The sequence below is a fragment of the Polynucleobacter sp. IMCC 30228 genome (assembly GCF_021395205.1).
GTDB lineage: Bacteria > Pseudomonadota > Gammaproteobacteria > Burkholderiales > Burkholderiaceae > Polynucleobacter.
In genome coordinates this window covers 55,049-285,734 of record NZ_JAJVCS010000001.1, presented here as the reverse complement: position 1 = coordinate 285,734, position 230,686 = coordinate 55,049, and the positions used below count along the sequence as shown (strand labels likewise).

Here is a 230,686-nt window from a genome sequence, read left to right as displayed (position 1 = left end):
CTGAGTATTACGTGGCAGAAATTCAGCCAGGTAAGGTTTTATACGAGATGGATGGTGTTGATGAGGCATTGGCGCGCGAAGCTTTTAAGCTGGCTGCAGCTAAATTGCCACTCCAAACCACCTTCGTAATTCGCCATCTGGGCTAATTAGGTAGATGAATATGACAAATAAAGACTTACAAACAAAAGATCTGGGTGCTTTAAATAGCGAACTTTCAGAATTGCTCAAAGCCAGCTTCAAGCTGCGCATGCAAAAAGGCACTCAACAACTTCAAAATACCAGTCAATTGGGTAAGGTCAAGCGCGACATCGCACGCGTAAAAACCTTTATTACCCAAAAAACTGTACAGAAATAAGGTGGGCATATGACAGAAACTTCTACACCCTTACGCCGCACTTTAATTGGACGAGTGGTAAGCGACAAAATGCAAAAAACCGTGACAGTGTTGGTTGAGCGTCAAGTTAAGCACGCCTTGTATGGCAAATATGTTGGCCATTCTAAGAAATACCACGCGCATGATGAAGCTGGTCAGTACAAAATGGGCGACACCGTTGAAATTGCCGAGTCCCGCCCTATTTCACGTACGAAATCATGGGTAGTTACACGGTTGGTTGAGGCTTCAAGAGGTATTTAAGGAATATTCCAGGGTTATAAGGGGAATTTGCTTGCCAGACCCCATAATTCGTTATAGAATCATGGGCTTTTCGCAGTAAACAATGCAGTAAACGAGAGTGTATTTTCATTAATTCCGGGTTTTGGCTGTTCTGCCAGAGCCCTTAGACGGAACCAAGACTGTTTGCCTTTGGCCAATAAGTTGGGGATTAAAAATGATTCAGACCGAAAGTAGATTGCAGGTTGCCGACAATACAGGCGCCAGTGAAGTGTTATGCATCAAAGTATTGGGTGGGTCTAAACGACGCTATGCCAATATTGGCGATGTCATTAAAGTCAGCGTGAAGTCTGCTGCACCACGTGGCCGCGTTAAAAAAGGCGATATTTATAATGCTGTGGTCGTACGTACAGCCAAAGGCGTGCGGCGCCCAGACGGATCCCTCATTAAGTTTGATGAAAATGCAGCGGTGCTATTGAACGCTAAATTAGAGCCAATCGGCACCCGTATTTTCGGACCAGTAACGCGCGAATTACGCACCGAGAAGTTTATGAAAATTGTTTCGCTTGCTCCAGAAGTTATTTAAAGCAGAGATTTAAGAGGCTGATATGAAAAAAATTCGTAAAGGTGATTCGGTGGTGGTATTAACGGGTCGAGATAAAGGTAAAACCGGCACAGTGACAACCGTGCTGGCAGAAAAGCTTGTGGTAGAAGGTGTCAACATCTACAAAAAGGCGACCAAACCAAATCCTGCCGCAGGTGTTACGGGTGGAATGATTGACAAAGTCATGCCTATCCACATCTCCAATGTTGCATTGCTTGATAGCAACGGCAAAGCATCACGCGTGGGTATTAAGCTGGCTGATGGCAAAAAGGTCCGCTATTTGAAAACCACTGGCACAAGCTTAAGCGCTTAAGGAATTTGGAGATATTATGAGCACCCGTTTTCAAGAACATTACAAAAATAAAGTGGTTACTGACTTAATGGCGAAGTTTGGCTATAAGTCGGTAATGCAAGTGCCACGTGTGACCAAAATTACGCTTAACATGGGTTTAGGTGAAGCAGTAAACGATAAGAAAATTATTGAAAATGCCGTTAGCGACCTAACTAAAGTTGCCGGTCAAAAACCAGTTGTTACCAAGGCACGCAAAGCCATTGCCGGTTTTAAAATTCGTCAAGGTTATCCCATTGGCGCCATGGTAACTTTGCGTGGCGCAAAGATGTATGAGTTTTTAGATCGCTTCGTCACCGTCGCATTACCCCGAGTTCGCGACTTCCGCGGTATCTCAGGTAAGGCTTTTGACGGTCGCGGTAATTACAACATCGGTGTGAAAGAACAAATTATTTTCCCCGAAATTGAGTACGACAAAATTGATTCCCTGCGTGGTCTCAATGTAAGCATTACTACTACTGCCAAAACTGATGAGGAAGCGAAAGCACTCTTGGCAGCGTTTAAATTTCCTTTCCGCAATTAAGAGGTTAACGTGGCAAAAATGTCCCTGATTGAGCGCGAAAAAAAGCGCATTAAATGTGCTGAAAAATATGCGGTAAAGCGCGCCGAACTTAAAGCCATCATCGCAGATACTTCAAGAAGCGATGAAGAGCGCTACGAAGCTCGCTTAAAGATGCAAGCCCTACCCAGAAATGCAAGCCCGATTCGTCAACGAAATCGTTGTTCATTAACCGGTCGGCCACGCGGCACATTCCGAAAGTTTGGTTTGGCGCGCGGCAAAATTCGTGAGATCGCTTTTCGTGGCGAGATCCCCGGTTTAACCAAGGCCAGCTGGTAAGCGGCGAAAGAATTCAGGAGAACTTATGAGCATCAGCGATCCAATCGCCGACATGTTAACAAGGATTCGCAACGCGCAAGCGGTGCAAAAACCAAACGTTACTATGCCGTCATCAAAAATTAAAGTTTCCATTGCTAGAGTCTTGCAAGATGAAGGCTATATCGATGGTTTTGAAATTCAAGGCGAAGCAGCTAAGCCAGTGCTAAAAATTGAACTTAAATATTATGCAGGCCGTCCTGTCATCGAGCGTATTGACCGAGTATCAACTCCGAGTTTGCGCATCTACAAAGGGCGCCATGACATTCCTGAAGTAATGAATGGTTTGGGAGTGGCAATTATTTCGACCCCGCAAGGCGTAATGACTGATCGCAAAGCACGCGCTACCGGCGTGGGCGGCGAAGTTATTTGCTATATCGCCTAAGGAGATCTTTATGTCTAGAGTCGGTAAATCCCCCATTCCAGTGCCTAAGGGCGCAGAAATTAATATTAGTGGCGCTTTGGTGACGGTTAAAGGCCCACTGGGAACCTTGACGCACAATTTACATCCCTCTATTGGTTTGCAGCAGGCCGACGGAATGATTATCGTTGAGTTAAAAGATAGCTCACCAGAAGCAGGCGCATTGTCAGGCACGACTCGTGCTTTGGTGAACAATATGTTGCTGGGTGTCACACAAGGCTTTGAGCGTAAATTGAGTTTGGTTGGCGTAGGCTATCGCGCGCAAGCTCAGGGCGACGCCCTAAAATTGCAATTGGGTTTCTCGCACGACATTATTTATAACCTGCCAAAAGGCGTAAAAGCAGAAACTCCGTCGCAAACGGAAATTATCATTAAAGGCGCCAGCAAGCAACAAGTTGGTCAGGTTGCTGCTGAAGTGCGTGCGTATCGTTCACCCGAGCCCTATAAAGGCAAAGGCGTACGCTATGTCGACGAAGTAGTTCATCTGAAAGAAACTAAGAAGAAGTAAGCGAGATCATCTATGAATAAAGACGAATCAAGACAACGGCGTGCACGCCAAACGCGTATTCGAATTGCAGAGCAGATTGCTAATCGCCTTACAGTGATTCGCAGTAACGCGCACATTTCTGCGCAAGTGTATAGCCCCTGTGGCACTAAGGTGCTAGCGGCTGCCTCAACAATGGAAAAAGATTTACGCCAGGCGCTTAAAAATGGCGGCAACAGTGCAGCAGCGCAACAAATTGGCAAATTAATTGCTGAGCGTGCGGTTAAGGCCGGCATTGTCGATGTGGCATTTGATCGCTCTGGTCACCGTTATCACGGACGAATTAAGGCATTGGCTGAGGCAGCACGCGAAGCCGGCCTCAAGTTCTAATTATTGGGTTTAGGAAAAAACATGGCAAAAATGCAAACCAAAATGCAATCTGAAGAACGCGATGATGGTCTTCGCGAAAAGATGATTGCAGTTAATCGCGTTACTAAGGTAGTTAAAGGCGGGCGGATTCTGGGTTTTGCCGCATTAACTGTAGTTGGTGACGGTGATGGCCGAATTGGTATGGGCAAAGGTAAATCAAAAGAAGTCCCAGTCGCTGTTCAAAAGGCGATGGATGAAGCGCGTCGCAAAATGATTAAGGTACCCCTTCGTAAGGGTACCTTACAGCACTCGGTTATTGGCCAACATGGCGCCTCACGAGTCTTAATGTCGCCCGCTAAAGAAGGTACGGGAGTGATTGCTGGTGGTCCAATGCGCGCTATTTTTGACGTGATGGGCGTGACCAATGTAGTTGCTAAGTCGATTGGCTCTACCAACCCTTACAACATGGTACGCGCAACCATTGACGGTTTAAGCAAGATGAGTACTCCGGCTGAAATTGCCGCTAAGCGCGGTAAATCAGTGGAAGAAATTCTTGGTTGAGCAGATCCAGAATAGGAATTAATTATGACAACAAATCAATCCAATCCAAAAGTCAAATTGCAGCTGGTGCGCAGTTTGGTGGGCACTCGTGAAAGCCATCGCGCAACTGTGCGTGGCTTAGGGCTGCGCCGTATTAATTCAGTTTCAGAATTGCAAGATACCCCAGCGGTGCGCGGCATGATGAATAAGGTTTCTTATTTGATCAAGGTCATTAGCTAAAAGATCAGAAAGTAAATAGGTAAAAAAATGCAACTTAATACAATTAAACCTGCAGCTGGTGCCAAGAAAAATCGTCGTCGGGTTGGCCGTGGCATAGGCTCAGGCTTAGGTAAAACTGCGGGTCGTGGCCATAAAGGCCAAAAATCGCGCTCGGGTGGTTTTCATAAAGTTGGCTTTGAAGGCGGTCAAATGCCGATGTATCGTCGTTTGCCAAAACGCGGTTTCGTTTCTTTAACACGTCGCCACGTTGGCCAAATTACCCTGAATGATTTAGAAAAAATGGGTGTAGCCGAGGTCGATTTGTTGGTGTTAAGACAACATGGTTTAGCGGGCGAACAAATTCAGGCAGTAAAAGTCGTTAAAACTGGTGAACTGAAGCGCGCTGTTATTTTAAAGGGCTTAACAGCTACAGCTGGTGCTAAGGCAGCAATTGAAGCGGCTGGCGGCCAAGTTTTGGAAGCAGTTTAATTTACTAATCCCATGGCAATCGCGACACCTACTATCTCCAGCATTGCGCAATCGGGCAATAAGTTCGGTGACTTACGTCGTCGCTTAGTGTTCCTTTTGCTCGCTTTACTGGTATATCGCATTGGCGCACATATTCCCGTGCCTGGAATTGATCCTGATCAGTTGGCCCAGTTATTTGCCGGCCAAAAAGATGGCATTTTAGGGATGTTTAATTTATTTTCAGGCGGTGCGTTATCGCGCTTTACGGTATTTGCGCTTGGCATCATGCCGTATATCTCGGCTTCCATCATTATGCAGCTCATGACCATTGTGCTGCCCTCACTTGAGGCCATGAAAAAAGAGGGTCCAGCAGGGCAGAGAAAAATTACCCAGTACACGCGCTACGCCACAGTTTTATTAGCAACTTTTCAAGCCCTCGGAATTTCTGTTGCGCTTGAGGCTCAGCCTGGCCTAGTCATTGATCCAAGCATGATATTTCGCTTAAATACTGTAGTTACTTTGGTTACGGGCACAATGTTTTTGATGTGGGTTGGTGAACAAATTACCGAGCGTGGTCTTGGGAATGGTATTTCGATTATTATTTTCGGTGGCATTGTTTCAGGACTTCCCAGCGCTTTAGGTAGCTTGCTCGAGCTAGTGCGTACAGGTTCAATGAATGTTCTGTCAGCCATCTTAATTGTGACTATTGTCATTGGCGTAACGTATTTTGTGGTTTTTGTCGAGCGGGGTCAACGGCGTATCTTAGTCAATTATGCCAAGCGCCAAGTAGGCAATAAAGTTTACGGCGGCCAATCGTCGCATCTGCCGCTGAAGTTGAATATGGCGGGCGTTATTCCCCCTATTTTTGCTTCATCAATTATTTTATTTCCAGCCACCATCGCCGGTTGGTTTACCTCAGGCGAAAATAGCAATATGTTTAGTCGCGGCCTGAAAGATTTGGCCGCAACGTTAGCCCCTGGTCAGCCGGTTTATACGATTCTTTATGCTGCAGCAATTATTTTCTTTTGTTTTTTCTATACAGCACTCGTATTTAATAGTAAAGATACTGCTGAAAACTTAAAGAAAAGCGGCGCATTTGTACCAGGAATTCGCCCAGGCGAACAAACCGCTCGCTATATCGACAAAATATTAGTACGACTTACTTTAGGCGGCGCCATCTATATGGTTTTAGTTTGCCTATTGCCTGAATTTTTAGTACTGAAGTACAACGTGCCATTTTATTTTGGTGGTACCTCTTTATTAATTATTGTGGTTGTTGCCATGGATTTTATGGCGCAAGTGCAATCATTTGTGATGCAACAGCAGTATGGCTCTTTAATGAAAAAAGCCAATTTTAAGATGGGCTCCGCACTGTAATTATGTCTAAAGATGATGTTATTCAGATGGCGGGTGAGATTATAGAAAATTTACCCAATGCAATGTTTCGGGTGAAGTTGGAAAACGGGCATGTTGTTTTGGGTCATATTTCAGGGAAGATGCGTATGCATTACATCCGCATTCTGCCAGGGGATAAGGTAACGGTGGAGATGACTCCTTACGACCTAACGCGCGCAAGAATTATTTTCCGTGCGAAGTAGTGATGAAGTAGTCAGCATATTTAAAGAGGTGAATGATGAAAGTTTTAGCATCCGTAAAAGTTATTTGCAGAAATTGCAAGGTCATTAAGCGTAAACGCGTTGTGCGTGTGATTTGCTCGTCAGATCCACGTCATAAGCAGCGCCAAGGCTGATTCGGTTAATAAAGAGGAAATCTCATGGCACGTATCGCTGGGGTCAATATCCCAAATCATCAACATACCGTTATTGGTTTGACGGCAATCTATGGCATTGGTACAACCCAAGCTAGAAAAATTTGTCAAACTACTGGTGTTGCTTTTGATAAAAAAATTAAAGATCTCACAGACGCTGATTTAGAAAAGCTCCGTGATGAGGTTGGCAAATTGACGACCGAAGGCGATTTACGCCGTGAAGTCACAATGAGCATCAAACGTTTGATGGACTTAGCCTGTTATCGTGGCGTACGTCATCGTAAGGGCTTGCCGGTTCGCGGCCAACGTACCAAGACGAATGCACGTACCCGCAAGGGCCCGCGTAAGTCTGGCATTGCACTGAAGAAATAATCAAGAAAGCGTACTGAAATGGCAAAACCACAAACCGCAGCAGCAACCGCTCAGCGTGCTCGCAAAAAAGTAAAAAAGAACGTTGCCGACGGCATCGCGCACGTGCACGCATCTTTTAATAACACCATTATTACGATTACTGATCGTCAAGGGAATGCCTTATCTTGGGCTACTTCTGGCGGACAGGGTTTTAAGGGCTCACGCAAGTCAACCCCGTTTGCAGCTCAAGTAGCTGCAGAAGTAGCAGGTAAAGCAGCGATTGAATGTGGGATTAAAAATTTAGAAGTACAAATTAAGGGCCCAGGCCCAGGACGTGAATCTGCTGTGCGTGCGTTAAATTCATTGGGCATCAAAATTACTGAGATTCAGGATGTAACCCCAGTGCCGCATAATGGCTGTCGCCCGCCTAAGCGTCGTCGTATTTAAGTTTTATTGTTGTTATTTGGTTTTTAAAAGTTTTATTTTTTAATTGTTTAAGCCCACTGTTCGTTTGAATCTAAAGCGAACTAACCGCTGGTCGAAAGACTGCGGCAAAGAAAGGAAAGCATCGTGGCACGTTATTTAGGCCCTAAGGCCAAGTTATCTCGTCGGGAAGGAACCGACCTATTTTTAAAGAGCGCTCGGCGTTCATTGTCAGACAAGTGCAAGCTTGATAGCAAGCCTGGTCAGCATGGACGGACATCGGGCTCACGCACCTCTGATTATGGCAATCAGTTACGTGAAAAGCAGAAAGTAAAACGAATTTATGGGGTTTTAGAGCGCCAGTTTCGTCGTTACTTTGCCGAGGCCGAGCGTCGAAAAGGTAATACGGGTGAAACCCTCCTGCAGTTACTAGAGTCACGTCTTGATAATGTGGTTTATCGCATGGGCTTTGGCTCAACACGCGCCGAAGCACGCCAATTAGTTTCTCATTGTGCAGTCATGTTAAATGGCAGTGCAGTAAATATTCCATCGATTCAGGTTAAACCTGGCGATGTAATTTCAATTCGTGAAAAAGCGAAGAAGCAAAACCGCATTCAAGAATCTTTGAATTTGGTTCAGCAAACTGGCGTCATTAGCTGGGTTTCAGTTGATGCGGCAAAGCTCGAAGGAACATTTAAGCAAGTGCCCGACCGCGAAGAAATCAGCGGTGATATTAATGAAAGTTTGATCGTCGAATTATATTCGCGCTAATTAGGCACCCATAAGGAAAACATATGCAAACAAACTTGCTCAAGCCAAAAATTATTTCAGTAGAAGCACTTACCCCCAATCAAGCTAAAGTGGTGATGGAGCCATTTGAACGTGGCTATGGCCATACGCTGGGAAACGCTTTACGCCGTGTGTTGTTGTCATCGATGGTTGGCTTTGCGCCAACTGAGGTCGCTATTTCAGGTGTGGTTCATGAGTATTCAACGCTCGATGGCGTGCAGGAAGATGTTGTTAATCTCTTGCTCAATCTTAAAGGTGTAGTCTTCAAATTGCAGTCACGTGATGAAGTGACGATTAATTTACGTAAAGATGGGCCTGGTGTGGTCACCGCTAAAGATATCGATTTACCCCACGATGTAGAAATTATTAATCCAGATCATGTCATTGCCCACTTAGCTGCCGGTGGTAAATTAGATATGCAAATTAAAGTGGAAAAAGGGCGTGGTTATGTGCCCGGCAATATGCGTCAGTATCATGATGAAACAACTAAGCTTATTGGCCGCATTGTTTTAGATGCTTCTTTTAGCCCCGTTACTCGTGTTAGCTATGCAGTTGAATCAGCTCGTGTTGAACAGCGTTCCGACTTAGATCGCTTGGTGATGACCATTGAAACTAATGGCGTCATGACACCTGAAGAGACGATTCGTCAAGCAGCTAGTATTTTGGTCGATCAATTAGTTGTATTCGCAGCATTAGAAAGTAGCGAAATTTCAGGCGATTTGGTACCTAGCCGCTCTTCGATGGTTGATCCGATGTTAATGCGCCCAGTCGACGATCTCGAGCTAACTGTGCGTTCCGCTAACTGCTTAAAAGCAGAAAACATCTATTACATTGGCGATTTAATCCAGCGCACTGAAAATGAGTTGTTAAAGACGCCTAATTTAGGTCGTAAATCATTAAATGAAATTAAAGACGTGTTAGCGGCTCGTGGCTTAAGCCTTGGGATGAAACTTGAGAGTTGGCCACCTGCTAACCTTGGAAATAATTAGAAAGGAAGCATCATGCGTCACGGAAACGGTTTACGCAAACTTAATCGAACCTCATCGCATCGTTTAGCGATGCTGCGTAATATGTCGAATTCGCTTTTGGAGCATGAAGTAATTAAAACCACTCTACCAAAAGCAAAAGAATTGCGCATGGTTGTTGAGCCCTTAATTACTTTAGGCAAGAAAGATAGCTTAGCGAATCGGCGTTTAGCTTACAACCGCACGCAAGATCGCGACATTGTTGCTAAATTATTTGCCGAGCTTGGGCCGCGTTATGCTACACGCCCAGGCGGTTATTTACGCATCTTAAAGTTTGGCTTTCGGCAGGGCGATAATGCGCCTATGGCCTTGGTTGAATTGGTTGATCGCCCTATTGTTGAAGAGGTTGTAGCTGAAGAGAGTTCAACTTAATTGTGAGTATGGGGTATAGTGAAAAGCCAGACTTCGGTCTGGCTTTTTCATTTATATAGGACCGAATTAAATTGATGCAAATACATAACACACTACTTAAGCTAGTACTCACCTTTTGTTTATTCATTTCCAGCGCTTTTGCAGCGCCTGATTTTTTACCACCAGAAAAAGCGTTTCAAGTGCAAGCCACTTGGCTAGAAAATAGAACGCAGGTTGAAATTGATTTCAAACCCGTTAAAGGATATTACATTTATCAGCATTCATTGCAATTTCATGTGCTTGAAAATGGGCAGCCAACCTATCAGTTTCAGCCCCCCTTACCCGCCGGAGAAAATAAATTTGATCCTACTTTTAATAAAAATCTTATTATTTACAAGACCCCATTTCAAGTTCAAATTAATTTAGATCAGGCCATCAGTAGTATAGGTAAAGCAGCTGATGCATTCAGTAATCGAGTTAAGGGTTTGCGTTTGCAAATTCAATTGCAAGGTTGTGCAGATGGTGGAATTTGCTACCCACCGATGACCTTAAACTTTAACTTAGCAGCCCCTGGTGTTAAGGCCCAACCATTGCCCGATACAACGGAGATCGCACCACCCTCAGAAAAATTGAGTTTAGTTAGCTTATGGGGGCAGCGTGAAGATATCAACGCAGTCAATCAATTTTTAGCTCAAGCATCTATTCCTTACCTATTTTTAGCATTTTTTATTTTAGGAATTGCGCTGGCATTTACCCCCTGCGTTTTACCCATGTTGCCTATTTTGTCGAGTATTCTCTTCAATTCAGACCCTGCTAAGTCAATTAAAAAAAGCCGGGCTGCCGTCTTAGCCATTGCCTATATCTTGGGTATGGCTAGCCTCTATTCAATCGCAGGAATGCTCATGGCTGCGCTTGGCAGTGGCGCTCAAGCAGCGCTACAAAATCCCTTGGTCTTATTGGCTTTTGGCCTAGTTTTATTAGCTTTGGCCGGCAGTTTATTTGGGTTTTATCACTTACGTTTACCGCATGCACTGCAACAGACCATTGATCAGTTTGCTGGGCGCCAAAAGGGCGGCAGCATTATTGGTGCATTTATCCTGGGTGGGCTTTCAACCCTAATTGCTAGCCCATGCATTACGGCACCATTAGCTGGGGTATTGGCATTTATTGCCCAAACTGGCTCGGTAGCACTTGGCGGCAGCTTGTTATTTATTATGGCTATCGGCATGGGTTTGCCTCTACTCTTGATTGCCCTCGAGGCGCGGGTTTTGGTCCCCAACACAGGCGCATGGATGTTATGGTTACAGCGCATCCTGGGTGTTTTATTGGTGGCTCTGGCAATTTGGATTGTCTGGCCAGCCCTTTTTTCAGGGTCGCAAGCACTCTTTCAAACTCAGCAAGCAAGCCCATCCAAGCAAAATTCGCAACGTACCATCGCAGCAAATTTACACTTTACTGTTGTTCAATCCTCAGCCGAATTAAAGCAGGTGCTTGAAAAAGCGAACATAGAGCGGCGCCCTGTGTTGCTCGATTTTTATGCCGATTGGTGTATTAGTTGCAAAGAAATGGAACTCCTTACTTTTGCTGATCCAGCCGTTGCTCAAGCCTTAAGTAAGTTTGTCTTAGTGCAGGCCGATGTGACCAAAAATACACCCGAAAATCAAGCGTTGCTCAAGCAATTTAATCTATTTGGGCCACCCGCAATACTATTTTTTGATGCCGAGGGGCGCGAGCAAACAACCCAACGGATCATTGGGTTTATGGCGGCAAACCGTTTTTTAGTCTACTTAAACTCGCTTAAATAAGCGATTTTTAAGACATTTAGTTATTTTTTAATTGGCGCGCGGCTTCTAAAGCAAAGTAAGTTAGGACGCCGTCTGCGCCGGCACGTTTAAAGGCAATTAAGCTTTCCATCATGACTGCATCATGATCAAGCCAACCATTTTGAGCAGCAGCTTTGAGCATGGCGTACTCACCACTAACTTGATATACATAAGTTGGATAAGAAAATGCCTCTTTAACTTGACGAACGATATCCAGATAGGGCATACCCGGTTTTACCATCACCATATCGGCGCCTTCGCTAATATCAAGCGCTGTTTCTGAAAGGGCTTCGGCACTATTAGCCGGATTCATTTGATACGTTTTTTTATCGGCTTTACCTAAATTTTTTGCCGAACCAACGGCATCACGAAATGGGCCATAAAAAGCCGAAGCATATTTAGCAGAATAGGCCATGATGCGGGTATGAATCAAATTTAACTTTTCAAGCTCTCGACGAATTGCGCCAATACGCCCATCCATCATGTCTGAAGGTGCAACAATATCAACCCCTGCTTGCGCTTGTGTTATTGCTTGCTGTACCAAAACAGCAGTAGTGACATCATTGAGTAGGCGATTTTGTTCATCTAAGATGCCATCTTGGCCATGACTGGTATAGGGATCAAGGGCGACATCTGTCATGATGCCTAAATTAGGAAAGCGTGTTTTCAAAGCTTCGACTGCGCGCGGAATTAAACCATTAGGGTTTAGCGCTTCTTTGCCATCAGGTGTTTTTAGGGTTGGATCAATGACAGGGAAAAGTGCCATCACAGGAATTCCAAGCTCAAGACATTCTTCAGCAACCTCAAAAAGTAAGTCGAGCGAGAGTCGATTGATTCCAGGCATTGAAGCAATTGCTTGCGATTGCTTGCTGCCTTCTAATAAAAAAACCGGATAAATTAAATCATCTACCGTTAAGCGGTTTTCTTGCATTAATCTTCTAGACCAATCGTCGCGGCGCATACGACGCGGACGATGAGCAGGAAAATGGAGTGGGTTCATTTAGTTTTCCTCGGTTTGGGTGAAGACATCAGGCAGAGTCGGAACAGCAAATAACCAATTAATAATAATTTTATCTGCTTCTACCAGCCCAATGCGTTTTGTACTGGAAAAGAGTTGCGCAGTAATTTGCGGCTGGGGCCCAGCCAAATTGACTGCCGGCCCAGCTAATTCAGCTAATCTTTTCTCTACGGCCTCTAGGGTATGACGACACTCGGTATGGTTGAGCTTATCGCATTTACTTAAAAGTAAATGAATTGGTTTACCGGTCGGTAAAAACCATTGAATCATTTGTTCATCTAAGTCAGTCATCCCGCGGCGTGAATCAATGATTAAAATCATGCCAACTAGTTCGGGGCGTTCTTGCAAATAGTCGCTGACTAAACTATTCCAGTGGTAGCGGGTTTCATGATTGACGGCGGCATAGCCATAGCCGGGCAAATCAACGAGATAGGCTAATAAATCATCTTTTGCAAACACGCCAAAATAATTAATATGTTGAGTCCGCCCCGGCGTTTTACTCGCAAAAGCCAAGCGCTTTTGATTGCATAAAACATTAATAGCGCTCGATTTGCCAGCATTTGAGCGCCCGGCAAAGGCTACTTCCCGCAGGGGGCCCTGGGGCAGACAATGCAAATCGTTTACGGTGGTAAAAAAGCGGGATTGAAAGAGTTTAGACATGTCTGGAAGCTATTGTAAAATCACATAAAATATTAAGATCTGCGGGATTTGGCCAGCAATAGCCAGCCAAATCTTCTAAGGAATTTTTGCCAAGGTAAACATAATGCGTCATAGCACCCAAATCTCCAAATTAAGTCGCTTAAAAAAGCTGTTTTTAGGCCTTTGCAGTATTTTCATATTATCTGCTAGCGGCTCTGTGGCCATTGCTAACGAGCCCGCCAAGCCAGCACCAACTGCTGCAGTTCCTGCTTCAGCCACGGCTACCGCTGTAGCCCCAGCGCCAGTAGCTATAGCGGCTAAGCCTACCAAGGGCGATGCCGCCGCGGGCGAGGCCCTCTATAACAGCGGTGATACTAGCCGCGGCGTAGTGGCTTGCATTACGTGTCATGGCCCCAAGGGGATGAGCGCCGTGGCAACTTGGCCTAAGTTAGCCGCGCAACATGGAACTTATTTAGCTAAGCAATTAAAAAGTTATAAGGACGGCACGCGTGCTAATCCCATCATGATGGGTATGGCGGCGACCTTAACCGAGCAAGATATGTTGAATTTGGCTGCGTTTTTAGTAAAACAGGCACCTCCCCAAGGCGAGGCGCAAGATAAGGCGACCCTCGAGCTCGGACAACTCATTTATCGTGGTGGCATCGCTGCCAAAGGCATTCCTGCTTGTGCGGCTTGCCATAGTCCAAATGGGGCTGGTATTCCAGCGCAATACCCCCGCTTGGGTGGGCAATGGGCAGAATACAACGCTGTACAACTGGGGTATTTCCGCGATGGCACCCGTAAAAATGTACAAATGAATATGATCGCTGTCAAACTATCTGATCTTGAAATGAAGGCCGTTACCGATTACATGGCTGGACTGCATTAAGGCTGGCGAAGTACTATTTTTTTTGCGGTAAGAGACGCTCTTTTGAGAGCAACTCAGCAACGGTTTCGCGTTCACGGATGATATAAGCTTGGTTGCCATCGACCATCACTTCAGCTGCTCGAGGGCGAGTGTTGTAATTCGATGCCATCGTAAAGCCATAAGCCCCGGTCGATAAAATCGCCAAAACATCATTTGCTTTAATTGCCAGAGCCCGATCTTTACCAAGCCAGTCTCCCGATTCACAAACTGGTCCAACTACATCATAAATTTGTGTTTCAGCCTCATTATTTTGAACTGCCACAATGGCGTGATACGCGCTATAAAGTGCAGGGCGTAATAAATCATTCATCGCCGCATCTACTATGCAAAAATTTTTACTCGCTCCAAGTTTGATATATTCGACGCGCGTGAGCAAGACGCCTGCATTACCCACTAATGAGCGCCCAGGCTCAAGAAGAATTTCTAGGTTGGCAAAGCCGCGTTCAGCAATCCGATCTAAAAGCGCGTTAGTAAATTCGGTGATAGCAGGCGAACTTTCATCGCCATAATCAATCCCAAGTCCACCTCCTAAATCGAGGTGTCGTAACTTAATCCCCTCTTTTTTAAGTTGTGTTACTAAATCAAGTACTTTATCAAGCGCGTCCAAATAAGGCGCGGTAGAGGTAATTTGTGAGCCAATATGACAATCAATTCCCACGATATCAAGATGCGAAAGTAAGGCAGCCTCACGATAGGTTTTTAGCGTTTCATGATAAGCAATACCAAACTTGTTATCTTTGAGTCCAGTAGAAATATAGGGATGTGTTTGTGCATCGACATCGGGATTCACTCGCAAAGAAATTGGCGCACGACAAGATAATTCTGCTGCGATCTGATTAATTTGTTCAAGCTCGGCAACAGATTCAACATTGAAGCATTTCACTCCAACCGTAAGGGCCAGCCGAATTTCAGCAGCAGATTTACCAACCCCTGCAAAAACTAAGCTTGCTGGATCGGCGCCAATTGCAAGTGCGCGTTCGAGTTCCCCGCCACTAACTAAATCAAAGCCTGCGCCAAGCTCTTTAAAGCAATTCATTACTGCAAGATTACTATTGGCTTTCACTGCAAAGAAAATTCGCGCTCGTCTTTTGCCTTGTGCGTTAAAGCAGGCTTCTTCATAGGCAGCAAATGCAGCCACCAAAGCACGTTTGCTATAAACATAGAGTGGCGTACCAAATTGCGCCGCCAGTTGGGCTAAGGGGAGTGCTTCAATAAACCAGCAGTCATCACGTACAGAAAACCCTAGCAAGCTTTGCAAGGCCGGTAAGGAATTGTGATGTTTTGCTTGACTCATTTGCTTTCCTCAGGTGAGGCCTCCTTATTATCAACAGCGGTATTTGGGCCGGGAGCTGGGTACAACTTACCTTTTGGTTCAACTTGGGCAGGAATCGGCGGTATATTTGGCACGCTTGGCAAATACAGGGGCCCTCTTACCCCACATCCTATGAGGGATATTATGATGCTAAATCTAAAGGCTCGAATAAGAATCGCTATCATGAAAGTCTCTAAAACGAATGATTGAATATAGCATGCAGCATCCAGTAAATACCCCAGCCGCTGAACCCATTGACGATAAACAATTTCATCAGCTAGCCAGTCAACTCTTACACTCGCTCGAGATTACGCTTGAGGCCGCCGATGATCAGTTAGATCTTGATTTAGATGTTGAGCGACAGGGTGGCAATGTGATTAATATTCGTTTTCGTGATCGTAGCGTCATTGTTGTTAATAGCCAACCCCCCTTGCACGAAATTTGGGTAGCAGCTAAGGCTGGCGGTTTTCATTATCGCTGGGCTGGTACTACTTCATCACCACTGTGGATCGACTATAAAACAGGCAAAGAGCTATTAAGCGATTTAACGCAATTTATTAGTGCGCAGGCTGGTCAAGCGGTAACTTTAGGCCGGCATCAACCTTAAGCAGCGCCAGTAGCAAGTAAAGTTTCTTGAACTAGTGATGCGGGGGCGGCTTCAATGATAGCTGCACCTAGCGGGTTAAGAACCACATAGCGAATTTGACCGCCCGCGGTTTTTTTATCTAATTGCATTAATTCGAAGTAGCGCTCAAGCCCGAACTTTGGTGCTTCAGTCGGTAGTCCCATGGCATGAATGAGCTGCTTTAGGCGCTGCACCTCGGGGGCTTGAATTTTGCCTAAGCGCATCGAGAGATCGGCAGCCATAACCATTCCGCAACCAACCGCCTCCCCATGTAACCATTTGCCATATCCCAGGCCAGCTTCAATTGCGTGCCCAAACGTATGACCAAAATTTAAGGTTGCACGAACGTTGCTTTCACGTTCATCGGCAGCTACCACTGCCGCTTTAATTTCACAAGAGCGTAGTACAGCATGCGCTAGCGCAGCAGGCTCGCAGGCCAACAAGGCAGCCGTATTTTTTTCGATCCAAGCCAGAAAATGAATATCAGCCATAGCACCATGTTTAATGACTTCCGCCAGCCCTGCCGAAAGTTCACGGGGAGGTAATGATTGTAAGGTGCGTAAATCGGCAATGACAGCCACGGGTTGATGAAAAGCGCCAATCATATTTTTACCCAGCGGATGATTAATGCCCGTTTTTCCGCCCACCGAGGAATCTACTTGAGCTAATAAAGTCGTTGGAACTTGAATAAAGCGAATGCCACGCATAAAGCTTGCTGCAGCAAAGCCAGCCATGTCGCCAATGACCCCACCACCGAGCGCAATAATGGCAGTATCGCGATCAGCCCCAGATTGCAGCAGGACATCAAAAATCGTTTGTAAATGAGTCCAATCTTTGTAAGACTCGCCATCGGGTAAAACGATCAGATGCACCCGTTTTTTTAGTTGCTCAAGAGTTTTGGTGAGCGCCTCTGCATACAATGACGCAACAGTTGTATTGGTCACAATGAAAACTACCTCACCCTTAAGGTGGGGATGAAAGAGACTGCCTTGGGAGATTAAATCACTTCCAATATAAATGGGATAACTACGTTTACCCAGTTCGACCTTGAGTGTATTCATGGGCTTAATTCTAGCTGCATCAACAAAGTATGAACCAATTGATTGACGCTGGGCTTGCCAGTTTCAATAATATGCGTGGCAATACCGCGATAAAGGGGATCACGCTCTGCATACAGCGTTGTCAAAATTTGCCGTGGGTCGCCATTTTGTAGGAGGGGCCTGCCCTCACTGCCTTTAGTTCGATGCCACAACTCATTGGGGTTAGCGTGCAAATAAATGACAACCCCTCGTTTGCTTAAGGCCTGCCGATTTTCAGGTGCAAGAATTGAGCCACCACCCGTAGCCAAAATAATGTCATTTTCTTGAGTTAACTCGGCAATCATTTGGGCTTCACGTTTACGAAACCCGGACTCACCTTCCATTTCGAAGATAAGGGGAATTTTGACGCCGCAGCGCTCTTCAAGCGCATGGTCGCTATCAATAAAACGGCGTCCTAGTTTGCGCGCCAATAATTTCCCTACGGTAGACTTACCAGCCCCCATGAGACCAATTAAGAAAATATTGTTAGATTTGTTTAATAAGGAGTTCACATCCTGATTTTATAAGGGTTTGGGCAGGACGGTGGGGGTTAAGAAAACCAGCAACTCTTTTTTATCGTGTAGTTTGGCGCTATGCCTAAATAAATGGCCCAAAATGGGGATATCACCAAGCAAGGGCACCTTAACGATGTCTTCTCGCTCAATGGTTTGATAAATTCCACCAATAATGACAGTACCCCCATTTTCTACAGTTACTTCTGAGCTTAGCGTTTTCGTATCAATGGCATAGCCCTGTTCAGTTTTCATGCCAATGGTGTCTTTAGTAATGCCAACTAACATCGAAATCATGCCATCAGGATGAATTTTAGGAATGACCTCAAGACGCAGATTTGCTTTACGGAATTGCAATTTACTGCCGCTTTGGGTTGAAACTTGATAAGGTAATTCAGTGCCCTGTTCAATTGTTGCTTTGACTTGATCTGAGGTCATGATGCGGGGATTCGAAATAACTTTGCCTTGGCCTTGAGCTTCAAGCGCAGAAAGTTCAGCCTGTAAAAGCTGGCTAGCATTTTTAGATAAAAGAGTGGCAGCGGCACTGACGGGACTAAATCCATTTAAGCCATTGGCCGCTAAATCAAAACCCGAGCTCATTTTAGGATTCAAATGCGAACTCGCTCCTTCACCCAGAAAGCTGAGCTTAGCACCCAGATCACGAGCAAAGCGGTCATCAGCTTCAACGATTCTGGCTTCGATTAAAATTTGTTTAGGGCTCTGTGCGTGGTCACCCCCAAATGGTAAGGCTGCATCTTCACGACGGTGTTTTTGAAAGGCATTAATTTCAGCGTAGGGGCCAATCCAGAAAATATCGCCATGCCTTAGCATGCTCAACCCTTTGCTAGCTAAGATTGATTGCACCGCACTACCCCATGGAATCTGCTGCAAATCAACTGAAATCGTGCCTTGAATCGATTCGCTAATTAAAAAATTCGTTTGCCCAAGTCGTGCCAATTCTTTGAGTAAGGTACTGACTTCAATATTGGCAAAATGTAGGCTAATGGTTTTTGCTTGAGCCGCCTGCGCTATCTTCTGTGGGCTAGTTGAGGTCCCAGTTAACGATGAGTCTGCATAAGTTGGTGTGAGCAGCGGCAGCCATAAAAACCATAGCGCTAAACAGAGCCGTGCGTAGCTACGAAAGGAGTGGGTCTTGAGCCTCATGGCTGACGCTTTAATTTAAGCGTGACAACCTGTCCAGTGGCTGCAGTAAGTTTGGCATGCTCTGCCCTAATTTCGCTTAAGACCCATGTCCCTAGTACCGCAGTATGAAGAGCTAAGGATAGGGTTTTATCACCAGTGTGAAAAAAAGCTACCGTACCTTGACCAGCGGTGCTCATGCCTAAATATCGCCACTGACTTAAGGTGGCCTCTTCCGCTTTTAATTTACGGTTGAGCTCCAGCGCTTCTTGGCGCATAGGATTATGAGCAGATTTAATACTGCGAGAACCTGCACTAAGTTGTGCGGTATAAATCTGGTCGAGTTGCTCGCTGAGTTCCGCATGATAATTGCTTGCAGTGTCTTCTTGTTCTGTTAGGGCTTGCTTGAGTCGATTGATTTGCGCTTCCAGTAAGCCAAATTGGGAATGCGTGTTCTGCTCTAGAGCAATGAGTGCGCTAATTGTCCAAGCTAATGCACCAAAGGATACAAGGCCAATTAAACTTGGTATCCATTGGACTGGTTTGGCGAAGGTGTGGCGTATTTGTGCTGGCGGCTGAAGGCCAAGGCTGTGCTTGGCTTCGGCTGGTGCGGCCTCGGCAGCCAGTTTATTTTGCTGGCGAGCAGATAGCTCAGGTTCCGGGCTTGAAGTCACTGGATTCTGCATGACTGGATCATCACCCAGCACGCTCAAAATGGCATCAAAAGATTGGGAAGTAATTTTACGTATCGGCACCCCCTATTCTTTTCTAAACTCTTTCCTAAATCTAGCAACATAGGCTTAAAGACGCGTAGGAATAAGCCGATTTAGGCATGGCTCTTATAATTCAAGCTTATGGCACAAACCCCTCAAGACAGGCCGCCCCTGAAGCCAAATGCACGCAATCAGCCCAGCGGCACGATTCGCCCTCGCTTGAACTCCGGAGGTCATTCTTTTTGGACCGCGATTCGTAGCCCGCTCGTGAAAGCCTTATTAATTCTGGGGCTGGTCTTGGCAATTTTACTGAGCTTGCTGTTGGCTTACGCTTTTATTGTGGCCAAGCCAAATTTACCGAGTATTTCCGCTTTAACGGATTACAACCCTAAAGTGCCTTTGCGAATTTATACCGCAGATAAAGTCTTAATTGGTGAGTTTGGCGAAGAGCGACGTAAGTTAGTGCCACTAAATCAAATGCCGCAACAAATGAAAAATGCGGTCTTATCAATAGAGGATGATCGTTTTTATTCCCATGGCGGAGTTGATTATTTCGGAGTGTTGCGTGCCGGACTAGCTAATTTGCGTGGCCGCTTGGCACAAGGTGCGTCAACTATAACCATGCAAGTTGCCCGAAATTTTTTCTTGGGAAATGAAAAAACCTTTAGCCGCAAAATTTATGAAGTTTTATTGGCCTGGAAAATTGAAGCTGAGCTGAGTAAAGACAAAATTCTTGAAATTTATATGAATCAAATTTTTTTGGGACAGCGCGCTTATGGTTTTGCAAGCGCGGCGCAAATTTATTTTGGTAAAGATATTCATGAAATTAGCATTGCCGAAGCAGCGATGTTGGCCGGCTTACCAAAGGCGCCATCAGCCTATAACCCAGTTACTAATTATCGTCGTGCGAAAGCGCGCCAAGAATATATTTTGCAACGGATGCGCGATTTATCCTATATTACTCCCGCAGAATACGATAAAGCGATGAAGGAGGAATTACGCGTGCGGGGCTTGGGTAATGAATTTAGAACCCGCGCTGATTTCGCTGCGGAAATGGTAAGACAAATTTTATTTGCCCAATATGGTGAGGCAATTTATTCCCAAGGCTTAGATGTGTACACGACACTTTTAAAAGCTGATCAAGATGCGGCTTACCGCGCAGTGCGCCGAGGTATTTTTGAGTATGACTTACGGCACGCTTATCGTGGTCCCGAGGGCTTTATTGAATTGCCAGTAGATAATTTAAAGCGCCAACGGGCCATTGATGATGCTTTGCTTGAGCATCCACCGCTCGATGAGCTTCAGTCAGGCGTGGTATTGGCAGTCAAGCCTAAAGAGCTTGAGGTGATGATTGCGACGGGAGATGTGATTGTAATCAAAGGCGACGGCATGAAACTAGCCTTAGCCACACTCACTGATAGCGCACAGCCCAAGAAGCGCTTACGGCCTGGAGCGATAGTGCGCTTGTTAGCTGAAGATGGCATGTGGAAGTTGGCCCAACTTCCACAAGTTGAAGCGGCATTCGTATCGATGAATCCAGAAACTGGCGCAATTTTATCCTTGGTAGGCGGTTTTGATTTTCATCGTACGCAATTTAATCATGTGACACAGGCAATGCGCCAACCAGGCTCCTCGTTTAAGCCCTTTATTTATGCCGCAGCACTTGAAAAAGGATTTTCACCCAGCACCGTTGTTAATGATGCGCCGATTTCGATTGGTATTTTAGAAACCGGCAGTCAAGCTTGGGAGCCGAAAAATTATGATGGGAAGTATGAGGGGCTGATGCGCTTGCGTACTGCCTTAGCAAAATCCAAAAACGTAGTTTCGGTGCGCCTATTACGCACTATTGGCCCCTCGTATGCGCAGGAATATATTCAGCGTTTTGGTTTTGAGCCAGAAAAACACCCACCTTACTTAACCTTAGCTTTGGGCGCAGGCTCAGTTACCCCATTACAAATGGCAGCAGCGTATAGTGTTTTTGCCAACGGGGGTTATCGAGTGGACCCTTTTTTAATTGACAAAATGATCGACAACAAAGGGGTGGTGTTATTTGAGGCTCAACCCGTGCGGGTGCATGAAAGTGGCACGCGAGTGCTAGATGCGAGAACGGCATTTGTGATTGATAGCATGTTGCAAGAGGTAACTAAAACTGGCACTGCTGCAAGTGCACGAGCAAAATTAGGACGAACTGATATAGCTGGCAAAACAGGTACGACTAACGACTCACATGATGCCTGGTTTGCAGGGTATAACCCAAAAGTCGTGGCAATTGCATGGATTGGTTTTGATAAGCCTGCGAGTTTGGGTGATCGGGAAACCGGCGGCGGCCTTGCCTTACCAATTTGGATTTCATATATGACCACGGCACTAAGAGGCTCACCAGAAGAGGCGCGCGTTGTCCCAGATGGCGTAACGCAATTTGATGGCGATTGGTTTATTCCTGAATTTGCTCCGCAGGGTGGTATTCGCCAACTCAACTAGTTGACGACCTGAATTATGGCCCGTCAAGCACGCATCGTGATTCCAGGTCAAGCTATGCATGTCATGGCTCGAGGTAATAATCGCCAAACGCTTTTTTTTAATTCGGCAGATCGCCGCATTTACTTAGATTGGTTACGCGAAGCGGCTAAAGAATTTGGGTGTACGGTGCATGCATTTGCTTTAATGCCGAATCATCTACATTGTCTTTTAACCCCCCAGCATGCGCATTCCCTAGCAAAAACCATGCAGTCCTTAGGTCGCAGGTATGCTCAATACTGCAATCAGCAGCAAAATCGCTCTGGAACAATTTGGGAAGGGCGATACCGTTCTTCACTCATTGACGCTGAACATTTTTTACGTTGCCAACGGTATTTAGAATTAAATCCTGTTCGGGCTGGTTATGAATCAAGCCCCGCCGCTTCTAGTTGGACTAGCTACCTTAGCCATACTGGAGAAAAGGTAGAGCCATGGTTAGTCGACCATTCCAGCTTTTGGGCCTTAGGAAATACTCCATTTGAACGGCAATTAGCCTGGCAGCACTTTGTACAGGAGGGCTCCCCCCACCGTGAAGACCTAGAAATAACAGAATACCTATTGAAATCAAAGCCTTGGATTTCTCAGGCAACGGCTATGCAACTTTTTAAGAGTCCCTTAGACGTGGTACAAATTCGGCCACGTGGGCGCCCTAGGCAGAGAATTTAACGAATCTGTCCCCAATAAGCTAAAATGAACGTACTGTCTATTCGTTAATTGGGACAGAGTCATTTTATTTCTATTGCATCTAAAGGGGTATTCCCCTATATTAGTTTCTCCCAACTAGTAATGCTGCTAATTTTTTAAGCTCCACCGCGAGATTGATGATGATGACAACTGAATTACGCCCTGTTAAACAAGGGCTTTATGACCCACAAAATGAACATGATGCCTGTGGCGTAGGATTTGTGGCGCATATCAAAGGCAAAAAATCCCACGATATCATCACGCAGGGATTAAAAATCCTCGAGAACTTAGATCATCGTGGCGCAGTTGGCGCTGATCCGCTGATGGGTGATGGCGCTGGCATTTTGATTCAAATACCCGATCAACTGTATCGGGATGAAATGGCTTTACAAGGTGTAACTCTACCGCCCTTAGGCGAGTATGGCGTCGGCATGATTTTTTTACCTAAAGAGAACGCATCCCGGTTGGCCTGTGAACAGGAATTAGAGCGGACAGTACGTCTTGAAGGACAAACGGTATTAGGTTGGCGTGATGTACCAGTAGACGTTCAATTGCCCATGTCACCGACGGTGAGAAAAACCGAGCCCGTCATTCGGCAAATTTTTATTGGGCGTGGGCGCGACATTATGACGACTGATGCCCTTGAGCGTAAGCTGTACGTTATTCGCAAAACAGCTAGCCATGCAATTCAAGATTTACATTTAAAACATGGTAAAGAATATTTCGTCACTTCGATGTCGGCTCGTACCATTGTTTATAAAGGCTTGCTCTTAGCCAACCAAGTTGGAGCCTACTATCAAGACTTAACTGATGAACGTACCGTTTCAGCCTTGGCATTAGTGCATCAGCGCTTTTCAACGAATACCTTTCCTGCTTGGGAGTTAGCTCATCCTTACCGCATGATTGCGCACAATGGCGAAATTAATACCGTAAAAGGGAATGTCAATTGGATTAATGCGCGCACTGGCGCAATTAGTTCACCCGTATTAGGGGATGACTTACAAAAATTATGGCCACTAATCTATCCGGGGCAATCGGACACAGCCTGTTTTGATAACTGCCTTGAATTACTAGTAATGGCTGGCTATCCTATGGCGCAAGCCATGATGATGATGATTCCTGAAGCTTGGGAACAACACAATTTGATGGACGTCAATCGGCGGGCTTTTTATGAGTACCATGCCTCGATGATGGAGCCTTGGGATGGTCCAGCAGCGATGGCATTTACCGATGGACGTCAAATTGGCGCAACCCTTGATCGTAACGGTTTACGCCCCGCACGGTATTACGTAACCGACGATGATCTTGTCATCATGGCATCCGAGGCTGGAGTATTAGCAATACCTGAAAGCAAGATTGTTCATAAGTGGCGCTTACAGCCCGGCAAAATGTTCATGATTGATATGGAACAGGGCCGCATTATTGAAGACGTTGAGTTAAAAGACGCGGTTGCTAAAGCAAAGCCTTATAAAAGCTGGCTTGATGCAGTACGCATTAAGTTAGACGAGGTTACCGTAAGTGCAAGCGATCGCCTTGACGAAAAACGCGTCATTCGACCTATCGCGAAATTACTCGACCGCCAACAGGCCTTTGGTTACACCCAAGAAGATTTAAAATACTTAATGGCTCCAATGGCTAGCGCCGGCGAGGAAGCCATTGGCTCGATGGGTAACGATAGCCCCTTGGCGGTGTTATCAAATAAAAATAAATCACTTTATAACTACTTTAAGCAATTATTTGCGCAGGTAACTAATCCGCCGATTGATCCTATTCGCGAAAATCTAGTGATGTCATTGGTATCGTTCATTGGTCCTAAGCCCAATTTATTGGATACCAATAATATTAATCCGCCTATGCGCTTAGAAGTGAGTCAACCGATTCTTGATTTCGCTGACATCACTAAAATTCGTCACATTGAGCATTACTCTAATGGTAAGTTTCGCTCTTACGAATTGGATATTTGCTATCCAGCCGCCTGGGGTAAAGCTGGTATTGAAGCGCGGCTAGCGTCACTGTGTGCCGAGGCGGCTGATGCTGTGCGTTCAGGCTATACCATCTTAATTGTTAGCGATCGTCAGGTAGATCAACATCATGTGGCCATACCTGCATTGTTAGCAACGTCAGCCATTCATCAGCATTTAGTTGAAAAAGGTTTGCGCACTAGTGTTGGCTTGGTCGTTGAAACGGGCAGTGCACGCGAAACCCATCACTTTGCTTTATTAGCGGGTTATGGCGCTGAAGCAATCCACCCTTATCTTGCAATGGAAACTTTAGCGCAAATGGCTCAGGGTCTTCCTGGAGACTTATCGGCCGAAAAGGCGATCAAGAATTTTGTAAAGGCAGTTGGCAAGGGATTACAAAAAGTGATGTCCAAAATGGGCATCTCAACCTATATGTCGTACACCGGCTCACAAATTTTTGAGGCCATTGGTTTAAATCAAGAGGTAATCAACCAATATTTCAAGGGCACCTCATCTAATGTCGGTGGCATCGGGGTATTTGAGGTAGCCGAAGAGGCTTTACAGATGCACCAAGCTGCATTTGGTGATGACCCAGTCTTAACTAATATGCTCGAAGCTGGCGGAGAATATGCTTATCGGATTCGCGGTGAAAACCACATGTGGACGCCTGATACGATTGCCAAGCTGCAGCACGCAACCCGCATTGGGCCAGAAAAAGGCTATCAAACCTATAAAGAGTACGCCAACATCATTAATGATCAAAGTAAGCGGCAAATGACTTTGCGGGGCTTATTTGAATTTAAAATTGATCCAGCCAAGGCTATCTCACTCGATGAGGTAGAGCCTGCTAAAGAAATTGTTAAACGCTTTGCAACGGGCGCAATGTCATTGGGCTCGATTTCGACCGAGGCTCATGCCACCTTAGCAATTGCCATGAATCGGATTGGTGGAAAATCAAATACGGGTGAAGGTGGAGAAGACCCCAATCGCTATATTAATGAACTAAAGGGTATTCCAATTAAAAAAGGCGAAACCCTCGCCAGTATTCTTGGCAGTGATGTGGTGGAGGCCAACATTCCACTGCAAGAGGGTGATTCATTGCGCTCTAAAATTAAACAAGTCGCTTCAGGTCGTTTTGGTGTAACCGCCCAATATTTGCGTAGTGCAGATCAAATGCAAATTAAGATGGCTCAAGGCGCAAAGCCTGGTGAGGGGGGCCAATTGCCAGGTAGTAAGGTATCGGATTACATTGGCAACTTGCGCTTTTCCGTGCCTGGTGTAGGCTTAATTTCACCGCCACCACACCATGATATTTATTCGATTGAAGATCTCGCCCAGCTAATACATGATTTAAAAAATGTGAATTCTGCCGCTGATGTATCAGTCAAATTAGTTTCTGAAGTGGGTGTTGGTACGGTTGCTGCTGGTGTCGCTAAAGCGAAAGCCGATCATGTGGTCATTGCCGGTCATGATGGTGGCACAGGGGCTTCGCCATTGTCATCTATTAAGCACGCCGGCTCACCGTGGGAATTGGGTTTGGCTGAAACCCAGCAAACTTTAGTATTGAATCGTTTGCGCAGCCGAATACGCGTGCAGGCTGATGGTCAAATGAAAACGGGTCGGGATGTCGTGATTGGCGCATTGTTAGGCGCGGATGAATTTGGTTTTGCAACGGCGCCCTTAGTTGTTGAGGGCTGCATCATGATGCGCAAGTGTCATTTAAATACCTGTCCCGTTGGCGTCGCTACCCAAGACCCTGAATTGCGTAAACGGTTTGCAGGTAAGCCCGAGCATGTGGTGAACTTCTTCTTTTATATTGCGGAAGAAGCACGTGAATTAATGGCCCAACTTGGTATTCGCAAATTTGATGATCTGATTGGGCGAGTAGATTTGCTCGATACGCGTAAGGGTGTGGAGAACTGGAAAACCCGTGGTTTAGATTTCAGCAAAATATTTGCTGCTCCGCGGGTCCCTGCTGATGTACCGCGATATCAAGTATTAAAGCAAGATCATAATTTGGGTAGCGCACTTGACCATATTTTGATTGAAAAAAGCGAGCCTGCTCTTGAGCGTGGTGAAAAGGTTTCCTTTATCGTGCCAGTGCGTAACGTCAATCGCACTGTGGGTGCGATGCTTTCGGGTGAAGTAGCACAACACCATGGGCATGAAGGTTTGCCCAAGGATACGATCCATATTCAGTTGAACGGCACAGCGGGCCAAAGTTTTGGCGCATTTTTGGCGCACGGAATTACGCTAGATTTAGTTGGCGATGGCAATGACTATGTTGGCAAAGGTTTGTCGGGAGGTTGCGTTATTGTACGTACTCCCCATGAATTCCGTGGCGATTCTGCAAAAAATATTATCGTGGGCAATACCGTTTTATATGGCGCCATTAGTGGCGAAGCATTTTTTAATGGCGTAGCAGGTGAACGTTTTGCAGTGCGTAATTCAGGGGCTACAGCAGTAGTTGAAGGCACAGGCGATCACGGCTGTGAGTATATGACTGGCGGGACGGTGGTGGTCCTGGGTCAAACGGGGCGTAACTTTGCTGCTGGCATGAGCGGCGGTATAGCTTATGTCTATGATGAAGATGGCTTATTTGAGAAGCGTTGCAATACCAGCATGGTCACCTTAGAGAAAGTGTTAACCAGCGCAGAGCAAATTGCGCAAATGCCGCAGTCAGAGTGGCATGCGCCAAGCGATGTGAAAGATGGTGGCGAGCGCGTAAGCGATGAGGTGATTTTAAAAGGCTTGGTTGAGCAGCATTTCCGCCACACGGGTTCTGAGCGTGCCAAAGCCATTTTGGCCGACTGGGAGCAAGCGCGTAACCGCTTTATTAAAGTGTTGCCCACCGAATATAAGCGTGCTTTAGGTGAGCTCTGGCTGAAGTCAGAAAATCAAGACAAATTAATTACTGCTTAAGTAAGTGTAAAGAAAAGGAACACAGGGGTTATGGGTAAGGTTACGGGTTTTATGGAATTCGAGCGGGTCAATGAGACCTACGAGGCACCAACGCAACGCATTCATCATTACAAAGAGTTTGTGCTGGCTTTAGAGGACGCAGAGGCGCAAGTGCAAGGCGCGCGCTGCATGGATTGTGGCATTCCCTTTTGCAATAACGGCTGCCCCGTAAACAATATCATCCCCGATTTTAACGATTTAGTTTTTCGTGGTGATTGGCAAAATGCGCTTGATGTTTTGCACTCAACCAATAATTTTCCTGAGTTTACTGGACGTATTTGTCCAGCGCCGTGCGAGGCTGCGTGCACCCTAACAATCAATCGCGCGCCGGTTGGCATTAAGTCTATTGAACACGCCATTATTGATAAAGGCTGGGAAAATGGTTGGGTTAAGCCACAGCCAGCTAAACACAAAACAGGTAAGCGCATTGCAATTGTTGGTTCTGGCCCAGCAGGGATGGCGGCAGCGCAACAACTTGCTCGGGTTGGCCATGAGGTTACCGTCTATGAAAAAAATGATCGGGTAGGCGGCTTATTACGTTACGGCATTCCAGATTTTAAAATGGAAAAATGGCTCATTGATCGGCGTGTCGAACAAATGCAAGCCGAGGGCGTCGTATTTAAAACTAGCGTTTTTGTTGGTAAAGAGGCTCTGCACGAGAAAATTAAAAATTACTCAAGCAAGACTATAGATCCAGCAGAATTACTTGCTACATTTGATGCGGTCATTATTTCGGGGGGCGCCGAGCAGCCGCGCGATTTGCCGGTACCAGGCAGAGAATTAAGTGGCATTCATTACGCGCTCGAATTTTTAATTCCGCAAAATAAAGAAGTTGCTGGTGATAGTACGAATGAAATTCGGGCTACGGATAAGCATATTGTGGTGATTGGCGGCGGCGATACGGGTTCGGATTGTGTGGGCACATCGAATCGACACGGGGCTAAAAACGTGACCCAATTCGAACTTTTGCCCCAACCACCTGAGCGCGAAAATACCCCCTTAGTTTGGCCCTATTGGCCGACCAAATTACGCACCTCATCTTCACATGAAGAAGGCTGTGAGCGTGATTGGTCGGTAGCAACCAAACGCTTTGAAGGTAAAAACGGTAAAGTAGAAAAATTAATTGGCGTGCGCTTAGAGTGGCAAGATGGCAAGATGGCCGAAATGCCCAACTCAGAGTTTGAAATCAAAGCCGATTTAGTTCTTTTGGCAATGGGCTTTGTTTCGCCCGCCCAGCAAATTCTGGCTGCATTTGGGGTTGAGCAAGATGCACGCGGTAACGCTAAAGCTACTGTAGATGGGCAAAAGGCCTATCACACGAACATTCCACAAGTGTTTGCTGCCGGCGATATGCGCCGCGGACAATCTTTAGTGGTTTGGGCGATTCGTGAAGGACGCCAATGCGCGCGTGCGGTGGATGAGTTTCTAATGGGCTCTTCCGTTTTGCCTCGATAATGCCAGCATGCATAAAGGTTTATCCCCCTCACTCTCTCAACCCTTAGCTTCAAGCTTTGCAGGAGAAGTGGTGGTCGCCATTCGGGGCGTTGATTTTTCCTACAATCTAGGCGAGCGGCAAATTTTGTCTGGTTTAAATATGGAATTTAAGCGTGGCCAAGTCGTTGCGGTAATGGGCGGCTCAGGTTGCGGTAAGACGACCATCTTACGTTTAATTGGTGGTCAATATACCGCGCAGCGTGGCCAAGTTATATTTGAAGGCCAAGATATCGGCAAGCTAAGCACAGCGCAATTGATGCACGCCCGCAGACGGATGGGGATGCTTTTTCAATTCGGCGCACTTTTTACCGATCTCAGTGTTTTTGAAAATGTGGCCTTTCCTTTGCGTGAACACACTGACTTAAATGAAGCATTACTGCAGACCTTGGTGCTGATGAAATTAAATGCTGTGGGCTTACGTGGAGCTCGTGATTTAATGCCGGCGCAAATTTCGGGCGGCATGGCAAGGCGGGTTGCCTTAGCGCGTGCCATCGCACTAGATCCACCACTAATTATGTATGACGAACCATTTGCCGGACTAGACCCAATTTCATTGGGGATTACGGCACGCTTAATTCGTAATTTAAATGATGCACTTGGTTCCACTAGCCTCTTAGTAACTCATGATGTCGAAGAAACTTTTGCAATTGCAGACTATGTGTATTTCATTGCCAATGGCAAAATTGGCGCTGAAGGCACGCCAGCAGAGTTAAGTCATTCGCTTGATCCCTTTGTACGCCAATTTTTGGACGCTTCACCCGATGGCCCAGTGCCATTTCATTATCCTGGACTGAGTTTGCAAGATGATTTTGAGATGAGGGTGTAATGGCGAATTTAGCGCTTCACAAAACCCTCGATTTTTTTGCTGACCTGGGGTTTTTTATACGTAGAAATGTTACCGACCTTGGTTACGCTACGCGCATGTTTTTGGCCATTTTGTTACGTTCTGGCTCGCTGTTGCGTAGGCCCAGCTTAGTTTTAGATCAAATTCTTTTTCTTGGTAACCATTCATTTGTCATCATTGCAGTCTCGGGTTTATTTGTGGGTTTTGTATTGGGCTTGCAAGGTTATTACACCTTAAACCGGTATGGCTCAGAGCAAGCACTGGGCCTATTGGTGGCTTTATCTTTAACGCGCGAGCTTGGCCCAGTCATTACGGCCCTGCTTTTTGCTGGGCGTGCAGGCACTTCATTAACGGCTGAAATTGGTCTCATGAAAGCAGGCGAACAATTAACGGCGATGGAAATGATGGCGGTTGATCCTTTGCGGCGCGTGATGGCACCTCGCTTATGGGCCGGAATGATTGCAATGCCGATTTTGGCGACCATATTTACTGCTGTCGGTATTTTTGGCGGCTATTTAGTTGGAGTACCGTTAATTGGGGTAGATACCGGTGCATTTTGGGCACAGATGCAAGGTGGCGTCGATTTATTTAGCGATATTGGTAATGGTTTTATTAAAAGCCTTGTCTTTGGAGTGGCTGTCACCTTTATTGCCTTGTATCAAGGGTACGAGGCTAAGCCAACTCCAGAGGGCGTTTCGCGCGCCACGACTCGCACAGTGGTGCTATCTTCCTTGACCGTCCTAGCGCTTGATTTTTTGCTAACCGCATTGATGTTTTCGAATTGAAATATTGAGGGAATAAACTGAGATTCTTATGAGAAAAAGAGCAATTGATATTTGGGTTGGGTTATTTGTCGCTATTGGCCTATTGGCTGCTTTATTTTTAGCGCTAAAAGTGGGGAATATGAATGCGATTTCATTTCAACCTACTTACACTGTAACGGCGCGCTTTGACAATATTGGTGGGCTAAAACCACGTGCGCCAGTAAAAAGTGCCGGGGTAGTCGTGGGTCGGGTGGGCAGTATTTCTTTTGATGACAGTACATATCAAGCTACTGTACTTTTAACCCTAGATACAAATTATAAATTTCCGCAAGATTCCTCGGCCAAAATTTTGACTTCGGGTTTGTTGGGCGAGCAATATATCGGTCTTGAGGCCGGTGGCGCTGACCAGATGTTGGCGCAAGGTAGCAAGATTACCCAGACTCAATCAGCCATCGTGCTTGAAAGTTTGATTAGTCAATTTTTATATAACAAAGCTGCCGATAGCGGACAAGATAAAGGCAGCACTACAGGCGCAAGTAAGTGAAAATAGTTTTACGGCGTGCTTTAGTGACGCTCGTGTCGACGCTGTTATTCGCTTGCGCTAGCATTCCTGCTGGCACTCAACCCTCTGAGGCCGATCCTTGGGAACCCATGAATCGAGCTGTATTTGCTTTTAATGAGGTGCTCGACGAATATTTACTCAAACCAATTACGGCGGCGTATCGTTTTATTTTGCCTGAAATAGTACGTACTGGTATTTATAATGTTTTTGGAAACTATAACGATATTTATACTGCCTTAAATAATTTATTACAAGGTAAGCCCGCTTTAGCATTTAATGATTTCATGCGCGTAATGGTCAATACCATTTTTGGTCTTGGGGGCTTGCTCGATGTTGCTACCCCCGCAGGCCTGGATAAACACAAAGAAGATTGGGGTCAAACCTTTGGGGTTTGGGGTGTGCCTGCTGGGCCCTATGTCGTGTTACCCTTCTTTGGTCCAAGTTCGGTACGCGATACTTTTGGCACGGTTGCCGATCTCGAATCCGACTATTTATTTACATACGTAAAAGATATTGGTTTACGCAACTCAATTACTGCGTTGCGAGTAATTAATGCACGTAATACGTATTACGAAGCCGGAGATTTGCTAGATGGTGCGGCAATCGATAAGTACACCTTTTTAAGAGATTCTTATATTCAGCGGCGCGCATATCAAATTAATGACGGACGTACTACAGATGAAGAGCCATTAATGCCGCCTTATGAAAATCCATACGAGTAATTTTAGGCTAGTAAGGCTAAAATTAGCACTCGATTGTTGAGATCCATTATTGCTAGAAAGTGTAAACATGTTGAAAGTAATAGCTTGGGGACTTTGTTTGTTGAGTGCGGTAGCCTTGGCGCAGGGTGTAACTAGTCCCGCCCCAGTTACTCCGCCCGATATGTCAACGCCTGACGGCATGATTAAAGCGGTGGTAAGCGAGGTAATGGCAGCCGTGAAGGCCGACCCCGAAATTCAAAAAGGTAATATTCCCCGCATTGTTGAATTAGTTGAAAAGAAAATTGTGCCCAATGCTGATATGCGTCGGACAACTGAAATGGCTATGGGCGCGAATTGGAAAAAAGCAACTCCCGAACAGCAAACTCAACTCATTCAGGAGTTCAAAACATTATTAATGCGTACGTATTCTGGCGCGATTAGTCAATTACGCGAGCAAACAATCCAGTTCAAGCCTTTGCGGGCAGCTGCAGACGATAAAGAGGTTACTGTTAAAACGGTGGTGCTGGGGCGTGGCGATCCGGTGCCCTTAGATTACCGCTTAGAAAAAACTGCGAATGGCTGGAAAGTCTATGACATGAATATTATGGGTGTTTGGCTCATTGAGGCATACCGTAATCAATTTACAAATCAAATTAGCCAAAATGGTATCGATGGACTGATTAAGTTTTTGCAAGAGCGTAATAAAGCACTAGCCGCTGGTAAGCCGAGTTAATTTTTTACTAGCCAATTTCCGTTCATGCCCTATTTTTTGCCTGCCACTGTAACCTTAAAAAATGCTAGTCAGATTGAGGCTGATGGCTTAGCCAATTGGGCACATGTAAATGAAATTGATTGTGTCAACCTGAATCAATTCGATTCGTCCTTGTTGGCAATTTTATTAAATTGGCGAAAAAAACGCTTAGCAGATCAGGGTTATTTTTTAATCCTCAATGCGCCACCTAAGTTAGCGGTCTTAGCTCGCGTTTATGGCGTGGCAGAGTTGTTGGGCTTGCCCGCATGACGCTAGCGATTCGGGTTGACCATGTTTCTAAAAGCTATGGCGAATTACGTGCTTTAAATGATATCTCGCTTGAAATAGAGCAGGGCGAATTTTTTGGCCTACTTGGCCCGAATGGCGCAGGTAAAACGACCTTAATTTCAATTTTGGCAGGTTTATGTAGGGCTGACACGGGCTTGGTTGAGGTGATGAATACTAATATCCAAACTGATTTCCGTTTAGCGCGCAGACTCCTGGGGGTAGTACCTCAAGAGCTAGTCTTCGACCCCTTTTTTACAGTGCGTGAGGCCTTACGTTTTCAATCAGGCTATTTTGGACTACGTAATAATGAGGATTGGATTGATGAAATCATGGCCAATCTTGACCTTACCAGCAAAGCGAATAGTAATATGCGGACGCTGTCGGGCGGCATGAAACGCCGCGTATTAGTAGCACAAGCCTTGGTACATCGCCCCCCTGTTATCGTGTTAGATGAACCTACTGCTGGGGTTGATGTCGAGTTGCGTCAGTCCTTATGGCAATTTGTTAGCCGCCTTAATCAAGATGGGCACACTATTGTCTTAACTACCCATTATTTGGAAGAAGCTGAAGCCTTATGTCAACGCATTGCGATGCTCAAGCAGGGGCAAATTGTGGCCTTAGATACCACCGCAAACTTACTGAACCGCTATGGGGTTACAGCTAAAAGTGGCAGTGCAGACGTAGACCTAGAAGATGTTTTTGTCAATATCATGGCGCGTGATTTAGCATGAAGTCGATGCCAATTACATACGCTAGCGGCTTTCCTACGCTCTTGTATAAAGAGGTACTCCGCTTTTATAAAGTCAGCTTTCAAACTGTGGCTGCTCCAGTATTAACGGCCATTCTGTATTTGTTGATTTTTGGACAAGTCTTACAAGGCAAAGTACTGGTCTATGAGCGCATTAGCTACATTGCGTTTTTAGTGCCCGGTTTAGTGATGATGAGCTTATTACAAAATGCTTTTGCTAATACATCATCATCACTCATTCAGTCGAAAATAATGGGCAATTTAATTTTTGTGCTCTTAGCGCCATTAAGCTCATTTGAGTTTTATGCCGCATATGTGCTGGCCGCAATCGTGCGCGGTATCGCAGTAGCATCAGGAGTTTTATTGATCACCATCTGGTTTGTGCCACCGAGTTTTGAATATCCACTCTGGATCGTGGTCTTTGCATTATTAAGCGCAGCGATATTAGGTGGCATGGGATTAATTGCTGGCATTTGGGCCGACAAATATGATCAGTTAGCAGCCTTTCAGAATTTTTTAATCATGCCGGCGACAATGTTATCTGGGGTTTTTTATTCGATTCATAGCTTGCCACCAGTTTGGCAAATGATTTCGCATTTCAATCCATTCTTTTATATGATTGATGGTTTTCGCTATGGCTTTTTTGGCGTGTCTGATATTTCACCATGGACTAGCCTCATGATCGTGGGCGGGTTTTTTATCGCAGTTTCAGTCATTGCCGTACGTTTATTACAAACGGGCTTCAAATTACGTTATTAAAAATCAAATTGGAATAAACATGTTGCCTACACCAGAACAAATTGAGTCATACATTAAACAGAGTATTACTTGTACTCATTTAATGGTTGAGGGCGATGGCCAACATTTTTATGCCACGATTGTGAGCCCTGATTTTGAAGGTAAGCGCTTAGTTCAGCGTCATCAGCTGGTTTATGCAGCGATGGGTGAGCGCATGAAGGCCGAGGTACATGCACTTTCTATTAAGGCATTTACGCCGACTGAATACCTTGAAAATCCTCCGGCCTAATCAGCGCTGCCGCTATGGATAAGTTGCGCATGATTGGTGGCACCCCTTTACATGGGGAGGTTTTAATTGCGGGCGCAAAAAACGCTGCCTTACCGATTTTATGTGCCAGCCTCTTAAGCGCTGAACCGATCGAGCTAGAGAATGTACCCGACCTGCAAGATGTGCGTACTATGCTCAAAATTTTGCAACAAATGGGGGTGACAGTTAGCTTCCCTGAGCCCACTAAACGCAGTCGAATAATCTTACAGGCAGCCCATATTCCGCGCCCCGAGGCAACTTATGAGATGGTCAAAACCATGCGGGCCTCTATTTTGGTTTTAGGGCCCTTGTTAGCCAGAATGCATAGTGCCAAGGTATCTTTGCCCGGCGGTTGCGCAATTGGCGCGCGACCGGTTGATCAGCACATTAAAGGTTTAAAGGCCATGGGTGCGAGCATCAAAATTAAAGGCGGATATATTCAGGCGCAAGCCGAACGCCTTTTGGGAGCCACAATTTTGACCGACATGATTACGGTTACTGGCACTGAAAATTTATTAATGGCGGCTTGTTTGGCTCAGGGCACCACCATTTTAGAAAATGCAGCACGCGAACCCGAGGTTGGTGATTTGGCTGAATTACTCGTGAAGATGGGAGCCCAGATTTCAGGTTTGGGCACCGAGCGTTTAGTGATCGAGGGAGTCGAACGACTGCATGGCGCGCAACACACCATTATTCCGGACCGCATTGAAGCCGGTACATTTTTATGTGCTGTAGCCGCCACAGGGGGGGAGATTTTGGTGAAGCACTGCCGCCCTGATAATTTAGAGGCCTTGCTAGCGAAGCTGAGAGAGGCGGGCTTAAAAATGGCAATCGGCCCCGATTGGATTAAGGCAAGTATGGCTGGTCGCCCTCAGGCAGTGAGTTTTGCAACCTCCGAATACCCTGCTTTCCCGACCGATATGCAGGCGCAGTTTATGGTCTTAAATGCCCTAGCCAGTGGCAGCGCCACCATGACCGAAACCATTTTTGAAAACCGCTTTATGCATGTGCAGGAACTCAATCGCCTGGGCGCCGAGATTGCGATTGATGGCAATACTGCCATGGCCCAAGGGGTTGAAAGCCTCTCAGGCGCTATTGTCATGGCTACCGATCTGCGGGCCTCAGCCAGTTTAGTCATAGCTGGCTTGGCAGCGCAAGGCGAAACCCAAGTTGAGCGTATTTACCATCTCGATCGGGGATATGATCGTATGGAGCAAAAATTGACACAATTAGGCGCGAACATCCAGCGCATGAAATAATTGCCTGATGAAGTTAACTCTAGCCCTTTCGAAGGGGCGTATCTTCGAAGAATCAATGGCAATCCTCAGTCGGGTTGGAATTCGGCCCTTAGAGGATCCTGAAAAATCACGTAAGCTCATTCTTGAGACTTCGCATGCCGATGTTCGCCTAATTATTGTGCGGGCTGCCGACGTACCGACCTATGTGCAATTTGGCGGTGCTGACTTTGGCGTCGCTGGCTTAGATAGCTTGCTTGAAAAAGGCAGCGAAGGTTTATATGTGCCACTTGATTTAGGTATTGCGCAATGTCGTATGTCCGTTGCTGTCCGCGCTGGCTTTGATTACGCTGCAGCAGTTCAGCAGGGCTCGCGTTTACGTGTGGCCACTAAATATGTAAATTGCGCGCGCGATCACTTTGCCAACAAAGGCGTTCATGTTGACACCATTCAGTTATATGGCTCGATGGAGTTAGCGCCTTTAGTTGGTTTGGCTGACGCGATCGTCGACTTGGTTTCAACGGGCAATACTTTAAAAGCCAATGGCTTGGTTGAGGTTGAGCGCATTGCTGATATTAGCGCGCGCTTGATTGTTAATCAGGCTGCTTACAAACGTAAGCGTAGCCAAATACAGCCTCTTCTAGACCAATTGCAGCCATGAGCGCAAGTGTGAAAATTCAGCGGCTTGAAAGCGGTGCGGCTAATTTTCAGCAAACCCTATTAGCTAGCCTATCTATTCCGCTTGCGGAAGATGTCGCAATTGATCTTAAGGTAGCGGAAATTATTCTAGCAATTCAAACTCATGGCGATCAGGCTTTACTTAAGTACACCAGTCAATTTGATCGCTTGCAGGTGCAAACCGCCCGCGCTTTAGAAATTCTGCCTAGCGAACTTGAAAAGGCTTACCTGCAATTGCCCGCAGACCAGTCTCAGGCTCTGAATAGTGCAGCCAAGCGTATTCGTAGCTACCATGATCAGCAACGCTTGCATGCTGGTTGTCAAACTTGGGATTACACCGAAGCCGATGGTACGCGGCTGGGACAAAAAGTGACTCCGCTGGATCGAGTAGGTATTTATGTGCCAGGGGGAAAAGCGGCCTATCCCTCATCCGTATTAATGAATGCTATTCCAGCCAAAGTGGCTGGGGTAGCTGAAGTCATTATGGTGGTGCCAACTCCCGCTGGCGTTCGCAATAATTTAGTCTTAGCAGCAGCGTGCTTAGCTGGAGTTGATCGGGTGTTTACTATAGGTGGTGCTCAAGCAATTGCTGCTTTAGCTTATGGTACAGCCACGATTCCTGCGGTCGATAAAATCGTCGGACCTGGCAATGCCTATGTTGCTGCCGCTAAGCGCAGGGTGTTTGGTCAGGTTGGGATCGATATGATTGCAGGACCATCAGAAATTTTAATTATTTGTGATGGCACTAGTAATCCCGATTGGGTGGCAATGGATTTATTTTCACAAGCAGAACATGATGAGCTGGCCCAATCAATCCTAGTTTGTCCTGATGTCAATTTTATCAATCAAGTCGATGCGAGTATGCAAAAACTCTTGCCGGAAATGCCACGCCAAGAAGTCATTCGCGCTTCTTTATCGAAGCGGGCATTGTTCATCCAGGTAGATGATATGCAGCAGGCTTGTGAAATTGCCAACACCATAGCACCTGAGCATTTAGAAATTTGTGCACAAAATGCGCGGCAATGGGCAGAGTTGATTCGCCACGCCGGCGCCATCTTTATGGGTAACTACACCAGTGAATCGTTGGGCGATTATTGTGCCGGACCAAACCATGTATTACCAACCGCCCGTACGGCACGCTTTTCTTCGCCATTAGGTGTGTACGATTTCATTAAGCGGTCAAGCATGATTGAAGTAAGCGAAGCCGGTGCGCAAACCTTAGGTCAAATCGCTAGTGCCATCGCCCATGGTGAAGGTTTGCAAGCCCATGCTCGCGCCGCAGAAATGCGTCTCAAAAAACCTGGCGCTTAGCGCTGAATAAATACTAAACAATTTCTTGCAATACTTGAATGAGTTCAGCGTTTTGCTCATCTGTGCCAATCGTAATGCGTAAAAAATCTGCGATGCGCGGTAAATTAAAGTGCCGCACGACGATCCCTCTGGCCCTGAGAGTTTGATATAACTCAAGGCCAGTATGTTTGGGGTGGCGGGTAAAAACAAAATTGGCAGTCGAGGGAATGGTATTAAAACCTAGTCGATCAAGAGCGGCAATTAATTCCTGGCGGGTAGCAATCACTTTAGCGGACATGGCTTCTAAGTACTGTTGATCTGCAATAGCTGCGCGTGCGCCAGCTTGCGCTAAACGTCCCAAGGGATAGGAATTAAAACTATTTTTCACCCGTTCTAAGGCCTCAATGAGGCGGGGATGACCCATGGCAAAACCCACCCGTAAACCTGCCAAGGCTCGGGATTTTGAGAGCGTCTGAATCACTAATACATTTTCTGGGCAGCCGGCCCCTTGCAATAGTGGCACGCAAGATTCCGTACCGTAATCGACATAGGCCTCATCAATCACGATGACTGAATTGGGATTAGTTTGAATTAGGCCAGCTATGGCTTTGCTTGCTAAAGCGCGCCCGGTAGGCGCATTGGGGTTAGGAAAAATAATCCCGCCATTCGGCTTGGCATAGTCCTCTAGGCAAATTTCAAAATTACTTCCTAAGGGAATAGTTTGCGCCTGAATGCCAAATAGCTTGCAGTACACCGGGTAAAAACTATACGTAATATCCGGAAATAAAACAGCTTGCTCGTGCTTCAAAAGACCTAAAAAAACATGCGCCAAGACCTCATCAGAGCCATTTCCTAGAAAAATTTGTTCAGTCGCTAGGCCGAATTGCTCGGCAATGATTTGCTTTAGTTCGCAACCATGAGGATCGGGATACAGCCGCAAATCAGGCGTATTTTGCTCAGCAATGGCTGCGAGCACCATGGGCGAAGGTCCGTATGGGCTTTCATTGGTATTGAGCTTCAGCAGCCGCTTCAATTGAGGCTGCTCACCAGGCACATAGGGGGTAAGGGTGTGTACGACAGGGCTCCAAAAGCGACTCATGGGTTTAGGGTGGTGTTAGGGGGTGCAGTGTGAAGGGATAGTGCTGGGCAAGTGAGAATGATATTATGAGTCTTCAATCAATACTTCGCCTTTCGGCGCACTGAAGCATGCGGCAAGCCGACGTTACACGCAACACCTCAGAAACAAAAATCCACATTGCGCTCAATCTGGATGGTACTGGACAGGCTGAATTAGCCTCTGGTGTGCCCTTTCTTGATCACATGCTCGACCAAATTGCGCGCCATGGCATGATTGATTTAAAGGTCAGCGCCAATGGAGATACCCATATTGACGATCACCATACGGTCGAAGATGTCGGCATTGCTTTGGGACAGGCAATTGCCAAAGCGGTCGGCGATAAAACGGGCATTACCCGTTATGGCTATGCTTATGTGCCTTTGGATGAGACGCTATCAAGAGTGGTGATCGATTTTTCTGGACGCCCGGGCCTCGAGTTTAATGTGCCCTTTACCCGCGCGCGCGTGGGCGATTTTGATGTCGATTTAAGTATTGAGTTTTTCCGTGGTTTTGTGAATCATGCGGGGGTTACTTTACATATTGATAATTTACGCGGCGTGAATGCACATCATCAAATCGAAACAGTTTTTAAGGCTTTTGGGCGTGCTTTGCGCATGGCTTTAGCGATTGATCCGCGCGCTCCCAGTCTTGTTCCATCCACCAAGGGAAGTCTGTAATTATTTTCAAACCAGTTGAGAATAGCAAGATGCACCCTTTAAAACCAAAAACTGAAGGCCGCTTTGGCACACCATATTGCCATCGTTGATTACGGCATGGGAAACTTGCGCTCGGTTTATCAGGCGCTTAAGCAAGTGGCACCCAATACCGAGATTTTAATCGCGCGCACTGCTGCCGAAATTCAGCAAGCTCAACGGGTAGTTCTGCCTGGACAAGGAGCCATGCCCGACTGCATGAAGCATTTACATACCTCTGGCTTGCTTGAGACTGTATTAGCTGCCGCAAAAACTAAACCCCTATTAGGCATTTGTGTGGGCGAACAAATGCTCTTTGACAGTAGCGCTGAATCCTCTAGAGCAACAGCGACGCCGTGCTTAGGATTAATTTCTGGCAAGGTCGAGCGTTTTGCTTTGGCTGGTCGCTTGCAGGCCGATGGCGCAGAATTTAAAGTCCCCCATATGGGCTGGAATCAAGTGCGGCAAGATAAGCCTCACTTTCTTTGGACTGGTATACCCGACCTTAGTAATTTTTATTTTGTGCATAGCTATTATGCTGTGCCAACCAACCCAGAAGACACCGTGGGTTCAACCGAATACGGCACATGGTTTGCTTCTGCCGTGGCGCGTGATAATATTTTTGCGACCCAATTTCATCCGGAAAAAAGTGCAGAATACGGTTTAATGCTGTATCGTAATTTTGTCGCTTGGCAACCTTAGATTAACTACCTATATCGATTTTATTATGCTGCTAATACCTGCAATTGATATCAAAGATGGGCACTGTGTACGTTTAGAACAAGGCGACATGGAGCGTGCCACGGTTTTCTCTGAAGACCCAGCTGCGATGGCAAAACATTGGCTTGCCAAAGGCGCACGGCGTTTACATTTAGTTGACTTAAATGGCGCTTTTGCGGGCAAACCTAAAAATGAATTAGCGATTAAAGCGATTTTAAAAGCAGTAGGCGATGAAATACCCGTTCAACTCGGTGGTGGTATTCGCGATTTAGAAACCATTGAGCGCCTCTTAGATGATGGCATTCAAACCATCATTATTGGCACAGCAGCAGTAAAAAATCCCGGTTTTTTACAAGATGCGTGCACTGCATTTAGTGGTCATATTATGGTTGGTATCGATGCGCGCGACGGTAAAGTTGCCACCGACGGGTGGAGCAAGCTTACTGGGCATGAGGTAATAGATTTGGGTAAGAAATTTGAAGACTATGGAGTTGAAGCCATTATTTATACCGATATTGGTCGCGACGGCATGTTGCAAGGGATTAATCTCGAAGCGACTTTAAAATTGGCGCAAGCTGTGCGAATTCCCGTCATCGCTAGTGGGGGATTATCTAGTAACGCCGATATCGATGCCTTGTGTGCGATTGAAAACGAAGGCGTGATGGGCGTGATTGCAGGACGTTCAATTTATGCGGGCGATTTAGATTTAACAGTAGCGCAGCAATATGCCGACCAGTTGTCAGAAAAATTGCGGCATGCCCAACCATGATCATGGCTATTGATGTTAACTAAGCGCATCATTCCTTGCTTAGATGTTACAGCAGGGCGGGTAGTGAAGGGTGTGAATTTTATTGGTTTGCGTGATGCTGGTGATCCACTTGAAATTGCCCAGCGCTATAACGATCAAGGTGCCGATGAATTAACTTTTTTGGATATCACGGCCACTTCAGATGGTCGTGATTTGTTATTACCTATTATTGAAGCCGTAGCAGCTAAGGTATTTATACCCCTTACCGTTGGTGGTGGCGTTCGTACTGTGCAAGACGTGCGCCGCTTGTTGAATGCAGGCGCTGATAAAGTCAGCATGAATTCATCAGCGGTACATAATCCTGATTTGGTTTCCGAAGCTGCTGCCTATTACGGTTCACAATGTATCGTGGTAGCAATTGATGCCAAACAAACAGCACCTGGTTTTTGGGAAGTATTTACCCATGGCGGCCGTAATGCAACCGGAATCGACGTCTTGGCTTGGGCTGCTGAAGTAAGTCAACGCGGAGCTGGTGAAATTTTGCTCACCAGCATGAATCGGGATGGCACCCAAGACGGGTTCGATTTGGCATTAACGGCGGCAGTTTGTCAGGCAGTACCTATCCCGGTAATTGCATCTGGCGGGGTAGGTAATTTACAGCACTTAGTTGATGGCATTACCAAGGGACATGCTGATGCTGTGCTCGCTGCAAGTATTTTTCATTACGGTGATTTCACCGTTAAACAAGCAAAAGAATTTATGGCCAGTCAGGGCATTGCCGTAAGGCAATAAGGAAATAAGTCAAAATACCATTTATGACTTCATTTATACCCACACCTACTTTGCAAAGCGGCCCTTGGCTGGAGCAAATTCAATGGAATCAGCAAGGCCTGGTACCCGTTATTGCTCAAGAAGTTGGCTCAGGCGATGTCTTAATGATGGCTTGGATGAATCGTGAGGCTTTATTAGCTAGCCTGCGTTTGGGGCAGGCGGTCTACTGGTCGCGCTCACGCAATCAGCTGTGGCACAAGGGTGCAGAGTCAGGGCACACCCAAACCATTGAGGCTATTGGCCTTGATTGTGATGGTGACACCCTCTTGTTGCAGGTCATCCAAAAAGACCGGATTGCGTGCCATACCGGGGCGCACAGTTGTTTTTTCCAGGTCTGGGATGCTGCTAGCGCAAGCTGGCTTAATGACGGCATAAAATTAGCCAATGACTCAGGTAAATAAAAAAATGTCGGCCGATGCAAATCTAGATGCTGTCTTAGCCCATTTGGCTGATGTTGTAGAACAGCGTCGTGTCGCTTTACAAAATGGTACCGCAGACCCAAGTACATCGTATATCGCCGCCCTATTCAGCAAGGGCGACGATGCCATTCTGAAAAAAATTGGCGAAGAGGCCACCGAAACTGTAATGGCGGCAAAAGATTCTCGACAGGCCAATTTAAGCCCCGCAAAGCAAGCGCTTTTGGTTGGGGAAATGGCCGATTTATGGTTCCATTGCCTAGTTGCCCTAGCGCAATTTAATCTCCGCCCAGAAGACGTGTTAGCCGAGCTTACGCGTCGTGAAGGGGTTTCAGGCATAGCTGAAAAAGCCGGTCGAAAACCCGTATGAGCGTTTTAAGCCATGATCCTGATTGTTTATTTTGCAAAATTATTGCCGGGGTAATTCCGGCGCGGAAAATCTATGAGGATGATGAAATTTTCGCTTTTCACGATATTAAGCCGGCAGCCCCAGTTCATTTTCTAATGATTCCTAAAAAGCATTTACCGATGCTAGCGTCGGCAACGCACATTGACGCCCCTTTGCTAGGTAGAATGATGGCATTAGCCCCTCGTCTTGCTCAAGAACAAGGTTGTCGACCGGGTGAAGATGGCGGCTTTCGTTTAATGGTCAATAATGGCGCAGATGGCGGGCAAGAAGTCTATCACTTACATTTGCATGTGATGGGCGGTGAGCGGCCCTGGAAAAAGTAAGCAAGCTGATTGATTTAAGGAGAAAGAAATGGGTTCATTTAGTATTTGGCACTGGTTAATTGTGTTGGTTATTGTGATGCTAGTTTTTGGTACCAAAAAATTACGCAATATTGGTACCGATTTAGGTGGCGCGGTGAAAGGCTTTAAAGATGGCATGAAAACCAGCGAGGAAGCTAAAGCTGAACAAATTCCCCAACAGGCTGCCAATGCCGCAGAAAAGACGGTCGATGTGCAAGCCAAAGATCTGAATAAATAGTTTTCATGATCGCCTGTAAATGATTGATTTAGGGGTTTCAAAGCTTGCCTTAATAGCAGTGGTAGCTTTAGTGGTCATTGGACCTGAGCGTTTACCCAAACTAGCCCGCATGGCAGGGAATTTGTTTGGTCGAGCGCAACGCTATATGGCTGAGGTGCGCAGTGAAGTCAATCGACAAATTGACTTAGATGAATTTAAAAAGTTGCGTGAAGAAAGTGCCGCAGCCATTAAAGATGTGGAAAGTAGTTTAAGCTCTACTTTTACCGAAGCTGGTGCGCACTTAAGTGATCAAGCTGATAGCTACGACTATTCCACCAGTAACAATACTTTTCCAGTTGGTTTGCAGATTGATGAAAACAAAGTATTTCGTGATAGCTTGCGTCAAGGCCGTGCCAGTTGGCGAGTTCGCCAAGCAGCGCGGCCACTGTGGTACAAACATGCCTCTGGAGTACGGCTGCGGGTGCAGTCGGGAGCGGCACGTATGAAGCGGTTTCGGCATAGCGCCGCGCAATAATGTTGAGACTAAATCATGCATGACCCTAGCGCCCATAATAATACGCAGCAGGACAATACCCAGCAAGCCAATACCAATTCAGATAATGCTTCTCCAGCCAGTGAGGGCTTGCAAGAAACTTTTATTTCGCATTTAGTTGAGCTGCGTGACCGCATTATTAAAGCAGCGCTTGCCATCATCATCATTTTTATGAGTTTGGTGTATTGGGCGCCGGAAATTTTTCATTTGTTTGCCCAGCCTTTATTAGCAGCTTTACCCAGCGGTGGAAAAATGATCGTGACTGACATTACAGGTTCCTTTTTTGTGCCGATGAAAGTTACCATGTTGGTTGCGTTTGTCATTGCCTTGCCAGTAGTGATGTATCAACTATGGGCTTTTATTGCGCCTGGACTATATACCCACGAACGCCGTTTAATCGTGCCTTTGGTCGTTAGTAGTTATTCTTTATTCATTATTGGTATGTCGTTCGCTTATTTTTTAGTATTCCCCACCGTCTTTAAATTCATGGCGCACTACAACGCTCCGCTAGGCGCCGAAATGCTGACCGATATCGATAACTATTTAAGTTTTGCAATGACCACCTTCTTAGCATTTGGGATTACCTTTGAGGTGCCCGTAGTTGTCGTGGTATTAGTGCGTATGGGTGTTGTACCCTTAGCTAAGCTTCGAGAAATTCGTCCATATGTGATTGTCGGTGCCTTTGTCGTTGCTGCAGTCGTAACGCCCCCCGATATTTTGTCGCAATTATTGTTAGCAGTTCCTATGTCTTTGTTGTATGAGCTCGGCTTATTTATTGCCCGTTTCTATGAAAAAAAACCTGCTCAAGTCAGCGACAAAGAGGCAACTGATGGCGCGGCAACGAATGCTTAAAATCGAGATTATGTACATGTTTGCTTAGTGGCCACGACTTGGGATGGGCAATTTTTTGGCGGCAAGGTGGTGGGCAAAATTTTGCAGTAACCATTGACTTAAGCGCTCGAAGCGATAACGCCGCTGGCGTAAATTTCCTTCACCTGCAGCCAAAAACTCATCATCGTTCGGTTCGCGAATTACTGCTAATTGTTCTAGTGCTTTGCTTGCAGCAAAAAGACAACGACGCTGTTGGATGGTTTCAATTTGGGTGAGGCGTGGCAAAATTTTAGGCAATTCCCAACGCACATCTACCACCACACAATGTTCAAGTTGCAGCTGGTCAATTTCTGCCAACAATAACTCCGCTTTACTAAAATCAAATTGATTGGCAATCACAATTCGGTGGCACATCAGCATCCGTCCTCCAGTCAATTGATGATCGCTGTGTCGAGCCAAAGCGAGTTCAGCACATTGAGCCAAGTCAAACCACGCATTTTGTGCCGGGTTGGGACAGCTTAGTAAAATTTTCATCAATAAGGTATGGGCCGCTGTAATACCTTGTTGATGTGCTTGCCAGGCCCAATAAGAGGCTTGTAAGCCAGTGATTTTTTCCTGCAGCTTATCGCGTTTGCGCCATAAAGTGGCCGCTTTGCGAAACTGCGCTGCTGCATGCCCTAAGTCGGCAGCGCGATCAAAACAGCGATCACTTTCTTGGGCGCTATAACCTGAAAATTGGGGGCGACGATAAATTTCACCAAGTGCATACCAAGCTTGGGGATCTCCATCTTTGCCAGCCAACTCAAGCCAATGTACCGCTTTTTTCAGCGGCGCATTCGATTTACTCGAACCATTACTTTTTTCTGCTTGGATTTTAGGTTGTGCTAAACGTAAACCTAGGGTTAGTTTTGCAGTAGTTAGTCCTAACTCAGCCGCTTGTTGCAGCGCCGACTCATCTTGAGTCGACAGCCAGTTATTCCAAAGTGACGTGAGTAATTCATTTTTAGGCTGTAATTGAATTAATAGCTCTTTTGCTTTGTTCGCTAAAAAACTTTCTTCGGCAGCAATGATTTCTAAATAGCGCTTGCATTGGGTTTGTAGTTTTGCCAAGCCTTCAGTGTCACCGGGAAACCGTTTACTTAGCCATGCAGCCAATTGCTCCTGCAAGCTCAATTGCTGAGGATTTAATAAGAAATTAGCCAACTGCCAGCGGGCCTCACTATTACCCTCATGCGCTAACTCCCAAAATCGATCCCAAGCAAACTGAAATGATGGCGAGCCAAAAGTTGTCGCTAGCGGAATTTGCACTAATTGCGCAAACAATGCTCTAAGCGGGTTATTGGGGGGGTTACCAGGGGAATCAACTTGTAAGTGAGGAAGTGAGATTTTGCTTAGAGTGGCTAAATAGGCCTTTTCAAGCCAAACTAAGGCATTATTGGGCTGAATTGGGGTGTTAAAATAGCCCTGAAGATAAACTGCAGCCAGTTCTTGTTGCGCAAAAACATCACCCTGACGGGCAGAACGTAGTATTTTCAGGAATTCGCGACTTGCCATCTGACAATTTTGGCATCTAAATACCTTTAATACCCCAAAAATAGGGCCATGTTGTCGAGATACAACAAAGAAAACCAAAAAACTCCCTTTTCACAAGCAAAAAGCGGGGGTATCTGCCCTCAAGCTAAGTGGACCGCAGCAAAAGGTCGATACTTCATCAGTCCCGAATTTTTATGGGCGCATTCTTACTTTATGGAGATTTACGAATGAAAAAATCGCTATTTGCACTTGCCGCTCTCGGCGCTTTTGCTGGTGCTGCTTCGGCCCAGTCAAGCGTGACCGTGTACGGTGTTGTTGACGTTGGTTACTTAAATCAAAAGGCTACTGGCGCAGCTGCTAACGCTGCCGGTACTGTTGCCCCATCAGGCCAAGCTAATAGCGCCAGTTTTGGTAACTCGATGGAACAGACCAGCCGTTTAGGCTTTAAAGGTACTGAAGATTTAGGCGGCGGCATGATTGCCTTCTTTACTTTAGAAACTGATATGCAGCCTACTAACGCGTCGATGTCGTCATGGCAGACTCGTCAGGGCTTTGGTGGTATTGGTAAAGCAGGCGTAGGTCAGTTTGCTTTCGGTACTCAATACACCCCCATGTTTAACCAAATTGCCGCAACTGACGTTGGTAACACCAACAACATGCCCGGTAACGCAGTTTACCCAACCACAAACTCAGGTAATTCCTCAAATGCTACAGCACGTGGTTACACTGACGCATCTGGTGTTGGTGGTCAATCTGCTGGTGTAACGGTTCGTACGCAATCTACCTTGTCGGCTCAAACCGCAACGTTTAGTGGTTTCAAGGTTGCTGCTAACTACACCTTAAGAAACGATACCGTAACAGCCAACACTTCAGCTAGCCGTTTGCCAGTTACCAACAACTACTCTGGTTGGGGTTTATCTGCTGACTACACATGGCAAAAACTGTATGTTGGTTTAGCTTATCAAGCCTACAAATCAAACAATGAAGGTCAAGGTGGTGCAACCGCCGGCGCTTCAGCATCTACTCTTGCCACACCTGCTCCAGCAGCTTGGATTGCTGCATCGGGTGGTTCAAATACTCAAGACAATCAATACTACGGTGCTGCTACCTATGACTTTGGTATCTTGAAGGGCTACGTGCAATACGGTAACCGTAAGGTTGGTAGCGTTATTGATACCAGCTATTACGCTAAGCGGACTGCGCAACAGATTGGTGTTCGTAGCTTCATGACACCCACCATCGAAGGTTGGGCAGTTGTTGGTAATGGTAAAGCCTCCAGCTATGGTCGTGGAAGCCCAAGCGCTGGCTTCACCGCTTATCAAGTTGGTTTGAACTATTACCTCAGCAAGCGTACCAACTTGTACGCAATCTACGGTTCAAATAATGAATCAGCCAGCTCTGTTCAAGTTTCAACCAGAGTCACAGGCTTAGCTTTTGGTACACGTGTAACGTTCTAATTATTGTTAGTTAAGTTGTTAAAATACTAGTAATACATTAGTTCAGCATTAAATCAAACCCACTGTGGCAACACAGTGGGTTTTTTCATGGCTAAGCTTTATTAAGTCAGGCTTTGATGTAAATCCACAATTAAAATAATGCTAGCATTGATTTAATAGCGTTATCCCATGAATAATTTTGCATAGACTCGCGCACCTTTATGCGATTGATTTGTGCTCTGCCATGGTATGCGTCTTCCATTAAATCAACTATTTGATCAACAGAAGATTCACCCCAATCCAATAACCCAAGACCGTGAATTTGTTTTTGAACAGTTAGTGGAAAACAATTATCGGTCTTAATGATGTCAAGATGACCAGTATTTTTCGATATTAAACAAGGCAAGCCAGATGCAAGTGCCTCCATGGCAACGAGGTTAGTTCCAGCTTCACAGCGATTTGGAAATACTGCCAAATCTACCTCACGAAATACTTCTGGCATAAGCCTATTCGGCATTGCCTCGAGACAAATAATTTGCTCAGATTTAACTCCATTTCGAAGAATCCATTCATAAATAGACCTGCCCATATCATCGGAAATTTGCAAAGGTTCACAAATGCCTGAGTGATTTATAGATCCGGCAAATTGTCCTTCCCAAGGAGAGCGCCACGCGGTAATCAATACTACATCTTCATATTTTGAGGCTAGTTTCGCAAAAGCTTTTAGTAAAATATCCTGTCCTTTACGATATTCTAGTTTTCCCCCGCTAAAAATTACAAATTTATCTTTTAAGTATCGTTTTGGAGCTGGTTGAAATAACTTCAAATCAATGCCTTGTATTACGGTATGTACAATAATTTTCTCATCTTTTAATACCGAAGAATTCCAACTTGATCCAGAAATAATAGATTCAAATTTTCTTAAATTTTGAATCTCATTTGAAGGCAAAGGATTCGTTTCACTAAAAATTACACCAATGTTTCTATATCTATTATCGACAGTTGATTGATTTACATTACCAAGTGCGGTTAAAAAAAGATCATTATTTTTTAACTCAATATTGGTATTTGGACTTGGTAACTTTTCAGATAAGAACTTTACAGTTAAGGGGTCGATGGGATAAAGAAAAGAGGGGGGCTCAATAGGAATGACTTCAAAAGAATCGTTCATTGAACCGTAAATGAGAAGGTTTAAACCATAAATTCCCCACCCATAATGATCTGAAATACCCCAGTCAAAACATAGCTTACGTTTTGGTTTCATTGTGCTCTTTACTCAACATTCTTTAGAAAATATTAAATAGATTACTGTAACTCAAAGAATTTAAATACTCACTGTTTAAATCAATCCGAAGGGTAAATTTGCATTCTGGTGAGGCGATAGAATGGCTGAATGAGCCTGACTACAACTCACAATTAAAATTAATGGAAGCCTTATTAGATAGGAGATTTACAGTATTTTTGACACAACACAAAGGCTATACAAAATCCTTGGGTTGACCAAGGATTGTTAAATTGAGGGGTAAAAGGCGCTTAAAGCTCTGGCCAGGCGTTGCCTTAACCCCCTTGACTACAGCGTCAGTGACTGATGAGATGGGGGCAGGAATGGCCTAGAGGGGCTGATAACTCAGCCTCCAAGCCTTTTTAACTAGTAGCTTGGTTAGCTGCACAACCCACTGTGCCAAAACAGTGGGTTTTTTCATGGGCGATTAGAATTGAAGATATGTCAGCAGCGCATCCCCAACCTCATCACGGTTTGCAGCAGAGCAAAGCAGATCTTGCGCTGTTAACCCAATTACAGCAGGCCGAGCGATTTCTGCAAGATGGTCTTATCTCAGAGGCTCGCAAGTGCTATGAAATAATTCTTCAGGCTTATCCTCAACAAGCAGAGGCCCTCCATTTTTTAAGTTTAATTTATTTTCAGGCAGGAAATGCACAGGCTGCTCTACAAGCAATCGATGCAGCATTAGCAAGCTCACCAAATTATGCGCTCGCCCATAATAATAAGGGTAGTATGTTAATTGAGTTAAAGCAAGCACTGGCAGCTTTAGCTTGCTATGAACAAGCCATTGCTTGCGACCCCCAATTTGCACTTGCCCACTTTAATCGCGGGGTAACACTTTATGATTTGCGCAAATTAGAGCAAGCCATACAAAGTTATGATGCGGCAATTGCAATTGACCCCCAATATGTTCAGGCTCACAATAATCGGGCAAATACGTTAAAAGAGTTGCAGCATGTAACAGAGGCTATTGCTGGGTACAACCAGGCTTTATCGATCATGCCCAATTTTACCGAGGCCTATTGGAATCGAGCCTTAGCCTATTTGGTATTAGGAGATTACGAGCAGGGGTGGCCAGCGTATGAGTCACGCTGGCAATCCCCTGAATTAAGTCGTGCAGCAGGTGAGCGAAAACTGAATGGCGCACTCTGGCTTGGGCAAGAATCGCTGCAAGACAAAATTATTTTGCTTCATAGTGAACAAGGTCTTGGTGATGCAATTCAATTTAGTCGCTATGCTGAATTGGTGGCTAAATTAGGCGCCACAGTTATTTTAGAAGTTGAAAAACCCCTGATGACTTTATTTCAGACTTTAGCAGGCGTTTCACAAATAATTGAGAAAGGACAGCCCCTTCCCCCCTTTGACTTTCATTGCCCTTTAATCAGCTTGCCCTTTGCTTTTAAAACCACATTAAACAACATTCCCTTCGCTGAAAAATACTTAAGTGTCGACCCTGCTAAACAAATTTTATGGCAGAAAAAATTAGGGCCGAAAACAAAATTACGCGTTGGCGTGGTTTGGTCGGGGGGCTTACGCCCCAATCAACCAGAGGCCTGGGCCGTGAATGAAAGACGTAATATTCCATTGGCTTTGCTTGCGCCATTAAAAAATACGGCAATTGATTTTTATAGCTTGCAAAAAGGTCAACCGGGAGAGTCAGAATTAGCCGCCTTAAAAGCCGCTAATTGGGGCGGCCCTGATTTAATCGATTTAAGCGCAGATTTAGACGATTTTTCTGCCACTGCAGCGCTCATTGATCAGCTCGATTTGGTGATAACGGTAGATACGGCCGTCGCTCATTTGGCTGGAGCTTTAGCCAAACCCGTCTGGCTCTTGAACCGTTTTGATACCTGTTGGCGCTGGCTTTTAGACCGTAACGATAGCCCTTGGTATAGCTCCATGCGCCTATTTAGGCAAGGCCAACCGGGGCAATGGACGCCCGTGGTAGAAGCCGTCCAAGGTCAATTGCAGCAGCTCATTAGAAGTAGTTCAACAAGGTAGTTAGGCTAATTCTCAGCAGGGCGTAATTAAATACCAGGCTAAAAAGGCAATGTCAGATGAGGGTATTCCCCAAAATAGGACTTATTGGCCGCTAGGGGCTAGATAAAACCTTTAAAGTCTGCTAAAAATAGGGGTTCATTAAAACCCCATTGAAACTCTAATCCGATTAACCTCACTAGATAAGACCAGTCATGAAAAAACCTTCACGCTTTATCAAAACCACGCTTTCTGCTGCAATGATTTCCGCTTTTGCTATTAGCGGTATGTTCGCCGCTGCGGGTGCAATGGCAGCAGGCACTTTAGACAAAATTAAATCGACTAGCTCTGCCACGATGGGTGTGAGAGAGTCTTCGGGCGCGCTGTCCTATACGATTGGTGACGGCAGATTTGCTGGTTATCACGTTGAAATCTGTCAGCGGGTATTAACTGAAATTAAAAATCAATTAGGTATTAATGTTCTAGAAATTAAATATTTACCAGTGACTTCACAAAATCGCATTCCTTTAGTTCAAAATGGCACCGTTGATATTGAGTGCGGCTCGACTACCAACAATGCGGCCCGTCAAAAAGATGTCTCTTTTGCGGTCACGACGTATGTTGAGGAAATTCGGATTGCGGTGAAGGCCAACTCAGGAATTACGTCTTTGAATCAACTTAATGGCAAGAAAGTTGCCACCACCACGGGTACAACTTCGGTGCAGTTGCTGCGCAAGCACGAAAAAGCCACAGGCGTTAATTTTGATGAAGTCTTTGGTAAAGACCATGCCGATAGTTTCTTATTGCTCGAGTCGGGTCGTGCCGATGCATTTGTGATGGATGGCTCGATTCTTGCGGGGAATATTGCTAATGCAAAAAATCCCAAAGATTTTAAAATTGTGGGTGAAGTCATTGCGGTTGAGCCAATCGCAATCATGATGCGTAAAGATGACCCCGCTTTTAAGAAAGCCGTAGACGACAGCCTCAAAAGGATGATGGCTGACGGATCATTAACCAGACTTTGGAATAAATGGTTCTTGCAGCCCATTCCACCTAAAAACGCCATGGTCGGTTTAGCTTTATCTGAAAGCACCAAACAGGCTTGGGCTAATCCTAATGACAAACCTGCTGAAGCCTATCAAAAGAAATAAGCATTTTCTCTTATAAGAGTTGGTAGTTTAAAAGTGGCAATGGATTGGGGTGTCTTTTGTAAAGACACCATTACAGGAGAGGCGGCCGATAACTGCCTCTCTTCTATTTTTCAACTTGGCAAAGACGCCGACCCAACCTATTTAGATTGGCTGCTTAAAGCCTGGGGCTGGACCTTATTAGTAGCAGCACTCAGTTTAGTCATTGCGCTCGTGTTGGGCACCCTCATGGGTACGCTCAGAACAATTCCAGCAAATGTGAAGGGAAGCAAATGGTTGGTGGGTTTTGCGACTGCTTGGGTGGAGGTATTTCGTAACATCCCAGTCTTGGTGCAAGTTTTTGTTTGGTACCACGTCGTGCCGAATATTTTCCCCGTTATGAAGGGCTTACCAGCCTATTGGTTAGTCTGTTTTGCTTTAGGGTTTTATAGCTCAGCACGCATGGCAGAGCAAGTGCGCGCGGGTATTCAGTCTTTATCTTCAGGTCAGCGTATGGCTGCCTTGGCTTTGGGGTTAAGTACCTACCAAAGTTATCGGTATGTGATTTTGCCAACTGCGTTTCGGATCATCATTCCACCACTCACCTCAGAGTGTATGAATTTAATCAAAAATACCTCAGTGGCCTTTGCGGTATCAGTACCCGAACTCACTTTATTTGCAATGCAAGCGCAAGAAGAAACTTCTCGTGGTGTCGAAATTTATTTGGCTGTGACTTTGCTCTATGCTTTTTCAGCTTTTGGTGTCAATCGGATTATGACCTTGATCGAAAAACGCGTCGCCATTCCGGGTACGCGTAGTAATTTGCTTACGAGTCATTAAAGATGCAAATAAAAATAAGCGTGTCCCATGCTTAATTTAGACCTCAGTATTTATAATTGGGAGCTCTTTTCAAGCTATATCTTGAAGGGGCTGCTCTTTAGTACACAGCTCACTGTTGTTGCTACCATTGGGGGTATTTTTTTTGGCACAATCTTAGCTTTGATGCGCTTAAGTGGTAAACCTGTTCTGGTTTATATCGCCACAATATATGTCAACACCATGCGTTCTATTCCACTAGTGATGGTGATCTTATGGTTTTATCTCTTAATTCCAATTTTAATCGGCACGCCTATTGGGGCTGATTTATCCGCCACCATTACCTTTATTGCTTTTGAGGCAGCGTTCTTTTGCGAAATTGTGCGGGCCGGTATTAAATCGGTTGGTACAGGACAAACCTTTGCTGCAGAGGCATTGGGAATGAATTATTCACAAACTATGAGCCTCATTGTCTTGCCACAAGCATTTCGAAACATGATTCCGATTTTTATGACTCAAACCATTGTGCTTTTTCAGGACACGTCTTTGGTATATGCCATTGGCGCTTATGATTTATTGAAAGGTTTTGATATTGTTGGCAAAAATTTTGGCCGTCCTATTGAAGCGTACTTATTAGCCGCAGTTACCTATTTCTTGATTTGCTTTTCACTGTCTAAATTTGCGCGTTGGGTTCAAAGTAAGGTTGCTATTATTAAATAAATTAACCAATAGAAATAGAGAAGCTTTTAATGATTGATTTTAAAAACGTTTCAAAGTGGTACGGCACTTTTCAGGTCTTAACAGACTGTACTACCTCGATTAAAAAAGGCGAGGTAGTGGTGATCTGTGGTCCATCGGGCTCGGGAAAGTCGACTCTAATTAAAACCATTAATGCACTTGAGCCATTTCAGGCAGGTGAAATAACGGTGAATGGGATTTCTTTACATGATCCTAAGGCCAATCTTCCACAACTTCGTTCAAAGGTTGGCATGGTATTTCAGAATTTTGAATTATTCCCACATTTAAATGTGACTGAAAACTTAACGTTGGCGCAAATGAAAGTTTTGGGCCGATCTGCAGCCGAAGCTAAAGCCCATGGCCTAAAATACCTTGAGCGCGTCGGCTTAATGGAGCAAAAAGATAAATTTCCTGGCCAGCTATCGGGCGGGCAACAACAGCGAGTGGCAATTGCGCGGGCCTTAACGATGGACCCCATCGTGATGTTGTTCGATGAGCCTACTTCAGCTTTAGATCCAGAGATGGTGGGTGAGGTGTTAGATGTGATGGTTAAGCTCGCTCAAGACGGTATGACCATGTGTTGTGTAACGCATGAAATGGGCTTCGCGCGCAAAGTAAGCCATCGGGTAATTTTTATGGATCAAGGGCGCATTGTTGAAGATTGTTCACGCGACGATTTCTTTAACCGACCTGAAGAGCGTTCGCAAAGAGCCAAAGACTTTTTGTCAAAAATTTTGGCGCACTAGCGCGGTCTGAGAGCCCACCAGGATTCATTAGGGCTTCCTAAATAGGCGCTTAGCAGACTTATTGTTTCTTTGCTGCCTGCGGACGCTTACCAATCGGCACTTGTAAATTCAGTTCTTTTCCTTTGCGTAATATTTTTAAGTTGGCCTGGTTACCTGGGCCGAGTTGGGCAATAACGTTTAGTAATGCAGTGACATCGGCAACAGAACGTTCATTGACAGCAATTAAAATATCGCCGGGCTTTACGCCACCACGATCTGCTGGACCACCTTCCAAAACACCCGATAATAAAACGCCTACAGTAGTGCTTGGTAAATTAAACGATTTAATTAATTCCTTTGAGAGGTTTTGGGGTTCGACCCCAATCCACCCACGAGTAACACTCCCGTTAGTGAGAATCGATTCCATGACCTGTTTTGCTAAGTTCACGGGAATGGCAAAACCGATTCCCATTGAACCACCACTTTGAGAGTAGATGGCAGTATTAATGCCGATTAAATGACCGCGAGTATCAACCAAGGCCCCACCCGAATTTCCAGGATTAATTGCCGCATCGGTTTGGATAAAATTTTCAAAGGTATTGATACCCAGATGATCGCGACCCAGGGCTGAAACAATGCCTGAGGTCACTGTTTGCCCAACGCCAAAGGGATTACCAATGGCTAAGACAATATCGCCAACATGGACTGACTCAATTTTTCCGAGGGTAATGGGTGGTGGCAATTGTTTTAAGTCGATCTTTAGTACCGCAATATCGGTATCGGGGTCGCTACCAATTACTTTAGCTTTGGTCTTTCTGCCGTCAGATAAGGCAATATCAATATCATCGGCTCCCGCAACCACATGGTGATTGGTGAGGATGACGCCTTCGGGGCTCACCAAAACACCCGAGCCTAAGCTGGTGCTTGGCTCATCTTCTGGCCCTTGTTCGCCAAAGAAAAATTGATACCATGGTTCATTGCGATGGGCATTATTTTTCCCATTTAAGCTTTTAGCCAGAGCCTTGCTGCTAAAAATATTGACTACTGCTGGCATCGAACGTTTAGCCGCTTCATAGTGCGAGCCGGGGCTAATGGAGTGTCCGTCATAACTAGCTTCTTTGAGGTTCACATTATCTACCAAGGAACTGATCTGCACGCCGGTTAGCCAACTGGGCTTTAGGGTAGCCACAATAAACCAAACGGCAAGCAAGACCGTAATTACTTGGGCAAATAAAAGCCAGAGGCGTTTAATCATGTCTCTCCAAAATAAGGCAGTATGCCGTTTATTTTTTCAAGCTATCGCGAATTTCGCGTAACAGGGTAATATCCTCTGGCTCTGGGGCAGGCTTAGCCGGAGCTTGCTCAGCGGCATCACTTAAGCGCACGCGATTTACCATTTTGACCATTTGAAAAATTACAAAGGCCAGCAAAAAGAAGTTAATGGAAATGGTAATGAAATTACCATAAGCAAACAGGGGCACGCCCGCTTTCTTCAGTGCTTCATAAGTACGGGGCACACCTTCGGGGGCTTGACCCAAAATAAAAAAGAGGTTAGTAAAGTCAATGCGGCCCCCAAGCAAGGTAGAGAGTAGGGGCATCACTAGATCATTGACCAATGAATCGACAATTTTGGCAAAAGCAGCGCCAATAATGACGCCCACCGCCAAGTCAATCACACTCCCTTTAACAGCAAATTCGCGAAACTCTTTTAAGACACCCATCTTTAATTCCTCTTCAATTGGCCCAAAGTTAAACGCATAAACCTCTTTTTACTTTAAAATAGGTGGTTTAAGCAATTTTTACCCATAAAATGCATTTTTCAAGGAATTGTGTAAATGAGTGACCAGCCTAGTACCGACACAGGTCGACGGAATTGGCTAATTGCCACCTCTGTCGTAGGGGGAATTGGAGGGGCAGTTGTGCTTGTGCCTTTTGTGACCAGTTTCCAGCCATCCGAGCGCGCCAAGGCCGCAGGAGCGCCTGTTGAGGTCGATATTAGTGGCATGAAGCCCGATGAGGTAAGAACCGTTGAATGGCGCGGTAAGCCGGTATGGGTGGTTAGGCGGACCCCAGAACAGGTCGCCGAATTGCCCAAAAATGATCCCGAGCTGGCTGACCCGAATTCCTTGCGCAATCAAGACACCCTAACCCCCCCATATGCGCGCAATCAGTATCGCTCGATCAAGCCAGAATATTTTGTGGCGGTCGGTATTTGTACCCATTTAGGCTGCTCACCATCAGCTAAATTTGAATCTGGAGCCCAACCCTCTTTGCCCAATAATTGGCCTGGTGGTTGGTTTTGCCCCTGCCATGGGTCCACTTTTGACTTTGCTGGTCGAGTTTATAAAAATAAACCTGCCCCCGACAATCTCGAAGTGCCACCCCATAAGTACTTAAGCGACACAATGATTTTAATTGGCGATGATGCAAAAGCCTAATTAGAAAGCTCAGGAGAAATACATGGCATTTCATGAAATAAAAGTTCCAGACAATGCGCCAATAACGCAAAAATTGCTGGCTTGGGTTGATTCACGTTTCCCTTTGTCGTCGACTATTAAAGCTCACCTTACTGGTTACTATGCCCCTAAAAATCTGAATTTTTGGTATGTCTTTGGCGCTCTCTCAATCGTCGTTTTAGCTAATCAAATCATTACCGGCATTTTCTTAACCATGAATTACAAACCCGATGCCGCTAAAGCATTCGAATCGGTTGAATACATCATGCGTGAGGTACCGTTTGGCTGGCTAATTCGTTATATGCACTCTACCGGCGCCTCGATGTTTTTCATCGTGGTGTATTTGCATATGTTTCGTGGCATGATTTACGGCTCTTATCGTAAACCTCGCGAACTCATTTGGATTTTTGGCACGGCCATCTTTTTATGCTTAATGGGCGAAGCCTTTTTTGGCTACCTCTTACCTTGGGGGCAAATGTCGTATTGGGGCGCACAAGTCATTGTGAATCTATTTTCAGCCATCCCTTTAATTGGCCCTGATTTATCACTTTGGTTACGGGGCGACTATGTAGTTGGCGATGCAACTTTAAATCGCTTTTTTGCTTTTCACGTTATTGCTATTCCACTTGTTTTAGTTGGTTTGGTTGCCGCACATATTGTGGCTTTGCACGAGGTTGGCTCGAATAATCCCGATGGGATAGAAATTAAAGACACTCTTGATGCTGATGGACATCCCGTTGATGGCGTACCTTTTCATCCCTTTTATACCGTACATGATGTAATGGCGCTGAGCATATTTTTAATTATTTTTGCGCTAATTATCTTTTTTGCGCCAGAGATGGGCGGATATTTTATTGAAGCAAATAATTTCATCCCCGCAAATCCATTTCAGACGCCTGCCCACATTGCGCCAGTCTGGTATTTCACGCCCTTTTATTCGATGTTGCGTGGCACTACTACTTCTTTCCTTATTCCCTTATGGATCTTTTTTGCGGTGATCTTAGGAATGTCCATGGTTCGTGCCAAGACCTTGATAATGAAAGCCCTCTGCGTCTTCATTTTGGCAGCACTAGCTGTTGGTTTTTACTTGCTAGATGCCAAGTTTTGGGGCGTGGTCATTATGGGCGGTTCAGTAGTAGTAATTTTCTTTCTCCCTTGGCTTGATCAATCTAAAGTGAAATCTATTCGGTATCGCCCCAATTTTCACAAATATATTTACGGTGTATTTGTAGTGAGTTTTATTATCTTGGGCTACTTGGGTATTCAGCCACCATCGCCTGTGTTTGAAAAGATTTCCCAGATTTGCACCATTTATTATTTGGGCTTTTTCTTGGCAATGCCTTTTTGGAGCCAGCTTGGTCAGTTCAAGCCTGTTCCAAGCCGCGTTACTTTCCAGCCCCATTGATGTGGACTACTAAGAAGAATTAGGAACTAGCATGCAAGCGATTCTGTCAATCTTTAACCATATTTGTCGAACTAGCGCAGTAATAGCGACCTGTGGCTTTTTATTCTTAGCCGAAGTAAATGCTAATGAAGCCGGCTTTCCTTTAGATGCTGCGCCTCAAAGAGTAAGCAATCATGCCTCGCTGCAAAACGGCGCAAAACTCTACGTTAACTATTGCGCTGGGTGTCATTCGGCTGAATCGGTTCGCTATAGCAGCTTACGTGATATTGGGCTAACTGATAAGCAAATTAAAGATAATTTAATTTTAAATGGCGCCAAAGTGGGCGATTTAATGACGATATCCATGTCAGCCAAAGACGCTAAAGAATGGTTTGGCAAAGCCCCTCCCGATTTATCGGTAGAAGCGCGTGCTCGTGGCGCCGATTGGATTTATACCTACCTACGCACTTTTTATAAAGATGACTCAACCCCAACGGGGTGGAATAATTTGGTCTACCCTAATGTTGGCATGCCGCATGCATTATGGCAATTGCAAGGCGAGCGCGGGGCAAAATTTGCTGAAGTCAAAGACCCGCATGACCCAAGTAGAATAGAAAAAAAGTTCATTGGTTTTGAGCAGATCACCCCCGGAACCATGAAGTCTGCAGAATACGACGATAATGTGGCAGACTTAGTCGCATTCATGTCATGGATGGCCGAACCTGTGCAGCTAGAGCGTAAACGTCTGGGTGTGTTGGTGGTGTTATTTCTGGCGCTCTTTGCTGTATTTGCATGGCGCCTGAATAAGGCCTATTGGAAAAACATTCACTAAGTTATTTTTTTAAGGATATTTGCATATGATGGTGTTGTACTCGGGCACAAACTGCCCATTCTCGCAACGCTGCCGCCTAGTGTTATTCGAAAAAGGCATGGATTTTGAGATTCGTGATGTTGATTTATTCAACAAACCCGAAGATATCTCAGTGATGAACCCCTACGCTCAAGTACCAATTTTGGTCGAGCGAGATTTGATTTTGTATGAATCCAATATCATCAATGAATATATCGACGAGCGTTTCCCACATCCCCAATTAATGCCACCCGATCCAGTTGCACGGGCTCGGGCTCGTTTATTCCTCTTTAATTTTGAAAAAGAACTCTTTATTCATGTCATTGGTTTAGAAAATGAAAAAGGCAAGGCCGCCGAAAAAGGACACGATAAAGCCCGCTTGGCAATTCGTGATCGCTTAACCCAGTTAGCCCCGATCTTTATCAAAAACAAGTACATGTTAGGCGATGAGTTTTCTATGCTTGATGTGGCTATTGCGCCGCTATTGTGGCGCCTTGAACACTATGGCATTGATTTATCGCGTAACGCTGCGCCTTTGCTGAAATATGCCGAACGTATTTTCAGTCGCCCAGCCTATATTGAGGCTTTAACCCCTTCCGAAAAAGTCATGCGTCGCTAAGCAGTATTAGACTCAGACCTAAACTAGGGGTTTTGTACCCGTCGAACACATGGCCGATCACACCCCTAGTACAAAACCCTATTTAATTCGCGCACTACATCAGTGGTGCAGCGATTTTGGTTTTACTCCATTTATTGCTGTTTTTGTAGATCAGCAGGTTGAAGTGCCAATGGAGTTTGTTAAAAATGATGAGATTGTTTTAAATCTTTCAACTGAAGCATGTCATGAATTACAGCTTGAAAATGACTCAATTAGTTTTCAAGCTCGCTTTAGTGGGGTTCCTAAAAAAGTTTTCGTGCCTATTTCACATGTCTTAGCAATTTATGCGCGTGAAAATGGCCAAGGCATGTCATTTCCTTTTGAGGCAAATCCGCCAGATGATAGTGCTGCAGAGTCCTTAAGAAAAAGTAAGCCAGCGACTGCTAGTAGGCCAGCCTTAAAAATTGTTAAGTAATATCTACTGAGTATGCATACGCCTATGCAACTACCACCATTATTAATAACTTCGGCAATTAGCATTGCTGATCAGCAACCCGTTATTAGTGATCCAGACGAACGTCTGCGACTTACTTTGGTTGCGATTGGTAAATGGCTGGAACTAGAACCTGAAATTCAAATGGTGATTTGCGACGGTTCTAATTTTGACTTATCTACCATCATGCGCACCCATTTCCCCCAAGCGAAAATTGAATGTCTCCATTTTCAAAATGATGCTGCGCTTGTTGCCAAGCTTGGCAAAGGTTATGGTGAAGGTGAAATCATTAACTATGCTTTAGATCATTCAAAGCATTTGCAGGCGGCCAGTTTTTTTATTAAATGTACTTCAAAAGTATGGATAAAAAACTTTTCTGCCTGCCTGCGGTATTGGAATGGTAGATTTATTTGCAATGCCGATTTTTCGAATGTCACGAAATTTAAGCCTTACACCTTAAATCATATTGATACACGTTTTTTTATCGTTGATAAAGCGTTTTATCGCGAAACTTTTGCGCAAGCCTATTTGCAGGTCAACGATCCTTTGCGGCAAACGATTGAGCAATGCTTCAAAAAAATCGTTTTAGAAAAAAAACTACAAGCATTTATATTGCCAATTTGGCCGGCTTTAGCTGGTTTTGCTGGCTCAACTGGTGAAGATTATGAACTGTCGCGTTTAGGCCTTTGGAAGGAAGATTTCAAGCGTATGGTGCTTCGTTGGCGCTCGCCCTTAGTGGCAAATAAGTAGTTTAAAATAGCTACATGCCCCATTAGCTCATCTGGTAGAGCAACTGATTTGTAATCAGTAGGTGGTCTGTTCGAGTCGGACATGGGGCACCACTTTTTTCGATTGAAAATTACAGCACATGGCTAGCGATTTTGAGACCATTACCGGCATTGGCATTCAATGCGCACAGGCCGGCAAAAACCAAGAGGCGCTTGACTGGTTTAGCAAGGGCATCGCTTTAAACCCAAAATCAGCTCATGCCCACCTCTATCTAGCAAATGCCTATAGTGCACTGGGAAATTATCCCGCTGCATTGAAAAGTTATAACAAAGCAATTGATTTAGATCCGCACTTTGTCGAGGCTTATAACAATCTCGGCTTACTTTTAATTCAGCAGCAAGATTATCGCAACGCATTAATTTATTTTGCGCAAGCGATTCGGGTTGACGCTCATTTTTCTGAAGCTTATCTCAACCAAGGCTTCGCTTTATTTGCCTTAGCTGAATATGATGCAGCTTTACAAAGCTATGAAAAAGCAGTGCACCTGCAACCAAATAATGCGCTTGCCTATAATAATTTAGGCAATACTTATAAGGCCTTAGAAAAACCGCTAGAGGCTTTGCAGTGTTACGAAAAAGCGCTGCAAATAAATCCTGGTCTTGCCGATCCTTGGTATAACCGCGGCATTTTATTGGGAGATATGGGTCAAGAGCAGGAAGGTGCTCTTAGTTGCGATAAGGCCTTGGCCATTAATCCAAACTTAGCGCGCGCAAAATGGGCGCGAACTTTTCTGCAAATTCCCCAAATTGAGGGTTTTGGAGCAAATCTCAAAATTGCACGCGAACAATTTACAGCTAGTTTGCATGCATTAGATGCTTGGTTTGCCGCACCTGAAAGTCACGCTACAGCCCCGCTTGGAGTTGGGGTCGGCCCTGATGTGGTAGGTAGCTTTCAGCCTTTTTATTTGGCTTATCAGGCGGAAAACAACCGTGAATTAATGAGCACCTATGGTCAGCTATGTCGTCGATTAATGGCTAATTGGGAGCAAAGCCAGGGATACCAAGCCCGGGAGTTTGCGGTTCGTGGACGTATTCGCTTGGGTATTGTGACCCATTACTTATGTGATCATCCCGTTTGGAATGCATTTTTAAGAGGTCTCGCTCATCATTTAAAGCGTAGCGAATTTGAATTAATTTTCTTTTATTTAGGCCAAGTGCACGATCAAGAAACGCAACTAGCACGCTCTTTGGCCACATCATTTATTGAGGGTAAGACGGCAGTAGCTGATTGGGCTGAAACGATCTTGGCCCAACAAGTAGAAGTCTTAATTTATCCCGACGTTGGCATGGATCAAATGACTACAAAGCTGGCCAGCTTACGATTGGCGCCGTTGCAGCTGGTGATGTGGGGGCATCCAGAAACCACCGGTTTGCCCACCATGGATTATTTTATTTCAGCACAGTGTTTTGAAAATGCAGCTTCGCCCAATAACTATTCTGAACAATTATTAGCCTTATCTAATTTAGGCTGTTGCTATGAGCGACTGAGCGTCAACCCAACCGAAGTGAACTTAGCGCACTTTGGCATCAATACAAAATTACCCATTTTGCTTTGTCCCGGCAGTATTTTTAAATATGCTGCGCAATTCGACTGGGTTTTGGTGGAAATTGCCCGTCGCTTAGGGCCCTGCCAGCTTGTATTTTTTGTGGCGAACAGCAAAGCCAATTTAACAGCACGCTTTGAGGCACGATTAACCCAAGCCTTTGCCAAGGAACAGCTAAAGTTAAGCGATTTCGTGGTCTTTGTGCCTTGGTTAGAACGCCCCGATTTTTTTAGTCTCATGCAGCAGGCTGATGTATTTTTAGATACGCTTGGGTTTTCAGGTTTCAATACCGCCATGCAAGCCATTGAGTGTGATTTACCGATCGTCACTCTAGCTGGAGAATTTATGCGTGGACGGCTCGCAGCAGGAATTTTACAGCGCATTAATTTACCTGAATTAATTACCCATTCAGCCGAAGAGTACATAGCGCTTGCTGTCCGTTTAGCGCAAGACTCAGTCTATCGCACTAACATCGTTGCGAAAATACAAGCAAATCGAGATATCTTATTCGATGATGTTTTACCGATACGCGAACTCGAAGCATTTTTAAGTGCGCACTGCCGTAGTTAATGATGCAAGTTAATGCGGCGGGTTTCGGGTAAATAAAAAATAGCAAGTAGCGCAGCGCTAGCTAAAAATACCGTAGGGTACCAAAGCCCAACTAAGGGGCTGGCCCAAGTTTGATTTAGCCAAGTCACAATTAATGGTAATAGACCACCAATCCAGCCAGCAGCAAAATTGTGTGGCAGGGTGGCAGCACTACTACGACGTTGTGCAGGAAAAAGTTCAGCCAATAAGGCCGATTGTGGACCAATGACCAATGCTAATGGCAGAGATAGCGCCACCAAAACCCAGATCAGCGCAACGCTATTTTGTGCTGCATTGCTAGCCAAGTGCCCCAACAGAGCAAAAGCAGGCAGAATGAAAAGTGTACCCAGAATAAGACCGGCAATCACAATTGGTTTTCGACCAAAGCGATCAGAAAGTGCGCCAGCAGTGATGGTCAAGGGGAATAAAGCGCAAGTGGCATAGATACTGAATGAATTAACTAATTGGGGATCTATTTTGAGGGCCGATTTTAAATAGATTGCGGTGTACACCTGCACACAAAAGAACAGTACTGAGCCACCCGCTGAAATACAAAAAAATAAGATGAACATATGCCGCCGGGTAGTTTGATCACGAAAATTATCCCGTAAAGGCGTTTTGCTAATTGCCTGTGCAGTATGAAGCGCAGTAAAAATCGGTGTTTCCTCTAAAGCGACGCGGGTCTTTAAGGCAATGATGAGCAGTAATAAGGAAACCCAAAAGGGCACGCGCCAACCCCATTCTTGAAATGCCTCGGGACTAAGCACAAATTGCAAATAGGCGATTTGCAAGGTTGAGGCCAATATGCCTAGCGGGCCCATTAACTGCAAAAAACTCGTTTGAAAGCCACGCTTTTCGAAGTTAGCATGTTCGGCTAAATACACTGCGCTACCGCCAATTTCTCCACCAGCCGATAAGCCCTGTAACAAGCGCAGAATAATTAATAACACTGGAGCGGCATAGCCAATTTGATTAAAGGTGGGTAAGAAGCCCACCGCTAAAGTTGATCCACCCATCAGTGTCATCGTGATCAAAAATACGGGGCGCCGACCAATGCGATCAGCCAAAGATCCAAAAAAAGCTGCACCAATAGGGCGAAACACCATGCCTACGCCAAACGTCGCTAGGCTCGCTAGCAGACTATTGGACGAAGTGCCATCTGCGCTACTAAATGGGAAGAATAAGGGGCCAAATTGAATTGCTAGCGCAGCAAAGCACAGAAAGTCATACCACTCTAAAAAGGTGCCAAAACAGGCCGCTACGGCAACTTTACGGTATTTCATAGAATTATTTTTTATATCTAAAGTATTGATTTTATTGAACATTTTGCCTATATGAGAATTATTTGTTGCAAAGCAGCAAATAATTCTTGATTTCTATTCGCTGCTCCATTAAAGTACTATGGTGCAGTGCAATATTAATGATGTATTTTTTAATCGCTTTTAATTTATAAATGGAAACCCACATGAACCAAGATCAAATTACCGCTAAATTGTCGCAAATTCAAAGCAAAGGCCTCGAGTCTACTTTTTCTTTAAGCGAAGCTGCTCTAGAAAACGCTGAGAAATTAGCTGCCCTGAACTATGCTGCCTCTAAAGAAGTTTTAGTCAATGCTCAAGATAGCTTCCAAGCTGTGCTGAGTGCCAAAGACCCAAAACAAGTAACTGAAATGATGAGTGTTGATGCCTTGCAAGAAGTAAGTGATCAAGCTTCCGATTATCAACGTAAAGTAACTCAGTTATTGCGTGATAGCAATAAAGAGTTTGTGAATGTAGTTGATGCCAGCATTGATGAAATTCAAGCGAGCGCGCAAGATTGGATGAATACCTTGGCCAGCAATGCACCTGCAGGATCAGACGTCTATATTTCTGCCTTCAAAACTTCATTCGGTAGCGTTTTACAAGGTTTTGAGCAGTTCCGTGCTGCAAGCAAAGAAGCCCTGGCTACAGTTGAAAAGAATGCTGACCAAGCAATGGATTCGGTTAAAGGTCAATTGAACCAAGTTAAAAAAGCAAGCACACCAGCTTCACGTGGACGTAAAGCAGCAAAATAATAGTCTAGTTTTAGAATTAAACAAACCCTGTTACTACGGTAACAGGGTTTTTTATTTATTCGTTCGCAAGGTCTGCCGAGTCAGCTGCTTCAATTAACATGGTATCAATTAATTTACTGGGCTTTACGCCTAAGGCACGTACCTTTTCAGCAGCACGAATTAAATTGCCTTTACCCGATTTAAGTTTACTAAAGGCATCGTGGTATGAGCTTTGTGCTTGCTCAAGCCGCTGACCTAATTTTTGTAAATCTTCTACAAAGCCAACAAATTTATCGTAGAGCGCGCCACACTGACGAGAAATTTCAAGCGCATTCCGATTTTGTTGATCTTGTCGCCATAAATGAGCCACCGTTCTTAAAGTCGCCATGAGAGTGCTGGGGCAAACTAAAACAATATTTTTAGACAAGGCCTCATCTTGTAAGTTGGGCGCAGCCTTCATGGCGGCAATAAAGGCGGGCTCAATAGGAATAAACATTAAAACAAAATCAATGGCACCTAAGCCATGCAGAGCACTATAGTTTTTACTAGAAAGTCCCTGCATATGTTGTCGAATCGATTGAATGTGTAAATTTAACTCGGGCTGGCCAATTTCTGGGGTAAGCGCTTCGGCATAACGTGCATAGGCTGTAATTGAAACCTTGCTATCAACCACGATATGACGGCCTTCAGGCAAGCGGATGACAACATCGGGCTGTAAACGGGAGCCATCAGCCTGCGTATGACTGTCTTGCACTAGATATTCTTCACCTTTGCGTAAACCAGAAGATTCTAGAATCGATTCAAGAACCAATTCTCCCCAGTTTCCTTGTGCCTTGGAGTCGCCTTTCAGGGCTTGAGTAAGCGAACGGGTTTCATCAGACATGCGTAAATTTAAATTAGAAAGCCGCTCAATTTCAGTTTTAAGTGCAAAACGTTCTCGCGCTTCGTTCTGATACGAGCTATTGACTTGCTCTTTGAATTCTGTAAGCTTGGTTTGTAGTGGCTTTAGTAAGGCATCTAAGCTGGTTGCATTTTGTTCTACAAAGCGTTTGCTTTTATCTTCCAAAATGTCATTAGCTAAATTTTTAAATTGCGCTGTCAGGGCTTCTTTCGCTTCATTGAGTGACTCGAGCCTTGCCTGTGCTTGACGGCGCTCTGCAGCTAATTCTGCTTCTAGTCGAATCGCATTTTGAATTGCCAGATCACGTTCATTGCGTAGGCTTTCAATCAAACCATTTTCGGTAAGGGTAAGGGTCTGCTGGTTTCTTAAGGTGGATTTAAGATTGAGTGCATAGACCAATAGGGCAGCGCACGAACCGACCAACAGGCCAAATAAAAGTAGGATAGAAAAATCCAGCGCCATGGTGATAGCTTACGCTAGCTGCGCTAGATTTAGGGCTTAATTAATTTTTGTAGTTCGCCACTTTCGTACATTTCTGTCAAAATATCTGAGCCGCCCACAAATTCACCGTTAATGTAGAGCTGGGGAATAGTGGGCCAATTGGCATATTGTTTAATGCCTTGGCGAATACCCTCATCATCAAATACATTCACTGTATGTAAGTGCTCGACACCACAGGCGCGGAGAATATTGACTGCATTGCCGGAAAAGCCACACTGAGGAAACTGCGCAGTGCCTTTCATGAATAACACTACCGGGTGGCTAGTAATAATTTCTTTAATTTGTGCTTGGGCGTCCATTTTGAATCCTTCATAAATTCTGTATTTGATTAATTAATTACCACTGAAGACTTTCCTCGATTTTAAGACCGAATGCAAATTAGGGTTATTCAGCTAATTTAGCTTGCGAGCACTAACTACCCGGGGATGTCCAGCTAGATCGGTATACGATTTCACCGCTTGTAGCCCAGCCCGGTTCATCATCTGCAGGACTGAGCTCAGTTGATCATGGCCATGCTCCACTGCAATGAAGCCCTGCGGCCGCAAAAATAGGGGCGCGCCTGCAATAATTGTGCGCAGACAACTTAGTCCATCTATTCCATCGCTTAGGGCGGCTAAGGGCTCAAAACGTAAATCACCCTGCTGTAAATGCTGGTCTTTTGCATGAATATACGGCGGATTACTCAGAATGAGGTCAAAAGTCCCAGTAAATAGGGGTTGCGGTAAAGCGTGATACCAATCGCCCTCAATCAATTCGATGTGTTGATCAAGATTTAAATGTACCGCATTGAATTTGGCTACGCGAAGGGCCTCGGCGGAAAGATCTGTTGCCACAATGCGGGGCTGACTTATAGCCTCCTGAGGTTCGTCAAAGGCTGCGGCAATGGCTAGGGCAATGGCGCCAGAACCTGTGCCGAGATCGAGTATATGGCGAGCAGCAGCTGGGTTTTGCTGTTTTAGCCGAGCCATTTCCTGCAGGGCAAGATCAACCAATAATTCTGTTTCAGGGCGGGGTATTAATACGGCCGAATTCACCGCTAGTTCAATTTGATGAAAAGGCCGTTTGCCAATAAGATAGGCAATGGGCTCGCCGTTCATGCGTCTGGCTTCTAGGGCTTGCCAGTCAGTGAGGAAAGGGCCAGAAAGGGGCATCTCATCACGGCTAATTAAGGCTGACTTCGGCAGCTGAAAATAGTGCGCGAATAAATGCGCCAATAAAGTGCGGGCCTCGGCAGCCGGCAAATCAGTTTTACTCAATACCGAACGAATGGTGGCCATGAGGTGAATTAAGGGGTTGTGGCGACTTAAGTATCGCCAAGGGCAGCTAAAAGTTCAGCCTGATGTTCGGCCGCTAGCGCATTCATCAGATCACCTAAATCACCATCCATCATGGCTTCAATTTTGTATAAGGTGAGATTAATACGGTGGTCGGTAATGCGTCCTTGTGGAAAGTTATAAGTCCGAATTCGATCGCTACGATCGCCTGAACCAATTAGCGATTTACGGGTTTGCGCTTCCTGTTGATGGTGTTCACGGTGGCGGGCATCCATAATGCGTGCAACCAGTACTTTCATGGCCTGATCTTTATTGCGGTGCTGGCTTCGATCGTCTTGGCACTCCACCACAATGCCAGTCGGAAGATGAGTAATACGCACGGCTGAATCGGTTTTATTAATATGCTGTCCCCCCGCACCAGAGGCACGAAAGGTATCGATGCGTAAGTCAGCCGGATTGATTTTTACCGCCTCAATTTCATCGGCCTCAGGCATGACCGCAACCGTACAAGCGGACGTATGAATCCGTCCTTGAGTTTCTGTTTGTGGCACGCGTTGCACCCGGTGTCCACCCGATTCAAATTTCATGCGCGCATAGACCGATTGACCAATTAAGCGCAAGACTACTTCTTTGTAACCCCCTAAAGCAGATTCAGCAGCACTCACGATTTCCACTTTCCAACCTTGTCGCTCAGCGAAACGGGTATACATCCGTAATAAATCATTGGCAAATAGCGCACTTTCATCGCCGCCAGTTCCAGCACGAATTTCTAGAAAGACATTGCGTTCATCATTTTCATCTTTGGGCAAAAGCAAGGTTTGTAAGCTAGCTTCAAGCTCAAGCATTTGATTGCTAGCTTGTTTTTGCTCTTCATCGGCAAAATTTTTCATTTCAGGGTCGCTCCGCATCTCTTCAGCAGCCGCTAAATTTGCTTCGGCTTGGCGATAAAAGCCAAATTGCTCAACCACAGTAGCAATTTCTGCATGTTCTCGTGTCAACCTGCGATACGAGTCCATATCCTTGGTTGACTCTGATGAAGTTAAGAGAGAGTTAAGCTCAGCCAAACGGGTATCAAGATGCACCAGCTTGGCCCGCATGCTGGGTTTCATTTAATGCTCTGGCTTGGCGGGTTTGGAAGCGCTAATAGGGTCTGAAGAATGATCGGTGCCATGGACACCAGTTTGCGCAATAAATAGCTTGGGTAAGAGTTTAATTAAGGCATCCCGTTCTGCGCCATTAGCATGCTGTAAGGCGTGTAAGGAACCATGTAGAAATTTATTGGTTAAGCCTTGTGCCATGAGATTTAAAACCTCAAGTGGATCATCGCCGCGCATTAAGCGCTTCATCGCTCGCTCTAGCTCAATTTGCCGGAGATGCTCGCCGCGCTGCTGAATATCTTGGATTAAAGGCACGGCATCACGGCCTTGTAGCCAATGCATAAAATTACCCACTCGATCAGTAATGATCGCTTCAGCTTGATCAACCGCCGCCAAGCGGAGCGAGGCGCCCGTTTGAATCATTGCACCAAGGTCATCAACGGTATATAAATAGATATCGTTTAAGCGCGTAATTTCTGGTTCAAAATCACGTGGCACTGCCAAATCAATCATCACCATTGGCTTCCGTCGACGGAGTTTGAGCGCACTTTCGACCATTCCCAAACCAATAATCGGCAGGGTGCTAGCGGTGCTGGAAACAATAATGTCAAATTCATGCAGCCGACTCGGTAACTCAGAGAGACGTAAGGTTTCTGCTGGAATGCCCTGAGCAGAAATCGCATCGGCTAACTCTTGACCACGCTCAAGAGTGCGATTAGCAACGGCAGCAAGAGCCGGTTGACGAGCCACAAAATGGGTGGCGCAAAGTGAAATCATTTCCCCTGCGCCAATAAATAAAATTTTCTGCTCAGCTAGTTTTTCAAAAATACGTTCGGCCAAACGAACTGAGGCTGCAGCCATTGAAATGGAATGTGCACCAATTTCGGTTGAGCCGCGCACTTCTTTGGCAACTGCAAAGGTTTTTTGAAACAGTTGATTAAGATAGGTGCCTAGGGTGCCAGCTTCATTAGCTGTGCGTACAGCGTCTTTCATTTGCCCCAAAATTTGGGTTTCCCCAATCACCATTGAATCCAGCCCGCACGCTACCCGAAAAGCATGCCTTACAGCATCTGATTGTGGCAATGAATAGAGGTGGGGTTCTAAAGTACTGGGCGCCAATTTTTGGCTTTTAGCCAGCCAATCGAATGTAGCCGCGTGCAATAAAACTTCAGACTTAGCATCATTCGCAGCGCAGTACAACTCGGTACGGTTACAAGTCGATAAAATGGTTGCTTCGGGCAGGTGAGTGCTATTTACGCTGCTAAGGTGCGAGCGTAAATCATGCAGCGCATCTTGGAGAGATTCAGGATCAAAAGCCACCTTTTCCCGAACTGCCACTGGCGCTGTGTGATGATTGATGCCTAGTGTCAGCAGCTTCATGCTGGTGATTATAGATATGATGGCGTTGTTAATGGGGATAGTGATGGGGTTTTTAGCTTTTCTGTTGCTTGGGGGTGCTGTAGGCTGGTCAGCCTGGTACTTTTATCCTGCACGAAAAACGCCCTCGAATAGGGGGGGAGGGCGCATAAAAGGCATTATTGGCGCGATCGGCGCAGGTTTTATTGGGGCCTGGGGAGGTTCATTTTTGGCCTTAATGGGAGCCCTTGTAAAGCCAGGTCAAATGCTCGAATGGTTCATTGCCATTTTGGCCGCTTGGATGGTGGCGGCAATTTACACCAGTTTTACCCGCTAGCCCAGCTAATTTCGGCTTTCCCTAATTTCTGCAGCCATTGGTTACTTTGTATAAAGTGCCGGCAACTACCGGTATTACCGGCTTCTAAAAAAGGTTTTTTAGTTTTATAAACCCCCAAGCCTGAGGGGTGAGAGGCTTGCAAAATCAAGGGCTGTATGCCCGTTTCAGAGCGCTCAATGAGCGGTAATTTAGCTTGCGCATGCCCTCCCCACAAAAGCCAGACTAAGTTGGGGCGTTGCCTTGCTAGCTGGAGAATAAGGTGATCAATCAGGCTGCCCCAACCCAAATGGGTATGGCTAGTTGGTTTACCCAGACGCACACTTAAAGCCGTATTGAGAAGCAGCACACCTTGTTTAGCCCAATGACTAAGGTCACCATGTTTGAGTAAACCAAGCCCTTCAAGAGCCAGCGCTTTACTAATATTACGTAAGGAGCTGGGAAACTGTTTGGAACGAATGGCAATATCTGCAGGAATTGAGAAGGCTAGTCCTTGGGCTAAGCCAGGGGAGTGATAAGGGTCTTGACCGAGAATGACCACTTTTACTTGATCTACCGCAGTCAGTTCAAGCGCTTTAAAAAAAAATTCAGGCGGCGGACAAATGGCTTGGGGATACAACCTAATTTCGGCTTGCAGGCGAGACTGTAACTCATGCCAAGCCGCTGACTGCAAATAATCCCGCAATAATTCACGCCACGACAAAGGTATCGCGTCAGTTAAATTTCTCATTGCTCGGCAGCAATTGGTATTGAGCGATAGGCTCGAGTATTTTTAATTGCAGCCGAGTCTCGTGTTCCAGGTCTTGACGGAAGTAGCGGATCCGAATGCGTTCACCAAGTTTGAGTTGATTCAGTACGCTATTCCAGCGCGCAACAGTGACACGCTGCTCATTAATGCTAATGAGTAAATCGTGTGGAGCTAGTCCTGCTATTTGGGCAAAGCCAGAATCAAATACATGGGTAATTTTGAGCCAGCCTTGTGCCTCAATAAAACGAAAGCCAAAATCGAGCTTAAGTTGCTCAATATGAGCAAGGGTTTTGAGTTTGACACGAATAATTTGGGGGTCAAACCATTCTTCTAAAGGAATATCTTCGGTACCGTTGATATAGCGCGCTTTAAAATCTTTCCAAGGTTTAGCAAATTCTGGCCCCAAGAGCACTAACATAATTGCATCTAGTCCTTCTTCAGGAAGGCCTTTTTGAGTGCGGCCATGCCATTTCCAAAGTAGGCGCATGGCATCATCTAATGATTTACGTTGCTGCGAAAAGTGGCGGATAAGCAAATCAAGACCCAAGGCGAGCATTGCGCCTTTAGCGTAATAACTGACTACGGCATTAGAGGTATTTTCATCGCTTTGATAAAATTTTGTCCAAGCGTCAAAAGAGCTGTCGGCTAGACTTTGCTTGTGCCGTCCTGAGCCGCGTAACACACTATTCCAGTTATTTGCCACACACTCTAAATAGGTTTTAAGCGTCATGCGCTTACTGCGAAATAAGAGTAAGTCATCGTAATAACTCGTAAAGCCTTCGAAGAGCCAGAGCAAGCGCGTATGCGTGCGCTGATCGAGCCGATACGGTTGAAATACTTTTGCTTGGATACGCTTAACCAGCCAAGCATGAAAATACTCATGACTACATAAGCCCAAAAATTCGCGGTAGGCAGATTCATCAAGCACAGCATTAATTTGGGGAATTTGCTCACGTCGACATAACAAGGCCGAGCTATTGCGATGTTCAAGCCCACCGTAGCCAGCAAGTACTGCGTTCACCAAAAACGTGTAATTGGTGAACGGGGGCTTTTGGGTTTTAGGCTCAAAGAAATGAATTGCAGTAGTGCAGATAGCTTGTAGGTCATTGCCAAGGCGCTTGGCATCAATTGCTAGTCGGCAGCCCTGAATGGCCATAGTGTGCCTTACACCACCTGAGCGCCAGTGGACTAGCTGAAATTGGCCTAAGGCAACGGGATGATCTAATAAATCATCATAGTTTCGAGCCAAATAAAAACCAAATCCCTGTGTATCTACTTTGGCGCTCGTTAAAGTGGTTTGTACCTGCCACTCATTTGCTTGCTTGAGATTGTGTTGCGGAGGCACTAGGATGAGCGAACAAGGTAAATCAGTTTGACCGTTTACTGCCAAGCAGAGACTGCTTGCATTAAAAAACCCCCGCTCCTGATCTAAGTAAGCAGTACGTACTGAGGGATCAAAGGCGTAAATGGTGGCATTCACTTCTACTGCTCCATCTACTGGGGGTAATTGCCAACGATCATTATCAAGTCGAGTTAATTTCAGTGGCTTAAGCTTAGATCCAATGCGAGCAAAAGCGGTTAGCGTTTCGATTTGTTTACTAAAATCGCGGATTAAATAGCTACCTGGAATCCAGGCGGGCATTTGCAAAATTTGCCCATCGGCATGGGGTTTGAGAATGCATAAATTGACTTGAAAGCGATGCCCGACTAAATCAGCAGGCCAAATGGTGTATTGAATTACAAAGGGTTCATCGGCATTTAAAGTCGGGGATAGAGTTGAGGTCGACATGGTTGCGCAGAGTTGACTTATTTTAAGGAGGCTAATTTTTTCTCTATATCACTTACTTGGGCTGCACCAGGAATACGACTACCGTCGGTAAAAAATAGTGTCGGTGTGCCGGTAACCGAATAGGTTTTTGCCAATGCTTGGTTTTTTTCAATTGGCGTCGCACAATCTGCTTTACCCGTTGGTGCAATACCGTTAATCATCCAGTCGTGCCAAGTTTTCAAGGGATCGGTCGAGCACCAAATTTGTTTTGATTTTTGGGCCGAGTCAGGTGAGAGAATGGGTACTAGGTAGGTATAGATGGTGATGTTATCAAGGGGTTGCAGGGCTTTCTCAAGACGCTTACAGTAGCCACAATTAGGGTCGGCAAAAATCGCTAATTGCCTACTGCCATTGCCCCGCACATCCTTTAAGGCATTGCTCGGTAAAAGATCGGCCCAGCGAATGCGGTTTAAATCGGACTGCCGTATTTCAGTTAAATTTTTACCGCTGACTAAGTCAATCAAATTACCCTGAATCAAGTATTTTGCGTTGGCATCGGTATAGACAATTTCATTACCCACCTGAACTTCATAGATACCGCTTACTGGGCTCGGGATCACCCCTTTCACATTGGCAGAGGTGCCCAATTTTTTTTGTAATTCAGTTTTAATTGTGCGTTCGACGTTACCTGGAGTGATAACGACACTTGGGGTTGCACTAACTACTGGCGCAGGCGCCTTAACGGGAGTACTTTGCGCGTTTACTTGGGAAATTGATAGCAAGAGCAATAGAGGATAAAAAAAAGTAGCTAGAAATTGTGAAGTAATAATTCTATTCAAAATGATTTTCTCCTAATGCCTGATGAATTAAACGGCGTTTCAATAAATGGCTCTGATTAACTAAACCAAGGCCCCAATTCCGTAAGCCCTGCTCGAAAGTGCTTTGCGCAGCAAATAATTTTTTTAGGCGATCGGTAACCCAAAGTAGGGCACTAGTATCGCCCTGACGCTCGCGTTCATAGCGACGCAACAACACGCGGTCATTTATTTGGCGAAAAGACTCCCTTTTTTCTAGTACCCGTAAGACGGTTGCCACATCGCGTAAGCCTAGGTTAAGTCCCTGCCCTGCTAAGGGGTGCATCACATGGGCGGCATCGCCGACTAAAATAACTTGGGGATTATGCGCAGGTCCAATGAGTTGCTTGGCCCGAATTTTACTTAAAGGGAAGGCTGCCGGTGCAGAATTGAGACGCAGGTTTCCTAGGGTGGCATGCACCGCGCCCTGAGCTAATTCAGCAAAGCGCACCTGCCATTCACCCTCATTGAACTTTAACAAGGTATTGGCATTTTCAGGCGAGGTAGACCATACCATGGACACTTGCTGATCAGGTAGCGGCAACATGGCCAGAATGTCGCCATCGCTTAGAAACCATTGATAGGCGGTTTCTAGGTGAGGCAATTCGCAGAACCAATTTGCCACTACAGCGCTTTGTTGGTAATTATTCTGCTCGACAGTAATGCCAGCAAATTCGCGGATGTTCGAGCGGGCACCGTCTGCGCCAATTACCAGTTTGGCCCGAATTTCCACTTGATTATCGAGGGTCAATTTAGCTTCGGTCTCTGTAAATGCAAGTTCGGTGACGGTAGCATCGAGCCGTTCAAGTTTGTTTTGAAAACGGCTAGCCTGGTCTAAGGTTTGCTCAATTAAGTTTGCCTCACCGATCCAAGCGAGTTGCGCTGTACCAGCTTCAAAGGCTGAAAAATGCAATTGATCTTGGGGGCCATTGCGATCACCAAAGATACGCATATCCCGCACGACTTGAAAACGGCTTAAATCAAGCGCGTCCCATACTTGGATTTTTTTCAGGAGGGCTTGGGAGCTGGAAGAAAAGGCATAAATTCGTTGACTCCATTGGCCTGCTGCTGGGGTGGTGCTGAGTTGAGAGAGAGTGGGTGCAATGTGCACAGTAGAGAGCCCCAACTGGGCCAATCCAAGGGCGCTTACTTTACCGATCAGCCCAGCACCAACCACTGCAATATCAAATTGACGTGGTTTAAAAGAGGGCGGTAATGAGCTCATGTACTGATGATAGCGAAAAAGCCCCTTTACAATAGCCCTATGTCTTTAAAATGTGGCATCGTCGGCCTGCCTAATGTCGGCAAATCAACCTTATTTAATGCCCTTACCAAAGCTGGTATTGCGGCAGAGAATTATCCTTTTTGCACTATCGAGCCCAATGTGGGCATTGTGGAGGTGCCCGATACCCGCTTACAAGGCTTGGCAGCAATAGTTGTACCAGAACGCATTCTGCCGGCAGTGGTGGAATTTGTGGATATTGCCGGTCTCGTTGCTGGGGCCTCAAAAGGCGAGGGCTTGGGCAATCAATTTCTAGCAAATATTCGCGAAACCGATGCCATTACCCATGTCGTGCGTTGTTTTGACGATGCCAATGTGGTTCACGTGGCGGGCAAGATCGATCCGATTTCCGATATCGAGGTGATCGATACCGAATTAGCCTTGTCCGACTTGGCAACGGTAGAAAAGGTCCTTAATCGCTCAAGTAAAGCTGCAAAATCTGGCAATGATAAAGAGGCGGCTGCTTTAGTGGCAGTTTTGACTAAAGTGCAGGCGCAACTCGATTTGGCTAAACCAGTGCGTAGCTTGGCATTCAGCGATGATGAAAAGGTCCTTTTAAAACCCTTATGTTTGATTACCGCTAAGCCAACGATGTATGTTGCTAACGTGAAGGAAAATGGCTTTGAAAATAATCCTTATTTAGATGCCGTTAAAAATCATGCCGCTAAAGAGGGCGCGCCAGTAGTGGCAGTTTGCGCAGCAATCGAGGCTGAAATTGCCGATTTAGATGAAGCAGATAAAACTGAATTTTTGACTGATTTAGGGATGACTGAGCCAGGTTTAGATCGAGTTATTCGTGCCGCCTATTCTTTACTGGGTTTGCAAACCTACTTCACTGCAGGCGTGAAAGAGGTGCGCGCTTGGACAATTGCTGTGGGTGCCACAGCCCCACAAGCGGCAGGTGTCATTCATACGGATTTTGAGCGCGGCTTTATTCGTGCCCAAACAATTTCATTTACCGATTTTATTCAATACAAAGGCGAAGCTGGTGCAAAAGAGGCCGGTAAAATGCGCGCAGAAGGTAAGGAGTATGTCGTCAAAGATGGTGATGTATTGAATTTTTTGTTTAACGTTTAAGCAAAGATTTGGCTTAGCGCAAGCCCAGGCTCGGGCGCTCGCATAAAAGCCTCGCCAACCAGAAACGCGTTCACTCGATTGGCTCTCATCAGCTCTACATCACAGCGCTGTAAAATTCCCGACTCGGTCACAATGCGCTTGTCGCTAGGAATTTGAGGTAGTAAATCGAGTGTAGTTTGCAACGACACATTAAATGTTTTTAAGTTGCGATTATTAATTCCTAGCAAGGGCGTTTTTAGTTGTAAAGCTAAATCGAGCTCTTCTCTGTTATGTACTTCAACTAAGACATCGAGGCCCAAAGCGAGGGCGCAAGCTTCTAAATCTTGCATTTGCTTGAGATCAAGCGCAGCCACAATTAGTAAAATAGCATCCGCACCCATTGCTCTTGCTTCATAGACTTGATAAACGTCAATGGTGAAATCTTTACGTAAGACTGGCAGCTTACAGGCAGCTCGTGCCGCCTCAAGATAAGCAGAACAACCCTGAAAATAATTCACATCAGTTAATACTGATAAACAAGCGGCGCCATGTTCTGCATACGATTTGGCAATAGCACTGGGGTCAAAATTTTCGCGCAGTACGCCTTTACTTGGGCTAGCTTTTTTTATTTCAGCAATGACAGCAGAACCTTCAGTCAAAATTGAGCGTTCAATTGCTTGAGCAAATCCGCGGGGTTGAAAGTCGGAATTACTTTGCTGGCGTTCGACTTGAGAGCGCAATTGGGCAAACGCAACAAGCGCTTGCGCAGCAAGGACTTCTTGGCGTTTGGTGGCCACAATCGTAGTGAGAATATCGCTCATAATAAATTGAACTAATACTTAATTCGTGTTTTGAGTGGCAGCCACAAAAGCAGCCAGCTTACTTTGTGCTGCCCCAGTAGCAATCATTTCTTTCGCCAAGATAAAACCGCTGGCGATATCGGGGACACAGTCTGCCGCATAAAGTGTAGCGCCCGCATTAAGACAAACAATTTCGCGCGCAGCATCAAAAGCAGCGCTAGCAGCGGGGTTTAAAACACCCAAAATGATCGCTTTCGATTCTGCTGCGTTGGCAACTTGAAAGGCGTTTGTAGGGCTTAGTTTTATACCAAAATCGAGCGGATTAATTTCATACTCGTGTACTTGACCATCTTTTAATTCGCCAATTAGGGTTGGCCCTTGTAATGAAATTTCATCTAAGCCGTCGCGACCATAAACCACTAATGCATGTTTCATGCCAAGGTTTTGTAAGACCCGAGTTTGAATGCCAACTAATTCGGGACGAAAGACGCCCATCAGCATATGTTTTGCATTGGCAGGATTAGTGAGCGGACCTAAAATATTAAAAATCGTGCGCACACCCAGTTCTTTTCTCACCGGACCCACATTTTTCATGGCCGGATGGTGATTGGGGGCAAACATAAAGCCAGCGCCTATTTTTTCAATACATTGCGCAACTTGCGTCGGCGAGAGTTGTAAATTAACCCCAAGGGCTTCGAGAACATCAGCGCTTCCTGACTTACTACTGACACTACGGTTACCATGTTTAGCAATTTTTGCCCCAGCGGCAGCAGCTACAAACATAGCGGCTGTAGAAATATTAAAAGTTTGTGCGCCATCGCCGCCGGTGCCCACTACATCCACTAAATGATCTGCATGGGCAACCGTCACTGGCGTAACAAATTCGCGCATGACTTGGGCAGCTGCAGTAATTTCTCCCACCGTTTCTTGTTTGGCGCGTAAGGCAATTAAGAAGCCTGCGGTAAGCACTGGTGAAAGCGCGCCACCCATAATTAAGCGCATCATTGCCAGCATTTCGTCATGACTCAGCTCGCGCTGGTCAAGGCAGCGCTGGATGGCCTGTGGTGGGGTGATTGAAGAATTCATCAGGGCTAATAATAAGTTAAGCGCTAAGCCGCAAAAAGTTTTTTAATAAGGCATGGCCTTGCTCCGACAAAATGGATTCCGGATGAAATTGCACGCCCTCAATTAAATATTCACGATGCCTTACTCCCATAATTTCGCCATCGGCTGAAGTGGCGGTAATTTCTAAGCAAGCAGGTAGGCTACTGCGTTCAATCGCTAGCGAGTGGTAGCGCGTCACAGTAAATGGATTCGGTAAATCGCTAAAGACGCCAACACCCGTATGTTGAATTAGGTCGGTTTTGCCATGCATCACTTTTTGTGCGCGAATCACCTTGCCCCCAAATGCCTCACCAATGGCTTGATGACCAAGACAGACACCTAGAATTGGAATTTTGCCTGCATAGGCTTGAATGGTCGCGACTGAAATACCTGCTTCAGTAGGACTACAAGGCCCAGGAGAAATACAAATCTGCTTTGCGCCAGTTTGCGCGATATCAGCCACACTAATTTCATCGTTACGCACAACCCTCACCTCTTCACCCAATTCAGCAAAGTATTGCACTAGGTTATAGGTAAATGAATCGTAATTATCAATCATCAAGAGCATTGAGACCCCCTTGCACTAAATCAGCAGCCATTAATACAGCTCGCGCTTTGGCTTCGGTTTCGCGCCATTCAGAGTTTGGATCTGAATCGGCCACGACTCCAGCTCCCGCCTGAGAATGCAAAACGCCATTACGAATAATGCCGGTACGAATGGCAATCGCCACATCCATATCCCCTGTAAACGACAGATAACCAACCGCGCCACCATATACACCACGCTTTACTATTTCCATTTCATCAATAATTTCCATTGCCCGAATTTTAGGGGCGCCCGACAAAGTGCCAGCAGGAAAAGTGGCGCGGAGAACATCCATATTGCTCATCCCTTCTTTTAATGCGCCTTCGACTGAGCTAACAATATGCTGTACATGGGAATATTTTTCAATCACCATGGATTCAGTAACTTTAACAGTGCCGGTTTGCGCAATGCGTCCAACATCATTACGCGCTAAATCGATGAGCATGACATGTTCAGCAATTTCTTTGGGATCAGCTAAAAGCTCACGCGCCAATCGCTCATCTTCTGCGGGCGTCGCCCCGCGTGGTCGGGTTCCAGCTAAAGGACGAATGGTCACTATTTTTTGGGTGTCTCGAGGTTCTTGGCGAACCAGAATTTCGGGAGATGAGCCGACTACTTGAAAGTCGCCGAAATCATAAAAATACATATAAGGAGAAGGATTCAATGAACGCAGTGCACGGTACAACTCAAGCGGCGAATTAGTAAACGGCTTACTAATACGTTGGCCAATTACCACTTGCATGCAGTCACCCGCTAATATGTACTCTTTCGTTTTACTAATTGCCGCCTCAAAATCAGCTTGTTTGAATTTGCGTAGTAATTCAGTTTTCTGGCTTGGTGCTGAGGGCTGCAGCGTAATGGGTTTATCGAGAAGCGCGCGTAGTTCATGTAAGCGATTTTGCGCTCGATCCAGAGCATCAGTTTCGGCGGGATCAGCATAAACAATGAGATAGATTCGCCCGAGTACATTATCGATAACGGCTAATTCTTCAGTAAGTAATAATTGAATATCCGGTAAGCCCAATTCATCTGGTAAGTGGTGTTGCGCTAAGCGGGGCTCAATGTAGCGAACCGTATCGTAAGAAAAATAACCCGCTAAGCCTCCACAAAATCGCGGTAAACCGGGCTTCAAGGCAACCTTAAAGCGCTTGAAATAGGTATCGATAAAATCTAAGGGGTTATCGTAATTAGTTTCAACCACGACGTCATTGGTGATAATTTGTGTCACCGGGTTTTGCGGAGTCCCACCTGTTTTAAGTAAGGTTTTAGCGGGCATACCGATAAAAGAAAAGCGCCCAAACCGTTCGCCACCAATGACGGACTCTAAGAGATAGGAATTTTTTTGGCCACCAGCTTGTGTTAGTTTGAGATACAGGGATACGGGCGTCTCTAAATCGGCTAACACCTCGTGAATCACTGGAATACGATTAAACCCCGCTTGCGCCAAGGCTAAAAATTCTGCTTTTTGCATTACGTCTGACCTAGCGCTTGTGCACATTCGTGCCGCATTGCCGCAATAATCTCGCTGTAGTTTGCGTTACCAAAAATAGCTGAACCAGCGACAAAGGTATTGGCACCGGCTGCCGCAATTGCCCCAATGTTATCGACTTTGATACCACCATCTACTTCAAGCCGAATATCTTTAGCAGTTTCTGCGAAATGGCGGTTCAGCAACTGCCGCACGCGACTAATTTTTTCTAGTGTACTGGGAATAAATGCCTGACCACCAAAACCCGGATTAACCGACATGAGTAACACCAAGTCAATTTGCCCTAGGTGTGGCAAGAGCCCTTCAATTGGAGTTGCTGGATTTAGTACTAAGCCAGCTTGACAGCCATTAGCCTGAATCAATTGCAAGGTTTTTGCCACATCTTTACTGGCTTCTGGATGAAAGCTAATGAGATCAGCGCCCGCGTTAGCAAAGTCGGGAATAATGCGATCCACCGGCTCAATCATGAGGTGCACATCAATCATGGCAGGCCGCCCATCTTTGTGGACATGGGAACGAATAGCCTCACAAACTAAGGGGCCAATAGTGAGATTGGGCACAAAGTGATTGTCCATTACATCAAAGTGAATCCAGTCAGCCCCAGCCTTTAAAACCGCCTGAATCTCGGCGCCAAGGCAGGCAAAATCGGCCGATAAAATGGATGGGGCAATGATGAGAGGGGTATTTTGACTAGCCATCCCTAGATTCTAGCTTGCAGTTGGCTCAAGGATAGAGCAGAATTCGTGCATGAAGACTCATGAAATCAGTATTACGGTACGAACCCAGTATTTGCCAGAACAGTCTGACCCAGATAATCGGCAATTTGCCTTTGCCTATACCATTACGATTCGTAATAGTGGCCAAACCAGTGTGCAACTGATTGCCCGCCATTGGTTTATTACCGACGGCGATAGCGATGTTCAGGAAGTACGGGGCTTGGGTGTGGTGGGCCAGCAACCCCTGTTACGGGCTGGTGAACAGTTTGAGTACACCAGTTGGGCTACTTTGCCGACCCCCGCAGGCACCATGCGGGGCGAGTATTTCTGCGTTACCGAGGAAGCCCAGTTTTTTCAGGCGCCTATTCCTGAATTTGCGCTAGTGATGCCCAGAACTTTGCATTAAGTTGGGGCCTAGTCTTTGCGCCCCGAGCCGGTCCAAAAAACAATGAATAACAAAAGGCCTAGGGCAAGCAATGCCTCGAGCACAAATAGCAAAGAAGGGTATGCATCAAATAAATTAGCTAGCATGGTAGTTTCCCGTTTCCTGAGTATCTTAGCTTGTACCAGCATCTTATTACTAACGTCTTGTGCAATGCCGCCCACGGGAACTGCAATTAGCCAGGCACCCGCTAATAGCAGCACAAGTACTAGCTTGAGAAATGCCCCATATACCTCGGCGATCACCGGTTTTAAACCGGTTGATTGGCAGCAAATTAGTGGGTGGCAAACGGATGATTTAACCCAGGCATGGCCAGCTTGGTTAAAAAGCTGTGAGGCTTTACGTAAGCGTAAAAGTGAGGTGCAGTGGGCTGAAGTCTGCGCGCGGGTGATCGGTATTTCAGCCGAAGACGGGGTGGCAATTAGACGTTATTTTGAGACGTATTTTCAAGCGTATGAAACCTTTGCTTTAAGTAATAACAATTATTCTGGTTTGGTAACAGGTTATTACGAGCCCGTGATGAATGGCTCGCGTCAACGCACCTCTTTATTTACTGTGCCTTTATATGCCTATCCAAAAGCTTGGCAGAAGGTCAAACCCAATCCAGCACCAACGCGAGCTGAATTAATGAGTGCCAATAATTTAACTGGAAGCGAGTTGGTATGGGTTCAAGATCCCGTAGCTGCAGCATTTATGCAGATCCAAGGTTCGGGCAAGATTCGTTTAAATGATGGTCAAGTATTGCGTTTAGGTTTTGCTGGCACTAATGATCAGCCCTTCAAATCATTTGCCCAGTGGTTATTAAATCAAGGCTACATCACGCGTAGCGAAGCGACGATGCAAGGTATTCAACAATGGGCGCGTAACAACCCTCAGCGGGTAGAAGAAATGTTAAATGCCAACCCACGCTTTGTATTCTTTAAAATTTTGCCGAGCAATGTTGCTGCCGATCTTGGCCCCATTGGCGCCTTAGGTGTGCCATTGACAACAGAGCGCAGTATTGCCGTTGATCGATATTCTTTACCGCTAGGTGCCCCAGTGTTTTTGTCAACCACTCGGCCCTCGAGCACACAAACACTGCAACGCTTAGTGATGGCGCAAGACACAGGCACAGCTATTGTGGGGGCAGTGCGGGCTGATTATTATTGGGGTAGTGGTGAGGCAGCAGGAGAGCTCGCCGGACGGATGAAACAAGCAGGCCGAGCCTGGCTATTGTTGCCGCGCTAAGCCAAAAACCGTTGCGCAAGCTTAACCCAATAACTGACTCCAATAGGAATCAGGGCATCGTTAAAATCATAAGAAGGGTTATGTAAGTGGCACGGTCCCATGCCATGCCCAAGCGCACGGTGATCACCGTCGCCATTACCAAGAAACACATAGCAGCCGGGTTTTTCTAAGACCATAAAAGCAAAATCTTCCGCACCCATGGTCGGATCAATTTGTGCATCGACATGCCCCGCCCCAACTAAATCGGTGATAACACTGACGGCAAAATCCACTTCTTCTTGATGATTAATAAGTGGTGGATAGCTACGGATAAATTCAATTTCGGCAGTGCAATCGAAGGCGCCCGCAACACCATGGGTAATTTCACGCAGCCGGGTTTCAATTAGATCAAGTACTTCTAGGGTGAAGGTGCGAACCGTGCCACCAATAAAAGCGCTATCAGGAATGACATTGCTGGTTTCGCCCGCATGAAATTGGGTGATCGATAAAACCGCAGCGTCTACTGGTCGTTTATTACGCGTAATAATACTTTGTAGGGCTTGCACCACATTCACGCCCGCTATGACTGGATCGGCACTATTGTGTGGCAAAGCAGCGTGCCCTCCCCGACCTTTAACGGTAATTTGAAAGGCATTACTCGATGCCATCATCGGTCCCGCCGTGACACCAAAATCACCAACCGGAATACCAGGCCAGTTATGCAAACCAAAAACGGCATCACAAGGAAATTGTTTAAAGAGACCATCTTTAATCATTTCACGAGCACCACCACCACCTTCTTCAGCGGGTTGAAAAATAAAAATCACGCTGCCTTTAAAGTCGCGATGATTCGATAAATATTGAGCTGCTCCCAAAAGCATCGCGGTATGACCATCATGGCCACAAGCATGCATCTTGCCCACGTGGCGAGATGCATGGGCAAACGTGTTGTGTTCTTGAAGTGGTAAGGCATCCATATCGGCACGTAGACCAATCATTTTTCCAGGCCCAAGCTCACCATCTAAGCGGCCCACCACGCCAGTTTTGCCCATGCCGCGAACAAGCGGAATTCCCCAGCTTGATAGAGCCTCAGCCACTAAATCAGCAGTGAGCTTTTCTTCAAAACGGAGTTCAGGGTAGGCATGAATATTACGGCGAATGACCTGAATTTCAGCGGCGGAAGCAAGTATTTCGGGAAGTAGTTGCATAGTTTCATCTTAGCTGAAAGTGCAGGATGATGCTCTTTTCGGCTCAATTTTTGACAAAATTAGGGTAGTTTGAGGGATTTTTTAGCAAACGCTAAGGCGGATAAGGAATAAGGGGTATTCCCGCTTTTTTGCAGTTCAGGGGGTAAGTAGTCAATTACACCCAACAGAGGAGCGGAAATTCGCTCTTGTAAGCTTCTAAGGTTTTCTGCGAGTAGGGGCATCTGTGGATGTAAGCCATTAGCAACCCAGCCTGCCAGCTTAAGACCGCGCTGCTCAATTGCCGCTACAGTGAGTAAAGCGTGGTTAAGACAGCCAAGCCGCATGCCCACCACCAGGATGACGGGTATTTCTAGTAGCTCAACAAGATCGGCCAAATTCATTTCAGCATTCAATGGCACTAAAAAACCACCGGCACCCTCAACGATTACCGCGTCAACTTGTCGGCTTAACTGTTGATAGGCGGCGAGCATCACATTGCACTTCAGTTCAATACCGATTTGTGCCGCAGCCAAATGCGGGGCAACCGCTTGCTCAAGTTGATATGCACATAGCTGCGTGGCGGGAAGCCCGAGACCCGAGGCGAGCATGAGTGTTTCTAGATCTTCATTGATCAATTGATGATTGGCATTACGTTGCATTCCAGCTACTACGGGTTTAAAACCCGCGACGCGTGCAAAATGTTCTCGCAAGAGCAAAATCAACGCACCAGCAACGAGTGTTTTACCTATCTCTGTATCGGTTCCAGTAACAAAGTAATGACGATTCATATTATTGAGTATTGCTTGCCAGTATTGTTAATTCAATTTGCTTGAGGGTGTCGATCAATTCGCGCACTTCTGCAATGGTGTGACTTGCTGAAAATGTGACGCGCAGCCGCGCACTACCAGACGGCACGGTTGGCGGCCTTATTGCAGGAATCCAATAACCAGCCTCAGTTAAGCGCTGTGCCACTGCCAAGGCCGTTTTATTTTCACCCAAAATAATCGGCTGAATGGCGGTCGTTGAAGTCATTTTTTGCCAGCTCGAAAATACCATTTCTGCTTGCCACGTTGCAATTATTTGCCCTAGTTGTTGACGGCGCTGTTTACCTTCAGCAGACGTAATCAGCTGCAGACTACATAGCAATGCATGCGCGATCGCTGGTGGTGTAGCCGTGCTATAAATATAGGGTCGGGCTTTTTGCAAAATAAATTCAACTAAGGTCGCTTCGCCACAAATGAAGGCGCCACTAATGCCGGCGGCTTTACCGAGGGTGCCAATATAAATAAGTCGTTCTGAATGGAGTTGCAGCGCTTCTAAAATACCGCAGCCGTTTTCGCCTAATACACCAAAGCCATGAGCATCATCGACAATCAGTAGTGCGTCATGACGTTCAGCTAAGGCAAGTAACTCAGTGAGTGGAGCTAAGTCGCCATCCATGCTAAAGACCCCGTCGGTCACGATCAGTTTGAGTGCAGCAGTATCGCGTGCTAACTTGTGCTCTAGGTCGAGTAGATCATGATGATCAAAAATCACGGTATTGGCTTTGCTTTGGGCTGCCGCTAAACGCACCCCATCAATGAGCGAAGCGTGATTAAGCTTGCCAGAATAAATTGTCGTTGCGCTACTCGTAGAGTCATTTTCTAAGCTAGCTAAAGCAGTAATAGCACTCAGGTTGGCTAGGTACCCAGTGCAAAAAAACAAGGCACGGGCGTGAGGAATAAAAGGCGCTTGCAGACTTGCTAAGGCACCCTCTAAATTTGCATGAGCCATGCTGTGACCACTAATTAAATGAGAAGCGCCACTACCGGCGCCATATTTTTTGGCGCCCGCTGCTAAGGCAGCGATTAAGTCAGGATGGTTGGCGAGCCCTAAATAATCGTTACTGCAAAATGCCTTCAGCGGCCGCCCATCTACTGTGGGATGGGGGGTGCATGGCGAGCTTGTAGTACGCAAGCTGCGCTTGAGGAGGTTTTGATCAAGCTCTGCGAGGCGTGCTTGGGCTTTTATTAGGGCATGCATATTAGCGCGGTCGACCCGTAGCAAGGGTTTTATCAACAGCGGTACGAATTCTACTGGACATCAACTGGGTTTCTTCGGCGCTGAGTATATAAGGAGGCATTACATAAACGGTATTACCTATTGGTCGCACTAATACACCAGCTTCTAAGCCATGTTGAAACAGTTGCGGGGCAAAGTGGGGGGTTATTGCAGCAGAATGCTGCGCTGTATTTTTGACATCAAAAGCCAAGATCATGCCTTGTTGACGAAAGTGTTCAATTCGCTCATCTGTTTTGGCCCAAGCAAAAGCCTGATTTAACTCTCGCGCCCGTCCAAGGTTTTTTTCCAACACCTGCTCACTAGAAAAAATAGCCAAACTAGCTAAGGCTGCAGCACAAGCCAGTGGATTACCGGTATACGAGTGGGAGTGTAAAAAACCCTCACGCAGATCAGCATGATAAAAAGCGTAATAAATGGAATCAGTTGTTAGTGAAATTGAAAGAGGTAAGTAGCCGCCACTAATGCCTTTCGAGAGAGTTAAAAAATCAGGCCAAATGCCGGCGTGCTCACAGGCAAAAAAAAGGCCAGTACGACCACATCCAACGGCAATTTCGTCGGCAATCAAATGAATTGAGTAGCGATCGCAGAGCTGCCGTATTTGCTGCAAATAACTGGGCGAATGCATGGCCATTTGCCCCGCACATTGCACGAGTGGTTCGACAATAAAGGCAGCAATATGCTCATGTTCGCGAGCAAATAATTGTGCCACGTCCGCAACTGCACGCTGGGTAAACTCAGCAGCGGTTTCGTCTGGTAGCGCTTGGCGTAAGTCGGGCGACATCACGGTATGTACGGTTTGCAATAAGTCGCCGTAGGCTTGTCTAAAAATAGCGACATCAGTTACAGCCAACGCCCCTAAGGTTTCACCATGATAGCCATTAGCTAAACAAACAAATTGGTTTTTTTTGGCTTGTCCAGTCTTGCGCCAAAAATGGTGGCTCATTTTGAGGGCAATTTCGACCGCGGAGGCGCCATCCGAAGCATAAAAAGCATGACCTAAATTTCCCTGGGTTAAGGCGCTGAGTTTTTCTGATAATTCCACCACGGGTGGGTGGGTAAACCCCGCCAACATCACATGCTCAATTTTTTCTAATTGCGCATGAATTGCTTGGTTTATTTTGGGATTCGCATGGCCGAAAAGATTCGTCCACCAAGAGCTAATCGCATCTAAAATGGCGTGGTCATTTGCAGTGAAAAGCCAGGGCCCTTTGCCATGAGTAATGGCTACCAGAGGAAATAATTCATGCTGCTTCATTTGCGTGCAAGGGTGCCAAACTGCCGCAAGACTTCGTTTTACCCAGGCCGCATTGCTAGAGATGTTTGTCATAAGGGATATTTGAACACTAGTTTTTCTTTTTTTGGCGATTGCTTGGAAAGCCTTGCCTTCATAGGCTCTATGGCATGATTCATATTCTTGATAAGCATTAGAATAGAAAATAAACCGTGATGAACCCAACCCAAACTAACACCAAGCCATTAGTCCAACTGCAGAGGAAAGCTGCTGCAGGTAATGAATTGGCAAACAACACCGTTGCGAAGCCAGAGGCCTGGAGCTTGACGGCAGTGGCAGCGCTCTTTAGCTTGCCCTTGAACCAGTTAATGTGGCGAGCGCAAGAAACCCACCGCGCTTATTTTCCCGATGGCGATATTGAGTTTGCCACTTTAGTTTCAATTAAGACCGGCGGTTGCCCAGAAGATTGTGGCTATTGCCCGCAAGCAGCCCGCTATCACACTGGGGTTGAGGCCACTAAACTAATGACACTGGAGGCAGTTTTAGCCGCCGCCCAAGCAGCCAAAGCAGCGGGCTCGAACCGCTTTTGTATGGGTGCGGCTTGGCGAGAGCCGAAAGATCGCGATATTGAAAAAGTCGTTGCGATGATTCGGGGGGTTAAGGCGATGGGCCTTGAGACTTGCGCTACGCTTGGCATGCTAGAGCCTGAGCAAGCGAAAACCTTAAGCGCTGCTGGGCTCGATTTTTATAACCATAACCTCGATACCAGCGAAGATTTTTATTCTGAGGTAATTCAAACTCGAGTCTATCAAGATCGCTTAGATACGATTGACCATGTTCGGGCTGCAGGCATGTCAGTCTGCTGTGGCGGCATTGTGGGCATGGGTGAGTCGCGCGCCCAACGAGTGGCTTTCTTGACGCGCTTAGCGAACTTAAACCCATACCCAGAATCTGTACCAATCAACCATTTGGTTCCCGTAATTGGTACGCCTTTAGAAGCGCAAAAGCCCTTAGATCCCCTCGAATTTGTGCGGACGATTGCCGTGGCTCGTATCACTATGCCCAGTGCCCGCGTGCGCTTATCGGCTGGACGTCAAGAGCTCGGCAGAGCCGTACAAGCAATGTGTTTTCAAGCGGGCGCAAACTCTATTTTTTATGGTGAGCAACTACTCACTACCAGTAACCCAGAAGCAGAATATGACCGTGCCTTATTAGCCGACTTAGGCTTAAAGGTAAAAGAAACGTATAAAGCCGAGGTTGAGATTTAAATGTTCAGCTTAGCTGATCGCTTCATTAGTGAATTTGATGTGGCTTTGCGTTCGGTTGCGGGCGGTGCGGTTGCGCAGCGCCCAAGCCCTAGTCAGGCGCACTTAAACGCAGTTGATTTACCGCAGTTAGGCCCAACAGAAAGCGCCCATGCAGCGGGTTTAATGCGTATTAATCATGTTGGCGAAGTGTGCGCTCAGGCGCTTTACCAGGCGCAAAAATTACTCGCTCGTGACCCGCAAATTGGTGCGATGCTAGCCCAAGCAGGTCAAGAAGAGTTAGATCATATGGCCTGGTGTGAAACACGTCTAATCGAATTGGGGTCACACACGAGTTACTTCAATCCGTTTTGGTACAGCGGGGCGTTTGTCATTGGGTTACTTGCAGGCTTAGCCGGAGATCAATGGAGCCTTGGTTTTGTAGCAGAAACTGAAAAACAAGTTGAGCACCACCTAGACCATCATTTAAATACTTTGCCAAGTCATGATGTGCGCTCACGTGCCATTGTTGATCAAATGCGACTTGATGAAATAGAGCATGGTCAAGCAGCCTGGACTGCAGGCGCTCAAACATTACCAGAGCCCATAAAAAAAGCCATGGGCTTAGTTTCTAAAATAATGACGACCATTGCCTACCGAATTTAAAAGCCAATTTAAATGAATACTGTATTTAAAAACAGTATATTAAGCGATTTTTAAGTATTATTAGCTTAAATAGCTAAGACATAATCTCAAGTGTATTTTCCAAGCCCTTGTTTATTTTAAATATTTTATTGTCGTTAATTTCTTAAAAGAATTCGCTAAGTGTTTGTAATCACTAGAGAATTTACTAAAAAAACCCCTTAAAAGACTTGACCCTAAGATTCCTATCCTCTAAAGTGGGAGGAAGTGTGAAAAAGTGGGGTAATTTGTGTTTCAAGGCGCTTCAGCTCTTAATTTAGATGCAAAAGGTCGCATGTCTGTGCCGGCTAAGCATCGTGACGCACTTTTATTGCAAGGTGATGGTCGCGTCACCTTAACAAAACACCCCGATGGTTGCTTATTGGTTTTTCCGCGCCCTGAATGGGAAGCTTTTCGTGCGCGAGTCGCGCAATTACCAATGGATGCGCATTGGTGGCGCCGGATTTTTTTAGGTAATGCCGCTGAAATAGAGCTTGATGGCTCAGGAAGAATTTTGATTAGTCCTGAATTGCGAGTTGCAGCAAGTATTGAACGCGAAGTCATTTTGCTGGGCATGGGTAGTCATTTGGAGTTATGGGATGCCCAGATTTACTCCAGTAAAGAGCAGGCCGCAATTGCCCAAGGCATGCCTGAGGCCCTTAAGCAATTTTCTTTTTAATGATCGGGCAACATGAACTATTCACATCGCCCAGTGTTGCTGGCCGAGGCGGTGACAGCATTGACAGGCGGCAAGTTGAGCAGCAATGCAGTGCTAATCGACGGCACATTTGGGCGCGGTGGTCATTCCCAAGCTTTACTCAACATCCTCAGTCCGCAAGCGCAACTATTGGCCTTCGACAAAGATTTAAGTGCGCTTGCCGCTGCCCAAACAATAACCGACTCTCGTTTCACCATTGTGCACAGCAGCTTTGCCGCGATAGCGCAATTTGCGAAACCAGCATCGGTCGATGGGGTATTACTCGATTTAGGAATCAGCTCGCCACAAGTCGAAGAGGCGGAGCGCGGTTTTTCATTTCGTCGCGATGGCCCGCTCGATATGCGGATGGATACTTCGCAGGGCATTACTGCGCTGCAATGGTTGGAACAAGCAAGTAGTGAGGAAATAACAGAAGTGATAAAGATTTATGGCGAAGAACGATATGCTCCAGCAATTGCCCGCGCAATTGTTGCTGAGCGCACCACCGAAAAATTACCTCAAACAACTGTAGGCTTAGCGCAATTAATTGCCAAAGTAGTGCGTTCACGCGAGCCAGGACAAGATCCTGCAACCCGTACCTTTCAGGCTTTGCGTATTTTTATTAATCGTGAATTAGATGATTTGCAATTGGGACTACAGGCCGCATTAACAGTCTTAAAACCCGGAGGTCGTTTAGTCGTTATCAGCTTTCATTCTTTAGAAGATCGCATCGTTAAGCAATTTATGCGGGCGCATGCCACGGTAGAAATGCCGCGAAAGTTACCCGTACGTGCGAAAGATCTGCCACAGGCAGTGCTCAAACTTATTGCCCGTGTGCGCCCCAGCGCTAGCGAAATCACCGAAAATCCCCGCGCACGTTCAGCAGTGATGCGTGTGGCTGAAAAGCAGGGCACTGACGCATGAATCGCGCAACCCTTACCTTGCTCGCTTTACTTTTAATCTGTGCTTTGTCTTTGGTGGCGGCTCAGCAGAAAGCCCGTAAGTTATTTATCGCAATTGAACGTGCACAAATGGAAGAGCGTCGTTTAAATCAAGAAGCCCTGCGCTTGGAATACGATCAACGGACGCTATCAAAATCAGCGCGCATTCAAGATAGCGCTCGTAATCAGTTGCGTATGCTACCGATTACACCAGATCGAACTTTGTATCTGAAGGATGCGCAGTGAAGCCACTCGGTTTTTCTACTTCGCCGAATTTGGTACTTCGGCTACCGATGTGGCGCTCACGTCTCATGCTGTTTTTATTATTTTTTGCTTTTATGATGTTGGTACTAAGGGCATTATGGATTCAGGGTCCAGGTAACGCCTTTTACGAAGCGAAAGCAATTAAAGGGACGCAACGGGAGCTTGAGCTTTCAGCTAGTCGCGGAAAAATATTAGACCGCAACGGACAGGTGATTGCAACGAGTTTAGAAGCAAAAGCAATTATTGCTTATAACGATGTCGTACCAGATAACCTTGCGCCAGAAAAAATTCGTCAATTAGCCCAGCTATTGCAAATTAGCGAGCTTGAGCTGCGTAAAAAATTACGCGATGAGCGTACCCAACTATTTTTAAAGCGGCAAGTTGAGCCCCAAGTTGCCCAAGCTATTAAGCAATTAGAAATACCGGGCATTGCTATAAACAACGTCTACCGCCGCTATTATCCCGAAGGCGAGGCAATGGCTCATGTCGTTGGCTTTACTAATGTTGAAGATCGCGGACAAGAAGGGATGGAGTTATCTCACCAGAACGAATTGGCTGGGCACGCGGGCAAACGTAAAGTCGTAGTCGATCGCTTGGGTCGCGTGGTTGAGGAAATGGCAATTTTGCAATTACCTCAAAATGGTAAAGATTTGCAGTTGTCGATTGATAGCAAAATTCAATACTTAGCCTACAACGCAGTAAAAAATGCGGTCGAACAACACCATGCAAAAGCTGGTGGGGCAGTAGTAATTGATGTTCAGACCGGTGAAATTTTAGCTTTAGCTAATTGGCCAAGTTACAACCCCAATGATCGCAGCCACTTAAGTGGCGAGCAGTTAAGAAATCGGGTGCTTACCGATACCTTTGAGCCTGGCTCAACCATGAAACCATTTACCATTTCGGCGGCTCTAGAAAAAGGTATCGTGCAGCCAAGCACTTCAATGGCTATTGGTGCGAAGTTTTTAGTTGGACCCAAGCCCATTACTGATACGCATCCTTACGGTATCTTAACGGTTTCACAAATTATCCAAAAATCGAGCAATATTGGCACGGCTAAAATTGCTTTACAGATGCCGCCTAAAGATATGTGGGACTTATATACCGCAGTGGGCTTTGGGCAGGCGCCGAAAATTGGCTTTCCAGGTGCAGTGAGTGGTACTTTGCATCCTTATCAAAAATGGGTACCAACGGATCAAGCGCGCATTGCTTTTGGTTATGGAATATCCACGTCATTATTTCAAATTGCTCGCGCGTATTCTGTTTTTGCCCGTGACGGCGAGCTCATTCCCTTAACAATTGAGCGTAGCCCTGGAACGAAATCAGGCCCCCGCGTCATGTCGGCTAAGACTGCAATTGAAATGCGCGATATGTTGGAATTAGTTACCGAGCCGGGAGGTACTGCAACTAAAGCACGTGCTGAGGGATATCGGGTCGGTGGTAAGACAGGTACATCACATAAGTTTTCTGGTAAGGGCTATTCGGCGAATCAATATCGTGCTTATTTTGCCGGCCTTGCTCCCTTAAGCGCTCCCCGCATTGTCGTTGCCGTGATGATTGACGAGCCCACTGGTGGTAGTCATTATGGTGGCGATGTTGCTGCGCCAGTGTTTTCAGCCATCGTTGGGGAGACACTAAGAACCTTACACGTTGTACCCGACACCACAGTAAAACAAATGGCTTTAAAGGATTTTGATCCAGTCGATCAGGTAGTGCCAAACATCAACGCACAAAAAGTGGTACTGAAGCGATGAGGGTGACTGAATTGATTAAGCCAAAAGACCTCATCCAAACTTTGCACAGTTTAGTGAAAGCGGATGCACAGATCACCTTAGATACACGGCAATTACGCCAAGGCGATATTTTTTTGGCTTATGCCGTTGGTCATGGGAAAGACTTAAACGATAACCGTCAATATATTGATCAAGCTATTGCGCTAGGTGCAGGTGCAGTCCTCTTTGATCAGCAAGCAAGTGAGCAAAACAAAGGCCTTAAACCATTTACTTTTCGCGAACGCTTAGACTGTATAGAGGTACCGCAGCTCAGCAGTCGCGCTGGACCCCTCTGTTCTGAATGGTATGGATTTCCAAGTCGCCATATGAATGTAATTGGGGTCACAGGCACCAATGGCAAAACCACAGTTACTCAATGGTTGGCAAACGCCTTAGATTCAGCAAAAAATCTTGCCGGCGAACGCGCAGCACTAATCGGTACCTTGGGCGTTGGTTTTCCTGGGGCTTTAGATAAAACTGGCTACACCACCCCCGATGCACCGCGTTTGCAAACCGAATTAGCGCGATTACGTGATCGGGGCGCGCAGTTTGTCGCTATGGAGGTTTCATCACATGCCCTTGAGCAGCAGCGGGTTGCTGGTGTGGAATTGACTGCAGCCATTTTTACTAATTTAAGTCATGATCATTTGGACTATCACGGCAGCATGGCTGAATATGCGGCAGCAAAAGCAACTTTATTTCAGCAAGCGGGTTTACAGTTGGCAATTATTAATTTAGACGATGTCTTTGGTCGTGAGCTAGCCATTCAACTACTCACCAAAGAGAGCAGCAAAGATAATCTTGCAGTGTGGGGCTATGGCTTAAACGCAAAGGCATTTGCTGGCTTTGAAAAATGGCATAGCCGCTTAAAACGTGTCTATGCCCAGAACACTCAGCTACAACAAGCAGCTTATACCACCGAGTTTGTTAGCGAAGCTGAGCAACCAGAAGAAATTTCAGCAGCCATCATCGGTGAATTCAATCTTAGTAACTATCTCGCCGTTTGGACTACATTACGGGCTTTGGGTTTTTCTGCTGCCGAAGCTACTTCGCGCTTAAGCCGAGTGCAGCCAGTGCCAGGCCGCATGGAATTGATGTCACCCTCTAAATCACGTCAAGCAAAAGGGCCTTTAGTCGTTGTCGACTATGCCCATACGCCTGATGCACTAAATAAAGTCTTGCAAGCATTACGCCCCATAGCAGTTCAGCGAGGTGGTGAAGTGTGGTGTGTGTTTGGCTGTGGCGGAGACCGTGATGAAGGTAAACGGCCGCAAATGGGGCAGGTAGCCTTTGCGGGTGCCGATCACATCGTTGTCACGAGTGATAATCCGCGTTCAGAAGATCCAGAAAAAATTATTGCCATGATTTTGGCGGGGATGCCCTCTACTACCACGATGTTGGGATCATCCATACTCAGTATTACTGATCGTGCAGCCGCAATACTAGCTGCTGTGCGTAATGCGCAAATGAATGATGTCATTCTAGTGGCGGGTAAAGGCCATGAATCAAGCCAAGAAATTCGTGGTAAGCGGGTTGAGTTTTCCGATCAAACTCATGTTCAGCTAGCTCTAGGAGATAGAGCTTGAGTGCAGTAATGACAAATTTAGCGGCAATTCATGCCATGTTGCCGCGCAGCCGCTTATTAAATATTTCGCCGGCAGCGGCCCAGGAATTAGCAATTCGATCGATTGGCAGCGATAGCCGTCAAATTTCAAAAGGTGAATTATTTGTGGCCTTGAGTGGGGAGCGATTTAATGCACATCAATTTTTAGACGAAGTACACCAGGCTGGCGCAAGTGCAGCGTTAATTAGTGAAAGCGAAAAATGTCCTGCTGATTTTCCGGCAGTTTGTGTTAGCAATACTCGCTCTAGTTTAGGTGAGCTAGCGCAAGCATGGCGAAGCCAATATGATTTACCGTTAGCAATTGTGACTGGTAGTAATGGCAAAACCACAGTTAAAGAAATGATTGCAGCAATTTTCAAGGTGGCAGTAGGCGACGCTAAAGCATTAGCAACTCAGGGTAATTTTAATAATGATATTGGCTTACCATTAACCCTGTTACGCTTACGTCCCGCACACACTTTAGCCGTAATCGAGTTGGGCATGAATCATCCAGGCGAAACCGCGCAATTAGCTACGCTTGCGCAAGCCACAATTGCCATTATTAATAATGCACAGCGCGAGCACCAAGAATTTATGGGCAGCGTTAACGCAGTGGCTGAAGAGCACGCAGCAGTACTCGCAGCTTTACCTGCGAACGGTACTGCAGTTTTCCCCGCAGATTCGGAATTTACCCCGCAGTGGCGCCGCGCTGCTCATACTTGTAACATCATTGATTTTGCGTTACAAGGAAATACGCCAGTTGCTGCTGCAGTAATGGGGCGGCTTTTAGAGCATGGCGCATTGGCCATACATACTGCCCAAGGGGAAATTGAGGTGCGCTTAGCTACCTTAGGCCACCATCAGCTATGTAATGCGCTCGCCGCAACTGCGGTTGGTTTAGCTGCCGGAGTTGATTTACAACAGATTCAACGTGGACTAGAAAATTTCACGCCCGTAGCCGGTCGCATGGCAGGTAAATGGCTGAGCCCTACACGCTTGTTAATAGATGATAGCTACAATGCAAATCCCGATTCGGTAAGGGCAGCAATCGATATGCTGCAGCAGAGCGGTAAAGAGTCTTGGCTAGTATTGGGCGATATGGGCGAAGTGGGCACACAGGGTCCTGAGTTTCATCGCGAAGTGGGCGCTTATGCTGCCGCTTGTGGAGTGAGTCGTTTATTTGCAATTGGCGAGCAAAGTGCCGATGCCGTTAGTAGTTTTAATGCACTAGAAGCCCATGCCAAACATTTTGTAAACATGGAAGATCTTTGCAATACCTTAAATCAACAACTGGCTTTACGTGATGAAAGAGCTGACTTACAAATATTGGTTAAGGGTTCTCGATTTATGCGCATGGAACGGGTCGTGCAAGCCTTGTTACAGGAGGCTAAAGCATGCTCCTAATGTTGGCCCAATGGTTACAAGACGATTTTGGCTCTTTCCGCGTTTTTAATTACATTACTTTTAGGGCGGTGCTCGCGACCTTAACTGCCCTATTAATTGGCTTAGTGTGTGGACCTTGGGTAATTCGCAAACTCAGCGCCTTAAAAATGGGTCAAGCAGTGCGTAATGATGGACCGCAATCCCATTTAGCAAAATCTGGTACGCCTACGATGGGCGGAGTACTAATTTTACTGGGCATTTTTATTTCCTGTATGTTGTGGGCCGATTTAAGCAATCGCTTTATTTGGATTGTGCTGCTCGTCACTTTTGGATTTGGTCTGATTGGCTGGATTGATGATTATCGGAAGGTAACCAGGCAAGACCCTAAAGGCATGTCATCGCGCGAGAAATTTTTTTGGCAAACATGCATCGGCCTATTTGCGGCACTCTATTTAGCTTTTTCAGTTTCAGAGGTGAATAACCTAAAGGTACTTCAGCTATTTTTAGATTGGATTAAAAGTGGCTTTACTTTAGATCTACCGGCCAAGTCCAATTTATATTTACCTTTTATGAAAGAGGTGAGCTATCCACTGGGCGTTTTTGGCTTCATTATTTTAAGTTTTCTCGTCATTGTGGGTAGTAGTAATGCGGTGAATTTAACCGATGGTTTAGACGGACTGGTGATCATGCCAGTCATTTTGGTGGGGGCGGCATTAGGCGCTTTTGCCTATGTCATGGGCAATGCTATTTACGCTAAATATTTACTCTTTCCATACATTCCTGGTGCTGGCGAATTACTCATTTTTTGCGGCGCGATGGGGGGTGCAGGCTTAGCTTTTCTTTGGTACAACACCCACCCAGCCCAAGTATTTATGGGCGATGTCGGGGCGTTAGCTTTGGGTGGCGCGCTGGGCACAATCGCCGTCATTGTGCGCCAAGAGATCGTTTTATTTGTCATGGGCGGAATTTTTGTCGCGGAAACGTGTTCAGTCATGTTGCAAGTTGCCTGGTTTAAGTACACCAAGAAAAAATATGGCCAAGGTCGACGAATTTTTAAGATGGCTCCCCTACATCACCATTTTGAATTAAGTGGTTGGCGTGAAACCCAAGTGGTAGTGCGCTTTTGGATTATTACGATTTTATTAGTTTTAGTCGGATTATCGAGTTTGAAGTTAAGGTGAAAAACAGGAAATGATGCAAGGATTAAATCAAGCTTTTTTAAATATCCAGACTGAACAAGGTTCAGTTGTGCCGACTCACTTTTTAGTACTTGGTCTGGGTGAGTCTGGTTTAGCAATGGCCAAGTGGTGTTTGCAGCATGGCGCCACGGTAGATTTAGCTGATACACGCGCTCCTGCTTTGCTATCAAATCAACAACAAGCTGCCCTTGAGGAATTAAAAACACAAGGCTTAGGTCAGTTATATTTGGGTAATTGGACAGCAGGTGAGCTAGAACAGCAAATAGCAGTGATGTGCGCTGGAGTGTCTGTGATTGGTATCAGTCCAGGCTTATCACCTTTACAAGAGCCATTAAAAACCATCTTGAGTTACGCGCATAGCCATGCGGTAGCAGTATGGAGTGAGATTGAATTTTTTGCGCGTGCCTTAACTGCGCTGCAGCTGGAGTTTGGTTATCAACCTACGGTACTAGCAATTACGGGTACGAATGGAAAAACTACAAGCACAGCTTTAACTCAGCAAATTTGTGAGCGCGCAGGAAAAAAAGTAGCGATGGCTGGCAACATTAGTCCAGCAGCCTTAAGCAAGTTAAGTGCTTGTCTTGATGAGGCCAATACCCTACTGGATTTGCCAGAAATTTGGGTTCTTGAGTTATCCAGCTTTCAGTTGCAATATACCGAGAGTTTGAATGCCACTGCAGTAGCAATTCTCAATATTACCCAAGACCATTTGGATTGGCATGGTGATATGCAGGCCTATGTTCAGGCCAAGGCAAAAATCATTGGCACCAATAGTATTTGTATTTTAAATCGCGATGATCCTTTGGTATCAAACCTTCGATTGCCAAAAGAACAAACTCGGCAGAGTGTGATTACATTTGGTGTGGGTTGCCCAACTGAACCTGGAGCGTTTGGTATTGAACATGATTTGCGCGCAGGCGGGATCGATTGGTTAGTGTGGGCTGAAATCGATGAAGAGCCAGAGAGTACGCCGAAACGACGTCGTAAAGTCAGCGGCGTTGAACAGACAGAGTTACGATTAAAGCGCTTAATTCCAGCGGATGCGCTCCGCATTCGCGGTCGCCATAATGCGCTCAATGCCTTAGCTGCGCTCGCCTTAGCACGCTGTGCTGGGCTACCGATGAATATCTTGTTGCATGGCTTACGTGAATATCGGGGTGAGCCGCATCGGGTTCAAAGTGTGGCTGTAATTGAGGGTGTTGAATATGTTGATGATAGTAAGGGCACGAATGTTGGTGCAACGGTAGCTGCACTCAATGGCCTTGGCGCAACTACAGCAAGTAAACAGATTTGGCTGATTGCTGGTGGCGACGGCAAAGGGCAAGACTTTAGTCCATTGCGTGAACCGATTTTACGGTTTGTAAAGGGTTTAATTCTGATCGGTAAAGATGCGCCTCTCATCCGTGCTGTACTTGAAGATAGCTTTGCGAGCAATGACATCGACTGTGTGCAGGTCGATTCATTAAGTGCAGCGACCCAATTGGCTGCTCAACGCGCCCAATTGGGCGATATTGTCTTGCTCTCGCCAGCGTGTGCAAGCTTCGATCAATTTCGCGACTATCGACATCGAGCAGAGGTTTTTGCGTCTGCAGTCACTGAGCTAGAAATGCAATTTAATTCGACCAATCAACCCGTTGGGGCTGCAGTATGAGCGTCAAAGAAAAATTATCCTTAGCCCAGCGCCTAACTCTGATGCGGTTTTGGAATTTTTCACGCGGCGGCATTAATCAATTTCATAGCGGACTAAAAGATGCTGTCTCGGGGGTTGAGCAAACTCGCTCGCGCATGATGGAGTACGACCAGTTATTAGTTTGGGCGGTTTTGTCATTAACATTAATTGGCTTGGTGATGGTGTATTCCGCTTCAATTACATTAGCCGATAGCCCTAAATACGCAAATTACAGCAGTAATTTTTTCTTATTTAGACACTTAATTTCTTTATCTATTGCCTTTGCAGTAGGCGCTTGGGTCTTTAGGGTGCCCGTGAAGACTTGGGATCGGTTGGCCCCAAGCATTTTTATTTTTACTGTAGTGCTCTTAATCGCGGTATTAATTCCAGGTATTGGCAAAGGGGTCAATGGCGCAAGACGCTGGATTCCCCTAGGTCTCATGAATTTTCAGCCCTCTGAGTTAATGAAATTTGCCGTACTCATTTTTGCTGCTAGTTACACCGTCCGGCGCCAAGAATATTTACATTCATTTGTTAAGGGATTAGTGCCCATGGGTTTAGCGGTCGCGATGGTGGGCACCCTTTTGATGTGGGAACCCGATATGGGCGCTTTTGTAGTGGTCGCCCTAATCGCTTTTGGGATTTTATTTTTAGGTGGTATTAACGCTAAATTATTTGGCGGACTGATCACGATTGGTATTTTAAGCGCGGCCATCATTATTGTTTTATCCCCATTTCGGCGCGGCAGAATCATGGCTTTTTTAGATCCATGGCAAGTTGAAAATGCCGCAAATAAGGGATACCAATTAACCCATTCATTGATGGCATTTGGGCGCGGTGAATGGTTTGGAATTGGCTTGGGGGGTAGTGTTGAAAAATTAAATTACTTACCAGAAGCGCACACGGATTTTATTTTGGCAGTGATCGGCGAAGAATTGGGTTTTGTTGGTGTGCTGGTCATCATTTTCTTGTTCTACTGGATCGTGCGCCGCGCATTTTTAATTGGCCGCACCGCCTTACAACTCGATCGGAGTTTTGCCGGCTTAGCTGCTAAAGGTGTTGGCATTTGGATTGGCTGGCAGGCCTTTATCAATATGGGTGTGAATTTGGGTCTATTACCGACCAAGGGACTTACATTGCCTTTAATTAGTTATGGCGGCTCGGGTATTTTGATGAATGTGGTGGCGTTTGCCTTATTACTCAAAATTGATTATGAAAATCGAATCTTAATGCGCGGGGGAAAGCTGTGACAAAACCTTCCATCTTGGTCATGGCAGGGGGTACGGGAGGCCATATTTTTCCAGGTCTTGCAGTGGCAGAGCTATTGCGCAGTCGGGGCTGGCAAGTAGCTTGGTTAGGTCATGCCAAAGGCATGGAACAAGGCTTGGTAACTGCTCGCGGCTTTAGTTTTGAGGCAGTGCAATTTGGAGGTTTACGCGGCAAAGGGTGGTTAACAAAATTACTATTACCCTTTAATTTATTACGTGCTTGTGCGCAAAGTTGGCGCATTATTGCGCGTCTAAAGCCCAGCGTGATATTAGGAATGGGTGGTTACATCAGCTTTCCTGGCGGCTTAATGAGTTTCTTATTGCAAAGACCATTAATTATTCATGAATCTAACGCCATAGCTGGAAGTGCCAATCGCCTCTTAGGGCATGTTGCAAATAAAGTATTAACCGGCTTTCCTCATACGCTTGCAAAAGGGGAGTGGGTCGGAAATCCGATTCGTGCCGAGTTTAACGAAATAGCTGAACCTAAACTACGTTACGGCCAGCGGCAAGGCTCGCTGAATGTTTTGGTTGTAGGCGGAAGTTTAGGTGCTCAAGCATTAAATAAAGTGTTGCCTGCAGCTTTGGCTTTAATACCTTTTGCACAGCGTCCAAAAGTGATTCATCAGTCGGGCGAAAAGCATTACAGTGAACTTAATTTACGTTATGAGGAGCATGGCGTAGCGGCTGAAGTATTGCCTTTTATTGCCAATATGGCAAACGCATATGCCCAAGCCGATGTAGTAATTTGTCGGGCTGGTGCAATGACTGTTTCAGAGTTAGCCGCGGTTGGAGTGGCGGCTTGTTTAGTGCCCTTCCCCGCTGCTATAGATGACCATCAAACAGCTAATGCACAATTTTTAGCGACTGCAGCTGCGGCAATTTTATGGCCTCAAACCCAATTTAATGCACCTGATTTAGCACGCCAAATTCAAGCTTGGACACGCCCAGAATTACAAGCAATGGCTGAACGTTCTTATGCGCTTGCTAAACCCAATGCAACTGAACAGCTTGCTACGATCTGTAAGGCAGTAGCGGGGGTGCCAGCTTGAAACATATTGTGCAACAAATACACTTTGTTGGCATTGGTGGAGCCGGTATGAGCGGCATTGCTGAAGTACTATTGAACTTAGGCTATCAAGTTTCGGGCTCAGATTTGGCTGCAGGAGCAGTCACTAAGCGCCTTGCAGAACTAGGTGCGGTAATTCATCTAGGTCATGCAGCTGAAAATATCGGCACGGCAGAAGCGGTCGTTATTTCAACCGCGGTGGCTGGCAATAATCCCGAAGTGTTAGCAGCGCGTGCAGCAAAAATTCCCGTCATTCAACGAGCGGTGATGTTGGGTGAATTAATGCGCTTAAAACAAGGCATTGCAATTGCGGGCACGCATGGCAAAACTACTACCACTAGTTTAGTAGCCTCTGTACTAGCAGAGGGCGGGCTTGATCCGACTTTTGTGATTGGGGGCAAGCTGAATTCAGCCGGCGCTAATGCACGTTTGGGGCAAGGCGACTTTATTGTGGTTGAGGCAGACGAGTCAGATGCTTCTTTCTTGCAATTATTTCCAGCTATGGAAGTGATTACAAATATTGATGCTGATCACATGGACACGTATAAGCATGATATGGCGCGATTAAAACAGGCCTTCGTGCAATTTACGCAGCGCATGCCATTTTATGGTGTGGCCGTTTTATGCGTCGATGACCTTAATGTGCGCGACATTATTCCGTTTGTATCACAGCCCGTCTTACGCTACGGCATTGCGGCCGATGCCGATATTCGCGCGAGTGAAATTAAAGCTGATGGCACGGTAATGCATTTTAGGGTTGAGCGGCGGACAGTTAGGCGTCATGGCGTAAAGCCAGGACCCTTGCAAATTACGCTGAATTTACCCGGCTTGCATAATGTGCGCAATGCCTTGGCGGCGATTGCCATTGCCACCGAATTAGGTGTCAGCGACCAGGCAATACAAGTCGCGTTAGCGCAATTTAGTGGTGTTGGTCGGCGGTTCCAGCGTTACGGTGAAATTCCTTTAGATGCGGGGGGTAGCTATACATTAATTGATGACTATGGTCATCACCCAGTAGAAATGGCGGCCACACTAGAAGCCGCTCGAGGCGCTTTTCCGGGCCGTCGTTTGGTGCTGGCATTTCAGCCTCACCGATATACTCGCACGCGCGATTGCTTTGGCGATTTTGTGGCAGTTTTGCGTAGTTTTGATGCACTGGTGTTAACGGAAATTTATCCCGCGGGCGAAGCGCGAATAGCGGGTGCTGATGGTAAAAGCTTGCTGCTGGCAACGATTGCTAAAGAGCGTTTAGATAATAAAAATGGCTTAAGCCAAAACGCAGCAGTATTTGTTTCCCAGGTTGCTGAAATACCAACAGTTTTAAAAACAGTCCTGCGCGCCAATGATGTCTTGATCACGATGGGGGCAGGATCAATTGCCAGCTTACCGCACTTGTTAAGTGAGGCGCACCATGGCTAATTCAATCTTAGCCAAGAGCACATGGGGTGAGCGGGTAGCACGCGATCTCAGTACTTTGAACCCTCAGTCATTAGGTAAGGTGGGTGTTTTATTAGGCGGTCGTTCAGGCGAGCGAGAAATTTCCTTGCTATCTGGCAATGGAGTTTTAGAGGCCTTACGCGCAAAAGGGGTTGATGCACATGCATTTGACACCGGCCTACGTAAGCTCACTGAAATAGCTACGGCCCATTTTGATCGCGTCTTTATTGCTTTACATGGCCGCTTTGGGGAAGATGGCACCATTCAAGGCTTACTTGAACTACTCAATATTCCTTATACAGGTAGTGGCGTGCTAGCTTCTGCGTTAGCGATCGATAAAATTGCTACAAAGCGTATTTGGATGAGTAGTGGTTTAGCTACGCCACAATTTGAACTGCTTAGCGCAAGCAGCGATTGGTCTGCGGTCGTGCAAAACCTAGGGCTCCCACTCATCGTTAAACCTGCGCATGAAGGATCTTCTTTAGGCTTGACCAAAGTGCAAGCGCTTGAGCAATTACCAGATGCATATGCTCTAGCGCTTAGCTTAGATAAAAAAGTCATGGCCGAATCTTGCATTATTGGTCCTGAGCTTACCTGCCCACTTGTAGGTGAAGGTGAAACTGCCGAAGCCTTACCAGTAATTCAGATTATTCCACCCAATGCTAATTACGATTTCCATCACAAATACTTCTCTAATGAAACCCAATATTTATGCCCTACAGAACTCGATGAAAAACTAAATCAAGCCGTACAAAGATTAGCCCTCGATGCGTATCGCGTATTAGGATGCAAAACTTGGGGGCGGGCTGACATCATGATTGATGAGAGCACTAGACAGCCGTATTTACTTGAGATGAATACTTCGCCTGGCATGACTTCGCATTCACTTGTGCCAATGGCAGCAAAAGCAGCTGGCGTTTCATATAGCGATTTAGTGCTCTGGATTTTAAGTCAATCATGAGTCAATTTTTATCTCGTTTAACTGGTATTACAAGCTTTGTGATGGCGCCGTTATGGAACAATGCCCAGCGCATGCAGTACCTAACTAAATGGCTTATCCGTAGCTTTGTCGTGCTGATGGTGATAGGTTTATTGGTGTGGTTAAGTCAGCGCCCGATATTCACTCTGCAACAAATTCAAATTGAGCCCGTCGGTAGTCAAGCGTTAAAGCATATTAATTTACCGATTGTGAAAAATCAAATCTTAGAAAAAGTGCAAGGTAATTTTTTTAGTGTGCGGCTAGAGGATGTAAAGCGCTCCTTTGAGGAAATGCCTTGGGTACGCCGGGCTAGCGTGAGACGTTCTTGGCCTAATGGCTTGGTTATTGGCATTGAAGAGCAAATACCCCTTGGTACTTGGAATAGTACTGAAGGCCAAAAATTAATTAATGCGGCAGGCGAAGTATTTAATGGCAACGTAGCCGAGGTAGACGAGGGAGTAGTTTTGATCAGTTTTAGCGGGCCCGAAGGTAGCGGTAAAGAAGTAGTGCGTCTCTATCAAAAAGCCAATGACTGGTTTAAGCCTTGGGATGTCAAGGTAAGCACACTCAATCTGACTGAGCGATATGCCTGGAGTGTGAAGCTGACGAATGGTCTACGAGTGGAGTTTGGTCGCGACGAAGAGAATATGAGTCAACATTTAACTACTGAACGGGTTGCGCGGTTAATAAAATATTGGCCTCAGGTTCAAGCAAAGTGGCCAACCCAAATTGATGCCGTTGACTTGCGTTATGGCAACGGTTTCGCAGTGCATATGGCAGCAAATAATTCAAAAAGGATAAGCACTAAATGAGTAAGGACAATCGCGATCTGTTGGTCGGCCTAGATATTGGAACCTCGAAAGTGGTAGCTTTAGTGGCTGAACTAACACCCGACGGTAATTTTAATGTTGTTGGCGTGGGGCAAACCACTTCAAAAGGCTTAAAAAAAGGTGTCGTAGTCAATATTGAGGCAACGGTGCTATCAATTCAAAAGGCCCTAGAAGAAGCAGAAGTGATGGCTGATCGCCGCATTGTTCAAGTCTTTACAGGTATCGCGGGTAATCATATTGTGAGCTTTAATTCTAGTGGCATGGTCGCCATTCGCGATAAGGAGGTTGGCCCAAGTGATGTAGAGCGAGTTTTAGAGACCGCTAAAGCAATTAATATTCCCACCGATCAACAAATTTTACATATCTTAGTACAAGAATTCATCATTGATGGCCAAGAAGATGTGCGCGAACCCATTGGTATGAGTGGCTTGCGGCTAGAAGTTCAAGTGCATATAGTGACGGGCGCAGTTAGCGCAGCACAAAATATTGTGAAGTGTGTACGCCGTTGCGGGCTTGAGGTGAATGATTTAATTTTACAACCCTTGGCATCAAGCTTAGCTGTGTTGACCGAAGACGAGAAAGAATTGGGTGTGGCTTTAATTGATATTGGTGGTGGTACTACTGATATTGCGATTTATTGTCAAGGTTCGATTCGACATACCGCAGTAATACCCATCGCCGGCGATCAAATTACGAATGATATTGCGATGGCCTTGCGGACACCCACTTTAGAGGCGGAAGATCTAAAAATTCAACATGGCATTGCGCGGCAAGAAATGGCAGACCCCAACATCATGATCGAGGTTGCAGGTGTAGGTGATCGTGAGCCAAGGCCCATGTCAAAACAAGCTTTGGCTGCAGTGATCGAGCCGCGGGTTGAAGAGTTATTTATCTTAGTGCGCGATGTGATGCGTGAATCGGGTTATGAAGAGTTGGTTGCGTCAGGCATTGTTTTGACAGGCGGATCGGCCTTAATGCCCGGCATGGTTGAGTTAGCCGAGCAAGTTTTTTTGCGCCCAGCACGTATTGGTGTGCCTGAATATCGCGGCCATTTACATGAAGTCTTACGCAGCCCACGTTTTTCAACCAGCATTGGTCTTTTGCTTGAGGGACAAGCCCAATTATTGCGAGGTCGGCGGATAGCCGATTCAGGAACCTTTGAAGGCGTTGTTTCGCGCCTCAAGGAATGGTTTACAGGAAATTTTTAGTTTTTTTCGTCGTCGTCAATGTCATACTAAGGAGGATTTATGGAATTTGAAATGGTAGAACAAGAAGTAGCCGGGAAGACCATTATTAAAGTGGTTGGTATCGGAGGCGCTGGTGGCAATGCTATCCAGCATATGATTCGTCGCGGTGTCGACGGGGTCGAATTCATTTGCATGAATACCGATGCAGGTGCATTGCAGCGGTCAGAGGCAAAATTGAATTTGCAATTAGGCTCGAGTGGTTTAGGAGCCGGAGCGAAACCAGAGATTGGCGCAGCTTCAGCCGAAGAGGCACGAGCACGTATTGCCGACGCTTTACAAGGTGCGCATATGGTTTTCATCACCGCTGGAATGGGGGGAGGTACAGGCACGGGAGCAGCGCCGATTGTTGCGCAGGTAGCCAAAGAAATGGGCATTTTGACCGTTGGTGTCATCAGCAAACCATTTGATTTTGAGGGCGTAAAGCGCCTGAAGGTGGCGGAAGATGGGGCTTTTGAATTAGAACAATATGTCGATTCTTTGATTGTGGTTTTGAATGAGAAATTATTTGAAGTCATGGGCGAAGACGCTGAATTTGATAAAGCCTTTGCCTGTGCCGATGATGTTTTGCACAATGCCGTTTCCGGTATTGCGGAAATTATTAATGTGCAAGGTCTCATCAATGTCGACTTTGAAGATGTCAAAACTGTAATGGGTGAGCAAGGTAAAGCCATGATGGGCACTGCCACCGTCTCTGGCATGGATCGCGCGCGCTTAGCGGCAGAAGCGGCAGTTGCCTCTCCATTACTAGAAGGTGTCGATCTATCAGGTGCACGGGGTGTGCTCGTGAACATTACAGCGAGCCATTCTTTAAAATTATCTGAAACCCGCGAAGTCATGGCTGCGATTCGCGGCTATGCAGCAGATGATGCCACCGTCATTTTTGGTACTGTGTATGACGATAGCTTGGGTGATGCCTTACGGGTAACGGTGGTTGCAACTGGCCTAAATCATCCGCAAGCACGCGCTCATAATCAGCCTGAAGTCATTTGGCGCCAAGCAACGGGTACGCATGATGCCATGCCTGCGATCACCGATCTAAATAGTTTTGCCCCAACGAGTGCTTCTGCAGCCATGAGCAAGGTTGGTATGGAGGCATCAAGCACAAGTTTTGCTAGTCCAGACCTGAGTAATGCCAATTCACTTGGGAATCCTCATGCGTCTGGGGCTCTGGGGTCGACTGGTCGAGGCGTTGATTATGGTGAACTCGATCGACCCAGTGTTTTTCGTAATGCCCGCGCTGGCGGAACTGCACCTACCTTAGGGGCTGATAGCTCGCCACAGGCGAAAACAATGCTCGATAAAGGGACGGATTACTATGAAATTCCGGCTTTTTTACGTAAACAAGCCGATTAAGTAAATGGTCAATACAATAGGAAATTGAAAAGCACCAACGCGCAGCGCCTCCGGACGACGAATCCTTTGCTGGCGTTGGTATCCTATTTAATTAACTTATTGGAGAAACCATGATTGCAGTTGGCCAGAAATTACCGAATGCCACCCTCTATGAATTTTTAAATGAGGCATCTGAAGGCTGTGCTATTGGGCCTAATGCCTTTGAGGTTGACAAATTAACGGCAGGTAAAAAAATTGTTATTTTTGGCTTGCCTGGCGCATTTACACCGACCTGTTCAGCCCAGCATGTCCCTGGTTATATTGAGCAATTTGACGCTATAAAAGCTAAAGGCGTTGATGAGATTTGGTGTGTGTCGGTAAATGATCCATTTGTAATGGGGGCTTGGGGCCGAGATCTAAAAGTAGGTAATAAAGTGCGCATGCTAGGTGATGGCAGCGCAGAATTGACCCAAAAACTGGGTTTGGAATTCGATTTGACTAAGCGCGGTCTAGGCGTACGTTCGCAACGGTATGCCATGGTGGTTGACAATGGTATGGTCAAGCATCTAGTGGTTGAAGAGCCGGGTAAATTTGATTTCAGCGATGCTAAATCGATTTTGCAACAGCTTTAATCTAACCCTTTTTCATTTATTCAAATTACATGTTGAAGCAAAAAACCATTGCCGCAGCGGTCAAAACCGTCGGCATTGGCTTGCATTCAGGGCGCAAGTCAACCCTTACCATTAAGCCGGGGCCAATCAACTCAGGCATTCAGTTTGTCCGGGTTGATTTACCAGAGCCCCTGCAAATTCCAGCACACGCATTAGCGGTGTGCGATACGCGCCTAGCGTCAGTCATCCAAAAAAACGGTGTGCGTGTTTCTACCGTTGAGCATCTGCTTTCTGCCTGCGCAGGGCTCGGTTTGGATAATTTAATAATCGAGCTCGATTGCGAAGAAGTGCCTATTATGGATGGCAGTGCTGCTTCATTCTTATTTTTAATTGAGTCGGCAGGCATTATTGAGCAAGCCGCACCAAGACAATTTATGGTAATTAAAAAACCAGTTGAGGTGCGCGAGGGCGATAAGTTAGCAAGACTCGAACCCTTTGCGGGTTTTAAGCTTGATTTCACCATTGATTTTAAGCATCCCGCTTTAGATAAAACAGGCCAACATTTCTCGATTGATTTTGCTGAACAAGCTTACCGCAGTGAAATTGGCCGCGCACGCACTTTTGGGTTTGCCCATGAAGTAGAGGCTTTGCGAGAAATTGGTTTAGCGCGTGGGGGTAGTTTAGATAATGCCATCGTCTTGGATGAGCATCGCATTCTGAATAATGAAGAATTGCGTTATGAAGATGAATTTGTGCGCCATAAAATCTTAGATGCCATTGGTGATTTATATTTGGTAGGGCATCCCATCGTTGGCGCTTATGTTGCCGAGAAGTCAGGTCACGCTTTAAATAATGCCTTATTACGGCAATTACTAGCCGACCCAAGTGCTTACGAAATTACTACAATCTCGAAAAGCAAGGCTCCAGCAGCCTATTTACACGAATCTCAACCCCTCTTTATTTAGGTCGTGCAGCAAGTAGGCGCTCAATCGAGTGGCGCAACTTTGAGTCGGGGGGTAAGCGGTTTAATAAATTTAACCAGGCTAAGCGCGCCACCGCATTCAGCCCTTCAGCTGGCTTGGGTTTGGGCCTCACGCGTAAACTTGCACCCTGCGACTCCCTTTGACTAGGTGCTAAGCGTACTCTAATATTTTGACAGCGATAATGATGCCGAGCTAGTTCAATAGAGAGGCTGGGAAGCACTTGTTCGAGTCTGGTAGCGAGCGCGGCATTGGGCACAATTAAAAGCAGTTCCTCTTGGGGTGAAGTGCGCCAAGTGGGCTCAATGCGATCACTAAAATGAGCTAGGTTGAGAGAGGATAGCGCCAGTTTCAGCACGCTTTTTAGTTTGGCCAACTCCTCTGCGCGGGCCATAACCCCACTTAATCCATTTTGGCTGCGCAGCCAATCTAAGCAATCCTTTGCCAGCTTATTTGTGCTATTTTTAGGGTCAAAATTCATTGCTGATGGTATTCATGGTTAAAAGGTGTGGTGGGTGATAAACTCAAGGGCTTAATTTTCCTCAATATTCCATGGTAATCGGTCTCATCAAAACGCTGGTCGGAAGTCGTAATGACCGCCTTTTAAAGCAATATCGCAAGATTGTTGCCAAGATCAACGCATTTGAACCTGCCATGCAGGCTTTGGATGATACTAGCCTGCAGGCAAAAACTGCTGAATTTAAAGCTCGCTTAAGCGCCGGTGAGGCGCTGGAAGATCTCGCTGCAGAAGCTTTTGCTGTCGTGCGTGAAGCAAGTTGCCGAGTCATGAAAATGCGGCATTTCGATGCTCAGCTTATGGGGGGTTTTGCTTTGCACCAAGGCAAAATTGCCGAAATGGGTACTGGCGAAGGCAAAACCCTAACTGCAACTCTACCCGTTTACTTAAATTCCCTAACCGGAAAAGGGGTTCACGTTGTTACGGTAAATGATTATTTAGCCCAGCGTGACGCAGAGTGGATGGCGACCCTTTATAACTTCTTAGGTTTGCAGGTGGGGGTGAATTTATCACAGATGGATCACGCTACTAAGCAAGAAGCCTATGCTGCCGATATTACTTACGGTACCAATAACGAATTTGGTTTTGATTATTTACGTGACAACATGGTGCAAGATGTGGGTCAACGAGTGCAGCGTGGTTTAGCGTATGCCATTGTTGATGAAGTCGATTCGATCTTAATTGATGAGGCCCGTACCCCGCTTATTATCTCTGGGCAGGCTGAAGATCATACCGATTTATACCTACTTATTAATGCCTTGCCGTCGTATTTAGAGCGGCAAATCGGCGAAGAAAAAGCCGATGGCACTGGAGTTGAAAAGGCTGGCGATTATTGGGTAGATGAAAAATCGCAACAAGTGTATCTCACCGAAATGGGCCATGAAAAGGCCGAAAATGTATTGGTGCAACTGGGCGCGCTGAAAGCGGGTGATTCTCTATACGCCCCACAAAATATTACCTTAATGCATCATGTGTATGCTGCCTTACGAGCGCATTCACTTTATAACCGCGACCAACACTACGTCGTACAAAATCAGGAAGTCATCATCGTCGATGAATTTACTGGGCGCTTAATGCAAGGACGGCGTTGGTCTGACGGCCTTCATCAGGCAGTTGAGGCTAAAGAGGGTGTAGCCATTCAAAATGAGAATCAAACTTTAGCAACCATTACCTTTCAAAATTATTTCCGCATGTATGGCAAGCTTGCCGGTATGACCGGTACGGCCGATACTGAAGCCTATGAATTTAAGGAAATTTATAATTTAGAAACTGTGGTGATTCCGCCAAACCGTTTAAGTCAAAGAACCGATCGCCAAGATCAAATCTATAAAACTTCACGCGAGCGCTACGATGCTGTGGTTAAAGATATTCAGGCTTGCTATCAAAGCGGACAACCCGTCTTAGTTGGCACGACCTCGATTGAAAATTCAGAATTAATTGCGTCCATGTTAGATCGTCTTCAACTGCCGCATCAAGTACTTAATGCAAAGCAGCATGCTCGTGAAGCAGAAATTATTGCCCAAGCAGGACGACCAAAAATGATTACGATTGCCACCAATATGGCGGGACGTGGTACCGATATTGTTTTGGGCGGTAATGTTGAAAAACAAGCGGCATTAGTGACTACAGATAACGCGAAGATTCAGCAATTACGCGATGAGTGGCAAGGCCTCCATGATCAAGTTATTCAGCACGGTGGTTTGCATATTATTGGTACCGAGCGGCATGAAAGTCGACGAATTGATAATCAGTTAAGAGGCCGTTCCGGGCGTCAAGGTGATCCAGGCTCTTCCCGCTTCTATCTTTCTCTAGACGATCCCCTGTTACGTATTTTTGCTGGTGATCGTTTGCGTTCAGTCATGGAGCGCTTAAAGATGCCTGATGGTGAGCCGATTGAGGCGGGTATGGTGACGCGTTCAATTGAATCTGCCCAACGCAAAGTAGAAGGGCGAAATTTTGATATTCGTAAACAACTCTTGCAATACGATGATGTGGCAAATGATCAGCGTAAAGAAACCTATCGCCTGAGAAATCAAATTCTCGAATCTCAAGATATTGGCGAACTCATTGCAAATTTACGAGAAGATGTTTTGCAAGGTCTTTGTCGTACTTATGTACCCCTTGAATCAATGGAAGAGCAATGGGATTTACAGGGCTTAGAAAATGTGCTGGCGAACGATTGGGGTCTAAAAGTCGAGCTACTTCAATGGGTTGACGGTGCCGACACAGTTGATGATGAAGCGGTTGTCGAGCATGTGATACAAGCGGCAATTGCCACTTATGACGCTAAAGTGGATTTATCAGGCCGAGAGTCTTTCGCTAGCTTTGAGCGTTCAGTGACTTTGTTTAGCTTGGATAGCCATTGGCGCGAGCATTTAGCCGCACTTGATCATTTACGTCAAGGCATTCATTTACGCGGCTATGCTCAAAAAGATCCTAAACAAGAATATCGTCGTGAGGCATTTGAGTTATATGCCGAATTGCTGGATGTCATCAAGGCTGATGTCATTAAAACGATTATGACCGTACAAATTCGTAGCGCCGATGAACTTGAGCAGGCTGCAGAGACTATCAATGAGGGAATTACGAATCTTACCGATGTGCAGTATCAGCATGCTGAAGCTGGCCCCGACTTAATGGGAACGGCTCCAGAATCAACTGACTCAGCAGTGCCATCAACCAAACCAGTTGTTGCGCCTATTAAAGCTGGCCCTAAGGTCGGTAGAAATGATCCTTGTCCATGCGGTAGTGGCAAAAAATATAAGCTGTGTCACGGCGCGCTGAGCTAATCAATTGAGTTATGCCGGTTAATTTACCGTTACCTATTCCAAATGAATTAATACCAATTGCGGGCTTTAAGCTTGGTACTGCTGAGGCAGGTATCAAAAAAGCCAATCGTAAAGACATCTTGCTAATGACTTTTTTATCTAGTGCAGAAGTAGCTGGTGTTTTTACGCAAAATCGGTTTTGCGCTGCACCTGTTCAGGTTTGTATCAGCCATCTACAGACACAAACCGTGAGTAAAAAAATTCAGGCTCTGATAGTCAATACCGGGAATGCAAATGCCGGGACTGGCGAGACTGGTTTACAAAATGCCCTCCAAACTTGCGCTGCTTTAGCGCATGACTTAAAGCTAGAACCTGAACAAGTTTTACCTTTTTCAACGGGAGTGATATTAGAGCCCTTACCCATCGAAAAAATAATTGCTGCGCTACCTAGGGCAATCGCGAATTTAGACGAAGACCATTGGTTTGCGGCAGCTGAAGCAATCATGACAACCGACACACAGCCCAAGGGAGCATCAGTCATACTTGAGACGCCGCAGGGTAAAGTCAGCATGACTGGTATTTGTAAGGGTGCAGGCATGATTCATCCTAATATGGCTACCATGCTCGGCTTTATTGCTACCGATGTAGCCTTTGCGCCGGGTTTATTACAGGAATTAATCCGCGAAGTTGCAGACCTGTCGTTTAATGCGATTACGATTGATGGCGATACCTCGACTAATGATGCCTTTATCGTCGTTGCTACTGGTCAATCTGCCCTTACCGTGCAAAGTCAAAATGACTCCCTGTATAAACCAATCCGCGAGGGCCTTATCGGTTTAGCAAAGCAATTGGCACAAATGATTGTGCGTGATGGTGAAGGCGCCACTAAATTCATCACTATTACGGTTGAAGGCGGCAAAACAGCTCAAGAATGCCGCTTGGTTGCCAAGGCAGTGGCCCACTCCCCCTTAGTGAAAACAGCTTTTTTTGCTAGTGATCCTAATTTAGGCCGTATCCTGGCAGCAATTGGTTATGCGGGCATTACAGACCTCGATGTTAATCAGGTACAGCTTTGGCTGGGCAACGTTTGGGTAGCCAAAAATGGTGGACGCAACCCTAGCTATATAGAGTCAGATGGGCAAGCGGTAATGCAAGCGGCTGAAATTAATGTAAAAATTGATTTAGGACGTGGAGCTGCGACACAAACTATTTGGACCTGCGACCTATCGCATGATTATGTTTCCATTAATGCCGACTATCGCTCTTAAGACTAACTTCTAGGCAAACTGATGAATGACAAACTTGATCGGCTATTGACTCATTTAGAAACATTTTTACCGCGACCCATTACGCCAAGTGATTGGCAGACAGCACGGGCATTTCGCTGGCGTAGACGAGATAGTATTTTTGGCAGCATTGGCTATTTACAGCCAGTGAAGCACATTTCTGATATTACGTTTGCAGATCTGCAACATATTGATCGGCAGCGTGATGCCATCCGCGACAATACCCGCCAATTTATAGAAAAAAAACCAGCCAATAATATTTTACTAACAGGTGCACGTGGCACAGGTAAATCATCTTTAATTAAGGCTTGTTTACATGAATTTGCAGAGCAAGGTTTACGCTTAGTCGAAGTAGATAAAGAATACTTAGCTGATTTGGCTGACATTACTGATTTATTAGCAGAACGGCCAGAACGATTTGTGATTTTTTGCGACGACTTATCGTTTGATGAAGGCGAGACGGGGTACAAGGCAATGAAATCTGCCTTAGATGGATCGGTCTCGGCACAAGTTGATAATATTTTAATCTATGCAACTTCTAATCGACGCCATTTATTGCCTGAGTATATGAAGGATAACCAAAGCTATGCATATTCAGATGAAGGCGAAATTCATCCGGGTGAAGTAGTAGAGGAAAAAATTTCTTTATCTGAACGCTTTGGTTTGTGGCTATCTTTTTATCCGCCTAAACAAGACGAGTATTTAGCTATCGTGGCGCATTGGTTACAGCATTTTGGGGTTAGTACCGCTGAGATTGAGAGTGCTAGACCGGAAGCATTAGTTTGGGCTTTAGAGCGTGGCTCGCGTTCAGGCCGAGTAGCCTGGCAGTTTGCGAAGTTTTATGCGGGTAATCGTGTCTGATAGTACGACCATGGCAAGGCCGATAGTTGAAGTAGCGGCAGGCATTTTGCTTAATACCGAAGGCCGATATTTATTAGGTCAGCGCCCACCAGGAAAACCATATTCTGGATATTGGGAGGTACCAGGCGGGAAAATTGAAGCCGGGGAAACGGTTTTTATTGCGCTTCAGCGCGAGCTACAAGAGGAGCTTGGCATTCAAATAGAAGCGGGTGAAGAGCTGATGGTGCTTGACCATGCATATACTCATGCGCATGTCCGTTTGCACGTTAGCATTATTCGCCAGTGGCGCGGAACCCCAAAGGGCTGCGAGGGCCAAAACCTATCATGGGAATTATTGAGTCATCCTAAGCCGCAGGTGAGCCCTTTATTACCTGCCGCTTGGCCAATGCTAGAGCACTTGCGCCAACATTTGGCAAAATAATCAAAAGCCATGCTGGAATTTAGCTTTTTAAAGGCAGCTCTATAAAACTAAACCCTAAAATTGACAAAGAGTTAGCTTAAAAGGGATATCGTCGATACAAGTTTGTGGCTTTGATTCACGTTCGGTTTTTAGAAAACGAATTGAAAGTAGATATTTATTAGCGCTAATTTCAGCAAACAGCGTGTCATCCTCAACGCCAATGCGCATCAGATGAAAAATTTTTCCTGCAGGAGCTTGCTGAAACGCACCTTGGTAGGCTACCACTTCATATGCCTCGCCCGACTCACGCAATAAACGTAAAAATAATTGACAAGCCGCTTGCCAAGGTAAAAGAGGGGCAATATATTTTTGTAAAGTTTCCCGTCGTTGATTTGCAGAACTATTTTTCCAAGCATGATAACTGGGCAAATCAATCGGACTCGTTCCGCCAGGAATATTTAAGCGATTGCGAATCGAGTTAAGCCATTCACTGTCGGTAATGATGGCATTAGGTTTACCAAGAGATTGATTAATTTGTTCGGCGGCTTTTTCAATTTCATGAAGCGTGAGGTTTAAGGTTTCTTGATCAACCCGCTTCGAATTCTTTAAGCCGTGCAAAGTATATTTTTGCCGTTCAAACTCTTTCAGTAAGAGTGATTTAATATCCCCGCGTGCGCCAATATCGCCTAACTCAAATAAAGTGGCAATACCGTTGTGATGTAGTTCAGGGTCATCAGACTTAAAAAAGTGATTAAAACGAAAGAAAAGGTATTCCAGCCGAAGCATGCTTCGAACCAGCTCATTAAAGGGATATTCATAGACAATCACAGGGCTTTATTCTATGCTGAAGTGGCATCAATAGGCAAAAAACCCTGAAAAAGGGCATTACCTACGCGTGAGTCGCTGATGTAGCTCAGACGTTTGCTGTAAGGCTAGGGCTAAATCACCATCATTATTGATAATCGTATCAGCATGAATAAGTCTTGCTTCCCTAGTTACTTGGGACTGCATGATTTGCTCCACCTCAGCCCGCTTGAGCTGACTACGCTGCATCACGCGCATGATCTGATTTTCAGGGGAGCAGTCAACCACTACCAGATGATTTAAATGCGCTAGCCACAGCCCTGATTCAATTAAAAGGGGTACAACAAAAACTAGATAATCAGCCCCATCATCCATTTGTCTTTGGGCTTGCCGCAAGGTTTCCTCGCGAATGAGGGGGTGGGTTATAGCCTCTAGTTGCAATTTAGCTTGGGGCTCGGCAAATATCAGCTGACGCATTTTGCTGCGATTTAAGGCGCCCGAATCCAAGAGATAGCTTGCGCCAAAGGTTTGGCGGATTGCCTCGATGGCCGCGCCATTTGGGCCTGTAATGAGGTGGGCAATTTGATCGCTATCGATAATACTTGCGCCTAGCTCAGCTAAATGTAAAGCAATGGCAGATTTACCCGCGCCAATTCCGCCAGTTAGACCGACTAATGGAATCTTACCTTTGAAAAAACTCAGGTCGAGAGGAGGCGACTGGGAAGCAGAAGAAAATTGGGCCATAACAGTGTAATGATGCCAGCAAAGGCTAAAAAAGGGCCAAATGGAAATGCTTGCGAAGTCGCTAGTCGTTGCCAACGCAACCAAATCCAGCCACCAACTAGGCCCATCAGGGCGGCCAATAGCAGAATATCAGGGAGGGCTTGCCAGCCTAGCCACGCCCCTAGCGCGGCAAGCAATTTTGCATCACCGAGACCAATACCATCTTGTTTTTTTAGTAAGCGATAAAGTAAATTCACGCCCCAAAGAAAGCCAAAACCCAGGACTACGCCGACTAAAGCACTGTCAAACGAAGTAAAACCTGGCTGATAAAAGTAATTAAATCCTAAGCCCGCCATCATCAGGGGCAAAGTAATGAGATCAGGCAATCGAAAAGTACGAAAATCAATTAGCGCTAACACCAATAAGGTCAAGGTTAAGATACTGCTAGCTAACACTTGCAGGGGTTGATCGAGTGGCATAGTTAGACGATTTGTCCTAAATTAAAAATGGGTAAATATAAGATCAGCACTAAGCCTCCAATCAACAAGCCAACTAAAGCAATTAAAACAGGTTCTAGATTGCGACTGAATAATTTTAGTTGTTGATTTAATTGCTGAGATAAAGTGCTTGCGCGGTTAAGCAGCATTGCTGGTAGCGCACCGCTTTCTGAGCCAATACAAATTATTTGCCAGGTCTGACGATCAAAATACCGATAGTGGGAGTCGGCTCTTAAGATTGCCTCGCCCAGTGGCCAACCTTGCGCCAGCAAAGTAAATATATTGGCGCTAAGGTCATGAGTGAGCCAATGATTAGATGAGCGTGCTGTAATGCGGAGCGCATCCAGCAAAGGAATTTCAGCACTTAATAAATGACCTAAAGTGCGGCACCAAAAAGAGAGCGCCGAAAGTCGCAGCAGCTCACCGAGCAGGGGAATTCTCAACCACATGCGATCGCAGTAATTCTGTAAGCGAGGTAAACGGTGCCAAGCAACTATCCACAAAAAAATGAGTGCGCTCAAGAGGAGCAAAATTGTTAAAAAATAGCGCCGCAAGACAGAAGTACTATAGAGCAAAGCCTGTGTTGCCCAAGGAAGCTCGGCTTGAAATTGGGCGAAAACGTCGCGAAAAATAGGAATAACCCAAAAAGCCATGACCAAAAATAAAAAAAGGGCTGAAGCCACAGTAATGCATGGGTAAGCCAGAGCCTGTTGAATTTGCTGGCGTAATTCCATTTGGGTCGTAAGCTTCGTCGCAATGGAGTCAAGCGCCTGACTTAATTGTCCCGAGCGTTCGCTAACTTCAACTAAGCCAATAAAACTATGGTCGAGTGGGTGCAGTGCTTGGCGTAGGCAGGCAGAAAAGGCATTCCCTTGCCGCAATTGGGTTTCTAGCTGAAGAAGAAAGGGGTGCCAATGCGCTGGGGCAGATTGGCGCAATAAAATTAAGGCATGTAGTAAGGGTAGGCCTGCATTTAAGAGGGTGGCAAGTTGACTTGCAAAATGGCATTGATCACGTAAGCTAAATGGCTTGCGCAAGCAATCGGGGATTAAAAAGCATCGACGTAATAAAGTAAATGACATAAGTGGGTAGCAAGTTATTGAATCTGGCGATACAACTCAGCTTCACTAATGTAGCCATGCTTCACTTGTAATAAGCCGGCCGCTAGGAGGTTGAGATAACCCAACCCCTTTGCCCGTTGGCGTAATTGCTGGGTGCTAGCGCCATCACAATACGCTTGCGCGAGCTCTCCTGAAAACGGAATGACCTCATGAATGCCAAGGCGCCCAAAGAAGCCATTGCCCAAGCATAAGTCACAACTATTTCCACGATTGTGACACGCGCTACAAATACGGCGCACTAAACGCTGGGCACTAAGACAATGCAAACAACTACTCAGCGCTTCAGAGTTAATGCCCAAATGCTGTAGTCGATCAATTGCGCCTAGGGCATCTTGAGTATGTAATGTACTTAAGACCAAGTGGCCAGTTTGTGCTGCTTGAATGGTCAGTTCAGCTGTCGCTTGATCACGAATTTCACCAATCATCATGACGTCAGGATCCTGCCGTAACAAGGCTCGCATAATAGTCGGAAAATCAAGACCTGCCTTAGGTTGATAGGCGACCTGATTGACGCCTGCCAGATGAATTTCAATGGGGTCTTCGATCGAGCATAAATTACTATGCAGGTGATTCAGATGTTGTAAAAAAGTATAGAGGGTACGAGTTTTACCGCTGCCGGTAGGACCGCAAACTAAAATCAAGCCGTGTGGTTTTTCAATTGCTAGTTGCGCAATAGCCAGTTGTTGCGGCAATAGACCCAGTTGATCAAGTGCCAGATCAGCGAGATTACTAGGCAATATACGAATGACAATTTTTTCGCCGTAGAGGGTTGGCAGGCAGGAAACGCGACAATGGATGTTGGCTTGATTTAATGTTAGACCAATACAAATTCGACCGTCTTGCGGAATGCGTTGTTCAGCTATATCGAGGCGCGCTAAAATTTTAATGCGGGTAATAAGGCGTTCGTGGAGAGATTTATTTTGGCGGCAGAGAACATGAAGATAGCCGTCAACTCGAATACGAATTAAGGTAATGTGTTCCTGAGGCTCAATGTGAATATCGGTCGCTCGAGCCGAAATCGCTTTAGCCGCAATTTCTTGCCAAGCACGAATAATGAGAGAGTCATCGGTTAAGAGCGCCAAGCTTAAACGGCTTGAAAAGCTGTGGGTCGATACAAGCGCACAGTTTTAATACCCTGATCGTCAAACTGCATAATTTCCATCACCACTCCAGCAATTTTAAGGCTGACATCATGTTCTGGAATTTGTTCAAGGTCTTCTAAAATTAAGCCATTTAAGGTACGGGGTCCATTAATTGGTAAGGAAATTTGTAATAGGCGGTTCAGGTCACGCAAGTTTGCGCTACCGTTTGCTAAGTAGGTACCATCCGCTTGCCACCGCGGTTCATGAGCTAAATTGGAAAAAGAGGTAGTGAACTCGCCAATTAGTTCTTCAACAATATCCTCAAAAGTGACTAAACCCATGACGTCACCATATTCATTTACTACCAGACTAAGTCGTTGTTGGTTATCTTGAAAAAATTGCATTTGTTGTAGTACCGGTGTACCGCTAGGGATAAAGTAAGGCTCTTGTAACAATTCTAGGAAATTAGCATGGTTTAATTCATCATTGCCCAAAAGAGATAAGGCTTTTTTAACCGATAAAATACCAATAATGCGTTCGGTATCACCCGCTATTACAGGTAATTTATTGTGATAGCAGGTTTCTAATTGCTGCACAACTTCCTCAATAGGTCGAGATAAATCGAGAATTTCAATTTTGGCTTTGGGTGTCATGACGTCATCAACCAAAATATTTTTTAAATTAAATAGATTTAGTAAGATATTGCGATATTGACTTGAGACAAAATGATTTGATTCTAAAACTAGGCTACGCAATTCATCGACCGACATAGCCGCATTATTGCCAGTAGTCGATAGCCCAAATATGCGCATTAAACCAGAGACAAAACTATTAATGAACCACAGTAAAGGTTTCAGAATATAAGTAAGGGGCAGGATAATCCAACTGACTTTGCTAGCGATAGCTTCGGGAAAGGCTGCACCGATTACTTTCGGGGTAATTTCACTAAAAACGATAATTAATAAGGCGATGACGATGGTCGAGATCGATAACACTAAACCACTATGACCAAATAAATGGAGCGCTAAACTGGTTACCAAAATAGGAAGTATGGTGTTAATCAGATTATTAGAAATGAGTAACACCGAGAGTAAAGAGTCGATGCGTTGCAGCAAGCGATCGGCAATGGCAGCCCCCGGATTTCCTTGGCTTGCCAGCAACCCTAAACGATGACGATTAGAGGCCAGCATACTAGTTTCTGACATGGAAAAAAATCCTGAGAGCACGAGTAAAAAAATCACTAAGACCGCTTGGCTCCAGAGGGGCCAGCCGTCAAAAAAAGAATCCATGATCTGTTCCTAAAGTGGACAATAAGCGTTTTAATATAGCAAACATCAATCAAAAAAGCGTCAGATTGCATGTATTCAGTTGTCAGTACTTATGGAATTATCTTGAATGCCTAAAAACCCCCCTCTGCCAGTCTTTTTAGACCCTACCGCGCAAATTTGCGTAATACCTGCTCCCTTTGGAAGATTGGGTATACAAACTGAAATTGTTGACGGTAGTTTGATGGTGGCAAGAATTACGTATTTGACCGCGCAGACCGACTTACAAAGCCCGAACAATGACTTAGCCAAAGAATTGGCATGCCAGTGTGCCCACTATTTTCAGAATGCTAATTTTGTTTTTGATATTCCTCTTAAGCCCGCTGGAACATTGCACCAGCAAAAGGTGTGGGCTACAGTAGCTAAAATTCCAGTGGGGCTAACAACGACGTATGGTGCAATTGCCAAAAAAATAAAAAGTGGCCCGCGGGCTGTCGGCGCTGCTTGCGGCGCCAATCATTACCCTTTAGTGATACCTTGCCATCGAGTGGTGGCAGCAAACCATCTGGGGGGTTTTATGCAAGAGGATACCCCTGGATTTAATCGGCAAATAAAACAATGGTTATTGCATCATGAAGGGGTTATTGTGGATTAAGGCCTTATTGCTACCCTTTTTAGCGGGCGGGCAGCACAATAAAAAAATAGTTTGATTAAAGTATTCGAGTGTGCCGCTATAAGGGTAAAGTGATAAAACAGAGCGACAGTACGGCGAGAAATTTTCTGCGGCTGGTGTTTAGTTTTCTTGCTGGCTGCTAGTTTATCCAGTGTTAATACGGCTAAACCAAGGGCCAGCAAACAAAATCGCCGCATTCCAAATTCTGCCTTGGGGATGAAAAGAATATAAGTTAGGGCGGCATCGAGTTTTTGTATTGCCAATGCTAACAGTTCAGCTTGAGTCACATTTTGTGGTAACCATGAAACTCCGCGAGCTTGATCCTCAAGTGAGTCTTTTAAAATATTGGTCATTTGTAAGGCTTGACCAAATGCCATCGCAAGCGATTCTTGCTTAGCAATGGCTTGGGCAAATTGCGATGAATGGGCAGCAAAAAGACTAGTTAGCATTTCACCCACCACGCCAGCTACAACATAGCAATACTCTTCAAATTCCTGAAGATTTTTTAGTCCTAATGGATTTTGTTTAGCATGAAAACGAGTCATTCCCTGCGACATGATGCTGATGCAGCGCAAAATAGCTGTTTGTTGATTAGCGGGGCAGCAATGCAAAATACGGACTACTGTAGCGGTGTGCGCGATTAAATCGCGCTCGGCTAAATTAGGGTGTAATTCTAGGGCCGTACTACAAGACTGCATAAACTCACTAATGGGTTTTTGGTTTAGGCAAGCTGCGAGAAACAGTTCTGATAAAACCACTTTTTCAGGTGCTGCTAAGCAGCTCGCATCTTCGATAGTATCGACAATACGGCACAGCAGGTAGGCGCACCCAACCGCTCTTTCAAGCGGAGGCGGTAATAATGGAATCGTAATGGCAAAAGTACGCGAGACCAAATTCAGGGTGTCTTTTTGATAGGCTAAATCAGCTAAGTCAGCTAAGTCAGGGTCGTTTTTAATGGCCATGCGGGCATTATGTCAGACCCTTTTATTGCGCTGCTCCCGCTGACCAAAGAATCCACTTATTATTAGGTATGCATTCCCTTTTAAGACGCTTACAAATGCGCTTACCCTGCGCGCTTTTCTTCTTATTTTCACACCTTCTAACACAGGCAGCTATGGCCATTGAAGAACCTCAATATACGGTAATTGAACAGCAGGCACCCTATGAATTACGTGCCTATGCGCCACATATTGTGGCGGAGGTCTTAGTTGATGGTGACCTCGATAGCGCTTCAAATAGCGGATTTCGCCTCATTGCTGCCTATATTTTTGGCGGCAATCAAGCACGCGCAAGTGCTGCCAACAATGCACTGTCCGGCAGTAGTGAAAAAATTGCCATGACCGTGCCGGTCAGTATTCAACCATTCGATCCAGCTACTGCCTCGCCGAACCAAAAGAACCAGCCAGTTTTAGAAGCGCAAAAAGCTGGTCAGTGGAAAGTGTCATTTTTAATGCCTAGCCAATACACTTTAGCAACTTTACCTGTACCACTTGATCGCCAAATTCAGTTACGGGAAATTCCAGCGATGAAGAAAGCAGTGATGCAATTTTCAGGGTTCAATAGCGCTGAAAAAGTAGCAGAAAAAACAGCCGAACTCCGCTTATGGATGGAACAAAAAGGTCTTAAGCCAATAGGAGAAGTCCAATTTGCCCGCTACAACCCGCCTTGGAGCTTGCCGTTTATGCGCCGTAGTGAAGTGCTATGGCAATATTGAAAGCGTTTTTTGCTAACAATTTTCTTAACTGGCGCTAGCGGTTTTATTGGACAAGCGCTACTAAAAAAATTAGTTGCTAGTCAGTGCCGACTCATTTGTCATGTTCGCTCTGCAGAGGCAGGTGAACAGGTTAAGGCGCTGGGAGGAGTTGCTTGGCAGTGCGAACTAGATCAGCAACAAGACCTAGAAACGCAATTTAGTCATTGTGATGTCATCATTCATGTGGCAGCCTTATTAAAGTTAGGAAGTACGCCAGCCGAATTTGCACGCGCGAATATTGAACTAACCCACACGCTTTTAAAGGCAGCCCAAGTAGCGGCAGTTAAAAAATTTATTTATCTTAGTGCCGCATCAGTAGCGATGCACGCACCGCAAGACTTATTTGATCTGGATGAGACTGCGCCTTTAACTCAATGTGTTGAGTTACCTTATTCATCAAGTAAAGCCCGCGCTGAAGAACTGGTCTTAGCAGCCGCAAGCGCTACGTTTCAAACGGTGGCTTTACGTCCAGCATTTGTGTGGGGACCCCATGATGCGGTGGAACGCATCATTGGCCCTGCTGTCAAGTTAGGCCAATTTGCTTGGTTTGGTCATGGGCAGTATTTATTTTCGACCTGTTATGTGGGGAATTTGTGCGCAGCTGTGTTATTAGCAATGGATCATGAGGTAGGCGGTCAAGCTTTTTATATTAGCGATAGGGAAGTTCTCACCTTTAAGGAATTTATGACTGCGCGGTTGCAGGCGGGGGGTTTTCAAGCCCCAAGTTGGTCATTGCCAAAAAGCTTAGCTTGGGCTTTAGCCCATTTCGCAGAAACGGGGTGGGCTTATTTGCCTTTAAGAGGTAAACCCCCTTTAGTGCGTGAAATGGTGCGGTTGATGGGCTATGCCTTTACCTTAAATACGGAAGCTGCACAGCAACAACTGCATTACCATCCGCCCTATTCAATAGCCCAAGGCATGGCCGCAATCAAAGCCAGCCTAGATAATCGTAAGACAGCCAATTCTATGTAGTCTTCGCGCTAGAGTGAGCTGGGGTGCCGACCATGAATTTTTGTCAGCAAAATCTCGGCCTGTTCGAGAGCTTGTTCAGCATCGACTCCGGTAATATCGGCACCAACCTGCGCAATGAGTTCAGGGTGTGCAACAAAAATAGGCCCACCCACCATAATGCCGATTTTAGGATTCTTTGAGTAAGTTCGAATGGCTTTAATAAAGACCGCTAAGGCATCGAACTGATCTTGGATGCTGACTGAAATGCCGATTAAATCAAACCATTCTGCTTGAATGACCGTCATAATCTCTGCTTCCGAGTTCGCCCATTCGCCCCATACTTTCCAGCCAGCACGGCGGAAAAATTCAGAAACCATAAATAAACCCATGGTGTGTTGCGAGCCCGGCATTGGAATTAGAATGGCGCGAGCACCTAAGGTATTGGAACGGGCAAACTCTTGAAATAGCGGACTAAGGTCATACATCAGTTGTTTCAGGCGCCATAAACCGACGGTCACTTGGTGGAAGGTGCACTCGTCGCTATCCCACATTTCCCCTAAACGTCGCGCAACTGGGGCCAATAAGCGCAAATAGATTTCATCTAAAGGAATGCCGCTGGCATGTAACTCGCTAACATAACTACCTGCAACTGAACTTTCATCGGCTAGCACTAAGCCAGCTAAAGTGGCGATTTTTTCTGGATCTTCAGTTGAGTTGGATAAAAATTGTTCGGCTTCAATTTCACTCTCAGCATGCAGATGAGCCGAGAGCAGTCGTGGAATGATCGATTTTTCAATTGTGCGTACTAGCCATCCCAAGTGTTCATTTGGGCCAGAATCGATTGGCACCGGCTCAGGCCAAACCGAGAGGCGAGGTGAATTAAGGGCTATCAAGTTGGCTTCACCTGTAACCGCACCATCATCACACGAGAGATCAACCGCTTTTGATAGCTTCACTAAAAACGTCATTCCTTAAAAAAATTAGCAACGATTGTGTTAAATCACTCTCAGTAATCTAAATCTACGCAGAGAATTGGGAAATCCCGATTTACTTTTAAGGGTATACCCTTGTTTGTAATTAAGTTTTTACCCTAGGTTATGTAAAATTTAATTGACACTTTATTTGTTTTTATTAAAAATGGGTGTTGGGAGATTAAATGGCCGAGCTAGCAGCTGTGCGCACTCAAAAAAAGTCAATGAACATGGTTTTAATTACCATGGACACGCACTTAAATAGTGCTGCGCGTCGTGCTGAGCGAGATCTACAAAAAACAATTCCTGGATTCTCTTTAAAAATTCACTCTGCTAGTGAATATGCCACTAGCGATCAATTATTAAATGAGTGCAAAAACGATATTGCAGAAGGCGATATTGTGATTGTCACGATGCTGTTTCTTGAAGATCATTATTTACCCATCGTCGAAAACTTACGCACCCGACGGGATCATTGCGACGCAATGCTATGCGCAATGTCGGCGGGAGAGGTTACTAAGCTAACGCGTTTAAGTAAGCTTGACATGAGTTTACCGGCCAGCCCTTTAATGGCCTTAATGAAAAAATTGCGCCCAACCAGTAAAAGCAAGGATGGCAAGAGCCAAGGGGGCTCGAGCGCTGGGGCAAAACAAATGAAAATGTTGCGGTTAATTCCCCAAGTATTGCGTTTTGTGCCGGGCACGGCGCAGGATCTGCGGGCTTATTTTCTGTCTTTGCAATATTGGTTAGGCGGCTCACAAGAAAACCTATTTAATTTAATGAGCTATTTGATCAATCGTTATGCGGCAGGAGCGCGGGCTAGTTTACGCGAGAGCGCAAAAGCCATTGATCCGGTAGCTTACCCCGATCTAGGGGTTTATCACCCCCGCATGAAGGTCCGTCTAAGTGAGAATTTACAAGACTTACCCATAGTCGTGCCCCAAACGAAGGCCCGTGGCAAAGTGGGTATCTTGCTCTTGCGCTCCTATTTAGTTTCAGGCAATAGTGGCCATTACGATCCCGTCATTGCTGCTTTGGAAGCTCAAGGTTTGCAAGTGGTTCCAGCTTTTTCATCCGGATTGGATTCGCGCCCAGCGATTGATGCTTTTTTTACACAAAATGGCGCAGCAAGTATTGATGCACTGATTTCGTTGACGGGCTTCTCATTGGTTGGTGGTCCTGCATACAACGATGCCAAAGCAGCTGAAGAAGTTTTAGCAAAATTAAATGTGCCTTATATTGCCGCCCATCCAGTGGAGTTTCAAAACTTAGAGCAATGGGGTGGGTCTGATCGAGGTCTGTTACCAGTTGAGAGCACCATTATGGTTGCTATTCCAGAGCTCGATGGTGCAACTGTGCCAATGGTATACGGTGGCAGACCTGGTGCGGCCGGCAAAACTTGCCATGGTTGCCATAAAGAGTGCACCTTTAACGAGGAGCATCATCCTCAAGATATGTTTACCTGTATTGAGCGAGTCGGCATGTTAGCTGCTCGGGTAGCAAAGTTAGTTGATTTGCGTCGCTCAGAGCGCGCCCAACGCAAAGTAGCGATTGTCTTGTTTAATTTTCCACCGAATGCAGGCAATATTGGTAGTGCTGCCTATTTAAGCGTATTTGAGTCAGTGCATAATTTGTTGTTAGGAATGAAGGCCAGAGGCTTCACCGTAGAGGTACCTGCTACTACTGATGAATTACGCACGCAATTACTAAAAGGCAATGCCCAGCAATATGGAGCCGATGCAAATGTCCATACTTTAATTGCCACCGATGATCACGTTAAACGCGAGCGCTGGTTAAAAGAAATTGAAGCGCAGTGGGGCCCAGCACCTGGTAAACAATTAAGTAACGGTAGTTCTATTTTTGTATTAGGTAAGCAATTTGGTAATATTTTGTTGGCAGTACAGCCTGCCTTCGGCTATGAAGGCGATCCGATGCGTCTATTGTTTGAGCACGGCTTTGCTCCTACCCATGCCTTCTCGGCTTTCTATCGCTACCTAAGAGAAGATTTTGCGGCAAATGCTGTGGTCCATTTCGGCACGCATGGTGCCCTTGAGTTTATGCCAGGCAAACAAACGGGGATGAGCGGCGCTTGCTGGCCAGATCGCCTGATCAACGACCTACCCAATATTTATCTTTACGCTTCTAATAATCCATCCGAAGGCGCGATTGCAAAACGCCGTTCAGGCGCAACCCTAGTAAGTTATTTAACGCCGCCAGTAATGCAAGCTGGGCTTTACGCAGGTTTAGCTGATTTAAAAGCCTCTATTGAACGCTGGCGAAGTCTGGAGCCCGAAGCAGAACACGAAAGCCATGAACTAGCAATTTTAATTCAGGCACAAGCTGCTGCAATTGATTTATGTGCCGCTGAGCCCTTATGGAACCTTGCAGATCAACGGGCTCTAGAACAGGTGGTCAGTAAGCTCTATTCTGATTTAATAAAGTTTGAATACACCTTGATACCGCATGGCTTGCATATTGTTGGCGCTGTTCCGCCCTTGGCTGAACGTTTTGGTTTATTAAAAGCCATGGCAGATGTGGCTTTAGATCATCCCATCGCTGATGCAGTGGTGCAGGCATTACTTGATGGAAAAAATCCTAGTGAGGTAGTAGGTCAGTACCCCGACTTACTTCAACTTGGTTCGCTAGAGACGCTTGAAGATTTATTCGCAAAAATGATTCGCGCCAATCTGCTCATGTCACAAGAGACCGAAGTTACTGGCATGCTCGATGCCCTCGATGGTCATTTTATTCGGCCTGCAGCAGGCGGTGATGTGATGCGTAATCCTGAAGTCTTACCCACTGGGCGCAATCTACATGGCTTCGATCCTTTTCGCATTCCCAGTATTTTTGCAGTTAAAGATGGTGCTAAGCAAGCTGAAAAAATCGTGCAAAAATTTATTGCTGATGGCAATGCAATACCAGAATCGATTGCCATGGTTTTATGGGGTAGTGATAATTTAAAATCGGAGGGCGGCCAAATTGGCCAAGCCCTAGCTCTAATGGGAGCCTTACCACGCTTTGATAGTTATGGCCGGCTTGCGGGTGCACAGTTAATTCCGCTGGCAGAATTAGGTCGACCGCGCATTGATGTAGTGATTACACTCTCGGGTATTTTCCGCGACTTACTACCATTACAAATTAAATTATTAGCCGAGGCTGCCTTTATGGCAGCAAGTGCTGCTGAGCCCCTAGAGCAAAATTTTATTCGCAAACACGCTTTGGCCTATCAAACCGAACATGGTTGTGATTTGGAAACCGCGGCTTTAAGAGTCTACGGCAATGCCGATGGTGCCTATGGCGCTAATGTTAGCAATATGGTGGAAAACAGTGTCTGGGCAGAAGAAGATGAGTTAGCTGAAACTTACACTAGGCGCAAAGGATTTGCCTTTGGTCGAGCAGGTAAGCCAATTCAAAATAGTGCGCTGCTAAAAAGCGTTTTGGCTAATGTTGAAATGACTTATCAGAATCTCGATTCGATGGAGCTTGGAGTGACCACGATTGATAATTATTTTGACACCTTAGGCGGTATTACGCGAGCGGTTAAGCGTGCTAAGGGCGGTACAGATGTGCCAGTTTATATTGGTGACCAAACCAAAGGCGATGGAACCGTGCGCTCGCTCTCCGAGCAGGTAACTCTTGAAACCCGCACGCGGATGCTCAATCCAAAATGGTATGAGGGTATGTTGCAACATGGCTATGAGGGTGTCCGGCAAATTGAAGTGCATATCACTAATACTATGGGTTGGTCGGCAACTACAGGTCAAGTACAGCCTTGGGTTTATAAGCAATTAACGGAAACATTTATGCTAGACCCCGATATGCGCGAACGTTTGGCTAAACTCAATCCGACAGCAGCTGCACGCTTAGCAAATCGCTTGACTGAAGCTTCCCAGCGCAATTATTGGCAACCCGATTCAGCCATGTTGTCAGCAATGCAAGAGGCTAATGATGAATTAGAAGATCGGCTGGAAGGTGTACACGTCAGTGGGATTAAAGTAGCCGCTTAAAAAGAAGCATAAATACACTTTATGATTTTAAAAACTGCCAGAGTGCCTTAAGGCCTTCTTGAGGCTGTTCTTCTTGGGGAATATGACCAATGTTGGGCAAAGGTACTAATTTGGCCTTGGGCATCAACTGTAAATAATCTTGTGCATTGCGAATCGGAATAAAGCCATCGCGCTCACCCCAGAGTAATAAAGTAGGTGCTTGAATTTGCCCTAATAGTGGGCGGGGGTCTTGTAAGACATGTTGTCGCATGATTTCGAGCAGACTTGCGCGTACACCGGGCGCCAGCATTAAATCATAATAACGTTGAGCTAGCGCTTCATCCATGATGGCAGGATTAGCATAAGCAGGTTTTAAATTCATTTCTAAAATAGCTTGCGGTAAAAAAAAGCGCATGACATGCAGCAAGGGCGAAATGCTCGGCTTCTGACCATATTGAAAGCCCTTACTGGCAAAACCATCAGGCGAAATTAATACCAATTTATCTACACGCTGAGGCTGCGCTACGGCCATTTCCCAGGCATAGCGACCACCCATTGAGTTTCCAATCCAGACTGCACTTTGAATTCCGAGTTGATCTGCAAAAGCGCCTAAAAATTGCAGCACAAATGCATCGGAGTAGTTTGCGCTGGGGTTTGCACCAGTGAGGCCAAAGCCAGGTAAATCGAGACTTACTACCCGATAATCTTGCGCGAGGGCAGCGACCCATGCATCCCAAGTTTGTAAACTTGAGCCAAAGCCATGCAAAAAGATTAAGGTTTGTGGTTTTCTTTTGATTGAGGCGGGCGGCCCAACATCACGGTAATGCACGCGCATATTCAGCACCTCAATAAAAGCACTGGGTGCGGTAGCATAGATTTTTTCTAAGTCAGCGCGGTTTTTATCGGGGGCCCATGCCCAAATTAGAATCACGCATAGCAGAAACGCACAAACCCCAACAAGCCACAACATAACTGATTTAAACTGATTCTGCTTCATGGGTGAATTTTAATGTACCCCACCCCTAACCCACGGCATAATATTTATTTTTAGGAGAAGTAGTATGGCGCGGTACTATCCGTTTTCTGCAATCGTTGGGCAAGAGGATATGAAGCGCGCTATTTTGGTCGCCGCTCTTGAGCCGACGATTGGTGGTGTTTTGGTCATGGGTGATCGCGGCACTGGAAAATCAACTGCCGTAAGAGCATTGGCTGCTCTATTGCCGCCAATGAATGCCGTTGCTGATTGCCCCTATGGTTGTGATCCCAAGGCACCTGCAGGACTCTGTTTTTATTGTGATGGCTTGCGGGCTAGGCTGAGTGCGTTTAACGCGAGCCAAGTTATTGCAGGAAAAAAAAGTAAGCCAGTCCAATTAAAAACCATTAAACGTCTTGTACCTGTGGTTGATTTACCCTTGGGAGCGACAGAGGATCGGGTAGTAGGTGCCTTAGATATTGAAAAAGCCTTGACTCTAGGAGAAAAGGCATTTGATCCAGGCTTATTAGCGCGCGCTAATCGTGGCTTTCTGTATATTGATGAAGTCAATTTGCTCGACGATCATTTAGTTGATTTACTCATCGACGTAGCTGCCTCAGGTGAAAATGTCGTTGAGCGTGAAGGCTTAAGTATTCGCCATCCAGCTAAATTTGTCTTGGTCGGCAGTGGCAATCCAGAGGAGGGTGAGCTAAGACCCCAACTACTTGATCGCTTTGGCTTGGCAGTAGAGGTAAAAACACCAACCAATATGCAAGACCGAGTCACAATTATTAAGCGCCGCGATGCATTTGAGCGTAATGCAGTTACTTTTCTTGCAGAATGGCAAGAACAGGAAGATGTTCTTCGTAAATCACTTGAGTTGGCGCGTAAGAAATTACCCCTGGTGAAGGTGAGCGATAAATTATTAGAGCAGGCTGCAACTTTATGTAGTCATCTTGGTACAGATGGTTTACGCGGAGAGCTTACCTTGCTGCGCGCCGCACGCGCTGTTGCGGCTTTAAATGGAAAAAATACCGTCACCCTAGACGATCTCAAAGCCATTGCGGTGCCTGCTTTACAACATCGCTTAAGGCGCAACCCATTAGATGATGCTAGTTCAGCAATTCGGATTAAACGCGCCTTAGCCGAAGTATTTCCTGCATGAGTCTGGCGCTTTGGTTGCGCGCACGATTAGTAGCGCAAATTCTACAGAGTAATCCCCATGGCTTTGGCGGTATTATTTTACGCGCCCGCGCTGGACCAGTGAGAGACCAATGGCTTAATTATTTACAATCCTTGGCACGCAATGCCGGACTTAGGACTCCTTTACGGCGAATTCCTTTGGGTATTAGCGATGAAAATTTATTGGGTGGACTCGACTTAGAGGCAACTCTACACACAGGTAAGCCCGCCTTCAGAAGCGGTATCTTAGCCAATAGCGATGGCCAGATTCTGTTGCTGCCCATGGCAGAACGAGTTGATGTGCATGTCGTGTCGCGAATCTGTATGGCATTAGATCAGGGGCAGTTGCGCCTAGAGCGAGATGGACAAAGCTATGTATTGCCCTGCCAATTCGGCATCGTTGCCCTAGATGAAGGGAGTGAAGCTGAGGAACGGACGAATATTAAACTTCAGGACCGTCTGGCGTTTCATCTGAATTTAGACGAAATTCATTGGCGTGATATAGCTGAAACTGAAGCCAACCTTTTTGAATTGGATGCCAGCAAGCAATTGCAGGACGAGCAATTCTGTTCTCAAACTCAAAACATGAATTCGGCCCAAACCATGCTCACCGATGAGCAATGGTTTGCTCTCACTGAAACTGCTATGCAGTTAGGTGTGCATTCAGTTCGGGCTTTGCACTATGCTGCAAAAACAGCCTGCTACTTGGCGACTATGCAAGGTGCTGAGCAGGTGGCTGATAGCCACCTCAGCGAAGCAATAGCCTTGGTAATTGCACCACGGGCAACCCAAATGCCGGGTGAAGAACCAGCGCCCGCAGAAGACATCCTCGATGAAGCGGAAGCTGACACACTTCCCGAACAAAATGCCGCTCCGGAAAATACGCTTGATAACGCATCTACGCCAGAGATGCCACCACCAGAAAATCAGCAGGAAGAAATAGAGCCAACCAAGGAGAGTCTGCTTGAAGCTGCTAAAGCTGCTATTCCAGCCGATTTATTAAGCGTCTTATTAAAGGGCCCTTTGCTGCAAAATCAAAAGGGTTTTGGCGGGAAAGCTGGGGCAAGAAAAATCGGCCGGCTGCGTGGTCGACCGCTGGGTTCCATTGCTGGCAATCCTCAGGCTGGCACAGCACTTTCTTTAATCGACACTTTACGTACTGCCGCGCCTTGGCAGGCCATGCGAAAAAAACAAAATAGTTTGTTGGCAGCACCTCGTAACCATAAAACAATTCTTATTACTAAGAGCGATTTTCGGGTGCGACGTTATCAAGAGCGCACTCAAACCCTCACCGTCTTTGCAGTTGATGCATCGGGTTCCGCAGCAATGCATCGCTTAGCTGAAGCCAAGGGCGCAGTCGAACTTTTATTGGCTGAATGTTATGTTCGGCGTGATCAGGTAGCTGTCATTGCATTTCGTGGCTTGGGTGCAGAAATTATTTTGCCGCCAACCCGTTCGCTAGTTCGCGCTAAACGCAGTTTGGCTGAAATGCCAGGTGGTGGCGGTACCCCATTAGCTGAAGCAATTTATATGGCTACCGAACTGGCGCAAAATGCCCAACGTCAAGGCTTATCTCCGGCAATTGTTTTTCTTACGGATGGCCGAGCCAATATTGGTCGTAACGGGGTACCCGGGCGCGCGCAAGCTCAAGTGGATGCAGAACAAGCGGCGCGCTATTTAGGACAAATTGCAATTAAATCGCTGTGGATCGATACTTCGCCACAAGCTCGTGTTGAAGGTGAGCAGCTTGCCAAGCTAGTTGGTTCAATCTATTTGCCCCTACCACAGGCAAATGCGCAAGCGGTTTCACAAGCAGTCTTGCGTACCTTACAACAATAATAATTCATGCAAAATAAGCTCAACCGTTTTTTGCGGTTCTAATTCATGCATCAGATGACCGCCACTCCACTCAATCACAGTGGCTTGTGGAAAGTAACTGGAAATGATCTGCCGCAAACGCTGCTCAGGAATCCAAAGATCATTTTTTCCTAACACCCAAATTAATTTAGCACGGCATGTTTTAGCTTGATTTAGCACCGCAGTAATATCCGCTGCAGCCATAAAATTCATTGCCCCAAGCACATGATTGGTTTGAGAAAATAAGCGACGATAAAAGACTCTACGCGCTTCGGGAAGAATGGTATTGGTGGAATCCAATAATCGATCAATCATCGAGCTTGCGCCCGCTAACTTTGCCAAGATAAATGAGGCGAGTGATGAGCGCGTAAGTGGGCTTAACAGTGGCCCAAAAAGCTGGGTATAACTTGCTGGCGGTGGCACTAAAGAGGGATTTAAGCCAATAATGCACTGAATTTCTGGATTGATTTCGGCATAACGCAAAGCCAATAAAGCACCAGCAGAGTGGCCAACTACCAAAGCGGGGTCCGGTAAAGCGAGGGCCTTCATTAATTTTTGGAGCTCAAGCGCCATATTATCTAAACGAAGCGAGCTGATGGGTGCATGCAAGGTAAAAGCATGCCCAGGCAAATCGGGTACTACGACGCGAGCATGCTCGGCAAGTTTATTAATTATTTCTGACCAAGAATGTGCTGAGGCACCAGTGCCATGTAATAACAAAATCGTGGGCCCAGCATCGCCTGCAATTTGTACGTGCCAAAGCAGAGTGCCAACCGCAATAGAGCGACTTCGTGTGCGGTTTGGCCAATCATTTGGAATACGGCTAAGTGAATTCACTAGGGTTTTTACTGACTCATTAATGATTGACCTTAAAGTATAGATGTATATATCCTAAGGGCTTCATAACGGTAATGCGGTATATATGTCAGAAAATATCACAGTGATTCAAGGCATTGAACTAAAGCTCCATGAAGCGCTGGCACTAACCGATTCAAAATTTGCACCACCAACTTTAGTGCAGGCCCTCCATCACGCTATTTTTCCGGGGGGCGCGCGGATTCGCCCCCAATTGTGTTTAGCAGTCGCTGCAGCATGTGGCAACGATGATCCGGCTTTGTCATTAGCGGCAGCGGCAGCAATTGAATTACTTCATTGCGCTTCTTTGGTGCATGATGATTTGCCGTGTTTTGATGATGCAGCAACTCGGCGGGGTCAACCTTCAGTGCATGCGGCTTACGGTGAGCGGTTAGCAGTATTAGCTGGCGATGCTTTAATTGTTTTGGCTTTTGAAGTTATTGCGCGGGCCGGCAGTCGCTCGCCATTACGGTTAGCGCCACTGATTACCACGGTTGCCACTAGTGTTGGCAGCCCAAATGGCATTGCAGCTGGACAGGCCTGGGAGTGTGAAAGTAAAGTTTCTTTAAGCCGTTATCAAAAAACTAAAACGGGAGCTTTGTTTGAGGCGGCTACTGCTGCTGGTGCTCAGGCAGCTGGTTCTGATGCTGAAACATGGCGCCCTCTTGGCGAGTGGTTAGGAGAAGCTTATCAAGTAGCTGACGATATTCGCGATGTCATGGCAGACCAAAGCTTGACAGGAAAGCCTGCTGGGCAAGATATTGCGCATGATCGCCCGAATTCAACTAAAGAACTAGGCGTGATTGGTGCGATTCAACATTTTGATCAATTGGTGATGAAGGCGATTAAATCGATCCCTAGCTGTAAAGGGGAAAAATTATTACGAAGCTTAGTTGCCAAAGAGGCTGCCCGATTAATTCCTGATGATTGGTTTTTAGAAGAACAAAGGCCAATACACAGCCAATATATTGCAAGCTGATTTTGAAACAGCTACGCGATTATTTTTTTGACTGGCGTAACCAAACTATTGCCTCACCGCGTTTTCAACGTTGGAGTGCTCGTTTTCCCTTAACCCGTGGCATCGTTCGTAAACAGGCTGCCGCACTATTTGATTTAATGGCAGGCTTTGTATATTCACAGGTGCTATTAGCCTGCGTGCAGGTAAATATATTTGAGGTTTTAAGTCAGGGCGCCAAATCTTTTAGGGATTTATGCGCAGAAATACCGCTACCTGAAGCAGGCTTACGCCGCCTGCTCGACGCTGCAGTGGCGCTGAATTTATTAACCCGGCGCGGCACAGATCGATATGCACTTGGTATGCTTGGTGCACCGTTAGTGGGTAATGAGGCGTTAATGAATATGATCAAACACCACATTGATTTGTATCATGATTTAGCCGATCCGCTTGCCCTGTTACGCGGAGATAATCAAAGCGCAGCAATGGCAGGGTATTGGCCATATGTATCTCAAGACCAAAATTTAGCTCCAGAAAAATTGCGGGCCGACCAGGTGCAAGCTTATTCAACTTTAATGTCGCAAACACAACCTTTGGTTAGTGCTGAAGTACTTGAAGCCTATTCATTTGCGCAGCACAAAAACTTACTCGATATTGGCGGTGGAGAGGGTAAATTTGCACTTGATTTAGCACAACAATATCCCAATTTACAAATTACGCTATTCGATATTCCCGCAGTAGCCGCTTTGGCGAATGCGCAATTTAAACAAAGGCAATTCGGTTCTCGCACCCAAGCGATTGGTGGTAATTTTTTTGATCCCTTACCCCAGGGTGCTGACATAGCCACTTTAATACGAGTCATTTTTGATCATGACGATACCAGGGTAAAACAGTTGCTTGCCAACATATACGATGCATTAATACCCGGAGGGGCTCTACTTTTGGCGGAGCCAATGGCGGGCACGCCCGGCCAGTTAAAGATGGGAGATGCCTATTTTGGCTTTTATTTATTAGCCATGGGCAGGGGGCGCCCGCGTTCGCAAGGGGAAATTAAAAACCTCTTAGCAGAGGCTGGGTTTGAGGCAATTCGTTTACTACCCAGCGCAATTCCGCTAAATGCACAAATATTGCACTGCACAAAACCCCAAAAGCCTTAAAACTAGTGAAAACACCTAGAGAACAAAGCTAGCGTTTTATTAGGAAAGTTGGTTAATATGTAAATAAATGTTTACACATTTAATTGTCAACTGGGCTTACTTAATAACTCAATGAACGCGCTCCTTAAAACTACAGCAATTGTGCTCGAAAAGCCGGAGAACATCTGTTTAAGTGAGTTAGATCTCATACCCGCCACCACCGATGACATTATTGTCGAGGTCGAATGGAGTGGGATCAGCACCGGGACAGAAAAATTATTATGGACTGGGCAAATGCCAAGCTTTCCGGGCATGGGTTATCCGCTTGTACCGGGTTACGAGTCAGTTGGACGCGTCATCCAGGCCGATGATCAACAACGCTTTGCACTTGGCCAACGGGTTTTTATCCCTGGATCAAGCTGTTTCGTAGCGGTGCGGGGGCTATTCGGTGGCGCTGCATCGCGCTTAATTGTGCCAGCCAAGCGCGCAGTAGCAGTTGCAGAAAATGTTGGTGAAGAAGTAATTTTGTATGCTTTGGCTGCTACTGCCTATCATGTGACTGCAGGTCTTGGTAATGAGCAACCCGATTTAATTGTTGGTCATGGCGTGCTCGGCCGTTTACTAGCGCGACTTGCTGTACTAGCGGGTAAACAACCTGTGGTTTGGGAGATTGATGCGCAGCGACGTGAGGGTGCAGTAGGCTACCAAGTTGTTGATCCACAGACCTGTGCAGCAGCGAAATATAAAACAATTGTCGATGTGAGTGGTGATGCCAAACTACTTGATACCTTAGTGAGTCACTTGGCGCCGGGCGGCGAAATTGTTTTAGCCGGTTTTTATGACACCATCACCTTTGCCTTTCCTGCCGCCTTTATGCGTGAGGCTCGTATTCGTATTGCCGCACAGTGGCAACCAAGCGACTTAACAGCAATTCATCAGCTAGTTGAGTCTGGCAACTTGTCGTTGGCCGATCTAATAACGCACCGCGCGAGCCCCCAAGATGCTGCTGAAGCTTACCGGACCGCATTTCATCACAAAGATTGTTTAAAAATGGTTTTAGATTGGAGAACACGACAATGAACGCACCGACAAAAGTAAAAATCGACGGCATTCCAAGCGAGGCAACCATTCAATTTATGAATTTGAAAAAAGAAGCCGCAATTGAGCCTGATGCGGTTTCAACTGGACCCATTACCAAAGAAACCCAAATTATTGCTATTTACGGTAAAGGAGGCATTGGGAAAAGTTTTACCTTAGCCAATTTGTCATACATGATGGCCCAGCAGGGTAAAAAAGTTTTACTCATTGGTTGTGATCCAAAGAGCGATACCACCTCGCTCTTGTTTGGCGGAAAAGCTTGCCCAACCATTATTGAGACATCATCAAAAAAGAAATTATCAGGTGATGCGGTAGCTATTGGCGATGTTTGTTTTAAGCGCGATGGAGTCTACGCGATGGAATTAGGTGGGCCAGAGGTAGGGCGGGGCTGCGGTGGCCGCGGCATCATTCATGGTTTTGAAACGCTTGAAAAATTAGGCTTTCATGACTGGGGTTTTGATTTTGTCCTCCTTGATTTTTTAGGCGATGTGGTTTGTGGTGGCTTTGGCTTGCCGATTGCACGCGATATGTGTCAGAAAGTTATCGTCGTGGCTAGCAATGATTTGCAATCGTTATATGTCGCTAATAATGTCTGTTCAGCGGTGGAATATTTCCGCAAGCTCGGCGGGAACGTAGGTGTAGCGGGTATGGTGATTAATAAAGATGATCATACGGGTGAAGCCCAAGCTTTTGCCGAAAAAGCAGGTATACCGGTGTTGGCAGCTATTCCAGCCGATGATGATATTCGCCGTAAAAGTGCAAGCTATGAAATTATCGGTCGCCCAGGTACCCAGTGGGGTCCTCTTTTTGAAGAGTTGGCTAGCAATGTTGCCACAGCGCCGCCCGTAAGGCCCAAGCCATTAAGTCAAGATGATTTACTCGGACTTTTCTCGGCCGACATTACCGGTCGTGATTTTGTGCTTGAGCCAGCAACGGTAAAAGACATGATGGGTAAAGATGCCGTCATTAAAGAAACCCTCGAAGTAATTTACGACCAAGCTTAAATATTGAGCCGCAGATGACTACCGCAACTATTCCAATCGTGCCAGAAAAGCTGCTTGTCGATCCAGCTTTAGGCGATGGTGTGGGCTGTCATGCTGGCAAGGAGCAGATGAATGTAGCTGCACGCGCGGCAGGTAAAACAGCAATTTTGCAGCAGTATGAAAAAGATTACCCAAAGGGACCACACGACCAGCCCCAAAGTATGTGCCCCGCATTTGGTTCTTTAAGAGTGGGTCTAAGAATGCGGCGAACCGCAACGATCCTATCAGGATCAGCATGCTGTGTTTATGGCTTAACGTTTACATCGCATTTTTACGGCGCGCGGCGTAGCGTGGGGTATGTGCCATTTAATTCAGAATCATTAGTCACGGGTAAGTTGTTTGAAGATATTCGCGAGGCGGTTTACAAAGAAGCTGACCCCGATAAATATGATGCCATTGTGATTATTAATTTATGCGTGCCCACTGCTAGTGGCGTGCCATTGCAATTGCTACCCAAAGAGATCAATGGCGTACGCATTATTGGTATTGACGTCCCAGGTTTTGGTGTGCCAACCCATGCTGAAGCAAAAGATGTTTTGGCTGGGGCGATGTTGCAATATGCACGTAATGAAATTCTCGCTGGACCGGTACCAGCACCACGCTCAGGTAAACAGACCAAACCCACTGTCACTTTATTAGGTGAAATGTTTCCGGCTGATCCCGCCGTAATCGGCATGTTGCTAGATCCAATGGATTTGGCTGTCGGCGCTACCGTGCCTACTCGCGAATGGCGTGAGTTATACCAAGCCCTTGATTGTGCAGTCGTTGGGGCGATTCATCCCTTTTACACCGCTAGTATTCGTGAATTTCAAGCGGCGGGTCGACCCATTGTGGGTTCAGCCCCAGTGGGCTATGAAGGTACTGCAAATTGGTTGGCGGCAATTGGTGCGGCAACGAATACCAGCGCTGAAAAAATTGCTGCTGCACAAAATAAATTTTTACCCGCTATTAAAGGTGTGCTCGGCGCAGCACCAATTAAAGGACGCATTAACGTCAGTGGTTATGAAGGCTCGGAATTATTAGTTGCCCGCTTACTCATAGAAAGTGGAGCCGAGGTGCGCTACGTTGGTTCTGCCTGTCCGCGAACAGAATGGAGTCAAGCTGACCTCGAGTGGCTCGAGGCAAAAGGGGTGCAAGTAGTCTTTCGCGCGTCACTTGAGCAAGATTTAGCGGCGATGGCTGAGTACCAACCAGATTTAGCGATTGGCACGACTCCGGTAGTGCAGGCTGCTAAACAAGCCTCTATTCCCGCTTTATATTTCACCAATTTAATTTCTGCACGGCCCTTAATGGGACCCGCTGGTGCGGGGTCATTAGCACAAGTGATTAACGCAGCCCTCAAGAATCAAACTCGCTTTGATGAGATGAAAGCTTTTTTTGGCAATGTGGGAAGTGGCTATGCAGCCGGAGTTTGGGAGGATGTGCCGGTAGATCGCCCCGAGTTCAAAGCAGAAACCCGCCGTAAGCTCGAGAAAAAAATCAAGAAGCGCAAAGCTGAGGAGATGATGTAATGTTTGTCATTGATCACGACCGTGCTGGCGGATATTGGGGCGCTGTCTATGTTTTTACGTCCATTAAAGGTTTGCAAGTTGTCATTGATGGACCAGTTGGGTGTGAAAATTTACCAGTCACCTCAGTATTGCATTACACCGATGCCTTGCCACCCCATGAGTTACCTATTGTAGTAACCGGTTTAGCCGAAGAACAATTGGGACGAGAAGGTACAGAAGGTGCAATGAAACGGGCTCATGCAACCTTAGACCCCGATTTACCTGCAGTGGTTGTTACTGGCTCGATTGCCGAAATGATTGGTGGTGGAGTAACGCCAGAAGGCACTAATATTCAACGCTTCTTGCCGCGGACGATTGATGAGGATCAGTGGCAATGCGCGAATCGTGCGATGTTTTGGTTGTGGAGTGAGTACGGCATCAAGACGGTCCCCACCCGCCCACCTAAAAAATCTGGCGAAAAACCCCGCGTCAATATTATTGGCCCTTGTTACGGCACTTTCAACATGCCAAGCGATTTAGCTGAAATTCGCCGCTTAGTAGAAGGTATTGGCGCTGAAATTAATTTGGTTTTTCCTTTGGGTGGTCATCTAGCCGATGTCGCGCGCTTAGTTGATGCTGATGTGAATATTTGTATGTATCGCGAGTTTGGACGGATGTTATGTGAGGCCTTAGATCGTCCGTATTTACAAGCCCCCATTGGTTTGCATAGCACGACTCAATTTTTACGTACTCTAGGTGAGCATCTTGGGTTGGATCCCGAGCCTTTTATTGAGCGGGAGAAGCACACAACGATTAAACCTATTTGGGATTTGTGGCGCTCGGTTACACAAGATTTTTTTGGCACGGCTAGTTTTGCGGTAGTAGCGAACGAGACCTATTCTCGTGGCATTCGCCATTTCTTTGAAGACGAAATGGGGATGCCCTGTAATTTTGCCGTGGCGCGTAAACCCGGTGAAAAAACGAATAATGAAGAAGTGCGAAAATTGACCAAAGAAAAAACGCCGCTGATTATGTATGGTAGTTACAACGAGCGCATGTATTTAAGTGAAATTGGTTCAAAGGCCACGTTTATTCCCGCCTCATATCCGGGAGCATTAATTCGCCGCCATACAGGTACGCCTTTTATGGGTTATGCCGGCGCAACCTACCTAATTCAAGAATTTTGCAATGGTTTATTTGATGCACTATTTCATATTATTCCTTTAGCTACTGAGATGGATAAGGTTGACGCCACCTTGGTACGGCAAAAGTTATTGGCTAATTTGCAATGGGCAGCAGACGCTCAAAAAGCCGTTGCCGATTATGTCCAAACCCAGCCGGTATTAGTGCAAATTTCAGCGGCGAAATTATTGCGTGATCGAGTTGAGCGGGCTGCTGAAACAGCTAATGAAGAACAGATTACTTTAGAGCGGGTGCGCATCTCTTGCCCAGAAATTTCAGTGGGAGAAACAGTATGAAGCTGAACCCCATCCGCTTTCCAAAATTTGGCAGCAGTAAGCCATCTGCCCATGGCGCGCGGGCTTTGCGCGGTAACGGTCGAAAGGCCATTTTAAGGAGTGATCTCGTATGAGTGATAACAGAACAGACTCAATCTCTGGTCTCACCGACGACGAAGCCAAGGAATTCAATCAGTTTTATGTCCAAGGCCTAGTTGGGTTTGTAGCAGTTGCAGTGGTTGCACACATTTTGGTGTGGGCTTGGCGTCCTTGGTTCCATTAAGCAGAAATTAGCGGGAGGTATATATATGAAAAATATCACTTTAGAGAATACCGATCAGGATTTTCTGGAAAAGAATTCTTTGCAATTTAAAGCAATTTTTTTCTCAGGCTTTATGGTGTTTTTTGTAATTTGCCTATCAGCAAAATTTTTGCCTAAACAATGGAGCTCTTGGCTACCAATTGAAGAAGGGAAGCATTCTGTGGCACGGGATGCAAGTACAGCGGTATATAGCTTTATGTCGTATTTAACTTAGGAGAAAAGTATGTGGAGAATATGGAAACTATATGACCCATTGCGCGCTATGGTAATTCAAGGAATTTTTCTGTTTGGATTAGCCGCCATGATTCATTTAATCCTGCTTAGTACTGTGCGCTATAACTGGTTGGATGGCATGAACCAGGCTCAGTTCAAGGCTGCTGAATCTGCAGGTTCTGCAACACCACCAGCTGTACCTGCTGGGAAGTAATTGCTGTATGCGAACGAAGACAGATAAGACAAGAAGCTTAAGCCTTGTCTTATCTGAATTCCTAGAAGGGGGGGAGTAAAAATGGCAATGCTGAGTTTTGAGAGAAAGTACCGAGTTCGTGGTGGCACTTTAATTGGTGGCGACCTTTTTGACTTTTGGGTCGGCCCCTTTTACGTTGGTTTTTTTGGTATTACCACCGTATTTTTTGCCTTTCTTGGAACGGCAATGATTTTATGGGGAGCATCTCAAGGACCCACTTGGAATCTGTGGCAAATTAATATTGCCCCGCCCGACCTGAAATACGGTTTGCATTTCGCTCCCTTGATGGAAGGCGGTCTGTGGCAACTGGTTACGATTTGTGCGCTGGGTGCATTTGGTTCGTGGGCTTTGCGCGAAATTGAAATCTGTCGCAAATTAGGGATGGGCTTGCATGTCCCCTTTGCTTATCTGATGGCAGTTTTTGCTTATTTCACTTTGGTTGTGATCCGCCCAGTATTAATGGGCGCCTGGGGTTATGGTTTTCCATATGGCATTTTGAGCCATCTTGATTGGGTTTCAAACACAGGTTATCAATATCTACATTTTCATTACAACCCTGCACACATGATTGCGGTGACATTATTTTTTACGACTACCTTAGCTTTATGTATGCATGGTGGTTTAGTTTTGTCTTCTACTAATCCGCAAAAAGGACAACCAGTTAAGACACCAGAACACGAAGATACTTTTTTTAGGGATTTTATTGGTTACTCGGTTGGGACCCTTGGAATTCATCGCCTTGGTTTGTTCTTGGCCTTGGCGGCAGTATTTTGGAGTGCCGTTTGTATTGTAATTAGCGGCCCATTTTGGACTCGTGGTTGGCCAGAATGGTGGGGTTGGTGGTTGAATTTACCAATTTGGCGATAGGCCTAAGGGAAAAACAATATGGAATATCAAAATCTCTTTACCCAAGTGCAGGTCGTTGGTCCCATTCATCACGGCATACCCTTAGATCGATATGAGCAACGGAATCGTATCGGTAAACCCTTCTTATTTCATTTAATAGGGCGTCTTGGTAACGCCCAAATTGGTCCGATTTATTTGGGTTGGCTCGGAATAGCTTCCTTATTTTTTGGCACTATTGCAATTCAAATCATGGGCTGGAATATGCTGGCCTCAGTGAATTGGAGTCCGATTCAGTTTGTTAAGCAATTATTTTGGCTTTCTTTGGATCCGCCCCATCCTAAATATGGCTTGAAATTATTTATGCCTTTAGCTGAAGGTGGTTGGTGGATGATGGCCGGTTTCTTTTTGACCCTTGCAATTTTATTATGGTGGTTGCGCACCTATCGGCGTGCAGTTGCATTAGGCATGGGAACACATGTGGCTTGGGGATTTTTAGCGGCTATTTGGCTCTTTTTAGTTTTAGGATTTTTACGGCCATTACTGATGGGAAGCTGGAGCGAGGGCGTGCCATTTGGCGTCTTCTCGCACCTCGATTGGACTGCCGCTTTTTCTTTACGTTATGGTAATTTGTTTTATAACCCGTTCCACATGCTTTCAATTGCCTTCCTCTATGGCTCGGTGCTGTTATTTGCGATGCACGCGGGAACAATTTTGGCTGTGTCCCGTTTTGGCGGCGAGCGTGAAATAGAGCAGATCGTTGATCGTGGTACTGCCTCAGAAAGAGCGGCTTTATTTTGGCGCTGGACGATGGGCTTTAACGCCACCATGGAATCAATTCATCGTTGGGCTTGGTGGTTTGCAGTGCTCACGCCATTAGTCGGCGGCATTGGTATTCTTTTAACCGGCACGGTTGTCGATAACTGGTACTTGTGGGCAGTAAAACACCATGTGGCCCCAGCCTACCCAAATGTTTTTGGGGGCATTACGGTTGATCCTGCCAGTACATTTGTCGCGCCACCACCACCAGTGCCACAAATTCCAATGCAGGGGATGAAACCATGAAGATTATTTATGCCAAACTCAGTCTGCTGCTATTGCTGTGTAGCATGCTGGTCTTAGTAGGTTGTGAGCGACCTCCAATAGAAGGTGTGCAGCATGGCTATCGCGGCACCGGAATGGATGAAATATATAACCCTCGTACCTTGGCTGCGCAAGCCGCTAACAATGTGGTACCCGCTTCTTATCCAGTGCCAGCAGATGGACCCAAGGCAGCCACTGCATATAAAAATGTCAAAGTCTTAGGGAATTTAAGTACCGCGCAATTTACAACCTTTATGGTTTCGATGACGAGTTGGGTATCACCACAACAAGGCTGTGCTTATTGCCACAATGTTGAAAATTTTGCTGATGATAGTAAGTACACCAAGGTCGTTGCACGTCGCATGATTCAAATGAACCAACGGATTAACGGTGATTGGCAAAGCCACGTTAAGCAAACCGGTGTGACATGCTATACCTGTCACCGGGGGAATAATATTCCTCAGCAAGTATGGTTTACTGCCCCCGAACAAAAGCAGGGTAATGGTTGGTTAGGTAATAAAGACGGCCAAAATACGCCAAGTCAATCAGTTGGGCTTTCTAGTTTGCCCTATGATCCATTTACACCATTTTTGTTAAAGGACAGCATGATTCGGGTCGAGGGTGATACCGCTTTGCGTACCAATAACAAGCGCAATATTAAAGAGACAGAAAAGACCTTTGGTCTGATGATTCACATGTCGAAGTCATTGGGAGTAAATTGCACTTATTGCCATAACACGCGCGCTATTGCTAGCTGGGAAGAAAGCCCGCCACAGCGCTCAACTGCTTGGTATGGAATTCGTATGGCGCGTGATATTAATAATAATTTTATGGTCCCGCTAACCAAGGTATTTCCAGCCCATCGCTTGGGTCCAACTGGCGATGTTGCCAAGGCAAATTGTGGCACTTGTCATCAGGGTGCGTACAAGCCTTTGTACGGTGTTTCGATGTTGACTGATTACCCTTACTTACGTGGCAGTGGCATAACTACTGCAGCAGCGGCTGCCAGTGTAAGCAATACTTCGGTGAAATAGTCTTACGGTAGACCGTAAGACTACTCGTATTTATGTTGAAAAAGACGGTTATTCATGATGACACTAGACCCGTTGCCTTAGTCATTGGCAGCGGTTTTGGTGGTTTAGCTGCGGCAATTCGCTTAGCTCATCATGGCTATCGGGTACGGGTTATTGAGAAACTGGCTGCGCCAGGTGGTAGAGCGTCGGTCTTTAAAAAAGATGGCTTTACTTTTGATGCCGGCCCCACGATTATTACAGCACCATTTTTATTGGAAGAGCTCTGGGAGCTATGTGGCGAAAAATTGAGTGACGATGTTGATTTACGTTTAATGGACCCGTTTTATCGGATTCGTTTTGACGATGGTACCTACTTTGATTACACCGGTAACTTAGCGCAAATGCGTCAAGAGGTCGCCAAGTTTGCGCCTGAAGATTTGGTGGGATTTGATCAGTTTCTTCAAGAGGCTGAGAAATGCTATAAGTTGGGTTTTGAAGATTTAAGTTCAGTCGCTTTTGATTCGCTGAAAGATTTACTTGCCGCCATTCCATCTATGATGCGCATGAAAGCATGGGAAAGTATTTATACGTTGGTAGCGCGGTATTTTAAAAACCCGAAATTACGTCAAGTAATGAGTTTTCACCCACTATTAATTGGCGGTAATCCATTTTCTGTAACAGCCGTGTATGCCTTAATTAATTCACTTGAAAGAAGGCATGGAGTTTTTTCAGCAATGGGTGGTACTGGCGCAATTATTCAGGGCTTAGTTAGGCTATTACGCGATCAGGGCGTCGAGATTGAATGCAATACTGAAGTGAAGAAAATTGTCGTAAAAAATGGCCAGGCAACTGGTATCACTACGGCTGATGGCAGTTTTATAGCTGCTGATATCGTAGTTTCGAATGCCGACGCGGCATGGACTTATCAAAAATTAATTGATCCCGAACACCGTCGGGTATGGACTGATCAGAAAGTAATGAAAAGCAAGTATTCAATGAGTTTATTTGTTTGGTATTTTGGCATTGATCGACAGTATCACGATATTCCACATCATATGATTTTATTGGGTAAGCGGTATAAAGAATTATTAACGGATATTTTTAAACGCAAAATATTAGCTGACGACTTTAGTCTTTATTTGCATCGACCCACTGCTACGGATCCCTCTTTAGGTCCGATGGGTTGTGATACTTTTTATGTTTTATCACCGGTTCCGAATTTAGATAGCGGTACCGATTGGCAGGCATATGCAGAAACGTATCGTCAAAAAATTGCTGATTATTTAGAGGCCACAGTCATGCCAGGGTTTCAAGCGCATCTTAAAACCTCTTTTTGTATGACGCCGCAAGATTTTCAAGATCGCTTACTGTCAGTAAAAGGTGCGGCCTTTGGTTTCGAGCCACTCTTGCTACAAAGTGCTTGGTTTAGACCCCACAATCGCAGCGAAGATGTACAGGGACTTTTTATGGTGGGCGCAGGTACGCATCCTGGCGCAGGCATTCCTGGGGTTTTATCTTCTGCTAAAGCCTTGATGTCGGTTGTACCAAAGGCTATTCATCAACCACCTAAAGTTTGCAGCCTTTAAAGGAGAATGCTGGATGAGTCAATTTAGTAACGATGTTGCCCAGTGCACTGAAACGATGCGAGTTGGCTCAAAATCATTTTTTGCTGCATCACGTCTTTTGCCCAAACGGGTACGCGACCCAGCCATCGCACTCTATGCCTTTTGTCGTCTGACGGATGATATTGCCGATGCGATTGATGCAAAACCCGATGCTATTGCGGGCTTATGTAAGCGCTTAGAGCGTATTTATCAAGGTAAGCCAGACCATCAAGCGGCTGATCGGGCCTTAGCTGAAGTAGTCCGTTATTACGATATTCCCCAAGAATTATTACAAGCACTCATTGAGGGTTATGAATGGGATAGCCAACATCGCCAGTACGTCACTCTGGATGCTTTATTAGATTATTGCGCACGCGTTGCTGGTTCAGTTGGGGCGATGATGTGCCTGCTGATGGGCAAGCGTGATCCAGCAATCATAGCCCGTGCTTGTGATCTTGGTTTGGCAATGCAACTAACTAATATCGCGCGTGACGTTGGCGAAGATGCGCGCAATGGCCGCTTATATTTGCCGCGTAGTTGGTTGGTAGAAGAAGGAATTGATCCCGATCAATGGCTTAAAAATCCCCAATTTAATCCTGCCATTGCCAGAGTAGTCGAGCGCCTCTTAAAGCAAGCAGATGCTTTATACGAGCAAGCCGAAATTGGTATAACTAACCTACCCTGGGATTGCCGCCCAGCAATTCAAGCAGCGCGCTTAATTTATGCTGAAATTGGCCGTCAAATAGAACAAAACCAGTTGAATTCTATAGCCCTACGTGCGATTGTATCGAGCCAGAAAAAAATGCATCTATTAAGTCGCGCGATGTTAGTTACTGCTAAGCGCAATTGGAGCAAACGCTTCATTCCAGCACATCCTGCAAGTCAATATTTAATTCAAGCAGTTATTAAAGCACCGCATCAACCTCATTATGGTGGTTCAATTCACGAACGTATCGTTTGGGTGGTGAATTTATTAGAGCGGGTTGAAATGCGGCGTCGTGAGCAAGCGAAGGTAGCAGTAGCAGCACAAAAAATGGCTGCCTAATTATCTAATGACTGCATTTTTAGCGTATTCGCGGCATTCGCCAAGCTAACATCCATTGCACAATTGGTGAGGCGAAGCGAGGCACATTGAGGGTTTCATGAAATGAAATCACTGGCTCGCCTAATAACTCTGAAGACAAAATCGAACGAGCATAAAACGGCGTATCTTCTAGGGTTTGTATTAATTTCAATGAAGGCTGATCAGCATTGCGCATCTGTCGTTGAATTTGCCAAGCAGTTTTGGGTAGAGTTTGCCGTGGGGGTGGCACAAAGGGTTCAACGCGACCATCTGGATGGAAGAGGAGAGCGTGCAATTTTTCCACCCCATTTTTTTGGCGCACATCATATATGACTGCAGTACGTTTGCCACTCAATTCGGCGCGCGACCAATCCCACTCATGAAAATCGGGTGCTAGCGGGCCATCGCCTTCATTGGAATCTAAATACCCATTGCCTTGCCAATGTAAATCAGGCTTACTCAGTTCAACCTGGACGCGTGCTCTTGGGGCAAGCGGCCCCCAGCGATGACGACCTTGATCATCAAGGGCAGTTGAAAAATTAAACAGTTGTTCTGGATAGATTCGAACTGTGCCACGAACAGCTTGACCAAAGGGTACTGCCCGTTCTCTGATTTCAATGGTGAGGCAATCTTTATCCCAGCGTAATGAGCTTGGGCCAATGACAAACTCATTAGCGCTGCGGCATGCACTGCGCGCACTTCTTTCGGTCATAGTCCAACGCTTTTTTCCTGGCGAATAAATTGCGACATTTAGCGTGCAGTGATTTTCAGGATCGCCTTGCCCCGTTTTTTTATGGGCTTTCGCATAGTAGGGTGAAAAAACACTGCCTACAAAAGCAATAATGACAATGCCATGTTGGCGATCATCGCTCAGGGCATCGAGATACCACCAGAGATAAGCTCCTTTCCCGAGGGCTTGATCAAACCGAGGTGACCCATCAGGGTTGCGGCCGCCATGCGTCCCGATAGGGCGGCCATGGGCACTCCCGCCCCTGGATGGACGCTCCCCCCCGTTAGATAAAGGCCCGGAATAGTGCTCTGCGCGGCAGGCCGTTTGAAGACGCCCATCCAACCATGGCTGGCTGTTCCATAGAGTGCTCCACCCGTTGCCGGAAATAACTGACTGAAGGTATGCGGCGAAGTACGCGTTACCGTGTTGAAATTGGGATTGAGCTCGAGACCACATTGTTTTAATAAAGCGAATGCCTGACTTTCGCATGCTTCAATCTCCTCGGTAGTGAGTTCGGGTCGCGGGCTTAGGTGTGCTGGCGCATTGACTAAGCAAAAGATACCTTGTTCATGGGGATAATCAAGATGGACATCGGTTTGATCTTGCGCGCAAATATAAACTGTTGGCTGTTGAGGCAACTGCCGGCGAAGAAAAATGTCATCGAATTCAGCTTGATAGTTTGCATTAAAAAAGACAGTATGCCGTAGAAGCGGAAATCCTTGGGGTTTAGCTACCATCGACCAAGTTAAGGCGGAGAGTGATGGTGTCGCCTGGCGATCAATCGTGCTAGCATTTTTCAGTCCCGCACCCAATAAGCCCACTTGAAGCGCTCGGGCGTCGCCATTAAAAATAATCGAATGGGCGTAATGAACGTCATCATTATCAAGACGTACACCGCAGACGCGTCGATTATTCAATAAAATTTCAGTACATGGATGACCTGTTATGAAACGCACCCCTTTTTGTTCTGCAAGTCGTTGTAGGGTCTTCACTAAAGTAGACATACCGCCGGCGACGCTCCAGACGCCTTGCATTTCTACTTCGGCAATGAGCATTAAAGTAGCAGGAGCCTCAAAAGGAGAGGAGCCACAATATGTGGCATAGCGCCCAAAGAGCTGACGCAAACGCGGATCATGAAAGTAGCGACCTAAAGTTTTCCAGAGATTGCTAAACAAGCCAATATCAAATAATACCTTTGAACCCGAAGTCCCTAAGCTAGCCATCATACTGCTCATGCTTGGCCGCCCAGAAAGCAGGTATGGTTTTTTTAAGGCCTGATACAGTTGGCTAGCTTGACTACAAAAATCAAGAAAGCGGTTTGCTTCGGCTCGCGAAGAAAATTGTGCAATAGCTTCAGCTGATTGCATGCGGTCGGCAAATAAATCAAGCATCTCATCTTTACTCCATGCATGGCGAGCTAAAACAGCTAAAGGTGAAATCTGCATTTCATCTTCTAGGCTGGTGCCGGCTTGACGAAAAAGCTCGTCAAATACCCAGCGCATGGTGAAAACAGTAGGGCCTGAATCGATCGCTTGCTCACCGGCTTGAATCTGCCGAATTTTTCCACCTAAGGTGGATTCCTTTTCAATCACCGTCACTTCAAGCCCAGCACAAGCCAGTGCTAAGGCGCTAGCAAGGCCACCGATTCCACCACCAACAACAATTACTGTTGACTTATCCAAACGCGTGACCGCCCCAGCTACCTTGAGGGTTGATCGGCTTAAAGCGGGCAAACATCGATTCAGAAAAGTAATGATGAAGATGGGCTGCTTGAATCGCTTTTAAATGACTGCCTGAGCGGGCATAGTCATTCATAGCAACTTCAGATTCCCAAATCGTAAAGGTAGCCTGCCTTAAGAGTGGCGCCTCACCTACTCCCGCTGCCAGAAGACAACCTGAAGTGTGTTTTAGCTCGGTTTCAGCAGGCGGCGCTTTGCTCCAAAATTGTTGTGCATACCAAGGTTTAATCGAAGCTCGGGTGAGTGAGGCAATAGCCCCTGTTGGAATTTGGGCATCATAAATTGGCAGCGACTTACCCCCCCAACTGCCCTTGCAAGAGTAGGTCTGCAATTGCGTAGTAAAAAAATCATCGGCATGATCACGATACCAATGCAATAATGCCGACCCATGTAAAAATTGTTCGGCTTCTTGTTGGTTATTAAAAGCCGCAAAAATACCTTGATGAAGGGCGCTTGGCTTTACTGAGAAGCCCCCATTCACCCCTGATCCTAAGTATTTAATTAGTTGTAAGCCAGGTACAGATCCAAGTTGATAACGGCCAAACATTAGCTTGGCAATACCGCTCAATTTTGCATCTTCAGCGATTTTGACTAAAGCCATGATTGCCACTGGTGCACCCATTAGATTGGACACTTATTGCTCCAAATCATTCTCTTTAGAGCCGTCATTAAGACCAAATTTTCTCAGTTTGATATAAAGACTTTGGCGCGATAAGCCAAGCATTTCAGAAGCAGCTACGCGATTACCTCGTGATAAATCAAGCGCAGCCTTAATACATAACTCTTCAATTAAATCGGTAGTTTCATTCAGAATTTCTTTTAATGGTAGGCGACCAACTAGTTGGGTTAACTCTTCATTCGACCGCGAGATACCTTCACCAACTTGATATTGGGGCCGAATGCGGGAGCCAACCTCGCGTATTGAGAAGCCGATACAGGTTTTGGGGCTAGCCATAGCGGACGCAGATATTTCAACAGGATGAAAAGTTCCAAAGGCATCACGAATGGCAGTTGCGAATAATTTAATAGTTCGTTCTGCTTGTAAATTAGATAGCATCACCTTTAAATCAATGCTGGCCCGTTCGAGCCAAATCTCCAGCGATTCATGGAGTAGCTGCTCTGGCTTTTCGACCATAATCATTTTACGAAAAGCATGATTAGTACTCATAATCATGCCCTGTAAATTGGTAACCACAAAAGCATCAGCTGAATTTTCCAAGGCAAATAAAGCGAGCGCTTGACTACTATTAATTCCAGCAATCTCAGTATCTTGTACTGTCTTCATGGTGATCAAAATTAAGGATTGATTTGCGCTTCGAAAGGGCGCTGCAATTAAAAACACATTACTGCTATTAAAAGTTGCATTGAATTCAATTTTTTCGCTACCATAGCTCGCTTTGGTTAAGGCCGTACGTACGGCATCAAGATCTTTTTTAGCCAAGTAATCAAGAAAAGATTTTCCAATAATTTTTTTTATGGGTTCCCCCACAATTTCAACAAACCGAGCATTTGCTTCTAAAATTTTAAAATGAATACTATCTATAACAATATTTTCACTAGAGGCAATTTCAAATAAAATACGATTACGCGTTTCCATTTCCCGCAGACGCGCATGGTCTAGCTCGATAGTTTGTTGGGCATCAATTAAGCGTTGCTGTAATAAAGATACCTCACGCAAATCTCGGTACAAAGCCACAATTCGCCGACTACTGGGTAAATAAATAGTGGCACAGAGAAATGGCAAATCAGTGGCCCCAGGAATAGCAATATTGATTTGTCGCAGTCGTGAAGTGCCCGTTTCTTTTGCGTCTTTAAGTAGAGTTTTAACTTTAATACGACTTTCGATCGAAACTGTGTCTTCCCAGTTTTGTCCTACCCAAGCTTGAAGATTTTTACTGTAGAGCTCAGAATTGCCGAAGGCCAAACCTAGAATGATGCCTTGCTCATCCATCACAATCGCTAGATCTGACCCAGCTTGAATGACCGTTGCTACCTCCTGTGGCGCGAGCGAGCCAATATGAAGGAGGGGATTTAGGGTTGATGACGACAAGACATGCCTTGGTGGATTGATTTAACCCACTATTTTACTAGGCTTGCCGCCGTTTTAATGGCTTCATCAAGATCACTAGTGCAGCTATCGGCACTCGATTGATCAAGTAATTGGGGCTGCGCTCTAAAAAGTGCGCCGCCAACCATAATGTGTAATTGAGGGTTTAAAGATTGACTACGAATGAGTGGGATCATTTTCTCTAGCTCATCCCAATGCTTAAAGGTGGAGATGGAAATAGCAACAAAATGAAAAAAAGCCCCTTTAACAGTATCTAGAATTTCTGCTTTACTAATTTTAGGCGCTGCTAAAACATTCCAGCCATGTTGAATCAGGTTTTCAGCTAACAGAAATACGCCTAGCGTATGTTGCGAATGAGGCATTGCAAAGGCAAAGGCATGACCTTTAGTTTGATAGTGAAGGTCTGCTTGCGTATGAAAAAGCGGATTAAGCTCACGCAAAATAGCTTGCAAATGACCGATTGCTATAGTTGTTGAGCCAAACGTACAGGCGTCAACCTCCCAGAGGTACTCTAAATTTCTTGCCGCATCAACCGCTAAGCTATAGTAAATTTCATTAATTGAGCAACCCGAATGACATAAGCGTAAAGCGTAATCACGACACTCGTTATAGGAAGTAGTTAGTAATAAGATCGAAAACTGACTAATTTCATGAGCAGAAACATGCCGCGGCAATTGGGTAATATTTTCTAGTTTTAACTTTTTAATATTTGCATGATCGGCCAATAAACGGGGTAATACCTTTTTTTCAACCACCATCTTGAGATAACTGGGTTTAGCACGCCGGTTTTTTTGCAGTGTATTTGGCGCAAGATCGGAAGCCGTGGACATTTCACATGTTGGTAAAGGTCGATTGAGTGCATCCACATAAACTCCAGTCATTGAGGTGAAAATATTGCACCGCAACAATTATTTAAGCTTGAGTCCGTCCAAGACTTGTGCGCTATACCCATAGATTACGCAATTAAGAGCCCAACTGTCAAATTTTAATTACATCAACTAGGGGTAGATACCTAGTGGGCTAAAAAACAGAAAAAGCGTAAACTTTTGTTTACACATTGAGCAATGGAAGCCCCTGGTTAAGCGTCATGGCAAGAACTTATGAACCCCTCTATACCCCTGCCCAACGGCTGAGGCGGGACCGCACTAAATGGACTTTAGTGCAGGGCTTATTGGCGCCAGTTCAATTCGTCGTTTTTCTGGTTAGCCTGTATCTGGTGGTGCGGTTTTTAATGACTGGTTCTGGAGAAGATGCAGCTAATATTTCGGTATTAATAAAAACTTTTTGTCTTTATACCATCATGGTAACGGGCTGTATTTGGGAGAAGGTGGTCTTTGGTAAATATCTCTTTGCTAAAGCATTTTATTGGGAAGATGTATTTAGCATGTTGGTCATTGCCCTTCATACTGCTTATGTTGTGTGCTTAATGATGGGCTTATTAACAGAGCAGGAATTAATGTATTTAGCTTTGGCGGCTTATTTCACGTATGTTATTAATGCTGGGCAATTTATTCTGAAATTACGGGCCGCACGCTTACAGGAAAAACGCCAAATGAACCAAGGGCTACCAGCATGAGTGCCGTCATTTCCCCGCCTGTCGAACGGCAAGTGTTGCCAATTATTAAAGAGCGCGGGCAGCGCGAAGTCTTTTGTGGTTTAACTGGAATCATCTGGCTACACCGCAAAATCCAAGATGCATTCTTTTTAGTAGTAGGCTCACGCACTTGTGCCCACTTAATTCAGTCGGCAGCTGGCGTGATGATTTTTGCTGAACCTCGTTTTGCCACGGCAATTATTGATGATCGTGATTTAGCTGGCTTAGCAGATGCGAATGAAGAGCTCGATCGGGTAGTAGCAGAGCTATTAGAACGGCGTCCCGATATCAAACTTCTTTTTTTAGTGGGCTCTTGCCCATCTGAAGTCATTAAATTAGATCTAGCCACTGCTGCCCAGCGCCTTAGTAGAAATTTTATGCCGCAAGTGCGCATTCTGAATTACTCAGGAAGCGGTATTGAAACAACTTTTACGCAAGGCGAGGACGCTTGTTTGGCAGCCTTAGCTAAAGATATTCCACTACCTACTGCTGCTCAGTCACAAGCGCCAGCGGAGTTATTGGTCGTGGGGTGCCTAGCTGATGTGGTCGAAGATCAATTTATTCGCATCTTTAAAGATTTAGGAATTGAACAGGTGCGTTTTTTCCCACCCCGTAATTCAAGTAATGTGCCAGTCGTTGGTCCGCATACCCGTTTTTTATTGGCGCAACCTTTTTTGGCAGATACCGCGCGAGTACTAGAAGAGAAAGGTGCACAGCGGCTTGAGGCGCCATTTCCACTTGGGGTTGAAGGGACTGAAAAATGGTTTGCTGCTGCTGCCTTGGCTTGGCAGGTTCCAGCAGAGCAATTTGAACTAGTAATCGCCCCTAAAAGGCAGCGGGCAAGCTCAGCCTTAGCCCGTTTTAAAACACAATTAGCCGGCCAAAGCATTTTTTTCTTTCCTGATTCACAATTAGAAATTCCATTAGCGCGTTTTTTACATCGGGAATTAGATATGGTATTAACCGAGGTTGGCGTGCCCTATTTACATCGTCAGCATATGGCCAGCGAATTGGCCCTCTTGCCCGAGGGCGTGCAATTATCTGAGGGGCAAGATGTTGAGCGCCAACTGGATCGGTGTCGAGCGATTAAACCAGACTTAGTCGTTTGTGGTTTGGGTTTAGCTAACCCGCTAGAGGCGGAAGGCATTACTAGCAAGTGGTCAATTGAATTGGTTTTTACACCCATCCAAGGCTTTGATCAGGCTGCCGACTTGGCTGAATTATTTGCGCGTCCGCTCTTACGTCATTTGAAATTGGCCGCCTAATATGCAACTAACCTTATGGACCTACGAAGGACCTCCGCATGTGGGAGCGATGCGAATTGCAACCGGCATGGAGGGTGTGCACTATGTACTGCATGCGCCCCAAGGTGATACCTATGCTGATTTATTGTTCACCATGATCGAGCGTAATCATCGTCGTCCACCCGTTACTTACACCACTTTTCAAGCCCGTGATTTAGGTAGCGACACAGCTGAATTATTTAAAGAGGCAGCGCGCAATGCCTACGAACGGTTTAAGCCAGAACTCCTTATGGTGGGATCTTCATGTACCGCTGAATTAATTCAAGATGATCCTGGTGGTTTGGCTGCCGCACTGAATTTACCCTTACCAGTTTTGCCCTTAGAACTTCCTGCCTATCAAAAGAAAGAAAATTGGGGCGCAGCAGAAACGTTTTATCAAATGGTGCGTTTATTAGGCGCTGAACATGCTTTAGCACCTGGTGTGAAAAGAACCCCCCGACTCGCCAATCAAAAGCCACGTTGTAATATTTTAGGCCCAACTGCTTTAGGTTTTCGGCATCGAGACGATGTGACCGAGATTACCCGCTTACTGAACCAGATTGGCGTTGAAGTAAATGTTGTTGCACCATTAGGCGCAAGACCAAGCGATATTGCCCGTTTGCATGAGGCCGATTTCAATGTGGTGCTCTATCCAGAAATTGCCAATTCGGCGGCGCAATGGCTAGCGCGTAACTTCAATCAAGCTAACACTAAAACTATCCCGATTGGCTTTAAAGCCACGCGCCAATTTATTGAAGAAGTTTGCACTTTAGCTGGTATTGAGTGCGATGTAGACGCGCTAGTCAATAATTCACGGGCGCGTTGGTATGCACTCTCGGTTGATTCAACCTATTTAACTAATAAACGGGTTTTCATCTTTGGCGATGCCACCCATGCCATCGCTGCCGCTAAAGTAGCGCATGAAGAAATGGGCTTTCAAGTTGTAGGTTTGGGTACCTATAGCCGTGAATTAGCCCGCGAGGTTCGTGAGGCTGCTACTCTGTACGGCATTGAAGCCTTAATCACAGATGACTATTTGACGGTTGAGCGAGCTATTGCTGAACTACAGCCTGAATTAATTTTGGGCTCGCAAATGGAGCGACACATTGCTAAATGCCTGAAGATTCCTTGTGCGGTTATTTCAGCCCCAGTTCATGTACAAGATTTTCCAGCACGCTACTCGCCACAAATGGGCTTTGAGGGTGCGAATGTGTTGTTTGATACTTGGGTGCATCCATTAATGATGGGCCTAGAAGAGCATCTTATTGGGATGTTTAGAGGCGATAGTGAATTCCATGAAGAGGCGATGCCTTCTCATTTGGGTCATGGCTCGACATTAGAGCGGAAGCCTGAGACAGAAACTCGTATGACTACAAATTCGCAAGAGTTGATTTCAATTTGGGATGACGAGGCGCAATCGGAGTTGAAAAAGATTCCATTTTTTGTGCGCGGTAAAGCTAAACGAAATACCGAACGTTTTGCTTTGGAACAGGGCGTACAAACAATTTCGATTGAAACACTTTACGATGCAAAAGCGTATTACAGCCGCTAATGTGCGGATAACCTAGGGGATTTACCATGGAAGTAACGAATATACCAATTAGCCAAACTGGACGAGTACGGCCACCAGATGGCGAGGGAAGTGTGCAAGTTGAACTTGACCCGAGCGTCAAAATTGGCAAAGCAAAAGTATTCGCGGTTTACGGTAAAGGCGGCATTGGTAAAAGCACCACTTCCTCGAATTTATCAGTAGCCTTCTCCAAATTAGGTAAGCGCGTTATTCAAATTGGTTGCGATCCAAAGCATGATTCGACTTTTACCCTCACTAAAAAATTAATGCCTACGGTGATCGACGTTTTAGAGCGGGTCGACTTTCATTCGGAAGAGTTACGGGTCGAAGATTTTGTTTATGAAGGTTACAACGGCGTGATGTGTGTTGAAGCGGGCGGGCCACCGGCTGGTACTGGTTGTGGGGGCTATGTCGTTGGTCAAACGGTTAAATTACTGAAAGAACATCACTTACTCGATGATACCGACGTGGTGATTTTTGATGTGCTTGGTGATGTGGTGTGCGGCGGGTTTGCTGCACCCTTGCAACATGCTGATCGCGCTTTAATTGTAACTGCCAATGATTTTGATTCCATCTTTGCCATGAATCGAATTGTGCAAGCAATTGGTGCTAAGGCGAAAAATTACAACGTGCGTTTAGGTGGTGTGATCGCTAATCGCAGTAATGCTACTGATCAAATCGATAAGTTTAATGAACGGGTGGGCTTGAAAACGATGGCCCATTTCCCCGATTTAGATGTCATCCGTCGTAGTCGCTTAAAAAAATCGACCTTATTTGAGATGGAAGATTCACCAGAACTAGAAGCAGTAAAAAAAGAATATATGCGTTTGGCTGCAGCGCTTTGGGTTGGCACCGCACCATTGCCAGCTGAGCCAATGAAGGACCGCGATATATTTGATTTACTGGGCTTTGATTAATAAAGGCTGGGCCATGCAACATCGCTCTTATGTCGATAAACGCAATCAACTAGAACAGTACTTTGATCGTACTGCGGTTGAGGCGTGGGCAAGACTAACTACATCAGCCCCAGTAAGCGGCATTCGTGCAACGGTGCGGGCGGGTCGTGATGAGATGCGTAAGACAATATTGGCCTACTTACCTCTTGATTTAACTGGTAAGCGCGTGCTTGATGCTGGCTGTGGCACTGGTTTATTAGCAGTCGATTTAGCACGCCGGGGCGCGCGTGTGATGGCGATTGATATTTCTCCTACCCTGGTGCAATTGGGTCGAGAACGCGTGCCGACCGATTTGGGCACAGGCTCAATTGAGTTTCTTGCGGGTGATATGTTAGACCCCGCCTTAGGGGAATTTGATTATGTGGTGTGTATGGATTCGATGATTCATTACAACCGTGCAGACATTACTAAGGCCTTAGGCTTACTGGCAGCACGCACGCACCAGGCAATTATATTTACCTTTGCCCCAAAAACCCTATTCCTAGCAGCCCTAATTAGTGTGGGACGGTTATTTCCTCGCGGCGATCGCGCCCCTTTCATTGAACCGGTAGCAGAAAAAAAACTTGCCAAGTTAATCGAGATGGGTGAAGATTTAAGCGCATGGCAAATTATTGGCAGTAAAAAAATCTCTCGCGGGTTTTATAAATCACAAGCCATGGCTTTAGGGCGACAGTAAACCAGATCATGCGTTTTCAACCTCGCTTCCCTCGTCTCAGCTCACGCTTTATGCCATTTGCGGATGTCGCCACGGCTGAATTACCCTTGAGTCGCCTCTTGCGTTTATCCCTATTTCAGTTCTCAGTGGGTTTGGCAGCAGCTTTATTAATTGGCACGCTCAATCGCATCATGATTATTGAGTTGCATGTCAGCGCAGGTTTAGTGGCTTTAATGGTGGCACTCCCTTTATTGTTTGCGCCATTTAGAGCCTTAATTGGCCATCGCAGCGATCGCCATAAATCTGTTTTAGGTTGGCGTCGGGTGCCTTATATTTGGATTGGTACGTGGTTGCAATTTGGCGGCTTAGCGATCATGCCCTTTGCGTTAATTTTACTTTCAGGAGATACGCATTGGCCCATGTGGTTTGGTGAAGGTGCATGTGGTTTGGCCTTTTTATTAGTTGGAGCCGGCATGCAAACTACACAAACTGCTGGACTCGCTTTAGCGTGTGATTTAAGTACCCCCAGCCTTCGCCCAAGAGTAGTTGCTTTAATGTATTTAATGCTTTTAGTGGGTATGGCAGCTAGTAGTTTAGTTTTGGGATTTCTTTTAATTGATTTCACACCAGTGCTATTAATTAGGGTGATTCAAGGCGCCGCTAGCCTCACCTTAATTTTGAATTTAATTGCTTTATGGAAACAAGAGGCACGGCAGCCGCATTTAACTGCCCCGCATTTGCCACGCAAAAGTTTCAGTGAGTCGTGGAAATTATTTTCTGCGCAAAAAAAAGTGCTGCGATTTTTATTGGCCCTAGGCATTGGAACCGCCGCATTTAGTATGCAAGATATTATTTTGGAGCCCTACGGAGCTGAAGTCCTCCACTTATCTGTTAGTTCTACCACTGTACTGACTTTTATAACGGCGTTAGGCGCAATTTGCGCTTTTGCCTTGGCCGCTAAATGCTTGAATCGCAGTATTGAGGCTTATCGCTTAGCTGCAATTGGCGCCCTATTAGGTATTCTGGCGTTTACTTGCGTCATTTTTTCTGAGCCATTGCAGTCGCCTTGGCTGTTTCGTTGTGGTGCCTTCCTCATTGGTTTTGGCGGCGGCTTATTTTCCGTCAGTACCTTAACTGCGGCAATGTCATTTGAAACCGATGATATGAATGGGTTGGTATTGGGAGCTTGGGGAGCAGTACAGGCTACGGCTGCGGGCTTGGCGATTGCTTTAGGCGGCTTAATTCGCGATTTAATTTCAAGCTTAGCCCAATCAGGGCTATTGGGCTCTGCCCTTGACTCTAACGCAACAGGCTACAGTTTTGTGTATCACCTCGAGTTTTATTTACTATTTGCCACTTTAATTGTGCTCGGGCCCTTAGTCGCATACCGGCCGACCAAGATGATGGCAGAAAGTACCGTTGATAAAAAGTTTGGTTTAGCTGAATTACCAGGGTAGTGGATGCTTGTAAGTTTGTTTAATTAAAAGGAAATTGATTATGGGAACCGGAGCAATTACACAATATGTTGATTTAGCGCAACTCATACTTTATGTGTTTTGGGCATTCTTTTTCGGCTTAATTTATTACCTTACGCTTGAAAGTAAGCGTGAAGGCTTTCCCTTGGAATATGACCAAGCTGGCAAGATCAGGCGTAATCCGGGTTTAATTGGCATGCCCCCGCCTAAAGTATTTAAAACTCAATTTCATGGTGATGTGCTTAATCCGCGCTCAGAACCATTAGATGTTATTAGCAATGCGCGTCCCGCGCACCGTTTTAATGGCGCCCCACTTGAGCCCATTGGTAATCCCATGTTAGCCGCCGTAGGTCCTGGCTCGTATGCCAATCGCCCCGACTATCCAGATGTAACTTTTGAGGGCCAGCCAGTGATTGTGCCCATGCGTATTTTGCCGGGCTTTGCAGTTGCGAAACCGGATATCGACCCCCGGGGCTTGCCAGTAATTGGTGCTGATGGCGCACGCGGTGGGGTCATTAAAGAGATTTGGGTTGATCGTGCCGAGATGGTGATTCGTTATTTAGAATTAGAAACAACTGCTGAAAATGGTAGTCGCAAGGTGATGCTACCAATGAATTTTGCGCGTGTACAGAGTAAGAAAATTGCAGTCGAGTCTATTTTAGGAAAGCAGTTTGCAGAAGTGCCCACAATTAAAAGTCAGGACCAAATTACCATGCTCGAAGAAGAGCGGGTTATGGCGTATTACGGCGGGGGAACCTTGTATGCCACCCCCGAACGGCGAGAGCCCTTAATATGAAATTGCTTCACCGCTCGCCAGAGCATGAATTTGAGTCAAGCTATGGCTTACCAGAAGCCTTGCCAGCTGGCGAGCAAATTTTATGGCAGGGCAGCCCCAATTGGTTTTCATTGGCGCGTCATGCTTTCCACCTGCCCGCTTTAAGTGCTTATTTTAGTTTCATTATTTTGGCCAAAATTATTTCGGTTGCACTAGGTGATGTGGCTTGGTCCGCCGAGCTGGGCAGTATTGCATTAGTGATTGCTTTATCTTTACTAGGCTTAGGTTTAGTTGCGTATTTAGCTTATTTAGCAGCGCAAACAACGGTTTATACCCTTACCAATCAACGCGTTGTAATGCGAGTAGGCATTGTTCTCACAGTCAGTTTTAATTTACCTTTCAAGCGTATTGTGCGTGCCGATATCCATGAGTTTGCTGATGGCACTGGTAATATTCCTTTGCAATTAGCGGCTAGCGACAAAATCGCCTATTTTCATTTGTGGCCGCACGCTCGTCCTTGGTATTTTGCCCACCCTGAACCCATGCTCCGCAGTATTCCCAATGTCACTGTTGTTGCTCAGCAACTAACTAGCGCATGGCAGACTGTTCATGCCCATCAGGCGATGAGTAATGTCAGTACCGGTAATGCATTTGCTGAGTTGGCAGTAGAAGAACAAGTCGCATGAGATTGACCTTGGAACCTAAATTAATTCCCAGGGGTATGGGAATTGCGGTAATTTCAGTCATGCTGCTCACTTTTACTTGGGTCGCCATGGTCAGTTTGCAGGGTCATGATATTGGTGAGCCATATGCTCCCACTCAACAAGTTCGCCAATTACGCTTTGAAGATCGTGCCGATGGATCGATTGCAGTAATTGAGTTCATCAGTGGGCAGCAAATTGATAGCGTGGTTGGTGAGAGTGGTTTTGTAAGGGGCGTCTTGCGTGGCTTAGCGCAAGAGCGAAAGCGTGAGGGTTTTGATAGCTCAAGGCCTTTCGAATTAATTGGCCATACCGACGGTCGTCTAACTTTGATTGATCCAGTAACGAAACGTAAGGTTGATTTGGATTCATTCGGGCCAACTAATGCTGAAAATTTTTTACGGATGTTGACAAAGCCTGTTAAGGAGCAGAAATAATGGAAGTCAAAATGGAGAGTGTGGAAACCTTGCTCGGCTCGCAAATGAGCAAAACAGCCCAGTTAAACTCATCGACCGAGCGCGCACTCGAAGACGCTGTATTAAGCCCGCGTTTTTACACTACAGATTTTGCTGAAATTGATCGAGTCAAGATCGATAGCTTACGCCGTGAGTGGGATGCACTGATGGTTGAATATGAGGCTGATACCAACAACGATCACTTCCAGCGTCCTGCCGACATGGATAAAGATTATTCAAAAGTAGATCCGGAGCTCTACGATGAATTCGTTGACTTTTTAATTAGCTCAATTACATCTGAATTTTCAGGTTGTATTTTGTATGCCGAAATTAAACGCAAAGTAAAAAATGAAGATATGCGTACCTTGTTTGGCTATATGGCCCGCGACGAAAGCCGCCATGCAGGATTTATTAATCAGTGGCTCAAAGATTTTGGGATAGGGATTGATTTGGGGTTTTTAGCAAAAACAAAAAAATATACTTACTTCAAGCCAAAATTTATCTACTACGCCACTTATCTTTCAGAAAAAATTGGCTATGCGCGTTACATTACGATTTTTAGGCAAATTGAGCGTAAGCCCGAGTTGCGTTTTCACCCGATATTTTTATGGTTTGAAAAATGGTGTAACGATGAGTTTCGGCATGGTGAATCATTTGCCTTAATCATGCGTGCAAATCCAAAATTACTAACCGGCATCAATAAATATTGGATTCGCTTTTTTATTTTGGCAGTCTATGCCACGATGTATGTACGAGATCATTCACGCCCCCAGTTATATAAGGCATTACAGATTTCACCTGCCGACTATGATCGCCAAGTTCTGCAAATTACCAATGAAATTACTAAGCAAGTATTTCCGGTGACCTTGAATCTCGATGACCCACGTTTTTATCAGGGCTTGGAGCGAATGTTAGCGCTGTTTATCCGCATGGAAGCAGTAAAAAAACAGTCAACTTGGTTTAAAAAAATACATGTTGCATGGTTGGGCGCACAAGTTGGTATTGAGTTTATTCGCGTCTATTTTTTGCCAGTGAACGACAATGCCTTGCCTAGTTCAGTGCGGATGGTGCCGACTTGGTAAGTCATTTTAAAAAATCATGAGTATGTATCTCTGGCCACTGCTTTTTACTATCTTTGCTTGGTGGTTTGGCACCGGTATTATTTTATTTTTGAACCAACGCTCTCCGACAACGTATCAGGGAACTTTTTGGTTGAGTGGATGCGTCATGCTATTTGCCATTGTTGGCATTAAAACCAGCAGCTCTATGGATACTGTAGCCGCTGCTTATTGCGGTTTTACATGTGCACTATTAGTATGGGCTTGGCAGGAAATTGGTTTTTTATTGGGTTTTATAACGGGCCCACGGCGTATTGCTTGCCCACCCGAAGCTAGGGGGTGGAAGAAAGTAGGCTTCGCCTTTCAAACCATACAACATCATGAAATAGCCCTGATTGTGTTGGCAATTGTGGTAACGGTAGCGAGTTGGGGTGGGGTAAATCAAACCGCTTTTTGGACATTTATTATTTTATGGAGCATGCGCCAGAGTGCTAAGTTGAACTTATTTTTAGGGGTACTAAATCTCAACGAAAATTTTTTACCGAACCATCTGAAATATATTCATAGCTATTTTTCGCGCAGCTTAATGAATCCTTTATTGCCGATTTCGGTTATTGCTGCGACGGTAGTGGCGGTGCCAATTTGGCAGGCCGCTTTTGCGGTTGGAGCCAGCCCCTATCAAATTACCTCCTGCACTATCTTAGGAACCTTGTTGTCTTTGGCGATTCTTGAACATATTTTGATGGTACTACCCATTAGCTCTGAGGGATTATGGAGATGGAGCTTTCGCGCCTAGCGCCTATGAGCCTCAGCCGCATCTGGCCATCGGGCAGTGCTGCCCTTGAGCTTTTAAAACCCATTACTTGGTTTCCGCCGATGTGGGCGTTTGCTTGCGGTGCAATTGCTGCAGGTGTCCCATTTTCCGGGCACTGGCCAATATTGTTAGCCGGCATTATTTTGGCTGGGCCCCTAGTGTGTGCAGCAAGCCAGGCGGTAAACGATTGGTTTGATCGACATGTGGATGCTATTAATGAGCCGCAAAGACCCATTCCCTCGGGCAGAATGCCCGGCTATTGGGGGCTTTATGTGGCCATCATCTGGACTTTACTTTCTGCGGTATTAGGCTATTACATTAGCCCCTGGGCCTTTATTGCAACCCTCGTTGGCTTGGGCTTGGCTTGGGCTTATAGCGCTCCGCCTTTGCGCCTAAAACAAAATGGTTGGTGGGGTAATGCGGCATGTGGACTTGCCTATGAGGGTATTGCTTGGTTCACCGGCACTGCAGTGATGATGGGTGATGCTATGCCGTCAAAGGCATCGATTATGCTGGCGGTTTTGTATAGTATTGGGGCCCACGGCATTATGACCTTGAACGATTTCAAGGCTATCGACGGAGATCGTCAAATGGGTGTGCGGTCTATACCCGTGCAACTCGGTGTTCGTGGTGCAGCAATCAATGCTTGTAGCTTGATGTTATTTCCACAAGCGATCATTGTGCTCATTTTATTTGCATGGGATATGCCTTGGCGCGCTCTTGTTATTGCGAGCTTAATGCTAGGACAAGGCGTGATGATGCTATATTTTTTGCGTGACCCCATTAAGCGCGCTTTATTTTTAAGTGGTTTTGGCGTGCCTTTATTTGTTGCTGGAATGATGGTTAGCGCTTTTGCTGTATCGAATTTAAATTAATGCCTGAAGGATAAAAGTATGAATTCGTATGAACTTTTTGATGCCGTCGTCGTTGGCGGCGGTCCAGCAGGTGCAACTGCTGCAGGCGATTTGGCGCGCTTAGGTCATAAGGTGTTATTGCTTGATCGAGCGGGTCGTATCAAGCCATGCGGGGGTGCAATACCGCCGCGACTCATTCAAGATTTTGAAATTCCAGATGAGCTCTTGGTTGCGAAAGCAAAGTCAGCGCGCATGATCTCACCCAAAAATAATAAAGTCGACATTCCAATTGAAGGTGGCTTTGTGGGAATGGTTGATCGCGATCAATTTGATGAGTGGTTGCGGGTACGCGCAGCGAATGATGGTTGTGAACGGCGTGTTGGTAATTTTGAAAAATTGTCACGTGATACCGATGGGGTCAGCATTGTTCACTACATGGTTCGCTCTAGTAATAAAAATGAGCCCAATACCTCAATGGCCGTGAAGGCAAAAGCAATTATTGGCGCTGATGGCGCTAAATCTGGCGTTGGTCGGGCTGCTATCCCCAGTGCCAAAGACGTTGAATATGTTTTTGCTTATCATGAAATTGTGCGTACACCCGATCTGCCGCCGGCAGATTTTGATGGTTCACGCTGCGATGTTTTTTATCAAGGTACGATCTCTCCCGATTTTTACGGCTGGATTTTCCCTCATGGCAAAACGATGAGTATTGGCACTGGTAGTGCAGACAAAGGGTTTTCATTACGTAGTGCAGTGGCTGACTTAAAAAAAATTACTGGCCTCGAAAATATTGAAATGCTGCGTCATGAAGGTGCACCGCTACCGATGAAGCCGCTAAAAAAATGGGACAACAATCGCGATGTGGTGTTAGCTGGTGATGCAGCAGGAGTGGTGGCACCAGCTTCGGGCGAAGGTATTTATTACGCCATGGTTGGTGGGCGCTTGGCGGCTGAGTCAGTGAGTGAACTTTTATTGACCAATAATCCGAAGAGTCTAGCTAAGGCACGTAAGCGTTTTATGCGTGAACACGGCAAAGTCTTTTTGGTGTTGGGGATTATGCAATGGTTTTGGTATATCAGCGATAAACGGCGCGAGCGCTTTGTAAAGATTTGCGAAGATAAGGATGTGCAAAAACTCACTTTTGACGCGTATATGAATAAAAAGCTCGCAAAACGCGATCCTTTAGCGCATATTCGCATCTTCTTTAAAGATCTGGCGCACCTTTTTGGTTTGATTAAGGTCTAAAGTTTATTTGCTAAGGGTGTAAAGTAAGTTATGACTATGTTTAGAAAACCCGTTATCGTTGCCCTTATTTGGGGGTTATCCGTTGCTATTTTAGGTGGCTGGGCAACCAATTTAGACGCTTGGTATCACGCCTTAAAAGAACCCTTTTGGAAACCGCCCGATTGGTTATTTGGGCCTATTTGGTCGGCTATATTTATCTGTTCTGGCACGGCCTGGGTCATCGCTTGGGATCGAAATCCCGCCCCCACAGCGGTGCGCCACCTAAGCCTTTTATTTGTACTAAATGGGCTCTGTAATTTACTTTGGAGTTTTTTATATTTCCGCCTAGAGCGACCTGATTGGGCTCTTTATGAGGCTAGTCTTTTATGGCTATCGGTATTGGCAATTATTTATACCACTCGCCACTATTCACCAAAGTCGAGCTTACTAATGTTGCCTTATTTAATTTGGGTAAGCATTGCCATTGTTTTAAATTGGGATACCGTTCGACTTAATGGCCCCTTCGGCTAGTTGAGCATTTAGTGAAGCAGATTGTGATTGTGGGCGGTGGTGCTGGCGGCCTTGAGTTAGCTACTCGTCTTGGTAATACTCTAGGCCGCAAAGGCAAAGCGCGGATCATTCTGGTAGATAAGAACCGTACCCATATTTGGAAGCCAAAACTGCATGAGATTGCTGCCGGTAGTATGGATTTAGGCCAGCATGAAGTTGACTATATGGCGCAAGCCCATTGGCATCATTTTGAGTATCGAATTGGGGAAATGACTGGCCTTGACCGCGCCCAACAACTCATTTTCCTCAACCCATACTTAGATGAAGGCGGCCATGAAGTGATGGGAGCGCGTAAATTGCGCTACGATATTTTGGTACTTGCAGTTGGTAGCCTAACGAATGACTTTGGCACTCCAGGGGTCGCTGAATATGCCCTCAGACTTGAATCACCATTGGATGCTGAGCGTTTTCATACGCGCATGTTAAATGACTGTATTCGGGCGCAAGCGCAAAAGACACCGTTGAAAGCGGGCCAACTTCATGTTGCCATTATTGGCGCTGGTGCAACTGGCGTTGAATTGGCCGCAGAACTCTATCGCACCACGCGCGAAGTCGTAGCTTACGGCTTAGATCGAGTCGATCCAAATAAAGATTTACAGATTAATGTGATTGAGGCTGCCGATCGAATTTTGCCCGCCTTACCCGTGCGCTTATCACTAGCCACCGAAGTTTTGTTAAAAAACCTTGGCGTTGATGTGTATGTCAATTCGAAGGTGGCCGCTGTTTTACCCGATGGCGTACAGTTTGAAAATGGACAAATTTTGCCGGCCGAATTAGTGGTTTGGGCCGCGGGAGTGAAAGCACCTGAGTTTTTAAAAGACATGAATGGGCTGGAAACCAATCGCCTTAATCAGTTACAAGTATTACAAACTCTCCAGACCACTCGTGATCCTCGTATTTTTGCTATGGGCGATTGCGCTGCTTGTCCATGGCCAGAATCGCATGGTGGCAAGGGAGGTGTTGTGCCGCCGCGCGCACAAGCCGCACACCAGCAGGCAAATCATTTATATCAACAAATTCAACGGTGTTTGGTTGGCCAGGAACTGAAGCCCTACTATTACCGAGATTTTGGCTCCTTGGTATCGCTTGGTAAATTTAGTACGGTAGGTAATATGATGGGTGGGTTAATAGGCGGCTCCATCATGATCGAAGGATTATTTGCTAAAATGATGTATTTATCGTTGTATAAATTACATGAATTGGCATTGCACGGTTGGGTAAAGACAACCTTAGATACTCTAGCGCGGCTCATCACGCGGCGCACCGAGCCTCATGTGAAGTTACATTAATTATCTGCTATGGGTTGATTGGAGTGAAGGCAGATTACAGTCAAGACGGAAGAGAATGAAATGAAGATTTGTATAGTGGGCGGGGGTGGTGCAATTGGCGGGTATTTAGCAGTGATGTTAGCCCGAGCCGGTAATGAGGTAACGGTGGTCGCCCGTGGTGCAACCTTGCGCGCAATTCAAGAGCGTGGCTTGGCCCTCATTATGGAAGATCTGCCAGAGCCATTACACGCTGAAGTACGGGCGGTAGAAAAGTTGACTGAAGCAGGTAAGCCCGACTTGGTAATTTTGGCAGTAAAGGCGCATCAAGTAGAGCCGCTAGTAGGCGATTTAGTCAACATCATTGGCCCCGAGACAATTTTAATCCCCATGCAAAATGGCATTCCATGGTGGTATTTTCAGAAGCTTGCTGGGCCATATGAAAATCATTCGGTTGAGACAGTTGATCCAGGCGCAGCCATTATGCGGGCCATCAATCCAGCCAACATTATTGGTTGCGTCGTTTATCCGGCAACCGTAACTCAAGCCCCCGGGGTCATCCGTCACGTTGAGGGAACCCGCTTTCCCATGGGTGAGCTTGATGGCAGCAAGTCAGAGCGAATTCAACAGATTACTAACTTAATGGCTGAAGCGGGCTTCAAGTCACCTATTTTGGATGATATTCGTGCCGAAATCTGGCTTAAGCTTTGGGGAAATATGACTTTCAATCCCATTAGTGCGTTGACCCATGGTCATCTGGAAGGAATTTGTCAGTACCCTCTCACCCGCGAGCTAGCCCGAAACATGATGATGGAAGCTCAGCTCATTGGGGAAAAATTGGGCGTAACATTTCGGGTAGATATCGATCGTCGTATTGCCGGCGCCGAAAAAGTGGGTCAACATAAAACCTCTATGTTGCAAGATTTAGAAGCAGGACGAGCGCTGGAAATTGATGCCTTATTAGGATCGGTAATTGAACTAGGTCAAATTGTGCAAATACCTACACCCTGTTTGAGCAGTGTTTATGCTTTAACCAAGTTTTTAGATGTCAATGTGCAACATGCCAAGGCAAGCTTAGCTTTACCTTTTGCAACTGGGTATTAATACAAAGGCACCCGACAGAATTCTAGTGACGCTGCTTCGATAGCAAGGCAGCTTCAGTCACAACTAGGCAAACTGGTTGGTGAGGGTGCCAAGGCCCTCAATCACAATGCTAACTGTGCTGTCTGGTTTCATACTGCCTACCCCGATTGAAGTACCGCAGGCAATGACATCGCCGGCTTCAAGCGTCATCTGTTGGGATAGCAAGCTAACGAGTTTTGCTGGCGGGAAAATCATATCTGCCACGGGATAGTTTTGCCGTTCTTGATCATTCAAAATGGTTTGAATACGCAAGCTCAGCGGATCTATATCAGTCGTGATGTAAGGCCCAAACACCCCAAAGGTATCGAAGCTTTTAGCGCGCGTCCACTGGGCAAAGCCAGGGTCTTTTTGTAAAATTTCAATTGCGGTTACATCATTGATGCAGGTATAGCCAAAAATAGCTTCTAAGGCTTCAGTTTCAGTTAAGTCTTGTGATTTTTTACCAATCACAATTCCAAGTTCACCTTCATAAACTACTTTACCGCTATAAGATTTTGGTAGGCAAATAGTTTTACCGGCAGCAAGAAATGAGTTATTGCCTTTGAGAAAATAGAGCGGCTCAGCTGGCACAGCATGGGCTAATTTTTCAACCAAAGCATAAAAATTATCAACTAAAGCCACCATTTTTGAGGGCACACAAGGTATATCAAGCTCAACTTCTGCAAGCGCAAAAGATTCGCCTGTGGCCTGAGGGCGATCAAAAAGATTGCCTTCATACACCGAAATTTGGGCTTGATTTAATTGGCCAAAGTAGGCCTTGCTGTGATGATTAAAACGAAGCCATTGAGCCATATTATCAATTTATTCTCATAAGAATTAAGTGGTCGGAATGAGAGGATTCGAACCTCCGACCCCCTCGTCCCGAACGAGGTGCGCTACCAGGCTGCGCTACATTCCGTGTTGCTGAAGGTATTTTAGCGCGGCAGCTTAGGTTTGCCGATTTAGTGAATAGGCACACAAGGCTCGTAAGGCCGCAGTTGCTTCATTGTCAGGAAAATTACGAATTGTTGCCAAGGCTAAATTCGCTTCGCGCTCAGCCGCTTGGTGGGTATATTCCAGTGCACCTGAATCTTGCACCGCTTTTAATATTTGACTAAAAACATCGTCAGGTAGATCAGTGTTTTGGGTGATTGCTTCACGCACTAGTAAACGCTCGTCTTGACTACCGTTCTCTAACAAAAAAATCAGTGGCAAGGTCGGTTTGCCTTCACGTAAATCATCGCCAGCATTTTTGCCCATTTGTGCTGCATTGGCAGTGTAATCAAGCATGTCATCCATGAGTTGAAAGGCAGTGCCAATATGCCGACCAAAAGCGGCGGCTAACTCTCGATCAATTTCTGAAGAACGGGCTAATAAAGCACCCAACTCTGCCGAAGCCTCAAATAGTTTTGCGGTTTTATAGCGAATGACTTGCAAATAGCTTGACTCGCTGACCTCGGGGTCATTCATATTCAGTAGCTGTAACACCTCGCCTTCGGCAATCGTATTAGTAGCGTCCGAGAGGATTTGCATGATGCGTAAATCATTTGGTGTCACCATCATTTGGAAAGCGCGTGAATACAAAAAATCCCCCACCAGCACGCTAGCGGCATTACCAAAAGCAGCATTGGCAGTTTCGCGACCGCGGCGCAGGGTTGATTCATCGACAACATCATCGTGCAATAGGGTGGCGGTATGAATAAACTCCACTACGGCGGCGATCTCAAGGGTATGGGGGGTATCTTGACCATGCGCTAAGGCTTTTGCGGTAAGTAAGAGCAAGGTAGGCCGAATGCGCTTACCGCCGGCTTGGATAATATAGCTGGAAATTTGATCAATTAAGGCCACTTCGGAAGCAAGACGACGCTTAATCACCTCATCCAAAGCCTTTAAATCAGGGGCTATGGGGGCCAATATGGGGGCTAGATCGATGTTTTTGACACTGCTTATCATGCAGGATATAATAATGGGCTTAGCTAATCCTTGGTGGATTAGCCGCAAAAGTGATTAAAAGTTGTCTTAAATTGAGGTCTCTACCATGTACGCGGTCATAAAAACCGGTGGCAAACAGTATAAAGTTGCTGCAGGTGAAAAATTGAAAATAGAACAGATACCAGCGGATATCGGCAGCGAAATTACCCTTGACCAAGTTCTCGCCGTAGGCGAAGGTGCTTCACTCAAATTGGGTGATCCACTGGTTAATGGTGCCGCTGTGATGGCCACGGTCATCTCCCAAGGACGTCATGACAAAGTGACAATCTTCAAGATGCGTCGGCGCAAGCATTATCAAAAGCACCAAGGTCATCGTCAGAATTTCACTGAAATTCTGATTAACACAATCAAAGCCTAATAAGGCTTAAGTTGTAAAGCAGGAGAAAGAACAATGGCACAGAAAAAAGGCGGCGGTTCCACACGAAACGGTCGCGATTCAGAATCGAAACGCCTAGGCGTAAAAGTGTTCGGTGGCGAGCATATTAATGCGGGTAGCATCATTATTCGCCAACGAGGCACCAAGGTACATCCTGGCGTCAATGTAGGTATTGGTAAAGATCACACCTTATTTGCATTGATTAACGGACAAGTGCAATTTAGCGTCAAGGGTGCGTTGAATAAAGCGCAAGTATCGGTTTTACCACCTACCGCCTAAATTTTTATTAGGCGCCTGGCTGAGACCAGTTTTACGGCAATTCGATGGCTTGTTTAAATCGAATTGAACTAAATTCACCAACCTCAGAAGCAGGCCTCGCGGCTAGCGAGGCCTTTTTTATTTATGAAATTTATTGATGAAGCCCGAATTGAAGTAATCGCTGGCAGCGGTGGCGCAGGTAGCGCCTCAATGCGGCGTGAAAAATTCATTGAGTTTGGTGGCCCCGATGGTGGAGATGGTGGGCGAGGGGGCAGTGTGTATGCGATTGCTGATCGCAATATTAATACCCTCATCGATTACCGTTATGCTAAAACCCATTTAGCTAAAAATGGTGAGCCTGGGCGTGGCGCAGATTGCTACGGTCGTGCGGGCGAAGATATTGAACTTAGAATGCCCGTTGGCACCATCATTAGTGATTTTGAATCTGGTGAGCCCATTGCTGATTTAACGACCCATGGTGAGCGTCTTTGTTTAGCAGAAGGCGGAGTAGGCGGTTGGGGAAATATACATTTTAAAAGTAGTACTAATCGTGCTCCCCGTCAAAAAACCAACGGCAAAGAAGGTGATCGTAAAAAATTAAAGCTGGAATTAAAGGTCTTGGCTGATGTCGGTTTGTTGGGTATGCCTAATGCTGGTAAATCAACCCTGATAACCGCCGTATCCAATGCACGACCCAAAATAGCCGACTATCCATTTACAACCTTACACCCCAATTTAGGGGTAGTGCGGGTTGGGCAAGAGCGTAGTTTTGTGATTGCCGATATTCCCGGATTAATTGAGGGTGCTGCCGAAGGTGCTGGGTTAGGGCACCGGTTTTTGCGACATCTACAACGTACTGGAGTTTTATTGCACTTAATCGATATTGCTCCTTTCGATGAAGCGGTTGATAACGTTGCTGATGCTAAAGCTATTGTGAACGAATTGCGTAAATACGACGAAGCCTTGTATGAAAAGCCACGGTGGCTAGTTTTAAATAAAGTCGACATGATTCCTGAGGCAGAGCGAAAAAAAACCATCGCTGATTTTATTAAACGCTTTAAGTGGTCAGGCCCAGTTTTTGAAATTTCAGCTTTAACAGGCGAGGGTTGCGATCGCCTATGCTATGCCTTGCAAGATTATCTCGATTCAAAACGGCGAGAGCGTGATAAATTAGAAGAACAGGCTGTCGATCCCCGTTATCAAGGCAGTATCGATTTAGATAAGCCCTAAAGTCAAGCCTGCGCAGCATTCAGGTAGATTAAAATTGAGTTGAGAACCTTGTCATGACAACGCAGCCAATGAAACGCATCGTAGTAAAAGTGGGCTCTAGCCTAGTCACTAATAATGGTGATGGTTTAGATCGAGCAGCAATTGAACGCTGGGCTGAGCAAGTTGCGGTGCTTTTACAGGCTGGTCATCAACTATTAATGGTAAGTTCTGGGGCAATTGCTGAGGGCATGCAACGCCTAGCTTGGCATGAGCGCCCAACTGCAATTCATCAGCTTCAAGCTGCTGCGGCTGTTGGGCAAATGGGTTTGGTGCAAATGTATGAAAGTTGTTTTGCCCATTTTAATTTGCAGAGTGCACAAGTTTTACTAACTAATGCCGATCTTGATCACCCCGAGCGTCGAGCTAATGCGAAAGCAACGTTAGATACTCTATTAGGCCTAGGAGTAGTACCTGTCATTAATGAAAATGACACGGTAGTAACCGATGAAATTAAATTTGGCGATAACGATCATCTTGCTGCCTTGGTAGTTAATCTCATTCATGCTGATCTATTAATTATTCTCACTGATCAGGGTGGCTTATTTACAGCCGATCCTCGCCAAGATCAGGCGGCAACGTTAGTAACAGAGGCTAGCGCCGGAGATCCCTTGCTTGAGAAAATGGCTGGCGGAGTTGGTAGCGCCATTAGCAAGGGCGGCATGCTCACCAAAATTTTAGCCGCCAAAACGGCTGCACAAACGGGTGCATCTACTGTGATTGCTTCTGGGCATGAACCGCAAGTACTCAATCAGATCGTCGCGGGTTTGCCAATTGGTACCCTCATCAAGGCCGCCGCAGGTTAAAAACGATGTGCGTCAGCATTGGGCTTACCAGTAAATTTATTCGGCCGTAAGGAATCGAGGATTAAACCTTTATTTTTTACTTGTGATTTATTGTTGCAAAACGCGCCTTGCGCTAGTGCGCCGTGGTATCGATTCGCCTCATTATTTTTAATATCGGTCCAGGTTTTACGTTGATTCGCTTGCCAAATTGAGTTGGTATTGAGAGTGGCGTACAAAGCAAACTGAAAAGTTTCGCAGCGAATACCTTCAAAATTAATTTGTTGACTACCGCTTGGACTCGTAATGACCAGCACATAGCGGGTTACGCCATCAGGGTCGATACGAATTGAATCAGGATCAATAGCAAATTTAAAAACTGAGTGTTGAGATACATGAAAAGGGATTAGATTCGCCGTATTGGGCGGCTTAGTAGGTAGGGGCACAACGGTATCTTCTTTAAAGATCTTGGGAGCAAAGGGATCTTCGTAGGCATCCGGTGTGGTGCCGGCACAGGCACTTAGCAGGCAGACAACAAGCAAGGTAAGCGGCCAGCTCAAGCCTGTCGGTTGCCGCTCTAGCGGTGGCCCTAGGGGCAATTTATTTGGTTGAGTCAAGATCGGCTGCTTTCTTGGGGGGTGAATGAGCTTCAAGGGGGGCACCCCAACTGGCATCTTGCATGCGCATCCCACTCGTAATAAAGCGCGCTAGCTCAGATAGTGCGAGTTGATACACTTCTCGTTTGAAATCAATTACCGTAGCTAATTCAATCCAGTAGGGGTGCCAACGCCAAGCATCAAATTCAGGGTGGTCTGAAGCTCGCAGATGAATATCGCTGTCCAAGCCAGTTAAGCGCAGTAAAAACCAGATTTGTTTTTGACCACGGTAGGCGGTGCGATGCGGTCGAGCGGCATTTTGGCGACGCAAAAATGCCTCGGGCACTTCGTAGCGAAGCCAATCCCTTGTGCGCCCAATAATTTGGACGTGTTCTGGCAGCAAGCCAACCTCTTCGTGCAATTCGCGGAACATGGCTTGCTCAGGACTCTCGCCATATTGAATCCCGCCCTGCGGGAACTGCCACGAATGCTGCCCAACGCGTTTTCCCCAGAAAACGTCGTTATGGCCGTTAAGGAGGACAATGCCGACATTGGGTCTATACCCTTCACGGTCGAGCATGATGGTGCCCCGAATCCTTTAAAATCAATGATTTGATTATATCCACACATGAAAGCATCTCAGTCATTTCTCGTTACCCTGAAAGAGGCGCCCGCCGACGCCGAAGTGGTTTCTCATCAACTAATGGTGCGGGCCGGCTTAATACGCAAGCTAAGCGCTGGTATTTATTCTTATTTGCCATGCGGATTAAGGATCATTCGTAAAGTCGAAAATATTATTCGTGAGGAAATGAATCGGGCTGGCGCAATTGAATTACTGATGCCTGTGGTGCAGCCTGCCGAATTATGGCAAGAAACTGGGCGCTGGGAAAAAATGGGCCCAGAGCTCTTGCGCATTCAAGATCGCCATCAACGCGATTTTGTTATTCAACCCACTTCTGAAGAGGTCATTACCGATTTAGCGCGCGCAGAAATTAAAAGTTACAAACAACTTCCAATTAACTTCTATCAAATTCAAACGAAATTTCGCGATGAACGCCGCCCGCGCTTTGGCATTATGCGGGGACGCGAGTTCACCATGAAAGATGCTTACTCGTTTGATCGCGATACCGCTGGATTAAAGCAGTCTTATCAATTGATGTTTGACGCCTACACTCGTATCTTCAAGCGCATGGGTTTACAGTTTCGCGCAGTAACGGCCGATAATGGCGCAATTGGCGGTTCGGGTAGCCAAGAGTTTCATGTAATTGCTGATACTGGGGAAGACGCTATTGTTTATTGTCCCGATTCTGCTTACGCCGCAAATTTAGAGGCAGCTGAGTCGCTAGCGTTAATTCCGCAGGGCGGAGTGCCAAGTGTAGCCTTAGAGAAAGTGGCGACGCCAGAGCAAACTCAGTGCGATAAGGTAGCGCAGTTTTTAGGCTTGCCACTACCGCAAATGGTGAAATCTTTATTGCTAGCTGCAGATCAGGCAGAAGGTCCGCCCAATTTATTTATGCTGCTGCTGCGTGGCGATCATGAGCTCAACGAAGTGAAGGCTAGTAAGGTGTCGGGCTTAGAAGCATTCCGTTTTGCTACCGAGGCCGAAGTACTTGCTGCCTGTGGCTCACCACCTGGCTACATTGGTCCCCTTGGCTTAAAACTACCAGTCACGATTGTGGTTGATCGTACTGTTGCCAATATGACTGATTTTGTCTGTGGTGCAAATGATGCTGGGTACCATTTTAAAGGCGTCAATTGGGGGCGCGACCTACCTCACGCGAGCGTCTTCGATTTACGCAATGCGGTAGTGGGTGATCCCTCACCCGACGGTAAAGGGATGGTTGATATTTGTCGTGGCATTGAAGTAGGTCACGTATTTATGTTAGGAACACGCTATTCTGAAGCAATGAAGTGCCTTTATCTTGATGCTCAAGGTCAGGCACAACCGATGGAGATGGGATGTTACGGTATCGGTGTCACGCGTTTATTGGCCGCGGCAATAGAACAGGGTCATGATGAGCGCGGGATTATTTGGCCACTCTCGATGGCTCCGTTTGAAGTGGTAATTTGCCCGATGAATTACGATCGATCAGAAGTGGTGCGCGTAGCAGCCGATACTTTGTATGCCGATTTACTTGCTGCAGGGATTGATGTCATTTTGGATGATCGCGGTGAACGACCAGGTGCGATGTTTGCCGATTGGGAATTAATTGGCGTGCCATTTCGAGTCGTCGTTGGAGAGCGTGGCCTTAAAGAGGCAAAAGTTGAATTTCAGGGGCGTACGGAAAGTGAAGCACAAATGATTCCGCTAGCGAAGATTAAAGAACACATTATTGCTGTACGCGACTTATTTCTTAAACAAACCACCTAAGCCTTTAGCGGCTCCCCGGGCTGCCATTGATCCCATCATGCGGGCCATTTTGCCGCCTTTAAATTGCTTCATCATGGTTTGCATTTGTTCAAATTGGGCTAAGAGGCGGTTGACCTCTTGCACTTGCACCCCAGCGCCAGTAGCAATACGCCTTTTTCTACTGGCTTTGAGTAATTCGGGCTTATTGCGTTCTTTGGCGGTCATGCTATCGATCATGCCTTGCATGCGTTTTATCTGCGCATCGGCTTGCCCTAGATTTGCTTTATTGGTAGCTTGGGTTAAATGACTTGGGAGTTTATCCATCATATTGGCCATACCGCCCATCTGTTGCATTTGGCTAATTTGCGCGCGAAAGTCATTTAAATCAAATCCCCCCTTTTGAATTTTGCTAGCTAACTTTTCTGCTTTAGCAATATCAACATGCTCTTGGGCTTGTTCAACTAAGGCCAGAATATCGCCCATGCCTAGAATGCGATTTGCCATGCGTGCCGCATCAAATGGCTCAAGACCATCCATTTTTTCAGCAACACCAATAAATTTGAGCGGTACGCCAGTCACGCCTCGCACCGAGAGCGCCGCACCTCCGCGAGCATCACCGTCAAGCTTAGTCAAAATGACGCCTGTGAGTGGCAGGGCCTCATGAAAGGCTTTGGCAGTGTTTACAGCATCTTGACCCAGCATGGCATCGACAACAAAAAGGGTTTCAATCGGTTTAAGTTGAGTATGTAAGTTACGAATTTCTGCCATCAACTCAGCATCAATGCCTAAGCGCCCAGCAGTGTCAACAATGAGGACGTCAAAGTAATGCCGTTTGGCCCAATCGAGGGCAGCTAAAGCAATGACTTCAGGGCGTTGATCAACCGAGCTGGGGAAAAATTCAACGCCAACTTGAGCGCTAACTGTTTGCAGTTGTTGAATGGCAGCAGGACGATAAATGTCGCAAGAAACAGTCAGCACCTTTTTTTTCTTTTTCTCATGCAGCCATTTCGCTAACTTACCGACCGAAGTAGTTTTACCTGCGCCCTGCAGGCCCGCCAGCAAAATCACTGCAGGGGGTTGGGTGGCCAAATTCAGCTCGCCACTGTCATTTAAATTGCCCTGCATCGCTTGGGTCAATTCACGTTGTACAACACCTACTAGCGCCTGACCAGGACTTAGACTACCTATGACGGCTTCACCCAAGGCCTGCACTTTAATTTGTTCAAGCAAGGTTTTTACCACCGGCAGCGCGACATCTGCCTCTAGCAGGGCTAAGCGGATTTCCCGCAGCATCTCGGCGGTATTACTTTCTGTCAGGCGAGCTTGGCCCCGCATCGTTTTAACAACGCGAGAAAGGCGATCGGTGAGGTTGTTGAGCATTTATCGATTAGACTTTAGTTATGTCGATTTTAGATTACCCAAGTAGCGCATGGCTGCCATCCTTACTTTATCTTGGTTTATTGGTGGTTTTAAGCTGGCGGCCGCGCTCTCGTCCTGAAACATGGACATTTACCTTGCTTGTCCAAACCTTGATTTTATTAAGTCTGATGATTCAGGGGATCTATTTGCACGATTCTGTCTTTACGCCCGCAGGATTTATTTTTGGTTTTGCCCAAGACCTCTCATTAATGGCATGGGTCGGGCTCTTATTTTATTGGTTACAAAGTTGGTATTTGCCAATCGCTAGCTTGCGCTTAATGGTGTTGGTATTTGCGATGCTGTGTGCATTTTTGCCCATTTTATTTCCTGGAACCTTGATCTCGCCCCGCGCGGTAGCTGACCCCTGGTTTAAAGCCCATTTTATAGTGGCGACGATTGCCGTCGGTCTACTGACCTTGGCGGCGATGATGGCAGTGTTAATGGAGGTGCAAGATCGTGCAATACGGCGCACCTTGGCTTATGCGCCTGATAGTCGCTTAGCGCATTGGTTAGAAGGTTTGCCACCATTATTAACCATGGAAAATTTACTGTTTAATTTAATTTATTTTGGCTTTGCATTATTAAGTTTGACGATTTTCTCTGGCATCTTTTTTTCTGAAACCTTATTTGGTAAGCCAGTGGTATTCGATCATAAAACGATTTTTGCTTTTGCCTCGTGGTTACTATTCGGCGGGTTAATTGTGGCGCGTTTGCGGGTCGGCCTTAGAGGTCGCTCGGCATTGCGTTGGGTCTTGTGGGGCTTTGCGGCGCTCCTGTTGGCATATGTAGGTAGCCGCTTTGTGCTCGAAGTTATTTTGCATCGGCTTTAACCCCATGCTGAAATGGGTTCTTCTCGGCGCCGTGGCGGCCTTGTTTTATTTCTGGTTGAAGAGGCCTAAACTCGCTGCTGCCCCTGTTCCAGCCCCACCCCGTATTACCGAGCCACTACCAATTGTTCCCTGTGCCTATTGTGGGGTGCATCTGCCTGCCCAAGATTGTCTAGAGCGGGAGCAGCGTTTCTATTGTTGTAGTGCGCATTGCAATGAGATGGACCCAGCGGGATGGTATGGACTGGCACGCTGGCGCCCTTCACCGAACTTCGACGCCCGACCTACTGGAATACAACCTGAATTAGTTTTAATTCACCATATTAGCTTGCCGCCAGGGCAATTTGGACAAAATTACATTGGTGATTTTTTTCAAAATAAGCTCGACCCTACTGCGCATCCCTATTTTGCCGAAATTGCTGCACAAAAAGTCTCAAGTCATTTTTTGATCGAGCGCAATGGATTGATTAGCCAATTTGTTTCGGTACAGCAACGCGCATGGCATGCGGGAGAATCCGATTTTTTGGGGCGCAAGCAATGCAACGATTTTGCTATTGGCGTGGAGTTAGAAGGTGACGGCGAAACCGCCTTTACAGATGCGCAATATGTTGCTTTAGCACAACTGATTAAAGTACTTGGCAACGCCTACACTCATTTAAGCTTTGCCGGCCATAGCGACGTAGCACCAAAGCGAAAAGTGGACCCCGGCAGGCATTTTGATTGGCAGCGACTACAACGCGAAAATCATTTGCTGCAAGATCAGCTGCCCTTTGGTCTAGAGTTTCGAGCCTAATTAACTCCATTGTTTGTTTATATGTGAGCACTAGCTTACATAACTACATGGGGGATCAGCACTATAAAAATCGATAGACCTAAGGAAAACCCTGACAAAAAATTGTGAGAAAAAGCTTATCAAAGATGAAATAATTCCCTATACTTAGTGTCAATAAGTGCTTAAAACACTAGATCTAGTATTTTAAGCGATGCACAGCAGATAGCTGCCGAAGCCCTGTATTGATTGAATTTAACCCTTTTTACCCTATTAGAGTCTAGGAGTTCTATGTCTTACGCAAACCCACAAGCGGCTGGTTTGGCTTCTAACACCCAAACGACAGGCCTGAATCCTGGGGCCCCAATCAGCCAAACGCCCTCAGCAGGCTTTATGGCGGGTGGGGTTGGGGCGGGTCAGACGACCCAATTATCCGATTACAAAATTATTCGGCGCAACGGTTCTGTGGTCGCATTTGAGCCATCTAAAATTGCCATCGCTGTGACAAAAGCATTTTTGGCAGTTAATGGTGGGCAGGGCGCAGCCTCGGCACGGGTTCGCGAGCAAGTTGAGCAATTAACGAGCGTTGTTGTGCGTGCCTTGTTGCGCAGTCGCCCCAATGGCGGAACTTTTCATATTGAAGATATTCAAGATCAGGTCGAGCTAGCATTGATGCGGGGTGGTGAGCATAATGTGGCGCGATCCTACGTGCTTTACCGTGAAAAGCGCAATCAAGAACGCGCCTCGCAGCAGGTTTTAACGACAGAGGCAAAAGGTCAAGCAGAATCAGCACCCCCAATTCTGCAAGTTATGGACGAGGGCGTTTCGCGACCGCTAGATATGGGTGCTTTACGCACGATTATTGAGGCCGCGTGCGAGGGTTTGGGTAATCATCTTGACGCTAGCCCAATCATTACCGAAACGATTAAAAATTTATACGATGGCGTACCTTTAACGCAAGTATATGACTCTGCAATTTTGGCGGCGCGCACCTTAATTGAAAAAGATCCTGCCTATAGCCCCGTGACGGCACGCATACTAATGCACGTGATCCGCAAAGAAATTTTGGGACGTGAAGTATTACAGGGGGATATGCAAGCGGAGTACCCAAATTATTTCCCTAAATATATTCGCCAAGGAATTGATGCCGAATTACTGGATCCCCGTTTGCTGGAGTATGACTTAACCCGATTATCGGCAGCGCTAAATGCTGATCGCGATTTGCAATTTAACTATTTGGGTTTGCAAACACTGTATGACCGCTATTTCTTGCATATTGAAGACCACCGCATAGAAATGCCGCAAGCGTTTTTTATGCGTGTTGCGATGGGCTTGGCTCTCAATGAACTAGATCGCGAACGGCGCGCAATTGAATTTTATGAAATTCTGTCAACCTTTGATTTTATGTCGAGTACCCCGACTTTATTTAATTCGGCAACGACCCGCCCCCAACTATCAAGCTGTTATCTCACTACGGTAGATGATGACTTAGATGGCATTTACGAGGCGCTCAAAGAAAATGCCTTGCTCTCTAAATTTGCTGGTGGTTTAGGCAATGACTGGACTAATGTACGCGCCCTAGGAAGCCACATTAAAGGCACCAATGGTAAGTCACAAGGCGTTGTACCGTTTTTGAAAGTGGTGAATGATACTGCTGTCGCAGTCAATCAGGGTGGTAAGCGTAAGGGGGCTGTGTGTGCCTATTTAGAAACTTGGCATTTAGATATCGAAGAGTTTTTAGAGTTACGCAAAAATACGGGCGATGATCGCCGCCGTACGCACGACATGAATACCTCGAATTGGATTCCAGATTTATTTATGAAACGGGTGATGGAGAATGGCGATTGGACTTTATTCTCACCCTCGAATACCCCTGATTTACATGATAAGTTTGGCAAAGCCTTTGAGACAGCTTATGTTGCGTATGAGCAAAAAGCCGAACGTGGCGAGCTCAAGCCAAGTCGTAAAATTCCTGCGCAACAACTCTGGCGCAAGATGTTGGGTATGTTGTTTGAAACCGGGCATCCCTGGATTACATTTAAAGATCCCTGTAATATTCGTAGCCCCCAGCAGCATGTTGGCGTAGTGCATTCGTCGAATTTATGTACGGAGATAACTCTGAATACGAATGAGACTGAAATTGCAGTTTGTAACTTAGGTTCAGTCAACTTAACGGCCCACATGATCAGCGATGCCAATGGCAAACTGGTTTTAGATCATGCTAAGCTACAAAAAACAATCCGTACGGCGATGCGCATGTTGGATAACGTCATCGACATTAACTACTATGCTGTAGCTAAGGCGCGCAATTCCAATTTAAAGCACCGTCCAGTCGGTTTGGGCATTATGGGTTTTCAAGACTGCTTACACATGCAGCGAATTCCGTATGCCAGCGAGCAGGCCGTGCAATTTGCCGATAGCTCGATGGAGGCGGTGTGTTACTACGCTTACCAAGCATCGAGTGAATTAGCTGAAGAACGGGGCACCTATAGTACCTATACGGGTTCTTTATGGGATCGTGGCATTCTGCCGCAAGACTCAGTGCGCCTATTGGCTGAAGAGCGTGGTGGGTATGTTGAGGTAAACATGTCCTCGACGCTGAACTGGGATGGTCTGCGCAGCAAAATTAAGCAACATGGGATGCGCAACTCGAATTGCGTAGCAATTGCGCCAACGGCAACGATTTCTAACATTATTGGCGTATCGGCTTGCATTGAGCCGACCTTCCAAAATTTGTTTGTGAAGTCGAATTTATCGGGCGAATTTACGGTGGTGAACGAGTACTTGGTGCGCGACCTAAAAGATCGTGGCTTATGGGATGAGGTCATGATTGCCGATTTGAAATATTTTGATGGCACCTTATCGAAAATTGATCGCGTACCCCAAGATTTACGCGATTTATATGCTACCGCTTTTGAGGTCGAGCCAAGCTGGTTAGTGGAAGCTGCGTCGCGTCGTCAAAAATGGATTGATCAAGCGCAATCGCTCAATATCTATATGGGCGGCGCTTCGGGCAAGAAGCTCGATGACACTTATAAGTTAGCTTGGTTGCGTGGCCTGAAAACCACCTACTACTTGCGTACCATGGCCGCCACCCACGTTGAAAAATCTACCGTAGCTAGCGGTCAACTGAATTCTGTTTCAAGTGGCGGTGGCGTCGCTGGAACTGATGCGGCAGCGAGTGCGAATAATGCTCTTGCCACCGATGGTCCGGCTTGCACGATGCGACCTGGTGATGCAGGATTTGATGAATGTGAAGCTTGTCAGTAAGTTGCAACTTACAACAAGTATGAAAGTATTAAGGAGAAGCGTATGTTGAATTGGGAAGAGGATGTAGCGCCAGCACTAGCTAAAGCAGGTTTGGCCCCTCAGCCAATAGCAGTGGATGTAAAACGGAGTGAGCCTTTGCAACACCAAGCTGATGAGGTCGCCAAGGTTGCGCCGCAGACGCATAGCGTCAATATTCCGGCAAAGGACGATGCCGTAGCGCGGCGGGTTAATGTTGCCGATAAACGGGTAATTAATGGCACTACCGATGTCAATCAGTTAGTCCCCTTTAAATATAAATGGGCTTGGGAAAAATATTTAGCCGGTTGCGCCAACCACTGGATGCCACAAGAGATCAATATGAATCGCGATATAGCGCTTTGGAAAGACCCCAATGGCTTAACCGACGATGAACGCAGAATTATTATGCGTAATTTGGGCTTTTTTACTACCGCCGACTCATTAGCGGCTAACAATATTGTGTTGGGCACTTATCGCCAGATTACCGCGCCAGAATGCCGTCAATACCTCTTGCGCCAGGCATTTGAAGAGGCAATTCATACGCATGCCTACCAATATATTGTGGAATCATTAGGCTTAGATCAGGGTGAAATCTTTAATGCTTACAACGAAATTGCTTCTATTCGTGACAAAGATGAGTTCTTAATTCCCTATATTCACGTCCTAACTGACCCTGCATTTAAGACTGGGACATTAGAAAACGACCAAATATTACTCCGTTCCTTGATCGTTTTTGCCTGCGTAATGGAAGGTTTATTCTTTTATGTTGGTTTTACGCAAATACTTGCAATGGGTCGTCAAAACAAAATGACGGGGGCTGCTGAGCAGTATCAATACATCTTGCGCGACGAGTCAATGCATTGCAATTTTGGGATTGATTTAATTAATCAAATAAAGCTGGAGAACCCACAGTTATGGACTTCCGCGTTCAAAGATGAGATCAAAACGATCTTTGAAAAAGCAGTTGAATTAGAGTACCGATATGCCGAAGATACGATGCCAAGAGGAGTGCTTGGATTGAACGCGCCGATGTTCAAAGGCTACCTCCGATACATCTGTAATCGTCGTTGTATGCAAATAGGACTTGACTCTATGTTCCCAAATGAAGAGAATCCATTTCCATGGATGTCAGAAATGATTGATCTGAAAAAAGAACGTAACTTTTTTGAGACCCGCGTTATTGAGTATCAAACTGGTGGTGCGCTGAATTGGGAGTAAGTATTGAATTGCAGTGAGCGTACTCAGCAGATGAATAGGAGATTAGTCGGTTGAATAGTTTTAGTAGCCAATATTTGAGCCTAAAAGAATTCCGAAAACCCTTTCAACAGGGTGCGTGGAAGGCTCTTCCCCTTTTCTCCAACCTATTTAAAAAGCCGTTATCTGCAAGGATTACGGCTTTTTTTCCCAGATTCATTAGCGTGCAGCATTGTGTATTAGGCCGCATGCCGATGAATGGCTCGCTTGTTTGTTCTGCAATGCCGCAAGGTAAAGCAAAGCTAAATGGTCGGGTCTTCTTAATCGGAAGTTCGTTTTAAACTTCATTGAAGGAGTAATACTATGGCCATGGCCAAGAAAAAACCTGCTGCAAAGAAAAAAGTAGCTGCTAAGAAGCGCCCAGCTGCTAAGAAAAAAGTAGCTGCTAAGAAGCGCCCAGCTGCTAAGAAGCGTCCAGCTGCTAAGAAGCGTCCTGCCGCCAAAAAGCGTCCTGCCGCCAAAAAAGCTGCAAAGAAAAAGCCTGCTAAAAAAGCAGCTAAGAAGAAAGCTGCAAAAAAAAAGTAACTAAAAAACCTGCCGCCAAGAAGAAAGCGGGCTCAGCAGTAAAAAAGCCCGCGGCTAAAGCAGCCCCAGCCTCAACGCAAACTGCGTTGAATCCTGCAGCAGCTTGGCCCTTCCCAACCGGTAGCCGTCCTTAAGTTTCAAGTTTTCTGACGCTCATGGACGTATAGTTACTTGGATGGGGTCCTTCGGGACCCCTTTTTATTGGGTTAATCGCTTGGAATTAATAACGATAGCCAAAGGCCTTAGCAAATAAGTCGGCAATTTCAGGAGCCCTTGGTTGATGGTTTTGTGGGCCTTGATGGGCAATTTTGATTGAACCCATCAGGCTGGCCAATTTACCAGTCGTTTCCCAATCCATGCCTTGATTTAGACCATATAGCAAGCCGGCTCGAAAAGCATCACCACAACCTGTTGGATCGATTAGCTCTGTGGCCTTGACCACTGGGATTTCTAATTGCCGGCTGGCAGTAAAAATGGTGGCACCAGCAGCGCCTTTAGTCACAATTAATGCTTGTACCCGTTCGGCTAGTTGCTTTAAAGACATCCCCGTGCGTTGCGCCAGCATCTCGGCTTCATAGTCATTCACCGCTAAATAACTGGCTAGGGCTGTGAGCTCTAGTAACTCTTTCCCATTAAACATGGGCAAACCTTGGCCAGGATCAAAAATAAAAGGTATGTGCGCCTCCGCTAATTGATGGCAATGCTCCCACATACCTTGACGTCCATCAGGAGCAACAATGCCTAAAGTGGGCAAAGATTTATTTGTGCGCCGACATTCATCTAAGACTTGCGCCACCGAATTGAGATGCGAAGCATTCATTGCCCCAGGATGAAAGGCAGTAATTTGGTTGTTGGCAAGATCGGTGGTGATCATCGCTTGGGCAGTAAACGACTCTGGGATTTGGCGAATATGGGTGGTATCAATTTGTAGTCGACTGAAGCGTTCGAGGTAAGGCTTAGCATCACTACCTACGGCAGCCATGATGATCGGTTCACCATTTAACAGTTTTAAGTTATAGGCAATATTGCCCGCACAACCCCCAAATTCGCGCCGCATCTTCGGCACTAAAAAAGCGACATTCAAAATATGAATTTGCTCTGGGAGAATTTGTTCCTGAAAGCGACCTTCAAAGTTCATGATGGTGTCATAGGCCACCGAGCCGCAAATCAAACTAGCCATGTTGTACTTTCTAAATAAAGTAGCTGCAAAAATTAAGGATACACAATTCGCAAGCGATAGCCTGCGGCTTGAGCTGGTAATTTTAGTGGCATAGCACAGCTCACTTTTAGGCCAGCTGCTGCACCGGTGTGCTGAAAATCAGGATGGTCAGCTTGAAATTGAGCTGATAGCCACGTTGCCGGCAAAAACTCAATTCGACTTAGGGTGTTTTCGGAGATATCAATTAAAGTTAGCTCAATATTTGGCCATGCAACAGGCAAAGCCAAACGATTTTGTAATTCAAAAGACAAAATAGAGGGGATCTCAGCGTCTTTAGAGGCGTTATTTTTATTTTCCATGCCCAAGCTAGCCGAATCTATCTTCCACGCCTCAAACGCCTTAATCGGTGCTTCCTTGCAACTGAGATATTTGCACAGAATCGTATTTACTTTTAATACCGAAGTAAAAGCGGCAAGATTCAAGGGATTTATTTTTTCATCCACTTGTGGTGCAAGTGAGCGTAACAAGGGCGCCCTAAATAAATGACTGCCGCCGATGAGCAAAAGCAACACCAACAAACTACTGAGTAAAACATAGAGAAGCCAAGATTTTTTAGGTGTACGAGTTGCTGGACGAGGCCCCGTAGCAGCCAAATTCAGTGGCAAGATACCATGCAAACAAACCCAACCTTCACTGTCTCCCACTACTGTGAGAGGTAGCCACTGGCTATAGGCCGTCGCGATTTCAGTAGCCTGACGCGCCAAGATACCAGAAAGAATAAGGTGTCCACCTGGACGTAAACGACTGATTAGCAGGGGGGCTAACAGCTGCAATGGGTTAGCTAAAATATTCGCCATCACAATATCAAACTGCGTTGATGCTAGCGCATGGGTGATTTCACCATCGGGCAAAACAAAATCGATTGCTACTTGGTTTATTTCAGCATTACTGGTGGCAGCAATAATGGCTTGCGGATCAATATCAATTCCCAGCACCGGATTGCAACCCAATTTTTTTGCAGCAATGGCCAAAATGCCAGAGCCACAACCGTAATCTAAGAGACTACGGCCATGTAAATTAAATTGACTTTCTAGCCATTGCAAACAGAGTCGTGTGGTGGGGTGGCTACCCGTGCCGAAAGCAAGTCCAGGATCGAGGGCTAAACAAATTGCGCTGGTATCAACCGGAGTGTCATGCCAAGAAGGTACGATCCAAATACGCTGGCCAATTTGAATGGGTTCAAATTGACTTTGGGTGAGGCGAACCCAATCTTGCTCTGCTACCATTTTTACCAGCGGCGGCGCTAACTTAAAATCTGCCGCAGTTAAAGCACTTAAAATGGCCCTTAGCTCTTCATTAGCGTCTGCCAGCGAAGGTGGGAAGAGCGCAGTAACCGTAGACCGTTCCCATGCCTGAAGATCTGGAGCTAGCCCAGGCTCGCCATAAAGTGGGCTTTCATCGTAACCTCCTGCGCTTGCATCTTCAACCGTAACTGAGAGCGCGCCTAATTCAAGTAAAGCATCCCCAAGGGGTTCAGCAACTTCAGCAGCCACCATGAAAATGAGTTCACGATAAGACACGATTAGCTTTTGCCGCGGCTGGCCGCCTGTTCCTCAAGGCGATGTTCTAAATAATGAATACTCGTTCCGCCCTCAACAAAATTAGGATCTAGCATAAGCTCGCGGTGGAGGGGGACATTCGTTTGAATGCCATCAATGACCATTTCTGATAAGGCAATGCGCATGCGTCGAATAGCCTGCTCACGGGTTTTGCCGTAAGAAATTAACTTACCAATCATGGAGTCATAATTTGGGGGCACCATATAACCGCTATAGGCATGCGAATCAACCCGAATACCAGGGCCCCCTGGCATATGCCACGATAAAATCCGCCCTGGGCTGGGCGTAAATTTAAAGGGATCTTCGGCGTTCAAACGACATTCAATGGCGTGACCTTGGAAGACAATATCTTTTTGGCGAAAGGCTAATTTGAGGCCTGCGGCAATGCGGATTTGTTCTTGCACAATATCAATGCCCGTAATCATTTCGGTGACAGGATGTTCGACTTGCACACGGGTATTCATTTCAATAAAAAAGAATTCACCGTTTTCATATAAAAATTCAAAGGTTCCCGCACCACGGTAAGCCATTTTTTTGCAGGCCTCGGCACAGCGTTCACCAATTTTTGCAATCAATCGTCGATCAATTCCAGGAGCTGGGGCTTCTTCGAGGATTTTTTGGTGGCGCCGCTGCATTGAACAATCGCGCTCACCTAACCAGACCGCATTACCATGGGTATCGGATAAAACCTGAATTTCAATATGACGTGGCTTCTCGAGAAATTTTTCGAGATAGACTTCGGGATTACCAAAAGCCCGTCCTGCTTCTTCGCGGGTCATATTAACGGCATTAATGAGGGCGGCCTCGGTGTGTACTACGCGCATGCCTCGACCACCACCTCCGCCAGCAGCTTTAATAATGACGGGATAGCCAACGCGCTTAGCCGCAGCAATAATTTCTTTTGGGTTATCTGGTAATGCCCCTTCTGAACCTGGCACACAAGGAACACCTGCTTTAATCATGGCCCGCTTAGCCGAGACTTTATCGCCCATTAGGCGAATCGTTTCAGGCCGAGGGCCAATAAACGCAAAACCTGATTTTTCAACCCGCTCGGCGAAGTCGGCATTTTCAGAAAGAAAGCCATAGCCTGGATGAATGGCTTCAGCATCAGTTACTTCAGCCGCAGAAATAATAGCGGGCATATTTAGATAACTTAAGGGGGATGGCGCTGGCCCAATACATACAGCTTCATCAGCCAACTTAACGTACTTGGCTTCTTTATCTGCAACCGAGTAAACCACTACGGTTTTAATGCCCAGCTCGCGACAGGCGCGCTGAATGCGAAGCGCAATTTCGCCTCGATTAGCAATCAGGATTTTGTCAAACATATGCGTTTCGGAAAAGTAAATTAGACAATCACAAAGAGGGGTTGGTCGTATTCAACCCCTTGGCCGTTTTCGCACAAAATTTGCTTGATGACACCAGCAGTCTCGGCTTCAATCTCATTTAACAACTTCATAGCCTCAATAATGCAGAGGGTTTGGCCAACGGTAACAATATCACCGACTTGGACAAAATTAGGCGATTCTGGATTCGGTGCGCGGTAAAAAGTGCCCACCATGGGCGAGCGGGCAATGACGCCTTCGGCCGCAGGCTGATCTTCTTCGGGCGTTTTGCCCTGATTTGTTTCTGCAGTCGAGCTCGCTAGCGTATTCGGACTCACTGTGGGCGCAGGAAAATTTAAGTTGCTTGGGGCATGGCTAAGATTGTGCGCGCCAGATGCCTGCGCATCTCGGGTATTCACAATTCGCACTCGGTCTTCGCCTTCATTTACTTCGAGCTCGGAAATGCCTGAGTCGGCAACCAAATCAATTAAGGTCTTGAGTTTTCTTAGGTCCATAGCCATTTACTTTCTGCTTACTGAATGAAGCTGTAGGGAGATTGAACGACATGAAGGGCTTGCAATGATTTAGCCAACTTATTGCGCAGGTGCCTGCAGCTGCTGCTGGGCTGCCTTGAGGGCTAATTCATAGCCAAGGGGGCCAAGACCACAGATAACGCCGATTGCAAGATCCGATAAATAAGAATGTTTGCGGAAGGCTTCACGTTGATGAATATTGGACAAATGAACTTCAATAAAGGGGATCGCCACACCAGCCAAGGCATCCCGCAAAGCAACACTGGTATGGGTGAAACCGCCTGGATTAATCAAAATAAAGTCGACGCCATCTTGTTTGGCTTTTTGAATGCAATCGATTAGCTCACCTTCATGGTTGCTTTGATAGGTTTGCAGCTCAATGCCAGCCTTCTGAGCGATTAAATTCAGTTCAGCATGAATCTCAGCTAAGGTTTTCGAACCATAAATACCAGGCTCACGGGTACCCAGCAAATTGAGATTAGGGCCCTGAATAACGAGAATTAATGGTTTTTTCGACATAAATAACAACTTTTAAGTACAGTTAAAGATAAAAAGGCGGGAAAGCTATTTTTACCATCGTCAAAGTATACCCGCTTGAGGGCTTAAAAATAGTAAAGCCGCAAATAAAAACCCGTAAAAACGAATCAGGATACCTCAGCTCTGGGGGTAAAAGAGTAGATTAAAAATGGCTAAGTTCAGCTAACTTTTGTTAAATAGCCTTTAAAATGACATTTTTTAGCTCATCTGCATCTATCTTGCCTAATTTTCGGTAGATGATCTGTCCTTTTGCATCGATAATCACAGTAAAAGGTAGTGCTCCCTGGCTATTGCCTAAAGTCTTGCCCATTTGACTGCCCTCTAGGCCGCCAATCACAATGGGGTAGGAAACAGGGGTTTTCAGTAAAAATTCGCGGATATTACTTGGTGAGTCAATGCCAACGCCAATAAAAATCACCGGCTTTGACGCTAGATCCTTACTCAGTTGGTCTAAGGCCGGCATTTCGGCTACACAGGGTGGACACCAAGAGGCCCAAAAATTCACGAGTACTAAACGGCTTTGCCAAATCGCGGGGTTTAATATTTGTCCGTCTGGTTTGACCCACTCCTGCTGGAAAAATTGTTGCGCACTCGGGTCACCGCTTAAGCGGTTTTTAGCCAACCAGTGAGAAATTCCAATGCCGGCGAAAAGGGCAATAATGGCAATCAGGGCCACACTTAGCCATTGTTTTCGGTTCATTCTTTGACTCACACCAACACTCCTTAGCTAAAATTCAGTAATGCATATTCATATCTTGGGCATTTGCGGTACTTTCATGGGCGGCATTGCTGCAATTGCTCGACAGTGCGGACACCAGGTCACTGGATGTGACGCCAATGTCTACCCGCCAATGAGTACACAGCTAGAGGCCCAAGGTATCAAACTCATTGAAGGATACTCCCCCGATCAATTATTGCAGCTTGAAGCAAGGCCCGATTTATTTGTCATTGGTAATGTGGTTTCCCGTGGTAACCCGTTGATGGAGTCCATCATGAACCTAGGGTTACCTTATACCTCTGGGCCCCAATGGTTGGGCGAACAAGTGCTAGCTGGGCAACATGTCTTGGCCGTAGCAGGCACTCACGGTAAAACGACCACGGCGGCCATGCTCGCCTGGATACTCGAATGCCACGGTCTTGAACCAGGTTATTTAATTGGTGGCGTGCCCCTGAATTTTTCTGTGTCGGCGCGCCTTGGGGCGGGCCAATACTTTGTTATTGAGGCCGACGAATACGATACGGCGTTTTTTGATAAGCGCAGTAAATTTGTGCATTACCGTCCGCGTACCGCCTTGCTCAATAATTTGGAATTTGATCACGCTGATATTTTTAGCGACTTAGCGGCGATTGAAACCCAGTTTCACCACTTAGTGAGAACAGTACCGGGCAATGGATTAATAGTTGTGAATGCCGGCGAGCCAGCATTAGAACGGGTTTTGCAACGCGGCGCGTGGTCGGCAGTAGAGGGGTTTGGTCGCGACAAAAATGCTAGCTGGTCATTGTTGCCACAAGCTGCTGATGCCTTTACGGTGCTTCATCAAGGGCAGCCAGTTGCCGAGCTAGTGTGGGAAAAAGATTCAGGTGTAATGGGCACACATAATCAACTGAATGCCCTAGCTGCAATCGCAGCCGCCCATCATATTGGCATTAAGCCAAGTGAAGCGGCAAAGGCATTGGGAACATTTCGAAATGTTAAACGCCGTTTAGAAGTCATCGGCATAAAAAACCACATCACGGTATACGATGATTTTGCCCATCACCCCACTGCCATTGCAACTACACTAGATGGCTTACGTCGCCGAGTGGGTGGGGCACGTATTTTGGCAGTACTAGAACCCCGTTCCAATACCATGAAATTAGGGGTAATGAAAGCCCAACTACCCGCGAGCCTAAATTTGGCAGACCATGTTTTTGCGTATGAGGCCACAGCAGGTAAAGGGGCCCTCAGCTGGGATTTAGAAGGCGCATTGGCACCACTCAACCTACCATCACTCGCACCCAAAGCCCTGGTTTTTAGTGGCCTAGAGCAACTAATTTCAGCAGTTGTAGCGGAAGCCAAATCAGGCGACCATATTTTAGTGATGAGTAATGGCGGGTTTGGTGGGATACACCAGAAAATTTTAGAGTGCCTTGCTTAATTTATGTTGAGTTGAGCTATTCTGAGTCTCGATTGAAATAACCAAAAGGATAGGTCATATGCAGCAACGTTTGCACGATAAAGTAGCCATCATTACTGGCGGAGCAAAAGGGATTGGTTTGGCAACCGCAAAACGCTTTGCTGCAGAGGGAGCCAAAGTGATGTTGGCTGATGTGAATCTAGAAGCAGTGCAAAAGGCTGCCGCTAGTTTGGCAGGCGCCGAAGCTTATGCCATTAATGTGACTGATCGCACTTCTATTCAAGCAGCAATTGAGATGATTATGCAGCGCCATGGGCGCATTGATATTTTAATTAATAACGCTGGCATTACCCAAGATGCGCGGCTGATCAAAATGACCGAAGCCCAATTCGATGCAGTCATCGATGTGAACTTAAAAGGGGTATTTAACTGCACCCAATTAGTTGCGCCTTATATGCTAGAGGCTGGTAAAGGCGCTATCGTGAATGCTTCCAGTGTAGTTGGTTTGTATGGTAATTTTGGTCAAACCAATTATTCCGCTTCGAAATTTGGGGTGATTGGGTTTACTAAAACGTGGGCGCGTGAATTAGGACCTAAAGGCATTCGAGTCAATGCGGTTTGCCCGGGTTTTATTGCTACCGAAATGGTCAAGGCCATGCCAACCGCTATCTTGGCTGATATTGAAAGGCGATGCTGGTTAGGGCGCTTAGGTACACCAGCAGAAATGGCCAATATCTATTTATTTTTAGCCAGCGATGAGGCGAGTTACGTTAATGGTATTGCGCTCGAAGCGAGCGGCGGAATTTCACTTTAAGTATGCAACTGGTATATGAAGAAAGCGGCGAAATTCGTGCTGCAACAGTTATATCTTCTAGTGGTTCAGGCGATAGCGAGTCATGGTTAGTGGCCAGCCTTTCTGGCAAACAACTAAAACTGAAGGCAAAAGAAGTTTGGTTACGGTTTGAACAACCTAGTGCCCAAATTGCCATCGACGCCGCCGCTGTCGTGGCACAGGAAATCGATTTGCAGCTACTCTGGGATTGTGCCCCTGCTGAAGAATTTATCTTTACTGATTTAGCAATTGAGTATTTTGGCAATGCAGTTACTGTGGCGCAAAAAATCGCTTTAGCCATTGCCTTGCAGGGCGCGCCGATTTATTTTCGGCGTAAGGGTCGGGGTCGTTTTCTGCGTGCGCCACTCGAGCAATTACAAGCAGGTTTAGCGGCAATTGAACGTAAAAAGACAGAATTAGCGCAACAAGCTTGTTGGGCAGATGAATTGGTCGCAGGAATTTTTCCGTCGGGCTTACGCAACCAAATTAATAACTTACTTTTTACGCCAGACAAAAATAGCTTGGCATATAAGGCGGTGTTAGCAGCTTGTGCCACTGTTGGCGAAACTCCCGCACAATTATTTATGCGCTGTGGTGCGCTTGAGTCCCCTTTGCATTATCACCAAGGGCTTTTTTTACAACAGCATTTCCCCCACGGAGTTACTCACGCTAGCGGCCTGAGTATTGCTCCGCATGCCCTACAAGAAGCGCTAGCGAATTTACCAGAGGCCCCAGTCCAGGCCTTTTCGATTGATGATGCCAGTACAACTGAAATTGATGATGCCTTTTCAGTGAGCGCCATTTCCGGCGGGGGGTTTCGGATTGGCATTCATATTGCAGCCCCTGCTTTAGCAATTCACCGAGATGACGCTTTCGATCAAATTGCCCGAACTCGCATGTCGACAGTCTATTTTCCTGGCGACAAAATTACCATGTTGCCTCCCGACTTCATTCAGCAGTTTTCGCTCGATGCTGGCTTTTCTCGACCAGCTGTTTCCTTATATGTGGAAGTCGATGCAGAAGGAGAATTAACCGCTGCTAGTCCGCGCTCTGTCATTGAATTAGTGTCAATCGCAGCAAACTTACGTTTGGAAGATCTTGAGAAACTCGTAAGTGCTGAAATGCTTGAAGAACATGCGGGTAAAGAAAGGACCTTAGCTGCCCCCTTTCAAATGGAATTAGGGGTCTTATGGCGAACCGCAAAAATATTCCACGCCCAGCGACAGGCTCAACGTGTGGCCAATGGTCTCAGGGCCGAGCCACTGGGGCCTGCTGAGCCAGGCGCCTTAGCGCGCGATTTTCTGTTTGAGATTACAGGCGCTGTAGGAGCAGAGCAGATTGAAATTATTCCTCGCCAGCGGGGCTCGGTATTAGATACCGTCGTCGCTGAGTGGATGATTTACTGTAATAGCACTTGGGGGCGTCTGCTTGCTGAACAGGGTCTGCCGGGATTATTTAGAACGCAAAAAGGTTGGGGACCCTTGCGCACTCGCATGCAAACTACCCCTGCGCCGCATGAGGGCTTGGGTCTGGAGTATTACGCTTGGTGTACTTCTCCCTTGCGACGCTATACCGATTTAGTCAATCAATGGCAATTACTCGCCATTATTCGTCATGGAGTAATGGCAAAAATGGTGGCCCCCTTTCCGCCACGCGATGCCGATTTAATGGGTATCGCAGCCGACTTTGAGGCTTGTTATCAGGTCTACGGAGAATATCAAGATCGGCTTGAAAAATATTGGTGCTTACGTTGGTTGCTACAAAATAATCTGCCAACTGCAATTACAGTGCGGCATTTAAAAGAAGGGATGGCAAGGGCTGAATTCATTCCCCTGCACTTACCCATTCCTGAGCTGGCTTCCCACGGGCGTCTGACCCGTGCCATGATTGAGGTTACGGCAGTCGATTTATTACAGCTCACTGCGAGTACGCGGGTGAAAGAAATTGAGGCTTTGGTCGATGTAGCAACGGTAAGCACAGCAACTGACGGAATACCTAAGATTAATGACGAAACTGCAAACCCATGATTTTGCTGAGCAACAAAACGCTTTTCGCTTCAGGTTTAAGCGCGCCTGTTTAAGACACCCTATCTGGTGCGCTTTACTAGCGTCAATTGCTTTACACACAATTTTTTTGTCTTTTCGCTGGGGTTGGCAGGAGACGCAAAATCGTCGCTTGAATACGGCCTTAAGTGTAATTTTGGTCAATGCGAATAGTCAAAGTGCGTCAAAGCAGGCCAATCAATTAGCCCAAGCTGATTTACAGGGGGGTGGCGCCGCACCACCCCAGAATGCCAGCGCTATGCACCGCGCTCGCTTGGGAATAGAAGCGCAGATGGAGGTCTTAGAAAAACAACAAAAAAAAATGTTGGCCCAACTCGATGCTCAGCACAAACAGTCTGGCGGCAGACTTAGTGGTGAAGAGCAAACTGCAAAACCCCAATTTAATGCTTTAGAGACAGAATTGGCACAGCGTTTGCAGAATCAAGCAGGTCAGTCGCAGCGCCGCGCAATTTTGACGGCGAGCAATGCAAAGGCAGTGGTCTTTGCGCAGTATTACGATGCGATGCGCAAAAAAATTGAAGCGTATGGCAGCACCTTTTTCCCTCGTGCCAATGGTCGACCAATTTACGGTAGCCTCATTGTATTAATCAGTGTCGATAGCGCTGGAAATTTACTCGTCGCTCGACCCAATTTAACTGGTATTGAAATTAGTCGCCCCTCTGGCATTGCTGAGTTAGATCGTCAGGCGCTAGCAATTGTGCGCGCCGCCGCACCTTTTGGACCCTTCCCCGCGGAGATGCGCAGGCAATTAGAGGTTTTAGATATGGTGGCTACTTTTGAATTTACCCGTGATGCTAGTTCGCCAGGAAGTAACCGTTTGGAATTGCATCGGTAAACTAGCACTATGGACACCAAACTTTTTTACGATCAAGTTGATCCTGCAACTATTTTGGGTAAAGCATGCTACGCAGTGGTTGGCAATCCCATTGGCCATAGCCTCTCGCCTTGGATTCACCAACGTTTTGCTGAGCAGGCAGCGCAGGCCATGTATTACGGGCGCATACAGGCTCCAGTAGAGGGGTTTCAAGCCACTGCTGAGGCTTTTTTTCAGCAGGGTGGTCGAGGCCTGAATGTGACCATACCTTTTAAATTAGAGGCCTGCGCCTTTGCCAAACAACTTACTGCGCATGCGCAACTTGCCGGTGCGGTCAATACCCTATGGCAAGCCGGAGGCCAAATTAATGGTGATAACACCGATGGTTTAGGTTTAGTGCGCGATTTAGATGCACAAGGAATTGAATTAAAGGGCATGAAGATTTTGATATTAGGAGCAGGCGGTGCAGCCCGTGGGATCATTGGTCCTTTACTGGCGCAAAGTCCAGCAGCTGTAATGATTGCGAATCGCTCACCTAGCAAAGCTAAGCAGTTGGCAACACTATTTGCCGAGCTTGCGCATTCGGTAGGCGTCGCATTAACGGCAGAATCAAGCGAAGATTTAGTAACGCAAGTGAGCTCAGGCACACTCGGTCAATTTGATTTAGTGATTAACGCTACTGCGGCCAGCTTAACTGTGCTTTCCCCTATTAGTGATCAAGCCGCTGCGCAGCTTTTTCAGCCTCGTACTTTTGCCTATGACTTGGTTTATGGCAAGCCGACGCCCTTTATGCAGCAGGCCCTGCAACATGGATCACGTGTGAGTGATGGGCTTGGTATGTTAGTAGAACAAGCCGCTGCCGCTTTTTTAATTTGGCGTGGTGCAACTTTCAGTAGCACAATTAATCCGCGGCAAGTCTTGGCCGAATTGCGTCATGTTTTGGCTTAAAACCCACCTCAGTTATTTTTTGAAGTGTGTGGTTTTTGGAATTGTGGCCATGCAAATTTATTTTGTGATTCAAATTGCACTGTGGTCAGTATTACAACCAAGCTCAACTGCCTTTCAGCGTGCCGAACGTTGGCGCTTATGTACTTGGCATTGGTCTTGCGCAATTGAATCTAGCTGGACACCGTATCAGAAAATATCTAGTAATTTAAAGCGCGCTATTTTGGTGAGCGAAGATGATATTTTTTTTCAACATCATGGCGTGCGCCTTGAGGACATGCAAAAAGCCTGGGAGCGCAATCAGCAAAAAGGGACGCAAGCCGTCCGTGGCGGCTCGACGATTACTCAGCAGTTAGCCAAAAATTTATTTTTATCTGCAGAGAAAAATTATTTCCGCAAAGCCCAAGAGTTAGTGATTACAGGCCTGCTAGAGCTTATTTTATCGAAGCAGCGGCTGTTTGAAATCTATATGAATGCAGTCGAGTGGGGTGAGGGGATTTTTGGGGTCGGCGCTGCTGCACAGCATTATTTTGTCACCACGCCAGCTGCTTTAAGCCGTGATCAGGCCGCCGCCTTGGCATCGGCCTTACCTGCGCCGAAATGCTTCGATAAAATTAAATATTGCCGTAAGGCGAGCATTCATTTTCCAACTAGGCAGGCTTTTATTTTGGAGAATATGGATCGCATTGTGCTACCGCGACCCTAATTGCAGCGCGCGTACTGAGAGCGGCTGTGCGGGCGGCGCTAGCAAAATTAGCGCCAGCGCTGGCATACAAAATGGCCCGTGATGAATTAATAATCATGCCTGTGCCCGGCTGCCCGGCAATTTGCCCTGCTTTTACGGTGGCATCTATATCACCGCCTTGAGCACCAATACCCGGAATTAATAGGGGCATATTACCGATGATGGCACGTACCTGGGTAATTTCTTCTGGAAAAGTGGCACCAACTACTAAGCCAACTTGTCCAGAGGTATTCCACTCTTGGCTGGCTAAGCGTGCCACCTGCAAATAAAGGGGTTCAGACCCCGCTTTGTTCATCACGGGTAAGGCTTGCAAGTCGGCACTACCAGGGTTAGATGTCCGACACAAAATAATGACCCCTTTGCCGGTATAGCGCAAATAAGCCTCAACCGAGTCGTGTCCTAAGTATGGGCTCACCGTTACTGCATCAGCCTCATAGCGCTCAAAGCTCTCTATTGCATATTGTTCGGCGGTGCTGCCGATATCCCCTCTTTTAGAGTCCAAAATAATAGGAATATGGGGATAGGTTTTTTTGAGGTAATGCATCAACTTTTCCAGTTGCGGCTCAGCCGCTTGAGCGGCAAAGTAAGCAAATTGGGGCTTAAAGGCGCAGACTAAATCGGCCGTGGTATCGGCTATTTCTTTGCAAAAAGTGAAGACGGCGTCCTTTTGGCCCACTAGGCAGGCGGGTAAGCGCTTTGGATCAGGGTCAAAGCCTACGCACAGCAGGCTTTCTTGCGCAGCCCAGGCCGTCTGAATTTGCTCAATAAAGCTGACTGAATTTGATTTCATAAAGAAGATGATTCATTTAGAGAATTTGTCATAGCTCATAGGATAAACTAGCGCATTCCTTAGGAGTTCACCATGATCAACTTGTTCGTCCTGCAAAACGGTCGACTCTCTCAAGAGCAAGTCGAAGATCGCAATGAACTACTCCAGCACGTTAATCCCATTTGGATTGATGTGGTTGATCCCGAAGAGGAAGAGCTCATCTGGATTAAAGAGGCCTTTGATGTGCTTCTCCCAGAGCTCGATGATTTGGGTGACCTGGAGGCTTCTGCACGGTATTTTGAGGCAGATGATGGCCATATGCATATTCGTACCGACTTCTTGTTAGATGAAGACGAAACCTCGCGTAACGTACGGGTTGCTTTTGTACTCACAAAAAATGTCCTGTTTTCGATCCACGATGAAGATTTGCCAGTTTTCCGCTTAGTGCGGTTGCGGGCCCGCTTACGTCCGGGCTCGGTCAGTAATGCGAAAGATGTTTTATTAGACTTATATTCCACCGATGCCGAATACTCTGCCGACGCTTTGGAAGAAGTCTATGAAAATTTAGAGCTCGCCGGTAAACAGGTTTTATCCGACGACATAAGCGATGCGGATGCCGCTGATGTACTCGAAACTATTGCTAAAGAAGAAGATACCAATGGCCGAATTCGGCGTAATGTAATGGATACGCGCCGTGCCTTATCTTTTCTCATGCGTAGCAAATTACTTTCCGATGAGCAACAAGAAGAAGCCCGGCAAATTTTGCGTGATATTGACTCCTTAGAAAATCACACCGCTTTCTTATTCGATAAAATTAACTTCTTAATGGATGCAACGGTAGGTTTTATTAATTTGAACCAAAGCAAAATTATTAAGATCTTCTCAGTGGTTTCAGTGGCTTTAATGCCGCCAACATTATTAGCGAGTATTTGGGGAATGAACTACCGCTTTATGCCTGAACTCCAGTGGGAGTTGGGTTATCCCATGGCTATTGGCATCATGATGATTTCAGCCATTATTCCGCTGTGGTATTTCCGTCGTAAAGGTTGGATGAATTAAAGCCAATGCGCCTTGCAGGGCAAAGGCGCAAGCTTGTGTTCGGACCGCTGCTCGATCGCCAGCAAAATGTTGGGTGTTGACTTTAACTAGCGCTGGCGAAGGCAGATTGTTTGCTACCGGCGTGAATGCCCAGCCAAAACAAACTGTCCCAACTGGCTTGCCGGGACTGCCACCTGTTGGCCCAGCGATTCCTGTAATCGCAATTGCTAGGTTGCTGGCACTATTTTTTAGGGTACCCTCGGCCATTGCTTTGGCTACTTCTTCGCTGACTGCACCAAATGAACCAATGAGTTCAGCACTAACACCCAGACACTCACTTTTTGCTTGATTACTATAGGTAATGTAACCCCGTTCAAACCAGGCGCTTGACCCCGCAATTTCAGTAAGGCTGGCGCACACTAAGCCGCCTGTGCATGATTCCGCTAGTGCCACACTCCAACTATGTAGGCTTAGTTGTGAGCCTAATGACTGCGCTAATTGCACAACGGTGTTTGCAGTCAAATTGTTTGTGATCATCAAAATACCAGCGTTTGAAATAAAGCAATGATTAAGAGTGTAAAGAAAGCTGCCAAGACATCATCAATCATGATGCCAAAACCCTGCCACAGGGTTTGCCAAAAATTGGGGTTTTCTGCTGCTGGAGCTTTTTTAAAATAGCGATCTACTAAGTGAATTGGTCCGGGCTTAACTGCATCAAAGAAGCGAAACAAAATGAACGCTGCGGCTTGGGTCCAAAGGTTGGTCGGCATGATAAAAAATAAGATCAACCAAAAGGCGATGATTTCATCCCACACAATACCGCCGAAATCGGCCTGGCCAATTTCTTTGCTTACCGAACCACAAAGCCAACAACCAAAAACGAAACCAAGCGCAATAATCCAGGCCCAATCATTAGCCGAAAAAAAATAGTTACCGAGCCAAAATATTGCCCATGCCCATAAAGTACCCATGGTGCCAGGTGCAAAAGGGCTGAGGCCGCTACCAAAGCCCAGCGCAAAGGTCCGATTGCCAGTTTGCAGCATCCAGCGCAATGAGATTTGGGGTTGGATCAGCATGCGTAATTAAGCAAAGTGATCAAATGAGCGCAGTAAATTTGCGGCCATGATTGCATCGATGGGTCGCCCTTGACCATCCAAGAGATGAATTGCAGCATCAGCCGACTCACTTGTAAAACCAATCCGCGTTAATGGTAGAGGTAAGGTTTGACTTAAGGCTTCTATTTGTTCGCGTTTCTCAGGTGCGGCAGTAAAACATAATTCATAGTCATCACCACCTGCAGCCGCGCATTGCCAGCGAATCGTTTCCGGTTGCTGCGCCAGCGACGCTGAAACTGGTAGCGCTGACACATCAATCACCGCGCCAACCTGTGAGGCTCTTAAGAGGTGACGTAAATCACCGAGGAGACCATCGGAAATATCAATTGCGGCACTGGCTAGTGACCTTAAGCCGAGGCCCAAGGCAATGCGTGGAGTAGGCAAATGCATGCGTGGTAAGACCTCAGCTAAAGCGTGGGGACTGATAGACCATTCCTTACGTAGCGCGCCTAGCGCTAAACGTGCATCACCAACGTGGCCTGAGACCCAAATATCATCACCGAGTTTTGAGCCCGCTCGGCGCAGTGCTTGCCCAGCACCAACCTGACCCATAATCGTAATGGAAATAGTTAGTGGCCCAGCGGTAGTATCGCCGCCAATTAGGTGGCAGTTAAATTGTTTAGCCAGTTGAAATAAGCCCGCGGTAAATTGATTTAACCAAACCGGGTCTGCTGCAGGTAAAGCCAGAGCTAAAGTAAAGGCAATCGGTTGTGCACCCATGGCTGCTAAGTCAGAAAGATTAACAGCCAAAGCTTTATGACCAAGCCACTGCGGGTTCGCGCCTGGCAAAAAATGCCGCCCCTCTACTAACATATCCGTGCTAATTGCTAAGACTTGATTGCGAGGTATTGCTAATAAGGCACAGTCATCACCAATGCCGAGTGCAATCGACGCGCGATCCTCCTCGGTAAGATTTGCTCTTGGCGCCATTGCTTGCGCACCTGCCTTAAAGTATTTCTCAATTACGGCAAATTCACGCATTGATGAACTCAGCGATGAATCTGGTAGAAGTTTGGCTGGCGCACTCATCTAGCTATTTTATGTTGCAAGCGCTCACAAGGCGCAATAGCTAGACGGGCAAAATGACTAGAAGGCGTAGGAGGACTAGAATGAAGGTTTTTAGCCCAATTTTTAGCCCAAAATACCTTGAAATTGGGCTCGTTAGAGACGAAAGTTCGCATGAGCGCAGCAGAAACCGCAAAAGAGCAGCAAATTAAAGCCCTTCGTGAGGCGGCTTTGCAGTATCACGAGTTTCCAACCCCCGGCAAAATTGCCATTGCCCCTACCAAGCAATTAACCAATCAACGTGATTTAGCCTTAGCGTATACGCCCGGCGTCGCTGCTGCATGTGAAGAAATTGCCCGTGATCCAAGGAATGCATTTCGGTACACTGCGCGCGGCAATTTGGTAGGCGTAATTACGAATGGCACCGCGGTTTTGGGCTTAGGTAACATTGGCCCACTCGCCAGTAAGCCGGTCATGGAAGGCAAGTCGGTTCTGTTCAAAAAATTCGCTGGAATTGATGTCTTTGATATAGAGGTGAATGAAAATGATCCCGATAAGTTAGTCGAGATCATTGCTGCTTTAGAGCCTACCTTTGGCGGCATTAACCTAGAAGATATCAAGGCCCCCGATTGCTTCGTGGTTGAGCGAAAATTACGCGCCCGCATGAAAATTCCCGTTTTTCATGATGATCAACATGGCACGGCAATTGTGGTGGCAGCAGCGATTCTGAATGGCCTGAAGGTAGTTGGCAAAGATCTCAAGCAAGTGAAGTTAGTAACTTCAGGTGCTGGCGCAGCTGCTTTAGCCTGCTTAGATTTACTAGTTGATTTAGGCTTACCCCGCAAGCATATTTGGGTTACCGATATTGCCGGTGTGGTGTATGAAGGCCGTAAAGAATTAATGGATCCACAAAAAGATCCCTTTGCCCAAGTAACGCAATTACGTTCTTTGGGCGAAGTGATGGAAGGTGCCGATATTTTCTTGGGCCTATCGGCTGGCGGAGTCCTAAAACCAGAGATGGTTAAAAAAATGGCTGCGCGCCCATTGGTTTATGCCTTAGCGAATCCCACACCAGAAATTCTGCCAGAGGAAGTGAAGGCAGTAAGACCTGATGCCGTGATGGCCACTGGTCGTACCGATTATCCCAATCAAGTGAACAACGTGCTGTGCTTCCCTTTTATTTTTCGCGGGGCACTCGATGTTGGAGCCACTACCATTACCCGTGGCATGGAAATTGCGGCGGTGAATGCGGTTGCCGAGCTGGCACAAGCAGAGCAAAGCGAAATAGTTGCTGCGGTTTATAGCACTGAAAACCTTTCCTTTGGTCCCGAGTATTTAATTCCCAAGCCCTTTGATCCTCGCCTCATTACCGTCATTGCCCCAGCAGTAGCTAAAGCAGCGATGGATGATGGTGTGGCCTTGCGGCCGATAAAAGATTTCAGTGCCTATCGTGATCAGTTGCAGCAATTTGTGTATCACTCGGGCACCATGATGAAGCCCTTGTTTAGTATTGCTAAGCAAATTCCAGCCGATCAAAAACGCATTGTATTTAGTGAGGGTGAGGACGAGCGGGTTTTGCGCGCAGTACAAATTATGTTGGATGAAGGCTTAGTTACCCCCATCTTAATTGGTCGACCCAGTGTCATCGAGCACCGCATTGAAAAGTTTGGTTTACGGATGCAGCTTGGTACCGATATTGAGATAGTGAATCCTGAAAGTGATCTACGCTACCGCGATTTTTGGCAAAGCTATCTCAAACTAACTGAGCGCCAAGGCGTGACTGAATCTTTTGCTAAATTAGAAATGCGCCGACGCAATACCTTAATCGGCGCAACCTTAATTTCTAAAGGGTTTGCCGATGGCATGATTTGTGGCACGATTAGTGATGTCAATACCCATCTGCGTTATATCGATGCGGTCATTGGACATGAGCCTGGTGCGAATGTCTATGGCGCGATGAGTGGCTTGGTTTTACCGGGGCGACAAATTTTCTTAGTCGATACCCACATCAATGCTGATCCAAGCGCCGAGCAATTAGCCGAAATTACCTTGATGGCCGCGGGCGAGTTACGCAAGTTAGGCATCGTGCCTAAAGTGGCTTTGCTCTCGCACTCCAACTTTGGCTCGAGCGATTCCCCTTCAGCGCTCAAAATGCGTGCCGTGTTAGCCCTCTTAAAACAGCTAGCACCAACTTTAGAAGTCGATGGCGAAATGCACGGTGATTGTGCGCTCGATCCCGAAATTCGTGCTGCGGCAGTGACATCCTCTTCGTTACGGGGTGAGGCCAATTTATTGGTACTACCCAATATTGATGCCGCCAATATTTCTTATAACCTGTTGAAAACCGCTGCCGGCAATGGCATTGCTATTGGGCCCCTCTTGCTAGGGGTGGCCAAGCCAGTGCATATTTTGACCCCGGCAGCGACGGTCAGACGTATTGTGAATGTGACGACTTTAGCAGTCGTAGAGGCTGCCAGCAATGCCCGAGGCCTCATTTAGGGCCGCAAAAATACCCCTTTTAGGATTAGGTTAGCCTTCACTCTCATATAATTTTATTTAATATAATCATATACTTAGCTATAAACTGCCATATTGAGGCTTGATTTGATCGCCGGTTCGGGGTAATCTTATAGTCATTATGAATACACTTCCTGAAAATAACTCTTCAGCAAGCTTAGAAGACCATAGCCGTGCGGAACAATGGGATAACAGCGACCGAACTGAAATTGAATCTTCGGCCGCCAGCATTTATGCGCAGGGCGGTTTATCTCATTTACAAACCTTTGCAGCAAATCAAGTTTTGGGGAAAAAAGTGACAGCTTCTTGGCGTGCAGCTTTAGCCATTCGGGACGCAGGACCTCCTGCCATGCTACGTAGTGTGCGTCCCAATATTGTGCAATCGATCCGAGCTTTTCGGACTAACGACCTCATGGAGGCTGCTAGTGAGCTTGGGCAACACTTTGTGTATACCAATTGTGCGCAAGCGATGACCAAAGGCGAAGTGCTGGAGTCGATTGCCAATGCCTATATGTTTACTAAACAGCAGGCGAAGAATTTTGACCCATTGTTAGATGCTTTAACTACTTTGGTCGATAAAGCGGGTCCACAGCCAGGCTTTGTGGTGGTGCTCGAAGGCTTGCCTTGCACACAAAAGTTCGACAAAGAGGCGCGCGAAACCTTACTCGATGTTTTCCGTGACGCAGTTGATTTTTGGTCGGAGCGTCGCGTGCCTTATCGCGTATTTTATTCTTTCGCCTAAGCTGCTGAGGTCATTAGCGCCAGATTGCATGTACGGTTGTAATCGCCACAATTCCAGCAGTTTCTGTGCGCAAAATTCGCTCTCCTAAAGACAGCAATTGGTAGCCTGCAGCTATGGCTAGTGTTTCTTCAGCTGGCGAGTGACCACCCTCAGGTCCAATCATCAAAATACAATTTTGCGGTGGGGTAGCAGCCAAAACATCGGCCAAATGCACTTTAGCATCGGGGCTGAGTAATAGTTTTAAAACGGGCGCTGGCTTGGTTGTCAAGAAGGACTCAAAACTCTGAATGGGCTCTAGGGTGGGCAAGACGGTACGGTCGCATTGCTCACAAGCGGCTTGCACAATGCCTGCCCAATGCAGACGCCGTTTTTCCGCCCGTTCTGCATCGCTTGGCCGCAGCAACTTTAATAGCGAGCGCTCACATTGCAAGGGCACGATCGATTGCACACCAGTCTCAACCGCTTTTTCCACAATCCAATCCATTTTGTCGCCCCCTGCTAAGGCTTGCGCCAGCGTAATGGCATAAGGGGCTTCGCGCTGCCGATCTAAGCGAATAGCGCTCAGGGAAGCCAAGCCTGATTTATTTCCTAATTCAAGAATAGTGGCTTTGGCCACCATGCCTGCACCATCAAAAATGGGGATAGTTTCACCGGTTTGAATGCGCCGCACCCGCAGGTGGTGCACTAATTCAGTGGATAAGTTCAGCGGTTTTTCGGGAGTCCAAGGCGGGGGAAGATAAAATTGAGGCATTACCTAATATATAGCGAAATCCATACTTACGATGCCAACTCCCCCAAATGCAATATTACAAATCCGCATGGCGAATGCCATTCGGCATTTAGCAATGGATGCAGTCCAACAAGCCAACTCGGGTCATCCTGGAATGCCTATGGGGATGGCCGATATTGCTGTAGCACTCTGGGATCAACATTTAAAACACAACCCGAGCGATCCACAGTGGCTCAATCGCGACCGCTTTGTACTGTCAAATGGTCATGGCTCGATGTTGCTGTATTCCTTGTTGTATCTTTCTGGCTATGACTTACCCATTAGCGAATTAAAAAACTTTCGGCAGTTGCATAGTAAAACTCCAGGCCATCCCGAGTTCGGTATTACCGTAGGGGTTGAGACTACGACAGGGCCATTAGGCCAAGGAATTTCTAATGCGGTAGGTATGGCCTTAGCTGAAAAATTATTAGCCGAAGAATTTAATCGCCCGAGGTTTGACATCATTGATCATTACACCTATGCATTTTTAGGTGACGGTTGTTTAATGGAAGGTATCAGCCATGAATCTTGTGCCTTAGCTGGTACCTTAAAACTGAGTAAGTTAATTGCGCTGTGGGATGACAATGGCATTTCCATCGATGGCAAAGTAGGTCCTTGGTTTAGTGAAGATACGCCACAACGTTTTGAAGCCTACGGTTGGAATGTCCTGCGTAATGTCGATGGCCATCATGCCGCCGCCGTCTCGCGCGCTTTAGAGCAGGCTAAACAGAGTGATAAGCCAACACTAATTTGCTGTAAAACCGCCATCGGTTATGGTTCACCGAATATGGCTGGTAGCGATAAAGTGCATGGTTCGCCATTGGGTGCAGAGGAAATCGCCGCCACGCGCGTAGCGCTGGAATGGCCACATGCCCCATTTGAGATCCCGCAAGATTTATTAGCTGCGTGGAATTTTCAAGCGCGCGGTAAAGCTGCACAAGCCAGTTGGGAAAAACAATTTGCCGCGTATCGCCAAGCCTACCCCGAGTTAGCAGCAGAATTGCAACGCCGCATGCAAGGCAAGCTAGCCAATAACTTCGCTAAAACTTTAAGTGATTATCTTGCCCTCTGTCAAAGCAAGGCGGAAACAATTGCGACGCGCAAAGCAAGTCAAAATGCCATCACCGCCTTAGCCCCCGCTGTTCCAGAGCTAATAGGGGGTTCAGCCGATTTAACGGGTTCTAATTTAACCAATTGGAATGCTTGTAAACCCGTTCGCGCCAATCAGTGGGGCAACCATATTAATTATGGGGTTCGCGAATTTGGCATGAGCGCCATCATGAATGGGATGGCATTGCATGGCGGCTATATTCCTTTTGGTGGGACATTTTTAACTTTTTCCGATTACAGTCGCAATGCTATTCGCATGGCAGCACTCATGAAAATTCGGGTCTTATTTGTGTTTACACACGACTCGATTGGCTTGGGTGAAGATGGGCCAACGCATCAAGCGATCGAGCAAGTTGCCAGCTTACGTTTAATACCGAATTTAATGGTCTGGCGCCCATGTGACACGACCGAAAGTGCAGTTGCTTGGGGCACAGCCCTCGAGCGCCAAAATGGTCCGAGCGCATTAATTTTCAGCCGGCAAAATTGCCCCTTTGTACCTCGTAGTGCGCAGCAAATTGCCCAGATTCAACGTGGCGCTTACGTATTACAAGATGGCAAGGGCAAACTCGATGCAGTCATTATGGCTACAGGCTCAGAAGTTGGTCTAGCTTTACAAACTGCTGCTGCGCTTACTCAGCAAGGCCGCTCAATTCGGGTGGTATCGATGCCATGCACCAAGCTCTTTGATCAACAAAGTACCACGTATAAGTCGCAAGTGTTACCACCTCAAGTACCCCGCATTGCTATTGAAGCTGGAGTAACTGATTTTTGGTGGAAGTATGGTTGTGCTGCGGTACATGGTGTTGATACCTTCGGTGAATCGGCGCCAGCCCCCGAGTTGTATGCTTATTTTGGCTTGACAGTAGAACAAATTAGTAAAACAGTGCAGCAATGTATTGCCAAGCACGATTAGGTAAAGAGAATAAGGAACTAGCATGACAATTCGAATTGCAATTAATGGCTATGGGCGCATTGGTAGAATGGTCTTGCGCGCGTTGTACGAAGAGCAACCCAGACGCGACATCCAAATTGTGGCAATTAATGCTATGGGCAGTCTAGATGTCAATGCCCACTTAACCCAATATGATTCGGCCCACGGCCGTTTTCCTCTGCAGGTTGATATTGATGGCAATGACATGATCGTCAATGGTGATCGTATCAAGATGTTTTCGACTCGCAATCCGCTCGAAACCCCTTGGGGAGAATTAGGCGTCGATTTAGTTCTCGAGTGCTCCGGTAAATTTACCTCCAAAGAGAAAGCGCTAGTGCATATACAGCAAGGCGCCAAGAAGGTTTTAATCTCAGCGCCCGGTGAAAAAGATGTGGATGCGACGATTGTGTATGGTGTCAATCAAGCGGTCTTAAAACCAACTGATATCGTGGTCTCAAATGCGAGTTGCACAACCAATTGCTTGGCGCCATTAGTAAAGCCTTTGCTTGAAAAAATTGGTATTGAATCGGGCTTGATGACGACGATTCATGCATTTACCAACGATCAAGTGTTAACCGATGTGTATCACAAGGATATGCGCCGTGCTCGCTCTGCAGTGAGCAGCATGATTCCTACCAAAACCGGTGCCGCAAAAGCCATTGGCTTAGTTTTACCTGAATTGGTAGGGCGCTTTGATGGGTTTGCTATGCGGGTCCCAACCATTAATGTTTCAGTCGTCGATCTCACCTTTGTGCCCAAGCGCGCAACCACGGTAGCTGAAGTCAATGCGATTTTGCAAGCTGCGAGTGAAAACGAATTAAAAGGCATTTTAGGTTTTAATACGCTGCCTTTAGTCTCCATCGACTTTAATCATGATCCGCGCCCCAGTATTTATGACTCTACTCAAACTCGCGTATCGGCGGACGGTAAATTAGTGAAGGTCTTGGCTTGGTACGACAATGAGTGGGGTTACTCAACCCAAATGCTAAATGCCGCGGAAGCGCTCATGGCTGCTCACTAGCATTAGAGCAATTCAAGCTTGCAGCATCGGGGCGACGTCTATTTTAATTTATTGCGACAGTTCTTTTTTTGGCAATGCCCATACATCGCTAAGCTGTGCTCCTGCAATTTAAAGCCAAGATTTTTAGCAATATCTTTTTGGCGGCGCTCAATTGCTTCATCAACAAATTCTTCGACATGACCACAGTCAAGACACACTAAATGGTCGTGATGGTTACCCTCGTTTAATTCATAAATGGCTCGGCTATCGCCTTTGCTCGATTCAAAATGGCTACGTAATAAGAGGCCAGCTTGTTCAAATTGGGTTAAGACCCGGTAGACGGTAGCTAAGCCAATTTCTTGGTCTTCTTGGGTCAGGGCCATAAATACCTCTTCGGCACTGAAGTGGGAGGCTGGATTTTGGTGGAAAAAGTGCAAAATCTTCATCCTTGGCCCAGTGGCTTTCAGGCCAATTTCACGGAGGTTAGAAGGGGTGGTCGAGTGGTTCATATCAAGCAAGCGCTAAAATCAAACACTTAATGATACGGCTTGCCACGCAAATGTGTTTTTTCTGTTTTCTTCGCGCTTTAAGGATTTTCCTTAGTCCCCTCATAGTGGGTTCTTTGGCTAGTGTTTTCGTCCTCAGCGGCTGTATTCCAAGCGTAGAAAATGTTCAGCGCGACTGGGTTAATCGCATTTTTAGGCCTTATGTGCCCGACGTGGTGCAGGGCAATTTTATTTCTAGTGAGCAGTACGCCAAACTGCAGCTGGGTTTAACTCGCGAACAAGTACAACAAATTATGGGTACGTCTTTATTGGCCGATTATTTTCATGCTAATCGCTGGGATTACGTCTTTGAATTTAAACGTGAAGGTCAAAAAATTAGCCAGGAACGTCTAGTGACGATTATTTTTGCCGATAATAAAGTTATTAAATTTGAAGGTAACGCTTTGCCAACCGAAACTGAGTTGGTTGCCGAAATCGACAACTATGCCAAACGCAAGCGCACTTTTTGGCAATACTTAACCGGCACAAATAAAGGTCCAGCGCCGGTAGCAGAGCCAGAGCTGCTGGTGCAAGGCCTCCCTCAAGGTGGACCCATTACCGGTAATGAGGGTACCTTGACCCCCTTTAGAACACCGCAGTCGGCCGGCCCTCTTGAGAAAGAGTTAAGCCAAGCCATCGCTATAGAAAATGCTGCCAAGGCAGCCGAAGCAACTAAGGCAGCCCAGTCTTCTGGGGTTGTGCCGATAACATCACTTCCCGATGCGCCCGTCGTCACCAATATCCGTTCTGGTGATATGCCCGATCCAACTGCTCCTCCAAGCAATATTCAAGCAAAATAAGCTTATGACACAGTCCACTATCAAAATTGCCGTTGCCGGTGCAACCGGTCGCATGGGTCGCATGCTAATTGAAGCCATTCTTGGCAACCCCCAGCTGCAGTTGGTGGGTGCTTTAGAGCAGGCCACTACCCCTCAAGTGGGTGAAGATGCGGGGGCGTTTTTAGGCAAAAAAACGGGCGTTATTATTACTACTGATATCGCGCAGGGCCTTAGGCAAGCCGACTGTTTAATCGACTTTACGAGGCCGGAAGGTACTTTGCAGCACCTCACTTTTGCCCTACAGACAAAAGTAAAAATGGTCATTGGTACTACGGGTTTTACTGCTGAGCAACTCAATACCCTCACTGCAGCGGCAAAAAAAATTGCCATTGTGATGGCGCCTAATATGAGTCTTGGGGTTAATGCAACTCTTAAAATTCTGGCTGAAGCTACGCGCTTATTGAGCAAGGGATACGATATAGAAATTACCGAAGCCCATCATCGTCACAAGGTAGATGCCCCTTCAGGAACCGCACTGAAAATGGGTGAGGTGATTGCTAGCGGCTTAGGCAAAAAGCTTTCTGATATCGCTGTTTATGCACGCGCAGGTCACACTGGCGCGCGCAAGCCTGACAGTATTGGATTTTCGGCGATACGTGGCGGCGATATTGTGGGCGACCACAGCGTATTTTTTATTGGCGAAGGCGAGCAGATCGAAATTCGCCATCACTCGACTAGTCGGCAATCGTATGCACAAGGTGCCTTACGCGCCACGCAGTTTTTGCAAACCCAAGCTGTGGGCTTATTTGATATGCAAGATGTATTAGGAATATAAGCCCGCACACGATGACCCCGGATTATGATTACCGTGCCATTGAGGCCGCAGCACAGGCCGATTGGGCTGCGAGCAATGCCTACTTGGTTATAGAGCACGCCTTAAATCGAACAGGCCAGCCTAAGCCCAAGTTTTATGCCTGTTCCATGTTGCCTTATCCCTCAGGCAAATTGCATATGGGCCACGTACGTAACTACACCATTAATGATGTAATGGCGCGTCAATTGCGTATGCAGGGCTACAACGTCTTGATGCCAATGGGCTGGGATGCATTTGGCATGCCTGCCGAAAACGCCGCGATGCAAAATAACGTGCCACCAGCGAAGTGGACCATGGAAAACATTGCTTATATGAAAAAGCAAATGGTCGCGATGGGCTTAGCAATTGATTGGTCGCGTGAGTTAGCAACTTGCCAACCAGATTACTATCGCTGGAACCAATGGCTGTTTTTAAAGATGCTCGAAAAAGGCATTGCATACCGCAAGACCCAAATTGTAAATTGGGATCCAGTCGATCAAACCGTCTTAGCGAATGAGCAAGTGATTGATGGCCGCGGCTGGCGTTCTGGTGCATTGGTTGAAAAACGGGAAATACCTGGCTATTACCTCAACATCACTGCCTATGCCGATCAACTGCTGAGTGGATTAGATGATTTAGGCTGGCCAGAGCGCGTCAAAATCATGCAACAAAATTGGATTGGTAAAAGCCACGGTGTGCGCTTTGCTTTCTTGCACGACATTGCTGAAGATACAAATGATGCAGCGCGTAAGCCAATTATGGACGGCAAACTGTATGTCTATACGACCCGCGCCGATACGATCATGGGCGTAACCTTTTGTGCAGTAGCTGCTGAACATCCATTGGCAACAGTGGCGGCCAAAAATAATCCCGCTTTAGCCGCCTTTATTGAAAAATGCAAAAAAGGCAGTGTCATTGAAGCTGATTTAGCGACCCAAGAAAAAGAGGGCATGTTTACCGGGCTGTATGTCACCCATCCACTGACGCATGAGCAAGTACCAGTGTGGGTTGGTAATTATGTCCTGATGAGTTATGGCGATGGCGCAGTCATGGGAGTCCCAGCGCACGATGAACGCGATTTCGCCTTTGCCTTAAAGTACCAAATACCCATCAAACAAGTCATCGCCTTAAAAACACCATCATCCTTATTTAATTTAAGCCATTGGCAAGACTGGTATGCACAAAAGGACGGTATTGTTTGTTTAAATAGCGGTAAATATGATGGCATGTCTTTTGCAGAAGCGGTCAAAGCTGTAGCAGCCGATTTAGCAGCTAAAGGCCTAGGTGAAATGAAGACTACCTATCGTTTGCGTGATTGGGGTATTTCGCGGCAGCGGTATTGGGGCACTCCCATTCCGATGATTCATTGTGGTGATGAGCAGCATCCAGGATGTGGTGCAGTACCTGTGCCAGAAGCCGATTTACCGGTTGTATTGCCAGAAGATTGCGTACCTGATGGCAGTGGCAATCCGTTAAATAAGCACCCCGCATTTTTAGCAGTGACTTGTCCTCGGTGCGGCAAACCAGCCCGCCGTGAAACTGACACCATGGATACCTTTGTCGATTCATCTTGGTATTTCATGCGCTACGCGAGCCCCCAGGCTAGCACGATGGTTGATGCGCGTACGGCATATTGGATGCCGATGGATCAATACATTGGCGGCATTGAGCATGCAATCTTACATTTGCTGTATGCGCGATTTTGGACCATGGTCATGCGCGATTTAGGCTTAGTTGAATATGCCGAACCGTTTCAAAATTTATTGACGCAAGGCATGGTGTTAAATGAAACCTATTACACCGCAGATGCGAATGGTAAAAAGATTTGGCGTAATCCAGAGGATATTGAATTAACACTTGATGAAAAGGGACGCCCGACTGGCGCACGCTTAAAAAATTCAGCACACATCAAGCCCACAGAACTAAACCATCAGGTCGTCATTGGTGGTATTGAGAAAATGGCTAAGAGTAAAAATAACGGTGTTGATCCACAGGCCTTAATTGATCAATATGGCGCAGATACGGCGCGTTTATTTACAATGTTTGCCGCGCCCCCCGAGCAACAACTCGAATGGTCAGGGGCTGGCGTTGAGGGGGCCGCGCGTTACTTGCGACGTTTATGGCTTTACGCCAATAGTCAGGCGAGCAGCATTGCCGCAGTCAATCAAGCGGGCCACACTAATCTTGCAGAGCAAACTTATACTTCAGCCGAGACGCAGTTGCGGCGCGAAATGTATACCATCTTGAAGCAAGCCAATTTTGATTATCAGCGGCGGCAATATAATACGGTCGTGTCAGCAGCCATGAAGATGCTGAATTTGCTTGAGCCAATCAAAATTAATACCGATAGTAGTCAGATCAGTCCGAGAGTATTAACTGAATGCTTAGACCTATTGTTAAAAATTCTTTATCCTATCGTGCCCCATCTCACGCATGTGTTGTGGCAACAGTTAGGGTACGCCAAAGTGCAAGGTGAAATCTTAGATGCCGCTTGGCCTGAAGTCGATGAAGCCGCCTTAATACAAACAGAGGTCACCTTAGTCTTGCAAATTAATGGCAAGCACCGTGGTGAAATTCATGTAGGCATGAAGGCATCTACAGCGGAAATTGAAACTGCAGCTTTAGCCAGTGATGCGGCATTGCGTGCTCTAAACGGGGGGTCGGCAAAAAAAGTCATTGTAGTGCCGGGCCGATTAGTTAATATCGTTGTTTAGCGATGAACATTTAAATTAGGATAAAGACCATGACTCTGTTGGCGCGCCGCCAAGCATTAAATTATCTCATTGGATTGTGTGCAGTTACCGGCATCACTTTAATGGGCTTAGGCGCGTGCGGTTTTCAGATGCGCGGGGCGGTTAATTTACCTTTCAAAGCGATATACATCAGTGGACCAGTATCGATTGGTTTGCGAGCCGATTTAGAAACTGCAATTACCACTGGTAGTAATGCCAGAATTGTTAATAACGCTCGCGAAGCTGATTTAATTTTAGAAGTTGTAAGTGAGCTGAATTCGCGCGATATCTTGACTTATAACGCCACCGGGCAAATTACCGCTTATCGGCTGACAACGCGAGTGATATTTAGGGCCTTCGATACCACTGGCGTAGAAATTGTTCCCGAAGCTGAAATTTATGTAACTCGCGATATGGACTTTACGGTCTCCACAGTGTTATCGGCCGATTTCCAACAACAACAGTTTTTACAGTTGATGCGTCGTGATCTGGCCTTGCAAATGCTCCGTCGTGTGGCGGCTTCAGCACGGATGTTGCAAGCTCCAGCAGTTGCACCGGTTGTACCTCCAGCCTCATCTGTGACACCCAATATGGCTGCTCCTCCCGCCTCACCAACTAAACCCTAAAGTAACTGTAGGCGATGATAAAAATTGATGCCTTGCAAGCGCACATGAGCGGCTTAGCAGCGGCAACAGCGGCAACAGCGGCAAAGTCAGGGGCAGGAAGCAAAGCGCAGGTGCAGGGTTTGTATGTGTTATCAGGAGATGAACCTCTTTTACTCATGGAGGCGATGGATCAATTACGCGCGACAGTAAAAAAAATCGGCTATACCGAGCGTGAGATATTGATGCACGAACGGTATTTCGATTGGAGTCAATTACTAAGCGTTGGACAGACGATGTCTTTGTTTGGAGATAAACGCTGGTTGGAGTTGCGCATTCCTAGCGGCAAACCTGGGCGCGATGGCGCTGAAGCCTTAAAACAATTTGCTGCCCAAATAGTGGCGCAACAAACGAATCCAGAACTACCGGAAACAGTAGTGTGTATTGTTTTGCCGCGGATTGATGCAAAAACTAAAACCTCCTCTTGGTTTAGCGCCCTCGATGCTGCAGGTATGGTTGTGCAAGTCGATTCGCTGGAGCGCTCCTATTTACCGCATTGGATTGCAGCCCGCTTAAAAAAACAAGGTCAAGCGGTCGAGGCTGGTCCAGCTGGGCAACGCGCTTTAGAGTTTATGGTGGATCAGGTGGAAGGGAATTTAATCGCCGCGCATCAAGAAATTCAGAAGTTGGGTTTGCTTTATCCAGAAGGTCAGTTAAGTGAGGCAGAGATTCGGGCCGCAATTTTGAAGGTAGCGCGTTATGATATTTTCGAATTAACAGCAGCAATGTTGGCAGGTGATTTGGCCCGCTTGAATCGCATGCTAGATGGGCTAAAGGGCGAAGGCGAGCCTTTGCCATTGATTTTATGGAGTGTGACCGAAGAATTGCGTTTGTTAGCGAAGTTAAAGGTAGCTACTGACAAAGGTGAGTCGGTTCAACAATTACTGAAAACTTATCGTATTTGGGGCGCCCGTGAAAAGCTTTACCCCGCAGCATTGCGTCGCATTGGCGCTAAGGCGCTAAGGCGCGCTATTCAGGTTGCCGCTGGCCTCGATCGTCAAGCAAAAGGCCTTGCGGCCGCTGAATTACCCGCCGACCCCTGGGACGGCTTACGTCTAGTGGGTCATTTACTCCGCTAAGGCGGTAATTTCCGCTCTCCCAGTCGGATAGTGAATAATTAGGGTATTGAAGTTCAATTGCCGTCAATTAGAGGACACAGTGCAAGCCAGCGTAATACCCCAAGAATCCATTCGAGCCCTGATGAAAGACATTGGCCAGCGCGCCCGCGCTGCTGCCCGCATCATGGCCAGAGCCAGTACGGCGCAAAAAAATCAGGCCCTTGCCGACATAGCCAAAGCCATTCGTCAGGAAGTTCCGGCGATTTTTACTGCTAATCGACTAGACATTGCTAGAGCGCAAAAAAATGGCCAAGATGCTGCGTTTATTGATCGCCTCACCATGAGTGAAAAATCGATTGAAACGATGGCTTTGGGGCTCGAGAAAATCATTACTCTAGATGATCCCATTGGCAGTGTTACGCCCTACAAAAAACAGGCATCAGGAATTGAAGTGGGACAAATGCGCGTACCTTTAGGCGTAATTGGCATTATTTATGAATCACGTCCGAATGTAACGATTGATGCGGCAGCATTATGTTTAAAGACCGGTAATGCTGTAATTTTACGCGGCGGTTCTGAAGCCATTGAATCGAATACATTGTTAGCCAGCTTAATCCAAAGGGGCTTAAGTGCAGCCCAATTGCCGCAGGATGCAGTGCAGGTGGTAAGCACAACTGATCGCAGTGCAGTCGGTGAAATGATCACCATGAATGAATATATCGATGTGATTGTGCCGCGTGGCGGCAAGCGTTTAATTGCCCGCTTAATGGCCGAGGCACGAGTGCCGATGATTAAGCATCTCGACGGGATTTGCCACATTTATATTGATGCTGATGCAGATCTTGATTTAGCCGTGCGCGTTTGCGATAACGCGAAGACCCAACGCTACGCGCCGTGTAACGCGATGGAGTCATTATTGGTTAATGCTGCTATCGCACCTAAAGTCTTACCGACCTTATGTGGCATTTATCAAGCCAAAGGGGTTGAGCTACGGGTCGATGCAGCAACTCGTCAAACGCTCGAGGGCGCCAATTTTAATAATCTAGTCGATGCGCAAGAGGAAGATTGGCACACCGAATATTTAGCCCCAATTTTATCGATTAAAACCGTAGCTAATTTAGATGAAGCGATCGAGCATATTGAGCACTATGGCAGCAAACATACTGACGCCATTCTCACGCAAAATGAGGCACATGCACAACGATTCTTGCGCGAAGTCGATAGTGCTAGTGTGATGGTGAACACCAGCACCCGCTTTGCCGATGGCTTTGAATATGGGCTCGGCGCAGAAATTGGTATTTCCAATGACAAACTCCATGCCCGCGGTCCAGTTGGGCTTGATGGCCTCACATCACTCAAGTATGTGGTGCTAGGTCATGGCGAAATTCGTAGTTAAGATCTTATGGGAAACGCTTATCTTTGGACTAAAACATTCCATATCGTTTTAATTACTTCATGGTTTGCAGGTTTATTTTATTTACCGCGTATCTTTGTTAATTTAGCCAGCGAAGCTGACCCTAAGACCTACGAGCGTTTATTAGGAATGGCGGGGCGCCTCTATCGGTTTATGACTATTTTGATGGTGCCAGCGGTTCTTTTGGGCTTATTGCTGTGGCTCTATTTTGGCATTGGCATGGGCATGACATGGATGCATCTTAAAATTTTCTTTGTGTTAATTATTTTGGGCTATCACCATGCCTGCGGAAAATTATTAAAACAGTTTCGCTTAGGTACCAATACCCATTCGCATCGATGGTATCGCTGGTTTAATGAAGCGCCCGTTATCTTATTACTTGTGGTGGTTGCGCTAGTTGTCATCAAACCTTTATAAAAGAGATATTTTTTCATGCGAGACCCATGCGCTTTTTCGTAGTTTGCCCAGGCGGCCTTGAGGGCGCCTTAACGCAGGAATTAAATACCATTGCTAGCATGCCAGCAGCTAAGGCCCTAGGGCAATGGCTGATTGATCCAGCGCCCACGAGCCCCACGGGAGGAGTTGGCTTAGCAGCCCCATTAGCAGGGGCGATGGTCTTAAACCTGCATGCGCGAATTGCTAGCCGAGTGTTGTTACAACTGGCTGAAGCGAGTTATCGCCAAGAGGATGATTTATATCGCTTAACGCGCGGTTTAGCTTGGGAAGACTGGTTTAGTGCCCAACAAACTTTGCGGGTTGACGTAACGGCGCATCGTTCACCATTAAAAAGTTTAAATTTCGCTACCTTACGAATTAAAGATGCGATTGTCGATCGGCTGCGAGAAGTGAGTGGTGAGCGCCCGAATATTGATACTGCATTTCCGCAAGTGCGAGTTCAGGCGCATTTAAGTGCAACTCAATTAACGGTCTATCTCGATACTTCCGGGGAAGCTTTATTTAAAAGAGGCTGGCGCGATGAGAAAGGTGACGCACCTTTAAAAGAGAATTTAGCAGCAGGTATTTTGACCCTTACAGGCTGGCAAGCAGGGCAAACCTTATTTGATCCAATGTGCGGCAGCGGTACTTTTTTAATTGAAGCTGCACAAATAGCTTTGCAGGTGCCAGCAGGCGCAATGCGGGCGGGTTTATATGAGCGTCAAGGTAAGGCGACCCCAAAACCAAGTCGCTTAGCCTATCGCCCACTAGTCAATGCCGCGGATGGTTTTGGATTTCAGCGCTTAAAACCATTTATGGTGCAAACCGAATTACAGCATTGGGAAAATATTTGTCTTGCCGCTCTAGCTCAGATGGCGGAGGGCCAACAGCGTTTTCCGACAGCGCAAAGTTTATGCATTAGCGGCAGCGATATTAATGAGCAGCTCGTCAATATGTGTAAAGGCAATTGGCAGCGTGCTCACTTACCAGGAATGCCTCTGGTACGTCAGGTTGACGCTTTAGTCAGTAAGCCACCAGCGATAGCAAGCGAGTCGAGCGGTGAGCCCCTCATGCTATTAAATCCACCGTATGGCGAACGTCTAGCAATTCAGGGGGGGAGAGGCGAGAATAGCGAGAACCGAGATGATCGTGATGAGGTTCACGCCTACTATGAAGCGAATACGGAAACGGGCCGCCAAGGCGCTAAGCGCTCTAGCCGGGAATCGCTTAAAGCCTTACAAGCCGAAGCTGAATTAGACCCACAATTTACCTTGTTCTTGCAGCAATTTGGTCAGCATTTAAAAGATGACTTTGGTGGCTGGGAGGTCTTTATATTAACTACCGACATGGCTCTTCCTGGGCAACTACGGATTAAAGAGTCCCGCCGCACGCCTTTATTTAATGGTCCCCTAGAGTGCCGCTTATTTCGTTTTAAAATGAATCCGAAGTAAATTGATGGTGCTTTCGCCTCGATTTTTTTAACCGACTTGTCATAATTAAAAAGTACTTGGAGTAACTTGCATTGAAAACATATATGTGTCTTATTTGTGGATGGATTTATGACGAGGCAACTGGCTTGCCAGATGATGGCATTGCTGCTGGCACACTTTGGCAAGATATCCCCATGAATTGGACTTGCCCAGAATGTGGCGCCCGTAAAGATGATTTTGAGATGATGGCCATTTAATGAACCAAAACGAAATCCTCTTTGAGCGCGCGCAAAAAACCATCCCTGGTGGAGTTAACTCACCAGTAAGGGCATTTCGGCAAGTGGGCGGCACGCCGCGGTTTATTCAAAAAGCCTTGGGACCATATTTTTGGGACGCTGACGGCAAACAATATATCGACCTCATCATGTCTTGGGGGCCAATGATTGTTGGGCACGGGCATCCAGAAGTGGTCGAGGCGGTACACAAGGCCGCCACCACTGGTTTTAGTTATGGGGCTCCAACTGCCGGTGAAGTTGAGTTAGCCGAGCGTATTTGTGAATTAATGCCCAGCGTTGAGCAGGTGCGGATGGTATCTAGTGGCACAGAAGCCACCATGAGTGCTTTGCGTTTAGCACGTGGTTATACGGGTCGCGATCTAATTGTGAAATTCGAGGGTTGCTATCATGGCCACGCCGATAGTCTTTTAGTTAAAGCGGGATCAGGTTTATTAACTTTTGCCGATTCAACGCAAAATGCTCCATCCTCAAGCGGTGTGCCACAAGATGTGGTGAAGCACACTTTAGTCTTGCCTTACAACGATTGTGCTGCCCTTGAAGAAGCTTTTCGGTGCAACGGCAATCAAATTGCTGCAGTTATTCTCGAGCCCATTGCCGGCAATATGAATTTAATTCGTCCTTCAGCAGAATTTTTGGCAGCTGTGCGTAATTTGACTCAGCAGTATGGCAGCGTACTTATTTACGACGAAGTGATGACGGGTTTTCGTGTAGCTCTGGGTGGAGCACAATCCTTACAAGGAATAACTCCCGATCTCACCTGTTTGGGAAAGGTCATGGGTGGTGGCATGCCCATGGCTGCGTTTGGCGGTAAAAAAGACATCATGGCAAAGCTGGCGCCCCTAGGTAATGTGTATCAGGCTGGTACCTTATCGGGTAATCCCGTGGCAGTAGCAGCGGGCTTAAAGACTTTAGAAATTATTTCCCGTACAGGTTTTTTTGACTGCTTGGGTACCCAAACTGCAAAGCTGATGTCTGGCATGCAGGCCGTTGCCCAAAAACACGGTGTGCCACTTGCGGTAGATAGTATTGGGGGTATGTTCGGCATCTATTTTGCCCAAGAGGTGCCCACCTCCTTTGCTGCTGTTACTCAATCAAACATCGAGCAATTTAAACAATTTTTTCATGCGATGCTGAATGAGGGGGTATATTTAGCGCCTTCGGCCTATGAGGCAGGCTTTACATCGATTGCCCATGACAACGCCATCATCGACAAAGTCTTGGTAGCTACTGAGCAGGCAATGCAAACGCTAAAATGAAACGCAGTAAAAAATACCTGTATTACATTTTTACCGGGTGATCAAAGCCATCGACGGTAAGCAAGTCTAACTTTGAGCCTCTACTGTTAATTTCAGCCGCAGTTAGTTTGCCCCCCCAGACGCAGCCGGTATCGAGACAAACAGTATTTTTACGAGCGAGTAAACCAAGCGTAGACCAGTGACCAAAAAAGATTTGCACATTCCGTGTTTTGCGGCTGGGTACATTAAACCAAGGCACACAACCTAAGGGTGGGGTAGCAACCCCTTCGCTACTATCAAATTCCATTTCTCCTTGTGGAGTACAAAAGCGAAGGCGGGTCAGGGCATTCGTCGTGACCCGTAAGCGGTCTACACCCTTGAGAGAGGATTTCCATTGATTCGGGGTATTGCCATACATATTCGCTAAAAAATCACGATTATTTTTTTTGCGCAGGGCTTTTTCTACTTCATTCGCACACTCTAGGGTTTGCTGTAAATCCCATTGGGGTAAAACACCAGCGTGCACAAATAAGGCCTTGCCATTACTCAGCGCCATTGGCCGATAGCGCAACCAATCAATTAACTCGGCGCGGTCGGGGGCGTTCAGAATGTCATCGAGGGTATCGAGTGCCTTAGGCCCACGCAAACCGGCATCACGGGCTAATAAATTCAGGTCATGGTTACCTAAAATGCACTCCACCTTGCCTGCCTCTTGCCATGATTTCAGCCGCCGTAAAGTACCCAGCGAATCGGGACCGCGATTAACCAAATCACCTAAGCAAATGAGCTTAGCCCCTTCCGGCAGAATACTCATTAGGTCATCTAGCTGAGCAGAACAGCCTTGTAAATCACCCACCGCATAAATTTTGGTCATAAGGGTATTCTAACGATTTCAAGTAAACATATTATGGGGCAACTTTTTTCACCACGCTATAACGGATTAAGGTATTTTTTCTAGCGACATCGTGATCGACGATCGGTTCTGGGTAATCGCGGCCAAGCAGAATTCCTGCGGCTTCAAGTTCAATATGACCAGCCAACCATGGCGCATGAATCGATTTATTGGAGAGTTTGCTTAAAGCAGGTATGTAGCGCCGAATAAAATTACCTTGTGCATCAAAACGCTCTGACTGAGTAATCGGGTTGAAAATTCTAAAATAGGGTTGAGAGTCACAGCCCGATGAAGACGCCCATTGCCAGCCCCCGTTATTGGAAGCCAATTCAAAATCAGTTAAATGGGCGGCAAAGTAAGCTTCGCCCCAGCGCCAATCGAGTCCTAAATCTTTGCTGAGAAAGCTGGCTACCACCATGCGTAAGCGATTATGCATATAACCACTTTGGTTGAGTTGGTGCATTGCTGCATCTACCAATGGGTAGCCGGTTTTGCCTTCGCACCAAGCAGTAAATAATTTCTTTGCTTGGGGGCCACTTTCCCAAACTATTTTGTCGTAATCAGGTTTAAAAGCAGCCCCATTGGCTAGGCGGGGGTGATTAGCCAGAATCATAAAATAAAAATCACGCCAAATCAGTTCACCAAGCCAGGTAGTTGCTCCTAAGCTCCCTGCCAACATGCGCCGATGGGCTTCACGTACTAGACCGCGGATGGAGAGCGTCCCAAAACGGAGATGGGTTGAAAGATAGCTCACTCCTTTTAGCGCTGGAAAATCACGCCCAATTTGGTATTGGTCAATGCGCTTTAAAAAATCATTTAAAAATAATTCTCCACCTTTACTACCTGCTGGCAAATACTGCTCGAGACCGGTGGGTAGAAAGCCCAAAGATGCTAATGAAGGCAGTCCTAAATCGAAAGCCTTGGGAAGACGGGCAAATTGACCGGCTTTTGGCAGGCAGTCATGCGGGGCTAAATCAATTTCACGCAAACTACGCAGCCAGTTATTTTTGTAGGGAGTAAAAACTGAAAATACCGTATTGGAATTCGTCAGAATTTCTTTTTTCTCAAAAATAACTTGGTCTTTAAATTCATAAAAGCCAATATCATTTTTAGCAAGCGTTTTAGCCATGCTTACATCACGTGCAATTGCAGATGGCTCGTAGTCACTATTAGCGTACACCGCGCTTACTCCCAACGCTGTAGCTAGCAGGGGTAATTCCTCAACAGCTTTACCGTGTCGAACAATTAAGCCACTACCTTGGTTGCGCAATTCAAGGTCGATTTCGGCAAGACTTTGCCAAATAAAATCAACGCGTCGATCAAACTTGAGCAGGGCAGATTTAGAAAGGCCGAGATTACTCTGTTGGCCCGGCAGCTGATCAAGAATATCGGTGTCAAAAATAAAGCAGAAATAGACCGCTTGACACTCGGCTAAAGCATGCTTAAGTGCTGCATGGTCATAGAGACGTAAATCACGGCGCAACCAAACGAGGCCTTTGCGGGAGGTTCCATTGCTCATAGCCACTATCTTAGAGCTAATTGGCTAATGGCGTGTATTCGGCACTGGCCAAGCTATATCCACTAAGATTAGGCTCATGGATACCTTATTTTTTATTGCTAGCAAAATTACCCAATTTTGCATTGAACCGCTCAATTTGATTTTGCTTAGCGTTTTATTTGCCTTGCTATTTTTGCTCTTAAGAAAATATGCACTTTGCAAACGCTTCCTGCAAATGACGCTGATCGGATTTTTTATTATTGGCTATTTACCCCTATCCGAATTACCTTTAAGAGCCCTTGAAAATGCCATTTCACCGATAGATTTAAAGACCCTCCAGCCCGATAAGGTGGGTGGCTTAATTATTTTAGGCGGGGCAATTGACGGCGATACTACTAGCGATCGCCAGCAGGTTTCCCTAGGTTCGGCTGCCGAGCGAGCAACCAAAGCATTTGAATTAATGCGTCTGTATCCCAATTTACCTTATATCTTTACGGGAAGTTCAGGCGACTTATCGCCGCAGGGCATGCCCGAAGCCGAGGCCTTTAAACAACTGATTCAAGAGCAAGGTTTAGGTGCTCATCGCGGTTATTTTGAGGGGCGTTCACGCAATACTTATGAAAATGCGGTGCTGCTAAAGCCGCTACTCATTGAAGCAGGTGGAGCTGACCAGCCCTGGATTTTATTGACTTCTGCCAGCCATATGCTGCGCTCAACCCAGATTTTTAAGCAGCAAGGCATTACTGTCTTACCTTTTCCAGTGGACTATCAAACTCGCAGTTATCTCGATTGGACGGGTTTTGACATCACTCATGGGGCGCAACAATGGGCCACTTTTTTACATGAAACTGTTGGTTTAGTGGGATATTGGCTTACCGGAAAGATTTAGGATTTGCTAAAATGAAAGTCAATGAGTACGTCTAATCAAGCTTTCTCAGCTTCAGACCCAGCGTCTACGGACTCCTATTCAGCCGAACATCTTGCTAATCAGTTCTTAATTGCGATGCCTGGCATGGTTGATGACAATTTTGCTGGTGCGGTTATTTATCTCTTTGAGCATACTGAAAGAGGGGCGATGGGCTTAGTGATCAATCGACCGACTGAAGTCGATTTAGCCAGTCTATTTGACAAAATTGAACTCAAGTTAGAAATTGCCCCTTTATTAGATCAGCCAGTTTATTTTGGTGGCCCAGTTCAAGTTGAGCGGGGTTTTGTCTTGCACGAGCCCGATGCTGATTTAGCCTACTCCTCCTCGATCTCGATTCCCGGTGGACTAACGATGACCACGTCAAAAGATGTTCTTGAAGCGGTCGCGCAAGGGCGTGGTCCCAAAAAGTTTATGCTGACCTTAGGTTACGCAGGCTGGAGCGCCGGTCAGCTCGAAGAAGAAATCGCTCTGAATGGTTGGATTAACGTGCCTCTACCCCGTGAGAGTATGGTTGATATTATTTTTGATACCCCTTCCGGAGAGCGTTATCAGCGCACCATGAAATCCTTAGGCTTTGATTTATCCCATTTATCGGGAGAGGCAGGGCATGCCTGAGGCCATTACGGTCATGGCCTTTGACTATGGAATTCGCCGCATTGGTGTTGCAATTGGAAACTCCCTCACGCAGACCAGTCAAGCTTTACCAGTAATTACCCAGACGCAAACAGGCCAAGGCTTTGAGGCGATTCAAAAGCTGTTAGTCGAGTGGCAACCAGCACGCTTAGCAGTTGGTTTACCAGTACATCCCGATGGCGCTGAGCATGCCATGACAGCAAAGGCACGCCGCTTTGGCCAACAATTGCAAGGGCGGTTTGCTCTGCCAGTCGCTTGGGTCGACGAGCGCTATACCTCGGCAGTGCTCGAAAATGAGCCAAATTTAGCGCCCCAGATCAAAGATCAATTAGACTCGCATGCAGCCTGTTTAATTCTTGAGCAATATTTTCAAGAAAACCCATTCCCTGTAAAGCAGAATAAAGCATGAAAGCTGAAGCGTTGTACCGCAAATTATTAAGCGAACTACAAGCGCGCTTAGCAGGCAAAAGCCTGATTTCAAGCACGAGCCAAGGCAATATGATTTATTTGGCTGGCCTAGCGGTTGGCGGAGCCTGGCTGGCCGAGCGTCTAGCAAAAGACTTAGCGCTGCCCCAGTTTGGCGTCATAAATGTCGCCTTTCATCGCGATGATTATGCTGAAAAAGGCTTAAGCGCAATGCGTAGCGCCAGCTCGATGCCAACCCATTTACCCTTTGAAGTGAATGGCGCGCATATTATTTTGATTGATGATGTGCTCTCAACGGGGCGCACCGTGCGCGCCGCTTTAAATGAACTATTTGATTTTGGGCGCCCAGCTCAAGTGGAATTGATGGTGTTAGCAGATCGGGGTAAACGCGAATTACCCATCGCTGCCGATTTTGCGGCCGAGTTTATTGACTTACCTGAGCAGCAAATTTTAGCGTTAGAAAAAGACGCTACTGGCCATTTTCATTTTCATATTGAAGAGCGTAGCGCCGTTGTAAGCACGGGAACAAAGTCATGAGCAATGATATGAAGCCCATCATCAATCAAAATAACGCTGCAGGCGAGCTCACGCATTTACTAAGCTTGGAGGGAATGCCCAAAGAGCAAATTGTGCACATTCTCGATACTGCTCAGCAATTTGTGAGCGTTACCGACCCAGCTCGCGAAGTAAAAAAAGTGCCATTACTCCGTGGCAAGAGTGTCTTCAATCTTTTTTTTGAAAACTCGACCCGCACCCGTACGACTTTTGAAATTGCGGCTAATCGCTTATCGGCCGATGTCATCAATTTAGATATTTCAACCTCTTCAACAGCCAAGGGTGAAAGTCTCATCGACACCATCGATAACTTAATTGCCATGCAGGCCGATATCTTAGTCGTGCGCCACAATGTCTCGCGGGCACCTATGGAAATTGCCCAACATGTGCCATCTTTTGTGCATGTGATTAATGCGGGCGATGGCAGCCATCAGCATCCGACACAAGGTTTGCTCGATATGTACACCATGCGCCATTTTAAGCACGATTTTCGGAATTTAAAGGTCGCCATCATTGGCGATATTGTGCATAGTCGTGTAGCCAAATCGAATATCCACGCCTTAACTACCTTAGGTTGTCCTGAAATTCGCGTGATCGGACCTGAGAGTCTATTGCCCAGTGATTTAGATATGCTGGGTGTCAAAGTCTTTCATGAGATGGAAGCGGGCTTAAAAGGAGTGGATGTTGTCATGACCTTGCGCATTCAGAAAGAGCGCATGGAGGAGGGGCAGGTTCCAGAGGGGAATGCCTTCTTTAAGCAGTTTGGTCTCACGCAAGCGCGACTTGCTTTAGCTAAACCCGATGCTATCGTAATGCATCCTGGCCCCATGAATCGTGGCGTTGAAATTGAATCGGCGGTAGCCGATGGCCCACAGTCAGTCATTCTGCAGCAAGTCACGTTTGGCATTGCCGTCCGAATGGCCGTGATGTCGATGGTGGCTGGAAATTAATTTAATTTTTTATTCGTCTTAGCGTTAGCCCCGCCAATTTTTTTGGCTAAGTACTCGCCAACAAAGATATTTCCTTCATTGTGAAGGTGCCCATCATTCATCCAATACAGTTTTTCTGAGCGCAAACCCGACTCATGAAAGGGTTCAGTGAGATCAATGAAGCGAACGCCTTTACCTTCTAAATAATCATGCAAGCCACCGTAAAACTGCGTATTGCCATGATGCAGTTTCGGTGGAATTAAAACGAAAATAAGTTCATAGTGATGTGTTTTTGCATCTTCAATCCAACGCTCAATTGCAGCACGATTCTTTTTCGTGACATCGGCAGTTTCGTAGCCCTTATCCTTATAGTAACTAACCCCCTCGCTAATGGCATAAATCGTGCTCAGCGGCTGCGGTTTAGTTTTTTGAATACCAAATTGGATTAGGTTCCAAGAAAGAGAATATTTTTCTAACCAGGCATCGGTACGCACAATCCAGCTTTGCGATTTTGGATTGATCCCAGCTAAAATGACTTTGCGAACCGCTTCCATATCACGCGGCACTAATTGGAATCGATGCGGATCAAAGCGTAAAGTATCGACTTCATATCCTTCAATGACGGTGGTATGGGGGTAGGCAAAATCATTAGCTACATCATTTTCATAAAAACCGAGAATAACCCGCTTTGGGTAAGAGCCAATCAATTTAACAGTTCGCTGAAACTTCTCAAATTGATGTTGTTGGCCTGAATGAATAATGCCGCACTTAACCGAGAAACGCCCTGATTTTTTTTCATAAACCGCAGGAATGTTTTGCGCATAATTGCCATAGCCCCAGGTAAATGAATCACCAGCAAAATAATCATATGCTTTGGCGGCTTTAATTTCTGCGAGGCTATGATGGTCAAAGCAGCCAAGCTCGTTTGAAAAAATTTCAAAGCTACCGTCTGCCATATTGAACGCAACGGGCGTCGCATTTTTTTGAGTATCAAAGCCCATCACGGGGTCGGCTACGTTATACCCGCGGGGAAAATAATGAACAGCTTCATTCAGTTGTTCTTGAAACCGATTTTTTTTGTATTGGGGAAAAAAACTGAGGCCGTTTGCTGAAATAAACGCATAGCTTAAGCCATCAATGCTCACTAGCGCAATTAAGATTACTGCAATGACTAGAGCGCTATTTTTAAGAAAAACTTTCAGCACAAAAAGGACGGTAAATTAAGCCCGACCGTATTGGTCTTCAAAGCGCACGATATCATCTTCACCAAGGTAGTCACCCACTTGCGCCTCAATAATTACCAGCGGAGTAGTGCCAAGATTGCTTAAGCGATGTTGGGTTTCTTTAGGAATATAAGTCGATTGATTGGTTTTGAGAAGTAAGGTTTTATCGCCATTCACGACTTCCGCATTTCCAGAGATCACTACCCAATGTTCGTTACGATGATGGTGCATTTGCAGTGATAAGCGCGCCCCAGGGTGAACCACAATCCGCTTAATTTTGTAATCTGGCCCCTCTTCAATGATGGTGTAGGTGCCCCACGGACGATGCACCGTACTGTGATAAGTGCCACGCTCATCTTTGGCTTGATTGAGTTTTTCAACGACTTTTTTTACGGATTGCGAATGGCCTTTCGCAGTAACTAAGAGGGCATCGGGGGTATCCACAATGATCAGATTATCTAGGCCTACGGCAGCTATTAAGCGTTCACGTCCAAATACAAAGGTATTGTTAGAGTCAATAAAAATCGCCTTGCCTTCGCTTGCATTGCCTTGCTCATCTTCGGGAAAATGTTTGGCAAGGGCGTCCCAAGAACCAACATCATCCCAATCAAAACTCGCGTTCACTGAAACAACGTTTGGTGCTTTTTCCATAATGGCGTAATCGAGAGAGATATCCTCAATTGCTGCCATGGTTTTTTCATCGAGTAGGAGGGTTTTTTCAGTAATAGCGTTACCACTGCTGTCGGCATCATTTTTAGTAGTGGCTTGCCAGCAGGCTAGTACTTGCTTGCTAAGCGCTGGCGCAATTTGTTCAGCCACACTTAAGAAAGTCTCGGGCGTAAAGCAAAACATACCCGAGTTCCAGTGAAAGTTACCAGCTGCAACATATTGTTCAGCCAATGAGGCTGCCGGTTTTTCAACAAATTGGTCGACAACACGAGCCTCTGCATTACTAGAGGTACGGGCGGGCGAACCCAGTTTAAGGTAGCCATACCCCGTTTCCGCATGAGTCGGTGGAATGCCAAAAGTAACTAAATGGCCCGCATTAGCAAAATCAACCGCCTTACTAACGGCCATTTCAAAACCAACCTTATCGTGAATGACATGGTCAGCCGGCAAAATTAACATGGGAATTGCACCGCGACCAGCGGCTTTGGCTGCGAGGGCAGCAAACAGAACGGCAGGCGCAGTATTGCGTCGGAGAGGCTCGATTAAAGTGAGTTCAGCTGCTTGCCCAGCTTCTTTTAGATCGGCTAATACTTGAAAGCCGAGACTTTCAGAGGTGAGCACACAAAGCCAAGGATTGGCTGAGGCAATACGTTGCGCCGTTTCACTGAGGAGTGATTTTTGACTGGCCACTGGCATAAATACTTTGGGCCGGTTTTCACGAGAAACTGGCCATAAACGCGAGCCCGCGCCGCCACAAAGAATTACTGTTGAAAATTCAAGCTTCATGACTAAATTTTACTCACTTCAGTCCAGGGGCAATATGCTCTAAAAACCAGCTATAGGCATTCGCAATTCCCGGGCGCAGTTCAATTTGCGCTTTCCAGCCTAAGGCGTTGGCTTTACTGACATCGAGAAGTTTTTGTGGGGTGCCATCGGGCTTACTGCTATCAAGCTGTAAATCACCTTGAAAACCAATAACCTTAATAACTTCTTCGGCTAATTCGCGAATCGTTAAATCTGTACCAGTACCAATGTTGAGGAAAGGCCCGTTATAACCCTGCTCCATTAGCATCACGCAGGCTCTCGCCAAATCATCGACATGCATAAACTCACGACGGGGTCGACCCGAGCCCCAGACGACTAAGGCTTTTTCATTCCGCAATTTGGCTTCATGGGCTTTGCGAATTAAGGCGGGCAAGACATGGGAATTATTTAAATCGTAAGTATCGCCAGGTCCATACAAATTGGTCGGCATTAAACTCACATAATGGGTACCGTATTGGCGATTGTAATTTTCACATAACTTAATACCAGCAATTTTAGCGATCGCATAAGGTTCATTGGTTTGCTCTAGCGGCCCCGACAGTAAATATTCTTCCTTAATCGGTTGCGGACAATCGCGCGGATAAATACAACTTGATCCTAAAGACATGAGATGATTGATGCCAGCGGCATACGCCCCATGAATTAAATTACATTCAATCATTAGATTTTGATAAATGAAATCGGCGCGATACGTATTGTTCGATTGAATGCCACCTACTTTAGCTGCTGCAATAAATAGGTAATCTGGTTTTTCGGCTTGCAGAAAATCATGTACTGCCGCTTGATTGAGTAAATCGAGCTCTGCATGTGTGCGCGTAAGGATATTCTCAAAACCCTCAGAGCGTAAAAAGCGCACAATCGCGCTTCCCACCATGCCTCGATTACCTGCTACATAAATCTTTGCTGCTTTATTCATTGCGCTCCAGGGTGGTATAGCCATGTTTTTTCACGAGTTCGTCGCGTTCGGCGCCGCGAAGGTCTTCACGCACCATCTCTTTGACTAAATCGGCAAATGAGGTACGCGGTACCCAGCCCAGCTTTTCTTTGGCTTTAGTGGCATCACCCAAAAGGGTTTCGACTTCAGTGGGACGGAAATAACGGGGGTCTACGGCCACAATACATTTGCCCTTACTATCAAAGCCTTTTTCATTGACGCCCGTGCCTTGCCAGGTAATTTTCAGGCCTAACTCTGCGGCAGCTAAGTTAATGAACTCACGCACACTAAATTGCACGCCGGTTGCAATCACATAATCTTCAGCAACTTCTTGTTGCAACATTAGCCATTGCATTTCAACATAATCGCGGGCATGACCCCAGTCGCGTTTAGCATCAAGATTACCAAGGTATAAACATTCTTGTACGCCTAATTTAATACGCGCTAAGGCACGGGTAATTTTGCGGGTGACAAACGTTTCGCCGCGAATCGGGCTCTCATGATTAAAAAGAATGCCGTTACAGGCATACATGCCATAAGCCTCACGGTAGTTCACGGTAATCCAGTAGGCGTAGAGCTTAGCCACGGCATAGGGACTACGGGGATAAAAAGGCGTGGTTTCTTTTTGGGGAATTTCTTGTACTAAGCCATAGAGCTCGGAGGTTGAGGCTTGATAAAAGCGGGTTTTTTTCTCTAACTTCAAAATCCGAATTGCTTCTAATAAACGCAGGGCGCCTAAAGCATCTGAATTAGCGGTGTACTCTGGCTCTTCAAAAGAGACAGCGACATGCGACTGCGCGGCTAAGTTATAGAGCTCATCAGGCTGGGTTTGTTGAATAATGCGAATAAGGCACGATGAATCGGTGAGGTCACCATGGTGCAGGGTTAATTTAGAGCCCTCAATGTGGGGGTCGTGATAGAGGTGATCGATGCGGTCGGTATTAAAGAGCGAGGCACGGCGCTTAATGCCATGCACTTCATAACCCTTACGCAGTAAGAATTCAGCTAAATAAGCGCCATCTTGGCCTGTAATTCCAGTAATTAGGGCTACTTTTGATTTTGCCATGGGTTTTTCTTCAAAATAAGGGTTCGTTTCTGCTTAATTTCAGCTTAGTTTCTATGATGCCGTTGCAAGGGAGGTAAAGACACTATTGTAAATTGTTTTAAAAGGAGGCCTGAGCCTCTTCGCAACAAATACAATGGGGCCTCAAGGCGCAAGAAGAGCAAGGATGGCGGGTGTGAGCACAGCAGGCGACGGCGGCAGGAAAGGTCAGCAGATTCCAGCAGAGCGGGGAAAGGCTGTATTGCGTCGCCTAGACCGGTGGTTGGGGGTGCCCTTGCTTTATCTAATCGCCCTTTTTCGCCCTAAAAAGAGCCTCTTGGGCGCGCAATTGCTTTCCCCCTTATCAGCTGACCCATCGACTAGACTGACCGACGAAGTCACCATCAAGCGGATTGGGGTTTGCGTATTTGCTGCCGTTGGCGATGCCTTATTGGCATCAGCGATATTGGCTGATCTCAAGCAATTTCGCAATCAAATTCAAGCCAAAACTGGCGAGCAAATTAGTGTCACTGTTTTTTCAACTCCAGCCAATGCGGAGGTTTTTAAATTAATCAGCAATTTTGAGCGCATCGTACTTATTCCAATTACCTCTCCGTGGCATGCTTTACAAACCATGCGTGAATCGATTGCCGAATTTCCAGTAGACGTTTTAATTGATACTTCGCAATGGTCCAAAATTAGCGCGATCCTTTGTGCTCTCAGTGGCGCAAAATTAACGCTTGGTTTTAATACCCCGGGCCAATATCGGCACTTTGCCTATGATGTATTAGTTCCCCATAGCCGCACAGTGCATGAAATAGATAACTTTCGCGCTTTGCTCAAGCCTTTAAATATCTTAACTGGCGCGCTACCAGAACTTGATCTGATGAGTATTGAGCAAGTTCCTCAACATCCTATGAGCAAGCCTTATATTGTGTTGCATCCATGGGCGAGTGGGACGCAGTTTGCCATGCGCGAATGGCCCATTAATTCATGGCTTGAGCTCGGTCAGCGCCTAGTGAGTGCTGGTTATGCAATTATGATTACTGGCGGTCCCGACGATACAAAACGCGCCGCAGACTTAGTGCAAAAATTAAACGCCAGTCTCGCAAGCGCAAACCTCTCAGCGAGTGCATCTCGTAATGTAGTTGCGCCCCAGGTTAGCGCACAAATTATTTCTGTCGCAGGATCAGTAAATTGGCTTGAAACGGCACGCATAATTAATCAGGCTGAAGCAGTCGTGGCAGTCAATACAGGGACGATGCATTTAGCCGCAATTTTAGGTAGGCCTTTAGTTGCACTACATGGACCTACTAATCCAGCGCGTTGGGGCCCACTTGCGAGCGGCACGGCAATTCCTATGATCTTGGGCCCTGGCCTTAGCGAAGGGGGCGCTTATCTTCATTTGGGCTCTGAATATCCCAAAGAGCCGGCATACCTCATGGATCAAATTAGCCCAGATGCGGTCATTAGGGCATTAAAAAGCAATTTTGGCTTACAAATTGCATAGGCTTAGCACAAGTACTGCAAAATATCACCATGGCAGCCTCTTTTTTAATTAATTCCTATTTAATTCGTCTCTTCGATTTTGTGATGATTAATGTCGTGGGTTTAGTGACATTTTTTGTTTTGCAATATTTTAAAGACCCAGGTTTAGATTTACAGCGCTACACCGCTTTAATGGTGCTGGCCAGTCTGGCCTATTTAGTTTTGACTAATGGCGCCTATCGTTCATGGCGCGGTGGTAATTTATGGGCTTTATTCGGTCAAGTTGCCGCGGGCGTTTTAAAAACCTGGATTTTAATTTTGATCTGGTTGGTATTTAGCAAGTCAACGGAAATGTATTCTCGTTTGTGGTTATTGTCTTGGGCTATCGGTAGTTTGTTGGTGCTATGTAGTAGTCGT

The 230,686-nt window shown here is 46.2% G+C and carries 234 protein-coding genes, 2 tRNA genes and 4 pseudogenes (2 of these 240 cut by a window edge); 166 read left to right on the top strand and 74 right to left on the bottom strand.

Annotated features, from left to right (window positions below):
• The 22 genes from rplP to dsbD all read left to right on the top strand — a co-directional run.
• A protein-coding gene (gene rplP, locus LZT21_RS01510) for a 50S ribosomal protein L16 (protein ID WP_233923290.1) crosses the window boundary here: on the top strand, window positions 1-146 show its end. 268 nt of this gene lie to the left of the window's left edge; only the last 146 of its 414 coding nucleotides appear in the window; the start codon falls outside the window, past its left edge; it ends in the stop codon at window positions 144-146.
• A gap of 14 nt (window positions 147-160) precedes the next feature.
• Window positions 161-355, top strand: a complete 195-nt coding sequence (rpmC, locus tag LZT21_RS01505; RefSeq protein ID WP_233923289.1) for a 50S ribosomal protein L29 — start codon at window positions 161-163, stop codon at window positions 353-355.
• Between the two features lie 9 nt (window positions 356-364).
• Window positions 365-634: a 30S ribosomal protein S17 gene (gene rpsQ / locus LZT21_RS01500; RefSeq protein ID WP_233923288.1), complete on the top strand. Its 270-nt coding sequence runs from the start codon at window positions 365-367 to the stop codon at window positions 632-634.
• A 193-nt stretch (window positions 635-827) separates the two neighbouring features.
• A complete protein-coding gene (gene rplN, locus LZT21_RS01495) occupies window positions 828-1,196 on the top strand; it encodes a 50S ribosomal protein L14 (RefSeq protein ID WP_233923287.1) in 369 nt (122 codons plus the stop codon).
• Between the two features lie 22 nt (window positions 1,197-1,218).
• A complete protein-coding gene (rplX, locus tag LZT21_RS01490; RefSeq protein ID WP_233923286.1) occupies window positions 1,219-1,527 on the top strand; it encodes a 50S ribosomal protein L24 in 309 nt (102 codons plus the stop codon).
• A 16-nt stretch (window positions 1,528-1,543) separates the two neighbouring features.
• Entirely contained in the window at window positions 1,544-2,086 is a 543-nt protein-coding gene (rplE, locus tag LZT21_RS01485; RefSeq protein ID WP_233923285.1) for a 50S ribosomal protein L5, read from the top strand.
• A gap of 9 nt (window positions 2,087-2,095) precedes the next feature.
• On the top strand, window positions 2,096-2,401 hold the full coding sequence (gene rpsN, locus LZT21_RS01480; RefSeq protein ID WP_233923284.1) for a 30S ribosomal protein S14: 306 nt from the start codon (window positions 2,096-2,098) through the stop codon (window positions 2,399-2,401).
• 25 nt (window positions 2,402-2,426) lie between these two features.
• Complete coding sequence (gene rpsH, locus LZT21_RS01475; RefSeq protein ID WP_233923283.1) at window positions 2,427-2,822, top strand: 30S ribosomal protein S8; 396 nt, start codon at window positions 2,427-2,429, stop codon at window positions 2,820-2,822.
• A 10-nt stretch (window positions 2,823-2,832) separates the two neighbouring features.
• Complete coding sequence (gene rplF / locus LZT21_RS01470) at window positions 2,833-3,366, top strand: 50S ribosomal protein L6 (protein ID WP_233923282.1); 534 nt, start codon at window positions 2,833-2,835, stop codon at window positions 3,364-3,366.
• A gap of 12 nt (window positions 3,367-3,378) precedes the next feature.
• Complete coding sequence (gene rplR, locus LZT21_RS01465) at window positions 3,379-3,732, top strand: 50S ribosomal protein L18 (protein WP_233923281.1); 354 nt, start codon at window positions 3,379-3,381, stop codon at window positions 3,730-3,732.
• 21 nt (window positions 3,733-3,753) lie between these two features.
• Window positions 3,754-4,272, top strand: a complete 519-nt coding sequence (rpsE, locus tag LZT21_RS01460) for a 30S ribosomal protein S5 (RefSeq protein WP_233923280.1) — start codon at window positions 3,754-3,756, stop codon at window positions 4,270-4,272.
• A gap of 24 nt (window positions 4,273-4,296) precedes the next feature.
• Window positions 4,297-4,491, top strand: coding sequence for a 50S ribosomal protein L30 (gene rpmD, locus LZT21_RS01455; protein WP_233923279.1), 195 nt, complete (start codon window positions 4,297-4,299; stop codon window positions 4,489-4,491).
• Between the two features lie 27 nt (window positions 4,492-4,518).
• On the top strand, window positions 4,519-4,959 hold the full coding sequence (rplO, locus tag LZT21_RS01450) for a 50S ribosomal protein L15 (RefSeq protein ID WP_233923278.1): 441 nt from the start codon (window positions 4,519-4,521) through the stop codon (window positions 4,957-4,959).
• Between the two features lie 12 nt (window positions 4,960-4,971).
• Entirely contained in the window at window positions 4,972-6,315 is a 1,344-nt protein-coding gene (gene secY, locus LZT21_RS01445; RefSeq protein ID WP_233923277.1) for a preprotein translocase subunit SecY, read from the top strand.
• Window positions 6,316-6,317: 2 nt separating this feature from the next.
• On the top strand, window positions 6,318-6,536 hold the full coding sequence (infA, locus tag LZT21_RS01440; RefSeq protein ID WP_015420252.1) for a translation initiation factor IF-1: 219 nt from the start codon (window positions 6,318-6,320) through the stop codon (window positions 6,534-6,536).
• Between the two features lie 35 nt (window positions 6,537-6,571).
• A complete protein-coding gene (gene rpmJ / locus LZT21_RS01435; RefSeq protein WP_233923276.1) occupies window positions 6,572-6,688 on the top strand; it encodes a 50S ribosomal protein L36 in 117 nt (38 codons plus the stop codon).
• 24 nt (window positions 6,689-6,712) lie between these two features.
• Complete coding sequence (gene rpsM, locus LZT21_RS01430; protein WP_233923275.1) at window positions 6,713-7,078, top strand: 30S ribosomal protein S13; 366 nt, start codon at window positions 6,713-6,715, stop codon at window positions 7,076-7,078.
• Between the two features lie 18 nt (window positions 7,079-7,096).
• Window positions 7,097-7,504 carry a 30S ribosomal protein S11 gene (gene rpsK / locus LZT21_RS01425; RefSeq protein ID WP_233923274.1) on the top strand — a complete coding sequence of 136 codons (408 nt, stop codon included), beginning with the start codon at window positions 7,097-7,099 and terminating at the stop codon, window positions 7,502-7,504.
• Window positions 7,505-7,627: 123 nt separating this feature from the next.
• Entirely contained in the window at window positions 7,628-8,251 is a 624-nt protein-coding gene (gene rpsD, locus LZT21_RS01420; protein WP_233923273.1) for a 30S ribosomal protein S4, read from the top strand.
• Window positions 8,252-8,274: 23 nt separating this feature from the next.
• Complete coding sequence (gene rpoA, locus LZT21_RS01415; RefSeq protein ID WP_233989123.1) at window positions 8,275-9,258, top strand: DNA-directed RNA polymerase subunit alpha; 984 nt, start codon at window positions 8,275-8,277, stop codon at window positions 9,256-9,258.
• A 12-nt stretch (window positions 9,259-9,270) separates the two neighbouring features.
• The gene (rplQ, locus tag LZT21_RS01410; protein WP_233923271.1) at window positions 9,271-9,666 is read left to right on the top strand and encodes a 50S ribosomal protein L17; all 396 of its coding nucleotides are present in this window, start codon (window positions 9,271-9,273) and stop codon (window positions 9,664-9,666) included.
• A 74-nt stretch (window positions 9,667-9,740) separates the two neighbouring features.
• Window positions 9,741-11,450 carry a protein-disulfide reductase DsbD gene (dsbD, locus tag LZT21_RS01405; protein WP_233923270.1) on the top strand — a complete coding sequence of 570 codons (1,710 nt, stop codon included), beginning with the start codon at window positions 9,741-9,743 and terminating at the stop codon, window positions 11,448-11,450.
• Window positions 11,451-11,466: 16 nt separating this feature from the next.
• Here the strand turns inward: dsbD and hemB are convergent, their stop codons facing one another.
• On the bottom strand, window positions 11,467-12,468 hold the full coding sequence (gene hemB / locus LZT21_RS01400; RefSeq protein WP_233923269.1) for a porphobilinogen synthase: 1,002 nt from the start codon (window positions 12,466-12,468) through the stop codon (window positions 11,467-11,469).
• Window positions 12,469-13,146, bottom strand: coding sequence for a ribosome biogenesis GTP-binding protein YihA/YsxC (gene yihA, locus LZT21_RS01395; protein ID WP_233923268.1), 678 nt, complete (start codon window positions 13,144-13,146; stop codon window positions 12,469-12,471).
• Window positions 13,147-13,249: 103 nt separating this feature from the next.
• On the opposite strand from yihA, the gene LZT21_RS01390 reads away from it, so the two are divergent.
• Window positions 13,250-14,014 carry a cytochrome c gene (locus tag LZT21_RS01390; RefSeq protein ID WP_233923267.1) on the top strand — a complete coding sequence of 255 codons (765 nt, stop codon included), beginning with the start codon at window positions 13,250-13,252 and terminating at the stop codon, window positions 14,012-14,014.
• Window positions 14,015-14,027: 13 nt separating this feature from the next.
• Here the strand turns inward: LZT21_RS01390 and lysA are convergent, their stop codons facing one another.
• Together lysA and LZT21_RS11905 are read right to left on the bottom strand one after the other, a co-directional pair.
• The gene (gene lysA / locus LZT21_RS01385; RefSeq protein ID WP_233989122.1) at window positions 14,028-15,347 is read right to left on the bottom strand and encodes a diaminopimelate decarboxylase; all 1,320 of its coding nucleotides are present in this window, start codon (window positions 15,345-15,347) and stop codon (window positions 14,028-14,030) included.
• Window positions 15,344-15,550, bottom strand: a complete 207-nt coding sequence (locus tag LZT21_RS11905; protein ID WP_370634749.1) for a lipoprotein — start codon at window positions 15,548-15,550, stop codon at window positions 15,344-15,346. Before LZT21_RS11905 ends, lysA begins: the two co-directional genes overlap by 4 nt.
• Window positions 15,551-15,567: 17 nt before the next feature.
• Between LZT21_RS11905 and cyaY the strand changes: the two genes are divergently transcribed.
• Window positions 15,568-15,972 carry an iron donor protein CyaY gene (gene cyaY / locus LZT21_RS01380; RefSeq protein WP_233923265.1) on the top strand — a complete coding sequence of 135 codons (405 nt, stop codon included), beginning with the start codon at window positions 15,568-15,570 and terminating at the stop codon, window positions 15,970-15,972.
• Here the strand turns inward: cyaY and aroB are convergent.
• The 4 genes from aroB to LZT21_RS01360 are packed head-to-tail and all read right to left on the bottom strand — an operon-like array spanning window position 15,969 to window position 19,476.
• Complete coding sequence (aroB, locus tag LZT21_RS01375) at window positions 15,969-17,051, bottom strand: 3-dehydroquinate synthase (protein ID WP_233923264.1); 1,083 nt, start codon at window positions 17,049-17,051, stop codon at window positions 15,969-15,971. The two genes, cyaY and aroB, sit on opposite strands and share 4 nt — an antisense overlap.
• The gene (locus LZT21_RS01370) at window positions 17,048-17,533 is read right to left on the bottom strand and encodes a shikimate kinase (protein ID WP_233989252.1); all 486 of its coding nucleotides are present in this window, start codon (window positions 17,531-17,533) and stop codon (window positions 17,048-17,050) included. The genes aroB and LZT21_RS01370 overlap by 4 nt, the downstream gene beginning before the upstream one ends.
• A 57-nt stretch (window positions 17,534-17,590) precedes the next feature.
• On the bottom strand, window positions 17,591-18,745 hold the full coding sequence (locus LZT21_RS01365; RefSeq protein ID WP_233923263.1) for a type II and III secretion system protein: 1,155 nt from the start codon (window positions 18,743-18,745) through the stop codon (window positions 17,591-17,593).
• Window positions 18,742-19,476: a hypothetical protein gene (locus LZT21_RS01360; protein ID WP_233934853.1), complete on the bottom strand. Its 735-nt coding sequence runs from the start codon at window positions 19,474-19,476 to the stop codon at window positions 18,742-18,744. The genes LZT21_RS01365 and LZT21_RS01360 overlap by 4 nt, the downstream gene beginning before the upstream one ends.
• 99 nt (window positions 19,477-19,575) lie before the next feature.
• On the opposite strand from LZT21_RS01360, the gene LZT21_RS01355 reads away from it, so the two are divergent.
• The 16 genes from LZT21_RS01355 (at window position 19,576) to hisD (ending at window position 37,978) form a co-directional block, all read left to right on the top strand.
• A complete protein-coding gene (locus LZT21_RS01355) occupies window positions 19,576-21,915 on the top strand; it encodes a penicillin-binding protein 1A (protein WP_233934854.1) in 2,340 nt (779 codons plus the stop codon).
• A gap of 15 nt (window positions 21,916-21,930) precedes the next feature.
• A complete protein-coding gene (locus LZT21_RS01350; RefSeq protein ID WP_233923260.1) occupies window positions 21,931-22,617 on the top strand; it encodes a transposase in 687 nt (228 codons plus the stop codon).
• Window positions 22,618-22,775: 158 nt separating this feature from the next.
• Window positions 22,776-27,518 (top strand): glutamate synthase-related protein, encoded by a 4,743-nt coding sequence (locus tag LZT21_RS01345; RefSeq protein WP_370634747.1) that lies wholly within the window; start codon window positions 22,776-22,778, stop codon window positions 27,516-27,518.
• A gap of 30 nt (window positions 27,519-27,548) precedes the next feature.
• Window positions 27,549-29,012, top strand: a complete 1,464-nt coding sequence (locus LZT21_RS01340) for a glutamate synthase subunit beta (protein WP_233923258.1) — start codon at window positions 27,549-27,551, stop codon at window positions 29,010-29,012.
• 7 nt (window positions 29,013-29,019) lie between these two features.
• Complete coding sequence (locus tag LZT21_RS01335) at window positions 29,020-29,877, top strand: ABC transporter ATP-binding protein (RefSeq protein WP_233923257.1); 858 nt, start codon at window positions 29,020-29,022, stop codon at window positions 29,875-29,877.
• The gene (gene mlaE, locus LZT21_RS01330; RefSeq protein WP_233923256.1) at window positions 29,877-30,680 is read left to right on the top strand and encodes a lipid asymmetry maintenance ABC transporter permease subunit MlaE; all 804 of its coding nucleotides are present in this window, start codon (window positions 29,877-29,879) and stop codon (window positions 30,678-30,680) included. The genes LZT21_RS01335 and mlaE overlap by 1 nt, the downstream gene beginning before the upstream one ends.
• A 28-nt stretch (window positions 30,681-30,708) precedes the next feature.
• Entirely contained in the window at window positions 30,709-31,203 is a 495-nt protein-coding gene (gene mlaD / locus LZT21_RS01325) for an outer membrane lipid asymmetry maintenance protein MlaD (RefSeq protein WP_233923255.1), read from the top strand.
• On the top strand, window positions 31,200-31,943 hold the full coding sequence (locus tag LZT21_RS01320; RefSeq protein WP_233923254.1) for a VacJ family lipoprotein: 744 nt from the start codon (window positions 31,200-31,202) through the stop codon (window positions 31,941-31,943). Before mlaD ends, LZT21_RS01320 begins: the two co-directional genes overlap by 4 nt.
• A 67-nt stretch (window positions 31,944-32,010) precedes the next feature.
• Window positions 32,011-32,655 (top strand): phospholipid-binding protein MlaC, encoded by a 645-nt coding sequence (locus LZT21_RS01315; protein ID WP_233923253.1) that lies wholly within the window; start codon window positions 32,011-32,013, stop codon window positions 32,653-32,655.
• Window positions 32,656-32,679: 24 nt separating this feature from the next.
• On the top strand, window positions 32,680-32,943 hold the full coding sequence (locus LZT21_RS01310; protein ID WP_233923252.1) for a lipid asymmetry maintenance protein MlaB: 264 nt from the start codon (window positions 32,680-32,682) through the stop codon (window positions 32,941-32,943).
• A complete protein-coding gene (locus LZT21_RS01305) occupies window positions 32,940-33,692 on the top strand; it encodes an ABC transporter ATP-binding protein (protein WP_233923251.1) in 753 nt (250 codons plus the stop codon). The genes LZT21_RS01310 and LZT21_RS01305 overlap by 4 nt, the downstream gene beginning before the upstream one ends.
• Window positions 33,689-34,468, top strand: coding sequence for an ABC transporter permease (locus tag LZT21_RS01300; RefSeq protein WP_233923250.1), 780 nt, complete (start codon window positions 33,689-33,691; stop codon window positions 34,466-34,468). The genes LZT21_RS01305 and LZT21_RS01300 overlap by 4 nt, the downstream gene beginning before the upstream one ends.
• A 19-nt stretch (window positions 34,469-34,487) precedes the next feature.
• On the top strand, window positions 34,488-34,736 hold the full coding sequence (locus LZT21_RS01295; protein WP_233923249.1) for a BolA family protein: 249 nt from the start codon (window positions 34,488-34,490) through the stop codon (window positions 34,734-34,736).
• Window positions 34,737-34,750: 14 nt separating this feature from the next.
• Window positions 34,751-36,013, top strand: a complete 1,263-nt coding sequence (murA, locus tag LZT21_RS01290; RefSeq protein ID WP_233989121.1) for a UDP-N-acetylglucosamine 1-carboxyvinyltransferase — start codon at window positions 34,751-34,753, stop codon at window positions 36,011-36,013.
• 7 nt (window positions 36,014-36,020) lie between these two features.
• Complete coding sequence (hisG, locus tag LZT21_RS01285) at window positions 36,021-36,650, top strand: ATP phosphoribosyltransferase (RefSeq protein ID WP_233923247.1); 630 nt, start codon at window positions 36,021-36,023, stop codon at window positions 36,648-36,650.
• On the top strand, window positions 36,647-37,978 hold the full coding sequence (hisD, locus tag LZT21_RS01280; protein ID WP_233923246.1) for a histidinol dehydrogenase: 1,332 nt from the start codon (window positions 36,647-36,649) through the stop codon (window positions 37,976-37,978). The genes hisG and hisD overlap by 4 nt, the downstream gene beginning before the upstream one ends.
• Before the next feature lie 13 nt (window positions 37,979-37,991).
• On the opposite strand, the gene hisC is transcribed toward hisD, so the two are convergent.
• Window positions 37,992-39,056 (bottom strand): histidinol-phosphate transaminase, encoded by a 1,065-nt coding sequence (hisC, locus tag LZT21_RS01275; RefSeq protein ID WP_233934857.1) that lies wholly within the window; start codon window positions 39,054-39,056, stop codon window positions 37,992-37,994.
• 107 nt (window positions 39,057-39,163) lie between these two features.
• Here hisC and hisB point away from each other — a divergent pair, with 107 nt between their 5' ends.
• From hisB to tatC, 10 genes are all read left to right on the top strand, one after another.
• Entirely contained in the window at window positions 39,164-39,751 is a 588-nt protein-coding gene (gene hisB / locus LZT21_RS01270) for an imidazoleglycerol-phosphate dehydratase HisB (protein WP_233923244.1), read from the top strand.
• A 63-nt stretch (window positions 39,752-39,814) separates the two neighbouring features.
• On the top strand, window positions 39,815-40,468 hold the full coding sequence (gene hisH / locus LZT21_RS01265) for an imidazole glycerol phosphate synthase subunit HisH (RefSeq protein ID WP_233989120.1): 654 nt from the start codon (window positions 39,815-39,817) through the stop codon (window positions 40,466-40,468).
• A 25-nt stretch (window positions 40,469-40,493) separates the two neighbouring features.
• Window positions 40,494-41,255 carry a 1-(5-phosphoribosyl)-5-[(5-phosphoribosylamino)methylideneamino]imidazole-4-carboxamide isomerase gene (gene hisA, locus LZT21_RS01260; RefSeq protein ID WP_233923242.1) on the top strand — a complete coding sequence of 254 codons (762 nt, stop codon included), beginning with the start codon at window positions 40,494-40,496 and terminating at the stop codon, window positions 41,253-41,255.
• 12 nt (window positions 41,256-41,267) lie between these two features.
• The gene (hisF, locus tag LZT21_RS01255) at window positions 41,268-42,026 is read left to right on the top strand and encodes an imidazole glycerol phosphate synthase subunit HisF (protein ID WP_233934859.1); all 759 of its coding nucleotides are present in this window, start codon (window positions 41,268-41,270) and stop codon (window positions 42,024-42,026) included.
• A 23-nt stretch (window positions 42,027-42,049) separates the two neighbouring features.
• Window positions 42,050-42,466, top strand: a complete 417-nt coding sequence (hisI, locus tag LZT21_RS01250; protein ID WP_233923240.1) for a phosphoribosyl-AMP cyclohydrolase — start codon at window positions 42,050-42,052, stop codon at window positions 42,464-42,466.
• Complete coding sequence (locus LZT21_RS01245) at window positions 42,450-42,851, top strand: phosphoribosyl-ATP diphosphatase (protein ID WP_233923239.1); 402 nt, start codon at window positions 42,450-42,452, stop codon at window positions 42,849-42,851. Before hisI ends, LZT21_RS01245 begins: the two co-directional genes overlap by 17 nt.
• Window positions 42,848-43,213 (top strand): histidine triad nucleotide-binding protein, encoded by a 366-nt coding sequence (locus LZT21_RS01240; RefSeq protein WP_233923238.1) that lies wholly within the window; start codon window positions 42,848-42,850, stop codon window positions 43,211-43,213. Before LZT21_RS01245 ends, LZT21_RS01240 begins: the two co-directional genes overlap by 4 nt.
• A 28-nt stretch (window positions 43,214-43,241) precedes the next feature.
• Complete coding sequence (gene tatA / locus LZT21_RS01235; RefSeq protein ID WP_233989119.1) at window positions 43,242-43,469, top strand: Sec-independent protein translocase subunit TatA; 228 nt, start codon at window positions 43,242-43,244, stop codon at window positions 43,467-43,469.
• 19 nt (window positions 43,470-43,488) lie between these two features.
• Window positions 43,489-43,983: a Sec-independent protein translocase protein TatB gene (gene tatB / locus LZT21_RS01230; protein ID WP_233923236.1), complete on the top strand. Its 495-nt coding sequence runs from the start codon at window positions 43,489-43,491 to the stop codon at window positions 43,981-43,983.
• A 15-nt stretch (window positions 43,984-43,998) separates the two neighbouring features.
• Window positions 43,999-44,853, top strand: coding sequence for a twin-arginine translocase subunit TatC (tatC, locus tag LZT21_RS01225; RefSeq protein WP_233934861.1), 855 nt, complete (start codon window positions 43,999-44,001; stop codon window positions 44,851-44,853).
• A gap of 24 nt (window positions 44,854-44,877) precedes the next feature.
• On the opposite strand, the gene LZT21_RS01220 is transcribed toward tatC, so the two are convergent.
• A complete protein-coding gene (locus LZT21_RS01220) occupies window positions 44,878-46,386 on the bottom strand; it encodes a sel1 repeat family protein (protein WP_233989118.1) in 1,509 nt (502 codons plus the stop codon).
• Window positions 46,387-46,592: 206 nt separating this feature from the next.
• Here LZT21_RS01220 and LZT21_RS01215 point away from each other — a divergent pair, with 206 nt between their 5' ends.
• A complete protein-coding gene (locus LZT21_RS01215; protein ID WP_233989117.1) occupies window positions 46,593-47,822 on the top strand; it encodes a porin in 1,230 nt (409 codons plus the stop codon).
• Between the two features lie 130 nt (window positions 47,823-47,952).
• Here the strand turns inward: LZT21_RS01215 and LZT21_RS01210 are convergent, their stop codons facing one another.
• Window positions 47,953-49,065: a glycosyltransferase family 4 protein gene (locus tag LZT21_RS01210; RefSeq protein WP_233989116.1), complete on the bottom strand. Its 1,113-nt coding sequence runs from the start codon at window positions 49,063-49,065 to the stop codon at window positions 47,953-47,955.
• A 459-nt stretch (window positions 49,066-49,524) separates the two neighbouring features.
• Here LZT21_RS01210 and LZT21_RS01205 point away from each other — a divergent pair, with 459 nt between their 5' ends.
• From LZT21_RS01205 to LZT21_RS01185, 5 genes are all read left to right on the top strand, one after another.
• On the top strand, window positions 49,525-51,084 hold the full coding sequence (locus LZT21_RS01205) for a tetratricopeptide repeat protein (RefSeq protein WP_233989115.1): 1,560 nt from the start codon (window positions 49,525-49,527) through the stop codon (window positions 51,082-51,084).
• A gap of 212 nt (window positions 51,085-51,296) precedes the next feature.
• Window positions 51,297-52,211: an amino acid ABC transporter substrate-binding protein gene (locus LZT21_RS01200; protein ID WP_370634768.1), complete on the top strand. Its 915-nt coding sequence runs from the start codon at window positions 51,297-51,299 to the stop codon at window positions 52,209-52,211.
• A gap of 33 nt (window positions 52,212-52,244) precedes the next feature.
• A complete protein-coding gene (locus LZT21_RS01195) occupies window positions 52,245-53,027 on the top strand; it encodes an amino acid ABC transporter permease (RefSeq protein WP_233923231.1) in 783 nt (260 codons plus the stop codon).
• Window positions 53,028-53,054: 27 nt separating this feature from the next.
• On the top strand, window positions 53,055-53,723 hold the full coding sequence (locus LZT21_RS01190; protein ID WP_233989114.1) for an amino acid ABC transporter permease: 669 nt from the start codon (window positions 53,055-53,057) through the stop codon (window positions 53,721-53,723).
• Window positions 53,724-53,752: 29 nt separating this feature from the next.
• Complete coding sequence (locus LZT21_RS01185) at window positions 53,753-54,487, top strand: amino acid ABC transporter ATP-binding protein (protein WP_233989113.1); 735 nt, start codon at window positions 53,753-53,755, stop codon at window positions 54,485-54,487.
• A gap of 58 nt (window positions 54,488-54,545) precedes the next feature.
• Here the strand turns inward: LZT21_RS01185 and LZT21_RS01180 are convergent, their stop codons facing one another.
• Together LZT21_RS01180 and mscL are read right to left on the bottom strand one after the other, a co-directional pair.
• On the bottom strand, window positions 54,546-55,721 hold the full coding sequence (locus LZT21_RS01180) for a trypsin-like peptidase domain-containing protein (protein WP_233989112.1): 1,176 nt from the start codon (window positions 55,719-55,721) through the stop codon (window positions 54,546-54,548).
• A gap of 28 nt (window positions 55,722-55,749) precedes the next feature.
• A complete protein-coding gene (gene mscL / locus LZT21_RS01175; RefSeq protein WP_233923227.1) occupies window positions 55,750-56,187 on the bottom strand; it encodes a large conductance mechanosensitive channel protein MscL in 438 nt (145 codons plus the stop codon).
• A gap of 114 nt (window positions 56,188-56,301) precedes the next feature.
• Here mscL and petA point away from each other — a divergent pair, with 114 nt between their 5' ends.
• The 8 genes from petA to LZT21_RS01135 all read left to right on the top strand — a co-directional run bounded on the left by petA (window position 56,302) and on the right by LZT21_RS01135 (window position 63,149).
• Window positions 56,302-56,904, top strand: coding sequence for a ubiquinol-cytochrome c reductase iron-sulfur subunit (gene petA, locus LZT21_RS01170; RefSeq protein WP_233923226.1), 603 nt, complete (start codon window positions 56,302-56,304; stop codon window positions 56,902-56,904).
• Between the two features lie 22 nt (window positions 56,905-56,926).
• A complete protein-coding gene (locus LZT21_RS01165) occupies window positions 56,927-58,327 on the top strand; it encodes a cytochrome bc complex cytochrome b subunit (RefSeq protein WP_233923225.1) in 1,401 nt (466 codons plus the stop codon).
• Window positions 58,328-58,358: 31 nt separating this feature from the next.
• The gene (locus LZT21_RS01160) at window positions 58,359-59,138 is read left to right on the top strand and encodes a cytochrome c1 (protein WP_233989111.1); all 780 of its coding nucleotides are present in this window, start codon (window positions 58,359-58,361) and stop codon (window positions 59,136-59,138) included.
• A 25-nt stretch (window positions 59,139-59,163) separates the two neighbouring features.
• Entirely contained in the window at window positions 59,164-59,775 is a 612-nt protein-coding gene (locus tag LZT21_RS01155) for a glutathione S-transferase N-terminal domain-containing protein (protein ID WP_233923223.1), read from the top strand.
• Window positions 59,776-59,824: 49 nt separating this feature from the next.
• Window positions 59,825-60,229, top strand: a complete 405-nt coding sequence (locus tag LZT21_RS01150) for a ClpXP protease specificity-enhancing factor (protein ID WP_233923222.1) — start codon at window positions 59,825-59,827, stop codon at window positions 60,227-60,229.
• Between the two features lie 24 nt (window positions 60,230-60,253).
• Complete coding sequence (locus LZT21_RS01145; RefSeq protein WP_233923221.1) at window positions 60,254-60,997, top strand: hypothetical protein; 744 nt, start codon at window positions 60,254-60,256, stop codon at window positions 60,995-60,997.
• 16 nt (window positions 60,998-61,013) lie between these two features.
• A tRNA-Thr gene (locus tag LZT21_RS01140) sits at window positions 61,014-61,089 on the top strand.
• Window positions 61,090-61,115: 26 nt separating this feature from the next.
• Entirely contained in the window at window positions 61,116-63,149 is a 2,034-nt protein-coding gene (locus LZT21_RS01135) for a glycosyltransferase family 41 protein (protein WP_233989110.1), read from the top strand.
• Here LZT21_RS01135 and LZT21_RS01130 read toward each other — a convergent pair.
• Window positions 63,146-64,450 (bottom strand): MFS transporter, encoded by a 1,305-nt coding sequence (locus LZT21_RS01130; protein WP_233923219.1) that lies wholly within the window; start codon window positions 64,448-64,450, stop codon window positions 63,146-63,148. The genes LZT21_RS01135 and LZT21_RS01130 overlap by 4 nt on opposite strands.
• Before the next feature lie 182 nt (window positions 64,451-64,632).
• Between LZT21_RS01130 and LZT21_RS01125 the strand changes: the two genes are divergently transcribed.
• The gene (locus LZT21_RS01125) at window positions 64,633-65,220 is read left to right on the top strand and encodes a phasin family protein (RefSeq protein WP_233923218.1); all 588 of its coding nucleotides are present in this window, start codon (window positions 64,633-64,635) and stop codon (window positions 65,218-65,220) included.
• 55 nt (window positions 65,221-65,275) lie between these two features.
• Here the strand turns inward: LZT21_RS01125 and LZT21_RS01120 are convergent, their stop codons facing one another.
• The 5 genes from LZT21_RS01120 to hemA form a co-directional block, all read right to left on the bottom strand.
• Entirely contained in the window at window positions 65,276-66,562 is a 1,287-nt protein-coding gene (locus tag LZT21_RS01120; protein WP_233989109.1) for a DNA recombination protein RmuC, read from the bottom strand.
• Between the two features lie 29 nt (window positions 66,563-66,591).
• Entirely contained in the window at window positions 66,592-66,900 is a 309-nt protein-coding gene (grxD, locus tag LZT21_RS01115) for a Grx4 family monothiol glutaredoxin (RefSeq protein ID WP_233923216.1), read from the bottom strand.
• A gap of 93 nt (window positions 66,901-66,993) precedes the next feature.
• A complete protein-coding gene (prmC, locus tag LZT21_RS01110) occupies window positions 66,994-67,878 on the bottom strand; it encodes a peptide chain release factor N(5)-glutamine methyltransferase (protein ID WP_233989108.1) in 885 nt (294 codons plus the stop codon).
• 26 nt (window positions 67,879-67,904) lie between these two features.
• The gene (gene prfA, locus LZT21_RS01105; RefSeq protein WP_233923214.1) at window positions 67,905-68,984 is read right to left on the bottom strand and encodes a peptide chain release factor 1; all 1,080 of its coding nucleotides are present in this window, start codon (window positions 68,982-68,984) and stop codon (window positions 67,905-67,907) included.
• Complete coding sequence (gene hemA, locus LZT21_RS01100; protein ID WP_233923213.1) at window positions 68,985-70,352, bottom strand: glutamyl-tRNA reductase; 1,368 nt, start codon at window positions 70,350-70,352, stop codon at window positions 68,985-68,987.
• On the opposite strand from hemA, the gene LZT21_RS01095 reads away from it, so the two are divergent.
• Window positions 70,351-70,665: a hypothetical protein gene (locus LZT21_RS01095; protein ID WP_233934870.1), complete on the top strand. Its 315-nt coding sequence runs from the start codon at window positions 70,351-70,353 to the stop codon at window positions 70,663-70,665. The genes hemA and LZT21_RS01095 overlap by 2 nt on opposite strands.
• On the opposite strand, the gene LZT21_RS01090 is transcribed toward LZT21_RS01095, so the two are convergent.
• From LZT21_RS01090 to LZT21_RS01075, 4 genes are read right to left on the bottom strand one after another with little or no spacing between them, the layout of a single operon-like run.
• Window positions 70,655-71,392: a uracil-DNA glycosylase gene (locus tag LZT21_RS01090; protein ID WP_233989107.1), complete on the bottom strand. Its 738-nt coding sequence runs from the start codon at window positions 71,390-71,392 to the stop codon at window positions 70,655-70,657. The two genes, LZT21_RS01095 and LZT21_RS01090, sit on opposite strands and share 11 nt — an antisense overlap.
• Window positions 71,376-73,199 (bottom strand): M61 family metallopeptidase, encoded by a 1,824-nt coding sequence (locus LZT21_RS01085; protein ID WP_233989106.1) that lies wholly within the window; start codon window positions 73,197-73,199, stop codon window positions 71,376-71,378. The genes LZT21_RS01090 and LZT21_RS01085 overlap by 17 nt, the downstream gene beginning before the upstream one ends.
• Window positions 73,200-73,216: 17 nt before the next feature.
• Window positions 73,217-74,017: a DsbC family protein gene (locus tag LZT21_RS01080; protein ID WP_233923209.1), complete on the bottom strand. Its 801-nt coding sequence runs from the start codon at window positions 74,015-74,017 to the stop codon at window positions 73,217-73,219.
• A complete protein-coding gene (locus LZT21_RS01075) occupies window positions 74,010-75,257 on the bottom strand; it encodes an FAD-dependent monooxygenase (protein ID WP_233923208.1) in 1,248 nt (415 codons plus the stop codon). Before LZT21_RS01075 ends, LZT21_RS01080 begins: the two co-directional genes overlap by 8 nt.
• A 39-nt stretch (window positions 75,258-75,296) precedes the next feature.
• On the opposite strand from LZT21_RS01075, the gene ychF reads away from it, so the two are divergent.
• Window positions 75,297-76,391: a redox-regulated ATPase YchF gene (gene ychF / locus LZT21_RS01070; RefSeq protein WP_233989105.1), complete on the top strand. Its 1,095-nt coding sequence runs from the start codon at window positions 75,297-75,299 to the stop codon at window positions 76,389-76,391.
• On the opposite strand, the gene trpC is transcribed toward ychF, so the two are convergent.
• Genes trpC through rpe form a run of 5 tightly spaced genes read right to left on the bottom strand, consistent with a single transcriptional unit; the run spans window position 76,388 to window position 81,047 of the window.
• On the bottom strand, window positions 76,388-77,191 hold the full coding sequence (gene trpC / locus LZT21_RS01065; protein WP_233923206.1) for an indole-3-glycerol phosphate synthase TrpC: 804 nt from the start codon (window positions 77,189-77,191) through the stop codon (window positions 76,388-76,390). The genes ychF and trpC overlap by 4 nt on opposite strands.
• 18 nt (window positions 77,192-77,209) lie before the next feature.
• Entirely contained in the window at window positions 77,210-78,256 is a 1,047-nt protein-coding gene (gene trpD / locus LZT21_RS01060) for an anthranilate phosphoribosyltransferase (protein ID WP_233989104.1), read from the bottom strand.
• Window positions 78,257-78,272: 16 nt separating this feature from the next.
• Entirely contained in the window at window positions 78,273-78,842 is a 570-nt protein-coding gene (locus LZT21_RS01055) for an aminodeoxychorismate/anthranilate synthase component II (protein WP_233923204.1), read from the bottom strand.
• Window positions 78,826-80,331 (bottom strand): anthranilate synthase component I, encoded by a 1,506-nt coding sequence (gene trpE, locus LZT21_RS01050; RefSeq protein ID WP_233923203.1) that lies wholly within the window; start codon window positions 80,329-80,331, stop codon window positions 78,826-78,828. Before trpE ends, LZT21_RS01055 begins: the two co-directional genes overlap by 17 nt.
• On the bottom strand, window positions 80,331-81,047 hold the full coding sequence (rpe, locus tag LZT21_RS01045; RefSeq protein WP_233923202.1) for a ribulose-phosphate 3-epimerase: 717 nt from the start codon (window positions 81,045-81,047) through the stop codon (window positions 80,331-80,333). The genes trpE and rpe overlap by 1 nt, the downstream gene beginning before the upstream one ends.
• A gap of 49 nt (window positions 81,048-81,096) precedes the next feature.
• On the opposite strand from rpe, the gene apaG reads away from it, so the two are divergent.
• A complete protein-coding gene (gene apaG / locus LZT21_RS01040) occupies window positions 81,097-81,471 on the top strand; it encodes a Co2+/Mg2+ efflux protein ApaG (RefSeq protein WP_233923201.1) in 375 nt (124 codons plus the stop codon).
• Window positions 81,472-81,479: 8 nt separating this feature from the next.
• Here the strand turns inward: apaG and LZT21_RS01035 are convergent, their stop codons facing one another.
• On the bottom strand, window positions 81,480-81,710 hold the full coding sequence (locus LZT21_RS01035) for a hypothetical protein (RefSeq protein WP_233989264.1): 231 nt from the start codon (window positions 81,708-81,710) through the stop codon (window positions 81,480-81,482).
• Between the two features lie 10 nt (window positions 81,711-81,720).
• On the opposite strand from LZT21_RS01035, the gene LZT21_RS01030 reads away from it, so the two are divergent.
• Window positions 81,721-82,734: a murein transglycosylase A gene (locus LZT21_RS01030; protein ID WP_233934877.1), complete on the top strand. Its 1,014-nt coding sequence runs from the start codon at window positions 81,721-81,723 to the stop codon at window positions 82,732-82,734.
• On the opposite strand, the gene LZT21_RS01025 is transcribed toward LZT21_RS01030, so the two are convergent.
• The 4 genes from LZT21_RS01025 to bioA are packed head-to-tail and all read right to left on the bottom strand — an operon-like array spanning window position 82,731 to window position 87,288.
• Window positions 82,731-83,921 (bottom strand): M20 aminoacylase family protein, encoded by a 1,191-nt coding sequence (locus LZT21_RS01025; RefSeq protein WP_233923199.1) that lies wholly within the window; start codon window positions 83,919-83,921, stop codon window positions 82,731-82,733. The genes LZT21_RS01030 and LZT21_RS01025 overlap by 4 nt on opposite strands.
• A gap of 59 nt (window positions 83,922-83,980) precedes the next feature.
• Window positions 83,981-84,688, bottom strand: coding sequence for a dethiobiotin synthase (bioD, locus tag LZT21_RS01020; RefSeq protein WP_233923198.1), 708 nt, complete (start codon window positions 84,686-84,688; stop codon window positions 83,981-83,983).
• A gap of 1 nt (window position 84,689) precedes the next feature.
• Window positions 84,690-85,922 carry an 8-amino-7-oxononanoate synthase gene (bioF, locus tag LZT21_RS01015; protein WP_233923386.1) on the bottom strand — a complete coding sequence of 411 codons (1,233 nt, stop codon included), beginning with the start codon at window positions 85,920-85,922 and terminating at the stop codon, window positions 84,690-84,692.
• Window position 85,923: 1 nt separating this feature from the next.
• Complete coding sequence (gene bioA, locus LZT21_RS01010) at window positions 85,924-87,288, bottom strand: adenosylmethionine--8-amino-7-oxononanoate transaminase (protein WP_233923197.1); 1,365 nt, start codon at window positions 87,286-87,288, stop codon at window positions 85,924-85,926.
• Between the two features lie 119 nt (window positions 87,289-87,407).
• Here bioA and bioB point away from each other — a divergent pair, with 119 nt between their 5' ends.
• The 19 genes from bioB to lpxC all read left to right on the top strand — a co-directional run bounded on the left by bioB (window position 87,408) and on the right by lpxC (window position 108,380).
• Window positions 87,408-88,460, top strand: a complete 1,053-nt coding sequence (gene bioB, locus LZT21_RS01005) for a biotin synthase BioB (protein WP_233989103.1) — start codon at window positions 87,408-87,410, stop codon at window positions 88,458-88,460.
• Entirely contained in the window at window positions 88,461-89,102 is a 642-nt protein-coding gene (gene coq7, locus LZT21_RS01000) for a 2-polyprenyl-3-methyl-6-methoxy-1,4-benzoquinone monooxygenase (protein WP_233923195.1), read from the top strand. It begins immediately after the preceding gene.
• 265 nt (window positions 89,103-89,367) lie between these two features.
• Window positions 89,368-89,796, top strand: coding sequence for a division/cell wall cluster transcriptional repressor MraZ (gene mraZ / locus LZT21_RS00995; protein WP_233923194.1), 429 nt, complete (start codon window positions 89,368-89,370; stop codon window positions 89,794-89,796).
• Window positions 89,797-89,808: 12 nt separating this feature from the next.
• Entirely contained in the window at window positions 89,809-90,738 is a 930-nt protein-coding gene (gene rsmH / locus LZT21_RS00990) for a 16S rRNA (cytosine(1402)-N(4))-methyltransferase RsmH (RefSeq protein ID WP_233989102.1), read from the top strand.
• Window positions 90,735-91,001 (top strand): cell division protein FtsL, encoded by a 267-nt coding sequence (ftsL, locus tag LZT21_RS00985; RefSeq protein WP_233923192.1) that lies wholly within the window; start codon window positions 90,735-90,737, stop codon window positions 90,999-91,001. Before rsmH ends, ftsL begins: the two co-directional genes overlap by 4 nt.
• Window positions 90,998-92,770 (top strand): penicillin-binding protein 2, encoded by a 1,773-nt coding sequence (locus LZT21_RS00980; protein ID WP_233923191.1) that lies wholly within the window; start codon window positions 90,998-91,000, stop codon window positions 92,768-92,770. Before ftsL ends, LZT21_RS00980 begins: the two co-directional genes overlap by 4 nt.
• On the top strand, window positions 92,767-94,374 hold the full coding sequence (locus LZT21_RS00975; protein WP_233989101.1) for a UDP-N-acetylmuramoyl-L-alanyl-D-glutamate--2,6-diaminopimelate ligase: 1,608 nt from the start codon (window positions 92,767-92,769) through the stop codon (window positions 94,372-94,374). Before LZT21_RS00980 ends, LZT21_RS00975 begins: the two co-directional genes overlap by 4 nt.
• An 8-nt stretch (window positions 94,375-94,382) precedes the next feature.
• On the top strand, window positions 94,383-95,795 hold the full coding sequence (murF, locus tag LZT21_RS00970) for a UDP-N-acetylmuramoyl-tripeptide--D-alanyl-D-alanine ligase (RefSeq protein ID WP_233989100.1): 1,413 nt from the start codon (window positions 94,383-94,385) through the stop codon (window positions 95,793-95,795).
• The gene (mraY, locus tag LZT21_RS00965) at window positions 95,786-96,955 is read left to right on the top strand and encodes a phospho-N-acetylmuramoyl-pentapeptide-transferase (RefSeq protein ID WP_233923188.1); all 1,170 of its coding nucleotides are present in this window, start codon (window positions 95,786-95,788) and stop codon (window positions 96,953-96,955) included. The genes murF and mraY overlap by 10 nt, the downstream gene beginning before the upstream one ends.
• A gap of 10 nt (window positions 96,956-96,965) precedes the next feature.
• Complete coding sequence (gene murD, locus LZT21_RS00960; RefSeq protein WP_233989099.1) at window positions 96,966-98,624, top strand: UDP-N-acetylmuramoyl-L-alanine--D-glutamate ligase; 1,659 nt, start codon at window positions 96,966-96,968, stop codon at window positions 98,622-98,624.
• 41 nt (window positions 98,625-98,665) lie between these two features.
• Complete coding sequence (gene ftsW / locus LZT21_RS00955; RefSeq protein ID WP_233923385.1) at window positions 98,666-99,892, top strand: putative lipid II flippase FtsW; 1,227 nt, start codon at window positions 98,666-98,668, stop codon at window positions 99,890-99,892.
• A complete protein-coding gene (gene murG, locus LZT21_RS00950) occupies window positions 99,889-100,962 on the top strand; it encodes an undecaprenyldiphospho-muramoylpentapeptide beta-N-acetylglucosaminyltransferase (protein WP_370634746.1) in 1,074 nt (357 codons plus the stop codon). The genes ftsW and murG overlap by 4 nt, the downstream gene beginning before the upstream one ends.
• Complete coding sequence (gene murC / locus LZT21_RS00945) at window positions 100,959-102,398, top strand: UDP-N-acetylmuramate--L-alanine ligase (RefSeq protein WP_233934885.1); 1,440 nt, start codon at window positions 100,959-100,961, stop codon at window positions 102,396-102,398. The genes murG and murC overlap by 4 nt, the downstream gene beginning before the upstream one ends.
• Entirely contained in the window at window positions 102,391-103,377 is a 987-nt protein-coding gene (locus LZT21_RS00940; RefSeq protein WP_233923185.1) for a D-alanine--D-alanine ligase, read from the top strand. Before murC ends, LZT21_RS00940 begins: the two co-directional genes overlap by 8 nt.
• Window positions 103,374-104,207 carry a cell division protein FtsQ/DivIB gene (locus LZT21_RS00935; RefSeq protein ID WP_233934886.1) on the top strand — a complete coding sequence of 278 codons (834 nt, stop codon included), beginning with the start codon at window positions 103,374-103,376 and terminating at the stop codon, window positions 104,205-104,207. Before LZT21_RS00940 ends, LZT21_RS00935 begins: the two co-directional genes overlap by 4 nt.
• Complete coding sequence (gene ftsA / locus LZT21_RS00930) at window positions 104,204-105,433, top strand: cell division protein FtsA (RefSeq protein ID WP_233923183.1); 1,230 nt, start codon at window positions 104,204-104,206, stop codon at window positions 105,431-105,433. Before LZT21_RS00935 ends, ftsA begins: the two co-directional genes overlap by 4 nt.
• 39 nt (window positions 105,434-105,472) lie before the next feature.
• Window positions 105,473-106,825 carry a cell division protein FtsZ gene (gene ftsZ, locus LZT21_RS00925; protein WP_233923182.1) on the top strand — a complete coding sequence of 451 codons (1,353 nt, stop codon included), beginning with the start codon at window positions 105,473-105,475 and terminating at the stop codon, window positions 106,823-106,825.
• Between the two features lie 110 nt (window positions 106,826-106,935).
• On the top strand, window positions 106,936-107,436 hold the full coding sequence (locus tag LZT21_RS00920) for a peroxiredoxin (RefSeq protein WP_233923181.1): 501 nt from the start codon (window positions 106,936-106,938) through the stop codon (window positions 107,434-107,436).
• A gap of 29 nt (window positions 107,437-107,465) precedes the next feature.
• Window positions 107,466-108,380 (top strand): UDP-3-O-acyl-N-acetylglucosamine deacetylase, encoded by a 915-nt coding sequence (lpxC, locus tag LZT21_RS00915; protein WP_233923180.1) that lies wholly within the window; start codon window positions 107,466-107,468, stop codon window positions 108,378-108,380.
• On the opposite strand, the gene LZT21_RS00910 is transcribed toward lpxC, so the two are convergent.
• A complete protein-coding gene (locus LZT21_RS00910; protein WP_233989098.1) occupies window positions 108,373-108,789 on the bottom strand; it encodes a hypothetical protein in 417 nt (138 codons plus the stop codon). The genes lpxC and LZT21_RS00910 overlap by 8 nt on opposite strands.
• 158 nt (window positions 108,790-108,947) lie before the next feature.
• On the opposite strand from LZT21_RS00910, the gene secA reads away from it, so the two are divergent.
• The 4 genes from secA to LZT21_RS00890 are packed head-to-tail and all read left to right on the top strand — an operon-like array spanning window position 108,948 to window position 114,248.
• The gene (secA, locus tag LZT21_RS00905; RefSeq protein WP_233923178.1) at window positions 108,948-111,701 is read left to right on the top strand and encodes a preprotein translocase subunit SecA; all 2,754 of its coding nucleotides are present in this window, start codon (window positions 108,948-108,950) and stop codon (window positions 111,699-111,701) included.
• Between the two features lie 11 nt (window positions 111,702-111,712).
• A complete protein-coding gene (gene argJ / locus LZT21_RS00900; RefSeq protein ID WP_233923177.1) occupies window positions 111,713-112,948 on the top strand; it encodes a bifunctional glutamate N-acetyltransferase/amino-acid acetyltransferase ArgJ in 1,236 nt (411 codons plus the stop codon).
• A 21-nt stretch (window positions 112,949-112,969) separates the two neighbouring features.
• A complete protein-coding gene (locus LZT21_RS00895) occupies window positions 112,970-113,827 on the top strand; it encodes an ATP-binding protein (RefSeq protein ID WP_233934892.1) in 858 nt (285 codons plus the stop codon).
• Window positions 113,808-114,248, top strand: coding sequence for an NUDIX domain-containing protein (locus LZT21_RS00890; protein WP_370634745.1), 441 nt, complete (start codon window positions 113,808-113,810; stop codon window positions 114,246-114,248). The genes LZT21_RS00895 and LZT21_RS00890 overlap by 20 nt, the downstream gene beginning before the upstream one ends.
• A 54-nt stretch (window positions 114,249-114,302) precedes the next feature.
• On the opposite strand, the gene zapD is transcribed toward LZT21_RS00890, so the two are convergent.
• From zapD to LZT21_RS00860, 6 genes are read right to left on the bottom strand one after another with little or no spacing between them, the layout of a single operon-like run.
• Window positions 114,303-115,055, bottom strand: coding sequence for a cell division protein ZapD (gene zapD, locus LZT21_RS00885; protein ID WP_370634744.1), 753 nt, complete (start codon window positions 115,053-115,055; stop codon window positions 114,303-114,305).
• Window positions 115,056-115,112: 57 nt separating this feature from the next.
• Entirely contained in the window at window positions 115,113-115,775 is a 663-nt protein-coding gene (gene coaE / locus LZT21_RS00880; RefSeq protein ID WP_233923174.1) for a dephospho-CoA kinase, read from the bottom strand.
• On the bottom strand, window positions 115,730-116,233 hold the full coding sequence (locus tag LZT21_RS00875) for an A24 family peptidase (protein ID WP_233989097.1): 504 nt from the start codon (window positions 116,231-116,233) through the stop codon (window positions 115,730-115,732). Before LZT21_RS00875 ends, coaE begins: the two co-directional genes overlap by 46 nt.
• 2 nt (window positions 116,234-116,235) lie before the next feature.
• Window positions 116,236-117,333 carry a type II secretion system F family protein gene (locus LZT21_RS00870; RefSeq protein WP_233989096.1) on the bottom strand — a complete coding sequence of 366 codons (1,098 nt, stop codon included), beginning with the start codon at window positions 117,331-117,333 and terminating at the stop codon, window positions 116,236-116,238.
• Window positions 117,334-117,347: 14 nt separating this feature from the next.
• On the bottom strand, window positions 117,348-118,454 hold the full coding sequence (locus LZT21_RS00865; RefSeq protein ID WP_233923171.1) for a GspE/PulE family protein: 1,107 nt from the start codon (window positions 118,452-118,454) through the stop codon (window positions 117,348-117,350).
• Window positions 118,455-118,456: 2 nt separating this feature from the next.
• Window positions 118,457-119,743: an HlyC/CorC family transporter gene (locus LZT21_RS00860; RefSeq protein ID WP_233923170.1), complete on the bottom strand. Its 1,287-nt coding sequence runs from the start codon at window positions 119,741-119,743 to the stop codon at window positions 118,457-118,459.
• 106 nt (window positions 119,744-119,849) lie between these two features.
• Between LZT21_RS00860 and LZT21_RS00855 the strand changes: the two genes are divergently transcribed.
• On the top strand, window positions 119,850-120,374 hold the full coding sequence (locus LZT21_RS00855; protein WP_233923169.1) for a methylated-DNA--[protein]-cysteine S-methyltransferase: 525 nt from the start codon (window positions 119,850-119,852) through the stop codon (window positions 120,372-120,374).
• Here LZT21_RS00855 and LZT21_RS00850 read toward each other — a convergent pair.
• Window positions 120,371-121,354, bottom strand: coding sequence for a squalene/phytoene synthase family protein (locus LZT21_RS00850; RefSeq protein ID WP_233934895.1), 984 nt, complete (start codon window positions 121,352-121,354; stop codon window positions 120,371-120,373). The genes LZT21_RS00855 and LZT21_RS00850 overlap by 4 nt on opposite strands.
• A gap of 152 nt (window positions 121,355-121,506) precedes the next feature.
• Here LZT21_RS00850 and LZT21_RS00845 point away from each other — a divergent pair, with 152 nt between their 5' ends.
• Window positions 121,507-122,106, top strand: coding sequence for a heme-binding protein (locus LZT21_RS00845; protein WP_233989095.1), 600 nt, complete (start codon window positions 121,507-121,509; stop codon window positions 122,104-122,106).
• 9 nt (window positions 122,107-122,115) lie between these two features.
• Complete coding sequence (locus LZT21_RS00840; RefSeq protein ID WP_233989094.1) at window positions 122,116-123,117, top strand: NAD(P)-dependent oxidoreductase; 1,002 nt, start codon at window positions 122,116-122,118, stop codon at window positions 123,115-123,117.
• A gap of 8 nt (window positions 123,118-123,125) precedes the next feature.
• On the opposite strand, the gene LZT21_RS11900 is transcribed toward LZT21_RS00840, so the two are convergent.
• On the bottom strand, window positions 123,126-124,052 hold the full coding sequence (locus LZT21_RS11900; RefSeq protein ID WP_233989093.1) for a cobalamin B12-binding domain-containing protein: 927 nt from the start codon (window positions 124,050-124,052) through the stop codon (window positions 123,126-123,128).
• Between the two features lie 200 nt (window positions 124,053-124,252).
• Here LZT21_RS11900 and LZT21_RS00830 point away from each other — a divergent pair, with 200 nt between their 5' ends.
• Window positions 124,253-128,074, top strand: coding sequence for a magnesium chelatase subunit H (locus LZT21_RS00830; protein WP_233989092.1), 3,822 nt, complete (start codon window positions 124,253-124,255; stop codon window positions 128,072-128,074).
• Between the two features lie 19 nt (window positions 128,075-128,093).
• Here LZT21_RS00830 and LZT21_RS00825 read toward each other — a convergent pair whose 3' ends face one another.
• Window positions 128,094-129,050 carry an alpha/beta fold hydrolase gene (locus LZT21_RS00825; protein ID WP_233923163.1) on the bottom strand — a complete coding sequence of 319 codons (957 nt, stop codon included), beginning with the start codon at window positions 129,048-129,050 and terminating at the stop codon, window positions 128,094-128,096.
• A gap of 64 nt (window positions 129,051-129,114) precedes the next feature.
• Here LZT21_RS00825 and bchI point away from each other — a divergent pair, with 64 nt between their 5' ends.
• Together bchI and LZT21_RS00815 are read left to right on the top strand one after the other, a co-directional pair.
• The gene (bchI, locus tag LZT21_RS00820; protein WP_233923162.1) at window positions 129,115-130,191 is read left to right on the top strand and encodes a magnesium chelatase ATPase subunit I; all 1,077 of its coding nucleotides are present in this window, start codon (window positions 129,115-129,117) and stop codon (window positions 130,189-130,191) included.
• Entirely contained in the window at window positions 130,188-132,047 is a 1,860-nt protein-coding gene (locus tag LZT21_RS00815) for a magnesium chelatase subunit D (protein ID WP_233989091.1), read from the top strand. The genes bchI and LZT21_RS00815 overlap by 4 nt, the downstream gene beginning before the upstream one ends.
• On the opposite strand, the gene bchO is transcribed toward LZT21_RS00815, so the two are convergent.
• Window positions 132,036-132,902, bottom strand: a complete 867-nt coding sequence (gene bchO, locus LZT21_RS00810) for an alpha/beta fold hydrolase BchO (RefSeq protein WP_233989090.1) — start codon at window positions 132,900-132,902, stop codon at window positions 132,036-132,038. The two genes, LZT21_RS00815 and bchO, sit on opposite strands and share 12 nt — an antisense overlap.
• Window positions 132,903-132,987: 85 nt before the next feature.
• Between bchO and LZT21_RS00805 the strand changes: the two genes are divergently transcribed.
• From LZT21_RS00805 to LZT21_RS00740, 14 genes are all read left to right on the top strand, one after another.
• Entirely contained in the window at window positions 132,988-133,899 is a 912-nt protein-coding gene (locus LZT21_RS00805; RefSeq protein ID WP_233923159.1) for a polyprenyl synthetase family protein, read from the top strand.
• A gap of 2 nt (window positions 133,900-133,901) precedes the next feature.
• Window positions 133,902-135,032, top strand: a complete 1,131-nt coding sequence (locus tag LZT21_RS00800; protein ID WP_233989089.1) for an acetylserotonin O-methyltransferase — start codon at window positions 133,902-133,904, stop codon at window positions 135,030-135,032.
• 111 nt (window positions 135,033-135,143) lie between these two features.
• Complete coding sequence (bchC, locus tag LZT21_RS00795) at window positions 135,144-136,091, top strand: chlorophyll synthesis pathway protein BchC (RefSeq protein WP_233934903.1); 948 nt, start codon at window positions 135,144-135,146, stop codon at window positions 136,089-136,091.
• The gene (locus tag LZT21_RS00790; protein WP_233923156.1) at window positions 136,088-137,113 is read left to right on the top strand and encodes a chlorophyllide a reductase iron protein subunit X; all 1,026 of its coding nucleotides are present in this window, start codon (window positions 136,088-136,090) and stop codon (window positions 137,111-137,113) included. Before bchC ends, LZT21_RS00790 begins: the two co-directional genes overlap by 4 nt.
• Window positions 137,114-137,127: 14 nt before the next feature.
• A complete protein-coding gene (gene bchY, locus LZT21_RS00785) occupies window positions 137,128-138,663 on the top strand; it encodes a chlorophyllide a reductase subunit Y (RefSeq protein WP_233923155.1) in 1,536 nt (511 codons plus the stop codon).
• Window positions 138,663-140,120, top strand: a complete 1,458-nt coding sequence (gene bchZ / locus LZT21_RS00780) for a chlorophyllide a reductase subunit Z (protein WP_233989088.1) — start codon at window positions 138,663-138,665, stop codon at window positions 140,118-140,120. Before bchY ends, bchZ begins: the two co-directional genes overlap by 1 nt.
• 109 nt (window positions 140,121-140,229) lie before the next feature.
• Window positions 140,230-140,382 carry a light-harvesting antenna LH1, beta subunit gene (gene pufB / locus LZT21_RS00775; RefSeq protein ID WP_233923153.1) on the top strand — a complete coding sequence of 51 codons (153 nt, stop codon included), beginning with the start codon at window positions 140,230-140,232 and terminating at the stop codon, window positions 140,380-140,382.
• Between the two features lie 25 nt (window positions 140,383-140,407).
• The gene (locus tag LZT21_RS00770; RefSeq protein WP_233923152.1) at window positions 140,408-140,635 is read left to right on the top strand and encodes a hypothetical protein; all 228 of its coding nucleotides are present in this window, start codon (window positions 140,408-140,410) and stop codon (window positions 140,633-140,635) included.
• Between the two features lie 9 nt (window positions 140,636-140,644).
• Window positions 140,645-140,848 carry a light-harvesting antenna LH1, alpha subunit gene (pufA, locus tag LZT21_RS00765; protein WP_233923151.1) on the top strand — a complete coding sequence of 68 codons (204 nt, stop codon included), beginning with the start codon at window positions 140,645-140,647 and terminating at the stop codon, window positions 140,846-140,848.
• Window positions 140,849-140,929: 81 nt separating this feature from the next.
• Window positions 140,930-141,754 carry a photosynthetic reaction center subunit L gene (gene pufL / locus LZT21_RS00760; RefSeq protein ID WP_233923150.1) on the top strand — a complete coding sequence of 275 codons (825 nt, stop codon included), beginning with the start codon at window positions 140,930-140,932 and terminating at the stop codon, window positions 141,752-141,754.
• Between the two features lie 18 nt (window positions 141,755-141,772).
• Window positions 141,773-142,795: a photosynthetic reaction center subunit M gene (pufM, locus tag LZT21_RS00755; protein WP_233923149.1), complete on the top strand. Its 1,023-nt coding sequence runs from the start codon at window positions 141,773-141,775 to the stop codon at window positions 142,793-142,795.
• Window positions 142,792-143,847, top strand: coding sequence for a photosynthetic reaction center cytochrome PufC (pufC, locus tag LZT21_RS00750; protein ID WP_233923148.1), 1,056 nt, complete (start codon window positions 142,792-142,794; stop codon window positions 143,845-143,847). The genes pufM and pufC overlap by 4 nt, the downstream gene beginning before the upstream one ends.
• Window positions 143,848-143,879: 32 nt before the next feature.
• Entirely contained in the window at window positions 143,880-145,412 is a 1,533-nt protein-coding gene (locus tag LZT21_RS00745; protein WP_233923147.1) for a phytoene desaturase, read from the top strand.
• A 13-nt stretch (window positions 145,413-145,425) separates the two neighbouring features.
• Window positions 145,426-146,475, top strand: coding sequence for a phytoene/squalene synthase family protein (locus tag LZT21_RS00740; protein ID WP_233989087.1), 1,050 nt, complete (start codon window positions 145,426-145,428; stop codon window positions 146,473-146,475).
• Window positions 146,476-146,494: 19 nt separating this feature from the next.
• Here LZT21_RS00740 and LZT21_RS00735 read toward each other — a convergent pair whose 3' ends face one another.
• The 5 genes from LZT21_RS00735 to LZT21_RS00715 all read right to left on the bottom strand — a co-directional run bounded on the left by LZT21_RS00735 (window position 146,495) and on the right by LZT21_RS00715 (window position 151,911).
• Complete coding sequence (locus tag LZT21_RS00735) at window positions 146,495-147,205, bottom strand: carotenoid 1,2-hydratase (RefSeq protein ID WP_233923145.1); 711 nt, start codon at window positions 147,203-147,205, stop codon at window positions 146,495-146,497.
• Between the two features lie 158 nt (window positions 147,206-147,363).
• Window positions 147,364-148,956 carry a 1-hydroxycarotenoid 3,4-desaturase CrtD gene (gene crtD, locus LZT21_RS00730; RefSeq protein ID WP_233989086.1) on the bottom strand — a complete coding sequence of 531 codons (1,593 nt, stop codon included), beginning with the start codon at window positions 148,954-148,956 and terminating at the stop codon, window positions 147,364-147,366.
• Complete coding sequence (locus tag LZT21_RS00725) at window positions 148,898-149,596, bottom strand: spheroidene monooxygenase (protein WP_233923143.1); 699 nt, start codon at window positions 149,594-149,596, stop codon at window positions 148,898-148,900. The genes crtD and LZT21_RS00725 overlap by 59 nt, the downstream gene beginning before the upstream one ends.
• Complete coding sequence (gene ppsR, locus LZT21_RS00720; protein WP_233923142.1) at window positions 149,597-151,012, bottom strand: transcriptional regulator PpsR; 1,416 nt, start codon at window positions 151,010-151,012, stop codon at window positions 149,597-149,599.
• Window positions 151,013-151,041: 29 nt separating this feature from the next.
• Window positions 151,042-151,911, bottom strand: a complete 870-nt coding sequence (locus LZT21_RS00715) for a B12-binding domain-containing protein (RefSeq protein WP_233989085.1) — start codon at window positions 151,909-151,911, stop codon at window positions 151,042-151,044.
• A 206-nt stretch (window positions 151,912-152,117) separates the two neighbouring features.
• On the opposite strand from LZT21_RS00715, the gene bchF reads away from it, so the two are divergent.
• Genes bchF through LZT21_RS00635 form a run of 16 tightly spaced genes read left to right on the top strand, consistent with a single transcriptional unit; the run spans window position 152,118 to window position 167,383 of the window.
• Window positions 152,118-152,606: a 2-vinyl bacteriochlorophyllide hydratase gene (bchF, locus tag LZT21_RS00710; protein WP_233923140.1), complete on the top strand. Its 489-nt coding sequence runs from the start codon at window positions 152,118-152,120 to the stop codon at window positions 152,604-152,606.
• Window positions 152,603-153,889, top strand: coding sequence for a ferredoxin:protochlorophyllide reductase (ATP-dependent) subunit N (locus LZT21_RS00705; RefSeq protein ID WP_233923139.1), 1,287 nt, complete (start codon window positions 152,603-152,605; stop codon window positions 153,887-153,889). The genes bchF and LZT21_RS00705 overlap by 4 nt, the downstream gene beginning before the upstream one ends.
• Window position 153,890: 1 nt before the next feature.
• Entirely contained in the window at window positions 153,891-155,459 is a 1,569-nt protein-coding gene (gene bchB / locus LZT21_RS00700; RefSeq protein ID WP_233989084.1) for a ferredoxin:protochlorophyllide reductase (ATP-dependent) subunit B, read from the top strand.
• 26 nt (window positions 155,460-155,485) lie between these two features.
• Window positions 155,486-156,394: a ferredoxin:protochlorophyllide reductase (ATP-dependent) iron-sulfur ATP-binding protein gene (gene bchL, locus LZT21_RS00695; RefSeq protein ID WP_233923137.1), complete on the top strand. Its 909-nt coding sequence runs from the start codon at window positions 155,486-155,488 to the stop codon at window positions 156,392-156,394.
• A gap of 13 nt (window positions 156,395-156,407) precedes the next feature.
• Window positions 156,408-157,109: a magnesium protoporphyrin IX methyltransferase gene (gene bchM, locus LZT21_RS00690; protein ID WP_233934913.1), complete on the top strand. Its 702-nt coding sequence runs from the start codon at window positions 156,408-156,410 to the stop codon at window positions 157,107-157,109.
• A gap of 8 nt (window positions 157,110-157,117) precedes the next feature.
• A complete protein-coding gene (locus tag LZT21_RS00685; protein WP_233923135.1) occupies window positions 157,118-158,545 on the top strand; it encodes a BCD family MFS transporter in 1,428 nt (475 codons plus the stop codon).
• A 40-nt stretch (window positions 158,546-158,585) separates the two neighbouring features.
• Window positions 158,586-159,359 (top strand): photosynthetic reaction center subunit H, encoded by a 774-nt coding sequence (puhA, locus tag LZT21_RS00680; protein ID WP_233923134.1) that lies wholly within the window; start codon window positions 158,586-158,588, stop codon window positions 159,357-159,359.
• Window positions 159,356-160,024 (top strand): photosynthetic complex putative assembly protein PuhB, encoded by a 669-nt coding sequence (puhB, locus tag LZT21_RS00675; RefSeq protein WP_233989083.1) that lies wholly within the window; start codon window positions 159,356-159,358, stop codon window positions 160,022-160,024. The genes puhA and puhB overlap by 4 nt, the downstream gene beginning before the upstream one ends.
• Window positions 160,021-160,476, top strand: coding sequence for a photosynthetic complex assembly protein PuhC (gene puhC, locus LZT21_RS00670; protein WP_233923132.1), 456 nt, complete (start codon window positions 160,021-160,023; stop codon window positions 160,474-160,476). Before puhB ends, puhC begins: the two co-directional genes overlap by 4 nt.
• A complete protein-coding gene (gene acsF / locus LZT21_RS00665) occupies window positions 160,476-161,576 on the top strand; it encodes a magnesium-protoporphyrin IX monomethyl ester (oxidative) cyclase (protein ID WP_233923131.1) in 1,101 nt (366 codons plus the stop codon). Before puhC ends, acsF begins: the two co-directional genes overlap by 1 nt.
• Before the next feature lie 16 nt (window positions 161,577-161,592).
• Window positions 161,593-162,348: a putative photosynthetic complex assembly protein PuhE gene (puhE, locus tag LZT21_RS00660; RefSeq protein WP_233989082.1), complete on the top strand. Its 756-nt coding sequence runs from the start codon at window positions 161,593-161,595 to the stop codon at window positions 162,346-162,348.
• Between the two features lie 5 nt (window positions 162,349-162,353).
• A complete protein-coding gene (chlG, locus tag LZT21_RS00655) occupies window positions 162,354-163,241 on the top strand; it encodes a chlorophyll synthase ChlG (RefSeq protein WP_233934919.1) in 888 nt (295 codons plus the stop codon).
• 18 nt (window positions 163,242-163,259) lie between these two features.
• Window positions 163,260-164,465: a geranylgeranyl diphosphate reductase gene (locus LZT21_RS00650; protein ID WP_233923128.1), complete on the top strand. Its 1,206-nt coding sequence runs from the start codon at window positions 163,260-163,262 to the stop codon at window positions 164,463-164,465.
• Between the two features lie 30 nt (window positions 164,466-164,495).
• The gene (locus tag LZT21_RS00645; protein WP_233923127.1) at window positions 164,496-164,975 is read left to right on the top strand and encodes a TspO/MBR family protein; all 480 of its coding nucleotides are present in this window, start codon (window positions 164,496-164,498) and stop codon (window positions 164,973-164,975) included.
• 11 nt (window positions 164,976-164,986) lie between these two features.
• Window positions 164,987-166,303 (top strand): NAD(P)/FAD-dependent oxidoreductase, encoded by a 1,317-nt coding sequence (locus LZT21_RS00640; protein WP_233923126.1) that lies wholly within the window; start codon window positions 164,987-164,989, stop codon window positions 166,301-166,303.
• Between the two features lie 60 nt (window positions 166,304-166,363).
• Window positions 166,364-167,383, top strand: a complete 1,020-nt coding sequence (locus tag LZT21_RS00635; protein ID WP_233923125.1) for a 2-dehydropantoate 2-reductase — start codon at window positions 166,364-166,366, stop codon at window positions 167,381-167,383.
• A gap of 63 nt (window positions 167,384-167,446) precedes the next feature.
• Here the strand turns inward: LZT21_RS00635 and LZT21_RS00630 are convergent, their stop codons facing one another.
• The 3 genes from LZT21_RS00630 to LZT21_RS00620 form a co-directional block, all read right to left on the bottom strand.
• A complete protein-coding gene (locus LZT21_RS00630; protein WP_233989081.1) occupies window positions 167,447-168,214 on the bottom strand; it encodes a fumarylacetoacetate hydrolase family protein in 768 nt (255 codons plus the stop codon).
• Between the two features lie 29 nt (window positions 168,215-168,243).
• Window positions 168,244-168,320 (bottom strand) — tRNA-Pro (locus LZT21_RS00625).
• A 29-nt stretch (window positions 168,321-168,349) separates the two neighbouring features.
• Window positions 168,350-169,354, bottom strand: coding sequence for a polyprenyl synthetase family protein (locus tag LZT21_RS00620; protein WP_233923123.1), 1,005 nt, complete (start codon window positions 169,352-169,354; stop codon window positions 168,350-168,352).
• 85 nt (window positions 169,355-169,439) lie between these two features.
• Between LZT21_RS00620 and rplU the strand changes: the two genes are divergently transcribed.
• The 4 genes and pseudogenes from rplU to proB all read left to right on the top strand — a co-directional run.
• Window positions 169,440-169,751 carry a 50S ribosomal protein L21 gene (gene rplU, locus LZT21_RS00615; protein WP_233923122.1) on the top strand — a complete coding sequence of 104 codons (312 nt, stop codon included), beginning with the start codon at window positions 169,440-169,442 and terminating at the stop codon, window positions 169,749-169,751.
• A gap of 33 nt (window positions 169,752-169,784) precedes the next feature.
• The gene (gene rpmA, locus LZT21_RS00610) at window positions 169,785-170,048 is read left to right on the top strand and encodes a 50S ribosomal protein L27 (RefSeq protein WP_233923121.1); all 264 of its coding nucleotides are present in this window, start codon (window positions 169,785-169,787) and stop codon (window positions 170,046-170,048) included.
• Window positions 170,049-170,171: 123 nt separating this feature from the next.
• Window positions 170,172-171,257 carry a GTPase ObgE gene (gene obgE, locus LZT21_RS00605; protein ID WP_233923120.1) on the top strand — a complete coding sequence of 362 codons (1,086 nt, stop codon included), beginning with the start codon at window positions 170,172-170,174 and terminating at the stop codon, window positions 171,255-171,257.
• 53 nt (window positions 171,258-171,310) lie between these two features.
• Window positions 171,311-172,087 (top strand): annotated as a pseudogene (gene proB / locus LZT21_RS00600) (glutamate 5-kinase); the annotation flags it as partial.
• Window positions 172,088-172,095: 8 nt separating this feature from the next.
• On the opposite strand, the gene LZT21_RS00595 reads toward proB, so the two are convergent.
• Together LZT21_RS00595 and LZT21_RS00590 are read right to left on the bottom strand one after the other, a co-directional pair.
• Window positions 172,096-172,692, bottom strand: a complete 597-nt coding sequence (locus LZT21_RS00595; RefSeq protein ID WP_233923119.1) for a CNP1-like family protein — start codon at window positions 172,690-172,692, stop codon at window positions 172,096-172,098.
• Between the two features lie 43 nt (window positions 172,693-172,735).
• A pseudogene (locus LZT21_RS00590) lies at window positions 172,736-173,251 on the bottom strand (RNA pyrophosphohydrolase); the annotation flags it as partial.
• Between the two features lie 48 nt (window positions 173,252-173,299).
• Between LZT21_RS00590 and LZT21_RS00585 the strand changes: the two are divergent.
• Window positions 173,300-175,042 (top strand): proline--tRNA ligase, encoded by a 1,743-nt coding sequence (locus LZT21_RS00585; RefSeq protein ID WP_233989080.1) that lies wholly within the window; start codon window positions 173,300-173,302, stop codon window positions 175,040-175,042.
• On the opposite strand, the gene ffh is transcribed toward LZT21_RS00585, so the two are convergent.
• Complete coding sequence (ffh, locus tag LZT21_RS00580; RefSeq protein WP_233923116.1) at window positions 175,019-176,401, bottom strand: signal recognition particle protein; 1,383 nt, start codon at window positions 176,399-176,401, stop codon at window positions 175,019-175,021. The genes LZT21_RS00585 and ffh overlap by 24 nt on opposite strands.
• A 20-nt stretch (window positions 176,402-176,421) precedes the next feature.
• Between ffh and LZT21_RS00575 the strand changes: the two genes are divergently transcribed.
• The 5 genes and pseudogenes from LZT21_RS00575 to LZT21_RS11895 all read left to right on the top strand — a co-directional run.
• Window positions 176,422-177,270, top strand: a complete 849-nt coding sequence (locus tag LZT21_RS00575) for an inner membrane protein YpjD (protein WP_233989079.1) — start codon at window positions 176,422-176,424, stop codon at window positions 177,268-177,270.
• Between the two features lie 4 nt (window positions 177,271-177,274).
• The gene (ampD, locus tag LZT21_RS00570; RefSeq protein WP_233989078.1) at window positions 177,275-178,060 is read left to right on the top strand and encodes a 1,6-anhydro-N-acetylmuramyl-L-alanine amidase AmpD; all 786 of its coding nucleotides are present in this window, start codon (window positions 177,275-177,277) and stop codon (window positions 178,058-178,060) included.
• Window positions 178,061-178,327: 267 nt separating this feature from the next.
• The gene (locus LZT21_RS00565) at window positions 178,328-181,306 is read left to right on the top strand and encodes a ribonucleoside-diphosphate reductase subunit alpha (RefSeq protein WP_255696349.1); all 2,979 of its coding nucleotides are present in this window, start codon (window positions 178,328-178,330) and stop codon (window positions 181,304-181,306) included.
• A 42-nt stretch (window positions 181,307-181,348) separates the two neighbouring features.
• Window positions 181,349-182,542, top strand: a complete 1,194-nt coding sequence (locus tag LZT21_RS00560) for a ribonucleotide-diphosphate reductase subunit beta (RefSeq protein WP_233923113.1) — start codon at window positions 181,349-181,351, stop codon at window positions 182,540-182,542.
• A 480-nt stretch (window positions 182,543-183,022) separates the two neighbouring features.
• Window positions 183,023-183,103, top strand: a pseudogene (locus LZT21_RS11895) (histone); the annotation flags it as partial.
• A 220-nt stretch (window positions 183,104-183,323) separates the two neighbouring features.
• Here LZT21_RS11895 and LZT21_RS00550 read toward each other — a convergent pair.
• From LZT21_RS00550 to LZT21_RS00520, 7 genes and pseudogenes are all read right to left on the bottom strand, one after another.
• Window positions 183,324-184,283 (bottom strand): carbohydrate kinase family protein, encoded by a 960-nt coding sequence (locus LZT21_RS00550; protein ID WP_233989077.1) that lies wholly within the window; start codon window positions 184,281-184,283, stop codon window positions 183,324-183,326.
• A 32-nt stretch (window positions 184,284-184,315) separates the two neighbouring features.
• On the bottom strand, window positions 184,316-184,834 hold the full coding sequence (locus LZT21_RS00545) for a DUF3426 domain-containing protein (RefSeq protein WP_233923381.1): 519 nt from the start codon (window positions 184,832-184,834) through the stop codon (window positions 184,316-184,318).
• Between the two features lie 96 nt (window positions 184,835-184,930).
• Window positions 184,931-185,842, bottom strand: a pseudogene (prmA, locus tag LZT21_RS00540) (50S ribosomal protein L11 methyltransferase); the annotation flags it as partial.
• 2 nt (window positions 185,843-185,844) lie between these two features.
• Entirely contained in the window at window positions 185,845-187,209 is a 1,365-nt protein-coding gene (accC, locus tag LZT21_RS00535) for an acetyl-CoA carboxylase biotin carboxylase subunit (protein WP_233923111.1), read from the bottom strand.
• A gap of 20 nt (window positions 187,210-187,229) precedes the next feature.
• Window positions 187,230-187,721, bottom strand: coding sequence for an acetyl-CoA carboxylase biotin carboxyl carrier protein (gene accB, locus LZT21_RS00530; protein WP_233923380.1), 492 nt, complete (start codon window positions 187,719-187,721; stop codon window positions 187,230-187,232).
• Between the two features lie 78 nt (window positions 187,722-187,799).
• Window positions 187,800-188,258: a type II 3-dehydroquinate dehydratase gene (gene aroQ / locus LZT21_RS00525; RefSeq protein WP_233934927.1), complete on the bottom strand. Its 459-nt coding sequence runs from the start codon at window positions 188,256-188,258 to the stop codon at window positions 187,800-187,802.
• Between the two features lie 190 nt (window positions 188,259-188,448).
• Entirely contained in the window at window positions 188,449-188,976 is a 528-nt protein-coding gene (locus tag LZT21_RS00520; protein ID WP_233989076.1) for a TlpA disulfide reductase family protein, read from the bottom strand.
• Between the two features lie 40 nt (window positions 188,977-189,016).
• On the opposite strand from LZT21_RS00520, the gene mpl reads away from it, so the two are divergent.
• Genes mpl through mtgA form a run of 6 tightly spaced genes read left to right on the top strand, consistent with a single transcriptional unit; the run spans window position 189,017 to window position 195,753 of the window.
• A complete protein-coding gene (gene mpl, locus LZT21_RS00515; protein ID WP_233989075.1) occupies window positions 189,017-190,414 on the top strand; it encodes a UDP-N-acetylmuramate:L-alanyl-gamma-D-glutamyl-meso-diaminopimelate ligase in 1,398 nt (465 codons plus the stop codon).
• 58 nt (window positions 190,415-190,472) lie between these two features.
• The gene (fabG, locus tag LZT21_RS00510; protein ID WP_233989074.1) at window positions 190,473-191,207 is read left to right on the top strand and encodes a 3-oxoacyl-ACP reductase FabG; all 735 of its coding nucleotides are present in this window, start codon (window positions 190,473-190,475) and stop codon (window positions 191,205-191,207) included.
• 2 nt (window positions 191,208-191,209) lie between these two features.
• Entirely contained in the window at window positions 191,210-193,252 is a 2,043-nt protein-coding gene (locus LZT21_RS00505; RefSeq protein ID WP_233989073.1) for a ribonuclease catalytic domain-containing protein, read from the top strand.
• The gene (locus LZT21_RS00500; RefSeq protein ID WP_233923105.1) at window positions 193,230-194,123 is read left to right on the top strand and encodes an energy transducer TonB; all 894 of its coding nucleotides are present in this window, start codon (window positions 193,230-193,232) and stop codon (window positions 194,121-194,123) included. Before LZT21_RS00505 ends, LZT21_RS00500 begins: the two co-directional genes overlap by 23 nt.
• A gap of 9 nt (window positions 194,124-194,132) precedes the next feature.
• Complete coding sequence (aroE, locus tag LZT21_RS00495; protein ID WP_233989072.1) at window positions 194,133-195,050, top strand: shikimate dehydrogenase; 918 nt, start codon at window positions 194,133-194,135, stop codon at window positions 195,048-195,050.
• The gene (gene mtgA / locus LZT21_RS00490) at window positions 195,037-195,753 is read left to right on the top strand and encodes a monofunctional biosynthetic peptidoglycan transglycosylase (protein WP_233934933.1); all 717 of its coding nucleotides are present in this window, start codon (window positions 195,037-195,039) and stop codon (window positions 195,751-195,753) included. The genes aroE and mtgA overlap by 14 nt, the downstream gene beginning before the upstream one ends.
• On the opposite strand, the gene pyrF is transcribed toward mtgA, so the two are convergent.
• Window positions 195,710-196,582: an orotidine-5'-phosphate decarboxylase gene (gene pyrF / locus LZT21_RS00485; RefSeq protein WP_233989071.1), complete on the bottom strand. Its 873-nt coding sequence runs from the start codon at window positions 196,580-196,582 to the stop codon at window positions 195,710-195,712. The two genes, mtgA and pyrF, sit on opposite strands and share 44 nt — an antisense overlap.
• A 72-nt stretch (window positions 196,583-196,654) precedes the next feature.
• Between pyrF and corA the strand changes: the two genes are divergently transcribed.
• Window positions 196,655-197,620 carry a magnesium/cobalt transporter CorA gene (gene corA / locus LZT21_RS00480; protein WP_233923101.1) on the top strand — a complete coding sequence of 322 codons (966 nt, stop codon included), beginning with the start codon at window positions 196,655-196,657 and terminating at the stop codon, window positions 197,618-197,620.
• Here corA and LZT21_RS00475 read toward each other — a convergent pair.
• The 3 genes from LZT21_RS00475 to thiL are packed head-to-tail and all read right to left on the bottom strand — an operon-like array spanning window position 197,570 to window position 199,743.
• Window positions 197,570-198,136: a CinA family protein gene (locus LZT21_RS00475; RefSeq protein ID WP_233989070.1), complete on the bottom strand. Its 567-nt coding sequence runs from the start codon at window positions 198,134-198,136 to the stop codon at window positions 197,570-197,572. The two genes, corA and LZT21_RS00475, sit on opposite strands and share 51 nt — an antisense overlap.
• Window positions 198,136-198,675, bottom strand: a complete 540-nt coding sequence (locus LZT21_RS00470) for a phosphatidylglycerophosphatase A (RefSeq protein WP_233923099.1) — start codon at window positions 198,673-198,675, stop codon at window positions 198,136-198,138. The genes LZT21_RS00475 and LZT21_RS00470 overlap by 1 nt, the downstream gene beginning before the upstream one ends.
• A gap of 6 nt (window positions 198,676-198,681) precedes the next feature.
• Entirely contained in the window at window positions 198,682-199,743 is a 1,062-nt protein-coding gene (gene thiL / locus LZT21_RS00465; RefSeq protein WP_370634742.1) for a thiamine-phosphate kinase, read from the bottom strand.
• A gap of 150 nt (window positions 199,744-199,893) precedes the next feature.
• On the opposite strand from thiL, the gene LZT21_RS00460 reads away from it, so the two are divergent.
• On the top strand, window positions 199,894-202,218 hold the full coding sequence (locus LZT21_RS00460) for an NADP-dependent malic enzyme (protein WP_233923098.1): 2,325 nt from the start codon (window positions 199,894-199,896) through the stop codon (window positions 202,216-202,218).
• Window positions 202,219-202,357: 139 nt separating this feature from the next.
• Window positions 202,358-202,978, top strand: a complete 621-nt coding sequence (locus LZT21_RS00455; RefSeq protein ID WP_233923097.1) for a barstar family protein — start codon at window positions 202,358-202,360, stop codon at window positions 202,976-202,978.
• Window positions 202,979-202,991: 13 nt separating this feature from the next.
• On the opposite strand, the gene LZT21_RS00450 is transcribed toward LZT21_RS00455, so the two are convergent.
• Window positions 202,992-203,729 carry a 16S rRNA (uracil(1498)-N(3))-methyltransferase gene (locus tag LZT21_RS00450; RefSeq protein WP_233923096.1) on the bottom strand — a complete coding sequence of 246 codons (738 nt, stop codon included), beginning with the start codon at window positions 203,727-203,729 and terminating at the stop codon, window positions 202,992-202,994.
• 67 nt (window positions 203,730-203,796) lie between these two features.
• On the opposite strand from LZT21_RS00450, the gene tkt reads away from it, so the two are divergent.
• Window positions 203,797-205,770: a transketolase gene (tkt, locus tag LZT21_RS00445; protein WP_233923378.1), complete on the top strand. Its 1,974-nt coding sequence runs from the start codon at window positions 203,797-203,799 to the stop codon at window positions 205,768-205,770.
• A 22-nt stretch (window positions 205,771-205,792) separates the two neighbouring features.
• Entirely contained in the window at window positions 205,793-206,809 is a 1,017-nt protein-coding gene (gene gap / locus LZT21_RS00440; protein WP_233923095.1) for a type I glyceraldehyde-3-phosphate dehydrogenase, read from the top strand.
• Window positions 206,810-206,847: 38 nt separating this feature from the next.
• Here the strand turns inward: gap and fur are convergent, their stop codons facing one another.
• Complete coding sequence (gene fur, locus LZT21_RS00435) at window positions 206,848-207,297, bottom strand: ferric iron uptake transcriptional regulator (protein ID WP_233923094.1); 450 nt, start codon at window positions 207,295-207,297, stop codon at window positions 206,848-206,850.
• 104 nt (window positions 207,298-207,401) lie between these two features.
• Here fur and LZT21_RS00430 point away from each other — a divergent pair, with 104 nt between their 5' ends.
• The 10 genes from LZT21_RS00430 to hemL all read left to right on the top strand — a co-directional run bounded on the left by LZT21_RS00430 (window position 207,402) and on the right by hemL (window position 218,248).
• Window positions 207,402-208,133 (top strand): outer membrane protein assembly factor BamE, encoded by a 732-nt coding sequence (locus LZT21_RS00430; protein ID WP_370634741.1) that lies wholly within the window; start codon window positions 207,402-207,404, stop codon window positions 208,131-208,133.
• 19 nt (window positions 208,134-208,152) lie between these two features.
• Window positions 208,153-208,947: a 4-hydroxy-tetrahydrodipicolinate reductase gene (gene dapB, locus LZT21_RS00425; RefSeq protein WP_233989249.1), complete on the top strand. Its 795-nt coding sequence runs from the start codon at window positions 208,153-208,155 to the stop codon at window positions 208,945-208,947.
• Between the two features lie 11 nt (window positions 208,948-208,958).
• The gene (gene leuS / locus LZT21_RS00420; protein ID WP_233934937.1) at window positions 208,959-211,679 is read left to right on the top strand and encodes a leucine--tRNA ligase; all 2,721 of its coding nucleotides are present in this window, start codon (window positions 208,959-208,961) and stop codon (window positions 211,677-211,679) included.
• Window positions 211,680-211,708: 29 nt separating this feature from the next.
• The gene (gene lptE / locus LZT21_RS00415; RefSeq protein ID WP_233989069.1) at window positions 211,709-212,323 is read left to right on the top strand and encodes an LPS assembly lipoprotein LptE; all 615 of its coding nucleotides are present in this window, start codon (window positions 211,709-211,711) and stop codon (window positions 212,321-212,323) included.
• A 14-nt stretch (window positions 212,324-212,337) separates the two neighbouring features.
• A complete protein-coding gene (gene holA / locus LZT21_RS00410; protein ID WP_233989068.1) occupies window positions 212,338-213,438 on the top strand; it encodes a DNA polymerase III subunit delta in 1,101 nt (366 codons plus the stop codon).
• Window positions 213,439-213,559: 121 nt separating this feature from the next.
• Window positions 213,560-214,813, top strand: coding sequence for a glutamate-5-semialdehyde dehydrogenase (locus tag LZT21_RS00405; RefSeq protein WP_233935742.1), 1,254 nt, complete (start codon window positions 213,560-213,562; stop codon window positions 214,811-214,813).
• Between the two features lie 6 nt (window positions 214,814-214,819).
• Complete coding sequence (locus LZT21_RS00400; RefSeq protein WP_233923089.1) at window positions 214,820-215,248, top strand: CopD family protein; 429 nt, start codon at window positions 214,820-214,822, stop codon at window positions 215,246-215,248.
• A 26-nt stretch (window positions 215,249-215,274) separates the two neighbouring features.
• Window positions 215,275-216,717, top strand: a complete 1,443-nt coding sequence (locus LZT21_RS00395) for a class I SAM-dependent RNA methyltransferase (RefSeq protein WP_233934941.1) — start codon at window positions 215,275-215,277, stop codon at window positions 216,715-216,717.
• An 83-nt stretch (window positions 216,718-216,800) separates the two neighbouring features.
• On the top strand, window positions 216,801-216,953 hold the full coding sequence (locus tag LZT21_RS00390; protein WP_233923375.1) for a rubredoxin: 153 nt from the start codon (window positions 216,801-216,803) through the stop codon (window positions 216,951-216,953).
• Complete coding sequence (hemL, locus tag LZT21_RS00385; protein ID WP_233934942.1) at window positions 216,953-218,248, top strand: glutamate-1-semialdehyde 2,1-aminomutase; 1,296 nt, start codon at window positions 216,953-216,955, stop codon at window positions 218,246-218,248. The genes LZT21_RS00390 and hemL overlap by 1 nt, the downstream gene beginning before the upstream one ends.
• 22 nt (window positions 218,249-218,270) lie before the next feature.
• Here the strand turns inward: hemL and LZT21_RS00380 are convergent, their stop codons facing one another.
• Together LZT21_RS00380 and LZT21_RS00375 are read right to left on the bottom strand one after the other, a co-directional pair.
• Window positions 218,271-219,101 carry a symmetrical bis(5'-nucleosyl)-tetraphosphatase gene (locus LZT21_RS00380; RefSeq protein ID WP_233923086.1) on the bottom strand — a complete coding sequence of 277 codons (831 nt, stop codon included), beginning with the start codon at window positions 219,099-219,101 and terminating at the stop codon, window positions 218,271-218,273.
• Between the two features lie 31 nt (window positions 219,102-219,132).
• Window positions 219,133-220,638, bottom strand: a complete 1,506-nt coding sequence (locus LZT21_RS00375; protein WP_233923085.1) for a deoxyribodipyrimidine photo-lyase — start codon at window positions 220,636-220,638, stop codon at window positions 219,133-219,135.
• A 76-nt stretch (window positions 220,639-220,714) separates the two neighbouring features.
• Between LZT21_RS00375 and LZT21_RS00370 the strand changes: the two genes are divergently transcribed.
• The 5 genes from LZT21_RS00370 (at window position 220,715) to LZT21_RS00350 (ending at window position 224,109) form a co-directional block, all read left to right on the top strand.
• Window positions 220,715-221,506 carry a YdcF family protein gene (locus tag LZT21_RS00370; RefSeq protein ID WP_233989067.1) on the top strand — a complete coding sequence of 264 codons (792 nt, stop codon included), beginning with the start codon at window positions 220,715-220,717 and terminating at the stop codon, window positions 221,504-221,506.
• 114 nt (window positions 221,507-221,620) lie between these two features.
• Window positions 221,621-222,160 carry a YqgE/AlgH family protein gene (locus LZT21_RS00365; RefSeq protein ID WP_233923374.1) on the top strand — a complete coding sequence of 180 codons (540 nt, stop codon included), beginning with the start codon at window positions 221,621-221,623 and terminating at the stop codon, window positions 222,158-222,160.
• Window positions 222,153-222,587 carry a Holliday junction resolvase RuvX gene (gene ruvX / locus LZT21_RS00360; RefSeq protein ID WP_233923083.1) on the top strand — a complete coding sequence of 145 codons (435 nt, stop codon included), beginning with the start codon at window positions 222,153-222,155 and terminating at the stop codon, window positions 222,585-222,587. The genes LZT21_RS00365 and ruvX overlap by 8 nt, the downstream gene beginning before the upstream one ends.
• Window positions 222,584-223,141 (top strand): bifunctional pyr operon transcriptional regulator/uracil phosphoribosyltransferase PyrR, encoded by a 558-nt coding sequence (pyrR, locus tag LZT21_RS00355; protein ID WP_233989066.1) that lies wholly within the window; start codon window positions 222,584-222,586, stop codon window positions 223,139-223,141. Before ruvX ends, pyrR begins: the two co-directional genes overlap by 4 nt.
• Window positions 223,142-223,149: 8 nt before the next feature.
• The gene (locus LZT21_RS00350; RefSeq protein WP_233923373.1) at window positions 223,150-224,109 is read left to right on the top strand and encodes an aspartate carbamoyltransferase catalytic subunit; all 960 of its coding nucleotides are present in this window, start codon (window positions 223,150-223,152) and stop codon (window positions 224,107-224,109) included.
• Here LZT21_RS00350 and LZT21_RS00345 read toward each other — a convergent pair.
• From LZT21_RS00345 to gmd, 4 genes are read right to left on the bottom strand one after another with little or no spacing between them, the layout of a single operon-like run.
• Complete coding sequence (locus tag LZT21_RS00345) at window positions 224,106-225,293, bottom strand: hypothetical protein (protein WP_233989065.1); 1,188 nt, start codon at window positions 225,291-225,293, stop codon at window positions 224,106-224,108. The two genes, LZT21_RS00350 and LZT21_RS00345, sit on opposite strands and share 4 nt — an antisense overlap.
• A 15-nt stretch (window positions 225,294-225,308) precedes the next feature.
• Window positions 225,309-226,766 carry a mannose-1-phosphate guanylyltransferase/mannose-6-phosphate isomerase gene (locus LZT21_RS00340; protein ID WP_233934949.1) on the bottom strand — a complete coding sequence of 486 codons (1,458 nt, stop codon included), beginning with the start codon at window positions 226,764-226,766 and terminating at the stop codon, window positions 225,309-225,311.
• Window positions 226,767-226,779: 13 nt separating this feature from the next.
• A complete protein-coding gene (locus LZT21_RS00335; RefSeq protein ID WP_233989064.1) occupies window positions 226,780-227,721 on the bottom strand; it encodes a GDP-L-fucose synthase in 942 nt (313 codons plus the stop codon).
• Complete coding sequence (gene gmd, locus LZT21_RS00330) at window positions 227,714-228,805, bottom strand: GDP-mannose 4,6-dehydratase (RefSeq protein ID WP_233923078.1); 1,092 nt, start codon at window positions 228,803-228,805, stop codon at window positions 227,714-227,716. Before gmd ends, LZT21_RS00335 begins: the two co-directional genes overlap by 8 nt.
• 172 nt (window positions 228,806-228,977) lie before the next feature.
• Here gmd and LZT21_RS00325 point away from each other — a divergent pair, with 172 nt between their 5' ends.
• The gene (locus tag LZT21_RS00325) at window positions 228,978-230,291 is read left to right on the top strand and encodes a glycosyltransferase family 9 protein (RefSeq protein WP_233989063.1); all 1,314 of its coding nucleotides are present in this window, start codon (window positions 228,978-228,980) and stop codon (window positions 230,289-230,291) included.
• A gap of 29 nt (window positions 230,292-230,320) precedes the next feature.
• On the top strand, window positions 230,321-230,686 hold the start of the coding sequence (locus LZT21_RS00320) for an undecaprenyl-phosphate glucose phosphotransferase (RefSeq protein ID WP_233923076.1). Its footprint extends 966 nt past the window's final position; 366 of the gene's 1,332 nt are visible here — the first part of the coding sequence; the start codon lies at window positions 230,321-230,323; the stop codon falls past the right edge of the window.

Coding starts and splice junctions, on each gene's coding strand:
- rpmC (WP_233923289.1), top strand. CDS start 161: ATGACAAATAAAGACTTACAAACAAAAGATCTGGGTGCTTTAAATAGC.
- rpsQ (WP_233923288.1), top strand. CDS start 365: ATGACAGAAACTTCTACACCCTTACGCCGCACTTTAATTGGACGAGTG.
- rplN (WP_233923287.1), top strand. CDS start 828: ATGATTCAGACCGAAAGTAGATTGCAGGTTGCCGACAATACAGGCGCC.
- rplX (WP_233923286.1), top strand. CDS start 1,219: ATGAAAAAAATTCGTAAAGGTGATTCGGTGGTGGTATTAACGGGTCGA.
- rplE (WP_233923285.1), top strand. CDS start 1,544: ATGAGCACCCGTTTTCAAGAACATTACAAAAATAAAGTGGTTACTGAC.
- rpsH (WP_233923283.1), top strand. CDS start 2,427: ATGAGCATCAGCGATCCAATCGCCGACATGTTAACAAGGATTCGCAAC.
- rplF (WP_233923282.1), top strand. CDS start 2,833: ATGTCTAGAGTCGGTAAATCCCCCATTCCAGTGCCTAAGGGCGCAGAA.
- rplR (WP_233923281.1), top strand. CDS start 3,379: ATGAATAAAGACGAATCAAGACAACGGCGTGCACGCCAAACGCGTATT.
- rpsE (WP_233923280.1), top strand. CDS start 3,754: ATGGCAAAAATGCAAACCAAAATGCAATCTGAAGAACGCGATGATGGT.
- rpmD (WP_233923279.1), top strand. CDS start 4,297: ATGACAACAAATCAATCCAATCCAAAAGTCAAATTGCAGCTGGTGCGC.
- rplO (WP_233923278.1), top strand. CDS start 4,519: ATGCAACTTAATACAATTAAACCTGCAGCTGGTGCCAAGAAAAATCGT.
- secY (WP_233923277.1), top strand. CDS start 4,972: ATGGCAATCGCGACACCTACTATCTCCAGCATTGCGCAATCGGGCAAT.
- infA (WP_015420252.1), top strand. CDS start 6,318: ATGTCTAAAGATGATGTTATTCAGATGGCGGGTGAGATTATAGAAAAT.
- rpmJ (WP_233923276.1), top strand. CDS start 6,572: ATGAAAGTTTTAGCATCCGTAAAAGTTATTTGCAGAAATTGCAAGGTC.
- rpsM (WP_233923275.1), top strand. CDS start 6,713: ATGGCACGTATCGCTGGGGTCAATATCCCAAATCATCAACATACCGTT.
- rpsK (WP_233923274.1), top strand. CDS start 7,097: ATGGCAAAACCACAAACCGCAGCAGCAACCGCTCAGCGTGCTCGCAAA.
- rpoA (WP_233989123.1), top strand. CDS start 8,275: ATGCAAACAAACTTGCTCAAGCCAAAAATTATTTCAGTAGAAGCACTT.
- rplQ (WP_233923271.1), top strand. CDS start 9,271: ATGCGTCACGGAAACGGTTTACGCAAACTTAATCGAACCTCATCGCAT.
- dsbD (WP_233923270.1), top strand. CDS start 9,741: ATGCAAATACATAACACACTACTTAAGCTAGTACTCACCTTTTGTTTA.
- hemB (WP_233923269.1), bottom strand. CDS start 12,468: ATGAACCCACTCCATTTTCCTGCTCATCGTCCGCGTCGTATGCGCCGC.
- yihA (WP_233923268.1), bottom strand. CDS start 13,146: ATGTCTAAACTCTTTCAATCCCGCTTTTTTACCACCGTAAACGATTTG.
- LZT21_RS01390 (WP_233923267.1), top strand. CDS start 13,250: ATGCGTCATAGCACCCAAATCTCCAAATTAAGTCGCTTAAAAAAGCTG.
- lysA (WP_233989122.1), bottom strand. CDS start 15,347: ATGAGTCAAGCAAAACATCACAATTCCTTACCGGCCTTGCAAAGCTTG.
- LZT21_RS11905 (WP_370634749.1), bottom strand. CDS start 15,550: ATGATAGCGATTCTTATTCGAGCCTTTAGATTTAGCATCATAATATCC.
- cyaY (WP_233923265.1), top strand. CDS start 15,568: ATGATTGAATATAGCATGCAGCATCCAGTAAATACCCCAGCCGCTGAA.
- aroB (WP_233923264.1), bottom strand. CDS start 17,051: ATGAATACACTCAAGGTCGAACTGGGTAAACGTAGTTATCCCATTTAT.
- LZT21_RS01370 (WP_233989252.1), bottom strand. CDS start 17,533: ATGGGGGCTGGTAAGTCTACCGTAGGGAAATTATTGGCGCGCAAACTA.
- LZT21_RS01365 (WP_233923263.1), bottom strand. CDS start 18,745: ATGAGGCTCAAGACCCACTCCTTTCGTAGCTACGCACGGCTCTGTTTA.
- LZT21_RS01355 (WP_233934854.1), top strand. CDS start 19,576: ATGGCACAAACCCCTCAAGACAGGCCGCCCCTGAAGCCAAATGCACGC.
- LZT21_RS01350 (WP_233923260.1), top strand. CDS start 21,931: ATGGCCCGTCAAGCACGCATCGTGATTCCAGGTCAAGCTATGCATGTC.
- LZT21_RS01345 (WP_370634747.1), top strand. CDS start 22,776: ATGATGACAACTGAATTACGCCCTGTTAAACAAGGGCTTTATGACCCA.
- LZT21_RS01340 (WP_233923258.1), top strand. CDS start 27,549: ATGGGTAAGGTTACGGGTTTTATGGAATTCGAGCGGGTCAATGAGACC.
- LZT21_RS01335 (WP_233923257.1), top strand. CDS start 29,020: ATGCATAAAGGTTTATCCCCCTCACTCTCTCAACCCTTAGCTTCAAGC.
- mlaE (WP_233923256.1), top strand. CDS start 29,877: ATGGCGAATTTAGCGCTTCACAAAACCCTCGATTTTTTTGCTGACCTG.
- mlaD (WP_233923255.1), top strand. CDS start 30,709: ATGAGAAAAAGAGCAATTGATATTTGGGTTGGGTTATTTGTCGCTATT.
- LZT21_RS01315 (WP_233923253.1), top strand. CDS start 32,011: ATGTTGAAAGTAATAGCTTGGGGACTTTGTTTGTTGAGTGCGGTAGCC.
- LZT21_RS01310 (WP_233923252.1), top strand. CDS start 32,680: ATGCCCTATTTTTTGCCTGCCACTGTAACCTTAAAAAATGCTAGTCAG.
- LZT21_RS01305 (WP_233923251.1), top strand. CDS start 32,940: ATGACGCTAGCGATTCGGGTTGACCATGTTTCTAAAAGCTATGGCGAA.
- LZT21_RS01300 (WP_233923250.1), top strand. CDS start 33,689: ATGAAGTCGATGCCAATTACATACGCTAGCGGCTTTCCTACGCTCTTG.
- LZT21_RS01295 (WP_233923249.1), top strand. CDS start 34,488: ATGTTGCCTACACCAGAACAAATTGAGTCATACATTAAACAGAGTATT.
- murA (WP_233989121.1), top strand. CDS start 34,751: ATGGATAAGTTGCGCATGATTGGTGGCACCCCTTTACATGGGGAGGTT.
- hisG (WP_233923247.1), top strand. CDS start 36,021: ATGAAGTTAACTCTAGCCCTTTCGAAGGGGCGTATCTTCGAAGAATCA.
- hisD (WP_233923246.1), top strand. CDS start 36,647: ATGAGCGCAAGTGTGAAAATTCAGCGGCTTGAAAGCGGTGCGGCTAAT.
- hisC (WP_233934857.1), bottom strand. CDS start 39,056: ATGAGTCGCTTTTGGAGCCCTGTCGTACACACCCTTACCCCCTATGTG.
- hisB (WP_233923244.1), top strand. CDS start 39,164: ATGCGGCAAGCCGACGTTACACGCAACACCTCAGAAACAAAAATCCAC.
- hisA (WP_233923242.1), top strand. CDS start 40,494: ATGCTGCTAATACCTGCAATTGATATCAAAGATGGGCACTGTGTACGT.
- hisF (WP_233934859.1), top strand. CDS start 41,268: ATGTTAACTAAGCGCATCATTCCTTGCTTAGATGTTACAGCAGGGCGG.
- hisI (WP_233923240.1), top strand. CDS start 42,050: ATGACTTCATTTATACCCACACCTACTTTGCAAAGCGGCCCTTGGCTG.
- LZT21_RS01245 (WP_233923239.1), top strand. CDS start 42,450: ATGACTCAGGTAAATAAAAAAATGTCGGCCGATGCAAATCTAGATGCT.
- LZT21_RS01240 (WP_233923238.1), top strand. CDS start 42,848: ATGAGCGTTTTAAGCCATGATCCTGATTGTTTATTTTGCAAAATTATT.
- tatA (WP_233989119.1), top strand. CDS start 43,242: ATGGGTTCATTTAGTATTTGGCACTGGTTAATTGTGTTGGTTATTGTG.
- tatB (WP_233923236.1), top strand. CDS start 43,489: ATGATTGATTTAGGGGTTTCAAAGCTTGCCTTAATAGCAGTGGTAGCT.
- tatC (WP_233934861.1), top strand. CDS start 43,999: ATGCATGACCCTAGCGCCCATAATAATACGCAGCAGGACAATACCCAG.
- LZT21_RS01220 (WP_233989118.1), bottom strand. CDS start 46,386: ATGGCAAGTCGCGAATTCCTGAAAATACTACGTTCTGCCCGTCAGGGT.
- LZT21_RS01215 (WP_233989117.1), top strand. CDS start 46,593: ATGAAAAAATCGCTATTTGCACTTGCCGCTCTCGGCGCTTTTGCTGGT.
- LZT21_RS01210 (WP_233989116.1), bottom strand. CDS start 49,065: ATGAAACCAAAACGTAAGCTATGTTTTGACTGGGGTATTTCAGATCAT.
- LZT21_RS01205 (WP_233989115.1), top strand. CDS start 49,525: ATGTCAGCAGCGCATCCCCAACCTCATCACGGTTTGCAGCAGAGCAAA.
- LZT21_RS01190 (WP_233989114.1), top strand. CDS start 53,055: ATGCTTAATTTAGACCTCAGTATTTATAATTGGGAGCTCTTTTCAAGC.
- LZT21_RS01185 (WP_233989113.1), top strand. CDS start 53,753: ATGATTGATTTTAAAAACGTTTCAAAGTGGTACGGCACTTTTCAGGTC.
- LZT21_RS01180 (WP_233989112.1), bottom strand. CDS start 55,721: ATGATTAAACGCCTCTGGCTTTTATTTGCCCAAGTAATTACGGTCTTG.
- mscL (WP_233923227.1), bottom strand. CDS start 56,187: ATGGGTGTCTTAAAAGAGTTTCGCGAATTTGCTGTTAAAGGGAGTGTG.
- petA (WP_233923226.1), top strand. CDS start 56,302: ATGAGTGACCAGCCTAGTACCGACACAGGTCGACGGAATTGGCTAATT.
- LZT21_RS01165 (WP_233923225.1), top strand. CDS start 56,927: ATGGCATTTCATGAAATAAAAGTTCCAGACAATGCGCCAATAACGCAA.
- LZT21_RS01160 (WP_233989111.1), top strand. CDS start 58,359: ATGCAAGCGATTCTGTCAATCTTTAACCATATTTGTCGAACTAGCGCA.
- LZT21_RS01155 (WP_233923223.1), top strand. CDS start 59,164: ATGATGGTGTTGTACTCGGGCACAAACTGCCCATTCTCGCAACGCTGC.
- LZT21_RS01150 (WP_233923222.1), top strand. CDS start 59,825: ATGGCCGATCACACCCCTAGTACAAAACCCTATTTAATTCGCGCACTA.
- LZT21_RS01145 (WP_233923221.1), top strand. CDS start 60,254: ATGCAACTACCACCATTATTAATAACTTCGGCAATTAGCATTGCTGAT.
- LZT21_RS01135 (WP_233989110.1), top strand. CDS start 61,116: ATGGCTAGCGATTTTGAGACCATTACCGGCATTGGCATTCAATGCGCA.
- LZT21_RS01130 (WP_233923219.1), bottom strand. CDS start 64,450: ATGAAATACCGTAAAGTTGCCGTAGCGGCCTGTTTTGGCACCTTTTTA.
- LZT21_RS01125 (WP_233923218.1), top strand. CDS start 64,633: ATGAACCAAGATCAAATTACCGCTAAATTGTCGCAAATTCAAAGCAAA.
- LZT21_RS01120 (WP_233989109.1), bottom strand. CDS start 66,562: ATGGCGCTGGATTTTTCTATCCTACTTTTATTTGGCCTGTTGGTCGGT.
- grxD (WP_233923216.1), bottom strand. CDS start 66,900: ATGGACGCCCAAGCACAAATTAAAGAAATTATTACTAGCCACCCGGTA.
- prmC (WP_233989108.1), bottom strand. CDS start 67,878: ATGGCCACCATTCGTTCGGTATTGAGTAAAACTGATTTGCCGGCTGCC.
- prfA (WP_233923214.1), bottom strand. CDS start 68,984: ATGAAACCCAGCATGCGGGCCAAGCTGGTGCATCTTGATACCCGTTTG.
- LZT21_RS01095 (WP_233934870.1), top strand. CDS start 70,351: ATGCTGGTGATTATAGATATGATGGCGTTGTTAATGGGGATAGTGATG.
- hemA (WP_233923213.1), bottom strand. CDS start 70,352: ATGAAGCTGCTGACACTAGGCATCAATCATCACACAGCGCCAGTGGCA.
- LZT21_RS01090 (WP_233989107.1), bottom strand. CDS start 71,392: ATGAGAAATTTAACTGACGCGATACCTTTGTCGTGGCGTGAATTATTG.
- LZT21_RS01085 (WP_233989106.1), bottom strand. CDS start 73,199: ATGTCGACCTCAACTCTATCCCCGACTTTAAATGCCGATGAACCCTTT.
- LZT21_RS01075 (WP_233923208.1), bottom strand. CDS start 75,257: ATGAGCTCATTACCGCCCTCTTTTAAACCACGTCAATTTGATATTGCA.
- ychF (WP_233989105.1), top strand. CDS start 75,297: ATGTCTTTAAAATGTGGCATCGTCGGCCTGCCTAATGTCGGCAAATCA.
- trpC (WP_233923206.1), bottom strand. CDS start 77,191: ATGAGCGATATTCTCACTACGATTGTGGCCACCAAACGCCAAGAAGTC.
- trpD (WP_233989104.1), bottom strand. CDS start 78,256: ATGAATTCTTCAATCACCCCACCACAGGCCATCCAGCGCTGCCTTGAC.
- LZT21_RS01055 (WP_233923204.1), bottom strand. CDS start 78,842: ATGCTCTTGATGATTGATAATTACGATTCATTTACCTATAACCTAGTG.
- trpE (WP_233923203.1), bottom strand. CDS start 80,331: ATGCAAAAAGCAGAATTTTTAGCCTTGGCGCAAGCGGGGTTTAATCGT.
- rpe (WP_233923202.1), bottom strand. CDS start 81,047: ATGGCTAGTCAAAATACCCCTCTCATCATTGCCCCATCCATTTTATCG.
- apaG (WP_233923201.1), top strand. CDS start 81,097: ATGAAGACTCATGAAATCAGTATTACGGTACGAACCCAGTATTTGCCA.
- LZT21_RS01025 (WP_233923199.1), bottom strand. CDS start 83,921: ATGCAACTACTTCCCGAAATACTTGCTTCCGCCGCTGAAATTCAGGTC.
- bioD (WP_233923198.1), bottom strand. CDS start 84,688: ATGAATCGTCATTACTTTGTTACTGGAACCGATACAGAGATAGGTAAA.
- bioF (WP_233923386.1), bottom strand. CDS start 85,922: ATGCATGCCCTAATAAAAGCCCAAGCACGCCTCGCAGAGCTTGATCAA.
- bioA (WP_233923197.1), bottom strand. CDS start 87,288: ATGACAAACATCTCTAGCAATGCGGCCTGGGTAAAACGAAGTCTTGCG.
- bioB (WP_233989103.1), top strand. CDS start 87,408: ATGAACCCAACCCAAACTAACACCAAGCCATTAGTCCAACTGCAGAGG.
- coq7 (WP_233923195.1), top strand. CDS start 88,461: ATGTTCAGCTTAGCTGATCGCTTCATTAGTGAATTTGATGTGGCTTTG.
- rsmH (WP_233989102.1), top strand. CDS start 89,809: ATGAACTATTCACATCGCCCAGTGTTGCTGGCCGAGGCGGTGACAGCA.
- ftsL (WP_233923192.1), top strand. CDS start 90,735: ATGAATCGCGCAACCCTTACCTTGCTCGCTTTACTTTTAATCTGTGCT.
- LZT21_RS00975 (WP_233989101.1), top strand. CDS start 92,767: ATGAGGGTGACTGAATTGATTAAGCCAAAAGACCTCATCCAAACTTTG.
- murF (WP_233989100.1), top strand. CDS start 94,383: ATGACAAATTTAGCGGCAATTCATGCCATGTTGCCGCGCAGCCGCTTA.
- mraY (WP_233923188.1), top strand. CDS start 95,786: ATGCTCCTAATGTTGGCCCAATGGTTACAAGACGATTTTGGCTCTTTC.
- murD (WP_233989099.1), top strand. CDS start 96,966: ATGATGCAAGGATTAAATCAAGCTTTTTTAAATATCCAGACTGAACAA.
- ftsW (WP_233923385.1), top strand. CDS start 98,666: ATGCGGTTTTGGAATTTTTCACGCGGCGGCATTAATCAATTTCATAGC.
- LZT21_RS00940 (WP_233923185.1), top strand. CDS start 102,391: ATGGCTAATTCAATCTTAGCCAAGAGCACATGGGGTGAGCGGGTAGCA.
- LZT21_RS00935 (WP_233934886.1), top strand. CDS start 103,374: ATGAGTCAATTTTTATCTCGTTTAACTGGTATTACAAGCTTTGTGATG.
- ftsA (WP_233923183.1), top strand. CDS start 104,204: ATGAGTAAGGACAATCGCGATCTGTTGGTCGGCCTAGATATTGGAACC.
- ftsZ (WP_233923182.1), top strand. CDS start 105,473: ATGGAATTTGAAATGGTAGAACAAGAAGTAGCCGGGAAGACCATTATT.
- LZT21_RS00920 (WP_233923181.1), top strand. CDS start 106,936: ATGATTGCAGTTGGCCAGAAATTACCGAATGCCACCCTCTATGAATTT.
- lpxC (WP_233923180.1), top strand. CDS start 107,466: ATGTTGAAGCAAAAAACCATTGCCGCAGCGGTCAAAACCGTCGGCATT.
- LZT21_RS00910 (WP_233989098.1), bottom strand. CDS start 108,789: ATGGCCCGCGCAGAGGAGTTGGCCAAACTAAAAAGCGTGCTGAAACTG.
- secA (WP_233923178.1), top strand. CDS start 108,948: ATGGTAATCGGTCTCATCAAAACGCTGGTCGGAAGTCGTAATGACCGC.
- argJ (WP_233923177.1), top strand. CDS start 111,713: ATGCCGGTTAATTTACCGTTACCTATTCCAAATGAATTAATACCAATT.
- LZT21_RS00895 (WP_233934892.1), top strand. CDS start 112,970: ATGAATGACAAACTTGATCGGCTATTGACTCATTTAGAAACATTTTTA.
- LZT21_RS00890 (WP_370634745.1), top strand. CDS start 113,808: ATGCGGGTAATCGTGTCTGATAGTACGACCATGGCAAGGCCGATAGTT.
- coaE (WP_233923174.1), bottom strand. CDS start 115,775: ATGGCCCAATTTTCTTCTGCTTCCCAGTCGCCTCCTCTCGACCTGAGT.
- LZT21_RS00875 (WP_233989097.1), bottom strand. CDS start 116,233: ATGCCACTCGATCAACCCCTGCAAGTGTTAGCTAGCAGTATCTTAACC.
- LZT21_RS00870 (WP_233989096.1), bottom strand. CDS start 117,333: ATGTCATTTACTTTATTACGTCGATGCTTTTTAATCCCCGATTGCTTG.
- LZT21_RS00860 (WP_233923170.1), bottom strand. CDS start 119,743: ATGGATTCTTTTTTTGACGGCTGGCCCCTCTGGAGCCAAGCGGTCTTA.
- LZT21_RS00855 (WP_233923169.1), top strand. CDS start 119,850: ATGCCTAAAAACCCCCCTCTGCCAGTCTTTTTAGACCCTACCGCGCAA.
- LZT21_RS00850 (WP_233934895.1), bottom strand. CDS start 121,354: ATGGCCATTAAAAACGACCCTGACTTAGCTGACTTAGCTGATTTAGCC.
- LZT21_RS00845 (WP_233989095.1), top strand. CDS start 121,507: ATGGCCATTGAAGAACCTCAATATACGGTAATTGAACAGCAGGCACCC.
- LZT21_RS00830 (WP_233989092.1), top strand. CDS start 124,253: ATGGCCGAGCTAGCAGCTGTGCGCACTCAAAAAAAGTCAATGAACATG.
- LZT21_RS00825 (WP_233923163.1), bottom strand. CDS start 129,050: ATGAAGCAGAATCAGTTTAAATCAGTTATGTTGTGGCTTGTTGGGGTT.
- bchI (WP_233923162.1), top strand. CDS start 129,115: ATGGCGCGGTACTATCCGTTTTCTGCAATCGTTGGGCAAGAGGATATG.
- LZT21_RS00815 (WP_233989091.1), top strand. CDS start 130,188: ATGAGTCTGGCGCTTTGGTTGCGCGCACGATTAGTAGCGCAAATTCTA.
- LZT21_RS00805 (WP_233923159.1), top strand. CDS start 132,988: ATGTCAGAAAATATCACAGTGATTCAAGGCATTGAACTAAAGCTCCAT.
- bchC (WP_233934903.1), top strand. CDS start 135,144: ATGAACGCGCTCCTTAAAACTACAGCAATTGTGCTCGAAAAGCCGGAG.
- LZT21_RS00790 (WP_233923156.1), top strand. CDS start 136,088: ATGAACGCACCGACAAAAGTAAAAATCGACGGCATTCCAAGCGAGGCA.
- bchY (WP_233923155.1), top strand. CDS start 137,128: ATGACTACCGCAACTATTCCAATCGTGCCAGAAAAGCTGCTTGTCGAT.
- bchZ (WP_233989088.1), top strand. CDS start 138,663: ATGTTTGTCATTGATCACGACCGTGCTGGCGGATATTGGGGCGCTGTC.
- pufB (WP_233923153.1), top strand. CDS start 140,230: ATGAGTGATAACAGAACAGACTCAATCTCTGGTCTCACCGACGACGAA.
- LZT21_RS00770 (WP_233923152.1), top strand. CDS start 140,408: ATGAAAAATATCACTTTAGAGAATACCGATCAGGATTTTCTGGAAAAG.
- pufA (WP_233923151.1), top strand. CDS start 140,645: ATGTGGAGAATATGGAAACTATATGACCCATTGCGCGCTATGGTAATT.
- pufL (WP_233923150.1), top strand. CDS start 140,930: ATGGCAATGCTGAGTTTTGAGAGAAAGTACCGAGTTCGTGGTGGCACT.
- pufM (WP_233923149.1), top strand. CDS start 141,773: ATGGAATATCAAAATCTCTTTACCCAAGTGCAGGTCGTTGGTCCCATT.
- pufC (WP_233923148.1), top strand. CDS start 142,792: ATGAAGATTATTTATGCCAAACTCAGTCTGCTGCTATTGCTGTGTAGC.
- LZT21_RS00745 (WP_233923147.1), top strand. CDS start 143,880: ATGTTGAAAAAGACGGTTATTCATGATGACACTAGACCCGTTGCCTTA.
- LZT21_RS00740 (WP_233989087.1), top strand. CDS start 145,426: ATGAGTCAATTTAGTAACGATGTTGCCCAGTGCACTGAAACGATGCGA.
- LZT21_RS00735 (WP_233923145.1), bottom strand. CDS start 147,205: ATGACCGAAAGAAGTGCGCGCAGTGCATGCCGCAGCGCTAATGAGTTT.
- LZT21_RS00715 (WP_233989085.1), bottom strand. CDS start 151,911: ATGACTGGAGTTTATGTGGATGCACTCAATCGACCTTTACCAACATGT.
- bchF (WP_233923140.1), top strand. CDS start 152,118: ATGGCAAGAACTTATGAACCCCTCTATACCCCTGCCCAACGGCTGAGG.
- LZT21_RS00705 (WP_233923139.1), top strand. CDS start 152,603: ATGAGTGCCGTCATTTCCCCGCCTGTCGAACGGCAAGTGTTGCCAATT.
- bchB (WP_233989084.1), top strand. CDS start 153,891: ATGCAACTAACCTTATGGACCTACGAAGGACCTCCGCATGTGGGAGCG.
- bchL (WP_233923137.1), top strand. CDS start 155,486: ATGGAAGTAACGAATATACCAATTAGCCAAACTGGACGAGTACGGCCA.
- bchM (WP_233934913.1), top strand. CDS start 156,408: ATGCAACATCGCTCTTATGTCGATAAACGCAATCAACTAGAACAGTAC.
- LZT21_RS00685 (WP_233923135.1), top strand. CDS start 157,118: ATGCGTTTTCAACCTCGCTTCCCTCGTCTCAGCTCACGCTTTATGCCA.
- puhA (WP_233923134.1), top strand. CDS start 158,586: ATGGGAACCGGAGCAATTACACAATATGTTGATTTAGCGCAACTCATA.
- puhB (WP_233989083.1), top strand. CDS start 159,356: ATGAAATTGCTTCACCGCTCGCCAGAGCATGAATTTGAGTCAAGCTAT.
- puhC (WP_233923132.1), top strand. CDS start 160,021: ATGAGATTGACCTTGGAACCTAAATTAATTCCCAGGGGTATGGGAATT.
- acsF (WP_233923131.1), top strand. CDS start 160,476: ATGGAAGTCAAAATGGAGAGTGTGGAAACCTTGCTCGGCTCGCAAATG.
- puhE (WP_233989082.1), top strand. CDS start 161,593: ATGAGTATGTATCTCTGGCCACTGCTTTTTACTATCTTTGCTTGGTGG.
- chlG (WP_233934919.1), top strand. CDS start 162,354: ATGAGCCTCAGCCGCATCTGGCCATCGGGCAGTGCTGCCCTTGAGCTT.
- LZT21_RS00650 (WP_233923128.1), top strand. CDS start 163,260: ATGAATTCGTATGAACTTTTTGATGCCGTCGTCGTTGGCGGCGGTCCA.
- LZT21_RS00645 (WP_233923127.1), top strand. CDS start 164,496: ATGACTATGTTTAGAAAACCCGTTATCGTTGCCCTTATTTGGGGGTTA.
- LZT21_RS00635 (WP_233923125.1), top strand. CDS start 166,364: ATGAAGATTTGTATAGTGGGCGGGGGTGGTGCAATTGGCGGGTATTTA.
- LZT21_RS00630 (WP_233989081.1), bottom strand. CDS start 168,214: ATGGCTCAATGGCTTCGTTTTAATCATCACAGCAAGGCCTACTTTGGC.
- LZT21_RS00620 (WP_233923123.1), bottom strand. CDS start 169,354: ATGATAAGCAGTGTCAAAAACATCGATCTAGCCCCCATATTGGCCCCC.
- rplU (WP_233923122.1), top strand. CDS start 169,440: ATGTACGCGGTCATAAAAACCGGTGGCAAACAGTATAAAGTTGCTGCA.
- rpmA (WP_233923121.1), top strand. CDS start 169,785: ATGGCACAGAAAAAAGGCGGCGGTTCCACACGAAACGGTCGCGATTCA.
- obgE (WP_233923120.1), top strand. CDS start 170,172: ATGAAATTTATTGATGAAGCCCGAATTGAAGTAATCGCTGGCAGCGGT.
- LZT21_RS00585 (WP_233989080.1), top strand. CDS start 173,300: ATGAAAGCATCTCAGTCATTTCTCGTTACCCTGAAAGAGGCGCCCGCC.
- ffh (WP_233923116.1), bottom strand. CDS start 176,401: ATGCTCAACAACCTCACCGATCGCCTTTCTCGCGTTGTTAAAACGATG.
- LZT21_RS00575 (WP_233989079.1), top strand. CDS start 176,422: ATGTCGATTTTAGATTACCCAAGTAGCGCATGGCTGCCATCCTTACTT.
- ampD (WP_233989078.1), top strand. CDS start 177,275: ATGCTGAAATGGGTTCTTCTCGGCGCCGTGGCGGCCTTGTTTTATTTC.
- LZT21_RS00565 (WP_255696349.1), top strand. CDS start 178,328: ATGTCTTACGCAAACCCACAAGCGGCTGGTTTGGCTTCTAACACCCAA.
- LZT21_RS00560 (WP_233923113.1), top strand. CDS start 181,349: ATGTTGAATTGGGAAGAGGATGTAGCGCCAGCACTAGCTAAAGCAGGT.
- LZT21_RS00550 (WP_233989077.1), bottom strand. CDS start 184,283: ATGGCTAGTTTGATTTGCGGCTCGGTGGCCTATGACACCATCATGAAC.
- accC (WP_233923111.1), bottom strand. CDS start 187,209: ATGTTTGACAAAATCCTGATTGCTAATCGAGGCGAAATTGCGCTTCGC.
- accB (WP_233923380.1), bottom strand. CDS start 187,721: ATGGACCTAAGAAAACTCAAGACCTTAATTGATTTGGTTGCCGACTCA.
- aroQ (WP_233934927.1), bottom strand. CDS start 188,258: ATGTCGAAAAAACCATTAATTCTCGTTATTCAGGGCCCTAATCTCAAT.
- LZT21_RS00520 (WP_233989076.1), bottom strand. CDS start 188,976: ATGAACCGAAAACAATGGCTAAGTGTGGCCCTGATTGCCATTATTGCC.
- mpl (WP_233989075.1), top strand. CDS start 189,017: ATGCATATTCATATCTTGGGCATTTGCGGTACTTTCATGGGCGGCATT.
- fabG (WP_233989074.1), top strand. CDS start 190,473: ATGCAGCAACGTTTGCACGATAAAGTAGCCATCATTACTGGCGGAGCA.
- LZT21_RS00505 (WP_233989073.1), top strand. CDS start 191,210: ATGCAACTGGTATATGAAGAAAGCGGCGAAATTCGTGCTGCAACAGTT.
- LZT21_RS00500 (WP_233923105.1), top strand. CDS start 193,230: ATGACGAAACTGCAAACCCATGATTTTGCTGAGCAACAAAACGCTTTT.
- aroE (WP_233989072.1), top strand. CDS start 194,133: ATGGACACCAAACTTTTTTACGATCAAGTTGATCCTGCAACTATTTTG.
- mtgA (WP_233934933.1), top strand. CDS start 195,037: ATGTTTTGGCTTAAAACCCACCTCAGTTATTTTTTGAAGTGTGTGGTT.
- pyrF (WP_233989071.1), bottom strand. CDS start 196,582: ATGAAATCAAATTCAGTCAGCTTTATTGAGCAAATTCAGACGGCCTGG.
- corA (WP_233923101.1), top strand. CDS start 196,655: ATGATCAACTTGTTCGTCCTGCAAAACGGTCGACTCTCTCAAGAGCAA.
- LZT21_RS00475 (WP_233989070.1), bottom strand. CDS start 198,136: ATGATCACAAACAATTTGACTGCAAACACCGTTGTGCAATTAGCGCAG.
- LZT21_RS00470 (WP_233923099.1), bottom strand. CDS start 198,675: ATGCTGATCCAACCCCAAATCTCATTGCGCTGGATGCTGCAAACTGGC.
- thiL (WP_370634742.1), bottom strand. CDS start 199,743: ATGAGTGCGCCAGCCAAACTTCTACCAGATTCATCGCTGAGTTCATCA.
- LZT21_RS00460 (WP_233923098.1), top strand. CDS start 199,894: ATGAGCGCAGCAGAAACCGCAAAAGAGCAGCAAATTAAAGCCCTTCGT.
- LZT21_RS00455 (WP_233923097.1), top strand. CDS start 202,358: ATGAATACACTTCCTGAAAATAACTCTTCAGCAAGCTTAGAAGACCAT.
- LZT21_RS00450 (WP_233923096.1), bottom strand. CDS start 203,729: ATGCCTCAATTTTATCTTCCCCCGCCTTGGACTCCCGAAAAACCGCTG.
- tkt (WP_233923378.1), top strand. CDS start 203,797: ATGGCGAATGCCATTCGGCATTTAGCAATGGATGCAGTCCAACAAGCC.
- gap (WP_233923095.1), top strand. CDS start 205,793: ATGACAATTCGAATTGCAATTAATGGCTATGGGCGCATTGGTAGAATG.
- fur (WP_233923094.1), bottom strand. CDS start 207,297: ATGAACCACTCGACCACCCCTTCTAACCTCCGTGAAATTGGCCTGAAA.
- leuS (WP_233934937.1), top strand. CDS start 208,959: ATGACCCCGGATTATGATTACCGTGCCATTGAGGCCGCAGCACAGGCC.
- lptE (WP_233989069.1), top strand. CDS start 211,709: ATGACTCTGTTGGCGCGCCGCCAAGCATTAAATTATCTCATTGGATTG.
- holA (WP_233989068.1), top strand. CDS start 212,338: ATGATAAAAATTGATGCCTTGCAAGCGCACATGAGCGGCTTAGCAGCG.
- LZT21_RS00405 (WP_233935742.1), top strand. CDS start 213,560: ATGAAAGACATTGGCCAGCGCGCCCGCGCTGCTGCCCGCATCATGGCC.
- LZT21_RS00400 (WP_233923089.1), top strand. CDS start 214,820: ATGGGAAACGCTTATCTTTGGACTAAAACATTCCATATCGTTTTAATT.
- LZT21_RS00395 (WP_233934941.1), top strand. CDS start 215,275: ATGCGCTTTTTCGTAGTTTGCCCAGGCGGCCTTGAGGGCGCCTTAACG.
- LZT21_RS00390 (WP_233923375.1), top strand. CDS start 216,801: ATGTGTCTTATTTGTGGATGGATTTATGACGAGGCAACTGGCTTGCCA.
- hemL (WP_233934942.1), top strand. CDS start 216,953: ATGAACCAAAACGAAATCCTCTTTGAGCGCGCGCAAAAAACCATCCCT.
- LZT21_RS00380 (WP_233923086.1), bottom strand. CDS start 219,101: ATGACCAAAATTTATGCGGTGGGTGATTTACAAGGCTGTTCTGCTCAG.
- LZT21_RS00375 (WP_233923085.1), bottom strand. CDS start 220,638: ATGAGCAATGGAACCTCCCGCAAAGGCCTCGTTTGGTTGCGCCGTGAT.
- LZT21_RS00370 (WP_233989067.1), top strand. CDS start 220,715: ATGGATACCTTATTTTTTATTGCTAGCAAAATTACCCAATTTTGCATT.
- LZT21_RS00365 (WP_233923374.1), top strand. CDS start 221,621: ATGCCTGGCATGGTTGATGACAATTTTGCTGGTGCGGTTATTTATCTC.
- ruvX (WP_233923083.1), top strand. CDS start 222,153: ATGCCTGAGGCCATTACGGTCATGGCCTTTGACTATGGAATTCGCCGC.
- pyrR (WP_233989066.1), top strand. CDS start 222,584: ATGAAAGCTGAAGCGTTGTACCGCAAATTATTAAGCGAACTACAAGCG.
- LZT21_RS00350 (WP_233923373.1), top strand. CDS start 223,150: ATGAAGCCCATCATCAATCAAAATAACGCTGCAGGCGAGCTCACGCAT.
- LZT21_RS00340 (WP_233934949.1), bottom strand. CDS start 226,766: ATGAAGCTTGAATTTTCAACAGTAATTCTTTGTGGCGGCGCGGGCTCG.
- LZT21_RS00335 (WP_233989064.1), bottom strand. CDS start 227,721: ATGAATAAAGCAGCAAAGATTTATGTAGCAGGTAATCGAGGCATGGTG.
- gmd (WP_233923078.1), bottom strand. CDS start 228,805: ATGGCAAAATCAAAAGTAGCCCTAATTACTGGAATTACAGGCCAAGAT.